205 protein-coding genes and 3 tRNA genes are annotated in these 226,502 nt (G+C 65.5%); 128 read left to right on the top strand and 80 right to left on the bottom strand.

Going from position 1 to position 226,502, the window contains the following annotated elements:
• Positions 1–249: 249 nt before the first annotated feature.
• Entirely contained in the window at positions 250–1,230 is a 981-nt protein-coding gene (locus RPPS3_RS15390) for an NADPH:quinone oxidoreductase family protein (RefSeq protein WP_107344877.1), read from the bottom strand.
• 61 nt (positions 1,231–1,291) lie between these two features.
• Positions 1,292–1,837 (bottom strand): GNAT family N-acetyltransferase, encoded by a 546-nt coding sequence (locus RPPS3_RS15385; protein ID WP_107344876.1) that lies wholly within the window; start codon positions 1,835–1,837, stop codon positions 1,292–1,294.
• A gap of 222 nt (positions 1,838–2,059) precedes the next feature.
• On the opposite strand from RPPS3_RS15385, the gene RPPS3_RS15380 reads away from it, so the two are divergent.
• Positions 2,060–2,407 carry a 5-carboxymethyl-2-hydroxymuconate Delta-isomerase gene (locus tag RPPS3_RS15380; RefSeq protein ID WP_107346622.1) on the top strand — a complete coding sequence of 116 codons (348 nt, stop codon included), beginning with the start codon at positions 2,060–2,062 and terminating at the stop codon, positions 2,405–2,407.
• A gap of 18 nt (positions 2,408–2,425) precedes the next feature.
• Here the strand turns inward: RPPS3_RS15380 and RPPS3_RS15375 are convergent, their stop codons facing one another.
• Entirely contained in the window at positions 2,426–3,112 is a 687-nt protein-coding gene (locus RPPS3_RS15375; RefSeq protein ID WP_107344875.1) for an oxidoreductase, read from the bottom strand.
• A gap of 249 nt (positions 3,113–3,361) precedes the next feature.
• Between RPPS3_RS15375 and RPPS3_RS15370 the strand changes: the two genes are divergently transcribed.
• The 4 genes from RPPS3_RS15370 to RPPS3_RS15355 all read left to right on the top strand — a co-directional run bounded on the left by RPPS3_RS15370 (position 3,362) and on the right by RPPS3_RS15355 (position 7,149).
• On the top strand, positions 3,362–4,543 hold the full coding sequence (locus RPPS3_RS15370; RefSeq protein WP_107346621.1) for a GGDEF domain-containing protein: 1,182 nt from the start codon (positions 3,362–3,364) through the stop codon (positions 4,541–4,543).
• Between the two features lie 964 nt (positions 4,544–5,507).
• Positions 5,508–6,149, top strand: coding sequence for a type B chloramphenicol O-acetyltransferase (catB, locus tag RPPS3_RS15365; protein ID WP_107346620.1), 642 nt, complete (start codon positions 5,508–5,510; stop codon positions 6,147–6,149).
• Positions 6,150–6,449: 300 nt separating this feature from the next.
• The gene (locus RPPS3_RS15360; protein WP_107344874.1) at positions 6,450–6,746 is read left to right on the top strand and encodes a type II toxin-antitoxin system HicB family antitoxin; all 297 of its coding nucleotides are present in this window, start codon (positions 6,450–6,452) and stop codon (positions 6,744–6,746) included.
• 130 nt (positions 6,747–6,876) lie between these two features.
• Positions 6,877–7,149, top strand: coding sequence for a hypothetical protein (locus RPPS3_RS15355; protein WP_107344873.1), 273 nt, complete (start codon positions 6,877–6,879; stop codon positions 7,147–7,149).
• 100 nt (positions 7,150–7,249) lie between these two features.
• Here the strand turns inward: RPPS3_RS15355 and RPPS3_RS15350 are convergent, their stop codons facing one another.
• The 4 genes from RPPS3_RS15350 to RPPS3_RS15335 all read right to left on the bottom strand — a co-directional run bounded on the left by RPPS3_RS15350 (position 7,250) and on the right by RPPS3_RS15335 (position 13,406).
• The gene (locus RPPS3_RS15350; RefSeq protein ID WP_107344872.1) at positions 7,250–7,498 is read right to left on the bottom strand and encodes a DUF2442 domain-containing protein; all 249 of its coding nucleotides are present in this window, start codon (positions 7,496–7,498) and stop codon (positions 7,250–7,252) included.
• A complete protein-coding gene (locus RPPS3_RS15345; RefSeq protein WP_107344871.1) occupies positions 7,467–7,724 on the bottom strand; it encodes a DUF4160 domain-containing protein in 258 nt (85 codons plus the stop codon). The genes RPPS3_RS15350 and RPPS3_RS15345 overlap by 32 nt, the downstream gene beginning before the upstream one ends.
• 87 nt (positions 7,725–7,811) lie before the next feature.
• On the bottom strand, positions 7,812–9,500 hold the full coding sequence (locus tag RPPS3_RS15340) for an AAA family ATPase (protein ID WP_159060688.1): 1,689 nt from the start codon (positions 9,498–9,500) through the stop codon (positions 7,812–7,814).
• 132 nt (positions 9,501–9,632) lie between these two features.
• A complete protein-coding gene (locus tag RPPS3_RS15335) occupies positions 9,633–13,406 on the bottom strand; it encodes a vitamin B12-dependent ribonucleotide reductase (RefSeq protein ID WP_107344869.1) in 3,774 nt (1,257 codons plus the stop codon).
• Positions 13,407–14,072: 666 nt separating this feature from the next.
• Between RPPS3_RS15335 and RPPS3_RS15330 the strand changes: the two genes are divergently transcribed.
• The 7 genes from RPPS3_RS15330 (at position 14,073) to RPPS3_RS15300 (ending at position 21,531) form a co-directional block, all read left to right on the top strand.
• Positions 14,073–14,972, top strand: coding sequence for a DMT family transporter (locus RPPS3_RS15330; protein ID WP_107344868.1), 900 nt, complete (start codon positions 14,073–14,075; stop codon positions 14,970–14,972).
• Positions 14,973–15,079: 107 nt separating this feature from the next.
• Entirely contained in the window at positions 15,080–16,069 is a 990-nt protein-coding gene (locus tag RPPS3_RS15325) for a hydroxyacid dehydrogenase (protein WP_107344867.1), read from the top strand.
• A 197-nt stretch (positions 16,070–16,266) separates the two neighbouring features.
• The gene (locus tag RPPS3_RS15320) at positions 16,267–17,697 is read left to right on the top strand and encodes an amidase (protein WP_107344866.1); all 1,431 of its coding nucleotides are present in this window, start codon (positions 16,267–16,269) and stop codon (positions 17,695–17,697) included.
• A gap of 87 nt (positions 17,698–17,784) precedes the next feature.
• A complete protein-coding gene (locus tag RPPS3_RS15315; RefSeq protein ID WP_107344865.1) occupies positions 17,785–18,348 on the top strand; it encodes a hypothetical protein in 564 nt (187 codons plus the stop codon).
• Between the two features lie 137 nt (positions 18,349–18,485).
• A complete protein-coding gene (locus RPPS3_RS15310) occupies positions 18,486–19,616 on the top strand; it encodes an 8-amino-7-oxononanoate synthase (RefSeq protein ID WP_107344864.1) in 1,131 nt (376 codons plus the stop codon).
• Positions 19,613–20,251 (top strand): dethiobiotin synthase, encoded by a 639-nt coding sequence (gene bioD / locus RPPS3_RS15305; protein WP_107344863.1) that lies wholly within the window; start codon positions 19,613–19,615, stop codon positions 20,249–20,251. Before RPPS3_RS15310 ends, bioD begins: the two co-directional genes overlap by 4 nt.
• On the top strand, positions 20,248–21,531 hold the full coding sequence (locus RPPS3_RS15300; RefSeq protein WP_107344862.1) for an adenosylmethionine--8-amino-7-oxononanoate transaminase: 1,284 nt from the start codon (positions 20,248–20,250) through the stop codon (positions 21,529–21,531). Before bioD ends, RPPS3_RS15300 begins: the two co-directional genes overlap by 4 nt.
• 190 nt (positions 21,532–21,721) lie before the next feature.
• Here the strand turns inward: RPPS3_RS15300 and RPPS3_RS15295 are convergent, their stop codons facing one another.
• The 4 genes from RPPS3_RS15295 to RPPS3_RS15280 form a co-directional block, all read right to left on the bottom strand.
• Positions 21,722–22,333 carry a hypothetical protein gene (locus RPPS3_RS15295; protein WP_107344861.1) on the bottom strand — a complete coding sequence of 204 codons (612 nt, stop codon included), beginning with the start codon at positions 22,331–22,333 and terminating at the stop codon, positions 21,722–21,724.
• 18 nt (positions 22,334–22,351) lie between these two features.
• Positions 22,352–23,089 carry a CerR family C-terminal domain-containing protein gene (locus RPPS3_RS15290; protein ID WP_107344860.1) on the bottom strand — a complete coding sequence of 246 codons (738 nt, stop codon included), beginning with the start codon at positions 23,087–23,089 and terminating at the stop codon, positions 22,352–22,354.
• Positions 23,090–23,399: 310 nt separating this feature from the next.
• The gene (glnA, locus tag RPPS3_RS15285) at positions 23,400–24,809 is read right to left on the bottom strand and encodes a type I glutamate--ammonia ligase (RefSeq protein WP_107344859.1); all 1,410 of its coding nucleotides are present in this window, start codon (positions 24,807–24,809) and stop codon (positions 23,400–23,402) included.
• 89 nt (positions 24,810–24,898) lie between these two features.
• On the bottom strand, positions 24,899–25,237 hold the full coding sequence (locus RPPS3_RS15280) for a P-II family nitrogen regulator (RefSeq protein WP_011158515.1): 339 nt from the start codon (positions 25,235–25,237) through the stop codon (positions 24,899–24,901).
• 412 nt (positions 25,238–25,649) lie between these two features.
• Between RPPS3_RS15280 and RPPS3_RS15275 the strand changes: the two genes are divergently transcribed.
• Entirely contained in the window at positions 25,650–27,149 is a 1,500-nt protein-coding gene (locus tag RPPS3_RS15275) for an NAD(P)H-hydrate dehydratase (protein WP_107344858.1), read from the top strand.
• A gap of 48 nt (positions 27,150–27,197) precedes the next feature.
• Here RPPS3_RS15275 and RPPS3_RS15270 read toward each other — a convergent pair whose 3' ends face one another.
• Positions 27,198–28,520 carry a multicopper oxidase family protein gene (locus tag RPPS3_RS15270; protein ID WP_107344857.1) on the bottom strand — a complete coding sequence of 441 codons (1,323 nt, stop codon included), beginning with the start codon at positions 28,518–28,520 and terminating at the stop codon, positions 27,198–27,200.
• A 98-nt stretch (positions 28,521–28,618) separates the two neighbouring features.
• Between RPPS3_RS15270 and RPPS3_RS15265 the strand changes: the two genes are divergently transcribed.
• From RPPS3_RS15265 to lon, 6 genes are all read left to right on the top strand, one after another.
• The gene (locus RPPS3_RS15265) at positions 28,619–28,999 is read left to right on the top strand and encodes a MarR family transcriptional regulator (protein ID WP_234819963.1); all 381 of its coding nucleotides are present in this window, start codon (positions 28,619–28,621) and stop codon (positions 28,997–28,999) included.
• A 168-nt stretch (positions 29,000–29,167) separates the two neighbouring features.
• Positions 29,168–29,252: transfer RNA gene (locus tag RPPS3_RS15260), tRNA-Leu, on the top strand.
• 148 nt (positions 29,253–29,400) lie between these two features.
• Entirely contained in the window at positions 29,401–30,759 is a 1,359-nt protein-coding gene (gene tig / locus RPPS3_RS15255; RefSeq protein WP_107344855.1) for a trigger factor, read from the top strand.
• Positions 30,760–31,072: 313 nt separating this feature from the next.
• Positions 31,073–31,711, top strand: coding sequence for an ATP-dependent Clp protease proteolytic subunit (locus RPPS3_RS15250; RefSeq protein ID WP_107344854.1), 639 nt, complete (start codon positions 31,073–31,075; stop codon positions 31,709–31,711).
• 392 nt (positions 31,712–32,103) lie between these two features.
• The gene (gene clpX, locus RPPS3_RS15245; RefSeq protein ID WP_011158509.1) at positions 32,104–33,378 is read left to right on the top strand and encodes an ATP-dependent Clp protease ATP-binding subunit ClpX; all 1,275 of its coding nucleotides are present in this window, start codon (positions 32,104–32,106) and stop codon (positions 33,376–33,378) included.
• A gap of 320 nt (positions 33,379–33,698) precedes the next feature.
• Positions 33,699–36,134 carry an endopeptidase La gene (lon, locus tag RPPS3_RS15240; RefSeq protein WP_107344853.1) on the top strand — a complete coding sequence of 812 codons (2,436 nt, stop codon included), beginning with the start codon at positions 33,699–33,701 and terminating at the stop codon, positions 36,132–36,134.
• A gap of 13 nt (positions 36,135–36,147) precedes the next feature.
• Here the strand turns inward: lon and RPPS3_RS15235 are convergent, their stop codons facing one another.
• The 6 genes from RPPS3_RS15235 to RPPS3_RS15210 form a co-directional block, all read right to left on the bottom strand.
• Complete coding sequence (locus tag RPPS3_RS15235) at positions 36,148–38,742, bottom strand: bifunctional diguanylate cyclase/phosphodiesterase (protein ID WP_234819962.1); 2,595 nt, start codon at positions 38,740–38,742, stop codon at positions 36,148–36,150.
• Between the two features lie 396 nt (positions 38,743–39,138).
• Positions 39,139–39,215: transfer RNA gene (locus tag RPPS3_RS15230), tRNA-Val, on the bottom strand.
• 92 nt (positions 39,216–39,307) lie between these two features.
• Entirely contained in the window at positions 39,308–42,448 is a 3,141-nt protein-coding gene (locus RPPS3_RS15225) for an efflux RND transporter permease subunit (RefSeq protein ID WP_107344851.1), read from the bottom strand.
• A gap of 28 nt (positions 42,449–42,476) precedes the next feature.
• Entirely contained in the window at positions 42,477–43,721 is a 1,245-nt protein-coding gene (locus tag RPPS3_RS15220; RefSeq protein ID WP_107344850.1) for an efflux RND transporter periplasmic adaptor subunit, read from the bottom strand.
• Between the two features lie 155 nt (positions 43,722–43,876).
• Positions 43,877–45,175 carry a peptidase T gene (gene pepT, locus RPPS3_RS15215; RefSeq protein WP_107344849.1) on the bottom strand — a complete coding sequence of 433 codons (1,299 nt, stop codon included), beginning with the start codon at positions 45,173–45,175 and terminating at the stop codon, positions 43,877–43,879.
• A 251-nt stretch (positions 45,176–45,426) separates the two neighbouring features.
• Positions 45,427–45,738: an HU family DNA-binding protein gene (locus RPPS3_RS15210; protein ID WP_011158502.1), complete on the bottom strand. Its 312-nt coding sequence runs from the start codon at positions 45,736–45,738 to the stop codon at positions 45,427–45,429.
• A gap of 252 nt (positions 45,739–45,990) precedes the next feature.
• Between RPPS3_RS15210 and RPPS3_RS15205 the strand changes: the two genes are divergently transcribed.
• Positions 45,991–46,067 (top strand) — tRNA-Asp (locus RPPS3_RS15205).
• A 493-nt stretch (positions 46,068–46,560) separates the two neighbouring features.
• Here RPPS3_RS15205 and RPPS3_RS15200 read toward each other — a convergent pair.
• Positions 46,561–46,755 carry a hypothetical protein gene (locus RPPS3_RS15200; protein WP_107344848.1) on the bottom strand — a complete coding sequence of 65 codons (195 nt, stop codon included), beginning with the start codon at positions 46,753–46,755 and terminating at the stop codon, positions 46,561–46,563.
• Positions 46,756–47,066: 311 nt separating this feature from the next.
• Between RPPS3_RS15200 and RPPS3_RS15195 the strand changes: the two genes are divergently transcribed.
• The 27 genes from RPPS3_RS15195 to RPPS3_RS15065 all read left to right on the top strand — a co-directional run bounded on the left by RPPS3_RS15195 (position 47,067) and on the right by RPPS3_RS15065 (position 73,496).
• The gene (locus tag RPPS3_RS15195) at positions 47,067–47,432 is read left to right on the top strand and encodes an NADH-quinone oxidoreductase subunit A (protein ID WP_011158501.1); all 366 of its coding nucleotides are present in this window, start codon (positions 47,067–47,069) and stop codon (positions 47,430–47,432) included.
• Positions 47,423–48,040 carry a NuoB/complex I 20 kDa subunit family protein gene (locus RPPS3_RS15190; RefSeq protein ID WP_408018706.1) on the top strand — a complete coding sequence of 206 codons (618 nt, stop codon included), beginning with the start codon at positions 47,423–47,425 and terminating at the stop codon, positions 48,038–48,040. Before RPPS3_RS15195 ends, RPPS3_RS15190 begins: the two co-directional genes overlap by 10 nt.
• A 13-nt stretch (positions 48,041–48,053) precedes the next feature.
• Positions 48,054–48,668: an NADH-quinone oxidoreductase subunit C gene (locus RPPS3_RS15185; protein WP_107344846.1), complete on the top strand. Its 615-nt coding sequence runs from the start codon at positions 48,054–48,056 to the stop codon at positions 48,666–48,668.
• A 51-nt stretch (positions 48,669–48,719) separates the two neighbouring features.
• Positions 48,720–49,928 carry an NADH-quinone oxidoreductase subunit D gene (locus tag RPPS3_RS15180; RefSeq protein ID WP_107344845.1) on the top strand — a complete coding sequence of 403 codons (1,209 nt, stop codon included), beginning with the start codon at positions 48,720–48,722 and terminating at the stop codon, positions 49,926–49,928.
• Positions 49,925–50,896, top strand: coding sequence for an FkbM family methyltransferase (locus tag RPPS3_RS15175; protein WP_107344844.1), 972 nt, complete (start codon positions 49,925–49,927; stop codon positions 50,894–50,896). The genes RPPS3_RS15180 and RPPS3_RS15175 overlap by 4 nt, the downstream gene beginning before the upstream one ends.
• Positions 50,897–50,898: 2 nt before the next feature.
• Positions 50,899–51,648, top strand: a complete 750-nt coding sequence (nuoE, locus tag RPPS3_RS15170) for an NADH-quinone oxidoreductase subunit NuoE (RefSeq protein ID WP_107344843.1) — start codon at positions 50,899–50,901, stop codon at positions 51,646–51,648.
• Positions 51,645–51,860, top strand: a complete 216-nt coding sequence (locus RPPS3_RS15165) for a hypothetical protein (protein ID WP_107344842.1) — start codon at positions 51,645–51,647, stop codon at positions 51,858–51,860. Before nuoE ends, RPPS3_RS15165 begins: the two co-directional genes overlap by 4 nt.
• Before the next feature lie 18 nt (positions 51,861–51,878).
• Positions 51,879–53,204 carry an NADH-quinone oxidoreductase subunit NuoF gene (gene nuoF / locus RPPS3_RS15160; RefSeq protein ID WP_107344841.1) on the top strand — a complete coding sequence of 442 codons (1,326 nt, stop codon included), beginning with the start codon at positions 51,879–51,881 and terminating at the stop codon, positions 53,202–53,204.
• Between the two features lie 5 nt (positions 53,205–53,209).
• Positions 53,210–55,285, top strand: coding sequence for an NADH-quinone oxidoreductase subunit NuoG (gene nuoG / locus RPPS3_RS15155; RefSeq protein ID WP_107344840.1), 2,076 nt, complete (start codon positions 53,210–53,212; stop codon positions 55,283–55,285).
• A gap of 9 nt (positions 55,286–55,294) precedes the next feature.
• A complete protein-coding gene (gene nuoH, locus RPPS3_RS15150; protein ID WP_012496375.1) occupies positions 55,295–56,320 on the top strand; it encodes an NADH-quinone oxidoreductase subunit NuoH in 1,026 nt (341 codons plus the stop codon).
• A 7-nt stretch (positions 56,321–56,327) separates the two neighbouring features.
• Positions 56,328–56,816, top strand: a complete 489-nt coding sequence (nuoI, locus tag RPPS3_RS15145; RefSeq protein WP_011158491.1) for an NADH-quinone oxidoreductase subunit NuoI — start codon at positions 56,328–56,330, stop codon at positions 56,814–56,816.
• A 9-nt stretch (positions 56,817–56,825) separates the two neighbouring features.
• Positions 56,826–57,464, top strand: a complete 639-nt coding sequence (locus tag RPPS3_RS15140; RefSeq protein WP_107344839.1) for an NADH-quinone oxidoreductase subunit J — start codon at positions 56,826–56,828, stop codon at positions 57,462–57,464.
• Positions 57,461–57,772, top strand: a complete 312-nt coding sequence (gene nuoK, locus RPPS3_RS15135; RefSeq protein WP_107344838.1) for an NADH-quinone oxidoreductase subunit NuoK — start codon at positions 57,461–57,463, stop codon at positions 57,770–57,772. Before RPPS3_RS15140 ends, nuoK begins: the two co-directional genes overlap by 4 nt.
• A gap of 59 nt (positions 57,773–57,831) precedes the next feature.
• Positions 57,832–59,949: an NADH-quinone oxidoreductase subunit L gene (gene nuoL, locus RPPS3_RS15130; RefSeq protein WP_107344837.1), complete on the top strand. Its 2,118-nt coding sequence runs from the start codon at positions 57,832–57,834 to the stop codon at positions 59,947–59,949.
• On the top strand, positions 59,950–61,467 hold the full coding sequence (locus RPPS3_RS15125; RefSeq protein WP_199851741.1) for an NADH-quinone oxidoreductase subunit M: 1,518 nt from the start codon (positions 59,950–59,952) through the stop codon (positions 61,465–61,467). It abuts the gene before it with no gap.
• 19 nt (positions 61,468–61,486) lie between these two features.
• Complete coding sequence (nuoN, locus tag RPPS3_RS15120) at positions 61,487–62,926, top strand: NADH-quinone oxidoreductase subunit NuoN (RefSeq protein ID WP_107344836.1); 1,440 nt, start codon at positions 61,487–61,489, stop codon at positions 62,924–62,926.
• Positions 62,927–63,733, top strand: a complete 807-nt coding sequence (locus tag RPPS3_RS15115) for a biotin--[acetyl-CoA-carboxylase] ligase (protein WP_107344835.1) — start codon at positions 62,927–62,929, stop codon at positions 63,731–63,733.
• Positions 63,733–65,403 (top strand): ribonuclease J, encoded by a 1,671-nt coding sequence (locus RPPS3_RS15110; protein WP_107344834.1) that lies wholly within the window; start codon positions 63,733–63,735, stop codon positions 65,401–65,403. Before RPPS3_RS15115 ends, RPPS3_RS15110 begins: the two co-directional genes overlap by 1 nt.
• 41 nt (positions 65,404–65,444) lie before the next feature.
• Positions 65,445–65,849, top strand: coding sequence for a methylmalonyl-CoA epimerase (gene mce, locus RPPS3_RS15105; RefSeq protein WP_011158483.1), 405 nt, complete (start codon positions 65,445–65,447; stop codon positions 65,847–65,849).
• Positions 65,850–65,852: 3 nt separating this feature from the next.
• On the top strand, positions 65,853–66,134 hold the full coding sequence (locus RPPS3_RS15100) for a DUF1467 family protein (RefSeq protein ID WP_107344833.1): 282 nt from the start codon (positions 65,853–65,855) through the stop codon (positions 66,132–66,134).
• A gap of 653 nt (positions 66,135–66,787) precedes the next feature.
• Complete coding sequence (locus RPPS3_RS15095) at positions 66,788–67,138, top strand: hypothetical protein (protein WP_234819961.1); 351 nt, start codon at positions 66,788–66,790, stop codon at positions 67,136–67,138.
• Between the two features lie 125 nt (positions 67,139–67,263).
• Entirely contained in the window at positions 67,264–67,803 is a 540-nt protein-coding gene (locus tag RPPS3_RS15090; protein WP_107344831.1) for a copper chaperone PCu(A)C, read from the top strand.
• The gene (locus RPPS3_RS15085) at positions 67,803–68,330 is read left to right on the top strand and encodes a YcnI family protein (protein WP_107344830.1); all 528 of its coding nucleotides are present in this window, start codon (positions 67,803–67,805) and stop codon (positions 68,328–68,330) included. Before RPPS3_RS15090 ends, RPPS3_RS15085 begins: the two co-directional genes overlap by 1 nt.
• Positions 68,327–69,934, top strand: a complete 1,608-nt coding sequence (locus RPPS3_RS15080) for a copper resistance CopC/CopD family protein (protein ID WP_107344829.1) — start codon at positions 68,327–68,329, stop codon at positions 69,932–69,934. Before RPPS3_RS15085 ends, RPPS3_RS15080 begins: the two co-directional genes overlap by 4 nt.
• A 175-nt stretch (positions 69,935–70,109) precedes the next feature.
• Positions 70,110–71,426 carry a proline--tRNA ligase gene (proS, locus tag RPPS3_RS15075; RefSeq protein ID WP_107344828.1) on the top strand — a complete coding sequence of 439 codons (1,317 nt, stop codon included), beginning with the start codon at positions 70,110–70,112 and terminating at the stop codon, positions 71,424–71,426.
• 79 nt (positions 71,427–71,505) lie between these two features.
• Positions 71,506–72,786 carry a lipoprotein-releasing ABC transporter permease subunit gene (locus RPPS3_RS15070; RefSeq protein WP_107344827.1) on the top strand — a complete coding sequence of 427 codons (1,281 nt, stop codon included), beginning with the start codon at positions 71,506–71,508 and terminating at the stop codon, positions 72,784–72,786.
• A gap of 11 nt (positions 72,787–72,797) precedes the next feature.
• Positions 72,798–73,496, top strand: a complete 699-nt coding sequence (locus RPPS3_RS15065; protein ID WP_107344826.1) for an ABC transporter ATP-binding protein — start codon at positions 72,798–72,800, stop codon at positions 73,494–73,496.
• A gap of 176 nt (positions 73,497–73,672) precedes the next feature.
• Here the strand turns inward: RPPS3_RS15065 and RPPS3_RS15060 are convergent, their stop codons facing one another.
• Both RPPS3_RS15060 and RPPS3_RS15055 read right to left on the bottom strand, forming a co-directional pair.
• Positions 73,673–73,927: a DUF3551 domain-containing protein gene (locus RPPS3_RS15060; RefSeq protein ID WP_107344825.1), complete on the bottom strand. Its 255-nt coding sequence runs from the start codon at positions 73,925–73,927 to the stop codon at positions 73,673–73,675.
• Positions 73,928–74,035: 108 nt separating this feature from the next.
• Complete coding sequence (locus tag RPPS3_RS15055) at positions 74,036–74,305, bottom strand: DUF3551 domain-containing protein (protein WP_234819960.1); 270 nt, start codon at positions 74,303–74,305, stop codon at positions 74,036–74,038.
• A 459-nt stretch (positions 74,306–74,764) separates the two neighbouring features.
• Here RPPS3_RS15055 and dnaE point away from each other — a divergent pair, with 459 nt between their 5' ends.
• The 17 genes from dnaE (at position 74,765) to RPPS3_RS14970 (ending at position 96,767) form a co-directional block, all read left to right on the top strand.
• On the top strand, positions 74,765–78,220 hold the full coding sequence (dnaE, locus tag RPPS3_RS15050) for a DNA polymerase III subunit alpha (protein WP_107344824.1): 3,456 nt from the start codon (positions 74,765–74,767) through the stop codon (positions 78,218–78,220).
• 160 nt (positions 78,221–78,380) lie between these two features.
• Complete coding sequence (locus RPPS3_RS15045) at positions 78,381–80,858, top strand: caspase family protein (protein ID WP_107344823.1); 2,478 nt, start codon at positions 78,381–78,383, stop codon at positions 80,856–80,858.
• 232 nt (positions 80,859–81,090) lie between these two features.
• Positions 81,091–82,086, top strand: a complete 996-nt coding sequence (locus tag RPPS3_RS15040; protein WP_107344822.1) for a 30S ribosomal protein S2 — start codon at positions 81,091–81,093, stop codon at positions 82,084–82,086.
• Between the two features lie 124 nt (positions 82,087–82,210).
• Positions 82,211–83,137 (top strand): translation elongation factor Ts, encoded by a 927-nt coding sequence (tsf, locus tag RPPS3_RS15035; protein ID WP_107344821.1) that lies wholly within the window; start codon positions 82,211–82,213, stop codon positions 83,135–83,137.
• A 67-nt stretch (positions 83,138–83,204) separates the two neighbouring features.
• Entirely contained in the window at positions 83,205–83,921 is a 717-nt protein-coding gene (pyrH, locus tag RPPS3_RS15030; protein WP_107344820.1) for a UMP kinase, read from the top strand.
• A 65-nt stretch (positions 83,922–83,986) separates the two neighbouring features.
• Positions 83,987–84,547: a ribosome recycling factor gene (frr, locus tag RPPS3_RS15025; protein ID WP_107344819.1), complete on the top strand. Its 561-nt coding sequence runs from the start codon at positions 83,987–83,989 to the stop codon at positions 84,545–84,547.
• 217 nt (positions 84,548–84,764) lie between these two features.
• Positions 84,765–85,523, top strand: a complete 759-nt coding sequence (locus RPPS3_RS15020; protein WP_107344818.1) for an isoprenyl transferase — start codon at positions 84,765–84,767, stop codon at positions 85,521–85,523.
• A 5-nt stretch (positions 85,524–85,528) separates the two neighbouring features.
• Positions 85,529–86,377 (top strand): phosphatidate cytidylyltransferase, encoded by an 849-nt coding sequence (locus RPPS3_RS15015; protein ID WP_107344817.1) that lies wholly within the window; start codon positions 85,529–85,531, stop codon positions 86,375–86,377.
• A gap of 4 nt (positions 86,378–86,381) precedes the next feature.
• On the top strand, positions 86,382–87,605 hold the full coding sequence (gene dxr, locus RPPS3_RS15010; RefSeq protein ID WP_107344816.1) for a 1-deoxy-D-xylulose-5-phosphate reductoisomerase: 1,224 nt from the start codon (positions 86,382–86,384) through the stop codon (positions 87,603–87,605).
• A 45-nt stretch (positions 87,606–87,650) separates the two neighbouring features.
• Positions 87,651–88,802: an RIP metalloprotease RseP gene (gene rseP, locus RPPS3_RS15005; protein ID WP_107344815.1), complete on the top strand. Its 1,152-nt coding sequence runs from the start codon at positions 87,651–87,653 to the stop codon at positions 88,800–88,802.
• A 172-nt stretch (positions 88,803–88,974) separates the two neighbouring features.
• The gene (gene bamA / locus RPPS3_RS15000) at positions 88,975–91,500 is read left to right on the top strand and encodes an outer membrane protein assembly factor BamA (protein WP_107344814.1); all 2,526 of its coding nucleotides are present in this window, start codon (positions 88,975–88,977) and stop codon (positions 91,498–91,500) included.
• Between the two features lie 29 nt (positions 91,501–91,529).
• Complete coding sequence (gene lpxD, locus RPPS3_RS14995) at positions 91,530–92,612, top strand: UDP-3-O-(3-hydroxymyristoyl)glucosamine N-acyltransferase (RefSeq protein WP_107344813.1); 1,083 nt, start codon at positions 91,530–91,532, stop codon at positions 92,610–92,612.
• Positions 92,612–93,067 carry a 3-hydroxyacyl-ACP dehydratase FabZ gene (gene fabZ / locus RPPS3_RS14990; protein WP_107344812.1) on the top strand — a complete coding sequence of 152 codons (456 nt, stop codon included), beginning with the start codon at positions 92,612–92,614 and terminating at the stop codon, positions 93,065–93,067. The genes lpxD and fabZ overlap by 1 nt, the downstream gene beginning before the upstream one ends.
• A gap of 8 nt (positions 93,068–93,075) precedes the next feature.
• Complete coding sequence (gene lpxA, locus RPPS3_RS14985; protein WP_107344811.1) at positions 93,076–93,918, top strand: acyl-ACP--UDP-N-acetylglucosamine O-acyltransferase; 843 nt, start codon at positions 93,076–93,078, stop codon at positions 93,916–93,918.
• Positions 93,919–93,936: 18 nt separating this feature from the next.
• The gene (locus RPPS3_RS14980; protein WP_107344810.1) at positions 93,937–94,794 is read left to right on the top strand and encodes an LpxI family protein; all 858 of its coding nucleotides are present in this window, start codon (positions 93,937–93,939) and stop codon (positions 94,792–94,794) included.
• Positions 94,791–95,975, top strand: coding sequence for a lipid-A-disaccharide synthase (gene lpxB, locus RPPS3_RS14975; protein WP_107344809.1), 1,185 nt, complete (start codon positions 94,791–94,793; stop codon positions 95,973–95,975). Before RPPS3_RS14980 ends, lpxB begins: the two co-directional genes overlap by 4 nt.
• A gap of 147 nt (positions 95,976–96,122) precedes the next feature.
• Positions 96,123–96,767: a nucleoside deaminase gene (locus RPPS3_RS14970; RefSeq protein ID WP_107344808.1), complete on the top strand. Its 645-nt coding sequence runs from the start codon at positions 96,123–96,125 to the stop codon at positions 96,765–96,767.
• A gap of 82 nt (positions 96,768–96,849) precedes the next feature.
• Here RPPS3_RS14970 and gltA read toward each other — a convergent pair whose 3' ends face one another.
• Positions 96,850–98,154 carry a citrate synthase gene (gene gltA, locus RPPS3_RS14965; protein ID WP_107344807.1) on the bottom strand — a complete coding sequence of 435 codons (1,305 nt, stop codon included), beginning with the start codon at positions 98,152–98,154 and terminating at the stop codon, positions 96,850–96,852.
• Between the two features lie 150 nt (positions 98,155–98,304).
• Positions 98,305–99,726, bottom strand: a complete 1,422-nt coding sequence (gltX, locus tag RPPS3_RS14960) for a glutamate--tRNA ligase (protein WP_107344806.1) — start codon at positions 99,724–99,726, stop codon at positions 98,305–98,307.
• Positions 99,727–99,887: 161 nt separating this feature from the next.
• Here gltX and RPPS3_RS14955 point away from each other — a divergent pair, with 161 nt between their 5' ends.
• Both RPPS3_RS14955 and RPPS3_RS14950 read left to right on the top strand, forming a co-directional pair.
• Positions 99,888–101,570, top strand: a complete 1,683-nt coding sequence (locus RPPS3_RS14955) for a glutamine--tRNA ligase/YqeY domain fusion protein (protein ID WP_107344805.1) — start codon at positions 99,888–99,890, stop codon at positions 101,568–101,570.
• Between the two features lie 92 nt (positions 101,571–101,662).
• On the top strand, positions 101,663–103,924 hold the full coding sequence (locus tag RPPS3_RS14950; RefSeq protein WP_107344804.1) for a ComEC/Rec2 family competence protein: 2,262 nt from the start codon (positions 101,663–101,665) through the stop codon (positions 103,922–103,924).
• 59 nt (positions 103,925–103,983) lie between these two features.
• Here RPPS3_RS14950 and lexA read toward each other — a convergent pair whose 3' ends face one another.
• Positions 103,984–104,694, bottom strand: coding sequence for a transcriptional repressor LexA (gene lexA / locus RPPS3_RS14945; RefSeq protein WP_107344803.1), 711 nt, complete (start codon positions 104,692–104,694; stop codon positions 103,984–103,986).
• A gap of 176 nt (positions 104,695–104,870) precedes the next feature.
• Positions 104,871–106,082, bottom strand: a complete 1,212-nt coding sequence (locus RPPS3_RS14940; protein WP_107344802.1) for a molybdopterin molybdotransferase MoeA — start codon at positions 106,080–106,082, stop codon at positions 104,871–104,873.
• A 198-nt stretch (positions 106,083–106,280) separates the two neighbouring features.
• On the opposite strand from RPPS3_RS14940, the gene RPPS3_RS14935 reads away from it, so the two are divergent.
• Positions 106,281–106,610 carry a hypothetical protein gene (locus tag RPPS3_RS14935; RefSeq protein ID WP_107344801.1) on the top strand — a complete coding sequence of 110 codons (330 nt, stop codon included), beginning with the start codon at positions 106,281–106,283 and terminating at the stop codon, positions 106,608–106,610.
• A gap of 51 nt (positions 106,611–106,661) precedes the next feature.
• Here RPPS3_RS14935 and arr read toward each other — a convergent pair whose 3' ends face one another.
• From arr to RPPS3_RS14920, 3 genes are all read right to left on the bottom strand, one after another.
• Complete coding sequence (gene arr / locus RPPS3_RS14930) at positions 106,662–107,075, bottom strand: NAD(+)--rifampin ADP-ribosyltransferase (RefSeq protein WP_107344800.1); 414 nt, start codon at positions 107,073–107,075, stop codon at positions 106,662–106,664.
• A 144-nt stretch (positions 107,076–107,219) separates the two neighbouring features.
• Complete coding sequence (locus RPPS3_RS14925; protein WP_107344799.1) at positions 107,220–107,708, bottom strand: acyl-CoA thioesterase; 489 nt, start codon at positions 107,706–107,708, stop codon at positions 107,220–107,222.
• Between the two features lie 30 nt (positions 107,709–107,738).
• Positions 107,739–108,365: an HAD family hydrolase gene (locus tag RPPS3_RS14920; RefSeq protein WP_107346617.1), complete on the bottom strand. Its 627-nt coding sequence runs from the start codon at positions 108,363–108,365 to the stop codon at positions 107,739–107,741.
• Between the two features lie 260 nt (positions 108,366–108,625).
• Between RPPS3_RS14920 and RPPS3_RS14915 the strand changes: the two genes are divergently transcribed.
• Positions 108,626–109,483 carry an OmpA/MotB family protein gene (locus RPPS3_RS14915; RefSeq protein ID WP_107344798.1) on the top strand — a complete coding sequence of 286 codons (858 nt, stop codon included), beginning with the start codon at positions 108,626–108,628 and terminating at the stop codon, positions 109,481–109,483.
• A gap of 39 nt (positions 109,484–109,522) precedes the next feature.
• Here RPPS3_RS14915 and RPPS3_RS14910 read toward each other — a convergent pair whose 3' ends face one another.
• On the bottom strand, positions 109,523–109,771 hold the full coding sequence (locus RPPS3_RS14910) for a PilZ domain-containing protein (protein ID WP_013502316.1): 249 nt from the start codon (positions 109,769–109,771) through the stop codon (positions 109,523–109,525).
• A gap of 161 nt (positions 109,772–109,932) precedes the next feature.
• Positions 109,933–110,436 (bottom strand): Hsp20/alpha crystallin family protein, encoded by a 504-nt coding sequence (locus RPPS3_RS14905; protein ID WP_107344797.1) that lies wholly within the window; start codon positions 110,434–110,436, stop codon positions 109,933–109,935.
• Positions 110,437–110,676: 240 nt separating this feature from the next.
• Between RPPS3_RS14905 and RPPS3_RS14900 the strand changes: the two genes are divergently transcribed.
• Positions 110,677–111,153: a hypothetical protein gene (locus RPPS3_RS14900; RefSeq protein ID WP_107344796.1), complete on the top strand. Its 477-nt coding sequence runs from the start codon at positions 110,677–110,679 to the stop codon at positions 111,151–111,153.
• Between the two features lie 127 nt (positions 111,154–111,280).
• On the opposite strand, the gene RPPS3_RS14895 is transcribed toward RPPS3_RS14900, so the two are convergent.
• The 5 genes from RPPS3_RS14895 to RPPS3_RS14875 all read right to left on the bottom strand — a co-directional run bounded on the left by RPPS3_RS14895 (position 111,281) and on the right by RPPS3_RS14875 (position 118,564).
• On the bottom strand, positions 111,281–113,836 hold the full coding sequence (locus tag RPPS3_RS14895; protein ID WP_107344795.1) for a cation-translocating P-type ATPase: 2,556 nt from the start codon (positions 113,834–113,836) through the stop codon (positions 111,281–111,283).
• A 37-nt stretch (positions 113,837–113,873) separates the two neighbouring features.
• On the bottom strand, positions 113,874–114,395 hold the full coding sequence (gene moaC, locus RPPS3_RS14890; RefSeq protein WP_107344794.1) for a cyclic pyranopterin monophosphate synthase MoaC: 522 nt from the start codon (positions 114,393–114,395) through the stop codon (positions 113,874–113,876).
• 246 nt (positions 114,396–114,641) lie between these two features.
• Complete coding sequence (gene trpC, locus RPPS3_RS14885; protein WP_107344793.1) at positions 114,642–115,463, bottom strand: indole-3-glycerol phosphate synthase TrpC; 822 nt, start codon at positions 115,461–115,463, stop codon at positions 114,642–114,644.
• Between the two features lie 146 nt (positions 115,464–115,609).
• Positions 115,610–116,626: an anthranilate phosphoribosyltransferase gene (gene trpD, locus RPPS3_RS14880; protein ID WP_107344792.1), complete on the bottom strand. Its 1,017-nt coding sequence runs from the start codon at positions 116,624–116,626 to the stop codon at positions 115,610–115,612.
• 36 nt (positions 116,627–116,662) lie between these two features.
• A complete protein-coding gene (locus tag RPPS3_RS14875) occupies positions 116,663–118,564 on the bottom strand; it encodes a SurA N-terminal domain-containing protein (RefSeq protein ID WP_107344791.1) in 1,902 nt (633 codons plus the stop codon).
• 257 nt (positions 118,565–118,821) lie between these two features.
• On the opposite strand from RPPS3_RS14875, the gene tpiA reads away from it, so the two are divergent.
• The 3 genes from tpiA (at position 118,822) to RPPS3_RS14860 (ending at position 121,977) form a co-directional block, all read left to right on the top strand.
• A complete protein-coding gene (gene tpiA / locus RPPS3_RS14870) occupies positions 118,822–119,598 on the top strand; it encodes a triose-phosphate isomerase (RefSeq protein WP_107344790.1) in 777 nt (258 codons plus the stop codon).
• Positions 119,599–119,773: 175 nt separating this feature from the next.
• Positions 119,774–120,178 carry a preprotein translocase subunit SecG gene (secG, locus tag RPPS3_RS14865; RefSeq protein ID WP_107344789.1) on the top strand — a complete coding sequence of 135 codons (405 nt, stop codon included), beginning with the start codon at positions 119,774–119,776 and terminating at the stop codon, positions 120,176–120,178.
• A gap of 167 nt (positions 120,179–120,345) precedes the next feature.
• Positions 120,346–121,977 carry a CTP synthase gene (locus tag RPPS3_RS14860; RefSeq protein ID WP_107344788.1) on the top strand — a complete coding sequence of 544 codons (1,632 nt, stop codon included), beginning with the start codon at positions 120,346–120,348 and terminating at the stop codon, positions 121,975–121,977.
• 13 nt (positions 121,978–121,990) lie between these two features.
• Here the strand turns inward: RPPS3_RS14860 and RPPS3_RS14855 are convergent, their stop codons facing one another.
• Both RPPS3_RS14855 and RPPS3_RS14850 read right to left on the bottom strand, forming a co-directional pair.
• Positions 121,991–124,546 (bottom strand): CHAT domain-containing protein, encoded by a 2,556-nt coding sequence (locus RPPS3_RS14855; RefSeq protein ID WP_210204447.1) that lies wholly within the window; start codon positions 124,544–124,546, stop codon positions 121,991–121,993.
• 172 nt (positions 124,547–124,718) lie between these two features.
• Complete coding sequence (locus tag RPPS3_RS14850; protein ID WP_107344786.1) at positions 124,719–125,096, bottom strand: PAAR domain-containing protein; 378 nt, start codon at positions 125,094–125,096, stop codon at positions 124,719–124,721.
• Positions 125,097–125,225: 129 nt separating this feature from the next.
• Here RPPS3_RS14850 and RPPS3_RS14845 point away from each other — a divergent pair, with 129 nt between their 5' ends.
• Positions 125,226–126,083: a hypothetical protein gene (locus RPPS3_RS14845; protein WP_107346616.1), complete on the top strand. Its 858-nt coding sequence runs from the start codon at positions 125,226–125,228 to the stop codon at positions 126,081–126,083.
• A 34-nt stretch (positions 126,084–126,117) separates the two neighbouring features.
• Here the strand turns inward: RPPS3_RS14845 and RPPS3_RS14840 are convergent, their stop codons facing one another.
• Together RPPS3_RS14840 and RPPS3_RS14835 are read right to left on the bottom strand one after the other, a co-directional pair.
• On the bottom strand, positions 126,118–126,402 hold the full coding sequence (locus RPPS3_RS14840; RefSeq protein ID WP_107344785.1) for a BrnA antitoxin family protein: 285 nt from the start codon (positions 126,400–126,402) through the stop codon (positions 126,118–126,120).
• Positions 126,392–126,643 carry a BrnT family toxin gene (locus RPPS3_RS14835; protein WP_107344784.1) on the bottom strand — a complete coding sequence of 84 codons (252 nt, stop codon included), beginning with the start codon at positions 126,641–126,643 and terminating at the stop codon, positions 126,392–126,394. Before RPPS3_RS14835 ends, RPPS3_RS14840 begins: the two co-directional genes overlap by 11 nt.
• Positions 126,644–126,753: 110 nt before the next feature.
• Between RPPS3_RS14835 and RPPS3_RS14830 the strand changes: the two genes are divergently transcribed.
• The 4 genes from RPPS3_RS14830 to RPPS3_RS14815 all read left to right on the top strand — a co-directional run bounded on the left by RPPS3_RS14830 (position 126,754) and on the right by RPPS3_RS14815 (position 130,148).
• Positions 126,754–127,080 (top strand): NIPSNAP family protein, encoded by a 327-nt coding sequence (locus RPPS3_RS14830; RefSeq protein ID WP_107344783.1) that lies wholly within the window; start codon positions 126,754–126,756, stop codon positions 127,078–127,080.
• Positions 127,081–127,192: 112 nt separating this feature from the next.
• Positions 127,193–128,062: a VOC family protein gene (locus tag RPPS3_RS14825; protein WP_107346615.1), complete on the top strand. Its 870-nt coding sequence runs from the start codon at positions 127,193–127,195 to the stop codon at positions 128,060–128,062.
• On the top strand, positions 128,059–128,922 hold the full coding sequence (gene kdsA, locus RPPS3_RS14820) for a 3-deoxy-8-phosphooctulonate synthase (protein WP_107344782.1): 864 nt from the start codon (positions 128,059–128,061) through the stop codon (positions 128,920–128,922). Before RPPS3_RS14825 ends, kdsA begins: the two co-directional genes overlap by 4 nt.
• Positions 128,922–130,148 carry an MFS transporter gene (locus RPPS3_RS14815; RefSeq protein ID WP_107344781.1) on the top strand — a complete coding sequence of 409 codons (1,227 nt, stop codon included), beginning with the start codon at positions 128,922–128,924 and terminating at the stop codon, positions 130,146–130,148. Before kdsA ends, RPPS3_RS14815 begins: the two co-directional genes overlap by 1 nt.
• Here RPPS3_RS14815 and mdoH read toward each other — a convergent pair.
• Positions 130,145–132,310: a glucans biosynthesis glucosyltransferase MdoH gene (gene mdoH / locus RPPS3_RS14810; protein ID WP_107344780.1), complete on the bottom strand. Its 2,166-nt coding sequence runs from the start codon at positions 132,308–132,310 to the stop codon at positions 130,145–130,147. The two genes, RPPS3_RS14815 and mdoH, sit on opposite strands and share 4 nt — an antisense overlap.
• Entirely contained in the window at positions 132,298–133,803 is a 1,506-nt protein-coding gene (locus tag RPPS3_RS14805; protein ID WP_107344779.1) for a glucan biosynthesis protein G, read from the bottom strand. The genes mdoH and RPPS3_RS14805 overlap by 13 nt, the downstream gene beginning before the upstream one ends.
• A 92-nt stretch (positions 133,804–133,895) precedes the next feature.
• Between RPPS3_RS14805 and RPPS3_RS24820 the strand changes: the two genes are divergently transcribed.
• Entirely contained in the window at positions 133,896–134,021 is a 126-nt protein-coding gene (locus tag RPPS3_RS24820) for a hypothetical protein (RefSeq protein ID WP_283812323.1), read from the top strand.
• 17 nt (positions 134,022–134,038) lie between these two features.
• Here the strand turns inward: RPPS3_RS24820 and RPPS3_RS14800 are convergent, their stop codons facing one another.
• On the bottom strand, positions 134,039–134,383 hold the full coding sequence (locus RPPS3_RS14800; RefSeq protein WP_107344778.1) for a hypothetical protein: 345 nt from the start codon (positions 134,381–134,383) through the stop codon (positions 134,039–134,041).
• 120 nt (positions 134,384–134,503) lie between these two features.
• The gene (gene queF, locus RPPS3_RS14795; RefSeq protein ID WP_107344777.1) at positions 134,504–134,980 is read right to left on the bottom strand and encodes a preQ(1) synthase; all 477 of its coding nucleotides are present in this window, start codon (positions 134,978–134,980) and stop codon (positions 134,504–134,506) included.
• A 186-nt stretch (positions 134,981–135,166) separates the two neighbouring features.
• Here queF and eno point away from each other — a divergent pair, with 186 nt between their 5' ends.
• From eno to RPPS3_RS14775, 3 genes are all read left to right on the top strand, one after another.
• The gene (eno, locus tag RPPS3_RS14790; RefSeq protein ID WP_107344776.1) at positions 135,167–136,450 is read left to right on the top strand and encodes a phosphopyruvate hydratase; all 1,284 of its coding nucleotides are present in this window, start codon (positions 135,167–135,169) and stop codon (positions 136,448–136,450) included.
• 175 nt (positions 136,451–136,625) lie between these two features.
• Positions 136,626–137,759 (top strand): zinc-binding dehydrogenase, encoded by a 1,134-nt coding sequence (locus tag RPPS3_RS14780; protein WP_107344774.1) that lies wholly within the window; start codon positions 136,626–136,628, stop codon positions 137,757–137,759.
• Between the two features lie 84 nt (positions 137,760–137,843).
• Entirely contained in the window at positions 137,844–138,647 is an 804-nt protein-coding gene (locus tag RPPS3_RS14775; RefSeq protein ID WP_107344773.1) for a hypothetical protein, read from the top strand.
• 104 nt (positions 138,648–138,751) lie between these two features.
• Here RPPS3_RS14775 and RPPS3_RS14770 read toward each other — a convergent pair whose 3' ends face one another.
• Positions 138,752–139,366: a LysE family translocator gene (locus RPPS3_RS14770; protein WP_011158420.1), complete on the bottom strand. Its 615-nt coding sequence runs from the start codon at positions 139,364–139,366 to the stop codon at positions 138,752–138,754.
• A gap of 92 nt (positions 139,367–139,458) precedes the next feature.
• Between RPPS3_RS14770 and RPPS3_RS14765 the strand changes: the two genes are divergently transcribed.
• The 10 genes from RPPS3_RS14765 (at position 139,459) to RPPS3_RS14720 (ending at position 149,038) form a co-directional block, all read left to right on the top strand.
• Positions 139,459–140,601: a CaiB/BaiF CoA transferase family protein gene (locus tag RPPS3_RS14765; protein ID WP_107344772.1), complete on the top strand. Its 1,143-nt coding sequence runs from the start codon at positions 139,459–139,461 to the stop codon at positions 140,599–140,601.
• A gap of 138 nt (positions 140,602–140,739) precedes the next feature.
• Positions 140,740–141,300, top strand: coding sequence for an NADPH-dependent FMN reductase (locus RPPS3_RS14760; protein WP_107344771.1), 561 nt, complete (start codon positions 140,740–140,742; stop codon positions 141,298–141,300).
• Positions 141,301–141,389: 89 nt separating this feature from the next.
• The gene (locus RPPS3_RS14755; protein ID WP_107344770.1) at positions 141,390–141,707 is read left to right on the top strand and encodes an FtsB family cell division protein; all 318 of its coding nucleotides are present in this window, start codon (positions 141,390–141,392) and stop codon (positions 141,705–141,707) included.
• 152 nt (positions 141,708–141,859) lie between these two features.
• Entirely contained in the window at positions 141,860–142,894 is a 1,035-nt protein-coding gene (gene pdhA / locus RPPS3_RS14750) for a pyruvate dehydrogenase (acetyl-transferring) E1 component subunit alpha (RefSeq protein ID WP_107344769.1), read from the top strand.
• 58 nt (positions 142,895–142,952) lie between these two features.
• Entirely contained in the window at positions 142,953–144,362 is a 1,410-nt protein-coding gene (locus RPPS3_RS14745) for a pyruvate dehydrogenase complex E1 component subunit beta (protein ID WP_107344768.1), read from the top strand.
• Positions 144,363–144,366: 4 nt separating this feature from the next.
• Positions 144,367–144,663: a DUF5076 domain-containing protein gene (locus tag RPPS3_RS14740; protein ID WP_107344767.1), complete on the top strand. Its 297-nt coding sequence runs from the start codon at positions 144,367–144,369 to the stop codon at positions 144,661–144,663.
• Positions 144,664–144,675: 12 nt separating this feature from the next.
• The gene (locus RPPS3_RS14735) at positions 144,676–146,061 is read left to right on the top strand and encodes a pyruvate dehydrogenase complex dihydrolipoamide acetyltransferase (protein ID WP_107344766.1); all 1,386 of its coding nucleotides are present in this window, start codon (positions 144,676–144,678) and stop codon (positions 146,059–146,061) included.
• Positions 146,062–146,133: 72 nt separating this feature from the next.
• The gene (gene lpdA, locus RPPS3_RS14730; RefSeq protein WP_107344765.1) at positions 146,134–147,555 is read left to right on the top strand and encodes a dihydrolipoyl dehydrogenase; all 1,422 of its coding nucleotides are present in this window, start codon (positions 146,134–146,136) and stop codon (positions 147,553–147,555) included.
• 231 nt (positions 147,556–147,786) lie between these two features.
• On the top strand, positions 147,787–148,230 hold the full coding sequence (locus tag RPPS3_RS14725) for a hypothetical protein (RefSeq protein ID WP_107344764.1): 444 nt from the start codon (positions 147,787–147,789) through the stop codon (positions 148,228–148,230).
• Complete coding sequence (locus RPPS3_RS14720) at positions 148,217–149,038, top strand: tetratricopeptide repeat protein (protein WP_011158411.1); 822 nt, start codon at positions 148,217–148,219, stop codon at positions 149,036–149,038. The genes RPPS3_RS14725 and RPPS3_RS14720 overlap by 14 nt, the downstream gene beginning before the upstream one ends.
• 145 nt (positions 149,039–149,183) lie before the next feature.
• On the opposite strand, the gene xth is transcribed toward RPPS3_RS14720, so the two are convergent.
• Positions 149,184–149,975 carry an exodeoxyribonuclease III gene (gene xth / locus RPPS3_RS14715; protein WP_107346614.1) on the bottom strand — a complete coding sequence of 264 codons (792 nt, stop codon included), beginning with the start codon at positions 149,973–149,975 and terminating at the stop codon, positions 149,184–149,186.
• Between the two features lie 182 nt (positions 149,976–150,157).
• On the opposite strand from xth, the gene RPPS3_RS14710 reads away from it, so the two are divergent.
• The 3 genes from RPPS3_RS14710 (at position 150,158) to RPPS3_RS14700 (ending at position 152,474) form a co-directional block, all read left to right on the top strand.
• The gene (locus RPPS3_RS14710; protein ID WP_107344763.1) at positions 150,158–150,493 is read left to right on the top strand and encodes a helix-turn-helix domain-containing protein; all 336 of its coding nucleotides are present in this window, start codon (positions 150,158–150,160) and stop codon (positions 150,491–150,493) included.
• A gap of 162 nt (positions 150,494–150,655) precedes the next feature.
• Complete coding sequence (locus RPPS3_RS14705) at positions 150,656–151,615, top strand: hypothetical protein (RefSeq protein WP_107344762.1); 960 nt, start codon at positions 150,656–150,658, stop codon at positions 151,613–151,615.
• Between the two features lie 121 nt (positions 151,616–151,736).
• On the top strand, positions 151,737–152,474 hold the full coding sequence (locus RPPS3_RS14700; protein WP_107344761.1) for a hypothetical protein: 738 nt from the start codon (positions 151,737–151,739) through the stop codon (positions 152,472–152,474).
• Between the two features lie 26 nt (positions 152,475–152,500).
• Here RPPS3_RS14700 and RPPS3_RS14695 read toward each other — a convergent pair whose 3' ends face one another.
• The 3 genes from RPPS3_RS14695 to erpA all read right to left on the bottom strand — a co-directional run bounded on the left by RPPS3_RS14695 (position 152,501) and on the right by erpA (position 155,137).
• Complete coding sequence (locus tag RPPS3_RS14695; protein WP_107344760.1) at positions 152,501–153,565, bottom strand: neurotransmitter-gated ion-channel ligand-binding protein; 1,065 nt, start codon at positions 153,563–153,565, stop codon at positions 152,501–152,503.
• Entirely contained in the window at positions 153,562–154,575 is a 1,014-nt protein-coding gene (locus RPPS3_RS14690) for a cache domain-containing protein (RefSeq protein WP_107344759.1), read from the bottom strand. Before RPPS3_RS14690 ends, RPPS3_RS14695 begins: the two co-directional genes overlap by 4 nt.
• A gap of 229 nt (positions 154,576–154,804) precedes the next feature.
• A complete protein-coding gene (gene erpA, locus RPPS3_RS14685; RefSeq protein ID WP_107344758.1) occupies positions 154,805–155,137 on the bottom strand; it encodes an iron-sulfur cluster insertion protein ErpA in 333 nt (110 codons plus the stop codon).
• 106 nt (positions 155,138–155,243) lie between these two features.
• On the opposite strand from erpA, the gene RPPS3_RS14680 reads away from it, so the two are divergent.
• The 15 genes from RPPS3_RS14680 (at position 155,244) to RPPS3_RS14610 (ending at position 174,675) form a co-directional block, all read left to right on the top strand.
• On the top strand, positions 155,244–156,458 hold the full coding sequence (locus tag RPPS3_RS14680; protein ID WP_107344757.1) for a deoxyguanosinetriphosphate triphosphohydrolase: 1,215 nt from the start codon (positions 155,244–155,246) through the stop codon (positions 156,456–156,458).
• Positions 156,459–156,509: 51 nt separating this feature from the next.
• Complete coding sequence (gene argS, locus RPPS3_RS14675) at positions 156,510–158,303, top strand: arginine--tRNA ligase (RefSeq protein WP_107344756.1); 1,794 nt, start codon at positions 156,510–156,512, stop codon at positions 158,301–158,303.
• Between the two features lie 102 nt (positions 158,304–158,405).
• Positions 158,406–160,046, top strand: a complete 1,641-nt coding sequence (locus RPPS3_RS14670) for an SPOR domain-containing protein (protein WP_107346613.1) — start codon at positions 158,406–158,408, stop codon at positions 160,044–160,046.
• A gap of 48 nt (positions 160,047–160,094) precedes the next feature.
• The gene (gene nagZ, locus RPPS3_RS14665; protein WP_107344755.1) at positions 160,095–161,120 is read left to right on the top strand and encodes a beta-N-acetylhexosaminidase; all 1,026 of its coding nucleotides are present in this window, start codon (positions 160,095–160,097) and stop codon (positions 161,118–161,120) included.
• Positions 161,117–161,950, top strand: coding sequence for a segregation and condensation protein A (locus tag RPPS3_RS14660; RefSeq protein WP_107344754.1), 834 nt, complete (start codon positions 161,117–161,119; stop codon positions 161,948–161,950). Before nagZ ends, RPPS3_RS14660 begins: the two co-directional genes overlap by 4 nt.
• Before the next feature lie 20 nt (positions 161,951–161,970).
• On the top strand, positions 161,971–163,281 hold the full coding sequence (gene scpB, locus RPPS3_RS14655; protein WP_107344753.1) for an SMC-Scp complex subunit ScpB: 1,311 nt from the start codon (positions 161,971–161,973) through the stop codon (positions 163,279–163,281).
• 146 nt (positions 163,282–163,427) lie between these two features.
• Positions 163,428–163,664, top strand: a complete 237-nt coding sequence (locus tag RPPS3_RS14650) for a twin-arginine translocase TatA/TatE family subunit (protein ID WP_011158398.1) — start codon at positions 163,428–163,430, stop codon at positions 163,662–163,664.
• Between the two features lie 188 nt (positions 163,665–163,852).
• Positions 163,853–164,389, top strand: a complete 537-nt coding sequence (gene tatB / locus RPPS3_RS14645; RefSeq protein WP_107344752.1) for a Sec-independent protein translocase protein TatB — start codon at positions 163,853–163,855, stop codon at positions 164,387–164,389.
• The gene (gene tatC, locus RPPS3_RS14640) at positions 164,386–165,189 is read left to right on the top strand and encodes a twin-arginine translocase subunit TatC (RefSeq protein WP_107344751.1); all 804 of its coding nucleotides are present in this window, start codon (positions 164,386–164,388) and stop codon (positions 165,187–165,189) included. The genes tatB and tatC overlap by 4 nt, the downstream gene beginning before the upstream one ends.
• 164 nt (positions 165,190–165,353) lie before the next feature.
• Complete coding sequence (locus tag RPPS3_RS14635; RefSeq protein WP_107344750.1) at positions 165,354–168,401, top strand: autotransporter domain-containing protein; 3,048 nt, start codon at positions 165,354–165,356, stop codon at positions 168,399–168,401.
• A gap of 111 nt (positions 168,402–168,512) precedes the next feature.
• Entirely contained in the window at positions 168,513–169,817 is a 1,305-nt protein-coding gene (gene serS / locus RPPS3_RS14630; protein ID WP_107344749.1) for a serine--tRNA ligase, read from the top strand.
• A 122-nt stretch (positions 169,818–169,939) separates the two neighbouring features.
• The gene (locus RPPS3_RS14625; RefSeq protein ID WP_234819959.1) at positions 169,940–170,536 is read left to right on the top strand and encodes a CAP domain-containing protein; all 597 of its coding nucleotides are present in this window, start codon (positions 169,940–169,942) and stop codon (positions 170,534–170,536) included.
• Positions 170,537–170,890: 354 nt separating this feature from the next.
• Positions 170,891–173,026, top strand: a complete 2,136-nt coding sequence (locus RPPS3_RS14620) for a TonB-dependent siderophore receptor (protein ID WP_159060687.1) — start codon at positions 170,891–170,893, stop codon at positions 173,024–173,026.
• 140 nt (positions 173,027–173,166) lie between these two features.
• A complete protein-coding gene (surE, locus tag RPPS3_RS14615) occupies positions 173,167–173,934 on the top strand; it encodes a 5'/3'-nucleotidase SurE (protein ID WP_107344746.1) in 768 nt (255 codons plus the stop codon).
• A gap of 213 nt (positions 173,935–174,147) precedes the next feature.
• Positions 174,148–174,675, top strand: a complete 528-nt coding sequence (locus tag RPPS3_RS14610; RefSeq protein ID WP_107346612.1) for a GrpB family protein — start codon at positions 174,148–174,150, stop codon at positions 174,673–174,675.
• Positions 174,676–174,683: 8 nt separating this feature from the next.
• Here the strand turns inward: RPPS3_RS14610 and RPPS3_RS14605 are convergent, their stop codons facing one another.
• Positions 174,684–175,058 (bottom strand): response regulator, encoded by a 375-nt coding sequence (locus RPPS3_RS14605; protein WP_011158390.1) that lies wholly within the window; start codon positions 175,056–175,058, stop codon positions 174,684–174,686.
• A gap of 225 nt (positions 175,059–175,283) precedes the next feature.
• Between RPPS3_RS14605 and RPPS3_RS14600 the strand changes: the two genes are divergently transcribed.
• Complete coding sequence (locus tag RPPS3_RS14600; RefSeq protein ID WP_107344745.1) at positions 175,284–175,937, top strand: protein-L-isoaspartate(D-aspartate) O-methyltransferase; 654 nt, start codon at positions 175,284–175,286, stop codon at positions 175,935–175,937.
• Positions 175,938–176,057: 120 nt separating this feature from the next.
• On the top strand, positions 176,058–177,473 hold the full coding sequence (locus RPPS3_RS14595; RefSeq protein WP_107344744.1) for a peptidoglycan DD-metalloendopeptidase family protein: 1,416 nt from the start codon (positions 176,058–176,060) through the stop codon (positions 177,471–177,473).
• Between the two features lie 100 nt (positions 177,474–177,573).
• Here RPPS3_RS14595 and RPPS3_RS14590 read toward each other — a convergent pair whose 3' ends face one another.
• Positions 177,574–179,157, bottom strand: coding sequence for an alpha/beta fold hydrolase (locus RPPS3_RS14590; protein ID WP_107344743.1), 1,584 nt, complete (start codon positions 179,155–179,157; stop codon positions 177,574–177,576).
• Positions 179,158–179,304: 147 nt separating this feature from the next.
• Between RPPS3_RS14590 and mddA the strand changes: the two genes are divergently transcribed.
• Positions 179,305–180,117 (top strand): methanethiol S-methyltransferase, encoded by an 813-nt coding sequence (gene mddA, locus RPPS3_RS14585; RefSeq protein ID WP_107346611.1) that lies wholly within the window; start codon positions 179,305–179,307, stop codon positions 180,115–180,117.
• Positions 180,118–180,163: 46 nt separating this feature from the next.
• On the opposite strand, the gene RPPS3_RS14580 is transcribed toward mddA, so the two are convergent.
• Both RPPS3_RS14580 and RPPS3_RS14575 read right to left on the bottom strand, forming a co-directional pair.
• A complete protein-coding gene (locus tag RPPS3_RS14580; RefSeq protein ID WP_107344742.1) occupies positions 180,164–181,864 on the bottom strand; it encodes an outer membrane protein in 1,701 nt (566 codons plus the stop codon).
• 167 nt (positions 181,865–182,031) lie between these two features.
• Entirely contained in the window at positions 182,032–183,021 is a 990-nt protein-coding gene (locus tag RPPS3_RS14575) for an ATP-binding protein (RefSeq protein ID WP_107344741.1), read from the bottom strand.
• A gap of 189 nt (positions 183,022–183,210) precedes the next feature.
• Here RPPS3_RS14575 and yajC point away from each other — a divergent pair, with 189 nt between their 5' ends.
• The 5 genes from yajC to RPPS3_RS14550 all read left to right on the top strand — a co-directional run bounded on the left by yajC (position 183,211) and on the right by RPPS3_RS14550 (position 187,845).
• A complete protein-coding gene (yajC, locus tag RPPS3_RS14570; RefSeq protein ID WP_107344740.1) occupies positions 183,211–183,648 on the top strand; it encodes a preprotein translocase subunit YajC in 438 nt (145 codons plus the stop codon).
• 44 nt (positions 183,649–183,692) lie between these two features.
• Complete coding sequence (secD, locus tag RPPS3_RS14565; RefSeq protein ID WP_107344739.1) at positions 183,693–185,294, top strand: protein translocase subunit SecD; 1,602 nt, start codon at positions 183,693–183,695, stop codon at positions 185,292–185,294.
• A gap of 25 nt (positions 185,295–185,319) precedes the next feature.
• The gene (gene secF / locus RPPS3_RS14560; RefSeq protein WP_107344738.1) at positions 185,320–186,435 is read left to right on the top strand and encodes a protein translocase subunit SecF; all 1,116 of its coding nucleotides are present in this window, start codon (positions 185,320–185,322) and stop codon (positions 186,433–186,435) included.
• Between the two features lie 160 nt (positions 186,436–186,595).
• The gene (locus RPPS3_RS14555) at positions 186,596–186,979 is read left to right on the top strand and encodes an Mth938-like domain-containing protein (RefSeq protein ID WP_107344737.1); all 384 of its coding nucleotides are present in this window, start codon (positions 186,596–186,598) and stop codon (positions 186,977–186,979) included.
• Positions 186,976–187,845 carry a phytoene/squalene synthase family protein gene (locus RPPS3_RS14550; protein ID WP_107344736.1) on the top strand — a complete coding sequence of 290 codons (870 nt, stop codon included), beginning with the start codon at positions 186,976–186,978 and terminating at the stop codon, positions 187,843–187,845. Before RPPS3_RS14555 ends, RPPS3_RS14550 begins: the two co-directional genes overlap by 4 nt.
• Before the next feature lie 138 nt (positions 187,846–187,983).
• On the opposite strand, the gene trmFO is transcribed toward RPPS3_RS14550, so the two are convergent.
• The 3 genes from trmFO to RPPS3_RS14535 form a co-directional block, all read right to left on the bottom strand.
• The gene (gene trmFO, locus RPPS3_RS14545) at positions 187,984–189,420 is read right to left on the bottom strand and encodes a methylenetetrahydrofolate--tRNA-(uracil(54)-C(5))-methyltransferase (FADH(2)-oxidizing) TrmFO (RefSeq protein ID WP_107344735.1); all 1,437 of its coding nucleotides are present in this window, start codon (positions 189,418–189,420) and stop codon (positions 187,984–187,986) included.
• Between the two features lie 137 nt (positions 189,421–189,557).
• Positions 189,558–189,710 carry a DUF1127 domain-containing protein gene (locus RPPS3_RS14540; RefSeq protein WP_012496279.1) on the bottom strand — a complete coding sequence of 51 codons (153 nt, stop codon included), beginning with the start codon at positions 189,708–189,710 and terminating at the stop codon, positions 189,558–189,560.
• Between the two features lie 499 nt (positions 189,711–190,209).
• A complete protein-coding gene (locus RPPS3_RS14535; RefSeq protein ID WP_107344734.1) occupies positions 190,210–191,106 on the bottom strand; it encodes a DUF2189 domain-containing protein in 897 nt (298 codons plus the stop codon).
• Between the two features lie 356 nt (positions 191,107–191,462).
• Here RPPS3_RS14535 and RPPS3_RS14530 point away from each other — a divergent pair, with 356 nt between their 5' ends.
• Positions 191,463–191,873 carry a DUF3597 domain-containing protein gene (locus tag RPPS3_RS14530; protein WP_107344733.1) on the top strand — a complete coding sequence of 137 codons (411 nt, stop codon included), beginning with the start codon at positions 191,463–191,465 and terminating at the stop codon, positions 191,871–191,873.
• A 69-nt stretch (positions 191,874–191,942) separates the two neighbouring features.
• Here RPPS3_RS14530 and RPPS3_RS14525 read toward each other — a convergent pair whose 3' ends face one another.
• The 9 genes from RPPS3_RS14525 to RPPS3_RS14485 form a co-directional block, all read right to left on the bottom strand.
• Positions 191,943–192,350, bottom strand: a complete 408-nt coding sequence (locus RPPS3_RS14525) for a PaaI family thioesterase (RefSeq protein WP_107344732.1) — start codon at positions 192,348–192,350, stop codon at positions 191,943–191,945.
• A gap of 132 nt (positions 192,351–192,482) precedes the next feature.
• Positions 192,483–192,773 (bottom strand): GNAT family N-acetyltransferase, encoded by a 291-nt coding sequence (locus tag RPPS3_RS14520; RefSeq protein WP_107344731.1) that lies wholly within the window; start codon positions 192,771–192,773, stop codon positions 192,483–192,485.
• A 269-nt stretch (positions 192,774–193,042) separates the two neighbouring features.
• Entirely contained in the window at positions 193,043–193,597 is a 555-nt protein-coding gene (locus RPPS3_RS14515; protein ID WP_107344730.1) for a DUF3828 domain-containing protein, read from the bottom strand.
• A 37-nt stretch (positions 193,598–193,634) separates the two neighbouring features.
• Positions 193,635–194,411: an ion transporter gene (locus tag RPPS3_RS14510; protein WP_107344729.1), complete on the bottom strand. Its 777-nt coding sequence runs from the start codon at positions 194,409–194,411 to the stop codon at positions 193,635–193,637.
• Between the two features lie 103 nt (positions 194,412–194,514).
• Entirely contained in the window at positions 194,515–194,889 is a 375-nt protein-coding gene (locus RPPS3_RS14505) for a hypothetical protein (protein ID WP_107344728.1), read from the bottom strand.
• Between the two features lie 142 nt (positions 194,890–195,031).
• Complete coding sequence (locus RPPS3_RS24645) at positions 195,032–195,772, bottom strand: HNH endonuclease (protein ID WP_199852142.1); 741 nt, start codon at positions 195,770–195,772, stop codon at positions 195,032–195,034.
• 28 nt (positions 195,773–195,800) lie between these two features.
• On the bottom strand, positions 195,801–196,046 hold the full coding sequence (locus RPPS3_RS14495) for a hypothetical protein (protein ID WP_234819958.1): 246 nt from the start codon (positions 196,044–196,046) through the stop codon (positions 195,801–195,803).
• A gap of 5 nt (positions 196,047–196,051) precedes the next feature.
• Complete coding sequence (gene uvrA, locus RPPS3_RS14490) at positions 196,052–199,063, bottom strand: excinuclease ABC subunit UvrA (protein ID WP_107344727.1); 3,012 nt, start codon at positions 199,061–199,063, stop codon at positions 196,052–196,054.
• A 310-nt stretch (positions 199,064–199,373) separates the two neighbouring features.
• Positions 199,374–200,117 carry an outer membrane protein gene (locus RPPS3_RS14485; protein ID WP_107346608.1) on the bottom strand — a complete coding sequence of 248 codons (744 nt, stop codon included), beginning with the start codon at positions 200,115–200,117 and terminating at the stop codon, positions 199,374–199,376.
• A 528-nt stretch (positions 200,118–200,645) separates the two neighbouring features.
• Between RPPS3_RS14485 and RPPS3_RS14480 the strand changes: the two genes are divergently transcribed.
• Complete coding sequence (locus RPPS3_RS14480; protein WP_107344726.1) at positions 200,646–201,152, top strand: single-stranded DNA-binding protein; 507 nt, start codon at positions 200,646–200,648, stop codon at positions 201,150–201,152.
• 117 nt (positions 201,153–201,269) lie between these two features.
• Here the strand turns inward: RPPS3_RS14480 and RPPS3_RS14475 are convergent, their stop codons facing one another.
• The 3 genes from RPPS3_RS14475 to mazG all read right to left on the bottom strand — a co-directional run bounded on the left by RPPS3_RS14475 (position 201,270) and on the right by mazG (position 203,827).
• A complete protein-coding gene (locus RPPS3_RS14475; protein WP_107344725.1) occupies positions 201,270–201,632 on the bottom strand; it encodes a hypothetical protein in 363 nt (120 codons plus the stop codon).
• Positions 201,629–202,924: a hemolysin family protein gene (locus tag RPPS3_RS14470; protein WP_107344724.1), complete on the bottom strand. Its 1,296-nt coding sequence runs from the start codon at positions 202,922–202,924 to the stop codon at positions 201,629–201,631. The genes RPPS3_RS14475 and RPPS3_RS14470 overlap by 4 nt, the downstream gene beginning before the upstream one ends.
• 78 nt (positions 202,925–203,002) lie before the next feature.
• Positions 203,003–203,827: a nucleoside triphosphate pyrophosphohydrolase gene (gene mazG, locus RPPS3_RS14465; RefSeq protein WP_107344723.1), complete on the bottom strand. Its 825-nt coding sequence runs from the start codon at positions 203,825–203,827 to the stop codon at positions 203,003–203,005.
• 114 nt (positions 203,828–203,941) lie between these two features.
• Here mazG and queC point away from each other — a divergent pair, with 114 nt between their 5' ends.
• Positions 203,942–204,655, top strand: a complete 714-nt coding sequence (gene queC / locus RPPS3_RS14460) for a 7-cyano-7-deazaguanine synthase QueC (protein WP_107346607.1) — start codon at positions 203,942–203,944, stop codon at positions 204,653–204,655.
• Between the two features lie 78 nt (positions 204,656–204,733).
• Positions 204,734–206,029, top strand: a complete 1,296-nt coding sequence (locus RPPS3_RS14455; protein WP_107346606.1) for a serine hydrolase domain-containing protein — start codon at positions 204,734–204,736, stop codon at positions 206,027–206,029.
• Here the strand turns inward: RPPS3_RS14455 and RPPS3_RS14450 are convergent.
• The 4 genes from RPPS3_RS14450 to nthA form a co-directional block, all read right to left on the bottom strand.
• Positions 206,002–207,135, bottom strand: a complete 1,134-nt coding sequence (locus RPPS3_RS14450) for a GNAT family N-acetyltransferase (protein ID WP_107346605.1) — start codon at positions 207,133–207,135, stop codon at positions 206,002–206,004. The genes RPPS3_RS14455 and RPPS3_RS14450 overlap by 28 nt on opposite strands.
• A 123-nt stretch (positions 207,136–207,258) precedes the next feature.
• A complete protein-coding gene (locus RPPS3_RS14445; RefSeq protein WP_107344722.1) occupies positions 207,259–207,681 on the bottom strand; it encodes a nitrile hydratase accessory protein in 423 nt (140 codons plus the stop codon).
• On the bottom strand, positions 207,681–208,337 hold the full coding sequence (gene nthB / locus RPPS3_RS14440; protein ID WP_107344721.1) for a nitrile hydratase subunit beta: 657 nt from the start codon (positions 208,335–208,337) through the stop codon (positions 207,681–207,683). Before nthB ends, RPPS3_RS14445 begins: the two co-directional genes overlap by 1 nt.
• Entirely contained in the window at positions 208,334–208,969 is a 636-nt protein-coding gene (gene nthA, locus RPPS3_RS14435; protein WP_107344720.1) for a nitrile hydratase subunit alpha, read from the bottom strand. Before nthA ends, nthB begins: the two co-directional genes overlap by 4 nt.
• Before the next feature lie 63 nt (positions 208,970–209,032).
• On the opposite strand from nthA, the gene RPPS3_RS14430 reads away from it, so the two are divergent.
• Complete coding sequence (locus RPPS3_RS14430) at positions 209,033–209,770, top strand: hypothetical protein (RefSeq protein WP_107344719.1); 738 nt, start codon at positions 209,033–209,035, stop codon at positions 209,768–209,770.
• A gap of 72 nt (positions 209,771–209,842) precedes the next feature.
• Positions 209,843–210,166: a YdhR family protein gene (locus RPPS3_RS14425; RefSeq protein ID WP_107346604.1), complete on the top strand. Its 324-nt coding sequence runs from the start codon at positions 209,843–209,845 to the stop codon at positions 210,164–210,166.
• Positions 210,167–210,172: 6 nt separating this feature from the next.
• Here the strand turns inward: RPPS3_RS14425 and RPPS3_RS14420 are convergent, their stop codons facing one another.
• Entirely contained in the window at positions 210,173–212,239 is a 2,067-nt protein-coding gene (locus tag RPPS3_RS14420; RefSeq protein WP_107344718.1) for an ATP-dependent helicase, read from the bottom strand.
• 245 nt (positions 212,240–212,484) lie between these two features.
• Between RPPS3_RS14420 and RPPS3_RS14415 the strand changes: the two genes are divergently transcribed.
• Positions 212,485–212,982, top strand: coding sequence for a hypothetical protein (locus tag RPPS3_RS14415; RefSeq protein ID WP_107344717.1), 498 nt, complete (start codon positions 212,485–212,487; stop codon positions 212,980–212,982).
• 165 nt (positions 212,983–213,147) lie between these two features.
• Entirely contained in the window at positions 213,148–214,032 is an 885-nt protein-coding gene (locus RPPS3_RS14410; protein WP_237674168.1) for a DUF3471 domain-containing protein, read from the top strand.
• 49 nt (positions 214,033–214,081) lie between these two features.
• On the opposite strand, the gene pdxY is transcribed toward RPPS3_RS14410, so the two are convergent.
• Positions 214,082–214,951, bottom strand: coding sequence for a pyridoxal kinase (gene pdxY / locus RPPS3_RS14405; RefSeq protein WP_107344715.1), 870 nt, complete (start codon positions 214,949–214,951; stop codon positions 214,082–214,084).
• The gene (locus tag RPPS3_RS14400; protein WP_107344714.1) at positions 214,948–216,180 is read right to left on the bottom strand and encodes a benzoate/H(+) symporter BenE family transporter; all 1,233 of its coding nucleotides are present in this window, start codon (positions 216,178–216,180) and stop codon (positions 214,948–214,950) included. Before RPPS3_RS14400 ends, pdxY begins: the two co-directional genes overlap by 4 nt.
• 106 nt (positions 216,181–216,286) lie before the next feature.
• Between RPPS3_RS14400 and RPPS3_RS14395 the strand changes: the two genes are divergently transcribed.
• Both RPPS3_RS14395 and RPPS3_RS14390 read left to right on the top strand, forming a co-directional pair.
• Positions 216,287–217,777, top strand: a complete 1,491-nt coding sequence (locus tag RPPS3_RS14395) for a PLP-dependent aminotransferase family protein (protein ID WP_107344713.1) — start codon at positions 216,287–216,289, stop codon at positions 217,775–217,777.
• A gap of 161 nt (positions 217,778–217,938) precedes the next feature.
• Positions 217,939–218,721: a YggS family pyridoxal phosphate-dependent enzyme gene (locus RPPS3_RS14390; protein ID WP_107346603.1), complete on the top strand. Its 783-nt coding sequence runs from the start codon at positions 217,939–217,941 to the stop codon at positions 218,719–218,721.
• Positions 218,722–218,737: 16 nt separating this feature from the next.
• Here RPPS3_RS14390 and mnhG read toward each other — a convergent pair whose 3' ends face one another.
• From mnhG to RPPS3_RS14360, 6 genes are read right to left on the bottom strand one after another with little or no spacing between them, the layout of a single operon-like run.
• Positions 218,738–219,115, bottom strand: a complete 378-nt coding sequence (gene mnhG, locus RPPS3_RS14385) for a monovalent cation/H(+) antiporter subunit G (protein ID WP_107344712.1) — start codon at positions 219,113–219,115, stop codon at positions 218,738–218,740.
• Complete coding sequence (locus RPPS3_RS14380) at positions 219,112–219,393, bottom strand: K+/H+ antiporter subunit F (protein WP_107344711.1); 282 nt, start codon at positions 219,391–219,393, stop codon at positions 219,112–219,114. Before RPPS3_RS14380 ends, mnhG begins: the two co-directional genes overlap by 4 nt.
• Positions 219,390–219,878, bottom strand: a complete 489-nt coding sequence (locus RPPS3_RS14375) for a Na+/H+ antiporter subunit E (RefSeq protein WP_107344710.1) — start codon at positions 219,876–219,878, stop codon at positions 219,390–219,392. The genes RPPS3_RS14380 and RPPS3_RS14375 overlap by 4 nt, the downstream gene beginning before the upstream one ends.
• Positions 219,875–221,509 (bottom strand): monovalent cation/H+ antiporter subunit D, encoded by a 1,635-nt coding sequence (locus RPPS3_RS14370; protein WP_107344709.1) that lies wholly within the window; start codon positions 221,507–221,509, stop codon positions 219,875–219,877. The genes RPPS3_RS14375 and RPPS3_RS14370 overlap by 4 nt, the downstream gene beginning before the upstream one ends.
• Positions 221,506–221,847: a Na+/H+ antiporter subunit C gene (locus RPPS3_RS14365; RefSeq protein ID WP_107344708.1), complete on the bottom strand. Its 342-nt coding sequence runs from the start codon at positions 221,845–221,847 to the stop codon at positions 221,506–221,508. Before RPPS3_RS14365 ends, RPPS3_RS14370 begins: the two co-directional genes overlap by 4 nt.
• Complete coding sequence (locus RPPS3_RS14360; protein ID WP_107344707.1) at positions 221,838–224,765, bottom strand: monovalent cation/H+ antiporter subunit A; 2,928 nt, start codon at positions 224,763–224,765, stop codon at positions 221,838–221,840. The genes RPPS3_RS14365 and RPPS3_RS14360 overlap by 10 nt, the downstream gene beginning before the upstream one ends.
• A 445-nt stretch (positions 224,766–225,210) precedes the next feature.
• Here RPPS3_RS14360 and RPPS3_RS14355 point away from each other — a divergent pair, with 445 nt between their 5' ends.
• Positions 225,211–225,957 carry an SAM-dependent methyltransferase gene (locus RPPS3_RS14355; protein WP_107344706.1) on the top strand — a complete coding sequence of 249 codons (747 nt, stop codon included), beginning with the start codon at positions 225,211–225,213 and terminating at the stop codon, positions 225,955–225,957.
• Positions 225,958–226,502: the final 545 nt, after the last annotated feature.

Below are 226,502 nucleotides of genomic sequence, written 5' to 3'. Positions count from 1 at the left end.
TGTGGGTATCACGTCATTGCCGGGCTCGACCCGGCAATCCATCTTCTTCTTCGATGCGTGCTGACGCACGGGATGGATGCGCGGGTCATGCCCGCGCATGACGCGGGTAAATGGGGACAGGCTTTGTGAACGCGCTCGGCAGAACGTCGTCATTGCGAGGAGCGCAGCGACGAAGCAAACCAGGCTTAGTGCACGGAGCTCTGGATTGCTTCGCTTCGCTCGCAATGACGGTGCGGCAATTCCTCTGCGTTACGGCGCGATCCGGATGACCACTTTGCCGAGCGCGTCGCGGCTGGCGAGGGTGGTGAAGGCGGCGCGGAAATCTTCCAGCGCGAAGGCCGAGACGATCGCCGGCTTCAGCGCGCCGCTGGCGAGCAGCCGCGATAGCTCGGCGGTGCAGCGCGCCAGCACGTCCGGCTCGCGCCGCGGCAGTTGGGCGAGGTCGACGCCGAGCAGGCTGCCGCCTTTCAGCAGCGGCAGGTTGAACGGCAGCGCCGGGATGCTGCCGGCCGCGAATCCGACGACGATGTGCCGGCCGTTCCAGGCGATCGAGCGAAACGCTTCGACCGCGACCGGCCCGCCGATCGGATCGAAGATCAGGTCGGCGCCGTGACCGCCGGTCAGCGTCTTGAAGGTGTCGCGCCAATCCGGCTGGGTGTAGTCGATCACGGCGTCGGCGCCGAGCTTCAGCGCGAAGTCGCGCTTCTGTTCGGTGGATGCTCCGGCGATGACACGGGCGCCGAGCAGTTTGCCGATCTGGATCGCCGCGGTGCCGACGCCGCCGGCGGCGCCGAGCACAAGCAGGATCTCGTCCCGCTGCAGCCTGGCGCGCTCGGCGAGCGCGTAGTAGGCGGTGAGGTAGTTGGCCCGGAACGAGGCGCCTTCTTCCGGTGAGACGCCGTCCGGCAGCGGCGCGACCGCGTCGGCCGGCACCACGATGTATTCGGCGAGCGCACCGGAGCGCGCCATCCCCATCACCATCTGGCCGGGCGCAAGGTTGGCGACGCCGTCGCCGGCCGCGTCGATCACGCCGGCGAATTCCGTGCCGGGAATGAACGGCAGCGGATCCTTGGTCTGATAGCGGCCCTGTACTTTGAGGCCGTCGACGAAGCCGATGCCGACCGCCTGCACCCGGACCCGCACCGATCCCGGTGTCACCGCCGGCCGCGCGATCTGTTTCAACGCGACCTGGTCGATCGCGGCATAGTCTTCGACGACGACGGCTTTCATCAGGGGCTCGGGCGCTGGCAAGGGCGATGGTCCTTTTCGTGAGAGGAAATTAGGCGGGCTTTCAGCAGATCTTTTCGAACCGGAAGAATCCGCCGTCGGGCGGCAGGCCGTCCGGCTCGGCTTGATGTTCGAGCTCGTGCTCGTGCGGATCGGGGTGACGGTCGTTGTAGTATTCGACGATCTTGAAGCCGCATTTGTTGACGTAGAAGTGGATATTGCGGCGTTCGAAATACGGCGTGTGGGTCTGCCACACTTTGGTCTGCGGATAGCGCTGTTCGATCGCCCGCCACGCGGCGGTGCCGAGGCCGCGGCCGTGCGCCGACGTGGCGATGAAGAACAGGTCGAGCGAATTGTGCTGGGTCGAAGCGTCGATCCGCACCACCACGCCGCCGACGCGTTCGCCGTTCGCGATGATGTGCAGCACCTCGGCGCCCGGCGCATCGAACGATCGCTGGATGTCGCTGTCGGCTGGAATGCGCTCGCCCGGAATCGAGCCGAACTCTTCGACCACGGCGACCGCGAACGCGTCCTGCAGCTCGCGCATGAAGACGGGGAGATCCTGTTTCGCCGCGGGGCGAAGCGTGACGTGCTGGTCGGGGCGGTTCAAGCTCGAGAGCTCCTGTTGGGCTCGGTCGGCAGAGAGGCCGAGCTGGCTGCGTTGAATCGCAGCCTTCGTCCGCGATGGTGGCGTCGAGATGGCGCGGGCTCGATCGCATTTGCGCATACAGCGATCGGCGGCGCGGCGCTTGCGTTGATCCGCCGCGGGCTTGACCGCGCCAGCGGCAGCGCCAATGAAGGCGCGGTGGTCACGGCGAACGAGGGACGGGCGATGCCGCATCTGGTGATGGACTATTCCGGCGACGATCTCGGCCGCGACCGGATCGCGCCGCTGCGCGCGCAGCTTGCCGTCGCCGCGGCGGCGACCGGCGTGATGCAAGCGGCCGACATCAAGGTGCGGGCGCGCGGCTTCGACGACTATCTGGTGGCGGGCAAGCGCGACAGCTTCGTGCATCTTGCCGTGTTCATGCTGGCCGGCCGCACGCCGGAGCAGAAGGTCGCGCTCAGCGTCGCGCTGCGCCAGACCCTGGTCGAGCATTGCCCGGACATCACCAGCCTCAGCGTCGACATCCGCGACATGGACCCGGAGGCCTACAAGAAGCGGCTGAAGCAGGCGTAGGGCGTTGGGTCGCGGCCTCTAGCGGCGAAGCAGCGCCATCATCTCGCGCCAATGATAGATCTGCAGCTTCGGCGCAGCGGTCCGTGCCGCCGCGATCATCGCCAGCGCGACGTCGCCGGCGTCGATGCCGCGATAGCGATCGGCGGCGCCGCGCAGCAGCGGGTTGATGATGTGTGCGAGCGCAATGAACAGCCGCTCCACCGGGCGGTGCTCGGCGCGCTCGCCCATCAGCATCGACGGGCGGAAGATCGCGGTGCGGGGAAAGCCCAGCGCGATGATGTCGCGCTCGGCCTTGCCCTTGGTGCGGAGATAGAACGAGCGTGAGGCCGCGTCGGCGCCGACCGCGGTGACCAGAAACACCGCCTGCGCACCGGCCTCGCGCGCGATCCGCGCGGCCTCAACCGGATAGTCATGGTCGATCTTGTAGTATGCAGCTTCGTCCGGCGTCTGCTTGCGCGTGGTGCCGAGCGCGATGAACACCTCGTCGGCTTTGAGCTGCGCGGCCAGCGCCGGCAGCCGGTCGAGATCGCCGATCAGCACCGTCAGCTTCGGATCGCTGAAGGCCAGCGGCCGCCGCACCACCGCGATCACCCGCGCATAGTCGGCGCTGTCCAGCAGTCCGCGCAGGAGCTGCGAACCGATCAAGCCTGTCGCGCCGAACACCAGCGCGGTTTTCGAAGCGGAGCTATCGCCGGATGTGACCATGTGCGACAGGATGGCACAGGCGCGTGGCGGACCGCAACGCCAAGCCGCACAGCATCTGCGGCGACGGTCAAGGCGAAGGTTCCTCAGAAACAGTTTCCAGCACTATCCGGGACGCGCGGTGAAGCACGCTGCGCCGATCGGCCGAACGCGATGTCACTTGGCTAAAATTGTATCGAGTGCGTGGTGGATTTAGATAGCGGATAGAGGCACAACACGCGGACTTCAGTGTGCGAGGTCGCGACGTTCGAGATGCAGGGTTCGGTTGTCAGAGTCACGTTATCCCTGATCGGGCCGGGCATCATCAGCGTGTTCGGCATCGCGTTTCTTGCGGCCTGGAGCTACGACCGGCGGCGGCCGTATCTCGTCCTTCTGGCCGCCGCGTGTGCGCTGTTCGCGCTCGGTGCGTCGAGCCAGATTCTCTATTGGCCGCGCGACACCGGCCTCAATGCGATGGTGTCGGGCGCACTCTACACCTGCGCGGTCATCGCGGCCGTCGAAGGCGTGCTGAGCCGGTCGGGCAGGGCGTTCGGCTTGTGGATCGATATTGCGATCTTCGCCGCGTTTTCCCTGGCGCTCTGGTACTTCTTCTACGTCGATCGCAGTCTGCTGGCGCGGATCTACGTGCAGAATTTCGGCTACGGACTTCTGCTCTGCGTCGCCGCGCTGCGGCTTTCGCAGCTCAGACGCGGCCGCGTGGTCGACCGCATCCTGTTCTGGACGCTGTTTCTGTTCGGGCTGCACTTCTTTCCGCGCACCGTGTTCACGGTCGGCGTGTCGCCGCCGGCCGGTGAACCCGCTTTCGCCGACTCCGTGTTCTGGCAGACGCTGCAATTGTCGCTCGCCGTCCTCGGCGCAGCGTCGGCGATGGCCACCTTGGCCGCGGCGGTGTCCGACCTGATCGATGATCTGCGCCGCGAGCGCGATCTCGACCATCTGACCGGACTGCTCAACCGCCGCGGCTTCGAGACGGAGATCGCGGCTCCGATGCGCCGCGCGCCCGCAGGCGGGGCGCTGATCCTGTGCGACGTCGACCATTTCAAATCGATCAACGATACGTTCGGTCATGACGTCGGCGACGTGGTGCTGCAGGAGATTGGGACGATCCTGCGCAGAACCGCCCGCAAGGGCGATCTGGTCGGCCGCTGGGGCGGCGAGGAGTTCGCCGTGTTCCTGCCGGACGCATCGCGCTCCGATGCCGCCGAATGCGCCGAGCGGCTCCGCCAGACCATCGCGAACAGCCGCATTCCCGGTCTGGACGACAGATCAGTGACCGCGAGCTTCGGGGTGGCGACGATCCGTGAAGCCGGCGACTGGGCGGCGCTGTACAAGCTGGCGGACAGTCGGCTTTATGTGGCGAAGGCATCGGGCCGGGACCGCACGGTCGATCGCGGGATGTCGGCCGATAGATCGCTGCGCGAACCGGTCGCGTAGCCCGGATCAGCGAAGCGATAGCCGGGAGCGGCATCTCGGCGGCACTGCCGGGCGGCGCTGCGCATTCGGAACAGCGCTGTACGCACCAGGCGTAGTTCGCCGCGTCCGTCTGGATCACACTGTCACGGGATCACACTGTCAAACAGCCACGGCGTCGCGATCTCGCGGCTCTGCCGAGCCCGAGTTTTGCGCCCGTCGTCATCGCGACGAGGGGCGGGGGCGCGCCGCTTGGCGCAAAGTTGGTGGTTGATCGCGATGGCTTGCGAACCATCGCGCGACGCCGTCACGGCGCGCCCACCAGCGGCGATCTTTTGGCATCGGGACCGTTCTTCCGGGCGCGGGGAGCACGGGGATTTCTCCCGCCTCGTTCCGTCCCGTCCAGCCTCGCGATGGGCAGCCGCTCATAGTAGCGGCGGACGGCGACCTTCTGCCTCCCGGACGACGTGGGTGCGAACCACCTCGCGCAGGACGCCGCGTCAGGCTCGACGCCGCTGCGCCATGCAGCTTCGCCAAACCCTCACCGGCTGGTCTCCCAGCCGGCGATCTGTCCCGCTCAACGACGCCTCGCGAAGCGCCCCTCACGGACAGGACGATGCGGACTATAATCCTTGTAGGAATATTGTCAAGTGGCATAGCCCGTAGCCCGGATGAGCGCAGCGATATCCGGGAGCGGCATGTCAGTGGTGCGAAGAGTCCCGGGTCTCGCTGCGCTCACCCGGGCTACGCTTTCTTTTCCGATCCACAGGACGCCGACGGCCAAGTGGAGCCGACCTTGGCATTGGGCTGCAGAATGCGTCATCTTACGAGAATGAAGGCCACACACAGTACCACCGGCATCGCGCTTCCGCGGATCTGACGCTGGAAGCTGCAGCAGGCGATCGCCCGGATCGCTCGCTGTCGGTCACCCGAGAAACTCGGGTGAGCCATCGCCGCATGCGCGGCTTGCGAACCATTGGTCCTCATGATGCATAACGTCTTCGAAAGCCCGTTCAAGGGCATCACGCTCGATCGCCTTGTCGCCAATCCGAATATCCGGGTCGGCCGCTACAGCTACTATTCGGGCTATTATCACGGTCATGGCTTCGACGACTGCGCCCGCTTCCTTCTGCCGGACGACGGTGTCGACAAGCTCGTGATCGGTTCGTTCTGCTCGATCGGCTCGGGCGCGGCTTTCATCATGGCCGGAAACCAGGGGCATCGCAGCGACTGGATCAGCACCTTCCCGTTCTTCTGGATGCCCGAAATGCCGGCCTTCGCCGGCGCGGCAAACGGATTCCAACCCGCGGGCGACACGGTGATCGGCAACGATGTCTGGATCGGCACCGAAGCCATCGTCATGCCCGGCGTCAGAATTGGCGATGGCGCGGTGATCGGCGCGCGGGCTGTGGTGACGAATGACGTCGAGCCTTACGCCATCGTCGGCGGCAACCCCGCGAAGGTGATCCGAAAGCGGTTTGGCGATCCCGACATCGCGCGGCTGCTCGAGCTTCGCTGGTGGGACTGGAGCGACGATCAACTGAGAGTTGCTATGCCCATCCTGACCAGCGGCGACATTGCGGCCCTTCACCGTCACTGGCAGACGGTCGTCCAATCGCAGCGCAGCTAGTCCCGTAGCCCGGATGAGCGCAGCGACATCCGGGAACAGCATCTCGGCGGCGCGAACAGTCCCGGGTGTCGCTGCGCTCACCCGGGCTACGCTGATCCACTCGATGGACTCTGGGCATCGTTTGCGCGTCCGACCTCACCGCCGTCATTCCGGGGCGCGCCGCCTTGCGGCGCGAAACCGGAAACTCACGGCACTTTGGTGAGGGCCAAAGGTCACCGCATTGCCATCTCGCGAGCACAGGGAGTATGGAATTTCGGGTTCGCGCTCCGCGCGCCCCGGAATGACGAGCAAGGAGGTCCGATGAGTGCATCATCCGGCTATCTGGCGCTGGTCTACAAGGACAGCGACACCTGCTACGGCGTCGCCTTTCCCGACGTGCCCGGCTGCATCTCGGCCGGCGACACCTTCGAGCAAGCGATCGACAACGCCGCCGAAGCGCTCGGCGGTCACCTCGCATTGCTGCGTGCCGACGGCGATCCGATCCCGCAGCCACGAAGCATCGAGCAGTTGCGCGACGACCCGGAGTTCGTCGCGGACGCCGCTGATGTCGTGGTGGCGTTCGTCCGCCCGCATGCGGAGCGAGCGGCGGCGGAGTGACGAGCCGCATCGTCTGCGGCCCGGATGAGCAAAGCGATATCCGGGATCAGCATCTCGGCGCACGAAGACTCCCGGGTATCGCTGCGCTCACCCAGGCTACGCTTGCTGTCGACCCGAGGAAGTGGTTTCGATGACCTGCGATGTCAAAGAAGTGCTCATCGCGCTCAATGCGGTAATTGGCGGCGGCGAGATTGATGTCGATGCCGTGAAATCGCTCCGCTGGTCAGTCGACCCGGAGATGGAAGGACTGATGGATGATATTTATCGGGAGCTGATAATATTCGCGAGTGATGACGATGACAGACGCCGGGATCGATCGTATGACGAAACTTGGCGCAGGAATATGATCAAATGGCGCGATCGGTTAACGAGCGCTCTTGAACGAAGGGACTCGTTGTCCTGAGCTAGTCCCGTAGCCCGGATGAGCGAAGCGACATCCGGGGGCAGCATCTCGGCGGGGCAAAGAGACTCGGGTATCGCTGCGCTCACCCGGGCTACGCTTGCTAAGCAGCAGTTTCCGATGTTTGCGTCACGTCGCCACGGCCTGCCAGGAGGCCGGCGACCGAGATATCCTCGTCGAGCGCGTCCCAATGCAGGCCGACGCGGCTCAATTCCACCTGTGCGCGCTCCGCAGGCGTCGCTCGCAACAGGCGTGGAAACCAAGCCAGCGGCACGCCGAGGGTGCGGCCATCCGACAGCTCGACCCACATCGTGTGATCGTCAAAGCGGACGCTGGTGGCTGAAATGGTCATGCCATGCTCTCAGGATCAGGTCGCGGTTTTCAGCGACGGCCAACACTATAGCGGAAAGCTCGCGCCGATTGAACCCGTAGGCGTCGGCGATCGCGATCTCCGGAACCAGCCAGATCTTGGCATCCTTTCCGCCGCCCTTGACATGAATATGCGCCGGCTCGGGCGGCAGCCCTTCGTTGGAGAAGAAGTAGTATCTCAACCCGTCGCGGCGAAATACGACCGGCATAGATGCCTCCAACGTCGCAGCCCATCGGCTCGGTGAGATTGGCGGATTACGCTATGCTAATCCGCCCTACGGCTAGGCTTGCTGCGGTTACCTCGCATCCTTTCCAAAGATCTTCTTGGCAAGCGCGCCAAGGTCCGCATCTTTCGGGCCGGGTGATGCCTTTAAGAGGTCGAATTTAACCCCTGCATCCCGCAAGATGCGCCGGACCTTTGCCAATCGGCGTTTCCCCTTCATTAGTTCGAAGGGCGAGTGTGTTGCTGCCTTCGCGGCCTCTGCACTAAGCTTGCCGTAGTTTATTTGGCCGATGGTCCCGAGTTTCCGAGCAACGTCGACACGTCCGTTCACGTATGACGAAATAATCTCGTCGTGCTCGCCATCGGTGATTTCTTTCATGAGGTCGTCAACGTTGATGTCTAAATCTTTGAGGTAGTTTGATAAAAAGTCCTTTGTGCAGAAATAGCCCTCCACATCGATCCCCGCAGTAACAAAAGGTTCAGCCCCTGTCTTCCTAATCTCCTTTTTCCATTCGTCTACTTCCTCTTGTGTCAGATAATCTCGATCGCGATGAACGATGATTGCAGCCTTCGAGATGTCTTTGATTTGTCGAACAAGCGGCTTCAATAGGTGTGGGGTAGTGACCCCATTGTAGGGAAGTATGGCGGTCTTCTCTGTGTCGAACCCCGAATTGCGAAGTAGAAAAGTTATTAGGTTCGTTATTCTGTCTTCGGTCAGTAGAATTGCTTTGTATTTTCCCTCTGAGATTTTTTCCTTTATGTCCAGTGCTCCTAGTTCCAGTAAAATATCAACTTGGTCATCGGGTTGCGCCGTTTCAACTGCCCCAGACCGAACCCAAAGAATTTTGGCGTCATTGTACATCGTATCTATCACGTGACGTGAGTGAGTGGTGACCATCACTTGAACGTCGCGATCTATTGATAAAGATGATAGTAATGAGCAGAGGAGTCTTTGATTGTTTGGGTGGAGGTGTGAGTCCGGTTCGTCAAGTATGATGAGCTTGGGTGCAAAAAGGTGGAAGTAGGATAGAATTTGAATGGATTGAAGTAGTCCTGTTCCGGCTAGATCTAGCGGAACTCGACGGGCGCCTTCGGCTACGCTGACCGTTATGTATTGGTCGACCGACGAATTGAATACGACTTCTAGGCGCACCGATGGAAATATTAGGGCCAGATCATCTTCGAAGGCGCTCCATTCTGGCTTGCTGTGTAGTCTGTAGAGGATGTTTCGCAGGACGATGTTTGCGTCGCCCCGAGCCAATGCTCTTAGAAGTACGCCATCAGAAACGTAATTTTCAGTTCGAGAGACGCCTGCAAGCCCTGGCGAGAATACCGAGTAGGGGGCGTCGAGTTTCGAGACAGATTTCGCTGAATCTGTATTGTCGACGGCAACCAGAAGGTTGGTAATTCGGCCCTTCCGAATGGTCAGGTCGAGTTCTTCTCCATTGTCAAACGTGAATGTTATACTGATAGAGCGGTCTGCATCCTCAAGTAAGCGTCCTCCATGTCCTAATGAGTAGGGGTCTTCGGACGGTATGTATATCAGCTCAGTTGGGCTGATTGTCAGGGAGGTCTTATCCTTCGCGGGCCACTTATTCAGGATGCTGAGCGATTGAAAAAGCGTGAATGCAAAGTGAACGGCTTGAATGATGGTGCTCTTGCCTGAGTTGTTTCCTCCGACCAATATATTGACGCCGTCCACGTCAAAATTGACAGAGTCTAGTCGTTTGAATCTCTTGATCTGAATATTTCTAATCTTCATAGGTGTTCTCATAGAGATGATCGCTCGGCAGATCTGCCGAGCGATCGTTGGATTGAATTGGCTTTGATCCCGTTTTGTTGCGTTTACCGCGTCATCCTCATAGCGGTCTCCACTGTCGGTATTCGGTGTGCCTCACGAACACCCCGTCGTCGATCCGCAAGTATCACACTTCATACACGTCCCGTTCCGCACCAGCGTGAAGTTGCCGCACTCTGAGCACATCTCGCCTTCGTAGCCCTTGGCTTTGGCTTCGGCGCGGCGTTCGGCTTTGGTCGGGGCGGCCTGGGTCGCGGCGGTGGTGGCTTTGCTCCACTGCAGCGCTTCCAGCTTCTCGGTCGGCGACAGATCCGTCTGCACTTCCTGCTTCAGCGCGGTTGCGCCTTCGAGGGCGTCGCCGACGCGGGAGGAGGCCAGCGCGGTGACGGTCGGCGAGGCGCCGGCCGGGGCGTTGCGCGGCGTCGTCTCCGCCGGGTGGGCGGGGGTGCTGCGCATCACCACCAGATTGTCGGTGCGCGACCGGGTCAGACCCTTGGACAGATACTTGGTCGCCGCCGCGGGGCCGGCGATCACGCCGCCATCCGGCACCTTGCCTTCATCGACGCCCTTGCCGATGGCGTCGAAGCCGGTCTCGGTCGGATCGACATGGGCGAGGTCGAACCGGCCCATGTAGCTCACCGCCAGCTCGCGGAACACGTAGTCGAGGATCGAGGTGGCGTACTTGATCGAGTCGTTGCCCTGCACGGGGCCGGCCGGCTCGAACCGGGTGAAGGTGAAGGCGTCGACATATTCTTCGAGCGGCACGCCGTATTGCAGGCCGAGCGAGACCGCGATGGCGAAGTTGTTGATGAAGGAGCGCAGCGCCGCGCCTTCCTTGTGCATGTCGATGAAGATCTCGCCGAGGCGGCCGTCATCGTACTCGCCGGTGCGCAGGTAGACCTTGTGGCCGCCGACCACCGCCTTCTGGGTGTAGCCCTTGCGGCGATCCGGCATCTTCTCGCGCTCGCGCATCACCACGATGCGCTCGACCAGGCGCTCGACCACCTTCTCGGAGACGTGCGCGGCGCGGGCGGCCATCGGCTTGTCGAGGAAGGTGTCGATGTCCTCGTCCTCGTCGTCGTCCGCGATCAGCTGCGCGTTCAGCGGCTGCGACAGCTTGGAGCCGTCGCGGTACAGCGCGTTGGCCTTCAGCGCCAGCTTCCACGACAGCATGTAGGCGGACTTGCAGTCCTCCACCGTGGCGTCGTTCGGCATGTTGATGGTCTTGGAGATCGCACCGGAGATGAACGGCTGCGCCGCGGCCATCATCCGGATGTGGCTCTCGACCGACAGATAGCGCTTGCCGATCTTGCCGCACGGATTGGCGCAATCGAACACCGCGTAGTGCTCGGGCTTGAGATGCGGCGCACCTTCGACCGTCATCGCGCCGCAGATGTGGATGTTGGCGGCCTCGATCTCGCGCTTGGTGAAGCCGAGCGCGGTGAGCAGGTCGAAGTTTGCTTGCGCGATCTGCTCGGCTTCGATCTTGAGGACGTCCTTGAGGAAGTCCTCGCCGAAGGTCCATTTGTTGAAGGCGAACTTGATGTCGAACGCGGTCGGCAGCGCCTTTTCGACCTTGGCGAGCGCTTCATCGGTGAAGCCCTTGGCCTTCAGGGTCGAGGCATTGATCGCCGGCGCGTTCGACAGCGAGCCGTGGCCGACGGCATAGGCCGAGATCTCTTCGATCTGGTGCTCCGGATAGCCGAGCACGCGCAAGGCGGCCGGCACGGCGCGGTTGATGATCTTGAAGTAGCCGCCGCCGGCCAGCTTCTTGAACTTCACCAGCGCGAAGTCGGGCTCGATGCCGGTGGTGTCGCAGTCCATCACGAGGCCGATGGTGCCGGTCGGCGCGATCACGGTCACCTGGGCGTTGCGGTAGCCGTGCTGCTCGCCGAGTTCGAGCGCCTTGTCCCAGGCCGCCTTGGCGTGGGCGACGGCGTCCGGGATCGGGCAGCCGGCGTGGTCGAGCGGCACCGGGTTGACCGACAGCGCCTCATAGACGCGGGTCTCGCCATGCGCGGCGCGGCGGTGATTGCGGATCACGCGCAGCATATGGTCGGCGTTCTTCTTGTAGCCGGGGAAGGCGCCGAGCTTGGCGGCCATCTCGGCCGAGGTCGCATACGCGGTGCCGGTCATGATGGCGGAGAGGGCGCCGCACAGCGCGCGGCCTTCCTTGGAGTCGTAGGATAGACCCATGGTCATCAGCAGGCCGCCGATATTGGCGAAGCCGAGGCCGAGGGTGCGGAATTCGTAAGACAGCTCGGCGATCTGCTTGGACGGGAACTGCGCCATCAGCACCGAGATTTCGAGCACCACGGTCCACAGCCGGCACAGATGCTCGTAGGCGTCGAGGTCAAAGCGGTTGGCACCGACGTCGTAGAACGCCAGCAGGTTCGCCGAGGCGAGGTTGCAGGCGGTGTCGTCCAGGAACATGTATTCCGAGCACGGATTGGACGCGCGGATGTCGCCGGACGCCTTGCAGGTGTGCCAGTCGTTCATCGTGGTGTTGAAGTGCAGGCCGGGATCGGCGCTGGCCCAGGCCGCGGTGCCGATCTTCTCCCACAGGTCGCGGGCCTTCAGCGTCTTCACCACCTTCTTGTTGGTGCGGGCGGTGAGGTGCCAGTCGCCGTCGGTCTCGACCGCGCGCAGGAAGTCGTCCTTCAGCGACACCGAGTTGTTGGAGTTCTGGCCGGCGACGGTGAGATACGCCTCCGAATCCCAGTCGGTGTCGTAGATCGGGAAGTCGATCTCCTTGTAGCCCTGCTTGGCGAACTGGATGACGCGCTTGATCATCGCGTCCTGCACCAGCGCGCGGCGCGCCAGCTTGACCTCGCGGCGCAGCGCCGGGTTCTTCTCCGGATCGAAGCAGTCGTCGCCCGAGCCCTGGCAGTTGACGCAGGCCTTCAGGATCGCCTTGAGGTGCTTCTGGTTGACCTTGGAGCCGGTGACGAGAGCGGCGACCTTCTGCTCCTCCTTCACCTTCCAGTCGATGTACGCCTCGATGTCCGGGTGATCGACGTCGACCACCACCATCTTGGCGGCGCGGCGGGTGGTGCCGCCGCTCTTGATGGCGCCGGCGGCGCGGTCGCCGATCTTCAGGAAGCTCATCAGGCCGGAGGACTTGCCGCCGCCCGACAGGCGTTCGCCTTCACCGCGCAGCCGCGAGAAGTTGGAGCCGGTGCCGGAGCCATACTTGAACAGCCGGGCCTCGCGGACCCACAGGTCCATGATGCCGCCGTCGTTGACGAGATCGTCCTCGATGCCCTGGATGAAGCAGGCGTGCGGCTGCGGGTGCTCGTAGGCCGACTTCGACTTGGTCAGCTTGCCGGTCTTGTAGTCGACGTAGTAGTGGCCCTGGCCGGGACCGTCGACGCCGTAGGCCCAATGCAGGCCGGTGTTGAACCACTGCGGCGAATTCGGCGCCACCATCTGCATCGCCAGCATGTAGCGCAGCTCGTCGAAGAAGGCGCGCGCGTCGTCTTCGCTGGAGAAGTAGCTGCCCTTCCAGCCCCAATAGGTCCAGCAGCCGGCGAGGCGGTCGAACACCTGCTTGGCGGAATGCTCGGAGGTGTAGCGCTCGCTCTCGGGCAGAGCGGTGAGGGCGTCGGTGTCGGCGACCGAGCGCCACAGCCACGACGGCACGCTCTCTTCTTCGACCTTCTTCAGGCGTGCGGCGACGCCGGCTTTACGGAAATACTTCTGCGCCAGCACGTCGGAGGCGACCTGCGACCAGAACTCCGGCACCTCGACATTCTCGAGGCGGAACACCACCGATCCGTCCGGATTGCGAATCTCGCTGGTCGTCAGCCTGAACGCGATGTCCGCGTAAGGAGACTGGCCGTCCTTGGTGTAGCGCCGTTCGATCTTCATCTCGTGCCCCGTTCAAGTCGCCCGAACCCCCGCCTTGGGTGGCCCAGGAAGTTGCTAGATGGACGAACCTTGTTCGCCCGGCGAGCCGTGACCCGGCTCCATCTGTTTTCGCGGGCAGAGGCGACGGCCGCATTTTTTGCAGCCGGACACTCCACCCAACATAACGCCCCATGTCGCTTTGCGAGCCGTTTTGCCGGCCCGTCGGAATGCGCCCCAACGGTCGATTTAGGAGCAGACGACGCCTCGCCCCGCTGCCGCTGTGGCCGTCGGAGGTGGTCGGTCTGGACCCTTCTGGGAAACGTCCGGCGGGACAAAAACACTCCCTCGCTGGACGGCCCTGAAGCTAGGCCGACTCCGTCCGACCCGTCAAGCAATAGTGCGGGTTCCTGAATCAAATACTAAATGTGGTGGATTAGGGTGGAAAACAGGGGCCGCGGCTCGCCCTGACCCGGTCAAGTATCGGTGAGTCCTCAGAGATTCCAAAGATCAAAAACGCGGCGCGGCGCCGCCGATCGCGGCTGCACCCGCTGTTCACAGGACAGGTATTTTTTCGCTTCAGGGGCTTGCCAAACCCGACTCAGGAGAGACGGCCAAAAGGTGTCTGATTACGGGTGGCGCCGGCCACCCAACACCGGCATTCTGTGCGCTCCTCCTGCCGGGTTTTCCATGTCCGATCCTTCTCCGATTCCCGCGCGCGGCCGCATCGCGTCCGGCGGCCTGGTGTTCCTGACCGTGACCACGGTGGCCTGGGGCCTGAGCTGGCCGGTCACCAAATATCTGATCGCGCAGTGGCCGCCGCTGCCGCTGCGTGGGCTGACCGGCATCGCCGGCTCGCTGGCGCTGTTCGGCTATGCGGCGCTGCGCGGCGACAGCCTGGCGGTGCCGCGCGACCAGCGGCTGCGGCTGGTGGTCTCGGCGTTCTTCAACGTCACGCTGTGGATGGCGGTGATGGGTCTGGCGCTGCTGTGGCTGCCGGCGGGCGAGACCGCGGTGATCGCCTACACCATGCCGGTGTGGACCGCGCTGCTCGCCTGGCCGCTGCTCGGCGAGCTGCTGACGCTGCGGCGGGTTGCGGCGCTGGCGCTGGCGTTCGGCGGCATCGCGGCGCTGATGGGCGCGGCGGGCTTCGCCGCCAGCATGACGAAGCTGCCCGGCATCCTGCTGGCGCTCACCGGGGCACTCGGCTTCGCGCTCGGCACCATCTTCCTGAAGCGGTTTCCGATCGCGCTGCCCGGTGCCACGTCCGCGGCGTGGCAGATCGGGCTCGGCTGCATTCCGGTGGCGGTGATCGGGCTCGCCTTCGAGATCCCGCACGCCTCGGTGCTGACGCCGCTCGGCTGGGCCGGGCTGGTGTATCTCGTCGTGATCCAGTTCTGCGTCGCGTACGTCTGCTGGTTCGCCGCGTTGCAGCGGCTGCCGGCATCGGTCGCGGCGATCGGCACCATGGCGACGCCGGTGATCGGTGTCGTCGCTTCGGCGGTCGCGCTGCATGAGCCACTTGGCGTCGGCCAGATCGCCGCGCTGGTGATGACGCTGACCGGCGTGGCGCTGGCGACGCGGTCCTGATCCACGGCAATTGCCGGTGGACCGCGCCGCGCGCGGCCTGATACAAAATGCCGTCGCCGCCATCTCACGAGCGGCGCGGACAACGAACAAGACCCCAGGGGCATGAAATGACGTCCAACACGAAGAAGCTGCTGGTGACGGAATCGTTGTCGCAGCGGGGCAGGGCGCTGATCGCCGCGCGCGGCGATATCGAGATGATCGAATTTCCCAACATGATCTCGGCGGAGGATTTCGACGCGCTGCTGCGCGCCGAGGCGCCGGTGCACGGCGTTGCGCTCGGCGCCACAAGGTTCGGCGAGCGCGAACTCGACGCGGCGCAGGAGATGCGCGTCGTGGCGCGGATCGGCGTCGGCTTCGATGCCATCGACGTGCCGGCGCTGAATAAGCGCAAGGTGCCGCTGATGACCGCCGGCACCGCGAATTCGCCGTCGGTCGCCGAGCAGGCGCTGTTCATGATGTTGACGCTGGCCAAGCGCGGCGCCGAGCTGCACGCGCTGGTGAAGACCGGCGCCTGGGCGACGCGGCTCGGGCTGCTGCCGTTCGATCTGTTCGGCAAGACGGTGCTGATCGTCGGCTTCGGCCGGATCGGCACCCGCACCGCCAAGCGCTGCCTGGCGATGGAAATGACCGTCTTGGTGTACGACCCTTACGTGCCCGCGGCGGCGATCGAAGCGGCCGGCTGCAAGGCAGTGGACGATCTCGCTGCGGCGCTCCCCGACGCCGATTTCGTCAGCCTGCACTGCCCGAAGACGGCGGAGACCACCGGGCTGTTCGATGCGGCGCTTCTGTCGAAGATGAAGCCGACCGCGTATCTGATCAACACCGCGCGCGGCGGCATCGTGGTCGAGCAGGCGCTGTACGAGGCACTGCTCGCGGGCAAGCTCGCCGGCGCCGGGCTCGATGTGTTCGAGCAGGAGCCGCCGCCGCACGGCCACAAATTGTTCGATCTCCCCAACGTGATCATCGCGCCGCACGTCGCCGGCGTCACCCGCGAAGCGCTCGACCGGATGGGCGAGCAGACAGCCCGCAACATGCTGAGCGTGCTCGACGGCGATCCGATCCGCGTCAACGTCGTCAATCAGGACGTGCTCGGTTAGTTGGGCGCTCGGCGCTCATCACCTTGGCGCACGTCATTGCGAGCACCCGGATCGGCGCTCCGCGCCGTCCGACCACAGGCTCCGCGAAGCAATCCAGGGCCGCAAGTCCGAGTTGGATTGCTTCGTCGCTTCGCTCGCAATGACGCCTCAAAGATCATTGCATCATCACCAAAACAAGATTCGGGGAGAGGTCGATCATGGCGTTCAAGGAGTACGGCGATTACGACGGCGTCGGCCTCGCCGAACTGGTCCGCAGCAAACAGGTCACGGCGGCTGAACTGCTCGACGAAGCCATCGCGCGGACCGATGCGCTCGATCCCAAGTTGAATGCGGTGGTGGTCCGGCACGACGACTACGCGCGCAACCAGATCGAAGCCGGCCTGCCGCAGGGGCCATTCAGCGGTGTGCCGTTTGTCTTGAAAGATCTCGACCTGCTCGCCGGCACGCGAACGACCTTCGGCGCCAGCCTCTACAAGGATTTCGTCGCGCCCCACACCGGCACGCTGGCGGGACGGTTTCTTGCAGCCGGCGTGACGATCTTCGGTAAGAGCGCCAGCCCGGAATTCGGCCTGATGCCGACCACGGAGTCGCGGCTACACGGCCCGACCCGCAATCCGTGGAATCTCGATCATTCTTCCGGCGGCTCGTCGGGCGGTGCTGCGGCGGCGGTAGCCGCGCGCATCCTGCCGGTGGCGCACGCCAGCGACGGCGGCGGCTCGATCCGGATTCCGGCGTCCGCCTGCGGCGTGTTCGGGCTGAAGCCGACGCGGGCGCGCAATCCGATCGGCCCGGATCGCGGCGAGGGCTGGGGCGGCTTCGCCTGCGGTCACGTCGTAAGTATCAGTGTCCGTGATAGTGCGGCGATGCTCGACGCGCTGCACGGCCCGGAGCCATCGAGCCCTTACGTTGCGCCGCCGCCCGAGCGTCCGTTCGCGGAGGAAGTCGGGCGTGAACCGGGGCGGCTGCGGATCGCGTTCACCGACCGCTCGGCCTACGGCGATGCGATCGATCCGGAAGTCGCGGCGGCGGTGCGTGATACCGCGAGGCTGCTCGAAGGCCTCGGTCACCACGTCGAAGAACGCGCGCCGGTACTACCTGCCGATCCGGCGCAAGTGATCGCCACCATCGTTGCCTGCAACACCGGCCTTGCGGTGCAGCTCGCCGAACAGACAGTCGGCCGTGCGATGACCGAGCGCGACTTCGAAGTGCTGACGCTGGCGTCGGCCGCCAATGCACGCAAAGCGAGCGGTGTCGATTATTGCGCGGCGCAGCTCGCCGCGTTCCAGATCTCACGCGCGATGGCTGATTTCTTCGCCAATGTCGACGTGTTCTTGTCGCCGACGCTCTGCACGCTGCCGCTGCGGATCGGCGAGATCGATACCATGGCGCACGACCTCTCCGGGATCAGCCCGACGCTTCGTCGGTATATTCCGGGCACGAGCCTGTCTAATATGTCCGGACAACCGTCGATGTCGGTGCCGCTGGCGTGGAGTGCGAGCGGCCTGCCGATCGGCATGATGTTCGCGGCGAAGTTCGGCGACGAAGCCACGCTGTTGCGTCTTGCTGCGCAGCTCGAGCGCGAACGGCCGTGGAAAACTCGGCGCCCACCGGTCTGTGCCTCGACATAGCCACACAAAATAGAAACCAGCGACCATTGTCTGCGTTGACGTGTTCGGCCTTGGTGTTGTCTTCAGGCCGACTGGAGGAGCTTTGTATTGACTGCCAACGACCCGACCGATGAAGCGCTCGCGGCGATCGCGAGCATCTTCGAAAAGCCCGACGCCAAGGCGGAGGCGCGAGACGAAGTGGTGCCGGAGGAGGGCTCGCCCTCTGTCCCGCCGTCGTCCGATGCCGACGCGCAGGGCGACGAGCCTGTTGCGGCCGAGGCAATGTCCGACAGCGATGTCTCCGACTCCGAGTCAGCCGCTGAACCGGTGAAGATGACCGACGAGCCCGCGTCGGGAGCGGTGCCGGAGCCCGACGACAGCGACGACGATCTCGAGCGCTATACCCGCGAGGGCCCGGGACCGCTGGATGCGCTGCGCTTCAAATGGCGCATGCGCCGCGACGACCGCGGTTATTTCGTCGACGAGACCATCGGGGCCAGCGTGCATCCGATTTCCAGCGGGCCGATGTCGCGTGCTGATGCCATCGCCTTCATCGAGGCCCGCGACCAGGAGACCCGGCGCCGGTTCGAGGCGCTGCGCCACGAGATCGTGATGGGCCCGTCGGAGCGGGGCTATGACGAGGACAGTGACGAGCTCGACGACGCGCGCTAAGCAAGGGCCGCGCTGAGCCGGCCTGTGGTTCCTACCGCCTGCGGCCGGCCGTGCGCCGCATAATGCACCACCTGCGGCGGTCAAACGACGGCAGCGCCCGCTCTGCGGCAAGCTGCCGCACCACCAGGACTAGATCAATGTACCAGAGCCTTGAAGCCGACCTGCGTTCACTTGCGGATGCGGGGCGGCGACGTAAGCTCCAGCCGCGCGCCGGTGTCGACTTCACGTCCAACGACTACCTGGGCCTCGCCGAGTCCGATGAACTCCGCCAGGCCGCCGCCGATGCGATCGCGCGCGGCGTGCCGGTCGGAGCCGGCGGTTCGCGCTTGCTGCGTGGTAATCACGAAGAGCACGAAGCGCTCGAAGCGGAAGCGGCCGATTACTTCGGTGCGGAGAGTGCGCTGTATCTCGGTGGCGGCTTCAGCGCCAATCATGCGATCTTTGCGACGCTGCCGCAGCGTGGCGATCTCGTGCTGTACGACGAACTGATCCACGCCAGCGTGCACGAAGGCATGCGCCGTGGCCGCGCGACCTGTGAGAGCATCCCACACAGCGATATCGACGCCTTCGATACGCGTTTGCGGCAATGGCGAGCCGGCGGTGGCTGTGGTCGCGCCTGGATCGCGGTCGAAAGCGTGTACAGCATGGACGGCGACAGCCCGCGGCTCGACGAGCTGGTCGCGGTGGCGGATCGGCACGACGCCATTCTGGTGATCGACGAGGCGCATGCTACCGGCGTCTGCGGGCCGGAGGGGCGGGGGCTGGCCGCCTCATTCGAGGGCCGCGCCAACGTGATCACGCTGCACACCTGCGGCAAGGCACTGGGCACCATGGGCGGCTTCGTGCTCGGCCCGAAGATCGTGCGCGACTTCCTGGTCAACCGGGCGCGGCCGTTCATCTTCGCCACTGCGCCGTCGCCGCTGATCGCTGCTGTGACGCGGGCGGCGCTCGACATCAGCCGCAACCGGCCGGAGCGGCGGGTGCGGCTCGCATCGCTGGTCGCGTTCGCGGACCGCGAGCTGAAGCAGCGCTGCGGCATCACCTCGTCCGGCTCGCACATCCTGCCGATCATTGTCGGCGCCAATGCCACCGCGGTGGCGCTGGCGGCATCGCTGCAGCGGCGCGGCTTCGACGTCCGCGCGATCCGGCCGCCGACGGTGCCGGAAGGCACTGCGCGGCTGCGTATCGCGCTCAGCGCCAATCTGTCGGAGGAGGTGATCGCCTCGCTATTCGCAGCGCTCGCCGAAGACATGAGGGCAGCAGCATGAGTGCGCGGATCATCGTCACCGGTACCGACACCGGCATCGGCAAGACCGTGTTTGCCGCCGCGCTCGCCGGCGCGCTGGATGCCAGCTATTGGAAGCCGGTGCAGTCCGGCCTCGAAGACGAGACCGACGCCTGCGCGGTGCAGCGGCTGTCGGGACTTGCCGCCGATCGCATCCTGCCGGAGCGCTACCGGCTGAACACGCCGGCTTCGCCGCATCTCGCCGCGGCGATCGACGGCGTCAGCATCGATTACAATGCGCTCGAATTGCCTGCGGTGCCGCGTCCGCTGGTCGTGGAAGGCGCTGGCGGACTGATGGTGCCGCTGACGCGCGAGGTGACTTACATCGACGTGTTCGCGCGCTGGAAAGCGCCGCTGGTGCTGTGTGCCCGCACCTCGCTCGGCACGATCAACCACACGCTGCTGTCGATCGAAGCGATCCGGGCGCGCGACATTCCGCTGTTCGGCGTCGCCTTCCTCGGCGACGAAAACACCGACTCCGAACAGATCATCACCGAGCTCGGCCGCACCCGCCGGCTCGGCCGATTGCCGCTGCTGGCCACGCTCGAGGCAGCCGCGCTGCGCGCTGCGTTCGCGGCGGCGTTCGATCCGCGGGACTTTGTTGGAGACGCGCCATGAGCCACACCTCGCCGGTCTGGCATCCGTTCACCCAGCATGCGGTGCAGGGTGAACCCCTGACGATCGTGCACAGCGAGGGCGCCTGGCTTCAAGCCGACGACGGACGGCGTATCTTCGATGCGATCAGTTCGTGGTGGGTGGTGACGCATGGCCATCGCCATCCGACGATCATCTCGGCGATCAAGCAGCAGGCCGATCAGCTCGATCAGATCATCTTCGCCGGCTTCACCCATCCGCCGGCCGAACAGCTTGCGCAGCGCCTGGTCGAGATCACGCCGCCCGAGCTGACGCACGTGTTCTACTCCGACAGCGGCTCGACCTCGGTCGAGGTCGGCTTGAAGATGGCGCTCGGCTATTGGCTGCATTCCGGTGAAAGCCGGCGGCGCATCCTGGCGCTGGAGGGCGCGTATCACGGCGACACCATCGGCGGCATGTCGGTCGGCGAACGCGGCGTGTTCAATGCACCCTACGATCCGCTGCTGTTCGACGTCAGCCGGCTGCCGTTTCCACGCGCGGGAGCCGAGCAGGCGACGCTCGACGCGCTGGAGCAGGCGTGCCGTGCCGAGGCGGTGGCGGCGATCATCGTCGAGCCTCTGGTGCTCGGGGCCGGCGGCATGCTGATCTATCCGCCGTGGGTGCTGGCCGAGATGGCGCGGATCTGCAGGGCGCACGGCGTGCTGCTGATCGCCGACGAAGTCATGACCGGCTGGGGCCGCACCGGCACGCTGTTCGCGTGCGAACAGGCGAACGTCGTGCCCGACATCGCCTGCTACTCCAAGGGACTGACCGGCGGCTCGGTGCCGCTCGCAGTGACGATGTGCCGGCGCGAGATCTTCGACGCGCATTTCTCGACCGACCGGCGCAAGACGTTCTTTCACTCCAGCTCCTACACCGCTAATCCGATCGCCTGCGCCGCGGCGCTGGCTAATCTTCAGGTGTGGGGAAGTGAGCCGGTACGGCAGCGGATCGATGATCTCGCCGCAGTTCACGCCCGTGCGCTCGATCGTTTTCGCGACGACACGCGCTTCGCCAACGTCCGCCAGATCGGCACCATCGCGGCAGTCGATCTTCAGGTCGGCGACAGCGGTTATCTCGCCGACGTCGGGCCGCGGCTGTATGCGTACTTCATTGCTCGCGGTCTGTTGGTCCGTCCGCTCGGCAACACGATCTACCTGATGCCGCCCTATTGCAGCACAGCGGCGGAGATCGAGGCGGTGTATGATGCGATCGCCGCGGCGCCCGAGGTGCTGGCGCGTAGCTGCGACGTAAGCTCGCTCTAAGACCTCATGGGGAGGAGGCGCGAAGCGCCGTCTCGAACCATGTGCCGCGAGCTCGTGCGGTGCCTTCATCCTTCGAGACGCCCGGCTCCGCCGGGCTCCTCAGGATGAGGAGCCCGTGCTTCGTTGGCGCTATCGCTTCAGCTGATCGATGAAGCATTCGAGGCGAGGGGGGAGAGCAGACTGTCTGCTGTTACTTCTTCGGGGTGAACGCCTGCGAGATCCGGGCCCAGGTCTTCTCGTACACCGCGGCGGTTTCATCGAGGCCGGCCTTGAGCGCGTTCCAGGTTTCGTCGCCAGCCGCCGACAATTGAGTCAGCTTCGGGCCGAGCGTCTTTTCGGTTTCTTCGGTCCAGCGGCGGAGCTGGGATTCCATTTCCTTGCGGCCCTGTTCGAGCGCTGCGGCGGTGCCGGTCTGGATCGTCTCCAGCGACGACAGGAACGACTGCCGCTGTGCTTCGGCGCGGGCGGCGAGCGCATCCTTGACCAGCCCGGCCTGATCGCCGGCGGTGCCGAGGAATTTCTGGAACGCCAGCTCGACCTCGTTCCACTGCGCTGAGACGGCCGACAGCGCGGCGTCGGTCACCTGCTTCGAGGCGCCAAGATCGGCCTGCAGCGCGTTGACTTGCGTCTGGAAGGCGTCACGCGCGGTGCGGAGCTGCGCAAGGGCTTCCTGCGCCTTGGCGCTCGAAGCATCGCCGAGCTTGGCGGCCGCTTCCTCGATCTTGGCGATCGTCGCGGCGGACTCGTCGAGCTTCTGCTTGGTCCATTCCAGATAGGCTTGAGTGAGATCGGGCTTGGTCATGGCAGCCTCCTTTTGAAGTCAGGCCGTGGGGGATGGTTGGGCTCCGAACGCGGAGCCGAGCGGGGGATGGACGTCGGACGGGGCGCCTGCGCCGATGCCGAGCAGTTCGGCCAACGCCAGCCGCCGGACGGCCGTCTCGACGGTCCGCTTTCGCTCGGCGTCGAATGTGTCCCAGCCGAGTGAACTCAGCATGACGTTGCGCATGGTGCGGAAGTTGGAGATCGCGCCGAGCACGATCGCGACACGGACCTTCAGATCCTCGTCGTCCGGCGAACGTCCGGTGGCGGCGGCCACTTCGGCGATCAACGCGGCCTGAAACCGCGCGACCGATTGGTAATAGATGATGCGGAAGGCATCGTCGGCGTCGCGCTCGCAGCGGACGAAGAACACCGTCCAGGCCTCGGGCTCTTCGTCGCCGGCGATGAACTGGAAGAAGCGCATCACCACCGCGTCGATGTGACGGGCGGGGTCGGCGCTGGCCGTGCGGAGCTGGTCGATCAGCGGCTCGATCCGGGATCGCATGTAGTCGGCGATCGCTTGCGCGGCGGCGAGGTACAGCTCGCGCTTGCCGCCGAAATGATACGGGATCGCCGCCTGATTGACTTTGGCCCGCTCGGCGAGCTGGCGGGTGGTGGCGCCGTGGTAGCCGACCGAGCCGAACACCTCGATCGCTGCCTCGATCATCCGGGCGCGCGTGTCGTGGCTTTGCGAGCCGAGCGCGGGCCGGAGCAGGTCGGTGTGGCCGTTGGACTTCATCGTCGACGCCTCATTGGCATCTGTTTAATTCATTCGAATGAATGAGGCTTTGCGCTGGATCAATCGTGCGCGCCCGCGCGCGATAGCCGCTGTCGCAGGCATAGGGGGCCTTCATGTTTTCACGCGGACGCACCACTTGTGCGCCTGGTTCGAGATGGTCGAGCCCGAGTCCCTACGACGAGGTCGTCCAGGGTTCCTGCCGCGGCACGGCGTTGTGAGAGCGGTTTTGTGTTTGATGAAGCGCCATCATCCAAAAGAAAAAGGCGCCCCGCGAGGAGCGCCTTTTCCCTGACTGGTATCGCGGAAGCGATTAGTACGAGTAGTACATCTCGAACTCGACCGGGTGCGGAGTCATTTCGAACCGCGCGACTTCGGTCATCTTCAGCTCGATGAAGGCGTCGATGAAGTCGTCATCGAACACGCCGCCGGCCTTGAGGAAGGCGCGATCCTTGTCGAGGTTCTCGAGCGCTTCACGCAGGCTGCCGCAAACGGTCGGGATCTGCTTCAGCTCTTCCTTCGGCAGGTCGTACAGATCCTTGTCCATCGCCGGACCCGGATCGATCTTGTTCTTGATGCCGTCGAGGCCGGCCATCAGCATCGCCGCGAAGGCGAGATACGGGTTGGCCATCGGGTCCGGGAAGCGGACTTCGACGCGCTTGGCCTTCGGCGAGGTGGTGTAGGGGATGCGGCACGAGGCCGAGCGGTTGCGGGCCGAGTAGGCCAGCAGCACCGGCGCTTCATAGCCCGGGACCAGACGCTTGTAGGAGTTGGTCGACGGGTTGGTGAAGGCGTTGATCGCCTTGGCGTGCTTGATGATGCCGCCGATGTAGTGGAGGCAGGTTTCCGACAGGTCGGCGTACTTGTTGCCGGCGAAGGTCGGCTTGCCGTCCTTCCAGATCGACTGGTGCACGTGCATGCCCGAGCCGTTGTCGCCGTACACCGGCTTCGGCATGAAGGTCGCGGTCTTGCCGTAGATGTGGGCGACCTGATGGATGCAGTACTTGTAGATCTGCATCTGGTCGGCCATGTGGGTCAGGGTGTCGAACTTCATGCCGAGCTCGTGCTGGGCCGAAGCGACTTCGTGGTGATGCTTCTCGACCTTGACGCCCATCTTGGCCATCGCGCCGAGCATTTCCGAGCGCATGTCCTGCACGGAATCCTGCGGCGGAACCGGGAAGTAACCCGCCTTGGTGCGGATGCGGTGGCCGAGGTTGCCGCCTTCGTACTCGGTGTCCGAGTTGGTCGGCAGTTCCGACGAGTCCAGCTTGAAGCCGGTGTTGTACGGGGTCGCCGAATAGCGCACGTCGTCGAACACGAAGAACTCGGCTTCGGGGCCGACGAACACGGAGTCGCCGATGCCGAGCGCCTTGACCTGGGCTTCCGCCTTCTTGGCGATGCCGCGCGGATCGCGGTTGTAGGGCTCGCCGGTCGACGGCTCGAGAATGTCGCAGGTGATCACCATGGTGGTCTCTGCGAAGAACGGGTCGATCGTCGCGGTCGACGGATCCGGCATCAGGGTCATGTCGGACTCATTGATCGCCTTCCAGCCTGCGATCGAAGAACCGTCAAACATGGTGCCTTCGGAGAAGATGTCCTCGTCGATCATCGACACGTCGAAAGTGACATGCTGCCACTTGCCGCGCGGATCGGTGAAACGCAGATCGACGTATTTCACGTCGTTGTCCTTGATGGATTTCAGGACTTCTTTAGCGGTCGTCATGAGTACCCCTTTGCTACGGGTCGTCGTGAAATGGCGGCCGGATCGGCCGCCAGGTGATGCGATCAGGCGAGGGTTGATAGGCCGGGTGCTTAGATGGCGTCCAGTCCGGATTCGCCCGTCCTGATGCGGATGGCTTCTTCAATGTTGGAAACGAAAATCTTGCCGTCGCCGATGCGGCCGGTCTGGGCGGCGCGCCGGATGGCGTCGATCGCTTTCTCGACCAGGTCGTCGGCGATCACGATCTCGATCTTCACCTTGGGCAGGAAGTCGACGATGTATTCCGCGCCGCGATACAATTCGGCGTGGCCCTTCTGCCGGCCGAAGCCCTTGGCTTCCGTGACCGTGATCCCCTGCAATCCGACTTCCTGCAGCGCTTCTTTGACCTCGTCGAGCTTGAACGGCTTGATGATGGCTTCGATCTTCTTCACTTACACTCTCCCCGGACTTCCCACGTCGTGAGTCGGCATGTGTATGCCAGATTGCGCGACGCTGCGCAGTTGATCGATAACACCGCGGCCGACTGGGTGAGCAACACCATCCCCAAATCCCGCCAGGCCGGAACTCGGAAAACGGTCGCGCAGACCCCGCCTCAAAGAGGCGAGCGCGAGGGATCGAAACTGGCTTCCGTAAAAGCAGGGTCCGTGCCAATTTGCGCATCGGCCGATTATGAAGCTTTATCAGGATATTAATCGCCCGCAGCGTTCACTGAGCGGATGCAAAATGGGCTTTGCCTGATCAATTGTTCAGCAATCAGCCTACCGATTGTGCATTTGAGGGTTTTGTCCGGTCTCGCACCGTTGATGCTGCCTTCGCTGCAGGCGACTGTACCGGGAATTGGGCATGGAACTGTTGACGCCCGCTGAAATGGACCGCGCCGACCTGTTGACGATCGCAGGCGGATCGTCAGGCTTCGCGCTGATGTTGCATGCCGGCCGCCACGTCGCCCAGGCGGCGATCGATCTCGCCGAGGAGGGCCCGATCCTAGTGATCGCCGGTCCCGGCAACAACGGCGGCGATGGGCTGATTGCCGCGACCGAATTAGTTGCGCTCGGCCGCACCGTGCATGTGATGCTGCTCGGCGAGCGCGAAGCGCTAAAGGGCGATGCGGCGCTGGCGGCGCGGGAGTGGAAGGGGCCGCTGTTGCCGTTCCTCACCCAGTCGATCGGCTCGCCGGCGCTGATCATCGATGCGCTGTTCGGCTCCGGCCTAAACCGGCCGGTGAAGGATCAGGCGCTCGAGGTGATCGAGGCGGTGAACCACAGCGGCGTGCCGGTGCTGGCGGTCGACCTGCCGAGCGGCATCAACGGCGCCACCGGCGCCGTGATGGGCGCGGCGATCCGGGCGCGCGAGACCGTCACCTTCTTCCGCCGCAAGATCGGCCACCTGCTGCTGCCGGGCCGGCTGCACTGCGGTCAGGTCCGGCTGGTCGATATCGGTATCGAGCCCGGAGTGCTGGGCGAAATCCGGCCGCAGGCGTTCGAAAACGATCCCGATCTGTGGCTGCCGGACTTTCCGGTGCCGCGTGCCGACGGCCACAAATACGGTCGCGGCCATGCGGTGGTGGTGTCAGGCGAGTTGTCGCAGACCGGGGCGGCGCGGCTTGCTGCGCGGGGCGCGCTCCGTGCCGGGGCCGGTCTGGTGACCGTGGCATCGCCGCGCGATGCGCTGGCCGTGAATGCGGCGGCGCTGACTGCGGTGATGGTGCGGCCGGTCGATACGCCGGATGAGCTCGGCACGATGCTGGCCGACCGCCGTTTCAACGCCATCGGGATCGGGCCGGGCGCGGGGATTGGCGACGAGACCCGCGGCAAGGTGCTGGCGGCGCTGGCTGCCGGTGCCGCGGTGGTGCTCGACGCCGACGCGCTGACCAGCTTCGCCGGGCATCCGGACGAGCTGTTCGAGGCGATCAAATCGGCCAGCAATCCCCAGGTCGTGCTGACCCCGCATGAAGGCGAATTCCCGCGCTTATTCAGCGATATGAGCAACAAAAATCCACTTCGCTCGAAGCTTGAACGAGTCCGCGTAGCGGCGCAGCGCTCCGGTGCCGTGGTGCTGCTCAAGGGCGCCGATACGGTGGTGGCGTCGCCGGACGGCCGGGCGGCGATCGCTGCCAATGCGCCGCCGTGGCTGGCAACCGCCGGCTCCGGCGACGTGCTGACCGGGATCATCACCGGCCTGCTGGCGCAGCGCGTCCCGGCGTTCGAAGCCGCCTGTATCGGCGTGTGGATGCACGGCGAGGCGGCGTGCGAGGCCGGTCCGGGTCTGATCGCCGAGGATCTGACCGAGACCCTGCCGGCGGTGCACCGCCGGGTCTATGACGCGCTCGGCATCGAGTACTGAGCGGTTCCGAAAAGAGTCTCTATTCCTCCTGGGCTTGGAACCGGACTCTCAGGTGACGAGATAGCTGCGCACTAGCCGCGGCTCCGACCATTTCGCCGCGTAGGACTCGATCAGCCACAGCCCGGGGTACTCGGCCGCGAAGGCGATGCGCTGGGTCTGGCCGGCGTCGATCGCCAGCGTGTCGAGCCAGAACGGCTTCCAGCCGTCATCGAGCCGGTCGAGCAGCCGGAAGTGGTGGCCGTGCAGGTGAAACACCATCGGCATGGTGGCGTGGTTGGTCAGCGCCAGCACCACGGTGCGGCCGCGCTTGACCTGAAACGCCGGGCCGGCCGCCGGGTTAAACTTGTCCGGCGCGAACCAATCGAGCTGCGCGTTGACCAGGGCGCCGAGCAGCAGCTCGGCGCGGAGCGCGCCGCCGAGCGGCAGTTGGCTGGGCAGGCCGTTGGCTGGCAGCGGCGCCGGCTGCGGCAGCGGCGCCGGGCGGAGCGGCGGATCGCCGGTATAGACCAGCTTGCCGAGCTCGGTCGGCTTGCCGCCATCGTGCAGGGTGATCGCCGCCCGCGATCCGGCGGCCTTCGGGGTGTCGATCAGCGCATCGACGCGGCCGCCCGGCGCGATCACCAGCGCACCGCCGCGCGCCAGGAACGGCTCCGCCGGCTGGCTGTCGAGGGCCATCACCCAGACGCTGTGATCTTCGATTTTGAGCGCGATCACATTGCGTTGGCAGGCGTTGATGAAGCGGAATCTAAATCGGCCGTTGGTCCGGACGGCAAACTCCGCCGACGGCTTGCCGTTGACCGTGTAGAGCCACGGCGTCGCGCCGGCATCGACGCCTGCGGGGCGGGGCTTGCCGTCGTCGCCGAGGCGATAGTCCTCGATCAGCACCACCTGATCGCCGTCGGCCTGCGGCGGCTCGGGCTCGGTGACGATCAGCGGCAGCGCCGGCATCGGTGCCGGTCCGGCGTCGGCGGCAAGTCGCAGATCGGCGAGCAGGGTGCCGGCCGATCGTAAGGTGAGCAGGAAGCTGTCGCTGCCGCCGGGCGGGACCGGCTGCATCTTCACCAGTGGCTCGGCTGCACCGGCGCCGCCGAGGCCGCGCAGGGTCAGCAGCGCCGGCTCGGCGAGCTTGTTGTCGAATTGCACCGCGACCTCGTCGCCGCGCAGCAGCGGCGGGCCTTCGAGGCTCAAGACCGGCCGCGCCACCGCAGCCGCGCCCGGTTTCAGGACGGCCGAGCCCATCGCGGCGCGGAGCACCAGCGTCTTGCGTGCCGGCGCAGCCGCAGCCTGGATCGGCAGCGCTGGCGCGGCCGCTACGGCGCCAAGGCCGGCGAGCACGGTGCGGCGGGACAGGGCAGGCGGCTGATCGGTCATGCGTGATGCGGACCACGTTCGCCGCGCGCTGTCCAGCGGTCTGCGACAACGTGAGGCTTGAGGCGGCCGAGATTCGGCCCCTAAGACTGAGTTCCCATTTGCTGCTTGACGAGGCTGCCTTCTCCATCATGACGACGATCGAAGCTGCCGGTTGGCTCGACCGACTCTCTCTTATTCTCGACGCGTTTCGGGAGATTCACCCCGAAATCACCGCCAACCAGATCCTCGTCTTGCTGCAGATCGGCGGCAAACCCGGCATCACCCAGCGCGAGCTCTCCGATCGCACGGGCCTCAAGGACGGCACGATTTCGCGAATCTGCGCGCTGATGTCCGAACGCGGCCACCAGGATCGCGCTGGGCTGTCGATCGTCGATATCCGCGGCGTACCGGGCGATTACCGCCTGAAAGGTCAGTATCTGGTCGGTCGCGGCACCGACCTCTATGCCCGCGTACAGTCGTTGATGACCGCCGGCAGCTGAGCGAGGAGGCGGTTTGGGGCGGTAACCCGTGTCGGCTCGCAGCAAGCGTCGCCGATCTGCGACGGCCCGCCGCGGTTGGTAAAAGCTGCGGGTTTCTCTTGATGCGGGCCCTATATGTCATGCTATAAGCCGCCGCCCGCGGCATCGCGGCCGGACATGATGCTCTTCGCGGGCGTGGCGGAATTGGTAGACGCGCTGGATTTAGGTTCCAGTGACGAAAGTTGTGGGGGTTCGAGTCCCTCCGCCCGCACCACGCAAGTGCTTTTGCTCATGACGATTTTCGGAGGGCCGTCCGCCAGGACGGATGTCCGCCAACCCGATGGTGCAGGCCGCGAGGCCGCATCGTACAGTTCGACCATTTCCGGTCCTTCGGCCGGAGCCAAGAGAAGAAGATTGACGCCATGCAGGTCAAGGAAACCGTTGCCGACGGATTGAAGCGCGAATTCCAGGTCAATGTCCCGGCTGCGGACATCGACGCCAAGATCGACGAGAAGCTCGCCGATCTGAAGGACAAGGTGCGCCTCAACGGCTTTCGTCCGGGCAAGGTGCCGACCGCTCACCTGAAGCGCGTCTACGGCCGTTCGGTCGCCGCCGAGACCATCGACAAGCTGGTCCGCGACACCAATGACGGCATCTTCTCCGAGCGTGGCTTCCGGCTCGCCACCGAGCCGAAGATCACCATGCCGCAGGATCAGAAGGAGATCGAGGACATCCTCGAGGGCAAGTCCGATCTCAACTACACCGTGGCGATCGAAGTCGTTCCGGCGATCGAACTGGCCGACTTCAAGAGCTTCTCGGTCGAGAAGCCGGTGGTCGAGGTTGCCGATTCCGACGTCGATGAAGCGATCAAGCGCATCGCCGACGCCAACCGCGCCTATGCCGACAAGGCGGAAGGCGCCAAGGCCGAGACCGGCGACCGTGTCACCGTGTCGTTCAAGGGCACCATCGACGGCGTCGCGTTCGATGGCGGCACCGGCGAGGACATCCCGGTGGTGATCGGCTCGGCGTCCTTCATCCCGGGCTTCGAGGATCAGCTCGTCGGCATCGCGGTCGGCGAGACCCGCACCATCAAGGTGACGTTCCCGACCAACTACGCCAGCGAGACGCTGGCCGGTAAGCCGGCCGAGTTCGAGACCACGGCGACCAAGCTCGAGGCTCCGCAGGAGACCACGATCGACGACGAATTCGCCAAGACCCTCGGCCTGGAGTCGCTCGACAAGCTGAAGGAAGCCGCCAAGGCCCGTCTCGCCGCCGAATACGCCGGCGCTTCGCGGCTCAAGGTCAAGCGCCAGCTGCTCGACCGCCTCGACGAAGCCCACAAGTTCGATGCTCCGCCGTCGCTGATCGAGCAGGAGTTCGAGGTGATGTGGCGGTCGATCAACGCCGAGATGCAGTCGACCGGCAAGACCTTCGCCGACGAGAACACCACTGAAGACGCCGCGAAGGAAGAGTATCGCAAGATCGCCGACCGCCGCGTCCGCCTCGGCCTGGTGCTGTCGGAGATCGGCGAGAAGAACAAGATTCAGGTCACCGACGACGAAGTCAGCCGCGCGGTGATCGAGCGCGCCCGTCAGATGCCGGGCCGCGAGAAGGAAGTCTGGGACTTCTATCGCTCCAATCCGGAAGCGTTGGCCCAGCTCCGCGCCCCGATTTACGAAGACAAGGTGGTCGACTTCATCCTGGAGCTCGCCAACGTGACCGAGAAGCCGGTTACCCGCGAGGAGCTCTACAAGGACGAAGACGACAAGACCGCGGCCTGATCCGCATCGTCTCAAGAATCATCGCTGCGGCCGCCGTGACACCGTCACGGCGGCCGTTTTGCGTCGTCAGGCACCGTTAACGATGCGGCGTGAAAGCCGGCTCGCCGGCGGCGAAAAGCCGTTCGTCGGTTTTGCCGGGATTGGCCGAATCGGTATCAACTCACGGGTGGAAACGGGGCCCACCCTTGTCGCCGCGCAATCGGCTCATATCTGTGACCTCGCTTCACGTCCTGCATCACGGGGCGAACGCCTGCGGCGGAGCCGTTTTTGTCGCTCCCGCGAGCTGTCGCCTACGACAACCCTCAGGTGATTTATGCGCGATCCGGTGGAAACCTACATGAACCTCGTGCCGATGGTGGTCGAGCAGACCAACCGCGGCGAACGAGCCTACGACATCTTCTCGCGCCTCCTGAAAGAGCGGATCATCTTCGTGACCGGCCCGGTCGAAGACGGCATGTCGACGCTGATCGTCGCGCAGCTTCTTTTCCTCGAAGCGGAAAATCCGAAGAAGGAAATTTCGATGTACATCAACTCGCCGGGCGGGGTGGTGACATCGGGTCTGGCGATCTACGACACCATGCAGTTCATCCGCCCGCCGGTCTCGACGCTGTGCACCGGTCAGGCTGCGTCGATGGGCTCGCTGCTGCTCGCCGCCGGCCACAAGGACATGCGGTTCTCGCTGCCGAACGCGCGCATCATGGTGCATCAGCCGTCCGGCGGCTTCCAGGGCCAGGCGACCGACATCATGCTGCACGCCCAGGAGATTCTGAACCTGAAGAAGCGGCTCAACGAGATCTACGTGCATCACACCGGTCAGACCTACAAGGCGATCGAGGATGCGCTGGAGCGCGACAAGTTCCTGACCGCCGAAATGGCCCGGGAATTCGGTATCGTCGACAAGGTGATCGACAAGCGCCCCGAAGATCCCGCGCCGGCCCCGAAGGCTGGCTAGGCCGCGAGCGTCCCGAGGTCGGGCATTTCGCCCTCGGGATTCTCACAGGAAAGCCCCAATGTTCCGCTTTCGTGCCGAGCTCCCGCGTGACAATGGCGCAACGCTGCGTTGATTTCAGCGACCAAGGGTCGCGCAGATGCAACAAATCACGCTATTGTCACGTCGGCCGGCGTCCGGCCGATTAGCGAATTCTTGATAGACGGGTGACAGTCTGATTGGCTGAACCTGATCGACGAAAGTGCTTGGGGGATTCGAACTCGGTCGCGGTTCGCGGCCAGACTGATGCGGGGGTCTTTTCTGGTACGGAAATTGCTAACTTTAACTCGACTGCCGGGCATCGGCTCGGATCAGGCGATGACCGGAAAAAGACCGAACGGCGGACGGAGATAGAAATGAGTAAGGTCGGTACGAGCGACTCCAAGAACACCCTGTACTGCTCGTTCTGCGGAAAGAGCCAGCACGAGGTCCGCAAGCTGATCGCCGGCCCCACGGTATTCATCTGCGATGAATGTGTGGAACTGTGCATGGACATCATTCGCGAGGAGAACAAATCCTCGCTGGTGAAGTCGCGTGACGGAATCCCGACGCCGAAGGAGATCTGCAAGGTTCTCGATGACTACGTCATCGGCCAGAACCATGCGAAGAAGGTTCTCTCGGTCGCGGTCCACAATCACTACAAGCGGCTGAACCACCAGACCAAGCACAACGACGTCGAACTGGCGAAGTCGAACATCCTGCTGATCGGTCCGACCGGCTCGGGCAAGACGCTGCTGGCGCAGACGCTGGCGCGGATCCTCGACGTGCCGTTCACGATGGCGGATGCGACGACGCTGACCGAAGCCGGCTACGTCGGCGAGGACGTCGAGAACATCATCCTGAAGCTGCTGCAGGCGGCCGACTACAATGTCGAGCGGGCGCAGCGCGGCATCGTGTACATCGACGAAATCGACAAGATCAGCCGCAAGTCGGACAATCCCTCGATCACCCGCGATGTTTCGGGCGAGGGCGTCCAGCAGGCGCTGCTGAAGATCATGGAAGGTACGGTGGCCTCGGTCCCGCCGCAGGGCGGCCGCAAGCATCCGCAGCAGGAATTCCTGCAGGTGGACACCACCAACATCCTGTTCATCTGCGGCGGCGCGTTCGCCGGCCTCGAGAAGATCATCTCGTCGCGCGGTCGGACCACCTCGATCGGCTTCGCCGCGCAAGTGCTCGCGCCGGAAGATCGCCGCACCGGTGAGATCTTCCGCCACGTCGAGCCCGAGGATCTGCTCAAGTACGGCCTGATCCCGGAATTCGTCGGTCGTCTGCCGGTGGTCGCCACCCTGGAAGACCTCGACGAGAACTCGCTGAAGAAGATCCTGACCGATCCGAAGAACGCGCTGGTCAAGCAGTACCAGCGGCTGTTCGAGATGGAGAACGTCGAGCTCACCTTCGCCGACGAAGCGCTCGGTGCAGTCGCCCGCAAGGCGATCGAGCGCAAGACCGGCGCCCGCGGCCTGCGGTCGATCCTGGAGAGCATCCTGCTCGAGACCATGTTCGACCTCCCGGGCCTGGAAGGCGTTGAGGAAGTGGTGATCTCGCGCGAAGTGGTCGATGGCACCGCTCGGCCGCTTTACATCTATGCCGACCGCACCGACCGTGCGGCCGAGACCAGCGCCAGCGCCTGACGCGCAGCGCCGACGCGGCGGCCCTCCGGGCCGCTGCCGCAACGATCAGAACGGGCTGCCGCCGCGTGTGGCGGCTCGTTTCTGTGCATCAGCATTCCGCGCCAAAGCCGGACAAAACGTTGCGTTTTCCACGACTTGACACCCCACCGCCGGATAGCCACCTAATTGGTCGGCGATGACAAGCGTTTTCAGGATTCGTCTCAATCATTCCGGAGACCGAGGCCCTGACCGGCCGGAGAAGACCGGACACCTCCGCACCTCGTGACGGCAGCGCCGATGGCGGGCCGAGGGCGAGGGGGCAAAACGAAAGGAACGGGGCCATGACCGCCACCAAACCCAGGCCATCGATCACCTACGGCGAAAGCCACTCCTATCCGGTTCTCCCGCTGCGCGACATCGTCGTGTTTCCGCACATGATCGTGCCGCTGTTCGTCGGCCGCGAGAAGTCGATCCGCGCCCTCGAAGAGGTGATGAAGAACGACGCGCTGATCATGCTGGCGACGCAGAAGAACGCGTCCGATGACGATCCGGCTCCCGATGCGATCTACGAGATCGGCACGCTGGCCAGCGTTCTGCAGCTGCTGAAATTGCCCGACGGCACCGTCAAGGTGCTGGTCGAAGGCCTCGCGCGCGCCAAGGTCGACAAGTACACCGATCGCGCCGATTACTACGAGGCTGACGCCGTCGCGCTCGAAGACAGCGATGCCAGCTCGGTGGAAGCCGAAGCGCTGGGCCGCTCGGTCGTGTCCGACTTCGAGAGCTACGTGAAGCTCAACAAGAAGATCTCGGCCGAAGTGGTCGGCGTGGTGCAGTCGATCACCGACTTCGCCAAGCTCGCCGACACCGTCGCCTCGCATCTCGCCGTCAAGATCGCCGATCGCCAGGGCATCCTGGAGACGCTGTCGGTGACGCAGCGGCTTGAGAAGGTGCTCGGCCTGATGGAGAGCGAAATCTCGGTCTTGCAGGTCGAGAAGCGCATCCGCTCGCGCGTTAAGCGCCAGATGGAGAAGACCCAGCGCGAGTACTATCTCAACGAGCAGATGAAGGCGATCCAGAAGGAGCTCGGCGACGAAGACGGCCGGGACGAACTCGCCGAACTCGAAGAGAAGATCGCCAAGACCAAGCTCTCCAAGGAAGCGCGGGAGAAGGCGCAGCACGAGCTGAAGAAGCTGCGCCAGATGTCGCCGATGTCCGCGGAAGCGACCGTCGTGCGCAACTATCTCGACTGGCTGCTGTCGATCCCGTGGAACAAGAAGTCCAAGGTGAAGAAGGATCTGGAAGCGGCGCAGGCCGTGCTGGATTCCGATCACTACGGGCTCGAGAAGGTCAAGGAGCGGATCGTCGAGTATCTCGCGGTGCAGTCGCGCGCCAACAAGCTGTCGGGCCCGATCCTGTGCCTCGTCGGCCCGCCCGGCGTCGGCAAGACCTCGCTCGGCAAGTCGATCGCCAAGGCCACCGGACGCGAGTTCGTCCGCGTGTCGCTCGGCGGCGTGCGTGACGAAGCCGAGATCCGCGGTCACCGCCGCACCTACATCGGCTCGATGCCCGGCAAGATCATCCAGTCGATGCGGAAGGCGAAGACGTCGAACCCGCTGTTCCTGCTCGATGAGATCGACAAGATGGGCGCCGATTTCCGCGGCGATCCGTCCTCGGCTCTGCTCGAGGTGCTCGACCCCGAGCAGAACGGCACCTTCAACGACCACTATCTCGAGGTGGACTACGATCTGTCCAACGTGATGTTCATCACCACGGCGAACACCCTGAACATTCCGGGGCCGCTGATGGATCGTATGGAGATCATCCGGATCGCCGGCTACACCGAGACCGAAAAGGTCGAGATCGCACGCAAGCACCTGATCCCGCTGGCGCTGACCAAGCACGGCCTGGAGCCGAAGGAGTGGTCGATCGACGACGACGCGTTGTTGCTCGTCATCCGCCGCTACACCCGCGAGGCCGGCGTCCGCAACCTCGAGCGCGAGATCTCTACGCTCGCGCGGAAGGTGGTGAAGGACCTGATGCTGTCGAAGAAGAAGTCGGTCCACATCGACGAGAAGCAGATCGAGGAATATCTCGGCGTGCCGAAGTTCCGCTTCGGCGAGATCGAGAAGGACGATCAGGTCGGCGTGGTGACGGGTCTGGCGTGGACGGATGTCGGCGGCGAGCTGCTGACGATCGAAAGCGTGATGATGCCGGGCAAGGGCCGGATGACTGTCACCGGCAACCTGCGCGACGTCATGAAGGAATCGATCCAGGCGGCGGCGTCCTACGTCCGCAGCCGCGCGATCACCTTCGGGATCGAGCCGCCGTTCTTCGAGAAGCGCGACATCCACGTCCACGTGCCGGAGGGGGCGACCCCGAAGGACGGCCCGTCGGCCGGCGTGGCGATGGCGACCACCATCGTGTCGGTGCTGACCGGCATTCCGATCCGCCGCGATATCGCCATGACCGGCGAGATCACGCTGCGTGGCCGGGTGCTGCCGATCGGCGGCCTCAAGGAGAAGCTGCTCGCCGCGGCCCGCGGCGGCATCAAGACGGTGCTGATCCCCGAAGACAACGCCAAGGATCTCACCGAGATTCCGGACGCCATCAAGGGTGGTCTCAACATCATCCCGGTGGCGCGGATGGACGAGGTGATCGCCAACGCGCTGACCCGCGCGCCGGTGCCGATCGTCTGGGAAGAGGAAACCAAGCTGCCCGGCACTCCGGACAGCGCGGAAGCCTCCGACGAAGCCGGCGGCGGCCTGACCGCCCACTAAGGCGGCGACAGCCTCACACCGACATCAACGGCGCCCTGCGGGGCGCCGTTTGCGTTTCGGCGCTGGGGAGGCCGATCAGGCGGGCTAGGGCGTCTTCCGGCAGCGCGGGGCTGAACAGGTAGCCTTGCATCTGATGGCAGCCGAGGCGGCGCAGCAGGTCGCGCTGGGCGGCGGTCTCGACGCCTTCGGCGAGCGTGATCTTGTTGCCGGCGGCGGCGATCTGCACGATCGCCCGGACGATGGTGGCCGATCCGGCTTCCTCGGTGAGGGTGTCGACGAAGCTTTTGTCGATCTTGATCTTGTCGATCGGGAAGCGGTGCAGATAGCTGAGCGACGAATAGCCGGTGCCGAAATCGTCGAGTGCGATTTTGACGCCGAGATCGCGGAGCTGATTGAGGATCGCCAACGTCGACTCGTTGTCCTGCAGCAGCAGCGCCTCGGTGATCTCGAGCTCGAGCCGGTGCGCGGCCAGTCCGGTGCGGGCGAGCGCCGCAGCGACCTTGAGCGGGAAGGTGGCGCGCCGGAACTGGATCGGCGACACGTTGACCGCAACCGTCATCGACGCCGGCCAGCCGACCGCGACACGGCAGGCCTGATCCAGCACCCATTCGCCGAGGTCTTCGATCAGCCCGATGTCTTCCGCCAGCGGAATGAACTCGGCCGGCGAGACGAAGCCGCGCAGCGGATGCTGCCAGCGCAGCAGCGCTTCGCAGCCGGCGATCGCGCCGGAATTCAGATCGACCAGCGGCTGGAAGTGGAGCTGGAAGTCGTGCTCGGCCACCGCGCGCTTGAGCTCGGTCGCGAGGTCGTGCCGGGCTTTGGCCTTGGTATCCATCTCGGGCATGAAGAACCGATAGGTGCGTCGGCCTTCGGCTTTTGCTGCGTACAGCGCGAGGTCCGCCTTGGCGATCAGATCGTCGACCTCGCAGCCGTGCTCCGGTGCCAGCGCGATGCCGATGCTGGCGTCCGGCGAGATCACTTGGCCGGCGCAGTCGATGCCATCGCGCAGCGTGGACTGCAGCTTCGCCACCAGCTCCCGGACGTCGGTGGCGTCGGCCATCACCACGGCGAATTCGTCACCGCCGAGCCGCGCGACGTAGTCGGCCGGCGTCAGGCAGCGCTGCAGTCGCTCGGCGATGACCTGCAACAGCTGATCGCCAACCGGATGACCGAGGGTGTCGTTGACGATCTTGAACTCGTCGATGTCGATGTAGAGCAGCGCTAGCTGATCGCCGGGCTCGATCGCGCCGAGCGCGTCGCCGAGATGCTTGCGAAACGAGGAGCGGTTCGGCAGGCCGGTGAGGTCGTCGTAGTGCGCGAGATGGTGGATGCGGGAGTCCGCGCGCTTGCGCTCGGTGATCTCCTCGTGGGTCATGACCCAGCCGCCGCCCTGGATCGGCTCGCGGGTGATCAGGATGGTTCGCCCGTCGGGAAGTTCGACCTCGAACGCACTGTGAGTGCCTGCGTTCTTGAGGGCGAACGCCTGATAGGATTCGAGCAGATGCGGATCGTGGCCGGCCTGCTGCAACTGGCGCACGATTTCGAAGGTGCGCATGCCGAGCTTCAGTGCGTCGGCAGGCAGGCCATAAAGATCGAGGTAGCGCTGGTTGAACAGCAGAAGCCGTCCTGCGGAATCGAACAGCGACAGGCCTTGCGCCATGTTGTCGACCGCGATGCTGTAGCGCTTTCGCAAATCGGTTTCCTGCCGGATGATCTGGCGACCGAGCTGAAACAACACCACGGCAACCGCGAGCGCAGAGGCGCATGCGACCGCCACCATCACCCACAGCTCATGCCACCAGCTCGACAGCACGCCGGTGACCGAGCGCGACACCACCACGAACACCGGCTGCTTGGTCAGCATCCGCGATGCGGCGAGCCGCTCAGCGCCGTCGAACGGGCTGTTCACCCGCTGGGTGACGCTCGGATGCAGGAACAGCGGTTTGAGATCGGAATCGAGGAAGTTCTGGCCGTTCGCCTGAGTGAAGCGCGGCCAGCGCGTGATCAGCGTACCGCCGCTGGTGAACACCGCAATCGAAGCGTCCTCGCCAAGCACGATCGAGGAGGCGAGGTTCTCGTACCAGGTGTTCGGAATCGTCCGGGTCAGAATGCCGGTGGTCGCGAGGGTCGGGCCGCGCAGTCGCTTGACCAGGGTCAGCGCCAGGCTGCCGCGCACCGGATCGCGGATGAATTCGGCTTCGCCTTCGTCGCGTTCGTAATCGGCGGTCCAGCGCTTGAAGCTCGGATGCTGGCCGATCGCGACGTTCGGCAGCGGCCAGCCGCGCGAGGAGTTGATCAGGACGCCGCTGGCGTCGAACAGGTCGAAGTCACCGAGCTCGCCGGCCTTCAGCGACAGCAGCGTGTGGGTCGACAGCGCTTTGGCGAGCGGGAAGGCCTGTTCGAGCGAGGAGGCGGTGTCGCTCTGATCGGCGTTGAGGGTCTCGAAGGTGCGGTCGAATTGACGGGCGAGCAGCAGGGCGGTGTTGCCGAGCTCGCGTTCGGCGTTGCGCAGGACGCGTTCACGGCCGTCGGCGATCATCCAGGCGGTGACCATCGAGATCGCGGCGATCAGCAGCACGCCGATCCCGACGATCCATCGCACGGACACGTTTCCCGGTCCTCGCAACAGGCTGCGCGCCCGTGCGTTCCACCCAACCCTTGCCATTGACCACCCCAGCCGGCGTCTTGATGTCCTCCTCACTACCGGGGGTAGATGGAAATCTCGTTAGTACATTTACCGGCACTTTCTCCGCTCAAAAGCACGCGGCGCAGTCGGTGAGACCGCTATCGGTACTATGTTGGGTAGAAAATAGTGCGGTGCGGTACCTAAATCCGCGTCGGCTCTTGGCCGATCCCTAACGGCGTCTCCGGACGTTCGGAGATCGTTCACCAGTGGAGAACAATTTTCTCTGGGTCGGCGAGCAGAAGTCTGCTGGCGTCACCGCGTCGAGCGCTGGAGGTGGGCGGCAGACGCCGGGAGCCTCGGGCAGCGGCGCGAGAACCATGGTGGGCGGCGAGAGATTCGAACTCCCGACCCTCTCGGTGTAAACGAGATGCTCTAACCAGCTGAGCTAGCCGCCCGCCGCGCCTATCTACCGCGTGGGCCATGGTCTGTGCAAGGCAGGCTGGACCGGCGCAGGGCCGATCCAGCTTTGCGGTGGCCTCGGCGGCCCTTAGCTCTCGGCCCGCGAGGCCGCAGGCTCGCGCCGTGTCCCCATCCGCTGCAGCACCGCGAAGAACGCCGGGACGAACAGCACGGCGAGGCCGGTCGAGGCCAGCATGCCGGCCACCACTGCGACGCCGAGCGAGACGCGGGCGCCGGCACCGGCGCCGGTCGCGAGCGCCAGCGGTAGCATGCCGAAGATGAAGGCGAACGAGGTCATCAGGATCGGGCGGAACCGCAGCCGCGCTGCTTCCACCGCAGCCTCGGCCACCGGCATGCCCTCGATACATTTCTCGCGCGCGTATTCGACGATCAGAATCGCGTTCTTTGCCGCGAGCGCGATCAGCAGCACGATGCCGATCTGGGTGTAGAGATCGTTCGGCAGGCCCGACCATTCCAGCGCCGCGACGGTGCCGAGCAGGGTCAGCGGCACGGCGAGGATCACCGCCAGCGGCTGTAGCCAGCTTTCGTATTGTCCGGCGAGCACGAAATACACCAGCAGCAGCGCGACCGCGAACACGTAGTAGATCTGATTGCCGACCACCTGCTCCTGATACGACATCCCGGTCCACGCCGTGCCCATCGACGAGGGCAGCGACTTGGCGGCGACTTCGCTCATCAGCGACATCGCTTCGCCGGAGCTGAAGCCGGCCGCCGGGCTGCCGACCAGCGTCGCGGCGGGGTACAGGTTGTACAGCGTGATCAGCGGCGGGCCGACTTCGTCGGTCAGGTACGCGACCGCGCCGACCGGCACCATCTGGCCATTGCTGCCCTTGACCTTCAGTTTCAACACGTCGTCTGGCCGCAGCCGGAACGGCGCGTCGCCCTGGACGTAGACCTGGAACACGTTGTTGAACTTGGTGAACTGGTTGACGTAGGTCGAGCCGAGATAGCTTTCGACGGCGGAGAACACTTGGCCGACGGTGACGCCGAGCGTCTCCGCCTTCATCCGGTCCACCACCAGGCGGAGCTGCTTGACGTTGCCCTTGAAGGTCGAGGCCGCGTGGGTGATGCCGCTCTGGGTCGAGGCGTTGGCGGCGAGCTGTTCGGTGGCGTTCTGCAGCGCCAGGAAGTCCGAACTGCCGTTCTTCATCTCCACCATCATGGTGAAGCCGCCGGTGTTGCCGATGCCCTGGATCGGCGGCGGCAACAGCACCAGCGCAGTTGCGGTGTCGAGCTGGCCGAGCGCGGCGCGCACCTTGGCGGCGATCGCATCGATGCTGAGATCCTTGGTCTTGCGCTGATCCCAGTCGTGCAGCACCACGTACAGCATGCCGGCGTTGTACATCGTGGCGTTATTGTCGAGCGGCGAGACGCCGGAGACGCCGATCACGCTTTCCACGCCCGGAGTCTTGCGCACCAATTCGACCGCCTTGGCGACCGCGGCGTCGCTGCGCCCGGCGGAGGCCGCATCCGGCAGCTTCAGGCTGATGATGAAATAGCCCTGATCTTCCGAGGGCAGGAAGGCTGTCGGCACCCGCGACACGCCATAGAACGCGACCCCGACCAGCACCAGGCCGACGATCGTGGTCAGGATGCTGAACGCCACCAGGCGGCGGATCAGCGCCGCATACACCGCCTCGCAGCGCGCATACACCGCGTTGAAGATGCGATAGACGATGCCGCGCTGTTCCGGCGGCACCGGCGCGCGCAGCCATAGCGCGCATTGCGTCGGCTTCAGCGTCACCGCATTCACCGCCGAGATGAGCGCGGTGGCGGCGATCACCAGCGCGAATTGCTGATACATCTTGCCGGTGAGGCCGGGCAGGGCGGCGGCGGGCAGGAACACCGCCATCAGCACCAGCGTGATGCCGATGATCGGACCGAACAGCTCCGACATCGCCTTCACTGCGGCTTCGCGGCTCGACATGCCGCCGGCGATGTGCCGGGACACGCCTTCGACGATGACGATGGCGTCGTCGACCACGATGCCGATCGCCAGCACCAGCGCGAACAGGCTGGTGGTGTTGACGGTAAAACCCATCGCCGACATTGCCGCGAACGCGCCGATGATCGTCACTGGCACGGTGGTGGCGGGGACCAGCATCGCCCGCCAGTCCTGCAGGAACATCAGGATCACCACCAGCACCAGCACGGCGGCGATGAGGAGCGTTTCGTAGACCTCGTTGACCGAAGCGGTGATGAACTTGGTGCTGTCGAACGACACCTTGTAGTCGAGGCCGGCCGGGAACGAGCCCGCCATTTCCTTCATCTTGGCGTTGACCGCCTGCGCCACCGATAGCGCATTGGCGCCCGAGAGCAGCGAGATCGCGATTGCGGCCGAGGGCTTGCCGTCGAGGGTGGCGTTTTGGCCGTAAGAGGAGGCGCCGAGTTCGACGCGGCCGATGTCGCCGATCCGCACCAGCTGGCCGCCGCCCTGGTCGACCGCTTTGACCACGATCTTCTCGAAATCGGTCGCTTCGTTGAAGCGCCCGACGACATCGAGCGCATATTGGAAATTGACGATCGAGGGGGCCGGCGGGCCGCCGACCAGGCCGGCGGTGACCTGGTTGCTCTGCTGCTTCACGGCGCTGATCACGTCGCTCGGCGTCAGGCCGTAGCTTTGCAGCTTGTCGGGATCGAGCCAGATCCGCATTGCGTAGGATCCGGAGCCGAGCACCGAGACGTCGCCGACGCCGGGCAGCCGCGCCAGTTCGTTCTGGATATTGATCTTGGCGTAGTTGGCGAGAAACAGATTGTCGTAGCGGCCGTCCGACGAATACAGGCTGACGAACTGCAGAATCGCCGTCGACTTCTTCTTGATGTTGAGGCCTTGGGTCGAGACCGAGGTCGGCAATTGCGCGCTGGCGAGCGACACCCGGTTCTGCACCAGCACCTGCGCCATGTTCGGGTCGGTGCCGATGTCGAAGGTGACGATCAGGCTGTAGCTGCCGTCGCTGGCGCTGGTCGACTGCATGTAGATCATGCCCTCGACGCCGTTGACTTGCTGCTCGATCGGCAGCGCCACCGAATCCATCACGGTGCGCGCGCTGGCGCCCGGATAGGTCGCGGTGACCGACACCGTCGGCGGCACCACGTCGGGATACTGCGACACCGGCAGTCGCATCAGCGCCAGGGCGCCGAGCAGGACGATGAGGAAGGCGAGGGTGTTGGACAACACCGGCCGTTCGATGAAGAAGCGCGAGAACATGGGCAACGCCTCGTGAGGGCCGGTGGACTCAGGGTTTCGCGGTGCCGGATTCGGCTCCAGGGTTCAGAGCAGCGGGGGCCGGTGTTGGCGCCGTCGGGGCGGCCGCCATCGCTCCGGCGACCGGCGCGACGGTGTTGCCGGCGATCGCGCGCTGGATCGCGCCGATCACCACCCGGTCGTCGGCCTTCAGGCCCTTGGTGATGACCCGAAGCTGTCCTTCCTGCGGGCCGAGCGTGACTTGGCGCTGCTCGACCACGTCGCCGGCCCCGACCACCATCACGTAGCTGCCGGTCTGGTTGGACATCACCGCGGTGTCGTTGATCAACAGCGCGTCGTCGAGCTTGCCGACCGCGACGCGAACTCGCACGAACAGGCCGGGCACCAGCGCCACATCCTTGTTCGGCAGCGTACCGCGGAGCTGCAGCGTTCCGGTCGACGGATCGACCTGCGGCGCGATGTAGTCGACCTTGCCGGCATATTGGAACGAGGTGTCCGACGACAGCGCGACCTGGATCGGCATTTCCAGCCGTTCTTCACGCATGTCCTTCAGCGTCTTGCCGCGTTTGGCGAGCGCGTCGCGCAGATTGATCTGCTGCTGCTCGGTGATGTTGAAATACACGTACAGCGGATCGACCTGGAGAATGGTGGCGAGCTTGGTCGGGCCTGCCGATCCGACCAGGGTGCCGACGTTGACCAGGCGCCGGGTCACCACACCGTCGAACGGCGCCGTCACCGTGGTGTAGCCGAGCGAGGTTTTGGCCAGTGCCAGCGACGCCTGCGCGGCTGCGACCTGGGCGTTGGCCGCTGCCAGATTGGTCTGGGCGTCGTCGACGTTGCGCTGCGAGGCGACGTCTTTCTGGCCGAGGATCGATTGCCGGTCGGCTTCGCGTTGGGCGTTGGCCTGCTTGGCTTTGGCGCCGTCGAGCTGGGCCTGTTGCAGGTCGACCTGCGCCTGGTATTGGGCCTTCTCGATCTTGAACAGCTCGCGATCCTTCTTGACCGCTTCACCGTCGAGATAATCGATGCTCTCGATAAAGCCCTGCACCCGCGCTTCGAGATCGACCGAGGCGACCGGCGAGGTGTTGCCGGTGAATTCCGCATAGAGCGTCACGGGCGCCTGTGTCGGCTTGGCGACGGTGACCTTAGCGGGTGGCGGCGCGGCGTATTTGTTCTCTTCCTTGCAGCCCGCGAGGAGGAGGGGCGCGCCTGCGATCAGCGCAGCGATCCCGACCCGTCGAGTAGACGCCAAAGATGCGAAGCGGGCGCAAATCATCCGAATGTCTCCGTGTCGCGCGCAGGCAGATCGTTGCGGCACGGGAACTCAGAACTGATTCCTCGGTGGTGGTCCAACGATTGGGACAAAATCGTGGCTGCTCTGCGCATCGTCGGATGCCCGGCGGAGCTCCGACGGCCTCTCGCTAGCTCGTGCTAGGCCTGCTCTTCGAAGATCGTCGCCAGATGCACGATGGTCTCGACCGCCTTCTCCATGTCCTGACGGCTGACCCATTCCAGACGGGAGTGGAAGGCGTGCTCGCCGGCGAACACGTTCGGGCAGGGCAGGCCCATGAACGACAGCCGCGCACCATCGGTACCACCTCGGATCGCGGCGGTGACCGGCGTAAGGCCGGCACGGCGGATCGCTTCGCGGGCGTTCTCGACCAGCTCGGGATGGCGGTCGAGCACCTGCTTCATGTTGCGATATTGCGGCTGGATCTCGATCCTGGCGCGCGAGCGCGGATAATCCAGCATCACCTCTTCGACGATGCTCTGCAGCAGCGTCTCCTTGTCCTTCAGCCCGGCCTCGGTGAAATCGCGGACGATGAAGCTGACGCTGGCTTTCTCCAGCGTGCCGGTGATTCCGATCGGATGCAGGAAGCCTTCGCGTCCTTCGGTCGTCTCCGGCGAGCAGCCGGTCTTGGGCAGCCGCTCTATGATCGCGGCGGCGATCTTGATGGCGTGCTCGATCTTGCCCTTGGCGAATCCCGGATGGGCGCTGACGCCTTCGATGGTGATCAGCGCGCTGTCGGCCGAAAACGTCTCGTCCTCGATGTGACCGGCGCTTTCGCCGTCCATGGTGTAGGCGAAATCGGCGCCGAGCTTGGCGAGATCGACCTTATCGACGCCGCGGCCGATTTCTTCGTCCGGGGTGAACAGGATCTTGAGCGTGCCGTGCTTGATCTCCGGGTGCGCCAGCAGAAACCGCGCCGCATCCATGATCTCGGCGACGCCTGCCTTGTTGTCGGCGCCGAGCAGGGTGGTGCCGTCGCTGGTGACGATGTCGTGGCCGATCTGATCCGACAGCGCCGGATGCTCCGCCCGTCGAATCACCTGTGAGGAATCACCCGGCAGGACTATGTCGCCACCCTGATAGTCCTTCCACACCTGTGGTTTGACACCGGCGCCTGAACAATCGGGTGAGGTGTCCATGTGGGCGCAGAAGCAGATCACCGGGACGTTCTGCTTCGCGGTGGTCGAAGGAATCGTCGCGTAGACGTAGCCGTGCTGGTCGAGATGCGCGTCGGCGAGTCCCAATTCGCGCAGCTCCTGCGCCAGCAGCGCGCCGAGGTCTTTTTGCTTTTCTGTGGACGGGCAGGATTCGGAATGCGGGTCCGATTGGGTGTCGATGGTGACGTAGCGGAGAAAACGCTCCAACACGGTGAAGTCGAAGTTAATCGCGGTCACGTCCGAACTCCCTTGCAGGCTTGCAGCACCCGAACGCGGGACCATGCGCTTCGGGCACGCGGCATTCCTGTTGATATCCGGTCCTGACCTGCGGCGCGACCCAGGGAGCGGCGTGCTGCGCCGCCAAAAAGAAACGGCAGGCGGGGCGGATGCCCGAGCCTGCCGTTCTTCAATCTGAACTGGAGCTCCGATCCCGATCCGATCAGGACCTGCACTCCAGCGCATTGCTGCGACGAGCGTTTTTCACGGACCCGGGACAACCGAGTCGCCCGTTGAAAAACGCTCTGGAAGCAGAATCAGATCGCTTCCTTGAGTTCCTTGGCGGCGCGGAACGCCACCTTCTTGGAGGCCTTGATCTGGATCTGCTCGCCGGTGGCCGGGTTGCGGCCCATGCGGGCGGCGCGCTTGCGAACCTGGAGGATGCCGAGGCCGACGATCCGGATGCGCTCACCCTTCTTCAGGTGCTTGGTGATGCGGGTCACCATGTCGCCCAGAATGGCTTCGGTCTGCTTCTTCGACAGCTCGTGCTCTTCCGCGAGCGCCGCTGCGAGATGCTTCAAGGTCACCGTCGCCGGCGTCGCGGATTTGGCAACTGCTTTCTTCGCCATATAGCCCTCCTGCTGTGTGTGGCGGCTTAGAAACTAAGACGTAGCAGGGCTTAGACGATTCGGGTGGGCGCTGCCTACGTCGTTTGCCCCGTAAACAGCGCATTATTTGCATTCGGGTGTCGAAAAATGCCGACATTAAAGGCGAAATGCAAAGGCTGTGCACGAGAATGGGAATCTCTGCCTCAAGCCGCTTGACTTGGGGGAGCGAGCCCTTTAATTCGACCGCCACTGCGGCGGTTGACGCAAAACCACGCGGGAGTAGCTCAGTTGGTTAGAGCGCCGGCCTGTCACGCCGGAGGTCGCGGGTTCGAGCCCCGTCTCTCGCGCCACTTCGCCAAGATGGCGATTGGCGCACTGCAGTCCCCCTCTGAAACCTCCTGAAGTTCACAGCGATCTCATCGCGGTCCGATGCTGTTTGCCGTCTGGGCCTCAGAGCCCGACCGGAAATGCGGGCAAGACATTCAAAGGCTTTCACAAGCCGTCCCATTGACGATTAGTTTCGTCATGGCCGGGCTTGTCCAAGCCATCCGCGCCTTTTCTCGCCGTTTCGCTGCAAGACGTGATGCCCGCCACGAGGCCGGGCATGACGGATGGAAACGAAAGTGCTCGATTTCATTGCCAGCATGTCCAGTCGGGCTCTCAGGCTGAGTCTGCGCGGGTCTCTGGCTCGATCCGCGGATAGCAGGCGAGGGCACTGACGCGCGCTGGCGCGGATGTATCGAGAATGCTTGCTGTTTGCATCTGGCAGGTATGCAAAAGGCCGCCGAGGTGGCGGCCTTCTCAACCCTCTGTTACCGCTGATGCGCGGTCGGGGATGTGTGGCTATCTCACTGTCGAGCGGCCAGCGTCCGTGACGGTCATCTGCTTGGTGGCCTTGATGACCTGGGCCGTCTGGCTGTCGGCTGCGGTGGTGCGGGCTGTAATTCCCAGCGCTGCTACGCTGATACCTGCGATGAGAGCCACCACCACGATCTTCAGGTGGGTCGCACGATCCGCTGAATGCAAAGAGTGGTTCATCGCTGCCTCCCCGCGGCGCTTGTTGTTGCCGCGTCGACAAACGGACGATAGCCTTGCGTGTGTTTCAGGAAAGTTTCGCCGGTTCCGAAAATGGTTTCGTCCGCGCTGCGTATGGTTTCTAACGCGTTGACGAGTTCGGTTGTGAATGATGAGTCACGAATTCGTGCAGGTGAGGATCGGATTCACGCCGAGGACCTCGGTCTTGCCACAGCTTGGCTTGCGCCCCCTGTTGCACTGCGCTAAGCGGTAGAACAATTCAAATGCGAACGAGTCTGCGGCAGCGCAACAGCCGCGGGGTTAGGGAACGGGTGATGAGTGGCATTCTGTCTAACTACCTGCCAATCGTCGTTTTTATCATCGTTGCGGCTGGTTTGAGCTTCGTTTTGCTGGTGGCGCCGTTCGCGGTGGCGTATCAGCAACCGGACCCCGAGAAGCTCTCCGCCTATGAATGCGGATTCAATGCTTTCAGCGATGCCCGCATGAAATTCGACGTCAGATTCTACCTCGTCGCCATTCTGTTCATCATCTTCGACCTCGAAGTCGCATTTCTGTTTCCGTGGGCGGTCGCCTTCGGCAAGCTGGGCGCGACCGGCTTCTGGTCGATGATGGTATTCCTTGGCGTCCTGACCGTCGGCTTTGCCTACGAATGGAAGAAGGGCGCGTTGGAATGGGATTGAGGCCTGAAACGATGCAGCCGACGCCGTCGCAATATCCGACCGGCGCGCAGCCGCTGATCGCGCGGCCCGCCACCGGCATCATCGACCCCAACACCGGCAAGCCGGTCGGGGCGGACGATCCGTTCTTCCTCAACGTCAACCGCGAGCTGTCCGACAAGGGCTTCTTCGTCGCCGCGACCGATGACCTGATCACCTGGGCGCGCACCGGCTCGCTGATGTGGATGACGTTCGGTCTCGCCTGCTGCGCCGTCGAGATGATGCAGCTGTCGATGCCGCGTTACGATGCCGAGCGGTTCGGCTTCGCGCCGCGTGCGTCGCCGCGTCAGTCCGACGTGATGATCGTTGCCGGTACGCTGACCAACAAGATGGCCCCGGCGCTGCGCAAGGTTTACGACCAGATGCCGGAGCCGCGCTACGTGATCTCGATGGGATCGTGCGCCAACGGCGGTGGCTACTATCACTATTCGTATTCCGTGGTGCGCGGCTGCGACCGCATCGTCCCGATCGACATCTATGTGCCCGGCTGTCCGCCCACCGCCGAAGCGCTGCTGTACGGCGTGATGCTGTTGCAGAAGAAAATCCGGCGGACCGGCACTATCGAACGCTGAAGAAGGCTGTTTCATGGACGACAACGGGCTCGACACCCTGGGTCAGACGATCGTCGGCGCCTTGCCGGGAATCGCGACCGGTCACTCCGTCGCGTTCGGTCAGCTCACGCTGACCGTCGATGCCGGCAAAATCGTGGAGGTGATGCGGCTGCTGCGCGACGATCCGCGTTTCCGCTTCATCAGCTTCATCGACATGACCGCGGTCGATTATCCGGGGCGCGCGGAGCGGTTCGAGATCGTCTACCACCTGCTGTCGCCGAAGCTGAACGAGCGGGTCCGGGTGAAGGCCGAAGTCGGCGAGACCACGCTGGTGCCGTCGATCATCGACGTTTTCCCCGGCGCCGACTGGTTCGAGCGCGAAGCCTACGACCTCTACGGCATCATCATCACCGGTCATCCCGATATGCGCCGGCTGCTGACTGATTATGGTTTCGAAGGTCATCCGCTGCGCAAGGATTTTCCGCTGACCGGGTTCGTCGAGGTTCGTTACGACGACGACCAGAAGCGGGTGATCTACGAGCCGGTGCGGCTCAATCAGGAGTTCCGTAAGTTCGACTTCCTATCGCCCTGGGAAGGGGCTGACTATCCGGTCCTTCCCGGAGACGAGAAGGCGGGAGTGAAGTCGTGACCTCGTTCGCTGTTCGTAATTCGCTATTCGCTTTGACGCGGAGCCCGCTCCATGGCTGACGCTGCTGCTCCCGACGCTGCCAGCGTCCGCAACTTCACTATCAACTTCGGCCCGCAGCATCCGGCGGCGCACGGCGTGCTGCGTCTGGTGCTGGAGCTCGACGGCGAGGTGGTCGAACGGGTCGATCCGCATATCGGCCTTCTGCATCGCGGCACCGAGAAGCTGATCGAGCAGAAGACCTACCTGCAGGCCATTCCGTATTTCGATCGGCTCGACTACGTCGCGCCGATGAACCAGGAGCACGCATTCTGCCTCGCGGTGGAAAAGCTGCTGGGGATCGCGGTGCCGCGCCGCGCGCAACTGATCCGCGTGCTGTATGCCGAGATCGGCCGTATCCTGTCGCATCTGCTCAACGTCACCACGCAGGCGATGGACGTCGGCGCGCTGACCCCGCCGCTGTGGGGCTTCGAAGAGCGCGAAAAGCTGATGATGTTTTACGAGCGAGCATCCGGCAGCCGGATGCACGCGGCGTATTTCCGCGTCGGCGGCGTGCATCAGGATCTGCCACCGAAGCTGGTCGACGATATCGACGCCTGGTGCGACGCATTCCCGGCGGTGGTCGACGATCTCGACCGGCTGCTCAGCGACAACCGCATCTTCAAGCAGCGCAACGTCGATATCGGTGTGGTGACGCTGGATCAGGCCTGGGCGTGGGGCTTCTCCGGCGTGATGGTGCGCGGCTCGGGCGCAGCCTGGGACCTGCGCAAGGCGCAGCCTTACGAGTGCTACGCCGAACTCGATTTCGAAGTGCCGATCGGCAAGAACGGCGACTGCTACGACCGCTACCACATCCGCATGGAAGAGATGCGGCAGGCGGTGCGGATCATGAAGCAGTGCATTGCCAAGTTGCGCGAGCCGGCCGGGCAGGGGCCAGTCGTCGTCGACGACCACAAGATCTTCCCGCCGCGCCGCGGTGAGATGAAGCGGTCGATGGAAGCGCTGATCCATCACTTCAAGCTGTACACCGAGGGCTTCCACGTCCCGGCCGGCGAAGTCTATGCCGCGGTCGAAGCGCCGAAAGGCGAGTTCGGCGTGTATCTGGTCTCGGACGGCACCAACAAGCCGTACAAGTGCAAGATCCGCGCGCCGGGCTTTGCTCACTTGCAGGCGATGGACTTCCTCAGCCGCGGCCATCTGCTCGCCGACGTCTCGGCGATCCTCGGCTCGCTCGACATCGTGTTCGGAGAGGTCGATCGGTGAACGCACCCGGGCCCATCCAGTTTGACCGCGCTACCGGCGCTCTTGAGGGCGCCGGCGCCCTCGAGCGCATGGCGGCGTGTGCGCTGGTGATGGGCGCGCGGGTGTCGTCGACCTTCTCGTATCGCGGCTACAACGCCGCGGCGAATTTGATGCGCAAGGCGCTGCCGGAGCGCGATATCGCGATCAAGCTCAATCCCGACGCGACCTTCGTGTTTCCCTACGGCGACGGCTATTGGAGCAAGCTGCTGCAGCGCGATTACTCTTACGAGATCGAGCTGGACCTGTTGTTCCGCGACGCCGCCGACGTCGACTACACGCTGGTCGATTGCGGTGCGAATTACGGCTACTGGTCGGTGCTGGTGTCGAGCGCGCCATTCGGTGCGCATCGCACCCTGGCGATCGAACCGTCGAGCCAGAACTTCGCGCGGTTGACGCACAATGCGCAGGTCAACGGCAACCGGTTCTCGGTAATGAAGTGTGCGGTCGGCGCCGCGCGCGGCACCGCGAAACTGTCGGGCACCAAGCACGAGGCCTTCAGCATCGCCGGCAAGCCCGACGCCGACGGCGAGACTGTGCCGGTGATCCGTCTCGATGATCTGATCGACGACGGCCATCTGCCGCTCGGCGGCAAGTACATCGTCAAGCTCGACGTCGAGGGTGTCGAGATCGACGCGATCCGCGGCGGCGAGCGGCTGCTCGCTGAAGACACCGCGATCCTGTGCGAAGAGCACGGCAGCGACCGCGATCACAAGGTGTCGCGCTTCATCCTCGAACACACTCCGCTGAAGCTGGTCGTGTACGACCCGCAAAGCAATCGCTACGAGGCCGTAGTCGACCTCGGCATTCTCGACCGGATCAAGGTCGCGTCGAATGTCGGCTACAACGTCGTCGGAACCGCAAGCGCGTTCTGGCAGGCCCGGATCCAACACCTGAATGCGAGCGTGGCGCAGCGCTCGGCGAGAAACTGAGCATGTCCGTTCGTCGTCTGGCACCGAAAGAGCTGCAACCCGAGAGCTTCGCGTTCACCGCGGAAAATCTCGCCTGGGCGCAGAAGGAAATCACCAAGTATCCGCCGGGCCGGCAGTTCTCGGCGGTGATCGCTATCATGTGGCGGGCGCAGGAACAGTGCGGCGGCTGGCTGCCGGAAGCGGCGATCCGCACCGTCGCCGACATGCTGCAGATGCCGCATATCCGCGCGCTGGAAGTGGCGACCTTCTACACGATGTTCCAGCTCAACCCGGTCGGCAAGAAGGCCCATGTGCAGGTTTGCGGCACGACGCCGTGCCGGCTGCGCGGTGCCGGCGAGCTGATCGAGGTCTGCAAGAACCGGATCCACCACGACCCGTTCCATCTGTCGGCCGACGGCGACTTCTCCTGGGAGGAGGTCGAGTGCGCCGGCGCCTGCGTGAACGCGCCGATGGTACAGATCTGGAAGGATACCTACGAGGACCTGACGCCCGAGACGCTGAACAAGGTGCTGGACGGCTTCGCCAGCGGCAATCCGCCGGCGCCGGGCCCGCAGAATGGCCGGCAGCACGCGGCACCGATTACCGGCCCGACCACGCTGAAGACGGGTGGTATCAACGTATCGCCGGTCGACGCCAACGGGCCGCCCTTGACCGATGACGAGGCGAAGCGGGCGGGGGCGGCTGCCAACGTCCAGGAACGCCCCGCGCCCAAGCCGCCCGCAGCAGACGCCACCGAGAAGAACCCGCCATGACGACGCCCGCCCCGGTGGGGCGCGCCGTCGCGGAAAGCGCGAGAGCCATGCCGATCCCCGTTTACATGCTGCTGCACGGTGTCGCCGCCGCAGCGTTCATATTTCTGCTGCAGCGCTACGCGCTCGGTGCAACACTCCAATCGAGCGTGATCTGGGCGCTAACCTTCGGGGGTTGCGCTACCGGGCTCGCTTACATGCAATCCAAACGCTGACAGGGAACGCCGCAAGCCATGCTGGACGACAAGGACCGCATCTTCCGGAACCTGTACGGTCTCGACGACTGGACGCTGAAGGGCGCGCGCCGTCGCGGCGCGTGGGAAGGTACCAAGGCGATCATCGACAAGGGCCGCGACTGGATCATCAACGAGATGAAGGCGTCGGGCTTGCGCGGCCGCGGTGGCGCCGGCTTCCCGACCGGCCTGAAATGGTCCTTCATGCCGAAGGACAATGCCGACGGCCGGCCGAGCTATCTGGTCGTCAACGCCGACGAGTCCGAACCCGGCACCTGCAAAGACCGCGAGATCATGCGCCACGACCCGCACACGCTGGTCGAAGGCTGTCTGGTCGCGGGCTGCGCGATGGGCGCCCACACCGGCTACATCTACGTGCGCGGCGAGTTCATCCGCGAACGCGAGCGGCTGCAGGCGGCGATCGACCAGGCCTATGAGGCCAAGCTGATCGGCAAGGACAACGTCCACGGCTATCCGTTCGATCTCTACGTCGCCCACGGCGCCGGCGCTTACATCTGCGGTGAAGAAACCGCGCTGCTCGAGAGCCTCGAGGGCAAGAAGGGCCAGCCGCGGCTGAAGCCGCCGTTCCCGGCGAACGTGGGTCTGTTCGGCTGCCCGACCACCGTGAACAACGTCGAGTCGATCGCGGTTGCGCCGGACATCCTGCGCCGCGGTGCGGCGTGGTTCTCGTCGATTGGCCGTGCCAACAACGTTGGGACCAAGCTTTACGGCATCTCCGGCCACGTCAACACGCCCTGCGTCGTCGAAGAGGCGATGGGCATTCCGTTCCGCGAGCTGATCGAAAAGCACGGCGGCGGCATTCGTGGCGGCTGGGACAATCTGCTGGCGATCATTCCCGGCGGCGCGTCGTGCCCGCTGATCCCGGCGGCCGATTGCCAGGACCTGATCATGGACTTCGACGGCACCCGCGCGGTGAAGTCCAGCTTCGGCACCGCCGGCGTGATCGTGATGGACAAGTCGACCGACGTTGTCGCGGCGATCGCGCGTATCAGCTACTTCTTCAAGCACGAAAGCTGCGGCCAGTGCACGCCGTGCCGCGAAGGCACCGGCTGGATGTGGCGCGTGCTCGACCGCATGGTTGAAGGCCGCGCCCATAAGCGTGAAATCGACATGCTGCTCGAAGTGACCAAGCAGGTCGAAGGCCACACCATCTGCGCGCTCGGCGATGCCGCGGCCTGGCCGATCCAGGGCCTGATCCGCGCCTTCCGCCCCGAGATCGAGCGCCGCATCGACGACTTCTCGCGCAAGGCCACGCTCGACGATCAGGGCGTGCTCGATCCGGCGCACATGCAAGCGGCGGAGTGACTGCCATGATCAAGATCATCGTCGACGGCAAGGAAGTCGAAGTTCCGCCGGAGTACACGCTGCTGCAGGCCTGTGAGTCCGCCGGCGCCGAAATTCCGCGGTTCTGTTACCACGAACGACTGTCGATCGCCGGCAACTGCCGGATGTGTCTGGTCGAACTGAAGGGCACGCCGAAGCCGGTGGCGAGCTGCGCCTGGGGCGTGCGCGACTGCCGTCCGGGCCCGAACGGCGAGCCGCCGGAGATCTCGACCAAATCGCCGATGGTCAAGAAGGCACGCGAAGGCGTGATGGAGTTCCTGCTGATCAACCATCCGCTCGACTGCCCGATCTGCGATCAGGGCGGCGAGTGCGATCTGCAGGACCAGGCGATGGGCTACGGCGTCGACCAGAGTCGGTTCGCCGAGAACAAGCGCGCGGTCGAGGACAAGTATCTCGGCGTGCTGGTCAAGACCTCGATGACCCGCTGCATCCAGTGCACCCGCTGCGTGCGCTTCGCCGCGGAGATCTGCGGCGTGCCGGAAATGGGCGCGATCGGCCGCGGCGAGGATATGGAGATTACCACCTATCTCGAGCGGGCGCTGACCTCGGAGCTGCAGGGCAACCTGGTCGACATCTGCCCGGTCGGTGCGCTGACGTCCAAGCCGTATGCCTTCGCGGCGCGGCCTTGGGAGCTCGGCAAGACCCAGTCGGTCGACGTGATGGACGGCGTCGGTTCGGCCATCCGCGTCGATACCCGCGGACGCGAAGTGATGCGCATCCTGCCGCGCGTCAATGAGGCGATCAACGAGGAGTGGATCTCCGACAAGACCCGCCACGTCGTCGACGGCCTGCGCACGCAGCGGCTCGACCGGCCTTACGTTCGTGAGGGCGGCAAGCTGAAGCCGGCGAGCTGGCAGCAGGCGTTCGCCGCGATCAAGGCCAAGCTCGACGGCACGTCGGCCAAGAAGATCGGCGCGATCGCCGGCGATCTCGCCGCGGTCGAAGAGATGTTCGCGCTGAAGCAGCTGCTCGCCAAGCTCGGCTCGACCAACGTCGCGGCCCAGAACGTCGCGGCGTTCGATCCGAAGGCCGGCCGCGCCAGCTACATCTTCAATCCGGGCATCGTCGGCATCGAGCAGGCCGATGCGGTGCTGATCATCGGCTCCGATCCGCGCAAGGAAGCGGCAATCCTCAACGCCCGCATCCGCAAGCGCTGGCGGGCCAGCGGCATGCCGATCGGTGTGATCGGCGACCAGGCCGAGCTGACCTATCACTACAACTATCTCGGCGCCGGCACCGACACGCTGAACGACCTGATCGCCGGCAAGCTCGGCTTCGCCGAGACGCTGAAGAACGCCAAGCGTCCGATCATCCTGGTCGGTGCGGCGGCGACTGCGCGTCGCGACGGCGCGGCGATCCTGTCGCTGGCCGCCAAGCTCGCCGCCGACGTCGGCGCGCTCGACGACGGCTGGAACGGCTTTGCGGTGCTGCATCCGGCAGCCTCCAGCGTCGGCGCGCTCGACATCGGCTTCGTGCCGGGAGCAGGCGGGCTGGGCGCAGCTGAGATGGCGACGGCCGGCGGCGTCGACGTGCTGTTCTCGCTCGGCGCCGACGAGGTCAAGGTGCCGGACGGCGCGTTCGTGGTTTATATCGGCACCCATGGCGATCGCGGCGCACACCGCGCCGACGTGATCCTGCCGGGCGCCGCTTACACCGAGAAGTCCGGCATCTACGTCAACACCGAAGGCCGCGTGCAGATCGCCAATCGGGCTTCGTTTCCGCCGGGCGATGCGCGCGAGGACTGGGCGATCCTGCGGGCGCTGTCCGAAGCGGTCGGCGCCAAGCTGCCCTACGACTCGCTGGCGGCGCTGCGCAAGGCGCTGTTCGCCGAGGTGCCGCATCTGATGCGGGTCGATCAAATCGAGGCCGGCGATCCGGCCGATCTGCGCAAGCTGGCGGCCGCCGGCGGCAGCGTCGAAAAGACGCCGTTCAAGCCGGTGATCGCCGATTTCTACATGACCAACCCGATCGCGCGGGCGTCCGCGGTGATGGCGGAATGTTCCCGCCTTGCGTCGGGGCAATTGCTGACGGCGGCGGAGTAGGCGGGACCCATGGCTGAATTCTTCGCGACCAACCTGTGGCCGCTGCTCGTGGTGATCGGGCAGAGCGTGCTGCTGTTGGTCATCCTCCTGATCGCGATCGCCTACATCCTGCTCGCCGACCGTAAGATCTGGGCGGCGGTGCAAATCCGTCGCGGCCCGAACGTGGTCGGACCGTGGGGCCTGCTGCAGTCGTTTGCCGACTTGCTGAAGTTCGTCCTCAAGGAGCCGACCATTCCGGACGGCGCCAACAAGGGCCTGTTCCTGCTGGCGCCGCTGGTGACCTGCGTGCTGGCGCTCGCGGCCTGGGCGGTGATTCCGGTGAATGCCGGCTGGGTGATCGCCGACATCAACGTCGGCGTGCTCTACATCCTCGCGGTGTCGTCACTGTCGGTGTACGGCATCATCATGGCGGGCTGGTCGTCGAACTCGAAGTACCCGTTCCTCGCCGCGCTGCGCTCGGCCGCGCAGATGGTGTCGTACGAAGTCTCGATCGGCTTCGTGGTGATCTGCGTGCTGCTGTGCGTCGGCTCGCTGAACCTGACCGCGATCGTCGAGGCCCAGGACGGCAAGTGGGGCATGCTCGGCTGGTACTGGCTGCCGCTGTTCCCGATGTTCGTGGTGTTCTACGTCTCGGCGCTGGCCGAAACCAACCGCCCGCCGTTCGACCTCGTCGAAGCGGAGTCGGAACTGGTCGCCGGCTTCATGGTCGAATACTCGTCGACCCCGTATCTGCTGTTCATGCTCGGCGAGTACGTGGCGATCGTCACGATGTGCGCGATGGGCACGATCCTGTTCCTCGGCGGATGGTTGCCGCCGGTGCCTTACGCGCCCTTCACCTGGGTGCCGGGCATCGTCTGGTTCTCGCTGAAGCTGCTGTTCATGTTCTTCCTGTTCGCGATGGCGAAGGCGATCGTGCCGCGCTACCGCTACGACCAGTTGATGCGGCTGGGCTGGAAGGTGTTCCTGCCGCTGTCGCTGGCGATGGTGGTGATCGTGGCGTCGGTCCTGCAGTTCGCCGGCCTGGCACCGAAATGAGGCTTCGATGAACGTCACCGCTACCGCCCGTTCGCTGCTTCTGACCGAGTTCGTATCGGCGTTTTTCCTCGCCATGCGTTACTTCTTCAAACCGAAGCCGACGATCAATTATCCTTTCGAGAAGAACCCGATCTCTCCGCGGTTCCGCGGCGAGCATGCGCTGCGCCGTTATCCCAACGGCGAGGAGCGCTGCATCGCCTGCAAGCTGTGCGAGGCGGTGTGCCCCGCGCAGGCGATCACCATCGAGGCCGGTCCGCGCCGCAACGACGGCACCCGCCGCACGGTGCGCTACGACATCGACATGGTGAAGTGCATCTATTGCGGGTTCTGCCAGGAGGCGTGCCCGGTCGACGCGATCGTCGAGGGGCCGAACTTCGAGTTCGCCACCGAGACCCGCGAAGAATTGTACTACGACAAGGCCCGCCTGCTGGCCAACGGCGACCGCTGGGAACGCGAAATCGCCAAGGCCATCTCCCTCGACGCGCCGTACCGGTGAGCTGACGCCATGTCGATGCCCGTCCTGTTCTTCTATCTCTATGCCGGGGTGGCGATCGCCGCCGCGGTGATGGTCGTGGTCGCCCGCAACCCGGTGCACTCCGCGCTGTTCCTGATCCTGGTGTTCGTCAACGCCGCCGGCATGTTCGTGCTGATGGGCGCCGAATTCCTGGCGATGATCCTGATCGTCGTCTATGTCGGCGCCGTCGCGGTGCTGTTCCTGTTCGTGATCATGATGCTGGATGTCGACTACAGCCAGCTGCGCGAAGGCTTCCTCGAATATCTGCCGTTCGGCCTGTTGATCGGCTTCATCTTCCTGGCCGAGCTGCTGCTGCTGGCCGGCGGCTGGGTGATCAGCCCGACCGTGACCAAGGCGGTGACGTCGCCGATTCCGACCGGCGTCTCCAACACCGAGGCGCTCGGCCTCGTGCTCTATACCCGGTACATCCACTACTTCCAGGTGTCGGGCATGGTGCTGCTGGTGGCGATGGTCGGCGCGATCGTGCTGACGCTGCGCCACAAGAAGAAGGTCAAGCGGCAGGATATCGCCGCGCAGAACGCCCGCTCCAAGGAGACGGCGATGGCGATCCGCCACGTCAAGCCGGGGCAGGGCCTGTCCGACAACGATGCTGCGGAGTGGGTGCGATGAACGAGATCGGTCTCGGCCATTTCCTGTCGGTCGCCGCGGTGCTGTTTACGCTCGGCACGCTCGGCATCTTCCTGAACCGCAAGAACGTCATCATCATCCTGATGTCGATCGAGCTGATGCTGCTCGCCGTCAACATCAACCTGGTGGCATTCTCGATCTACCTGAATGACATCGTCGGCCAGGTTTACGCGCTGCTGGTGCTCACCGTCGCAGCCGCGGAGGCCGCGATCGGCCTTGCGGTGCTGGTGGTGTTCTTCCGCAACCGCGGCACCATCGCGGTGCAAGATATCAACTTGATGAAGGGCTAGGGCATGATCGGCAATCGTTTGCGGATTGACGGCATGTCCGGGGGGCTGAAGGCGCGCGCATGATCCAGGCTATCGTATTCCTGCCGCTTGTCGGCGCGCTGATCGCGGCCGTCATTGCGCTGGTGGGCGCCCACGCCCGCAACCCGAGCGGCGACACCGTCGAGCATCACGATGATCACGGCCATGGCCACGACGCCCATGGCCACGACGCACATGGCCACGCGGCGCACGGCCATGATGCTCATGCGCATGAGGCTCATGGTCACGACGACCACGCGCACGACGATCACGCTCACGGTCCGGTCGAACCGGCCGCTGCCGGCTCGCGTCTTGCCGAGATCGTCACCACGACGCTGCTGCTGATTTCCTGCGCGCTGTCCTGGGTGACGCTGGTCGAAGTCGGCTTCATGCACCACGATTCACGCGTAGCGTTGTTGCCGTGGATCAATTCCGGCGAGCTGCAGGTCGCCTGGGCGCTGCGCGTCGACACGCTCACTGCGGTGATGCTGGTGGTGGTGACGACGGTGTCGTCGCTCGTCCACCTGTATTCGATCGGCTACATGCACGAGGATCCGCATCGGCCGCGGTTCTTTGGCTATCTGTCGCTGTTCACCTTCGCGATGCTGATGCTGGTGACCGCCGACAACCTGCTGCAGCTGTTCTTCGGCTGGGAAGGCGTCGGTCTGGCGAGCTACCTGCTGATCGGGTTCTGGTACCAGAAGCCGTCGGCCAACGCCGCCGCCATCAAGGCTTTCGTGGTCAACCGCGTCGGCGACTTCGGCTTCCTGCTCGGCATCTTCACGGTGTTCGTGTTGGTCGGCTCGACCGATTTCGACACCATCTTCTCGGCGGCGCCGGGCCTGACCGGCAAGACCATCAACTTCTTCGGCTGGCACGCCGACGCACTGACGCTGGCCTGCCTGATGCTGTTCATGGGTGCGATGGGCAAGTCGGCGCAGTTCCTGCTGCACACCTGGCTGCCGGACGCGATGGAAGGCCCGACCCCGGTGTCGGCGCTGATCCACGCCGCGACCATGGTCACCGCCGGGGTGTTCATGGTGGCGCGGATGTCGCCGCTGTTCGAACTCGCCCCGAATGCGCAGGCCGTGGTGATGTTCTTCGGCGCCACCACCGCGTTCTTCGCGGCGACGATTGGTCTGGTCCAGAACGACATCAAGCGGATCGTGGCGTATTCGACCTGCTCGCAGCTCGGCTACATGTTCGTGGCGATGGGGGCGGGCGCTTACTCGGTCGGCATGTTCCACCTGTTCACGCACGCCTTCTTCAAGGCGCTGCTGTTCTTGGGCGCCGGCTCGGTGATCCACGCGATGCATCACGAGCAGGACATCCGCAACATGGGTGGCCTGAAGGACCGCATCCCGTTCACCTACGGCGTGATGCTGATCGGCACCCTGGCGCTGACCGGCTTCCCGCTGACCGCAGGCTACTTCTCGAAGGACGCGATCATCGAGGCGGCGTTCGTCTCGAAGAACCCGCTGGCGTTCTACGGCTTCCTGATGACCGTGGTCGCCGCGCTGCTGACCTCGTTCTATTCGTGGCGCCTGGTGTTCAAGACCTTCCACGGCGAGCCGCACGATCGGAAGCATTACGAGGCGGCGCATGAGAGCCCGCTGGTGATGACGATCCCGCTGTTCGTGCTCGCCTTCGGCGCGCTGGCGGCCGGCTATCCGTTCAAGGAGCTGTTCGCCGGTCACGGCATCGAGGAATTCTTCCGCTCGTCGCTGAAGATGCACCCGCACATCATCGAAGAGATGCACCACATCCCGGCCTGGATCGCGTTGCTGCCGACGGTGATGATGGTGGTGGGCTTCCTGGTGTCCTGGTTCTTTTACATCCGGCGCCCGGATATCCCGATGGAGCTGGCCAGCCAGCATCGGCTGCTCTACCAGTTCCTGCTCAACAAGTGGTACTTCGACGAGTTGTACGAGATCATCTTCGTGCGTCCGGCGAAGTGGATCGGTCGCCAGCTCTGGAAGAAGGGCGATGGCATGCTGATCGACGGCTTCGGCCCCGACGGCATCTCCGCCCGGGTGCTCGACGTCACCCGCGGGGTGGTCCGGATGCAGACCGGCTACCTCTACCACTACGCATTCGCGATGCTGATCGGCGTGGCCGGTCTGATCACCTGGTTCATCCTCGGCTTGGGGGGCCGGTAAATGTCGGCTTCGATCATGACCTGGCCGGTGCTGTCGGTCGTTACGTTCCTGCCGGTGCTCGGTGCGGCACTGGTCTATCTCGCCCGCGGCGAGGACGAGGCGGCGCGGCGTAACGCCCGCTGGATCTCGCTGTGGACCACGCTGATCACCTTCGCGGTGTCGCTGCTGCTGGTGTGGCACTTCGATCCCGCCAACCCTGGCTTCCAGTTCGTCGAAAAGGCGCCCTGGCTCGGCAACACCATCACCTATCACATGGGTCTCGACGGCATTTCGCTGCCGCTGGTGATCCTGACCACCGCGATCATGCCGTTCTGCATCATCGCGAGCTGGCGCTCGGTGACGGTGCGGGTGCGCGAATACATGATCGCGTTCCTGATCCTCGAAACGCTGATGATCGGCACCTTCTCGGCGCTGGATCTGGTGCTGTTCTATCTGTTCTTCGAAGGCGGCCTGATCCCGATGTTCCTGATCATCGGCATCTGGGGCGGTCCGCGCCGGGTGTACGCGTCGTTCAAGTTCTTCCTGTACACGCTGCTCGGCTCGGTCCTGATGCTGCTGGCGATCATGGCGCTGTACTGGAACGCCGGCACCACCGACATTCCGACCCTGATGCGTACCTCGGTCCCGAGCGGTCTGCAGACTTGGGCGTGGCTGGCATTCTTTGCTTCGTTCGCGGTGAAGATGCCGATGTGGCCGGTGCACACCTGGCTGCCGGACGCCCACGTCGAAGCTCCGACAGCAGGTTCGGTCGTGCTGGCCGCGATCCTTCTGAAGATGGGCGGCTACGGCTTCCTGCGGTTCTCGCTGCCGATGTTCCCCGACGCCTCGGTGTATTTCGCGCCGTTGATCTACACCCTGTCGGTGATCGCGATCATCTACACCTCGCTGGTCGCGCTGATGCAGGAGGACATCAAGAAGCTGATTGCGTACTCCTCCGTGGCGCATATGGGCTTCGTCACCATGGGCATCTTCTCCGGCACCACCCAGGGCGTTGCCGGCGCGGTGTTCCAGATGATCAGCCACGGCATCGTGTCGGGCGCGCTGTTCCTCTGCGTCGGCGTCGTCTACGACCGGATGCACACCCGCGAGATCGCCGCCTATGGCGGCCTGGTCAACCGGATGCCGCTGTACGCGCTGGTGTTCATGGTGTTCACCATGGCCAATGTCGGTCTGCCCGGCACCTCCGGCTTCATCGGTGAATTCCTGACGCTGCTCGGCACCTTCCGCGTCAACATCCCGACCGCGACGCTGGCGACCACCGGCGTGATCCTGTCGGCCGGCTACGCGCTGTGGCTGTATCGCAAGGTGGTGTTCGGGGCGATGACTAAGCCGGCGCTCGCCAGCATCAAGGATCTGACCTGGCGCGAAGGTCTGATGATGGCACCGCTGGTGGTTCTGACGATCCTGTTCGGCTTCTATCCGAAGCCGGTGCTCGACATGTCGGCCGCCTCCGTTCAGCAACTCGTCAACAACTACGCCGCCGCCGTGACTGCCGTGAAGGCAGCGGCGCTGCCGTGACCGGCAAGGACTGATCCAGATGAACTTTGAAACAGCCGGTTACCCGCTGCTTCCGATCCTGCCGGAACTGGTTCTGGTGGTGGGGGCGATGCTGCTCCTGATGCTCGGCGCGTATCGCGGGCCGAAGGCCACCGGCACCGTCACGGTGCTGGCGATCCTGCTGCTGGTCGCCACCGGCGCTCTGGAGCTGTTCGCGCTGCCGGCCGGCAAGCTGGTCACCTTCGGCGGCAGCTTCATCGTCGACGATTTCGCCCGCTTCCTGAAGGTGCTGGCGCTGATCGGCTCGGCCGTGACGTTGATCCTGTCGCTCGAAGTGCTGACTCATCCGACGCGGCGGATGTTCGAGTACGCTATCCTGGTGCTGCTGTCGTCTGCCGGCATGCTGCTGCTGATCTCGGCCGGCGACCTGATCATGCTGTATCTCGGCCTCGAACTGATGAGCCTCGCGCTCTACGTGGTCGCGGCCAGCAACCGTCAGGATGCCAAGTCGAACGAAGCCGGCATGAAGTACTTCGTGCTCGGCGCGCTGTCGTCCGGCATGCTGCTGTACGGCGCCTCGCTGATCTACGGCTTCACCGGCACGGTGCAGTTCTCGGGCATTGCGGCTGCGGCCAAGGACGGCAATGTCGGCCTGGTGTTCGGCCTCGTGTTCCTGCTCGCCGGCTTGTGCTTCAAGGTCTCGGCGGTGCCGTTCCACATGTGGACGCCGGACGTTTATGAAGGCGCGCCGACCCCGGTCACCGCGTTCTTCGCCTCGGCGCCGAAAGTGGCGGGCATCGCGATCTTCACCCGGGTCACGCTGACGGCGTTCCCGAGCATCGCGCCGCAGTGGCAGCAGATCGTGATCTTCGTGGCGATCGCCTCGATGGCGCTCGGCTCGTTCGCGGCGATCGGCCAGAAGAACATCAAGCGCCTGATGGCGTATTCGGCGATCGCCAATATCGGCTTCGCGCTGGTCGGTCTGTCGGCCGGCACGGTCGAAGGCGCGCAGGGTGTGATCGTCTACATCTCGATCTATGTGGCGATGACGCTGGGCGCGTTCGCGGTGATCCTGGCGATGCGTCGCAACGGCATGCACGTCGAGAACATCAGCGACTTCGCAGGCCTGTCGCGGACCAATCCGCCGCTGGCGTTCTTCTTTGCGATGCTGCTGTTCTCGTTCGCCGGCATCCCGCCGCTCGCCGGCTTCTTCGCCAAGTTCTATGTGTTCATGGCCGCGATCAAGGCCGGCATGTTCGTGCTGGCTGTGGTCGGCGTCGTCACCAGCGTGGTGGGCGCCTACTACTATCTCGCCATCGTCAAGGTGATGTACTTCGACGAGCCGGCGCCGGGCGTCGATCCGGTGCGGCCGGAGCTGCGCGGCGTCCTGATGGTCGCCGGCCTGTTCAATATGCTGTTCTTCGTCTACCCGGCACCGCTGGTGAACGCAGCAACAGCGGCAGCCAAGTCGCTGTTCTAAATGACAGCGCTGCATCTCGGATCAAAGGCGGCAGCGGCGGGCTATAGGCTCGCCGCTTTCGATTCCACGGGCTCGACCAACGCCGAGGCGCTGACCAGCGCGCGAGCAGGCGAGGCGGGCCCGATGTGGTTCGTCACCACCGAGCAGACCGCCGGCCGCGGCCGGCGCCAGCGCGCCTGGATCGCGCCGCGCGGCAATCTCGCCAGCAGTGTTCTCGAAGTCATGCGAGTGCCGCCCGGCACCGCGGCGACGCTCGGCTTCGCGGCGGGGCTCGCGCTCGAAGCCGCGCTGCAGCAGGTCAGCCTGGAAGCGCGGGCGCGCTCAGGGATCGATTTTGGTTTCCGGCTGAAATGGCCGAACGACGTGCTGGCGTCGGGCAAGAAGCTCGCCGGCATTCTGCTCGAAGCCGAGAATGTCGGTGATCGCCTTGCCGTGGTGGTCGGCATCGGCACCAACGTCATCGCGGCGCCGACCGATACGCCGTATCCGGCGGTCTCGCTGCACGACCTTGGCATTTCGGTGAGCGCGGAGGATTTGTTCGCGGCGCTATCCGACGCCTGGACCGAGCTGCGCAGCATCTGGGACGACGGCCGCGGCTTTCCGGAGATTCGCCGGCGCTGGCTGGAGCGCGCCGCCGGTCTCGGCGAACCGGTGTCGATCCGGTCGGGCGACAGCGCGCTCGAGGGCGTGTTCGACAGCATCGACGACACCGGCTGTCTGATCGTGCGCACCACCGACGGAAGAAGGGTGCCGGTTTCAGCCGGTGACGTGTATTTCAAAGGCGTCGCATCAATGGGAGCGGCGTGATGGCGCGTCCGGACGAGTTTACATTTGCGCCGCTCGGCGGCGTCGGCGAGATCGGCATGAACCTGTCGATCTACGGCCTCGGCAATCGCGCTCAGCGGAGCTGGCTGGCGGTCGACCTCGGCGTGTCGTTCGGCGACGAGGAGCATCTGCCCGGCATTGATTTGATCATGCCGGACATCCGCTTCCTGGAAAAAGAGAAGAAGAACCTGGTCGGCCTGGTGCTGACCCATGCGCACGAGGATCATTTCGGCGCGATCATCGATCTGTGGCCGAAGCTCGGCTGCCCGATCTACGCCACCAAATTCAGCGCCTCGCTGTTCGCCGCCAAGCTGGCGGCCGAACGCACCACGCTGAAGATTCCGATCACCGAAGTGCCGTCGGGCGGCACCATCGATCTCGGCCCGTTCAGCGTCGAGTTCATACCGGTGGCGCATTCGATTCCGGAAAGCCACGCGCTGGCGATCCGCACCTCGGTCGGCACCGTGCTGCACACCGGCGACTGGAAGATCGATCCGACCCCCGTCGTCGGCCCGCCGACCGACGAAGCGCGGCTGCGCCAGCTCGGCGACGAAGGCGTGCTCGCGCTGATCGGCGATTCCACCAATGCGGTGCGCGACGGCCGCTCGCCGTCCGAAGCTGAAGTTGCAGTTTCGCTCGCCGGCCTGATCAAGTCGGCGAAGGGCCGCGTCGCGGTGACGACCTTCGCATCCAATGTCGGCCGTATTCGTGCCGTCGCCGATGCGGCGAAAGCGGCCGGGCGCGAAGTCGTTTTGGTCGGCCGCGCGATGGACCGCGTTGCGCAGGTCGCCCGCGAGACCGGTCATCTCGATGGCGTGCAGAGCTTCCGCGGACCCGAGTATTATGGGCACTTTCCGCCCGACAAGGTGCTGGCGCTGTGCACCGGCAGCCAGGGTGAGCCGCGCGCCGCGCTGGCGCGAATTGCCAGAGACGACCATCCCGAAATCACCCTCAACAAGGGCGACTGCGTGATCTTCTCGTCGCGCACCATTCCGGGCAACGAGAAGGCGGTCGGCAGCATCATCAACGGGCTGGTGACGCAAGGCATCGAAGTGATCACCGATCGCGATCACCTCGTCCATGTCTCGGGCCATCCGCGCCGCGACGAACTGCGCGAGATGATCTCCTGGGTGCGGCCGCAGCTCTTGATCCCGGTGCACGGCGAGGCGCTGCATCTGAACGCACACGCCAAGCTGGCGCGGCAGATGGGCGTGCCGAAGGTGATGACCTGTCGCAACGGCGACCTGATCCGCCTCGGGCCGGGCGATCCGGCGGTGATCGATCAACTGCCGTCGGGCCGGCTCTACAAAGACGGTACAATCCTCGAGCAGGACACCTCGCGCGCCGTGGTCGAGCGCCGCAAGATGGCGTTCGCCGGCTGTGCCTTCGTGGCGTTGGCGTTGACCGAGGCCGGCGAACTTGCCGACGATCCCGAGGTCGATCTGGTCGGCATGCCGGAGAACAACACCGCGGGTGAACCACTCGAAGACATCGTGTTCGATGCCGTGGTTGCCACCGTCGAGGGGCTGCCGCGCGCAAGGCGGCGCGATCCGGACTCCGTGGCGGAATCGGTGCGACGCACGGTCCGCTCGATCGTTCAGGCGGAATGGGGCAAGAAACCTTTGTGCACGGTGCACGTGCTGACGGTTTGAGATAAACACCAACAAGAACACGACAACGAAAGAGGGTGACCATGCTCGGGCGGCTCAACCACGTGGCGATCGCGGTGAAGGATGCGGTGCAGGCCGCCAAGGTCTATGGCGCCGGATTCGACGCGGCGATCTCGGAAGCGGTGCCGCTGCCGGAGCACGGCGTCATCACCGTGTTCGTGACCTTGCCGAACACCAAGATCGAGTTCATCCAGCCGCTCGGGGAAGCCTCGCCGATCGCCAAGTTTCTCGAGCGCAACGCGGACGGCGGCATTCACCACGTCTGCTACGAAGTGCCGGACATCATCGAGGCGCGTGACCGCCTGACCAAGGAAGGCGCGCGGGTGCTCGGCGACGGCAATCCGAAGATCGGCGCGCACGGCAAGCCGGTGCTGTTCTTCCATCCGAAGGATTTCTCCGGCGCGCTGGTCGAGATCGAACAAGCCTGATCGATGGCCTCCACCGTCGCCGGGCTGATCGCGATCTACTTCGTCTTATGGTGGATCGTGTTGTTCGTGACGCTGCCGTTCGGCGTGCGCAGTCACGCCGAGAGCGAAGGTGAGGGGCCGTCTCCCGGCACCGATCCCGGCGCCCCAGTGGCAACGCTGCTGGCGCGCAAGGCGCTGTGGACCACGCTGATCTCGGCGGTGATCTTCGCCGTCGCTCTGTACGCGTATCGTTCCGGCTGGCTCGGCATCGATCGTCTCGCCAAGCTGATGAATCTGCCGCTGTAGCCGCTGCGCGCCGAGTCACGCGCTGTCGTGGCGACATGCTGTGGTTCGGCGCTGCGCGTAGAGCGCAGCGGCCTCACGGGCGCATGCGCGATTCGCGGCGATGAATTCGCTGCGTTCAATCGATTCTACAAGTCGCGGACGCGCAGCGGCTCTTTTTGCCAAATGTATCTGGGTTGGATTCGCCTGCGAGCAGCGTCGGCTGCTTGGCGATTCGTCGAATGAAAAATAGTGCCGAAATGGCGCTGAAAAAGAAAAAGCAGGGCGCGGCGCCCTGCTAAAAAACTTGTCGACCCTATAATTTCCCCGAATAGTTGTTCGTATTGTTTGGCCGGGCGACGTTCGTTGGTGAACGTCAGGGTTCCTCCCGAGACTTGGACCACTCAGACCTCGCCGCAAGGCTCAGCCTGTAGCCACATTGGTAGCCTATTCTAAGCGTCTTGTCATCATTCACGGCAACGAATGTTCAAATTTAAGGCAAGACGTGAAATGAACGAGAACTCGCCAGCTGCACGCGGTTTGCAGTTTCGTTTGGCGCGGTTGCCGAGCTGTGCGATGCTGCGTTGGTCAACCGAACGCAACCGACCTGCATGATAATTCACCCGCCCAAAGGACTGTCTGCGCTGCGCCGACGCCTCGGACGGCTGATTCCGTTGGTGGCTGTGGTGTTGCTGGTGCAGCTTTTGGCGCCGATCGGGGCCGTGCGCTTCATTGCCAGCGCGATTGCCGATCCGGTCGGCGTCGCGCCGCTTTGCGCCGAGATGGCGAGGCCGGGGCAGGCCTCACACGCCGGCATACCGTCGGCGCACGACTCGGGCTGTTGTGCGATCTGCGCCGTCGGCCTCAGCGGTGCGCCGATGCCGGCGCTGCCGCCGCAGGATTTCGTGGTGGCGCGGTTTGCCGAAGTGGTGGTCTGGCACCTTGCCGATTCGGCGCCGGTCGACCGTTGCTCGTTCGCTCACGCCCAGGCGCGTGGGCCGCCGGCTCTGGTCCCAGCCTCTGCCTGACCGCGGCGTCCGCCGCTCCTTTCAATGTTCGACAATCGCCGGACGGCGCGTCGCCCCGCAAGCGCGGGGAACGCGCCTGACGTGGCTTTCGTTCTGACTTCCTCAACTGACAGAAAGACCCACCCATGAAGATGTTCATCCGCAGCGTTGCGTCCGTCGCCGTCGCCACCTTGCTGTCGACCGCCGCCGTCCAGGCCGCCGAGGTCAAGGCCGGCGATCTGGTGATCAGCCAGTCGTGGAGCCGCGCCACCCCGGGCGGTGCCAAGGTTGCCGGCGGCTTCCTCACCATCGAGAACAAGGGCAGCAGCGCCGACCGCCTGGTGTCCGGCACCGCCGACATCGCCGGCAAGGTCGAGATCCACGAGATGTCGATGGACAACGGCGTGATGAAGATGCGCCCGCTCGACAAGGGTCTGCCAATCGAGCCCGGCAAGACCGTGACGCTGATGCCCGGCAGCTACCACATCATGCTGATGGATCTGAAAGGCCCGCTGAAGCAGGGCGACAAGGTGCCGATGACGCTGCAGTTCGAAAAGGCCGGCAAGGTTCAGGTGACGCTCGATGTCGAAGGCGTCGGCGCCAAGGCGCCGGGCGATGCCGGCGGCAGCATGATGAAGATGGACCATGGCACGATGGATCACAGCGGCCACGGGATGAAGAAGTGATGCGGCTGCGATCCGTATCGGCAGCGGCGGCCCTCGCGGCCGCCGCGCTCGGCGCCGCGCCGGCGCTGGCTCACGTCACGCTGCAGCCGAACGAGGCCACTGCGAGCAATTACTTCCAGGCGACGTTCAGCGTGCCGCACGGCTGCGACGGCAGCGCGACGCTTGCGGTGCGGGTCAAAATTCCGGACGGCGTGCTATCGGTGAAGCCGCAGATGAAGCCGGGCTGGTCGGTCGACATCAAGACCCGCAAGATCGAGGGCGAACAGCCGAAGCTGCACGGCAAGACCATCACCGAGACCGTCGACGAGGTGACCTGGCGCGGCGGGCCGCTCCCGGACAATCTCTACGACACTTTCGGTCTGGTGATGAAACTGCCCGACGCTGCCGGCAAGACGCTGTACTTCCCGGTGGTCCAGGAATGCGAAAAGGGCGTTTCGCGCTGGATCGAAATTCCAGCCGCGGGACAGAAGTCCGACGCCCTGCATGAGCCGGCCCCGGCGCTGCGGCTGAAGCCGAAGGCGCCGTGACGGCGGGCTATACTCACACGCGCCGCCGCGCGCGCCGGCTGGCCTGGATCACGGCGATCGCCGTGCTGCTGTGGCCGGCGCTCGCGGCCGCGCATGCCAGCCTCGTCGCCAGCGATCCCGCTTCTGAAGCGGTGCTGGCGACGCCGCCGACTACTTTCACGCTGACCTTCAACGAACCGGTCACCGCGCTGCTTCTGCAATTGATCGACGCGCGCGGCCGCAGCCAGGCGATCACGGCGATCGATCAGGACGGCGCGACGCTGCGATTTGCGCCGCCGGGCGCGCTCGGCGAGGGCGCCCATGTGCTGAGCTGGCGGGTGGTCTCCGCCGACGGTCACCCGATCGGCGGCGCCCTGACGTTCTGGATCGGCACGCCCGGCCAAAGGCTGCCGCCGATCGTCGTGCCGGACGATCCGGCGCGCCGCACAGCGATTTGGGCAACGCGCATCCTGGCCAGCTTCACGCTGCTGACCGCCGTCGGCGGCGCGGCGTTCCTGGCCTGGATCGCAGCGGCAACGGTCGCGGGCGCAGCGATGCTGACCGCTGGACTCGCGCTGCTCGGTCTGGCCTCCGTCGTGTTGTCGGCCGGCCTGCAGGGGCTGGACGCGCTCGATCTGCCGCTGGCCAGGCTCGGCGATGCCGCGGTGTGGCGCGCCGGCGCATCGGGTTCGTTCGGCGATGCGGCTGCACTGTCCGGGATGGCCTTCGTCCTGACGCTGCTGGCGCTGCGCTGGCGCGGTTGGAATGCGAGGCTGCTGTCGCTCGGCGCCGTGGTGAGCCTCGGCACAGCGTTCGCCGTCAGCGGGCATGCGGCCACAGCCGAGCCGCGCGCGCTCTCCGGCGCGGCCGTCTGGCTGCATGGCGTCAGCCTGGCGCTGTGGATCGGTGCGCTGCTGCCGCTGGCGATCGCGGTCGGCAGGCGTGATGCGGCGCCGGCGACGCTGCGGCGGTTTTCCAAGGCGATCCCGCTGGCGATCGTAGCGTTGCTGATCAGCGGCATCGCGCTAGCGGCGATCGAACTTGGCCGGATCGATGCGCTGTGGCAGAGCGATTATGGCCGTGTGCTGATCGCCAAGCTGGCGCTGGTTTGCGTGCTGCTCGCTCTGGCGCTGTGGAACCGGCTGAGGCTGACGCCGCTGCTGCTGGCCGGCGAGGTGTCGGCGGTGCGGAGAATGCGGGCCAGCATCGTGGCCGAGCTGGTGTTGGTGATCGCCATATTGGGCGTGGTCGGGCTGTGGCGGTTCACCCCGCCGCCGCGCAGCGCCGCATCTCAATCGGCGGCAGCCTCGGAGATGGTGCATCTCCATACCGAGCGGGCGATGGCTACCGTGACGCTGGCGCCCGCCCAAGCCGGGCCTGTCGAGATCGAAGTGCTGCTGCAGACGGCCGAGGAGGCGCCGCTTGCCGCGCAGGCGCTGACCGTGACGCTCGCCAATCCTGACGCCGGGATCGAGTCACTCAGCGCCGAAGCGCGGAAGACGGCGGACGGACCCTGGCGGGCACGGCTGACGGCGCCCGTGCCTGGAAAATGGACGCTGACGCTCGGCATCCTGATCTCGGATTTCGAGAAGGTGAACCTCGAAACCCCGATCGTGATTCGATAGTCGGGTGCCGAGCACCCGGTCGCCGTGCTAGACCGCAAGTGTCCCGCACCGACCTGAGCACCGGCCAATCCGGCCCGAATTGCAGAGTTGCGCGGCTCCCGCCCTTGTGTTTTCGCGTCCGATCCGGTTTCACTGGCGCAAAATCAGCTTCCACCCGATTCTCCGAGCAAATCCCATGCGTTTGTCGCGATTCTTCCTGCCGATCCTGAAGGAAAACCCGAAGGAGGCCGAGATCGTCTCGCACCGGCTGATGCTGCGTGCCGGCATGCTGCGGCAGGAGGCGGCCGGCATCTACGCCTGGCTGCCGCTTGGCCATCGGGTGCTGAAGAAGATCGAGCAGATCGTCCGCGAGGAGCAGAACCGCGCCGGCGCGATCGAACTGCTGATGCCGACGCTGCAGCTCGCCGACCTGTGGCGCGAAAGCGGCCGCTACGATGCCTACGGTCCGGAGATGCTGCGGATCGCCGACCGGCATAAGCGGGAATTGCTGTACGGCCCGACCAACGAGGAAATGATCACCGAGATCTTTCGGGCCTACATCAAGTCCTACAAGAGCCTGCCGCTGAATCTCTATCATATTCAATGGAAATTCCGCGACGAGCAGCGTCCGCGTTTCGGCGTGATGCGCGGCCGCGAATTCCTGATGAAGGACGCGTACTCGTTCGACGTCGACGAAGCCGGCGCGCGCAAATCCTACAACAAGATGTTCGTCGCTTACCTGCGCACCTTTGCGCGGATGGGCCTGAAGGCGATCCCGATGCGCGCCGAGACCGGCCCGATCGGCGGTGATCTCAGCCACGAATTCATCGTGCTGGCCGAGACCGGCGAGTCCGGCGTCTACATCGACCGCGACGTGCTGAACCTGCCGGTGCCGGATGAGAACGTCGATTACGACGGCGACCTCACCCCGATCATCAAGCAGTGGACCTCGGTCTATGCGGCGACCGAGGACGTTCACGAGGCGGCGCGCTATGAGAGCGAAGTACCGGAGGCCAACCGCCTCAACACCCGCGGCATCGAGGTCGGCCAGATCTTCTACTTCGGCACCAAGTATTCCGACTCGATGAAGGCGAACGTCACCGGTCCGGACGGGACCGATGCGCCGATCCACGGCGGCTCCTACGGCGTCGGCGTGTCGCGGCTGGTCGGTGCGATCATCGAGGCCTGCCACGACGACAACGGCATCATCTGGCCGGAGGCAGTGGCACCGTTCCGGGTGACGATCCTCAATCTGAAGCAGGGCGACGCCGCGACCGACGCGGCCTGCGACCAGCTGTATCGCGAGCTGTCGGCCAAGGGCGTCGACGTTATGTACGACGACACCGATCAGCGCGCTGGCGCCAAGTTCGCGACTGCGGACCTGATCGGCATTCCGTGGCAGATCCATGTCGGTCCGCGCGGGCTGGCCGAAGGCAAGGTCGAACTCAAGCGCCGCAGCGACGGGTCGCGTGAAAATCTCGCACTCGCCGATGTGGTCGCACGTCTGACGTAATAGGCACTTATCCACCGCGGGCCTGAACGGCGAGGGCGGCGTCGGCCAGATAAAGCCCGAATCGTGTGAAATTCGGACTATGGATCACGCCATGAACGAGCCAGTTCGAACTCCTCCTTTTGCGCCATTCGAATGGCTGATTTCCGGGCGCTATCTGCGCGCGCGCCGGCGTGAGGGGTTCATCTCGGTGATCGCCGGGTTCTCGTTCCTCGGCATCATGCTCGGGGTGGCGACGCTGATCATCGTCATGGCGGTGATGAACGGCTTCCGCAAAGAGCTGCTCGACAAGATCCTCGGCCTCAACGGTCACCTCCTGGTGCAGCCGCTGGAAAGCCCGCTGACTGACTGGAAGGACGTCGCCGACCGGCTCAGCGGCGTGCAGGGCATCAAGCTGGCAGCTCCGGTGGTCGACGGCCAGGCGCTGGCATCGTCGCCGTTCAACGCCTCGGGCGTGTTCGTGCGCGGCATCCGCGCCGACGACCTCAATCATCTGTCGTCGATCGCCAATCACCTGAAGCAGGGCACGCTGGAGGGCTTCGACGACAGCCAGGGCGTCGCAATCGGACGCCGGCTCGCCGATCAGCTGTCGCTGCACGCCGGCGACAGCATCACGCTGGTGGCGCCGCGCGGCGCCGTGACGCCGATGGGCACCACGCCGCGGATCAAGCCCTATAAGGTCGCGGCGGTGTTCGAGATCGGGATGTCCGAATACGACTCGACCTTCGTGTTCATGCCGCTGAAGGAAGCGCAGGCGTATTTCAACCGCGCCAACGACGTCACCGCGATCGAGGTCTATACCGACAATCCAGACCGCATCGACGTCTTCCGCAAGGCCGTGACCGAAGCGGCCGGACGGCCGGTGTTCCTGGTCGACTGGCGCCAGCGAAATTCAACGTTCTTCAACGCGCTTCAGGTCGAGCGCAACGTCATGTTCCTGATCCTGACGCTGATCGTACTGGTGGCGGCGCTCAACATCATCTCCGGCCTGATCATGCTGGTGAAGGACAAGGGCGCCGATATCGCGATCCTGCGCACCATGGGCGCGAGCCAGGGCTCGATCATGCGAGTGTTCCTGATCACCGGCGCGGCGATCGGCGTGGTCGGCACGCTGACCGGGTTCTTCGTCGGCGTGCTGGTGTGCATGAACATCGAGTCGATCCGGCAGTTCCTGTCCTGGGTCACCAACACCGAACTGTTCTCGCCGGAGCTGTATTTCCTGTCGAAGCTGCCGGCTGAGATCGATTTCGCCGAGACCAGCGCGGTGGTGATCATGGCGCTGACGCTGTCGTTCCTCGCCACGCTGTACCCGTCGTGGCGCGCCGCGCGCCTCGATCCGGTCGACGCGCTGCGCTACGAGTAAGGCGAAACACGATGGAGCAGGGCGCCGAAGACATCCCGGTCGTGTACCTTCACGACATCAAGCGCCAGTATTCGCAAGGCGAGGCGACTCTGACGATCCTCGACGGCGCCAGGCTGGCGCTCTGGGCGGGCCAGTCGGTGGCGCTGGTGGCGCCGTCCGGTTCGGGCAAGTCGACGCTGCTGCACATCGCCGGGCTGCTCGAGCATCCCGATGAGGGCGAGGTCTATGTCAGCGGCGCGGCAACGTCGGCGCTGACCGATGCCGAGCGCACCCAGATCCGCCGCACCGACATCGGCTTCGTTTACCAGTCGCACCGGCTCTTGCCGGAATTCACCGCGCTGGAAAACGTCATGCTGCCGCAGATGATCCGCGGCCTGAAGCGCAAAGAGACGATCAGCCGCTCCAAGGAAATCCTGTCCTATCTGGGGCTCGCCGACCGCATCACCCATCGGCCGTCGGAGTTGTCCGGCGGTGAGCAGCAGCGCGTCGCGATCGCCCGCGCGGTGGCCAATGCGCCCCGCGTGCTGTTCGCCGACGAGCCGACCGGCAATCTCGATCCACACACCGCTGATTACGTGTTCAACGCGCTGATGCAGCTGGTCAAGGCGACCCAGGTGGCGATGCTGATCGCCACCCACAACATGGAGCTCGCCGCCCGCATGGACCGCCGCGTCTCGCTGCAGGACGGCGTCGTGGTCGAGCTGGAATAGGGCGCTCGGCTTCAGCCCATTATTGGCACGTCATTCCGGGGCGCTCGCGTCAGCGAGCGAACCCGGAATCCCGCGGTGCAGGGTGAAGTGCCTCAACGCAGAACATCTCGAGATTCCGGGTTCGCGCTTGCGCGCGCCCCGGAATGACGGGGCATCGGGGAGAGCCGCGCTCGCCCTCAGTGCTGACGGCGGTGCTTGCGCTTCTTCTTGGTCGGCTGCTGCTGCGGCGCGGTGTACCACGGGTTGGTCATGCAATCGGCGCTGCGGCCCGAGGCCGACATCCGGCACTGTGCCATGGTGTCGTAGCTGCACTCGTCGTACCAGTCGTGGTAGCTCTGATACACCCGCAGGCAGACCGGATAATCCCGCGCCTCGGCGGTGGTGGTCAGGCCGAGGCCGGCGAGCATCGCGATCAGGAGCAGCTTGCGCATCTTCGTTCGGATCCTTGTTGAGCAGCCGGTCGCGGTGGCGGCGACTCGGCGCACCCGAGAGTGTGACAGAAATCTATGACGGAGCAGGGGCGGCGCACATGCGCCGGCTCAATGCCGCCGGGCGCGGCGCGAACCGGGCCCCGCCGGCGGCTGATACCACGGATTGGTCAGACACTGGGCGGCGATCCCCGATGCGGCCGGTTTGCACTGGTCGATCGATATGTAGCGGCACTCGTCGTAGCGCACCGGGCCATACACCCGCAGGCAGACCGGGTAGTTGTCGTAAGGCTGTGCCGAAGCTGCTCCCGGCAGCGCCAGCCCGATCAGCAGCACCATCGCTCCAATCCGCATCGTCGCCTCCGCTGCTGCGCGGTTCATAAGCCGCGCGCCTTTCGTTCCGTGCGCCAATCCCGAATGACCGTCAATGCGGGGTGGGGCCGGTGAATTCCGGGGATAGTAACGTCTCATTAACGGTCCAGGTTGCTGCGCCGGCCGCTTGCTTGACTCTAGAACGAAATGAGAACATTGTTCTTGTTATGTTCACAAGGTCAGGGAGGCGGACGATGTTGAAGATCTTCATCCAAGAAGCTGCGGCGCTGACGTCGATTGCACTGTTCATCGGCATGGTGGCGGTGTGGGCTCAGGTGTTGGCGCAGGCCTAAGCGCGGGCAAGCGTTGCGACCGCTTCGGCATAGCGGGGATAAGGTCGCCGCCGATGCTTGCGGTGAAGGGTGAGGGAGCCCACCATTGGGCTTCCGAGTCGGTTGCCGTGACGGCGGCCGGTTCCGCAAACCACTCGTCCCAACCCGCACGTTTGTCTGAAGAGCCGCCGCGCCGATGAGCAACGCCGGATTCGTCCATCTGCACGTCCACTCGGCCTATTCGTTGCTGAAAGGCTCGATGAAAGTCGCCAAGCTGGCCGAGCTGGCGAAGGCCGACCGACAACCAGCGCTGGCCCTGACCGACACCGACAACATGTTCGGCGGTCTGGAATTCTCTGACAAGCTGTCGGGCTACGGCATTCAGCCGATCGTCGGCCTCGAACTCGGCATCGACTTCGGCGACCAAGATCCGAACTCGCGCCATGGCGCCTTGGCGACGCCGGCGCGGATCGTGCTGCTGGCAGCGCGCGAGCAGGGCTATCGCAGCCTGATGCGGCTGAACTCCCGGGCGTTCCTGGAGACGCCGGTCAATCAGGTGCCGCACGTCAAGCTCGAGTGGCTCGCGGGCGAAACCGACGGCGTGATTGCGCTGACCGGCGGCCCGGACGGGCCGATCTCGCTGGCGATGCTGACCGATCCGGCGCTCGCCGCGCAGCGCTGCGAGCGGCTGCAGCAGGCGTTCGGCGATCGGCTGTATGTCGAACTGCAGCGTCACGGCACCGAGGCCGAGCGCCGCGCCGAAGGCGGGCTGATCGATCTCGCTTACGACAAGGGCCTGCCGCTGGTTGCGACCAACGAGCCGCATTTCGCCAGCACCGAGGATTACGAGGCGCACGACGCGCTATTGTGTATCGCCTCCGGCAAGCTGATCGCAGAGACCGATCGGCTTCAGCTCACCCCCGATCACCGTTTCAAGACCCGCGCCGAGATGGCGGTGCTGTTCGCCGATCTGCCCGAGGCGCTCGCCTCGACGGTGGAGATCGCGCAGCGCTGCGCCTATCGGCCGCTGACCCGCAAGCCGATCCTGCCGCTGTTCACCGTCGGCGCCAGCGTCAGCGACGCGGCGGAAGCCGCCGCCGCTGAAGCGGCCGAACTGCGCCGCCAGGCTGAGCAGGGCCTCGCCAAGCGGCTCAGTGTTCACGGCCTGTCGCCGGGCACGACCGAAGAGGACTACAACAAGCGGCTCGCCTTCGAGCTCGACGTCATCACCCGCATGAAATACGCGGGTTACTTCCTGATCGTGTCGGACTTCATCAAATGGGCCAAGGCTCACGGCATTCCGGTCGGTCCGGGCCGTGGTTCGGGCGCAGGCTCGCTGGTGGCGTATTCGCTGACGATTACCGACCTCGATCCGATCCGGTTCGGCCTGCTGTTCGAGCGCTTCCTTAATCCCGAACGCGTCTCGATGCCGGACTTCGATATCGACTTCTGCCAGGATCGCCGCGGCGAAGTGATCGAATACGTGCAGCATCGCTATGGCCGTGATCAGGTGGCGCAGATCATCACCTTCGGTACGCTGCAGGCGCGTGGCGTGCTGCGCGACGTCGGCCGCGTGCTGCAGATGCCGTACGGCCAGGTCGACAAGCTGACCAAGCTGGTGCCGCAGAATCCGGCGGCCCCGATCACCCTGAAGCAGGCGATCGAAGGCGAGCCGAAGCTGCAGGCGGCGCGCGACGAAGACCCGATCGTGGCGCGCGCATTCGACATCGCGCAGAAGCTCGAAGGTCTGACCCGTCACGCCTCGACCCACGCGGCCGGCATCGTGATCGGCGATCGCCCGCTCAGCGACCTGGTGCCGCTGTATCGCGATCCGAAATCCGACATGCCGGTGACCCAGTTCAACATGAAATGGGTCGAACCGGCGGGCCTGGTGAAGTTCGACTTCCTCGGCCTGAAGACGCTGACCACGCTCGACGTCGCGGTGAAGCTGCTCAAGCAGCGCGACATCCATGTCGACCTGCACACGCTGCCGATCGACGACGCGCCGAGTTATCAGATGCTCGCCCGCGGCGACGTCGTCGGCGTGTTCCAGGTTGAAAGTGCGGGCATGCGGCGGGCGCTGATCGACATGCGCCCCGACCGGTTCGAAGACATCATCGCGCTGGTGGCGCTGTATCGCCCGGGCCCGATGGCGAACATCCCGACCTACTGCGCCCGCAAACACGGCGACGAGGAGCCCGAATATCTGCATCCGATGCTGGAGCCGATCCTGAAGGAGACGTTCGGCGTCATCATCTACCAGGAACAGGTGATGCAGATCGCGCAGGTGATGGCCGGCTACTCGCTCGGCGACGCCGACCTGCTGCGCCGCGCGATGGGTAAGAAGATCCGCGCCGAGATGGACAAGCAGCGCGCGATCTTCGTCGAAGGCGCGGTGAAAAATGGCGTCGCCAAGGACGCCGCCGACACCATCTTCGACCTGCTCGCGAAGTTCGCCGACTACGGCTTCAACAAGAGCCACGCGGCCGCCTATGCGCTGGTGTCGTACCACACCGCCTATATGAAGGCGCATTATCCGGTGGAATTCCTCGCCGCGTCGATGACGCTGGAAATCCACAATACCGACAAGCTGTCGGAATTCCGCGCCGAGGCGCAGCGGCTCGGCATCAAGGTCGAGGCGCCGTCGGTCAACCGCTCCGGCGCCACCTTCGAGGTCGGTCCGAACACCATCTACTACGCGCTCGCCGGCCTGAAGGGCGTCGGCATGCAGGCGGTGCAACAGATTGTCGAGGCGAGGGGGGATCGGCCGTTTGCCTCGCTCGCCGACTTCGCCGCACGGGTCAATCCGCGCGCCATCAACAAGCGCGTCATCGAATGCCTTGCGGCCGCCGGTGCGTTCGACTGCCTCAACTCGAACCGTGCGGCGGTGTTTGCGGGTGCCGACGCGATTGTCGCCGCCTGCCAGCGCAATCACGAAGCCGCCACCAGCGGCCAGAACGATATGTTCGGCGGTCTGTCGGATGCGCCGTCGATCATCCTGCCGCAGCTCGAGCCGTGGCTCCCGGCGGAGCGGCTGCGCCGTGAATACGATGCGATCGGCTTCTTCCTGTCCGGCCATCCGCTCGACGACTACGCCACCGCCTTGAAGCGGCTGCGGGTACAGTCGTGGGCCGAATTCTGCAAGGCGGTGAAATCCGGCGCCACCGCCGGCAAGGTCGCCGCCACCGTGGTGTCGCGGATGGAGCGGCGGACCAAGACCGGCAACAAGATGGGCATCATGGGCCTGTCCGACCCGACCGGGCATTTCGAGGCGGTGCTGTTTTCTGAAGGGTTGGCACAGTATCGCGAGGTGCTGGAGCCGGGGGCTGCGGTGCTGATGCAGCTCGGCGCCGAACTACAGGGTGAGGACGTGCGCGCCCGGGTGCTGCACGCCGAGCCGCTCGACGCCGCGGCGGCGAAGACTCAGAAGGGGCTGCGCATCTTCCTGCGCGATACCAAATTCCTCGACTCGGTCGCCAAGCGGCTGCAGCCGCCGGAGACCAAGGTGGCGGGCGGCAACATCGCGCTGGTGCTGCGGCTCGATCCGCAGACCGAAGTCGAGTTCGATATTCCCGGGCGCTACCACGTCTCGCCGCAGATCGCCGGCGCGATTAAGGCCGTGACCGGCGTCGAGCACGTCGAAACGCTATGACCATCGCCTTGTTCTCGCGTCACGGAAAACGGACGGCGAGGCGGTATTTGTCCGCGAATTGGTCGCGGATTGTTCAATCGCCGTTCAGATTGGGACGCGCTGAAATGCGATCGGCGGCGCTGCGCCGGTTCCGGCTGCGCCCTTGCAATGGGTCCCGGCCATGCGTCTCAATCATCTTGTTTCGGTCGTCTCCACCATCCTCGTTGTGCTGATCGCCGGGCCGGTTGGTCCCGCGGCTGCGCAGCAGCAGGAAAAACGCATCGCGCTGGTGATCGGCAATGGCGCCTATGCCAAGGCGCCGCTCTCCACCGCTGCCAATGATGGCGGCTTGATCGCGCAGACCTTGCAGGCAGCCGGCTTCGACGTCAGCGGCGCGCGCGACCTCGACGGCGACACGCTGCGCGGCGCGTTTCGCGACTTCGTGAAGAAGGCCGAGGACTCAGGGCCCGACACGGTCGCGGCGGTGTATCTCGCCGGTTATGGCGTGCAATACGCTGGCGAGAACTACTTCATCCCGGTCGACTCGCGGCTGTCGCGCGATACGGAAATTCCCACTGAAGGCCTGCGCGTCAGCGACTATCTGCGCCAGCTCGCGGCGCTGCCGCTGAAGACCAGCGTCGTGGTGCTCGATCTGGCGCGCGAGCAGCCGTTCGTGCCCGGCGGATCGATCGCCTCGGGTCTGGCGATGGTCGAGCCGAACCCGAAGATGCTGATCGCCTTCAACGCCGCGCCCGGTACGGTGGCGCCGGAGGAGCGGGGCGCCTACGGCGTCTATGCGCAAGCACTGGCCGAGATGATCCGCACCGGCGGCCTGACGTTGCCGCAGCTGTTCGATCGTGTGCGGCTGCGGGTCAATGAGACCACCAAGGGCGCGCAGGTGCCGTGGGATACGCAGAGCGTGGAGTCGAACTTCATGTTCTTCGATCGCGCGCCCGACGCACCGCCGCTGCCGGCGCCGGATCAGGCGTTGCGCAGCAAGCCGATCCGCGACATGGGGGCCGCCGAAGCATATGCGGCCGCACTCGATCGCGACACGCTGCAGGCTTACGAAGACTTTCTCGCGGCCTATCCGAACGATCCGCTGGCCAAGCGGGTGAGGGCGATCGTCGCCGCGCGGCGTGAGGCGATTACTTGGCGGCGGACGTATCGCGTCGATACGCCCGATGCTTATTGGTCGTATCTCCGCCGCTATCCGCGCGGCCCGCACGCGGCGGACGCCCGGCGCCGGCTGGAGATCCTCGCGGCTGCCCTGGAGCCGCCGCCGAGCTTCACGGTGATCGACTATGACGTGCCGCCGCCGCCGCCGGACGAGATCGTCTATGTCGACCGGCCGGTGCTGATGTTCAGCGATCCGGTGTTCGACTTCGCGCCGCCGCCACCGCCGCCGGTGTTCTTCCTGCCGCCACCGCCGCCGGACTTCGTGGTGCTGCCGCCACCGCCGCCGCCGATCGGCCTGTTCTATCTGCCGCGGCCGTTGTTCGTGCCGATCCCGGCCTATGTGCGGCCGCCGGTCTATGTGCAGCCGCCGCCGAACAACATCATCTTCGCCAACATCCACAACACCACGGTCATCAATCAGGTGATCAACCAGCCGCCGGCCGCTCCCGCCAACCCGGCTGCGCCGGTGGTGAGTCCGCCGGTGGCCGGGCCTGCGGTTGCAACTCCCGGAGCGCCGGGAGCGACTGCGGCTGCCGTGGCCTCCGGCGCTGTGTTGGGCGCGGCGCTTCCGGCTGCCGCGCTGCATCGCGCCACGCTGATCCAGCAGGGCAAGGCGCCGGTGCCGCAGAGTGCGTCGATTGCCACGACGCCGCCGGGCGGGTTTGCGCAACGTCCGAGCGTTCAGCCGCAGGGCCCGCGTCTGGCGCAGCCCGCCGCCGCGCCGACCCCGGCTCCGACTGCGACCGCGCCGGCCACCGTGCCCACGCCCGCTCCTGGCACGCCGCCGAGCCAACCGACCGGACCAGCCGTCGCGCCGCCGACGGCGCAGGGCCGGCCGGGGCCAGGCGCGCCTGGCGGCGCTGCACCGGCCGGCCAGGCGCTGCCGGTCCCTGGAACCAAGGGATTGCCACCAGCGCCAGGAGTCGCCGCTCGCCCGGGGGCGTCGGGCGCTCAGCCGCAACCTCCTGGTCGGCCAGCGCTCGGCCCGGGCGGCCCGGCCGCGGCCAAAAACGGGGTCCTCGCGCCGCCGGCCGGATCGGCGCCGAAGCCGCCCGCAGCTCAGCCGCCAGCCGCCGCAGGTCCGGCCGTGCGTCCGGAAGCCGTTCGCCCGCAGCAGCCTCCCGCCGCCAGGCTGCGGCCGACCCCACCGGTGACGGCGCCTGCCAGGCCGGCGGGACCGCCGCCCAGCGCAGCCGCCGACCGCCGTCCGCCGCCTGCGGCTCCGCGGATCCAGCGTCCCGCACCGCCGACGGTGTCCCGTCCGGTTCCGCCGCCGATGCATGTGGCTCCCCGGGTTGCTCCGCCGCCTCCGCCCCAGCATGCGGCTCCGCGGATGGCGCCGCCGCCGGCTCCGGTTCGCGCGGCACCGCCGCCGCCCCATGTCGCCCCGCCGCGGCCGCCGGCACCGCCAAGGGCCGCCCCGCCGCCGCGGCCGCAGGGCCCCGCCAAACGGTGCCCGCCGGGCGTGAAGGAGTGCTGATAAGGGCGAGGGCAGGCCAAACTGGCGGATCGCGGCCATCGCGGTCCGCCACTCAGGCGCGATCTCGGCCGCTCCGCCTTGCGTTATCGGGGAATCCCGCTATAACGCGCGCCATCTCACACGGAAACATGGCTCACAAGGCCGTCCGGTGGCACCGGGCCGCGCAGGGATTCGTCCCCAGTTCGGCACGGTTGCCCACACGTTTCCGGAGGAACCAACCGGAGAAGATACAATGGCGCTTCCTGAATTCTCTATGCGTCAGCTGCTCGAAGCTGGCGTGCATTTCGGTCACCAGTCGCATCGCTGGAATCCGAAGATGGCGGACTACATTTTCGGCGTCCGCAACAACATCCACATCGTCGACCTGACCCAGACCGTGCCGCTGCTGCATCGCGCGCTGCAGGCGATCAGCGACACCGTCGCCAAGGGCGGCCGCGTGCTGTTCGTCGGCACCAAGCGCCAGGCGCAGGACGCGGTGGCTGATGCCGCCAAGCGTTCGGCCCAGTACTTCGTCAACTCGCGCTGGCTCGGCGGTACGCTGACCAACTGGAAGACGATCTCGGGCTCGATCCGCCGCCTGCGTCACCTCGAAGACGTGCTGAGCTCGGCCGACGCCAATGCCTACACCAAGAAGGAGCGTCTGGAGCTGCAGCGCGAGCGCGACAAGCTCAATCGCTCGCTCGGCGGCATCAAGGACATGGGCGGTCTGCCCGACCTGATTTTCGTGATCGACACCAACAAGGAAGACATCGCGATCCAGGAAGCCCAGCGTCTCGGCATCCCGGTCGCTGCGATCGTCGATACCAACTGCGATCCGAAGGGCATCACCTATCTGGTTCCCGGCAACGACGACGCCGGCCGCGCGATCGCGCTGTACTGCGACCTGGTCGCCCGTGCGGTGATCGATGGCATTTCGCGCGCGCAGGGCGACATGGGCGTCGACATCGGAGCGGCGTCGCAGCCGCTGCGTGAAGACCTGCCGGCGGCGCAGGCGACCACCTTCCAGGGCCTGCCGGGTCCGCGCGGCACTCCGGACGACCTCAAGAAGCTGCCGGGCGTGTCCGGCGCGATCGAAAAGAAGTTCAACGACCTCGGCATCTTCCACTACTGGCAGCTCGCCGAGCTCGATCAGGCCACCGCACATCAGATCGGCGAAGAGCTCGGTCTGCCGAGCCGGGCCGATGCCTGGGTGGCGCAGGCCAAGTCGCTGACCGCCGAGGCGGAGTAATACGAGGCGATGCGGCCGGCTTCCGGCCGCATCGTTCCGTCGTCAAAATCTGAGATGTGTTCCTGATTGCGAACCGCGGGCTTCGGCTGCGCGGTCGCACTCACAGGCAGAGGGCTTATTAGCGATGGCAACGATTACTGCAGCAATGGTCAAGGAGCTGCGCGAGACCACCGGCGTCGGCATGATGGATTGCAAGCAGGCGCTCGCCGAGACCGACGGCAACATCGACGCCGCGATCGATTGGCTGCGCAAGAAGGGCCTGTCGAAGGCCGCCAAGAAGGCCGGCCGCGTCGCCGCGGAAGGTCTGATCGGCGCGCTGACCGACGGCACCAAGGGCGTTGTCATCGAGGTCAATTCCGAGACCGACTTCGTCGCGCGCAACGAGCAGTTCCAGGGGCTGGTCAAGATGATCGCCCAGGTCGCGCTCAAGGTCGGCGCCGATATCGACGCGATCAACGCTGCTCCGGTCGGCTCGACCAACGTGGCCGGCGCGATTGCCGACGCGATCGCCACCATCGGCGAGAACATGACGCTGCGCCGCGCCGCCGCGCTGAGCGTGTCGCAGGGCGTGGTCGCCAGCTACATCCACAACGCGGTGATCGACGGCGCCGGCAAGATGGGCGTGATCGTCGCGCTCGAATCCGCCGGTAAGGCCGACGAACTCGCGACCCTCGGCCGCCAGCTCGCGATGCATGTCGCCGCTGCGAACCCGCAAGCGCTCGATCCGACCAGCCTCGATCCTGCTGTCGTGCAGCGCGAGCGCGAGGTGATGGCCGACAAGTATCGTCAGCAGGGCAAGCCGGAAAACATGATCGAGAAGATCGTCGAGAACGGCCTGAAGACCTACTACAAGGAAGTCTGCCTGCTCGAGCAGGCCTACATCCACGACGAGAAGGGCAAGTCGGTCGCGCAGGCCGTCAAGGAAGCCGAAGGCAAGGTCGGTGCGCCGATCAAGATCACCGGCTTCGTGCGCTACGCGCTCGGCGAAGGCATCGAGAAGCAGACCTCCGACTTCGCCGCCGAAGTCGCTGCCGCTTCCGGCCAGAAGTAATCGCGGCTCACGCGAAATCCTCCCGGCCTTCGGGCCGGGAGCCAATCTTCAAGGGAGCGACCGCAACATGGCTGAGCCAATCTACCGTCGTGTGCTGGTCAAGCTGTCGGGCGAATACTTCGCCGGTCCCCAGGACTACGGTATCGATCAGGCCACCATCGATCGCGTCGCCGGCGAACTGATCGCCGCCCGCGGCCTCGGCATCGAAATCGCCGTCGTGATCGGCGGCGGCAACATCTTCCGCGGCGTCGAAGTTTCCGCCCGCGGCGTGTCCCGGACCACCGGCGACACCATGGGCATGCTGGCCACCGTGATGAACTGCCTGGCGCTCGCCGAAGCGCTGCAGCGTCACGGCCAGAAGGCGCGCACGTTGGCCGCATTGATGATGCCGGAAGTCTGCGAGCTTTATACCCGCGCTGCCGCCGAACAGACGCTTGCCGAGGGCGGCATCGCGCTGCTCGCCGCCGGCACCGGCAATCCGTATTTCACCACTGATACCGCCGCCGTGCTTCGGGCCGCTGAAATCGGCGCCGGTGCGGTGCTCAAGGCGACCAATGTCGACGGCGTTTACAGCGCCGATCCGAAGCTCGATCCGAATGCGAAGCGGTTCGAGAAACTCACTCATTCCGAAGCGCTTGCCGGCGGCTACAAGGTGATGGATGCGACGGCTTTCGCGCTTGCCCGTGAAACCTCGCTGCCTATCATTGTGTTTTCGATCGCCGAACCCGGTTCGATCGGCGCGGTGCTCAGCGGCGCGGGACGGGCCACTGTAGTCGCGGGCTGATAAGCGATCACGCGCGTATCGCGCGCCGATGTTGATTTGAGATTCGAGAAACCAGAGAGGCGGGTATGTCCGACAAGTTCGACGTCAACGAATTGAAGCGGCGTATGCAGGGCGCTGCGCAGTCCCTGAAGCACGAGCTCGGCGGTCTGCGCACGGGGCGCGCCTCGGCCTCGATGCTCGAGCCGGTGCAGGTCGACGCCTATGGCAGCCACATGCCGCTCAACCAGGTCGCCACCGTATCGGTGCCGGAGCCGCGGCTGATCTCGGTGCAGGTCTGGGACAAGTCGATGGTGAAGGCGGTGGAGAAGGGGATCGTCGATTCGAACCTCGGCCTGTCGCCGGCGACTGAAGGGCAGGTGATCCGGCTGCGGATCCCCGAACTCAACGAGGAGCGCCGCAAGGAGCTGGTCAAGGTCGCACACAAATACGCCGAAGCCGCTCGCGTCGCCGTCCGCCATGTCCGCCGTGACGGCCTCGACACCATCAAGAAGCTGGAGAAGGCCCACGAGATCTCCGAGGACGATCAGAAGCGCCTCGACCAGGAGGTGCAGAAGGCCACCGACGCCACGATCGCCGAGATCGATCAGTTGCTCGCGAACAAGGAAAAGGAAATCCTTACGGTCTAATCTTTCGGCCGTGCGTGCGGGACGTGGTCGCCCGGCCGCGTCCCGGCGGTGATCCGGCCAAACGGATCGCTGCCCAGTTCGGGACCCGGGCGGTTTTGCAGCGACCGCGGGCACATCTCGGGCCTTGTCGTCGTGGCGACTATAACTTACTGATCTCGAATAATTTCTGGCAGCGAGCCGGTGACCTTCTCGCGGGATGACGCTTCGGGAATGAGCTATGTCGAAAGCTGCCGCGCCTCTGCCTGATCCGTCCGATCCACCGAGCGCGCCCGCGCACGTGGCGATCATCATGGACGGCAACGGCCGCTGGGCCGCCGCGCGGGGGCTGCCGCGTGCCGAAGGCCATCGCCGCGGCGTCGAAGCGCTCCGCCGTGTCGTCCGCGCTTCCAGCGAACTCGGCATCCGCTATCTGACCATCTTCTCGTTCAGCTCGGAAAACTGGGCGCGGCCGGCGACCGAAATCGTCGACCTGTTCGGGCTGCTGCGTCGCTTCATCCGCAACGATCTCGCATCGCTTCACCGCGACGGCGTCCGCATCCGGGTGATCGGCGAGCGCGATCGGCTCGACCGCGACCTGTGCGCGATGCTCGACGAGGCGCAGGAGCTGACCCGCAACAACACCAAGCTCAATCTGGTGGTGGCCTTCAACTACGGCTCCCGGCAGGAGATCGCCAATGCGGCGCAGCGCCTGGCGCGCGAAGTCGCCGAAGGCAAGCGCGACCCGGCGACGATCGATATCGAGACTCTCGGCCGTTATCTCGACGCCCCCGATATTCCGGATCCCGACCTGATCATCCGCACCAGCGGAGAACAACGATTGTCGAATTTCCTGATGTGGCAGGCGGCGTACAGTGAATTGGTATTCGTGCCCATTCACTGGCCGGATTTCGACAAGGCCGCGCTGGAAGGCGCGATCGCCGAATATTCGCGGCGCGAGCGCCGGTTCGGCGGGTTGGCCGCCAAAACAGGATCGTGACACGCGTGAGCCAGGACAAGGCGGCGCCGGCGCCGGCGGCCGAGCAGGGGTCCCGGAATCTGATTTTGCGAATCGCAGCCGCGCTGGTGCTGGCGCCGGGCGCGATCGCGATCGCTTATCTCGGGGGCTGGCCGTGGGCTGTGCTCGCGACCGCCGTCGCGGTCGGCTTGTGGTTGGAATGGCTGAGTATCGTCGGCCTCGGCCGTAACTGGCCGGTCGTCGGGGTGGGCGGCCTCGGCCTTGTGGTCTGCGGTGCCGCGCTGGGAGCTGGGGTGCCGTGGGTGGCTGCCGCCGCGATCGTGCTTGCGCTCGCCGTTTTGGCGCTGCTCGGCGGCGGGCAGCGCCGTTGGGCGACGTCTGGCTTCGGCTACGCCGCGGCTGCCCTGGTCGCCTCGATCCTGATCCGCGCCGATCCGGACTACGGCTTTGCCGCCTTGATGCTGATTCTTTTGATCGTCTGGGTCACCGACATCGGCGGCTATTTCGCCGGTCGCGGGATTGGCGGGCCGAAGCTGTGGCCGCGGGTCAGCCCGAAGAAGACCTGGGCGGGGGCGATCGGCGGCTTCGTTCTGAGTCTGGTGATCGCGGCTGGCTTTGCCCAGTTCGGTCTTGGAAAAATGCTGCCGCTGCTTGTGCTTGCGGTAATCCTTTCAACTGTTTCTCAGCTCGGTGATCTGTTCGAATCCGCGGTCAAGCGCCGCTTCGGCGTGAAGGACTCAAGCCACATCATTCCCGGCCACGGCGGGTTGATGGATCGGCTCGACGGCTATGTGGCGGCTGTCGTGGTGGCGGCATTGATCGGGCTGACGCGCGGACCGCTGGATGGTATTGGCCGCGGATTGATGGTGTGGTGACGCAATGAGCCCTGTTCCTTTAAAAAACGCCGAGCGTGCCCATAGCGGCGTCCGCACCGTCAGTGTGCTCGGCGCCACCGGTTCGATCGGCGACAGCACGATGGACCTGATCCGCGCCGAGCCCGAGCGCTACCGGGTCGAGGCGCTCACCGGCAACGCCAACGTCGCCGGCCTCGCAAAGCTGGCCAAGGAGTTCAACGCCCGCTTTGTCGCCGTCGCCGATCCGGCCCGACTCGGCGAATTGCGCGCGGCGCTGGCCGGGACCGACGTCGCCTGCGGTGCGGGCGAGAGCGCCGTGATCGAAGCGGCGGCCCGGCCGGCCGATTGGGTGATGGCGGCAATTTCGGGGGCGGCCGGTCTGAAGCCGGCGCTGGCGGCGGTCGACCGCGGCACCACCGTGGCGCTCGCCAACAAAGAGTGCCTGGTGTGCGCCGGCGACTTCTTCATGAGCCGGGCGACCGCTGCCGGCGCGCAGATCCTGCCGGCGGATTCGGAGCACAACGCGCTGTTCCAGGCGTTGGCCTCCGGCAACCGCCATGAACTGACCCGGGTCATCATTACTGCGTCGGGCGGACCGTTCCGGACCTGGGCTGCCGCCGACATCGAACAGGCGACCCTGGCGCAGGCTCTGAAGCATCCGAATTGGAGCATGGGCCAGAAGATCACCATCGATTCGGCATCGATGATGAACAAGGGCCTCGAGGTGATCGAGGCTTCCTACCTTTTCGCGCTGTCGCCCGATGAGATCGACGTGCTGGTGCATCCGCAGTCGATTGTTCACGGCCTTGTCGAGTTTGCCGACCGCTCGGTCGTGGCTCAGCTCGGTGCGCCGGACATGCGGATTCCGATCGCGCACTGTCTCGGCTTCCCGGATCGCATTACCGGGCGTGCGGCGAAGCTCGACCTCGCCAAGATTGGTCAGTTGACCTTCGAAGCTCCTGATTTCGCGCGCTTTCCCGGTCTGCGACTGGCTTATGACGCGCTCCGCACCGGCAATGGCGCCACCACCGTGTATAACGCCGCCAATGAGGTGGCGGTCGCGGCTTTCATCGCGCAGAAGATCCGGTTCGGGGCGATCGCGCGGCTGGTTGAAGACACGCTCAACAGCTGGGTCCGCGCCGGCAACCAGGCGCCGCTCGGCTCCGCCGACGACGCCATCGCGCTTGACCAACAGGCGCGAAACCTCGCTGCCACCCTATTGCCTCAAATTGCCGCAAAGGCATCCTAGAGGAGATAGGGAACAGGGCCGTCGGTTCTGCTCGAAGGGAATGGGATGGCCGATCTTTTTCTGAATAGTTTCCATACGTTGAGCCACGGACTGGTGGGGTATGTGGTGCCCTTCTTATTCGTGTTGACCATCGTGGTGTTCTTCCACGAGCTCGGCCATTTCCTGGTGGCGCGCTGGAACGGCGTGAAGGTTCTGACCTTCTCGATCGGTTTCGGTCCGGAGATCGTCGGCTTCAACGACCGCTACGGCACCCGCTGGAAGCTGTCGGCCGTGCCGCTCGGCGGCTACGTGAAGTTCTTTGGTGACGACAGCGAGGCCAGCACGCCGTCCGGCGATGCGTTGTCGCAGATGTCGGCGTCCGAGCGAGCGGTCAGCTTCCACCACAAGCCGGTGGGGCCGCGCGCCGCGATCGTGGTCGCCGGCCCGTTGGCCAATTTTATCCTGGCCGTGGTGCTGTTCACCTTCCTGTTCAGCGTGTTTGGGGTGCCGAATACCTCCGCGCGTGTCGATGGCGTGCAGCCGGGCAGTGCCGCCGAGGCGGCTGGCTTCAAGCCGGGCGACGTGGTGACGTCGATCAACGGTAGCGCGATCAGCAATTTCCTCGAGATGCAGCGCTTCGTCGGCGCCGAAGCCGGCAACCAGCTCAAATTTACCGTCAAGCGTGGCGATTCGACCGTCGATCTGGTGGCCACCCCCCAGCTCAAGGAGATCAAGGACCGCTTCGGTAACGTCCAGCGCCTGGGCATCCTCGGCATCAGCCGCTCGACCGCGGCGGGAGAGGTGACCACCGAGCAGGTCAATCCGGCGGTGGCATTCTGGATGGGGATCAAGGAGACCTGGTTCGTCGTGGACCGAACGTTCTCCTACATCGGCGGTATTTTCACCGGCCGGGAAGCGGCCGACCAACTCGGCGGCCCGCTGCGGATCGCGCAGGTGTCGGGGCAGGTGGCCACGATCGGCTTTACCCCGCTGCTGCATCTGGCGGCGGTGCTGTCGATCTCGATCGGCCTGTTGAACCTGTTCCCGGTTCCGTTGCTGGATGGCGGGCACCTGTTGTTCTATGGAATCGAAGCCGCGCGCGGCCGGCCGCTGTCGGAGCGGGCGCAGGAGGTTGGGTTCCGGATCGGGCTCGCCTTGGTGCTGATGTTGATGATGTTTGCGACCTACAACGACATCCTTCACCTGGCGTCGTCGTGAGTCTCCCATTTGTCAAACGTGGCGGATGGGCAACGTGTTGGAATGAAATTGAAATCGCAGCGCTAAAGGACGTTTGCCGGGGCGGCAAAATTGTCTACAAGCGAGGCAACCTGGGGATTCTGTCGGTGCGGGGGCTCCGTGCCGGCATCGGAATGACAAGGGCGCGTTGCGCATGAAAGTTGGAATGCGAGTGTTGCGGGGGGTAGTCGGTGCCGCCCTGGTGTTTTTCGCCGTACCGGTCGCCACGACGGCGGTCGGGGTGGTGATGGCGTCTCCTGCCGCCGCCCAATCCGCTTCGTCGATCGCGGTCGAGGGCAATCGGCGGGTCGAGGCCGAGACCATTCGCTCCTATTTCAAGCCGGGTCCGGGCGGGCGGCTCGACCAGGGCTCGATCGATGACGGCCTCAAGGCGCTGATCGAGACCGGCCTGTTCCAGGACGTGCGCATCAACCAGGCGGGTGGCCGTCTGGTCGTCAGCGTCGTCGAAAACCCGGTGATCGGTCGCCTCGCGTTCGAGGGCAACAAGAAGATCAAGGACGAGCAGCTCTCGGCTGAAATCCAGTCGAAGCCGCGCGGCACGCTGTCCCGCCCGATGGTGCAGGGCGACGCGCTGCGGATCGCCGAAATCTATCGCCGTTCGGGTCGCTACGACGTTCGCGTCGACCCGCAGATCATCGAGCAGCCGAACAACCGCGTCGACCTGGTGTTCGTGATCACCGAAGGTCCGAAGACCGGCGTCAAGTCGATCGAGTTCGTCGGCAACAAGGCCTATTCGTCCTATCGCCTGAAGGACGTGATCAAGACCCGCGAGAGCAACCTGCTCAGCTTCCTCGGCAACGGTGACGTCTACGATCCGGACCGGGTCGAGGCCGACCGCGATCTGATCCGCCGTTTCTACCTGAAGCACGGCTTTGCCGACGTGCAGGTGGTTGCCGCGCTGACCGAATACGATCCGGAGCGCAAGGGCTTCCTGGTCACCTTCAAGATCGAGGAAGGTCAGCAGTACCGCGTCGGTTCGGTGACCTTCGAATCCGCCATTCCGACCCTCGACGGCAACTCGATGCGCAGCTTCTCGCGCGTCAATGTCGGCTCGCTCTACAACGCCGAAGCGCTGGAGAAGTCGGTCGAAGAGATGCAGATCGAGCTGTCGCGCCGCGGCTACGCGTTCGCGACCGTGCGTCCGCGCGGCGATCGTAACTTCGACGAGCACACCGTTTCGATCGTGTTCTCGATCGAAGAGGGGCCGCGCGTCTACATCGAACGCATCAACGTCGTCGGCAACACCCGGACCCGCGATTACGTGATCCGGCGTGAGTTCGACATCTCCGAAGGCGACGCCTACAACCGTGCGCTGGTCGACCGCGCCGAGCGCCGCCTGAAGAACCTCGACTTCTTCAAGACCGTGAAGATCACCACGGAGCCGGGCTCTTCGAGCGACCGCGTCATCCTGGTGGTCAACCTCGAAGAAAAGTCGACCGGCGACTTCTCGGTGTCGGGTGGTTACTCGACCAGCGACGGTGCGCTGGGTGAAGTCTCGGTCTCGGAGCGTAACTTCCTCGGTCGCGGCATCTTCGCCAAGGCGTCGGTGCAGTACGGTCAGTACGCCCGCGGCTACTCGCTGTCGTTCGTCGAGCCGTATCTGCTCGACTACCGCGTCGCGCTCGGCCTCGACCTGTATCAGCGCGAACAGCTCGCCAACCGTTACATCTCGTACTCGACCAAGACGCTCGGCTTCAGCCCGCGCCTCGGCTTCGCGCTGCGGGAGGATCTGTCGCTGCAGATCCGCTACTCGCTGTACCGGCAGGAAATCACGCTGCCGTCGTACCTGAACAATTGTAACAATCTTTCGACGGATCCGAATTCCTGGACTCCGCAGTACGCCAATTTCCGGGCAAACAATCCGAACGGCATGCAGCTGGGGTGCTATGCTGATGGTGAAGCTTCGCTGCCAGTTCGTATCGGTCTGGCTGGCGGTGCCTACTGGACCTCGTCGCTCGGCTATACGCTGACCTACAACACCCTCGACAACATCAAGAACCCGACCGACGGTCTGCTCGTCGACCTGCGTCAGGACTTCGCGGGCGTTGGCGGTGACGTGAAGTTCATCAAGACCGCGTTCGACGCTAAGTACTATACTTCGCTGGTGTCCGATCTGGTCGGCTTGATCCACCTGCAGGCCGGTAACCTTAGCTCTTACGGCGATAATCAGCTGCGGATGCTCGACCACTTCCAGATGGGGTCTAACCTGGTTCGTGGTTTCGCTCCGAATGGTATCGGTCCGCGCGACATCGGCACTTACGCCATGTATGGTTACGGCGGCGACGCGCTCGGCGGCACGAATTACTGGGGTGCGTCGGTCGAGTTGCAGATGCCGTTCTGGTTCCTGCCGAAGGAAGTCGGGCTCAAGGGCGCCGTGTACGCCGACGCCGGTTCGCTGTTCGATTACAAAGGCCCGACGTCTTGGACTGTAACTGGCGAAGTGAATGCCCCTGGTTGCGTACCCGCTAGCCAGACGATGATTGGTAGCTGTGCCGGCTTGAATTACGACGACACCAACCTCGTCCGTACCTCGGTCGGTGTCGGCCTGATCTGGGCGTCGCCGTTCGGTCCGCTGCGCTTCGACTATGCCGTACCGATCACCAAGGGTAAGTACGACCGCGTTCAGGAGTTCAAGTTCGGCGGCGGGACCTCGTTCTAAGTCCCGCACTCCGGACCACGACCGAAGGAATGGCATCCACGTCGTTTTTCCCGCCGCGTCCTTCGTCGACCCTGGCCGAGATCGCCAGCCTGACGAAAGCAACGCTGGTTGATGCTTCGCACGCGGAGCATCGCATCACCGGACTGGCCTCGCTCGACGAGGCCGGCCCTATGCACTTGAGCTTCTTCGAGAACCTCCGCTATTCGGATGAGCTCGCGAACACGCGCGCGGGCGCGTGCCTTGTCAGCGAGCGGTTTGAGGGCAGGGTGCCGTCGCACGTCGCTGTGCTGCGCGCCCGGCGTCCGTTCCATGCCTTCGTGGCCTACGCCCGGCATCTGTATTCCGATGCGTTGCGTCCGCACACCGGCATCGGAGCGCCCGGCATCGCGCCCACGTCGGTCATCCATGAGAGCGCCAAGCTCGAAGACGAGGTCACGGTCGAGCCGCTGGCGGTGATCGGGCCCGACGTCGAGATCGGCGCGGGAACGGTGATCGGGGCGGGGGCGGTGATCGCCGCCGGCGTCAAGATCGGCCGCGATTGCGACATCGGTGCCGGCAGCCACCTCCAGCACGCGCTGATCGGCAACAATGTGCTGATGCATCCGGGCTGCCATATCGGCCAGGACGGCTTCGGCTTTATCTTCGCAGGCCAGCACACCAAGGTGCCGCAGACCGGCCGCGTGATCATCCAGCACGATGTCGAGCTCGGCGCCGGGACGACGATCGACCGCGGCTCGCTGCGCGACACGGTGATCGGCGAGGGCACCAAGATCGACAATCAGGTTCAGGTCGGCCACAACGTAACAATTGGTCGACATTGCGTGATCGCCGCCAAATGCGGTCTTGCCGGCAGCCTGACGCTGGGCGACAACGTCGCGCTCGGCGCCATGGTCGGCATCAACAATCATGTGGTGATTGGCGACGGCGCCCAGGTGGCGGCGATGTCCGGGGTGAAGGACAGTATTCCCGCAGGTGAGCGCTGGGGCGGTATCTTCGCACGGCCGACCAGAACATGGTTCCGGGAGATGCTCGCGGTGCGGCGGCTCGCTGAAGGCAGCGGAGCCGACACGGCGGCAAGACCCGATGACGACAGGGATGAAGGACGGGGGTGATGGAATCGCCGATTCGCTTTGAGAAAGTTGACATCAACACCATCCTCAAGACCCTGCCGCACCGCTTCCCGTTTCTGCTGATCGATCGCGTGATCAACATCCGCGAGGACTACAGCGGCATCGGCATCAAGAACGTCACCGTCAACGAGCCGGCGTTCCAGGGCCACTTTCCGGAGCGGCCGGTATATCCTGGCGTGCTGATGATCGAGGGCATGGCCCAGACCGCGGGCGTGATCGGCATCCTGTCTGTCACCGGCACCGAGAAGCCGCGCGCGGTGTATTTCCTGACCATCGACAAGTGCAAGTTCCGCAAGCCGGTGATGCCTGGCGATACCGTCGAGTATCACCTGACCCGCACCGGACGGCGCAAGACGATGTGGTGGTTTCACGGCGAGGCCAAGGTCGACGGACAGATCGTGGCGGAAGCCGATGTCGGCGCGATGCTGGCAGATTGACGGGCTGAATGAGCACAATTGATCCGACTGCGCGTATCGAAGACGGCGCCGTCATCGGCGACGACGTGACCATCGGGCCCTTCTGCACCATTGGTCCGCACGTCAGCATCGGCGCCGGTACAACGCTGATCGGCCACGTCAACGTCACCGGCCACACCACGATCGGCGAAGGCTGCACCATCCATCCGTTCGCCTCGCTGGGCGGCGCGCCGCAGTCGACCGGCTACAAGGGTGAGCCGACGACGCTGATCATCGGCAACGCCTGTACCATCCGCGAAAACGTGACGATGAACACCGGCACGGTCGGCGGCGGCGGCGTCACCCGCGTCGGCGACCGCGGGTTCTTCATGGCGGCGAGTCATGTCGGCCACGACTGCATCGTCGGCAACGATGTGATCTTTGCCAATGCCGCGACCCTCGGCGGCCATTGCGAGATCGGCGACTTCACCTTCATCGGCGGCATGACGGTGCTGCAGCAGTTCACCCGGGTCGGCCCCCAGGTGATGATCGGCGGCATGAGCGGGCTGCGCACCCACGTCATTCCCTATGCGCTCGCCAACGGCATCTATGCGAAGCTCGCCGGGTTGAATATCGTCGGCATGCGCCGGCGGAAGTTCACCAAGGAGCGGCTCGCGATTGTGCGCTCGTTCTTCAACGACCTGTTCTACAGCAGCGGTCCGCTCGCCGAACGGCTCGAACGGGTGCGTCCGCGCACGGCGGAGGATCCGGCGATCGCCGAGATCGTCACGTTCATCGACGACATCAAGGGCCGCGGCGGTCGCGGCCAGCGCGTCGCGCTGTGCATGGCGCGTGAGGGCGGTGCGGCCGTTAATGACGGCGACGACGCCTGACCTGCGGTCGGCGCGGCCATGACTGATCCATCACTGCAGATTGGCGCGCCCGTCGGCATCATCGCCGGCGGCGGCACGCTGCCATTCGCCGTTGCCGACTCGCTCGCCGCGCGCGGCCTGACGCCGGTGCTGTTCGCGCTGAAAGGAAGCTGCGACGCCGAACGCGTCACCGCCTACCGGCATCATTGGCTGCGGATGGGAGCTTTCGGCAGGCTGCTGCGGCTGCTCCGCGCCGAAGGCTGCCGCGACCTGGTGTTCATCGGCTCGCTGGTGCGGCCGGCGCTGTCGGACATGCGGCTCGACTGGGGCGCGATCAAAGTGCTGCCGGCGGTGCTCGCGGCCTATCGGGGCGGTGACGACCACCTGCTGACGGGCGTCGGCCGGCTGTTCGAGCGTCACGGCTTCAGGCTGCTCGGTCTGAAAGACGTCGCGACCGACGTACTGATGCCGGAAGGCTGTCTCACCCGTGCCGTCCCCGATGCCGGCGTTCAGGTCGATATCGCCAAAGGGCGGGCGGTGCTGGCGGCGCTCAGCCCGTTCGACATCGGCCAGGGCTGTGTGGTGATCGACGGTCATGTCGTTGCTGTCGAGGACACCGGCGGGACCGATGAGCTGCTGCGGCGCGTGGCGCAGCTTCGCGACGCCAGGCGGATCCGCGCCAAGCCCGGCCACGGCGTTCTGGTGAAGGCGCCGAAGACCGGTCAGGACCTGCGCTTCGACCTGCCGGCGCTCGGGCCGAAAACCATCGAAGGACTGATCGCCGCGCAGCTCGGCGGCGTCGCCGTGGTGGCCGGGCATACCGTCGTGGCCGAGCCTCAGGAGATGATCGCGGCCGCCGACAAGGCCTGCGTGTTCGCGATCGGGATGCCCGCATGAGCAGCGGCGCTGCCAAGGCCGGGGATCGGGTTCGCACGGTCTATCTGATCGCGACCGAGGAATCGGGGGATCGGCTCGGCGCCGCGCTGATGCGCGAGCTCAGGGCGCGGCTCGGATCGAATGTCCGGTTCGCTGGCGTCGGCGGCCACAGCATGGCCGGCGAGGGGCTCGCCTCGCTGTTTCCGATCGAGGAGCTGTCGATCATCGGCTTCGCCGCCGTAGTGCAGCGGCTGCCGCTAATCCTGAAGCTGATCCGCCGCGCGGTCGACGCGGTGCTGGCGGCCAAGCCCGACATCCTGGTGATCATCGACAGTCCCGATTTCACCCACCGCGTGGCGCGCCGGGTGCGGAAGCGTGATCCGTCGATTCCGATCGTCGACTACGTCTCGCCGACGGTGTGGGCGTGGCGGCCTGGACGGGCGCGCGCGATGCTCGGCTATGTCGATCACGTGCTGGCGTTGCTGCCGTTCGAGCCGGCCGAGTATCGAAGGCTGCAGGGCCCGCCGTGCAGCTATGTGGGTCATCCGCTCACCGAGCAGTTCGGTTCGCTACGACCCGACACCGACGAGCAGGCGCGCCGCGAGGCATCGCCGCCGGTTCTCTTGGTGCTGCCGGGCAGCCGTCGCAGCGAAGTCCGCCATCACGCTGCTGCGTTCGGTGACACGCTGGCGCAGCTGAAGCGCGACGGTGTCGCATTCGAGGCAGTGTTGCCGACCACGCCGCATCTGGAGAGCCTGGTTCGCTCTGCAGTCGCAACCTGGGAGGTGCAGCCGCGGATCGTCGTCGGCGAGCAGGACAAACGTGCGGCGTTCCGGATCGCCCATGCGGCGCTGGCCAAGTCGGGCACCGTGACGCTCGAGCTCGCGATCGCCGGCGTGCCGATGGTGACGGCCTATCGAGCCGGCAGCGTCGAGATCTGGATCGCGCGTCGCGTTGTCCGTCCGGGCACCGTGATCCTCGCCAATCTGGTGATTGGGGACGACGTGATCCCGGAGTTCATCCAGGAAGATTGCGTACCCGACAAGCTCGCCCCGGCTGTGCGCGACCTGCTCGGCGACACGCCGGCGCGGCGGCGCCAGCTCGCGGGCTTTGCAAAGATCGACGACATCTTGTCGACCGGCGAGCAGACGCCGAGCGGACGTGCGGCCGACATCGTGCTGGACGTGATGCGCCGCGCCTGATTGCCGCCGGCCGCTGCGATTGAAGAAGGTAATTGTTGCAATCAATTCTCAATAGATTGGAGCTAGCCTGCCGACGCGTCGAACCTCCAGTTTGCGCGTCCATGGACCGGAGAGGACGCGGACCGTCTCAACCGGAGCTCTCCATCTATGAAGAAAACCAAAATCGAGTCAGCCTCGGCGCTTGATGCGCTGTTCGCGTCGGTGAACGTCGTTCACCGCAGGAATTTCCTCGCAACCGGCGCTGCCGCCTTCGGTGCGGCTGTGTTGCCTGCGGGGGCGACGGTTGCGGATGCTAAGCCTGCACTGGCCACGGCGCCGACGGAGCAAGATCGTCGCTACATGACGCAGGCCATCGAATTGATGCGCAAGGCAGGTGTCGTCGAAAAGACGGGTGGCGCTTTCGGCGCCGTCATCGTGCGCGACGGTGAAGTTCTCGCGGCGACTGGTAATAGCGTGCTGCGTGATAACGATCCCTCGGCACACGCCGAAGTCAATGCGATCCGCGCGGCGTGCAAGAAGGTCGGGGCGCCGAACCTGCGCGGCGCCACGATGTACACGAGCTGCGAATGCTGTCCGATGTGCTACGCCACCGCTTACTGGGCGCGGCTCGATCGGATCTTCTACGCGGCGTCGTGGACCGACTACGCGGATCTGTTCGACGATTCCAATATCGGCGCCGATATGAAGAAGCCCTACGCAAAACGCCAGGTTAAGATCGCGCAGATGATGCGAAGCGACGCGCAGAAGGTGTGGCAGGAATTCCGCACCCTTCCGGATCGCGCCCGCTACTGAGGCTTCGCTCCGGCATAGCCACAAAGCAAAACGGCGAACCGCCTGGCGGTTCGCCGTTTCTGTTTTCAGAGAGCTGGAGCGATCAGCCGCGCTTGCTCATCTCGACGTAGTTGCGGGTGGTCGCGCCGGTGAAGAGCTGGCGCGGACGGCCGATCTTCTGATGCGGATCTTCGATCATCTCGCTCCACTGGCTGATCCAGCCGACGGTGCGGGCGACCGCGAACAGCACGGTGAACATGTCGGTCGGGAAGCCCATCGCCTTCAGCGTGATGCCCGAATAGAAGTCGACGTTCGGGTACAGCTTGCGGTCGATGAAGTACTGATCGCTGAGCGCGATCTTCTCGAGCTCCATCGCCACCTTGAGCAGCGGGTCGCCGTGGTGGCCGGTTTCGGCCAGCACTTCGTGGCAGACCTGCTGCATGATCTTGGCGCGCGGATCGTAGTTCTTGTAGACGCGGTGGCCGAAGCCCATCAGCCGCACCTGCGAGTTCTTGTCCTTCACCTTGGAGATGAAGTCCGGGATGTTCTCGACGGAGCCGATCTCCTTCAGCATCGCCAGCGCCGCTTCGTTGGCGCCGCCATGCGCCGGGCCCCACAGGCAGGCGATGCCGGCCGCGATGCAGGCGAACGGATTGGCGCCCGACGAGCCGGCGATACGGACGGTCGAAGTCGACGCATTCTGCTCGTGGTCGGCGTGCAGCGTGAAGATCTTGTCGAGCGCGTTCGCCAGCACCGGGTTGACGACGTATTCCTCGCACGGCGTGGCGAAGCACATCCGCATGAAGTTGGCGGCGTAGGACAGCGAGTTCTTCGGATACACGAACGGCTGACCGACCGAGTATTTGTAGGCCATCGCCGCCAGCGTCGGGACCTTGGCGATCATCCGGATCGAGGCGATCATCCGCTGGGTCGGATCGTTGATGTCGGTGGAGTCGTGATAGAACGCGGCCAGCGCGCCGACCGAAGCCACCATCACCGCCATCGGATGCGCGTCACGACGGAAGCCCTGGAAGAACCGGGCCATCTGCTCGTGAACCATGTTGTGGCGGGTGACGCGGTAGTCGAAGTCTTCCTTCTGCGCCTTGGTCGGCAGTTCGCCGTACAGCAAGAGATAGCAGGTTTCGAGGAAGTCGCCTTTTTCAGCGAGCTGTTCGATCGGGTAACCGCGATACTCGAGAACGCCTGCGTCGCCGTCGATGTAAGTGATTTTGGACTGGCAGCTCGCCGTCGACGTGAAACCCGGATCGTAGGTGAACATCCCGGTCTGCGCGTAGAGCTTGCCGATGTCGATGACGTCGGGACCGACTGTCCCGGTGAGCACCGGAAGATCGAAGTTCTTGTTTCCAACCGTCAGCGTTGCCGTTTTGTTGTTGGTCGTTGCGTCCATCGTGTGGTCCCCGATGTTCGTTGGCGAAACCAGCCGTATGCGCAGCGCTCTTGCGAGCGAGACTGGTTGTCTTGAAGCGCTGGCGGAAAGGCGTAGCTCATTGCAGTGTGCACTGCAAGGCGGCCGGACGCGAGCCGTTTCCCGGGTTTTTTACGCGGCCTGATCGGCGAGGCGGGACAGGCACTCGTCGCGCCCCAGCACCGCCAAAACGTCGAAGATTCCCGGCGATGTGGTTCGTCCCGTGAGTGCCACGCGGAGCGGTTGCGCCACTGCACCCAGCTTCAGCCCAGCCTGCTCGGCGAACGTCCGCATCGCGGCCTCGGTCGTCGCCGCCGTCCACGGCGTGACGTCCTCCAGCGCGGCGCGCAGCCGGCCGATCAGCTGTCGGGTTTCGGGCGTCAACACCGCCTGCGCCTTGGGATCCAGGGCCAGCGGCCGGTCGGCGAAGATGAAGCCGGCGTTGTCGAGCAGCTCGATCAGCGTCTTGGCGCGTTCCTTCAGCCCCGGCATTGCCTGGGTGAGCTTGGCACGGATGCTGTCGTCGAACTTCGCTGCAATCGCCGAGCCCTGCGGGATGTATTTCAGCAGGTCCTCGAGCAGGGTCACGAGAGAGTGATCATCGCTCTGACGGATGTAGTGACCGTTGAGGCTCTCGAGCTTGGCGAAATCGAACCGCGCCGCCGACCGGCCGATCGCCGGCAGGTCGAACGCATCGATCATTTCCTGCGTGGTAAAGATTTCCTGATCGCCGTGGCTCCAGCCGAGTCGGACCAGATAGTTGCGCAGCGCGGCCGGCAGGTATCCCATCGCGCGGTAGGCGTCGACGCCGAGCGCACCGTGGCGCTTTGACAGTTTCGAGCCGTCGGGACCGTGGATCAGCGGGATGTGCGCCATCACCGGCAGCTCCCACTCCATCGCGTCGTAGATCTGCTTCTGGCGCGCCGCGTTGATCAGATGGTCGTCGCCACGGATGACGTGGGTGACGCCCATGTCGTGGTCGTCGACCACCACCGCCAGCATGTAGGTCGGGGTGCCGTCGCCGCGCAGCAGCACCAGATCGTCGAGGTTCTCGTTCTGCCAGGCGACACGGCCCTGCACCTGATCCTCGATCACGGTCTCGCCGGTCAGCGGTGCCTTCAGGCGGATGGTCGGCTTGACGCCTTCCGGAGCCTCGGACGGATCGCGGTCGCGCCAGCTACCGTCGTAAAGCTTGGCACGGCCCTCGGCGCGGGCCTTGTCGCGCATCGCCGCCAGCTCCTCGGTGGTGGCGTAACAGCGGTAGGCCTTGCCGGCCGCCAGCAGCTGCTCGGCGACCTCACGGTGCCGCGCGGCGCGCGCAAACTGGTAAACGGTGTCGCCGTCCCAATCGATCCCGAGCCATTTCAGCCCGTCGAGAATGGCGTCGATCGCCTCCTGGGTCGAACGCTGGCGGTCGGTGTCCTCGATTCGCAGCAGCATCGTGCCGCCGTGCTTGCGCGCATACAGCCAATTGAACAGCGCGGTGCGGCCTCCGCCGATGTGCAGAAAACCAGTGGGCGAGGGCGCGAAGCGGGTGACGACGGGACGGGTCATTCGAACCAAATGCAGGGAAGGGAACGCGCCGGAGCGGCGCGCAGGGTGTATAGCAGGATCGGCGCATAACTAAAGTGGTCCGCGCAGCCCCTGGGGGTTGGCGCGGGGCGGCGGATTTGGCAGATACCCCTTTCGGTTCCGACCAGTAGGACGATTGACGCATGACGACGGCAGATACAGCGGCGGGCGAGGCAGGGCGCGACTTCATTCGCGACATCGTCCAGGCCGATCTCGACAGCGGGAAGCACCGGACCATCGTGACCAGGTTCCCGCCGGAGCCCAACGGCTATCTGCATATCGGCCATGCCAAGTCGATCGCGCTGAATTTCGGCATCGCGAAGGAATTCGGCGGCCGCTGCCATCTGCGGTTCGACGACACCAATCCGACCAAAGAAGAACAGGAATACATCGACTCGATCCAGGCCGACGTCCACTGGCTCGGCTTCGACTGGGGCGAGCACATGTTCTACGCCTCGGACTATTTCGAGCAGCTCTACGCCTGGGCGGAGCTGATGATCAAAAACGGCGACGCCTATGTCGACGATCAGTCGCAGGACGAGATCCGCGCCAGCCGTGGCACGCTGACCGAGCCGGGTAAGAACAGCCCGTTCCGCGACCGTTCGGTTGAGGAGAATCTCGATCTGTTCCGGCGGATGAAGGCCGGCGAATTCCCGAACGGCGCGCGGGTGCTGCGCGCCAAGATCGATATGGCGTCGGGCAACATCAACCTGCGCGATCCGGTGCTGTACCGCATCCTGCATGCGCACCATCCGCGCACCGGCGACAAATGGTCGATCTATCCGAGCTACGACTACGCGCACGGCCAGTCGGATGCGATCGAGGGCATCACCCACTCGATCTGTACGTTGGAGTTCGAGGATCACCGGCCGCTGTACGAATGGCTGCTGTCGAAGCTGCCGGTGCCGTCGCAGCCGCGGCAGTACGAGTTCGCGCGGCTCAACATCACCTACACGCTGCTGTCGAAGCGTGTGCTGACCGAGCTGGTGCGCGGCGGCCATGTCGCCGGCTGGGACGATCCGCGGATGCCGACGATGGCCGGGATGCGGCGCCGCGGCGTGCCGCCGGCGGCGCTGCGTGACTTCGTCAAGCGGATCGGCGTTGCCAAGGCCAACAGCGTGGTCGATCTCGGCATGTTGGAATTCTGCATCCGCGAGGAATTGAACCGCACCGCGCAGCGGCGGATGGCGGTGCTGAAGCCGCTGAAGGTGGTGATCGAGAACTACCCGGAAGGCCAGACCGAAGAGCTCGAGGCGATCAACCATCCGGACGATCCGAGCCTCGGCACCCGCAAGATCGCATTCGGCCGCGAGATCTACATCGAGCAGGACGACTTCATGGAGAACCCGCCGAAGAAGTTTTTCCGGCTGTCTCCGGGCAATGAGGTGCGGCTGCGCTATGCTTACTTCATCAAGTGCCGTGAGGTGATCAAGAACGACGCCGGCGAGATCGTCGAGCTGCGCTGCACCTATGATCCGGAAACCCGCGGCGGCAACGCGCCCGACGGCCGCAAGGTCAAGGCGACGATGCACTGGTTGCCGGCGGCGCAGTCGGTGAAGGCCGAGATCCGGATCTACAATCAGTTGTTCGCCAATCCGGCGCCGAGCGCTGCGACCTTTGCCGATGACCTCAATCCGCAGTCGCTCGAGGTGCTGACCGAGGCGCGGATCGAGCCGGAGACGGCGGCCAGCAACTCGACCGAGCCGCTGCAGTTCGAGCGCCAGGGTTACTTCGTCCGCGATCGTGACTCGACACCGGATAAGCCGGTGTTCAATCGTACCATCGGGTTGCGCGATACCTTCGCCAAGGAAGTCGCGAAGGGCTGAGCTACCACTGATCCTGATTGCGCTCCGCCGGTGATTGCCGGCGGAGGCATTCTGCTCCACTGTTCCGCTCGCGGCGGACGGGGGCGGGTGCCGTGGAGCGGCGCGATCGGACCAGAGCACGGACATGGCCGACCGGGGTGCCGGCGGGCGCCGGTGCGTTGCTGCCGTCCGGCCTGTCGTGGGGACCGGCTTTTCTTGATCTGTTACGCGACTGGGCGCGGGCCGAGGCGGGGCCGGGCCGCTTGCTGCCGTGGACGCCGGTGGCATTCGGCGCCGGTATTGCCTTGTACTTCGCCGCCGATCACGAGCCGGTTGCCTGGGTGGCGGCAGCGACCGCGGCGGCGTTCGGAAGCGCGGCCATCCTGCTGCGGCGCAGCCAAGCCTTCGCACCGGTCCTGTTGCTGGCGGCTCTCGTGGCAGGCTTTGCGACCGCGTCGCTGAAAGCGGCACGGATCGCGCATCCGGTGCTGGCCGCGCCGGTGTTCGCCGCGGAGCTGCGGGGCTTTGTCGAAATCCGCGAGGAGCGCGAGCGCACCGATCGCTTCGTCCTCCGCGTGACGCAGATGCAGGCGGCGCGGGTACCATCGCTGGAGCGGGTGCGGCTGTCGGTGAAGAAAGGGACGGCGCCTGCGGTCGGCAGCTTCGTGACATTGAAGGCGCGGCTGCAGCCGCCGCTTCAACCGCTGCGACCGGGCAGCTACGACTTCGCGCGCGATTTGTACTTCCAGGGCATCGCGGCGTCCGGCTTCGTACTCGGCGCGATCACCACCGCCGAGCCGCCGCAGGATGGCGGCTGGCGCTTGCGCTACGCCGCGGTGATGCAGGGCCTGCGCGATGCGATCGACGCCCGGATCCGCGCGTCGCTGGGGGGCGATCCGCGCGCGATCGCCACCGCGCTGCTCACCGGTAAGCGAGACGCGATCTCGACCCCGGTGAACGACGCGATGTTCATCTCCGGTCTCGGTCACGTGCTGTCGATCTCCGGTTATCACATGGCGGTGGTGGCCGGCGTGGTGTTCTTCGCGCTGCGTGCCCTGCTGGCGCTGATCCCGCGGCTGACCGTGACGTTTCCGATCAAGAAGGTTGCGGCCGCGGTCGCGCTTCTGGCGGCCGCGTTCTATCTGGCGCTGTCGGGTGCGGAAGTTGCGACCCAGCGCAGCTTTCTGATGACCGCGGTGGTGTTGATCGCCGTGATGGTCGACCGCCGCGCGATCACGTTTCGGACCCTGGCGCTGGCCGCACTGGTCGTGCTGTTGATCGCGCCGGAAGCGTTGGTGCATCCGAGCTTCCAGATGTCGTTCGCGGCCACACTTGGGTTGGTGGCGCTGGTGCAGATCGGCATGCCGGCGCTGTTCGCGCAGGCCGATAGTTCGACTGCTGCGCGGGTGGCGCTGTGGGGCGGGCGGGAGATTGCACTGCTGGCGCTGGCTTCGCTGGTCGCCGGCTTCGCGACGATGCCGTACGCGGCCTATCACTTCCACCGCATCACGCCCTATGGCGTGCTCAGCAATCTGGCGGCCATGCCGGTGGTGTCGGCGATCGTGATGCCGGCGGGGCTGCTCGGGCTCGCGGCGATGCCGTTCGGGCTCGATGCGCCGTTCTGGCGGATCATGGAACTCGGGATCGACTGGATGATCCTGGTCGCTCAATGGGTGGCGTCGCTGCCCGGCGCGGTCGGCCGCGTCACCGCGTTCGGCACCGGCCCCTTGCTCGTCGCCTCGCTCGGTATCGTGATGCTCGGTCTGCTCCGCTCGCCGCTGCGCTGGGCCGGGGCGCTCAGCGTTGGCGTCGCCATCGCCTGGGCGGCGCTAACGCCGCAGCCGGAGGTGCTGATTGCCGGCGACGGCAGGCAGGTCGCGGTACGCGGCGCCGACGGCCGGCTGCGCCTGATGCAGGGCGGCGCGGATAGCTTTCGGCTGAAGGAGTGGCTCGCCGCCGATGCCGATTCCCGCGCCCCGGATGCAGCATCGCTGCGAGCCGGCGTCTCCTGCGATCCGGACGGCTGTGTGACGCCGCTCGCCGACGGACGGTTGGTCGCACTGTCGCTCCGTCCCGATGGGCTCGCCGACGATTGCGCCCGTGCCGTGCTGATCATCACCGCCGGCCAGCCGCCGCCGGATTGCGCCGCACGGGTGATCGGCCGGGACGAATTACAGGCGAATGGCGCGCTGGCGCTGCGGCGGCGCGGAAACGATCGAGGGCTGTTCGTGGCGGAGGCCGCCCGACCTCGCGGCCAGAGTCGGCCCTGGGCTCCAGCGGCGACGGACGCGGCTATCTCGACCGAACCTTCAAGCCGCCGCCGTGCGCCGATCGACGCAACGCCGGCGCCACAGGACCAAGTGGGCGACGAGTAGGGCGCAAAGGCCCGCACGCCGACGACAGAGCGGGAGACCAGCTCTGTCCGCTGCGCGCCTCAATACTTGCGGTACAGCCCGATCAGCTTACCCTGGATGCGGACGCGGTTCGGCGGCAGGATCCGCACCTCATAGGCGGCGTTGGCCGGCTCCAGCGCGATCGAGGCGCCGCGGCGGCGGAAGCGCTTCAGCGTAGCTTCCTCTTCGTCGATCAGCGCCACCACGATGTCGCCGGTATCGGCGATGTCGTTCTTCTGGATCAGCGCCATGTCGCCATCGAGGATGCCGGCTTCGACCATCGAGTCGCCGCGCACTTCCAGCGCGTAGTGCTCGCCGCTGCCGAGCATGTCGGCCGGCACGCTGATGGTGTGGCTGCGGCTTTGCAGGGCTTCGATCGGCGTACCGGCCGCGATCCGGCCCATCACCGGCACCGCGACGCTGCCGCGATCATGGTCATCCTCGGCCGGCGCCGGGCTCGGCGGCCGCACCTTGCCGAGATTGCCTTCGATTACGCTCGGGGTGAAACCGCGGCGGCTGTTGCCGGGCATCCCGCCGGTGTCGGGCAGCTTGATGACTTCGATCGCGCGGGCGCGATTGGGCAGCCGCCGGATGAAGCCGCGCTCTTCCAGCGCGGTGATCAGGCGGTGGATGCCGGACTTGGAACGGAGGTCGAGCGCATCCTTCATCTCGTCGAAGGACGGCGGCACGCCGGCTTCCTTCAGTCGCTCGTTGATGAATTTCAACAGCTCAAACTGCTTGCGCGTCAGCATCGGCAAATCCCCAGTCGGCGATGATGTGCCGGTTCGAGGTGCGTTTCGGTTCGGGCCACGAGCCCTTGTGAGAGCGTCACCGTCGCCGAATCTCGAAAACAAATCATGAACGGACACTATCTGTTCGGGGTGTGTTCCGCAACCTCTTAATCGAAATCTAGGATTTTCACGGGTCGCTATAGCGGGAGCTTAAGGATGACGCAGGGTGAACCGGCGGGTGCGGCCGGCGCGAAAGCCGGGCGCACGATCAGCGCTTCCGCCGATGCCAGCCGCGCCAGCAGCGACGAATCCTGGCTGTCGACCGGAGTGGCGAGCTGCCGTCCGGTCTCGTCGCGCGACAGCGTGGCGCGCAGATAGTCCTCGCGCTGATCGTTGGCAGAAAGATCCGCGCCGAGCAGCGCCGGCTCGCGGACATGCCGTGGCTCGCTCATGCCGCACAGCGCGCGGATCAGCGGCACCATGAACAGCACCGCGCAGACGTAGGACGACACCGGATTGCCGGGCAGGCCGATCACCCGCATCGGGCCGAGATGACCGTGCATCATCGGCTTGCCCGGGCGCATCGCGATCTTCCAGAACGCGATCGTGGTGCCTTCGGCCTCCAGCGCGCCTTTGACCAGATCGTGGTCGCCGGCCGATGCGCCGCCGGTGGTGACGAGCAAATCGACGCCGAGATCGCGCGCCTGCCGGATCGCGGCTTGGGTCGCTTCCAGCGTGTCGGCGGCAATGCCGAGGTCGATCACGTCGGCGCCCTCGGCGCGCGCCAGCGCACGCAGCGCGTAGCCGTTGGAATAGACGATCTGGCCGGGAGCGGGCGCCGTGCCCGGCATCACCAGCTCATCGCCGGTGGCGAGCATCGCCAGCCGCGGGCGGCGATGCACCGGCAGCGCCGCGTGGTTCATGCCGGCGGCGAGCGCGAGGTCGCGGTCGTTCAGCCGGTGACCCTGGCGCAGCAGCACCTGGGATTCCTTGAAATCGATTCCGGCCGGGCGGATGTGACGGCCGGGTTTGACGGCTTCATTGACGGTGACGCGGTCGCCGTCGCGCACGGTGTCTTCCTGGATCACCACGGCGTCCGAACCGTCCGGCACCACGCCGCCGGTGAAGATGCGCAGCGCTTCGCCTGGGCCAATGCCGATCGTCGCCGGGCGGCCGGCCGCGATCTCGCCGATCACCCGGAGCGTTGCCGGTGTCGCCGCCACGTCCGCAGCGCGCACGGCGTAGCCGTCCATTGCCGACATCGCCTGCGGCGGCTGGGTCCGCAGCGCGGCGAGATCGCGCGCCAGCACGCGGCGGTGCGCGTCCTCGATCGCGACCAGCTCGGTGTCGAGTCCATGCGCACCAGCCAGCACCGCGGCCAGCGCGTCGTCGACCGGCATCAGAGCCATCGGGCCTCTCCCTCGCAGGCAAGTTGAAATCGAACCGTCACGATCCGGCTTTAGGTGGCGCGCAGCGCCCGCGCAAGATGCGCTCGGCGTCGGCGGCGAGCGCGGCGTGCCGCCGCGTCGGCCTAAATCATTATTGTCGAACCGTCGTCTTCGCCTGTACGACCGGTTCCAGGCATCGAGCGGACGTGGAGCGCGCAGATGGAAGATTTCCCGAAATGGTTCCTGCGGATCATGGTCGTGGTCGGCATCATCGCGTTCGGCTCGGTGTATTGGATGCGCCACGACTGGAGCAAAGGCTGGGCGCCGTCGTTCAACGCCGGCGATTACGGCCCGCCATCCGCATCCGCGCCTGAGCCTGCAGCGGCCCCTGTAGCCGCGCCGGCCGCGGCTCCGAGCGAAGCCGCGCGGCCTGCGGCAGCGCCGAGCGCACAGGCGAGCCGTACGTCGACGCCGTGCCAGCCGATCGGCCGCACCGCCAAGGGCGAGCTGGTGTACTCGATGGATTGCCGGGCGCTGCCGGCGCAGTAACGAACGGTCGCGGCATTGCGCGCGAGTCCACGCCGCAGTGCTTCTGAAGCGTTAATCGATGATCTCGGCGCCTTCGGCGCTGAGGCGGGCGAGACCGTCCTTCATCTGCTGTACGCGCTCCGGCGAGTGGCCCTGCCACTTGGTCACTTCGGCGACGATGCGCAGCGGATGCTTCGAGCGATAGGACAGCGTCGGATTGCCGGGAAATTTCTTGTCGGTGAGATTGGGATCGTCTTCGAACGGGCCGGTCGGTTCGACCACATAGATCCGCTGCGGCGCATCGCCGGCGGCGAGCTCGGCGCCCCAGATCGAAGCGTCCAGCGTGCCGGAGAAATACACCCAGGACAGCGGCGCGACGGTGGTGAAGTTGGACTGGTAGCCGATCACGATCAGCTCCCCGGGACCGAGATCGGCCCGTGTCCCGTGGAAGAACTGACGCACGAACATGCTGACCGCTGCGGACATGAGGGGCGCGCTCCGGTGTGACTGAACCGACGACAACGACGTCGGTGTGTGTCGGGTTCATCAGCCTCGAGGCTGATACCGAGCGCGTCGCGGTTTCCTTCGCCCCGGCTCAAGACGCATTCGGGCCGAGCAGGAGAGGCTGCCTTAAGTCGTTGCCGGCGCTTGGCCGCCGTCGTCGGCCTTGATCATCACCGGCAGATAGACGCTGGCGAATTCCGGCGGCAGGCGGCGCGGGCGGCCGCTGCTCAGTTCGATGCACACCAGTTGCCAGCGTCCGCGCATGATGGTGGCGCCGTCGCGCAGGCGGATCAGCTGGAAGCGGCGTTCCATCACCAGCTTGCCGTCGCTGCCATAGATCCAGGTTCCCAGCAGCAATTCGTCGCCCAAATGGCTCGGCAGCAGGTAGTCGTATTCGCCGCGCCGGATTGCCATCGCCCGATCGATCCGCTGCCAGTCGGCGAGCGACAGCCCGAGCGCTTCTGAATGCGCCCAGCCGACGCTGTCGCACCATCGCACATAGACCGAGTTGTTGGTGTGGTTGAGGCCGTCGATATCGGCCGGCGCGGGCGTCATCGGTAGCGTGAACGGGGCGGGATGATCCCAGGCAAGATCGGCAGAAGCGTCGGTCATCATCACGTCTCGTCGGTCGTCGGTTTCGCGCGCTTACAGCCCGAGCTGATCGAGGGTGCGGGCGACGTCGTCGCTGGAATGCACCTGGACGGCGTGCAGCCCGCGCTCGCGCGCGGCTTCGATGTTTTCCGCCAGATCGTCGAAGAACACAATGCGCTGTGGTGCAACGCCGATCGCCTTGACGACGTAATCGTAGGTCTCGGCGTGCGGCTTACGCATGCCGATCTGCGACGACAGAAACAGTTCGCGGAAGTGCACCAGCAGCTCGGCATAGTGCTCGGAGAAATGCGCGATATGCGCATCGTTGGTGTTGGACAGCGCGTACAACGGCAGCTGCTTGGCGGCGCGGTCGAGCAGCGGCGCGATGCCCGGCATTTCGCCGATGAAGATCGCGTTCCAGCCTTCGCGCAACTGTTCGTCGGTCAGCGTCAGCCCGAGCGCGCTGCGCACGGCGGCGAAGAACTGCGCATCGGTGACGTGGCCTGTCTCATAGCGATGGAAGGTGTCGTCCTGCGCCAGCTTGGCCATCAGCGCATGCGGATCGCTGCCGAGCTCGACGGCCCACGCCTTCAAGGTGCGGCGCAGATCGTAGTCGATCACCACGCGGCCGAGATCGAACAGCAGCGCATCGGCGGCGCCGGGGGCGAGGGCGGTGGTCATGCTGAGAACCTTGTCGATGAGATGCTGCGAGTCATGAGGTGGCGACACAGACGCATTTTGGTTAAAGAATGTTATAGACTGACGAAACCGTTTGGTAATCCGCAGCCGCTACAAGAAATGCCGCTGCGAAGCGCATCTTGCTGCAATCACCTTGCACCGTATGCGGGGTCGCGGCGCCGGGTATTGACCAGCGGCGATCCGCTCATGCGCTTCGGACTTCCCATCTTGCTGCCGTCGTCGACCGCATCGGATCCAAGCCGATGAAGGGTGGTGGTGGACGCCTGTCCTCGGGCAACAACAAGAAGAAGCCCGAGGAAGCTCACGCCACCCACGGCTGGTTCGTCACCTTTGCCGACCTGATGGGCCTTCTGGTCAGCTTCTTCGTCATGCTGGTGTCGTTCTCGACCCAGGACTTGCGCAAGATGCAGATCGTGGCCGGCTCGATGCGCGACGCGTTCGGCGTGCAGCAGAACTCGCGGTTCGCCGGCGTGATCGAGACCGACGGCGTGCCGGTGCAGGGCCACGTCAAGAGCAAGCGCAACGTCGCACCCGATCAGGCCAGCAACACGCCGCATCTGGAAGAGGCCGGTGGTTCGGGGAGCGCCGCTTCTCATGCCAAGGCCGAGCGCGAATTCGCGCTGGCTTCCGCGTCGCTGCGCCAAGCGCTGCAGGACGTGCCGGAACTGGCCGAGATGTCCAAGAACGTCGTGTTCGAAGAGACGCCGGTCGGGCTCAATCTCGAACTCACCGATCAGGACGGCCGGCCGATGTTTCCGGACGGCTCGGCGGTGCCTTACGAACGCACCCGCAAGCTGGTCGCCCGGCTCGCTGCGCCGCTGCGCGCGACCTCTCTGCGCGTGATCATCGTCGGCCACACCGCGGCGACCGTGGTACAAGCTGGCGATGACGATCCGCTCAGCCTGTCGGTGAACCGAGCCAATGCGGTGCGCGAGGTCCTGAAGCAGGAGGGCCTGCCCACCAGCCAGGTGCTCTCGCTGGTCGGCAAGGGCGACGGCGAACCGCTGTTTCCCGATGCGCCGACACTCGCCGCCAACCGCCGCGTCACCATCACCTTGATGCGCGAGAACCCGCCGTTGCCGCCGGATCTGCAGCGCTGACAACCGGTTGAGCTGACGACTTCGATTGGCGGCTCAAGCTCAGAAGCACAGTCCGACGCGGCGGCCGCGCTTCCACACCATCCGGCATTTCTTCTTGGTAGCACCGTGCAGCATCTCGAAGCGCTGCGGCAGATTGGCGTCGGCATTGAGCTCGACGCAGGCGCCGCCCGCCGAGTAGTCGACGACGCGGCACGGGATCACCGGCAGCTTCGGGCCGACGATCAGATTGGCATTCCCAGAGACGAGCCCGCTGGGGCGGACGCGTGCAAACCGTCGCGGCTGAGTCATACAAGTGGCTCCCGGCTGGCTGGATAAGGGGGCAGCCCGATTGCAACCGAGACTTGTTAAATTCGAGTTGTTGTCGACTCTAAACCGGCGCTACTTCCTCGCAACTAAGCCGCGTCCCGGACAGCTTCGAGGGAGCCGGGGCGCGGATGCTTAATGCCAGGTTATGAGTTTGCAGGCCGGATCTCGATCCGCTTCGCCGTCGAGGGTGACGGTTCCACCTTCGGCAGCGTCACGGTCAGCACGCCGTTCTTGAAGCTGGCGCTGACCTGGTCGGCGGCAACTGCGACGTCCAGCGGAATCCGGCGTTCGAACTTGCCGTAGAAGTGCTCGCTGAACTGCTTGTCCTTGGCCTCGTTCGACGCCGTCTTTTCACCGCGGATCGTCAGCGTACCGTCGTCCAGCAGTACCTCGATGTCTTTCTCCTCGAGGCCCGGCACTTCGGCAGCAATCTTCAGCTCCTTGTCGCCATCGGTGATTTCGAGTTTCGGCCAACCGGTACTGAACGGCGTCAGGGCGCCGGCACGGGCCGGCACGTCGAAGCCGCGGAATACGTCGTCGAACAGCCGATTCATCTCGCGGTGCAGCGACAGGAACGGGTCGCCTTCGAACGAGCGGGGCGCGGGTTGATTGGTCCGGCCCCAGGGGATGATGTCGCGCATGTTCATGGATGCCTCCTCGTACTCAGTCTTGAAGTCCTCGATACTGTTAGTTGTGATCTGGAAGTCGCCCGCGTATCGCGGGTGCGCTTTCGATTTGGGCGCGGTTGCGCCGCCGTCAAGGGGCAGGGTGGTAGTCCCGTGGGATGGGCTCGAAGATTTCTTTCGCGCACCGTCTTGAAAACGGTAACGCCGTGTCCAAGTCATCGGCCGTCCCGGTTTGGAAGGAGGAATTCGGGAGGACCACAGATGCGATCTACCAATTTCGAACACAGCTACGCGCCTGGCGCCGCCAGCGTCACGACCTTGCGCCCCTCGGCAACGGTCTATGATCATCCCGATCAGGTGCTGCGCGACGACGCGCTTTGCACAGCCGAAAAGCGCGCCATCCTCTCCTCATGGGCGTCCGACGCCAACGCCGTCGAGCAGCAGCCGTGGCTGCGTCTCGCGCCGGGGCACCGCAATCCGGTGCCGCTACGCGCAATCCTCGACGCGCTGCAGCGGCTCGATGACGACGATCCGCCACCGAAAGGCGGGGCCTCGATCCGGCTGAGCGGCGACCGCGCCGCTCAGCATGATCCGTCCGACGACTACCGGCCATCATGGAGGAGGCATTATGGTCTGGCGCCACGTATCAACCAGTTTCGACCCGTCCCGCTGTCCGGAGTGCGGCGCGACCATGCGGCTCGTGCGCGTCGAGCCACGACCGGTCGGACGCAAGGTTGAGTTCGAGCGCCACATCTATCGCTGTGAAGACTGCGCCAACACCAGCCGTTTCGTGATCGACCGGCAGGCGGTGGACTACGCGTTCGCGTAACGACGCCGATCCGCGTCCCGCGATGCGGCGGCCAGGCTACCCCGGTTGCCGCATCATCTTCCGCCATAGCGGCTTGACCAGTTCCAGCACGATCAGCACCACCAGCGCCGCGGCCGCGGTGAGGCCGAGATCGTCCGGATGCAGCGGGCCGAACCGGAACAGATCGCGCAGCCAGGGCCATGCCAGGCTGGCGATCAGCACCACCGCGACGATGCCGAGCATCCCCGCCAGCATCGCGTTGGGACGCCGAAGAGCCGTCAGCAGCGAGGCGCTGAACGAGCGATTGACGAAGATCAGTCCAACGAAACTCAGCACCAGCGCGAAGAACGTCAGCGCGCGCAGCTCGGTGTCCGGCATGGCGCGCATCTGGCCGATCACGAACACGCCGGCGACCAGCACGAACACCAACAGGCCCTGCAACATGCCCCACACGATCAGCGCCCGGCTGAACAGCGGCTGCTCCGGATCGCGGGGCGGGCGGCGCATCGCGTCGTCCTCGGCGGTCTCCGCCTCGAACACGATCGAGCACACCGGATCGATGATCATCTCCAGGAACGCGATGTGGATCGGTCCGAGCAGGATCGGCAATCCGAACAGCAGAGGCAGCAGCGCCAGCCCGGCGATCGGCACATGCACGGCGAAGATGAAGCCCATCGCCTTGACGAGGTTGTCGTAGATCCGCCGTCCGAGCCGGATCGCCTTGACGATCGAGGCGAAGTCGTCGTCGAGCAGCACGATCGCCGACGCTTCGCGCGCGACGTCGGTGCCGCGGCCGCCCATCGCGATGCCGATATGTGCGGCCTTCAGCGATGGCGCGTCGTTGACGCCGTCGCCGGTCATCGCCACGACTTCGCCGTCGGCTTTTAGCGCTTCGACGATCCGCAGCTTCTGCTCCGGCATGATCCGCGCGAACACGGTGGCGCGACGCAGCCGCTCGGCGAGCGCGGCGTCGTCGAGCGTGGCGATCTCTTCGCCGGTGACGCAACTGTCCGCATCGATCCCTGCCTGGCGCGCGATCTCCTGCGCGGTCGCCGGATAGTCGCCGGTGATCATCACCACGCGGATGCCGGCGGCACGGCAGTCGGCGACGGCGGCCGGCACCGATGCGCGCAGCGGGTCGGCGAGGCCGACGAGGCCGAGGAAGTCGAAGCGGAAGCCGAGCTGGGTCTCCGGCCAATCCTCGTCCGGATGCGACGCGCGCGCGACGCCGAGCACCCGCAGCCCCTCGGCCGCCATCGCATCGACGGTGCGTGAGACGTTGCCGAGCGCGGCGGCATCGAGGCCGCACATCCGCGCAATCGCTTCCGGCGCACCTTTCGCCGCCACCACGTAGTTGCTGACATCGTCCGGGTCGCGCCAGACCTGGGTGATCGCCAGCAGGTCGCGGCGCAGCCCGTAAGCGTGGACGAGGCTGCGGGCGCCATTGCCGTTGGGCAGATGGTCGCCGGCGAGCCGGTGCAGCGCGAGGTCCATCGGGTCGAACGGATCGGGTGCGGCGGCGAGCAGGCCGGTTTCCAGCAGCGGCGCGAAGCCTTGCGGCAGCGCGCCATCCTCGCGCGGCCGGAACACCTCGCCAGAAGGAAGCCGCAGTTCGGCGACCGACATCCGGTTCTCGGTCAGCGTTCCGGTCTTGTCGGTACACAGCACGGTGGCGGAGCCGAGCGCCTCGATCGCGGCAGCGCGCCGGGTCAGCACCCGGGCCTGCGAGATCCGCCAGGCGCCCATCGCCATGAACACCGTCAGTACCACCGGGAATTCTTCCGGCAGCATCGACATGCCGACGGTGATGCCGGCCAGCACCGCGTCGAGCCATCCGTCGCGCAATGCGCCGTAGAGGATCACGACCAGTGCAGTGAATGCGGCGGCGATGATGCCGAAGGTGCGGACCAACGCGCGGGTCTGCTGCTGCAGCCGTGGCGCTTCGGTCTGCATCGAGCCGAGGGCCTGACCGATCTTGCCGATTTCGCTGCGTGCACCCGTCGCGGTCACTTCGGCGAGGCCGCCGCCGCGCACCACCAGCGAGCCGGAATACACATTGGGCTGATCGTCGCCGCCGGGACGATGCGACGCGGTAGTGTCGGCTTCGTCCCGGCTGAGCTTGCGTACCGGCACTGACTCGCCGGTCAGCAGCGACTCGTCGACGAGCAGATCGTCGGCCTGCAGCAGCACCGCCTCGGCGGCGATGCGATCGCCCTCGGATAGTACGATGACGTCGCCGCGCGCCACCTCGCGCCCCGCAATGCGTTTGCGGACACCGTCGCGGATCACCAGGGCGCGCGGGCTGGTGAGATCGCGCAGCGTCTCCAGCACGCGCTCGGTGCGCGCTTCCTGCACCACCGTGATCACCACCGACAGGGTGGCGAAGATCAGCAGGATGATCGCTTCCTTGAGATCGCCGAGCGCCATGTAAACCACGCCGCCGCCGAGCAGCAGCGCCAGCATCGGCTCGCGTACCACCTCGAACACGATGCCGAGCAGGGTGCGGCGATCAGGGCTTGGCAGCTCGTTGTAGCCCTCGCTGGCGAGCCGTTCCGCAGCCTCGCGCTCGCTGAGGCCGGAGATGCTGTCGGAGGGAGAGGCGAGGTCGGGCATCGGGAAACCTGACGTTCGAGAGCCCGCCGATGTTAGCCTATTTTCGTCTCGCGCTCGCGACGTAGTCGCCCGACTTGCCCCCGGTCTTGGCGATCAGATGAATGGCTTCGATCCGGACGCCGCGTTCGGCCGCCTTGATCATGTCGTAGATCGTCAGGCACGCCACCGACACCGCGGTCAGTGCTTCCATCTCGACGCCGGTCGGGCCGGTGACCTTGACGGTGGCGCGAACGATGCAACCGGGCAGCTTGGCATCCGGCGTAATGTCGAGCGTGACCTTCGACAGCGCCAGCGGATGGCACAGCGGGATCAATTCGGCGGTGCGCTTGGCCGCCATGATCCCGGCGACGCGCGCGGTGCCGAGCACGTCGCCCTTCTTGGCGTCGCCGCTGAGGATCAGCTCCAGCGTCGCTTTCTTCATCACCACGCGGCCTTCCGCGACTGCGACGCGTTCGGTGGCCGGCTTTTCCGACACGTCCACCATCCGCGCCTCGCCGCTGGCGCCGATATGGGTGAGGGCGGGGGTGGTTGCGGCGCGAGTGGTGGACTTTTTAGCCACGGGAAGGCCTCGCAATGAGGAGGAGAGAGCGATCGCAGCACGCGTTCACCCTCCCCTGGAGGGGGAGGGTCGGACGGCGCAGCCGTCCGGGGTGGGGTGAGGCCGCGCGTGACGCCTTTGCGGCGCGGCTCGTCGTGATCGAGAGGCTGTCACCCCACCCCGTCACGGGCCGCGCGATGCGCGCCCCGTGCCGACCCTCCCCCTCAAGGGGAGGGTGAAGGCCGAGGCGTGGCGCAGGGATTGTCACTAATTAGTCCCGGTCTGCTGCGGCGTCGTTTGACGCGTCAGCAGGGCGCGGGTGGCGGCGGTGACGTCCGGCTGCCGCATCAGGCTTTCGCCGACCAAGAAGGTCGACATCCCGACGTGGGCGAGGCGGGCGAGATCGGCGGGCGTGAAGATGCCGCTTTCGCCGACCATCAGGCGATCGTTCGGGATCAGCGGCGCCAGCGCCTCGCTGGTCGCCAACGTGACTTCGAAGGTCCGCAGGTTGCGGTTGTTGACGCCGACCATCGGCGACCGCAGCTTCAGTGCGCGCTCCAGTTCGGGGGCATTGTGGACTTCGAGCAGCACGTCCATGCCGAGGTCGAACGCGGCGTCCTCGATGTCCTTGGCGGCGGCGTCGTCGAGCGCCGCCATGATGATCAGGATGCAGTCGGCACCGTGGGCGCGGGCCTCAACCACCTGATAGGTGTCGTACATGAAGTCCTTGCGCAGCGCCGGCAGCGACACCGCGGCACGCGCGGCGACGAGGTAATCGAGGCTGCCCTGGAACGACGGCGTATCGGTCAGCACCGACAGGCAGGCTGCACCGCCGGCCTTGTAGGCGCGGGCCAGCGCCGGCGGATCGAAGTCGGCCCGGATCAGGCCCTTCGAAGGCGAGGCCTTCTTGATCTCGGCGATCAGCCCGTAGTCGCCGGCCGCATGCTTGGCCCGCAGCGCCTTGACGAAGCCGCGCGGCGGCGACGCTTCGCGGGCGATCGCCTCGATCGCAGCCAGCGGACGCTCGCGCTTGGCGGCGGCGATCTCCTCGCGCTTGTAGGCTTCGATCTTGGTCAGGATGTCGGACACGGCGATGCCACCTACGTTGCTATGATCAAGTCGCTTAGTCTTCTCGTCATGGCCGGGCTTGTCCCGGCCATCCACGCCTTCACCGTTGCGCCGGCCCCAAGGCGTGGATGCCCGGGACACGCCCGGGCATGACGGCAACTGGTACTTCAGGCCGCCGCGGAGACCGCGATCAGCTTCTTCAGCCGCGCTTCGGCGGCGCCGCTGTCGATCGATTGGGTGCCGAGCGCGACGCCTTCCTTCAGATCCTTGGCCTTGCCGGCGACGACCAGCGTCGCGGCGGCGTTGAGCAGGGCGACGTCGCGGTATGGGCCCGGCATGCCTTCCAGCACGGCGCGCAGCGCCACCGCGTTGGCCTGGGCGTCACCGCCCTTCAGCGCGTCGGCCGGCGCGCGGGGCAGGCCGGCGTCCTCGGGGCTGATCTCGAAGCTGGTGATCTCGCCGTTCTTCAGCTGGGCCACCGCGGTGGTGCCGGACAGCGTGATCTCGTCGAGGCCGTCGGAGCCGTGCACGACCCAGACCGCCTCGGCGCCGAGATTCTTCAGCACCTGCGCGAGCGGCTGCACCCATTGCCGCGAGAACACGCCGATCATCTGACGCTTGACGCCGGCCGGGTTGGACAGCGGTCCGAGCAGATTGAAGATGGTGCGGGTCGCCAGTTCGACCCGGGTCGGGCCGACGTTCTTCATCGCCGGATGATGAGTCGGCGCGAACATGAAGCCGATGCCGGCTTCGTTGACGCAGCGGCCGACCTGCTCGGGGGGGATGTCGATCTTGACACCGAGCGCGGCGAGCACGTCGGCGGCGCCGGATTTCGACGATAGCGCGCGGTTGCCGTGCTTGGCGACGGTGACGCCGCAGCCGGCGACCACGAACGACGCACAGGTCGACACGTTGACCGAGCCGGAGCCGTCACCGCCGGTGCCGACGATGTCCTCCGCGTCCGCCGGCGCCGACACCGGCAGCATCTTGGACCGCATCGTGGTCACCGCGCCGGTGATCTCGTCGACGGTTTCGCCGCGGACCCTGAGGCCCATCAGCAGCGCGCCCATCTGCGACGGCGTCGCGTCGCCGGACATCATCGCGTCGAAAGCGTCGGTGGCTTCGTCGCGCGTCAGCGTCGCGCCGGTCGCGACCTTTGCGATAATCGATTTGAAATCAACCATTGTCCCTTTCGGTGACGAAACGGCGGCACTCAGCCGTCAGTTCGTCGCCGCCCCCGTTGCCTGCGCCACCGCTTCCTGATTGACCTTGGTGCCGATGTCCTTCTCCAGCCAGGCGATGTACTCGCCGACCTGTTCGTCGCGCAGCCGCTGCACCAGATTGTCCTTCAACTGCTGCATCTGCGGCGCGTTGAGGTCGGCGGTCGGCACGGTGTCGCCGGTGACGCGGAACACGTACCACTCGGTGGCGCTGCCGCCCTGAACCTGGCCGGCGCCGTCCTTGGCGGTACGGAACACCGCGTCGACCACCGTGTTCGGCAGGCCGGCATCGGCGCCTTCGCGCTTGATGCCGGAGGCCGTCTGCACGGTGACGCCGGCCGGCGCGACCTCCGCGAGCTTGGCGCCGCCCTGCAGCTTCTGCACCAGCTCGGCCGCAAGCTTGCGCAGCTTCTCGGTGACCTGCTCGGCGCGCCAGCCGGCCTCGACCTTGTCCTTGACCTCGTCGAGCGGCCGTTCGTGCGACGGCGTGATGCCGAGGATGTCGTACCAGACGTAGCCGTTCTGGAAGCTGATCGCGTCGTTGTCGACGCCCGGCTCGCTGTTGAAGGCGGCGTTGGCGAGTTCGAGCCCTTGCGGGATCGCCGCCACCGGTGCGCCGTCCGGCCCGCGGCCGGCGCGGTCGATCGCGTCGATCGTCACGGCGGTGAGGCCGAGCTGCTTGGCGGCGTCGACCACGCTGGCGCCGCCGCCACGCGCGTCTTCCATTTTGTCGTGCAGCTCCTGCACCTGCTTGCGTGCGCGTTCCTGCGCAAGGTCACGCTTCAGGCTGGCCGCCACGCTGGCGTAGTCCGGCTGCTTGCCGGGCTCGATCTTGGTGATTTCGAGCAGCACGGTGCCAAACTGTCCCTGCACCGGCTGGCTGACTTCGTTCAGCGGCAGCGCGAACGCGGCTGCGGCGACCTTCTGATCGAGCATCTCCGACTGGCTGACCAGGCCGAGATCGAGATCGGCCGGCTTGACGCCGCGCTCCTTGGCGAGGTCGGCGAAGCTGGTGCCGCTGGCGATCTTGGCGCGGGCCGCCTGGGCCTCTTCGACGTTCGGAAACACGATCTGCAGAATCTGGCGCTTCTCCGGAGTCGACAGCTTGTCCTTGCGCTGCTCGAACAGCTTCTGCGCGTCGGCGTCCGACACCTCGGCCCACTTCGCGATCGATTCCGGCGTCACCACCAGGAACGAGATCTTGCGATACTCGGGGGCGCGGAACTGCGCCTTGTGCGAGTCGTAGAACGCGGTGAGGTCGGCGGGCGAGGGCGCCGGGATGGTGCCGGCCTGCGCATCGGTCAGCTTCAAATAGTCGATGGCGCGCTCTTCATTCTGAAACTGGCTCAGCGCCTGCATCAGCGTCTTCGGCGGCTCGAGGCCGGCGGTGAGGCTGCCGGCGATCTGGCGGCGGAGCGCGACGCGGCGCTGCTCGGCCAGATAGCGCTGCTCGGTGAAGCCGAACTGGCGGATCAGCTGCTGGAAGCGGTTGGCATCGAACTGGCCGTTGGCGCCCTTGAAGTTCGGATCCTCCAGGATCGACTTCATGGTGTCGGCGTCGGACTGGCCGAGGCCGAGCCGTCGCGCGTCTTCGTCGAGCGCGGCTTCGGCGATGGTCTGCTGCAGCACCTGGCGATCGATTCCGATCGCGCGCGCCTGATCTGGGGTCAGCGGCCGGCCGAACTGGCGGCCGATCTGCTGCAGACGGTCATTGTAGGTCTGGCGGAATTGCTCGGTGGAGATTTCGGTGCTGCCGATCTTGGCGAGCGTCGACCGGCCGAATCCGCGGAATACGTCGGCAATACCCCAAACTCCGAAGCTGACGATCAGGACGCCCATCACGATCGTCATGATGGTCTTGCCAATCCAGTTGGATGAGGCTTTGCGCATTCCTCGGAGCATGGAGTCACTTTTTGTCAGGAGGGAACCGGCCGCGCTGGGTCAGCGCGGGGGGCAAACTAGCGTCGCCGGCTTGAAAATCCATCATAAAGTGCCGTCTGGGGCGTCGCAACCGCAGCCAATGTCGCGGTCGGTGCAGATGCCATCCCGTTGCAGCGGCCAATGCTGCGGATCGCCGCAGCGCTCGCGTTCACGTCTCCTTGAGTCTCGCAATCGGCTCTGCTAGCGGAACGGTTCAACCCTTTATTGCGAGAGTGCTCATGCCGGTCCCCGCCGTTCGTCCTCTGATTGCTGGAAACTGGAAGATGAACGGCCTGAAGGATTCGGTGGCCGAGCTCGATGCGATGCTGAAAGGCGCCGCCGAGCTGCCGCAGGGCATCGATCTGTTGGTCTGCCCGCCGGCGACGCTGGTCGCGAGCTTCGCCGCGCGAGTCGCGGAAGCGCACGCCGGCAAGGCGCTGCCGTTCTCGATCGGCGGCCAGGATTGCCACGCCAATGCGTCGGGGGCCCACACCGGCGACATCGCCGCCGAGATGCTGGCCGATGCCGGCGCGGCTGCGATCATCGTCGGCCATTCCGAGCGCCGCGCCGATCATGCCGAAAACGACGCGATCGTCCGCGCCAAGGCGCAGGCGGTGTGGCGCGCCGGGCTGGTGGCGATCGTCTGCGTCGGCGAGACTCAGGGCGAGCGCGACGCCGGCCACACCCTCGATGTGGTCGCCGGCATGCTGGCCGGCTCGCTGCCGGATGGCGCGACCGCGGCGAATCTGGTGGTGGCCTATGAGCCGGTCTGGGCGATCGGCACCGGCCGCACCCCGACAGCGGCCGATGTCGAGGAAGTTCATGGCTTTATCCGCAAGACTTTGAGCGATCGGTTCGGTGCGGCGGGCGAGACCATGCGGATCCTGTATGGCGGCTCGGTGAAGCCCTCGAACGCCCGCGAATTGCTGGCGGTGCCGCATGTCAACGGCGCGCTGATCGGCGGCGCCAGCCTGAAGGCGTCCGATTTCCTTGCGATTGCGGCGGGCTGCCCCTAACTAAACCGCGCCAAGCGGTATTCCTGCGGCGTTTCCCGCGCGGCGCGGGGGTGACAAATCCCCGCGCGATCGTGTAGACACCGCGCGACTTCATTTATCCCGCAAGCCTGTCGAGCAGCCGCCCGCCGGCGCCTATCGGCCATTCGGCGGCGTTGGCTTGCGATGGAAGGGTACGATGCAGACTGTCATTATCGTCATTCACCTGATGTTCGTGCTGGGCCTGATCGGCGTGGTGCTTCTGCAGAAGTCCGAAGGCGGTGGCCTGGGCGTCGGCGGTGGTGGCGGTTTCATGTCGAGTCGCGGCACCGCCAACCTGCTGACCCGCACCACCGCGATTCTCGCGGCCGGGTTCTTCGCCACCAGCCTGCTGCTCACCTGGCTGGCGAGCTACAACCGTAAGCCGACGACGATCCTGCCGACCGCCGCGCCGATTCAGCAGCAGGCCCCGGGACAGCCGGCGCCGCCGCTGTCGCAGGGCGGTGGTCTGCTCGACACGCTGAAGCAGACCGATCAGCAGCAGAACCAGCAGCCGGCGGCACCGGCCGCGCCTGCGGCACCGACCCCGCCGCAGTCGCAGTAAGCATTGCCGATATGCGCTGACGGGGCCTCGCATCTGGTCTGAGGCCCCTTTAGCAATCGTCTGAAATAGCTGAGTTTTCAGCGTCACCCACAGGCATTCGTCAAACTGCCCGAGGGGTTGCGAATCGCTTTGGCGAATCGGACCGGCGGCATTAAAGGTAAAGTCCCATGGCGCGGTATATCTTCATCACCGGCGGCGTGGTCTCCTCGCTCGGCAAGGGTCTGGCATCAGCGGCACTCGGTGCGCTGCTGCAGGCGCGTGGCTACAAAGTCCGCCTTCGCAAGCTCGATCCCTATCTCAACCTCGATCCCGGAACGATGTCGCCGTATCAGCACGGCGAAGTGTTCGTGACTGACGACGGCGCCGAGACCGACCTCGATCTCGGCCACTATGAACGCTTCACCGGGCGGCCTGCGACCAAGCAGGACAACATCACCACCGGCCGGATCTACCAGGACATCCTGACCAAGGAACGCCGCGGCGACTATCTCGGCGCCACCATCCAGGTGGTCCCGCACGTCACCAACGCGATCAAGGAATTCATCGTTAGCGACAATGACGGTTACGACTTCGTGCTGGTCGAGATCGGCGGCACCGTCGGCGACATCGAGGGCCTGCCGTTCTTCGAGGCGATCCGCCAGATCAAGAACGATCTGCCGCGCGGCGACGTGATCTACATCCACCTGACGCTGCTGCCCTATATCCCGAGCGCCGGCGAACTGAAGACCAAGCCGACCCAGCATTCGGTCAAGGAACTGCGCTCGATCGGCATCCAGCCGGACATCCTGCTGTGCCGCACCGACCGCGAGATTCCCAAGGAAGAGCGGCGCAAGCTCGGTCTGTTCTGCAACGTCCGGGAAAGCGCGGTGATCGAGGCGCGCGACGTCGACAACATCTACGCGGTGCCGGAGGCGTATCACGCCGCCGGACTCGACGATGAAGTGCTGGCGGCGTTTGCGATCGCCGCCAAGGAGCCGCCGCAGCTGGCGCGCTGGCACGAAATCAACGAGCGCATCCGCAATCCCGAAGGCGCGGTGACGATCGCCATCGTCGGCAAGTACACCGGGATGAAGGACGCCTATAAGTCGCTGATCGAGGCGCTCAGCCACGGCGGCATCGCCAACAAGGTCCAGGTCAAGCTCGACTGGATCGAGAGCGAGGTGTTCGAGAACGAGGACCCGGCGCCGTTCCTCGAGCACGTCAACGGCATCCTGGTGCCCGGCGGCTTCGGTCAGCGCGGCGCCGAGGGCAAGATCGAGGCGGCACGGTTCGCGCGCGAGCGCAACGTGCCGTATTTCGGCATCTGCTTCGGCATGCAGATGGCGGTGATCGAAGCGGCGCGGAATCTCGCCGGCATCGAACAGGCCAACTCGACCGAATTCGGCCCGACGCCGGAGCCGCTAGTCGGCCTGATGACCGAATGGGTGCGCGGCAACGAGCTGGAGAAGCGTAACCAGGCTGGCGATCTCGGCGGCACGATGCGGCTCGGCGCCTATCCGGCGTCGCTCAAGCGCGGCAGCCGGGTCAGCCAAGTCTATGGCGGCGCCACCGAGATCTCGGAGCGCCATCGTCACCGCTACGAGGTCAACACCGCCTATAAGGACCGGCTCGAACAGCACGGCCTGAAGTTCTCCGGCATGTCGCCGGACGGCGTGCTGCCGGAGATCGTCGAATACGAGGATCACCCCTGGTTCATCGGCGTCCAGTTCCACCCCGAACTGAAGTCGCGTCCGTTCGACCCGCACCCGCTGTTCGCCTCGTTCGTCCAAGCGGCGCTGGTGCAGAGCCGGCTGGTGTAAGGCGGTTCGCCAGTTAGTTCTCGAACAGCACGAACGCCGCCCAGACCGACGGGTCTTCGGCGGCTTTGATCTTGCCGTGGATCGCCTCGATGCGGACTTTGCGTAGCGCCGAGGCGTAGTCGAGATTGTCGTCGGCGAGCACCTGGTAAAGCCGCGCCATGAAATTCGCGGTGCCTTCGTCGCTGACTTCCCACAGCGTCAGGAGCGAACGCCGGGCGCCGGCGATGGCGAGCGCGGTCGGCAGGCCGCGGACGCTGCCGATCCGGCTCGGATCGCCGAGCGCGGTCTGGCAGGCGGACAGCACGACGAGGTCGGCGGCCGACAGATTCCAATCCATCAGTTCGCGGGCGTAGATCACGCCGTCATCGCCGTCGTGCCGCGGCGGGCGGTCGAGCAGGGGACGCGCGGCGACGAGGCCGCTACGCCACAGCGCGTCGGTGCGATCGGTCGCCGCCTTGTAGAAGCCGTGGGTGGCGAGATGCAGCAGCGTCGCGCCTTCGGCCTTGCTGCGGATTGAGGCTTCACCGGCATTGCCGGTCATCGTCGTGCTGGCGATATCCCTGCGCTGCAGATCGGGCGCGATGCGCTCGATCTCGGTCTTGGTCGAGGGCAGTTGACTGGCCGCGCCGGCATAGTCGAGCCCGCCGACCAGCACCGCCTTGCTTTCCGCAATCAGTTTGTCGTCCTGCTCGGCGAACACGATCGCGTCAGCGCGGGTCAGGAACCGGGTGTCGTAGATCTCATCGAGATGGCGGCCGTTGCCATCCTGCAGCATCGCAAACGGCAGGCTGTAGAGGTCTGCGTCCGGCACCAGAAACAGCCGCGTGACGCCCGCGAGCAGCGGCTTCAGCGGCCCGATCAGCGTCGCGTACAGGCGCCGGAACGGCTGGGTGCGATCCGCGTCGGCCACGCTGGGGGCGGTGAAGCCGTCGAGCGGGCCGAGGTCGATCACCTGCGGCGGCTTGCCGTGACGATGGATCACCGCCTGCAGCCGTGCGGCCGGTTTCGGTTCGGCCGGATTGACCCGGCTGCCGCGGCCGCTGACGAAGAAATCGACCAGCGCGTCGGTCGCCCCGAGTTTGTCGGCGACCGAGGGCAGTTGCACGTCGGCCGGCGGCCTGGTGCCAGCGCGTGCGGCGAGCTGGTGCCGCGCCTCCTGCAGACGCTTCAGCACGTCGCGGGCATCGTCGTCGAGCTTGCCGGAGGACAGCATCTCCTGCTGCTGGCCGGACAGCCGCAGCACAGCGCGCGCGAGTTCGCGCGTCGGCTCGTCGGGCAGCCGGTCGAGCGTCAGTCGCAGCAACGTGCGCTCGCCGTCCTCCATGGTCTTCCAGCGCGACACCGCGTCCGCATAGGCGACTGCCGCCGTTGGATCGATCAGCGCGTAGCGGCCGTATTCGTAGAGGATATCGTCGGCAAGCTTGCGCATCGTCTCGGCGACGTAACGGTTGCCGGCGGTGCCGACCTCGCGCAGCATCCAGTTGAAGGATTGCTGCTCGACGTCCTTGAAGGTCGCCAGCGCATCAGGATCACCGCGCTTCAACCGTGTCACGGCGACGCCGAGCAGGGCGTCGAACGTGATCGGATGCTGGCGCGCGATGGTTTCCTGCGAGCGGTGATACGCGTCGAGCCGCAGCGCCAGCGCACGCGCGCTATCGCCGCGACGTTCGTAGTGATCGGCTGCAAGCTGCGCGGATTTGATCCGCAGCAGGTCCGGCGCGCCGTTCCAGTCCTTGACCCGCGCCATCGCTTCCAGTTCGGCCGTGCTCAGCGCGCGGTCGGGATGGAAGTAGGCCTTGGCGTAGGCGATCCAGGTATCGGCCTGGGCGACGTGCTCGGAGGTGGGATCGGCGAGTTCGGCGGCGCAACGCTTCTGCAGCGCGAGGGCCTGCATGGTCTCGGCCTCGTTGCCCATCGCCAGATGATCGAGCGCGAGATTGCTGGCGCTGACCAGCGCCTGGATGCTGCCGACGCCGTAATGCGCGATGCTTTTCTTCAACAGCGGCGCGTCGATCTTGGCGGCGAGGTCGGGATGGCCGACCATGCGTAGCGCTTCGGCGTAGTTGTTTTCGGTGCGCCAGGTCAGCGGCTCGTTGTCGCCGAGCGCCTTGCGCGCGCCGAGATAGGTCTCTTCCGACAGGTTGAGTCCGGCCGCCACCGCGCCATTGTCGGTGAGCAGTGTCGCGAGGATGTCGCGGCCGGCGATGTCCTGCGCGCTGTTCGGCCCATAGATCGCACGCATCCGTTTGCTGGCCTCGACCGCGACCGGAATGCCGCGCTCGTACTGGACGGTGCGTTCCAGGAAGCGGGCGTATTCGAACCACAGTGTGGTGGCCTCAGGGCTCGTCTCGCGCGCGGCGCGGGTGTTGGCGGCCTCGGCGAACAGTTCAGAGGCTATCGCGGTGTCGCGGCGGCGCTCGAACAAGGTGGCGGCGCTGAGATAGGCCTGGATGGTCAGCGGGTGATAGCTGCTATCACGCACGGCGCGCAGCGCGGCGGTGAGACGCTGGCGACCGCCGTCGCGATCTCCGGCCTGCAGTGAACGGAATGCATCGTTGATCTTCGCCACCAGTTCGCGCTCGGTCGGCGCCCCGCGCTGCTGCGCTTGGGCTTGCGCGGCGAAGGTCGGAACCAGCACAGGGGGAAGGGCGAGCGCTGCGAGGAGCAGGCGAGCGACAAAACGAGTACCGATGAATAGGCGTGGCGGTAACGAAATTGGCATGCCGGACCGGGCGGCCTCGTTACTTGCAGTTCGCGGTGCTGTCGCCCGCGCGTGCCACCGGCTTGCCGTTGATGAACACGCCCGAGCCGCTGCCGATCACCACCCCGCCGCAGCCGGTGCGGCTGCCGCCGATCGCCGCCGGCTTGCCGTTGATGAAGACGTTGTTTGAGCCTTCGACGATAGCGCCGTCGCTGGTGGTGTCGCCGGCGCGGGCTGCCGGCTTGCCGCCGACTATCACGTCCTGACTGCCGCCGGTGACAACGCCCGGCGCTCCGCTTGCCGGCGATTCGGCCAGCGCCGACGCTGCGCCCAGCATCAGCAGCAGAGCGATCGCCGAGGCTGCGCCACAAGCAGGGCACAGCGCGCCGCCGGCGCTACGCTCGGGTGGTGTGGCCATACCTGACTCCTTGGTGGTTCGGCGATTTCCGTGAATGACCATGACTTGCGATGGACATTCCCCCTGCGGTGGATGATGTTTTCATCGCAACCGTAACGTGTCCGGCGACTTCTCTTCAGGGGAATGGAAATGACACCTTCGGTCAACCTCTACGCCTGGGCGATCCCGGCCTGGTCTTCCGAATCCCCGGTCGACCACACCTGGGTCACCAGCTACGACAACCAGGTTCATCCCTACAGCACCATCGCCGACGTCGTCGTAGCGGGCCAGTCGTTCTGGTACTGCTGGGGGCCGTTTCATCCGCAAGGCGGAACGCCGATCAATCCGACCGGCGCGCTCGGCCAGCAGTCCGGCAATCTCAAGCTCGCGCAGTGCCTGGTGCAGCCGAATGCGGACTCCAACACCACGGCGGCGGCGCGCGGCACGATCTACACCTATGGCGTCGACGGCGTGTGCCACCAATTAGCCAATCAGGTGTTGTACGCGACGGCGAACGGCAGCGTTCCGCCGCTGACGGTCAGCAAGGCGCGGGGCTACCCGCTGTCGAGCTTCATCTACGGCACCTACGGGCTGCAGCACACCGCCTGGGCCGCCAAGGTCGCTTCGTGCAGCGGCGCGCAATTGGTGGCGCGGCTGGCGCGGCCGGGCGGGCTGACGGTGGTGGCAGGCGGCGAGGGCATCGCAGTGGACGAATTCGAACGACGCGCGACCGAAGTGCTGGCGACCGAGCCGGCGAAGCTGGCCAGCCTGCTGCGGCTGCGCGGCGAGGTGCAGCGCTTTGCGGCGCAGCCCTGGCCCGGCACTGGTCAGCCCAGCGCCGAGGCGCTGAACGCCCGCAATCAGCACCTGATCGACGAAGCGGCCAAACTGCTCGGGCCGGAGCATTTCAGAAAGCTGTTCGGCGCCGAACCCGGCGCCAAGGTGACGCTGGTCGACCCGCGGACCGCGGCCACCGCCGGCGAAATTCCGCCGCCGAAGCCGCGCTGACGCCGCGCCGTTTGCGTCAGCGGACCGGCAGCAATTAGCCGGCCTTCAGCTTCGCTGCCTTGCGCAGCGTCTCGTCGATCCGGGACTGCCAGCCCGGGCCGGTCGCCTTGTAGTGCTCCACCACGTCGGCGCTGAGCCGGATCGACACCGGGACTTTGGTCGGCGCCTTCTGCGGACCGCGACGGCCTGGAATCTTCGCGAGGAATTCCGATGTCAGGTCTTTCGCCATGATGTTCACGGGCGTCGCGTTGGCAAAATCCTCTGCGGTCCACTCGGGGTTGTCTTCATCGAAAACAGGCTCGCTGCGTTTACGGGGCATGGCGCCTCATTTCCTTGTCGTGCGCGCGGCGCAGGCTGATCGGACGAAGCCGATCGCGATAGGTGAACACCAAGCAATAGGCGAGGCCGTCTATATATCCGTAAGCGCGAAATCGGTCCTCACCGTAGTCGAAGCGACCGTCACGGATGATGGACCGCACGCGCAAATCGACCCAACGCGCCAGGGAGATGCCGTGCTTGGCACGGTTGATCGCATCCTTGGCCGGGTCGAAATCCGACATTGCTGTATATACAATTTGTTATGGCAATGTGCAACTCTGCTCCTTGCGCGGCGGGCAAGACAACCCCCGTCGCTTACCGCTATAAGCGCCACAACGATGTGGAGGGCGTCATGATCTACGAGTCGCGAGTCTATCGCTGTGTGCCGGGCAAGCTGCCGGCGATCCTCAAGCGGTTCGAGACCATCACCTTAAAGCTGTTCGAGAAGCACGGCATCCGTCAGGCCGGATTCTTCACCACGTTGGTCGGCGCTTCCAACCAGGAATTGACCTATCTGCTGGCCTGGGAGAGCCTTGCCGAGCGCGAGCAGAAATGGACCGCATTCGCCACCGATCCGGAATGGCTCGCCGCCAAGGCCGAAACCGAGAAGGATGGCCAGATCGTCGACAGCATCACCAATCAGCTGTTGGTGCCGACCGCGTTCTCTGCGCTGAAGTAATTCGGATGAGTATCAGTTTCGATCGTCATTGCGAGCGAAGCGAAGCAATCCAGCGCCGAGCACGGGGCTGGATTGCTTCGTCGCTGCGCTCCTCGCAATGACGGACTCGTTCATGTCCAACGGTTTCGACCATATCGTTCATACGGTGCGCGATCTCGATGCAGCCGCTGATCTGTATCGGCGTCTCGGCTTCATCGTCGGCGCGCGCAACGTTCACCCCTGGGGAACACATAACCGCATTGTCCAGTTCGATCGCTTCTTCATCGAGCTGCTGACGATCGGCGAGCCCGACAAGATTCCGCCGCACCGCGACGGCGCGTTTTCATTCGGGGCGTTTCAACGCGATTACCTGGCGGTTCGCGAAGGTCTGTCGATGCTGCTTCTGGCGAGCGACGATGCGGCAGCCGACCTGCGCCGGTTCACCGACAGCGGCATCGCGGCCGGCGAGGTGTTCACGTTCGGACGGGAAGGGCGGCGCCCCGACGGCAGCGTGGTGAAGCTGCAGTTTTCGCTGGCGTTCGCGCGCGATGCGCTGTCGCCGCAGGCCGGCTTCGCCACCTGTCAGCATCACTATCCGGAGAATTTCTGGAATCCGGCGTTCCAGGCGCATGCCAATGGCGCGCGCGCTGCGGCGGCGGTGGTGATGGTCGCCGACAATCCGACCGATCATCACATCTTCCTCGAAGCCTTCACCGGCAGCCGCGATCTGCGTTCGACGTCGATCGGCGTCACCGCGCCCACCAAGCGCGGCGAGATCGATATTGTCGAACCGGTGTCGCTGCGCGACCAATACGGCATCACGGTTCCATCCGAAGGCGAGGGCGCAAGCTTCGTCGGATTACGGATTGCCGCCGATGATCTCGGCGTGGTTGAACGGCTGCTGCAAGACCACAAGATCCCGGCGGCGCGCCATGTCGGCCGCCTGGTGGTGCCGAATGTCTGCGGCGCGACCCTGATCTTCGAACAAGGAACAGTGCGGTGAACAAGAGCATTGCGCCCGCGACCAGCGTCGTGGCGGGCAACGTCAAATTCGGCAACGCTTTGCCGCTGTCGATCATTGCCGGCCCGTGCCAGCTCGAAAGCCGCGCACACGCGCTGGAGGTCGCCTCGGCGCTGAAGGAGATCGCGACGCGGCTCGGCATCGGGCTCGTCTACAAGACCTCGTTCGACAAGGCCAACCGCACCAGCGCCGCCAGCGCCCGTGGTCTCGGCCTCGACGCCGCGCTGCCGATCTTCGCCGAAATCCGCGAAAGTCTCGGCATGCCGGTGCTGACCGACGTGCACGAGAACGAGCAATGCGCGCGCGCCGCCGAAGCGGTCGACATCCTGCAGATCCCGGCGTTTCTGTGCCGGCAGACTGACTTGCTGCTTGCGGCCGCGGCGACCGGCAAGATCGTCAACGTCAAGAAGGGGCAGTTCCTGGCGCCGTGGGACATGGGCAACGTGGTGTCCAAGATCACCTACGCCGGCAACACGAAGGTGCTGGTGACCGAGCGCGGCGTGTCGTTCGGTTACAACACGCTGGTGTCGGACATGCGCGCGCTGCCGATCATGGCCAAGACCACCGGGGCGCCGGTGATCTTCGACGCCACCCATTCGGTGCAGCAGCCGGGCGGCAAGGGCACCTCGTCGGGCGGCGAGCGTGAATACGTCCCGGTGCTGGCGCGCGCGGCGGTCGCGGTCGGCGTTGCCGGCGTATTCATCGAGACCCATCCTGATCCGGATCACGCGCCGTCAGACGGACCCAACATGGTGCCGCTGCGCGAGTTCGAAGCGCTGATCAAGACGCTGATGGAATTCGACGCGCTCGCCAAGAAGCGGCCCGCGGTCGGGGCCGTTTGATGCCGTCAGCCGGTGGTGCAGCCTCCTCATCGCGGCTGCCGCCGGCGCTCAACATCATCGCTCTATCAAGCTTCGCCGCGTCGCTGTCGACGCGCGCGCTCGATCCGGTGCTGCCGCGGATCGCCGAGGAGTTCTCGGTAACGATCACCACCGCGGCGGGTCTCGCCGCGGTCACCGCCTTCACGTTCGCGGTGGTGCAGCCGGCGATCGGTGCGCTCGGCGATCTGTTCGGCAAAGCGCGGCTGATGATCGTGTGCCTGGCGCTGCTCGGCTTCGCCAGCCTGCTCGGCGCGTTGTCATCGTCGTTCACCGTGCTGTTCGTCTGCCGTATCCTCGCCGGCATCGGCTCGGGCGGGGTGTTTCCGGTGGCGCTGGGCCTTGCCAGCGATCTCGTCACCGTCGATCGCCGGCAGGTGGCGATCGGCCGTGTGCTCGGCGGTTCGATGGCCGGCAATCTGCTCGGCGCCTCAGCCTCTGGCGTGATCGGTGATTTCCTCGGCTGGCGCGGCGTACTGGCGATCCTCGGCGTGCTGGTGATCGTCGCCGCGATCGCGGTGGCGTTCGGCGCCCGCGGCGCCAAGATGCCGCCGCGCAGCGCCGAGATGGACCTGCCGGCGCTACGCCGCGGCTATCGCACCATCTTCAGTAATCCCAACGCGGCGATCTGCTTCACCGCGGTGCTGATCGAAGGCACCTGCGTGATGGGCGTGTTTCCTTACGTCGCGGCATTCCTGCACGAGCAGGGCGAGCAGAGCCTTGCAATCGCCGGCCTGGTGATCGCCGGCTTTGCGATCGGCGGGCTGATCTACACGCTGACGGTGTCGCAATTGCTGCCGCGGCTGCGCACCACCGGCATGATGATCGGCGGCGGTCTTCTGGTGGCGCTGCAGCTCGCCGCGATCATGCTCGGCCCGCATTGGCAGGCGCAGATGTTCGCCTTCGTCCTGATGGGGATGGGGTTCTACATGCTGCACGGCTGCATCCAGGTGTTCGCGTCCGAACTCACCGAGACCGCGCGCGGCACCGCGATGTCGCTGCACTCGTTCTTCTTCTTCATCGGCCAGACCACTGGCCCGATCGCCTACGGCTTCGGCCTGTCGCATCTCGGCAAGACCGCGACGCTGACCCCGACCGCGCTGACCATGGCCTCGCTCGGAATCGTGCTGGCCCGCATCCTCAAACCGCGCCCGCCGGCGGATGCAGTCGCTCGCGAGTTGCCACTCTAACCGCGGGACTCCGTGGCGATTGGTCCTGGTCCATCTCCGCCGGGCAATGCCAGCAGCCCTTGCAGGGTCTCGCGATCGCCGAGCACAGCGCGGATCTCGCGCGGGTCGAGCCAGCCGGCCGCCTCGCTATAACTTTCAGCGTCGTCGATCAGCACGCGCGCGGTCGCCAGATGCGGATCGATACGGCCGCGCGGGCGTGGAGGATGGAAGGCCAGTGCGGCGAGATGGAGCTCTCGGAGTCGTCGGTCGCTACAAAGCGCGCTCAGCGGATCGGTTGTCTGGTTTGCCTGGCAAAGACGATCGGCGAGTGCGTGGACCTGAGCCAGGATCGCCGGCGGATCGATCTGCTCCGGAGTCGTCATCAGCAACGGACGCGAGCGGGAGACACGCGTCGTCAGCAGCGCCACCGGGATCGCGAGCAGCAGGCCGACGATTACCGGCGTCATCCACAGTAGCAGCGGCCACGACACCAGCCACGCTCCGATCGCCATGGTCGCGCCCAGCGCTGTCGGGAGCGCGTAGCGGCGGACGACTTCCAGCAACGGGATCGCGCCATCGCCGCGATGCTGAACCTGCCAGCCGGCGTCGCGGCCGAGCAGGATCTCGATCACCGCGGTGGATTGAAACACCATCATCACCGGCGCGTTCAGAGCCGAGATCAGCGTCTCTAGCAGCAATCCGCCGAACGCGCGCAGGCCGCCGCCGAACTTCCTGCGGGTTTCGTTGCGCATCAGCACCAGCCACAGGGCTAGCAACTTCGGCAGGATCAACAGTCCCATCGTGCCGGCGAACACCCAGGCGGCGCGCACCGGGTCCTGCGCCGGCCAGATCGGAAACAGCGAGAAGTCCTTGGGGAAATATTCGGGGCGGACAAACTGCGCCTGCAGCGAAATCAGGATGCCGGCAATCAGAAACGCCAGCCACATCGGCGCGGTGAGATAAGCGCCGATTCCGGTGAGGAAATGCAGCCTCGACACCCAATGCAGTCCGCGGGCGGTGAGCAGCTTGCCGTGTTGCAGATTGCCCTGGCACCAGCGCCGATCGCGCGCGGCGAAATCGAGCAGTGAAGGTGGGCACTCTTCGTAGCTGCCGCGCAGCGTTGGGGCGAGGTGAATGCGCCAGCCTGCGCGGCGCATAAGCGCCGCTTCGACGAAATCGTGGCTGAGGATTTCACCGCCGAATGGTTTGCGGCCCGCCAACGTCGGCAGCCCGGCGCTGCCCGCGAACGCCGATACCCGGATGATCGCATTGTGGCCCCAATAGTTGCTCTCGGAGCCGTGCCACCATGCTGTGCCGGCGGCGATCATCGGCCCGTAGATGCTGCCGGCGAATTGCTGGACCCGCGCGAACAGCGTGCGCGCCTGGACCACGACCGGCAGAGTTTGGATCAATCCGACGTCGCTGTTCGCCTCCATCGCGGCGGCGATACGCACCAGCACGTCACCGGTCATCACGCTGTCGGCGTCGAGGATGACCATGAAGTCGTAAGCACCGCCGAAACGTTCGACCCAGTCGGCGATGTTGCCGGACTTGCGTGCCGTATTGTGGGGCCGGTGTCGATAGTAGAGACGGTCGTGTGTGGCGGCGAGTTCGGCATAGCAGCGCTCTTCATCGATCCATACTGACGGATCGGTGGAGTCGCTGAGCACGAACCAGTCGAATTGTGCGCCGCGTCCGGTTTCGTCGACCGATTGCCGCGTCGCCTGTAGCCTCGCGAACACCACCGGGGCGTCTTCGTTGTAGGTCGGCAGCAGCATCGCGATCCTGGAAGAGACCGCCGGAACAGAGCCATCCGCCATGATGCCGATATCGTCGCGCCAGCCGCAGCACAGCACAGTGAAGCCGGCCAGCGCCGACACGAACGACAGTGCGACCCAGGCGAACAGCGCGGCGAACAGCACCAGCACCACGCCTTCGAGAACCGTGATGCCGCCGACCTGTAGCACCTGATACATCTCGTAGATGCCCGCCGCGGACAGCACTGCGGTCGCGACCATGATCAGCACGCGGCGCCAAGCGGCCGGCGATCGGACGGCGGCAGCCCGGGGACTCTGCAGCAACGACTGCACCGGCATCGGCAACGGTGCGTTCGCAGGCAGCGGTTCGGCTCGGCGCGAGGTGTCGCTGTAGCCCTCGCGCCGCGGCCCGATCACGGCGTCCATCGGTACAGCCAAACTTCCGAGACCGCCGCGTCGCCCTCGCACACGACCGCCCGTAATTCGACCGGGGCTCGCGCCTGCGCGAGGTCAAAGCTGAGCCGCCAGCCGCCCATCGCCGGGTTCGGTTGGGTCACGATATTGCGGATCTCGCCCTTGTCGGCGGTGACTACGCCGCGGATCGCGGCGGCATCGACGGTCTTCAGCCGCTCGCCGGCGAAGTCGAGCACGAATAATCGTTCGGTGTCGCCCCGCGCGCTGACGCCGGTCCGCACGAACCGTGCAAGCGCCTTGGGTTTCGGCGCGTCCGGTCCCCAGTGTAGGCGATAGGTGTAGATGTGTTCGCCCTTGGCGCGTAGCGGCTGCTTGGGCTCCCAGAACGCCGCGATATTGTCGTGCACCTCTTCGCGGGTGGGAATCTCGATCAGTTTGACGGCGCCATCGGTCCAGTCGCCGATCGGCTCGGCCCACAGGCTCGGCCGCAGCTCGTATCGGGATTCGAGATCTTGATAGTTGGCGAAGCTGCGTTCGCGCTGCATCAGGCCGAAGCCGCGCGGGTTGCGGTCACTGAACGAGCTGATCTGCAGATCCTTCGGATTGCACAGAGGCCGCCACAGCTCTTCGCCGCTGCCGTTGAAGATCGCGAGCCCGTCGGAATCGTGCACCGCGGCGCGGAAGTCCGGGGTATCGGCCGGATCGTTCGGGCCGAACAGAAACATGCTGGTCATCGGTGCCAGTCCGGCATGCTGCAGATCGACGCGCGGATACAGCGCCATCTCGACATCGAATACCGTGGTGTCACCGGGCCGGATGGTGAAGCGGTAGGCGCCGGCGACGCTCTTGCTGTCGAGCAGCGCATGCACCACCAGCGACGATGCGCCCGGAGCAGGCCGCTCAAGCCAGAATGTCTTGAACAGCGGGAATTCCTCCCCGCTCGACTGGCCGGTGTCGATCGACAGGCCGCGCGCAGAGAGGCCGTAACGCTCGCCCTTGGTGACGGCGCGAAAGTAGGCCGCTCCGAGGAAGGCGCTGACCTCGTCGTAATAATCCGCACGCTGCAGCGGCGCATGAATCCGAAACCCCGCAAAGCCGAGATCGGCATCCGGCGGCGGCGCGACGTCGCCGAACGAGAAGTCGTCCGCGCGATACGGCACGTGGCGCGCCTTGCCATCGGCGACTTCAAAGATCGTCACCCGGTTCTTGTAGAGGAAGCCGCGGTGGAAGAACTGGACCTGAAACGGAAGGTTCTCGGCACGCCAGAGCGCGCGCTCGGGTCGAAAGCGCAGCGACCGGTAGGCGTCGTAGCTGAGGTCGTTCAGCGAGGCCGGCAACGAGCCGTCGGGTGCCTCATAGGGTTTGCTCGCCAGTTCGCGCGCCAGCTTGCGCACCATCCAAGGATCGAAGTCGATCGAGGAAGAGCGGTCCGCCGCGGCGGGATCGGGCTTTGCCTGCAACAGCGGCAACGCCGCCAGCCCGGTCAGAACTTGCCGCCGGTTCAATCTCGCTTCTCCGCCTAAACCTTGCAGTTCCGTTGAAACGTTCGCGAGCGCGAAAAGTTCCACTCTGTTGCGAGATGCGCGACGTTGAGGCAATGTCAATCGACGGCGCCGCCGACTTCAAGCCGATCGCACACCTCTACAGGTCGCAGGTCTATCATCTCGGCGTGCCGCAGGAGATCCGGCCGCCACTGCTTGTGGACGACGCGGTGCGGCTGTAGCGGCCACGGCAGCGTCGTCAGTGATGCGGACGATGTTCGCCACCAGAGGGGCTTTGCGGCATTGGCCAGAGCGCAAAACCCGCGACGCGGTTGATGTCGGCGAGCCTGCGCTCGGAATCGCCGTGCAGTTCAAGTGACGCCAACAATTGCAGCAAGCGATGGTGCACGTCGCGTGCGAGGTCGGCCGGCAGAGGCGCTTCATCGAAGGCCTCGATGTAATCCTGCACCAGATGAGACAGCACACGGCACAGACCGCGTTGCGCCGGATGATCTTCGGCGAACTGCTCAAGCTTGTCTTGGAATGATTTGAAGGTGTGCAAGCCGTGGTGCTGATGCGCAGTCCACGAATACAAATCGTTCATGTCAGCCTCCTCGGATAACAGAAGAAGCTGCGATTAATTACCTGGTCTCGCGCCGTTCCGCAATCCCTCCAGCCGGAACGCCATGCACCGCGGGGCGCATGGCGTCTGCGCGTGCTCCGGCTAACCCCGTCCGCGATACGGCTGCACGCCCTGATCGGGCACCCAGACGTCCTTCGGCAGTTTGCCGGTCTGCCAGAACACGTCGATCGGGATGCCGCCGCGCGGGTACCAATAGCCGCCGATGCGCAGCCATTTCGGTTTGATCTCGGTTGCGATCCGTTTGCCGATCGCCACGGTGCAGTCTTCGTGGAAGGCGCCGTGGTTGCGGAAGGAAGCGAAGTACAGCTTCAGCGATTTCGACTCGAGGAGCCACGGCCCCGGAACGTAATCGATCACCAGATGCGCGAAATCCGGCTGGCCGGTCACCGGGCACAGCGAGGTGAATTCCGGCGCGGTGAAGCGCGCCAGGAAGTTGGTGTCCTTCTGCGGGTTCGGCACCCGGTCGAGCTTGGCGGCTTCCGGCCGGTCCGGCCATTCGACGGCCTGGCCGAGCTGCAGGGATGGGGAGGCGGCGGATTTGCGAGGTGTTTTCGACATGGCTTGAACTTGTGGTCTCCGTTACCGCCGTCCTAGAGCATTTTCCGGGGCAGGGGAATCCGTTGCAAAACCGGTGCGTTCGCCGTTGGTCGGGCCCCATGGGGCGGGCGAGCGGCCTTTTCGTGCCCGGAGCCATGCTGTAGAAGCGGCGCAACTCCATTCCCTCCATCCGATCAAGAGGCATTCATGACCGCCATCGTCGACATCATCGGCCGCGAAATTCTCGACAGCCGCGGCAATCCGACCGTCGAAGTCGACGTGGTGCTCGAGGACGGCTCGGTCGGCCGCGCCGCCGTTCCGTCGGGAGCCTCCACCGGCGCCCATGAGGCGGTCGAGCTGCGCGACGGCGACAAGGCCCGCTATCTCGGCAAGGGCGTGCAGAAGGCGGTCGAGGCGGTCAACGGCGAGCTGTTCGACGCGCTCGGCGGCATGGATGCCGAACAGCAGGTGCAGCTTGATCAGACCATGATCGAGCTCGACGGCACCCCGAACAAGGGCCGGATCGGCGCCAATGCCATCCTCGGCGTGTCGCTGGCCGCGGCGAAAGCGGCGGCGGCGTCTTACGACATGCCGCTGTATCGCTATGTCGGCGGCACCTCTGCCCGCACCCTGCCGGTGCCGATGATGAACATCGTCAACGGCGGCGTGCACGCCGACAACCCGATCGACTTCCAGGAATTCATGATCATGCCGGTCGGCGCGCCGACCTTTGCCGACGCGCTGCGCTGCGGCTCGGAGATCTTCCATACCCTCAAGGGTGAATTGAAGAAGGCCGGCCACAACACCAATGTCGGCGATGAAGGCGGCTTTGCGCCGAACCTGCCGTCGGCCGATGCGGCGCTCGACTTCGTCATGGCCGCGATCGGCAAGGCCGGCTACAAGGCCGGTGACGACGTGATGCTGGCGCTGGACTGCGCCGCCACCGAGTTCTTCAAGGACGGTTCCTACGTCTATGGCGGCGAGAACAAGACCCGCTCTCGCTCGGAGCAGGCCAAGTACCTCGCCGATCTGGTCGCACGCTATCCGATCGTGTCGATCGAAGACGGCATGAGCGAAGACGACATGGACGGCTGGAAGGAACTGACCGATCTGATCGGCGGCAAGTGCCAGCTCGTCGGCGACGATCTGTTCGTTACCAACGTCACCCGGCTCGCGGACGGCATCAAAAACGGCCGCGCCAACTCGATCCTGATCAAGGTCAACCAGATCGGCACGCTGACCGAGACGCTGGCCGCCGTCGAGATGGCGCACAAGGCCGGCTACACCGCGGTGATGTCGCATCGCTCGGGCGAGACCGAGGACTCCACCATCGCCGATCTCGCGGTCGCCACCAATTGCGGGCAGATCAAGACCGGCTCGCTGGCGCGCGCCGACCGCACCTCGAAGTACAACCAGCTGCTGCGCATCGAGCAGGAGCTCGGCTCCAGCGCGCACTACGCCGGCAAGGCGGCGCTGAAGGCGTTCCGCTGAACTAGAACCGCGTCATTGCGAGCGAAGCGAAGCAATCCAGAGGCTGGATGTCGGAACTGGATTGCTTCGTCGCTTCGCTTCTCGCAATGACGGATAGGTTATCAGCGCGGCCTTGAACCCTGCGCGCGGCTGCCCCAAGGTGCGGCCGCGCTGACAACAAGCAGGGAGACGACGCGTGAGTGAGACCACCGGACTGCAACTGCGCTCGCTGATCAAGGCGAGCGGTGACCTCGAAGTTTCGCTGCTGCCGGTGAGCATTCCCGAGCCCGGCCCCGACGAGGTCGTGGTCCGGGTCGAAGCCACCCCGATCAATCCCTCCGATCTCGGCCTGCTGTTCGGCGCCGCCGACATGTCGACCGCGAAAGCGTCCGGCACGGCGGACGCGCCGGTGATCACCGCCAAGGTGCCTGAAGCGGCCATGAAGGCAATGGCCGCGCGGCTCGACGAGTCGATGCCGGTGGGCAATGAGGGCGCCGGCACGGTGATCAAGGCCGGCCGTTCGGATGCAGCGCAGGCGCTGCTCGGCAAGACCGTGGCGATGATCGGCGGCGCGATGTACGCGCAGTATCGCCTGATCAAAGCTGCCGACTGCCTGAAGCTGACCGACGGCACCACCGCGGCCGAAGGCGCCTCGTGCTTCGTTAATCCGCTGACCGCGCTCGGCATGACCGAGACAATGAAGCGCGAAGGCCACAAGGCGTTGGTGCACACCGCCGCGGCGTCGAACCTCGGCCAGATGCTGAACCGGATCTGCCTGAAGGACGGCATCGATCTGGTCAACATCGTCCGCAGCGAGGCGCAGGCCAAGCTGCTCCGCGATATCGGCGCCAAGTACGTGGTCGACTCCACGGCGCCGACCTTCCTCGATGATCTCACAGACGCGCTGGTCAAGACCGGAGCCACCATCGCGTTCGACGCGATCGGCGGCGGCCGGCTTGCAGGCCAGATCCTGAGCTGCATGGAAGCCGCGATCGGCAAGACCGCAACTGGACCCTACAGCCGCTACGGCTCGAACGTGATGAAGCAGGTGTATATCTACGGCAGCCTCGATACCAAGCCGACCGAGATCGTCCGCAATTTCGGCTTCGCCTGGGCGGCCGGCGGCTGGCTGCTGTTCCCGTTCCTGCAGAAGATCGGTGCCGCCGATGCGGCCAAGCTCCGCGCCCGCGTCGCCGCCGAGCTCAAGACCACCTTCGCCAGCCACTACACCAAGATCGTGTCGCTGAAGGAAGCTCTGACCCTCGACGCCATCGCCGCCTATAACAAGCGCGCCACCGGCGAGAAGTACCTGATCGATCCGACCAAATAATCGCCGCGATCGCCTGCGAAACATGCTGGCTCTGGTTGAGAACAAGAGTTAGTCTCAATCAGAGCGGCAAGCAGGGAAAGCAGCATGGATCAGATGGCTGAGCAGCGTCCGTCGGAACTGGCGGAGGCGACCGCTGCGTTGATCAACCACATCGTCGGTGCGATCGAGGCGGCCGCTGTGGTGATGGAGCCGTTCTATCACCTCGAATTTGTCGGGATCTTTCCCGCGCTGGTGTACGCGGCGATGCTCCAGGCGCTGCCGCGCAACACCGACTACCGGCCGATGCACGGCCGCAGTAAAGGCAACGATCTCGCCGACGGTACGCATACCCGCGTGAAGATCGATTTGTTTCCCGAATACATCCGGCACTTGCCGCCGCAGCAGCGCTCGGTCTGGCGCATGGTCGGAGATGCGCTGTGTTCGGAGCCGGTGAAGAACGCATTCCGCCGCAAGCTGGCGCCGGCGCTGGAGAAGCGATTTGGCCCGGACGCGCAGGACGTCGGAATGTTTCCGATCCCGATCCTGACCCGCGATGTGCCCGGCTACAAGATTACGCCGCACACCGACACGCATTGGAAGGGCATCACCGTGCAGCTGTATCTGCCGCGGGACGAAGCCCACACCGACATCGGCACGATCTTCCATGACGTTTTGCCGGACGGGTCGATGCCGAAGGCGCGGCAAATGAAGTTCGCGCCGAATTCGGGCTATGCCTTCGCGGTCGACAAGCACAGTTGGCATTCGGCCGACACCGTGCCTGCGGGCGTGGAGACGCGGGACAGCATTCTGCTGACGTATTTCGTCGACCAGGGCGTTCTCAAGGTGCTGCGCAATCGCGGCAAGCGGCTCGGCAACTTCCTGCTCAACGAAATCCGCGCGCGGACGTGATACACTTCGTCATTGCGAGGCGGCGTAGCCGACGAAGCAATCCAGCGGGCAGTGCGCCGGATTCCTGGATTGCTTCGCTTCGCTCGCAATGACGCTGGATGAGCTCACCGCTCCGCGGTCGCCAGCTTGGCGCCGAGTGCGACGAAGGCGGCGGCGAAGCTGCGGCGGAGCCAGGTCATGACTTGCGGCCTGGTGATGACGTGGTCGCGCAGCCAGGCGGCGAACAGGCCGTAGATCACGAACACCACGAACGTCATCAGCATGAAGATGCCGCTGAGCTCGATCATTCGGCCGAGCGGATGGGCGTCATCGGCGGAGACGAACTGCGGCAGGAAGGCGAGAAAGAAGATCGACAGCTTCGGATTGAGGATGTTGATCAGCACGCCGGTCACCGTCATCTGCAGCGCCGATGGGGCGCCGACGTCGCTGTCGACGCTGAGCGGTCCGCGCTCGCCGAGCGTCTTCCACGCCATGTACAGCAGATAAGCGACGCCGAGATACTTGAAGAGCTGAAACGCCACCGCGCTCGTGTGGAGCAGGGCGGCGAGGCCGAGGATCGCGGCCGCCATGTGCGGCACGATGCCGATGGTCGAGCCGAATGCTGCGATGGCGCTCGCCCGCGGCCCGCGCGACAGCCCGGTGGCGACCGTGTAGAGCACGCCGGTTCCGGGCGAGGCGACCACGATCAGCGAGGTGATGAGAAATTCGGCGGTCACCATTGCACGCTCCGCTCCTGCCAGACACTTGCAATTTGCCTCGCACCCCTGAAACAGTGCGCGCCAACAGACATAACACGAAATCGGAGACCGCAATGGGTGGACCGCTCGCCGGCATCAAAGTGATCGAGATCGCGCAGGCGATCGCCGGGCCGATGGCCGGTATGATCCTCGGCGACATGGGCGCCGAAGTGATCAAGGTCGAGAAGCACGACGGCGGCGACGATGCCCGGCACTGGGGCCCGCCCTTCATCGACGGCGACTCTCTGCTGTTTCACACCTACAACCGCAACAAGCGCTCGGTGACTCTGGACATCAAGAACCCGGACGATGTCGCGCGGCTCAAACAGCTTGTCCAGGATGCGGACATCCTGATCCAGAACCTGCGCTCCGGCGTGGTCGCGTCGTGCGGCATCGGGCCGGACGTGATGTGCGCGGTCAATCCGCGGCTGATCTATTGCTCGGTCTGGGCGTTCGGCAAAGCCGGTCCGCTGAGCAAGGAGCCGGGCTTCGATCCGCTGCTGCAGGCCTATGGCGGGGTGATGTCGCTCACCGGCGGTCCTGAGCATCCGCCGACCTTCTGTGCGCCGCCGATCAACGATCGCGCCACTGCGCAGTGGTGCGTGATCGGCGCGCTGGCAGCACTTCAGCAGCGCCACGTCACCGGCAAAGGCTGCGTGATCGATACCTCGCTGTTCGACACCGCGGTCGGCTGGGTCGACATGTCGCTGAGCGGCTATTTGCTCGACGGCGAGCCGCCGGCTCGCCATGGCACCGCCAGCGGCACGCTGGCGCCGTATCAGGTGTTCGAGACCGCCGACCGTCCGATCGTGATCGCCGCCGGCAACGACCGGCTGTTCGCGCGCTGTGCCGCCGTGCTCGGCCATCCGGAATGGAGCGCCGACCAGCGCTTTGCGCGGGTGCGCGACCGGCAGGCGCATCGGCCCGTATTGATCCCGCTGATGCAGGAGGTGCTGAGAACCCGCGGTGCCGCCGATTGGCTCGCGGCCTTCAAGAGCGCGGGCGTGCCGGTCAGTCCGGTCAATGATATCCCCGAGCTCGCCGCCACCGAACAGCTCGCCGCGGCCGATCTGCTGCGCACGATGCCGGACACCGGCCTCAAGGTCGCCGGCCTGCCGATTCTGTTCGACGGCCAGCGGCCTGATCCCGAACTCGCCACGCCCAAGCTTGGCGCGCACAACCATGAGGTGCTGGGTAACCGCGCTGCGGCCGAATAGGGCGACGCGCGCACCAAGTTAGGTGAGGGGACCATCAAAACCGCGTCATCGCCACACGACTGTCGCATGTTGCGCTTTCTCCGTCATCGCGGCGGGCTAGGCTCGCCGCGACTGTTCGTGGCTTACGGAGGATTTTGAATGGCCCCACCATATCGCGTCGCCGCCGTCGTCGGCAGTTTGCGCAAGCAGGCGTATTCGCTGCGCACTGCGCAGGCCCTGAGCAAGCTCGCGCCGGACACGCTGAAGCTGGACATCGTTACGCTGCACGGCCTGTCGATGTACAATCAGGATCTCGAGACCGACGCGCCGCCCGCCGACTGGACCGCGTTCCGCGACAGCATCAAGGCCTCTGATGCGGTGCTGTTCGTGACGCCGGAATACAACCGCTCGATTCCGGGCGTGCTGAAGAACGCCATCGACGTGGGTTCGCGTCCGTACGGCAAGAGCTGCTTCGACAAGAAGCCGGCGGGTGTGCTGTCGAATTCGCCCGGCGCGATCGGCGGCTTCGGCGCCAACCACCATTTGCGGCAGTGCCTGGTGTTTCTCAACATGCCGACGCTGCAGCAGCCGGAGGCCTATGTCGGCGGCATCGGCGATGCGTTCGGCGAGGACGGTGCACTGGTCAAGGACTCGCTCCGCGAGTTCCTGCAGAAGTACATCGACGCCTTCGCCGGCTTCGTCGCCCAGCAGTACAAATAGCGCCAGACACCTGTCCCGCCGGTTGTAAAGCTGGCGGGACAGTTGCGCGCGTTAGCCGTGCGTTAACCGCGCTGTCCCATGGTCCGGCCATGGTCACCCGCAGTCGCCTCAAATCGATCCTCGCCGGCATCGCGCTGTACGCGATCGCTGCGGCCGTGATCGGCTATTTCGGCGTCAATGCCTACACCGGCCGCTACGGCCTGACGGCGCAGCAGGAGCTCGACCAGGAAATCACCGCGCTCACCGCGGAACTGGTGCAACTGCGTCAGCAGCGCGCCGAGGCCGAGCAGCGAGTCTCGCTGCTGCGCTCCGACCGGATCGACCCTGATATGCTCGACGAGCGCGTGCGCTATCAGCTCGACTTCGCCAATCCGGCGGACTTGGTGCGGATGCTGCCCGAGCGCTGAGTGCGCAAATTCCAAAAATCTGGACGAACGATTTCGAAAGTTTCGCGTCGCTGCACTGCGGCATATTGATTTGCGCGCAGCGACATAGCGATCCTTTCAAGCCGCTATAAGTTACGATAGAGAGGCTCATCTCATCTCTCATCGGAATCGCCATGGCCGCACCCAAGAAGAGCGCCGCGAAGGAAACAGCACAGGACAAGGCTGGAGGAGCGTCACCATCGAACGTGCCGCCTTTCACCAAGGAACAGGAGCTCGGCGCTTTTCGTGAAATGCTGCTGATCCGCCGCTTCGAAGAGAAGGCCGGTCAGCTCTACGGCATGGGTGCGATCGGCGGTTTCTGTCATCTCTACATCGGTCAGGAAGCCGTCGTCGTCGGCATGCAGATGGCGCTGCGCGAAGGTGATCAGGTGATCACCGGTTATCGCGATCACGGGCACATGCTCGCCTGCGGCATGGAAGCCAATGGCGTGATGGCCGAACTCACCGGACGCCGCGGCGGCTACTCCAAGGGCAAGGGTGGCTCGATGCACATGTTCAGCCGGGAGAAGAGTTTCTTCGGCGGACACGGCATCGTCGGCGCGCAAGTCTCGCTTGGCACCGGCATCGCCTTCGCCAACCGCTATCGCGGCGATGGCCGCGTCTGCCTCGCTTATTTTGGCGACGGCGCCGCCAATCAGGGCCAGGTGTACGAGAGCTTCAACATGGCGGAGCTGTGGAAGCTTCCCGTGGTGTACGTGATCGAGAACAACCGCTACGCGATGGGCACCTCGGTGACGCGCTCCTCGGCGCAGACCGATTTCTCCAAGCGCGGCGTGTCGTTCAACATTCCGGGCGAGCAGGTCGACGGCATGGACGTGCGTGCGGTCAAGGCCGCTGGCGACAAGGCGGTTGCACATTGCCGCGCCGGCAACGGCCCGTTCATCCTCGAGATGCAGACCTATCGCTATCGTGGTCACTCGATGTCGGACCCGGCGAAGTATCGGTCGCGCGAAGAAGTCGACAAGATCCGCAACGATCAGGATCCGATCGAACAGGTCCGCAAGCGTCTGCTCGCGCTCGACATGACCGAAGACGATCTGAAGGCGATCGATGCCGAGGTGCGCAAGGTCGTCAACGAGTCGGCGGACTTCGCCCAGCACGATCCCGAGCCCGATCCGTCCGAACTGTACACCGATGTGTATCGCTGATCCCCGCCTTGCCGTGTCGCGGCTGCTTCCCGCCTGACTGAATGACTGCGGAGCCCCAATGCCAATCCAAGTTCTGATGCCCGCGCTGTCGCCGACCATGGAGAAGGGCAACCTGTCGAAATGGCTCAAGAAGGAAGGCGACAAAGTCAAAAGCGGTGACGTCATCGCCGAGATCGAGACCGATAAGGCGACGATGGAAGTCGAAGCCGCCGACGAAGGCACGCTCGGCAAGATCCTGATCCCGGAAGGTACCAACGACGTCGCGGTGAACACGCCGATCGCCACCATTCTCGGCGACGGCGAAAGCGCAACCGATGCCGACAAGGCGTCGGACCCGGCCGCGCAGAATAAGGCCTCGCAATCGGCCCCACCGGCGGCGGAGCCCGAAGCCGCACAGGCCAAGTCCGCAGCGGCGCCGGCGCAACACGCGCCAGAAGCACCGACGGTGTCGGCGGCTGCCGATCCGGATATTCCGGCCGGCACCGAGATGGTGACTGTGACGATCCGCGAAGCGCTGCGCGATGCGATGGCGGAGGAAATGCGCCGCGATCCCGACGTGTTCGTCATGGGCGAAGAGGTCGCCGAGTATCAGGGCGCCTACAAGGTCACGCAGGGACTGCTGCAGGAATTCGGCGACCGCCGCGTGATCGACACCCCGATTACCGAGCACGGCTTCGCCGGCGTCGGCGTCGGTGCCGGCTTTGCCGGGCTGAAGCCGATCGTCGAGTTCATGACCTTCAACTTCGCCATGCAGGCGATCGATCAGATCATCAACTCGGCGGCGAAGACGCTGTATATGTCGGGCGGTCAGCTCGGCTGTTCGATCGTGTTCCGCGGCCCGAACGGCGCCGCCTCGCGCGTCGCCGCGCAGCACAGCCAGGACTACTCGGCCTGGTACGCGCAGATCCCCGGCCTCAAGGTGGTGGCGCCGTATTCGGCCGCCGACGCCAAGGGGCTGCTCAAGGCGGCGATCCGCGATCCCAACCCGGTGATCTTCCTCGAGCACGAGATGCTGTACGGCCAGCACGGCGAAGTGCCGAAGCTCGACGACTACGTGATCCCGATCGGCAAGGCGCGCATCGTCCGCGAGGGCAAGGATGTCACGCTGATCTCGTGGTCGCACGGCATGACCTACACGCTGAAGGCCGTCGACGAACTGGCGAAGGACGGGATCTCGGCCGAGGTGATCGACCTGCGCACGCTGCGTCCACTCGACACCGAAACGATCATCGCCTCGGTGAAGAAGACCGGTCGCGCCGTGACGGTCGAAGAGGGCTGGCAGCAGAACGGCGTCGGCGCCGAACTCTCCGCCCGGATCATGGAGCACGCGTTCGATTACTTGGACGCGCCGGTGACGCGCGTATCCGGCAAGGACGTGCCGATGCCGTATGCCGCCAATCTCGAAAAGCTGGCACTGCCCAGCGTCGCCGAGGTGGTCGAGGCCGCCAAAGCCGTCTGCTATCGGTGAGCCTATGACCGGACCCAAGCAACAGCCGCTGCCGCCCGACGTCGCAAACCGCGAAGACGCGATCGAGGTGCTACGCGCCTTCGTGCTCGACGGCGGTCTGTCGATCGCCTTCATGCGCGCGTTCGAAGATCCGGAGATGTGGGGGCTGCTGCTGGTCGACATCGCCCGCCACGCCGCGCGCGCCTATGCGCGCGAGAGCGAATACACCGAGGACGAGGCGCTGGAGCGCATCGTCGAGATGTTCGAGGCCGAGCTGTCGCGCCCGACGGACACCGGCGCCACCACCGAACGGCCGCAGTAAGGTTCTGTCCTCATGCCGATCAACATTCTGATGCCCGCGCTGTCGCCGACCATGGAGAAGGGCAACCTTGCGAAGTGGCTGAAGAAGGAGGGCGACAAGGTCAAAAGCGGCGATGTCATCGCCGAGATCGAGACCGACAAGGCGACGATGGAAGTCGAGGCCGCCGACGAAGGCACGCTGGCCAAGATCATCGTGCCCGAAGGCACCCAGGACGTTCCGGTCAACGACGTGATCGCGGTGCTGGCCGCGGACGGCGAGGACGTGAAAGCGGCTGGGGCAGGAGCCGGCAAGGCCGAGGCGCCGAAGCCAACAGCATCATCCTTCGAGACGCCCGCTGCGCGGGCTCCTCAGGATGAGGGCAGTGCGGGCGGCAAGACAGAGACTCCGACAAAGCCGACAACAAACCCAGCTCCTCGCCCTGAGGAGGGCGCGCCAGCGCCGGTCTCGAAGGGCGAAGCCACGCATAACGGCGCCCGCGTGTTCGCCTCGCCGTTGGCGCGGCGGCTGGCGAAGGATGCCGGCATCGACATCGCCCGCGTCACCGGCACCGGCCCGCACGGCCGCGTCATCGCCCGCGACGTCGAGCAGGCCAAGAGCGGCGGCGGCCTGAAGGCGCCGGCAGCAGCCCCAGCGGCCGGTCCGGCGATCGCGCCGGCGATGTCCGATCAGCAGATCCGCGCGCTGTATCCGGAAGGCTCCTACGAAGTCGTGCCGCACGACGGCATGCGCCGGACCATTGCGCAAAGGTTGACGCAGTCGACCCAGACCATTCCGCATTTCTATCTGACGATCGACTGCAACCTCGATCGGCTGCTCGCCGCGCGCGAGGACATCAACGCCGCCGCGCCGAAGGACAAGGACGGCAAGCCGGCCTACAAGCTGTCGGTCAACGACTTCATCATCAAGGCGATGGCGATCGCCTTGCAGCGCGTCCCCGACGCCAACGTGTCGTGGACCGAAGGCGGGATGCTGAAGCACAAGCATTCCGATATCGGCGTGGCGGTGGCGATGCCGGGCGGGCTGATCACCCCGATCATCCGCACTGCCGAAACTCAGTCGCTGTCGTCGATCTCGGCGCAGATGAAGGACTTTGCCGCGCGCGCCCGCGCCCGCAAGCTGAAGCCCGAAGAGTATCAGGGCGGCACCACCGCGGTGTCCAATCTCGGCATGTTCGGCATCAAGGACTTCACCGCGGTGATCAACCCCCCGCACGCCACCATCCTGGCCGTCGGCACCGGCGAGCAGCGCCCGATCGTCCGGGACGGCAAGATCGAGATCGCCACCATGATGAGCGTGACGCTGTCTTGCGATCACCGTGCCGTCGACGGCGCGCTCGGCGCCGCACTGATCGGCGCCTTCAAGACGCTGATCGAAAATCCCGTGATGATGATGGTGTGAACGTCTTCCCCTCTCTCCTTGTGGGAGAGGGTGCCACCTGTGGCCGGGTGAAGGGAAGAAGAGCGAGTAGTTATGTCCGACACCTCCTTCGACGTCATCATCATCGGCTCCGGACCCGGCGGCTATGTCGCGGCGATCCGGGCGGCGCAGCTCGGGTTCAAGACCGCGATCGTCGAGAAGTCGTACCTCGGCGGCATCTGCCTGAACTGGGGCTGCATCCCGACCAAGGCGCTGCTGCGCTCGGCGGAGATCTATCACTACATGCAGCACGCCAAGGATTACGGGCTGTCGGCGGACAACATCTCGTTCGATCCGAAGGCGATCGTGCAGCGCTCGCGCGGGGTGTCGAAGCGGCTGAACGACGGCGTCGGCTTCCTGATGAAGAAGAACAAGATCTCAATCATCTGGGGCCAGGCGACCATCGACGCGCCGGGCAAGCTCACGGTCGCTGCCTCTAAGACCGAGGCGCCGAAGGGTGCGCTGCCGCCGGGCAGCTATCAGGCCAAGCACATCATCGTCGCCACCGGGGCGCGGCCGCGGGTGTTGCCGGGGCTCGAGCCGGACAAGAAGCTGGTCTGGACCTATTTCGAGGCGATGGTGCCGGAAGTGATGCCGAAGTCGCTGCTGGTGGTCGGCTCAGGGGCGATCGGCATCGAGTTCGCCTCGTTCTTCCACACCATGGGTGCCAAGGTCACCGTGGTCGAGGTGCTGCCGCAGATCCTCCCGGTCGAGGACGCCGAGATCGCCGCGCTGGCCCGCAAGCGGTTTGAGAAGCAGGGCATCAAGATCCTGACCGGCGCCAAGGTCACCAAGCTCGACAAGAAGGCAGATAGCGTCGTTGCCACCATCGATCCCGGCAACGGCAAGCCGGAGACTGCCGAATTCGACCGTGTGATCTCGGCGGTCGGCGTGGTCGGCAATGTCGAGAATCTCGGCCTCGACAAGCTCGGGGTGAAGCTCGATCGCGGCACCATCGTCACCGACGGGCTCGGCAAAACCAATGTCCCCGGCATCTATGCGATCGGCGACGTCGCTGGGCCTCCGATGCTGGCGCACAAGGCTGAGCATGAGGGGGTGATCTGTGTCGAGGCCATCAAGGGCCTGCATCCGCATCCGCTCGACAAGAGCCTGATCCCGGGCTGCACCTACTGCCAGCCTCAAATCGCCTCCGTGGGCCTCACAGAGGCCAAGGCGAAGGAGCAGGGCCGGGAGATCCGGGTCGGCCGTTTCCCGTTCACCGCCAACGGCAAGGCGATTGCTCTCGGCGAGGACCAGGGCCTGGTCAAGGTGATCTTCGACAAGAGGACTGGGCAGCTCTTGGGCGCGCATATGATCGGCGCCGAAGTCACCGAGCTGATCCAGGGCTACGTGGTGGCGATGAACCTCGAAACCACCGAGGAAGAGCTGATGCACACCGTCTTCCCGCATCCGACGCTGTCGGAAATGATGAAGGAAGCCGTGCTCGACGCCTACGGCAAAGTGCTCAACGCCTGACCCCAACGGCTACTAAGTGCACCTGAAAAGGGTGTCCGCCAGGACACTCTTGTTGCTATGCCGCAACAGTTCCGCATCATTTAACCGTCTTTGACGGTCGCTCTTGCACACGCCGCTTTTTGGCCACACCGGTCAATGAGATCATCAGACCTAAGCCGAGCGCAGGTCGATGGTCTTACCGGGAGGGTCCGGAAGCCCGATAGCGAGGCGGCCGGAAAGACGAGTTCGCGAATGTTCGCCACGACGCCGATGAGGTCGATGCCGACGAGCCACCAGGTCACTGGCGGCGCCGCGAACCTGTCGGGAGCGGTTAGTGCGGGCTTGCTCGGCCTCGGCTCCCAAATTCACGTCTTCAAAAAGTCACTGTCTGCCGCGGATTTGCAGCGGCTCGGCCGTCATCTCGCCAAACAGCAGGGCGATGGTGAGGTTGCCCAGCTCCCGGCGACGATCTTGCGCAATCATGGCCACATAAGGTGCGATCACCTGACCGTCGAACAGCCGACGGCCGGTCGCGGCCGTGACAGAAATTTGACCGCCGCAGCGTTGGCAACCGACCCGTCCGAAACGGGTGTTGCCGCGACAGAGGAGAGGGCGGGAGCGTGTTGGATGGAAAGCCGGCGGGTCGTTGCGACCACACCGGGGGTGACCCGCGAGATGTGCGATGCGGAATTTTAAGCGTAGCGTTTTTGCCGCGTTGCTGATCGGCGCAGGAGCGAGCGCCGTCCCGGCGGCTGCGTTCGAAGGCACCCCGGTTCGTCCGGAGGACACCGCGATCCCGGTCGCCACCAGCCAGCCGGCCACCGCGCCGGCGCTGAAGAAGGCGCTTCCGGCGGCGCCCTCGACCACTTCGCTCACCGCCTTGCAGTATGCCGCCGAAGGCGGTCACCCGATCGCCCAGTGGCGGCTCGGGAAGATGTATGCCGACGGCAACGGCGTCGACCAGGACGACCTGCGCGCGTTCGACTATTTCAGCAAGATCGCCAACGCCCACGCCGAGGACAGTCCGTCGGCGCCGCAGGCCGCGATCGTCGCCAACGCCTTTGTGGCGCTCGGCCGCTACTATCTCGACGGCATCCCGAATTCGAAGGTCAAGCGCGATCCGGAGCGGGCGCGCGAGATGTTCTCCTACGCCGCCTCGTATTTCGGCAATGCCGACGCGCAGTACGATCTGGCCCGGCTGTACATCGACGGCGTCGGGGTGCCGCGCGACTTCCGCTATGGCGCGCGCTGGCTCGGCCTCGCCGCCCAGAAGGGCCAGCATCAGGCCCAGGCCATGCTCGGCCAGCTGCTGTTCAACGGCGAGAAGCTGCCCCGCCAGGCCGCCCGCGGCCTGATGTGGCTAACCCTGGCCCGCGATGCCGCGACGCCGGAAGAGGCCTGGATCAAGGACAGCTACAACAAGGCCTTCTCCAAGGCGTCCGACGACGACCGGGTGATGGCGCTGCAGATGCTCGAGCACTGGGTCCAGGGCCGCCGGGACTGATTGATCCCGCCACGTTCGCTTTCCCCAGAGGTGGCGAACGACGCGAGCCGTCGAAGGTGACGGTGAGCGCAGGGCCTTTGGTCATCCTTCGTGGCCGCCGCTGCGCGGCTCTCCTCCGACTGCCAATGAGATTGCGCGTACGTCGCTACGCTGCTTCGAGGTCGAGATCCGCCCAGACCGGGACGTGGTCCGAGGGCTTTTCCCAATTGCGCACATAACTGTCGATGCCGACGTGGCGCAGCCGGTCGGCGGCCTGCGGCGACAGCAGCAGGTGGTCGATCCGCAGCCCCCAGTTCTTCTGCCAGGCGCCGGCCTGGTAGTCCCAGAAGGTGTACTGGCCGGGCGCATCGGTGGTGGCACGCAGGGCGTCGGTGAGGCCGAGGCCGAGTAGGGTCTGGAAGCTCTCCCGGGTCTCCGGGCGGAATAGTGCGTCCTCGGTCCAGGCGGCCGGATTGTGGACGTCCTCCGGCTGCGGGATGACGTTGAAATCGCCGGCCAGGATCAGCGGCTCCTCGGTCTTCAGCCGCTGCTGGGCGTAGTCGCGCAGCCGTGCCATCCAGCTCAGCTTGTAGGGATACTTCTCGGTGCCGACCGGGTTGCCGTTCGGCAGATACAGGCAGGCGACACGGACGACGCCGCGCTTCAAAGACACCACGCCCTCGAGAAACCGGGCATGGACGTCGGCATCGTCACCGGCGAGGCCCGGATTGGCTTCTTCCAGCGGATATTTCGACAGCAGTGCCACGCCGTTGAAGGTCTTCTGGCCGTGGGTGACGACGTTGTAGCCGAGCGCCTCGATCGGCTCGCGCGGAAACGCCTCGTCGACGCATTTGATTTCCTGCAGGCAGACCACATCGGGCTGGCAGTCCTGCAGCCAGCTGACCAGATGGTCCAGCCGCTGCCGGACCGAGTTGACGTTCCAAGTCGCAATCCGCATCGCGCCGTCCGTTGCCCGGGATGATTTGCGCCGCGGCAGATCGTGCCGTGCAGCGCTGTGATAGAGCAATCCACGTCGGACGCAAATCGGCGCGGCGATCGCTGTGAGCCGCTGCGCGATCGTCCACGGCAGCGCGAACAGCCGAGAGCGGAGCGCCGGGCATGTCGAGTCGCGGAGCACGGATGGTCGAAGCCATGCAGCTCAGGGGCATGACCAAGCAACATGCCTTGGCCTTCGCCATGGGCGTCAACGAAAGCACCGTGACCCGCTGGAAGAACAACGGCCCGATCTCGGTCGATCACGCCGTGCTGCTGTGCGGCGTTCTCGACATCTCGCTGGACTGGTTCCTGACCGGCCGCGGCCGGATCGACGGCCACGCCCTCCCGCCACGTGCCGAGCCAGCTGATTCGAGACTCGTCAGCTGCGTCCGGCGAGCCGAGATGCGGATGTCGGAGCGCTCCAAGACGCTCCTGATCGCTTTCATCGCCTCGTTATTCCCCGAGGTCTCGGACCTCTGAGCGACGGAAGTTGCCGCCCGCGCAAGTTGAGCGGCTGTAGTTTGCACGCAATGCAATCATAAGTTGCATTTTGCGATGGGTGCCTGCGTTACGGTGATGCAACTCTCGGTTGTATAAAGTCCGAGGGTTCAACCCCACCCCGTAGCCCGCCAGGAGACCACCATGGCCACCAAAATCACCATCAACGTCACCAACAACAGCCCTAACTCTCAGAATTTCTTCTTCTTTCAGCAGCCGGCCGTCTATTCCGGCGGCCCCAAGGTCTACACCAACAGCCTCTACAGTCGGGAGGTGCTGCCGTATTCGACTTCGGGGTCGGTGCTGAGCTTCACCATGATCCTGCAGTACTATGCTGGTGTGCAGCAGCAGGTGGAGCCGCCGCAGATCGGACAGCCGTCCGGGCAGCTCGGTGCGATTCAGGCGATCGACCTGACCCCGGCGTCCGGCGGGACGCCCACGAAGAATACGACCAACATGACGGTTGATCCGTCGCTGGGTCTGTCACCGGCGTTCACGACGCAGGACCCGCAGTCCGGCTCGTTCCGGATCAACACCCCGGTGTATGATCCTGCGCTGATGAACTACAGCGCCGGATCGGCGGTGCAATCGCTGACCGGCGCGATCACGCTGTCGAACTTCGTCACCGCTCAGCCGAACACGCATCTCGACTGCCAACCGATCATCAAGTTCTACGTGCAGACCGGCGACTACACTGCCGGAACGGTGATGAATTTCACCTCGTCGTCGGCGACGGCGGCGCTTTGCGACGCGACCCCCGGCTTCACCACGTTCAACGTCAGCTACAACTCCAACGGCACCTGGACGGTGAAAAATATGGCGGTGTCTCAGCTCGCCAACGGCAGCCGCGGTCTGATCGAGAAATCATCCTTCACGACCGAACTGAGCGCGGCGGCCCTGATTGCCGAGGTTCTCAACGAGGCAGGTACGGGACTGGTTTCATCGGGCTTGGCGGCGAATTTCCTGCGCCCGATCACCGTGACCAACCTCACGGCGCCGGGCGCGATCATTCGGAACCGCGACTACCAGGTCGGCCCGGCCGGTGGCCGGTATCAGGGGGTGACATGCACGGATATCACCGGAAATACCGCGGTGTTCGACTAAGAGCGAGCTAAGCTCTTGGTCGGTTAGAGCCTGAACCGGCGGTACTGCTTAGTCACGGCCGGAGGCGATGGCGCCTCCGGCCATTCGCGTTGACGAAGACGACGGAAGCGACGCGACAGTCATGGCGACGACGATCACCATCAATCTCAAGAATAACAGCAATGCTTCGCTGGATTTCTGCTTCTTCCAGCAGCCCGCGCAGTATTCGACCGGCGCTCAGGTCTATGTCAGCAGCCTGTGCGGTCAGCCTTTGCTGCCTTACACCACGTCCGGCGCTGTGCTCAGTTTCATGTTCACGCCGAAATCCTACGCCGGCGTTCAGCAGCAGATTGCCCCGCCAACGCCGGGCCAACCGGTCGGGCAGGCGGGCGCTCTTCGCGCGATCGAGCTGACGCCGGCGCAAGGGACGCCGATCAACAACACCACGACAATGTCGGTGTCGCCGTCGCTCGGCCTGTCGATGCCGACGTCAACCGACGACGTGCCGGTCGGCGCGTTCCGGATCGTCACCGCGGTGTTCGACCCGACGCTGACCAACTACAACGCCGGCGTGGCCATGCAGTCGCTCGCCGGTGGGATCCTGCTGTCCAATTTCGTGACGGCGTCGCCGAACGCGCGGCTGGACTGTACCCCGTCGCTGAAGTTCTATGTCCAGACCGGCAAGTACGTCGCCGGCACGGTGTTGAGCTTTGCGTCCCTGTCGCCGACCGCGGCGCTGTGCGATGCCGCGGCGGGCTACACGGCGTTCGATGTCAGCTACAACACCGATGGCACCTGGACGGTCAAGAACATGGTGGCTGGACGACTGAAGGACGGCAAGCTCGGTCTGATCGTGAAGTCCGAATTTACAACGTCCTGACGCGCGCGCCGCGCCAAAACGCTCTGCTATCCCGGCAGTCCCCGCAACACCAGCGCGAGGCAGACGATCACCATGATCGACGGTAGCGCCCAGCGGCAGTGTGAACGCAGTCCCATGGCGAGGACGTGATAGCGCGAGGCCGGATCACTGCGCGGCTTCCACAGCAGCGCGTCGATCAGCACCACCACCACGAGATAGAAATAGCCGAGCGAGATGATCTTCGCGATCGGCGTGTTCAGCGAGATCGAGCCTGGAAAGCTCGCCTCGTAGGTGAAGCTGATCGCCGCCAGCGCCAGCAGGGCGGAGAACACCAGGCTGCCGTGATCCTTGGGCGCGGTACCGGGGATCCACAGCACGAACAGCGACACCGCCAAGGTCGAGACGATCGGGATGAACAGCCGCAGCAGATAGCGCTCCGACAGCCGCTCGATTCCGACGGTCGCGTTCAGCCGAGAATACGCCCGCGCGTTCCAGCCGGCGGCTTCGTCGTAGAAGAACGTCAGGTCGAGCGGGCGCCAATCGATCACCGATAGTTTCGGTTCGATCCGCGAGAACAGCCGGTCGGTCTCGGTGGTCACCAGCATCGCGTCCTGCTTGGCGTAGCGCGGCAGCGAGAACGACAGCGACAGCCGCTGGCGGTCGAATGGAAACGCCGCCATGTCGACGCCGACCCGGAAATCTGCCTCGTAGCGTTCGACCAGCACCACGCTGCCGTCCGAATAGACCGAGACGGCATCGGCCTTGGCGCGCGGCTCGCCGAGCTGATTGTCGATCGCCAGACCCGGCGTCCAGATCCCGGCGATATACTGCCGAGCTTCGGCGCCGACACGGTCGATCCGCGAGGTGCCGGCGTCGAGCGGATCGAACCGCCGGCGCGGATCGGTCCAGCGCTGGGTGACTTCGATGTACAACCGCGCGCGGCCGATCACCTCGCGGATTTCGGTGATGTCGAGTACGCGCAGGCCGATGCGGACCTTGACCGGCAGCTCGACGCCTTCGGGCAGCCCTTCGGGCGGCGAGCTCGCCGCGGATGCGGGCGCGCCGCACAGCGCGAATAAAACGATCAGCAGAGCCGCCAGCAGTGACTTCATGCCTGGGCCTCGTCGCGCGGCCTCAGCATCCGGGCCAACAGCGAGAAGGCGACAAAGGCGAGCACGGTGCCGATCAGCGCCGCCGCGATCAGTTCGATCCGGGTCCGCTGCAACGCGGCGCCGTGCGACGGGAAGCTCTTCACCGCGGCGATGTTGCCGATCATCCGGCCGGAGAAGTCGATCAACGGTTGCACCAGGATCGCGCCGGTCTCGCCACCGATCCGATACGGGCTGATCTCGCGGGTGCGGGCGAGGCGGATCGCGCCGTCGCGCAACAGGCCGGTGAACAGCGGTGTATCGGTCGAAGCGAGCGCGATCAGGTCGCCGAATTGTTCTCCCTTGTCGCCGGGCCCACGCGGTGGCAGCTCGGCCAGTGATTGGCTGAGCACCACCGCGATATCGGCATTGGTCAGCGTCTTCACCTGTTCGAGGATCGGCTCGAGATTTAGGCCGGCCTCGACGGTGCCGACGAAGCGGTCGCCGTCGTTGATCACCGCGATGCCGCGCACGAAGGTGCCGGCGACGCCAATCTCCAGGCCGACCTGCGAGCGCCGCGTCTTGTTGGCGGCGAGCACCATCTGCCGAAACTTCGTCAGGTCGTCGCCGAACTTATCCGGCAGATGCAGCCGCAACAGATAAGTCATGTCGGCGGCGTGAAAGCCGAACACCGGCACGCCCTGGCTTTTCAGATACGCATAAGGGGCGGCCGTGAGCTCCGTCAGCGCGGCGCGGTCGCCGGCGGCAAGCGCACGCGCGACGGCGCGCTGCCGTGCCGTGGTCTCCGCCTGGGTCAGCGCGAACCGTCCGGCTTCGTCGAGCGCGGCGGTGATCGCCTGGCTGACCGCCGCCATCTGGTGATCGCGGTCCCGCGCGATCACGTCGTTTTGCATCGAGAAGGTGAGGGCGAGCATGGCGCCGAAGCTCAGCGCCAGCACCAGCGCTGTGATCATGCCGGCTTGGACGCTGGAGACGCGCAGAGGCACACGGGGAACGCTGGGAGGCGACGACATCGAGGTTTCCGGGGGCTGTTGACCCATCCTCGACATGGCGCGCAGCGCGCGGGGCATCGCGCGCTGCCAAAAGGTCGTTCGGAGGGTTCTTTGGCCGCGCCTTAGCGGAATTGGGAACCGGAACCAAGAGCAGAAGGTACGGCAGGGGACGTTTGTCTTGACCGAGCGTCTCAAAGCCAACGGCTGCGGGTGCTACCCAGCCGCCGCAACCGTCCTGTCGGCGAGGTCGTCAGATCGAGAAGCTGGTGCCGCAGCCGCAGGAGGCGGTGGCGTTCGGGTTGTTGACCCGGAACGAGGCGCCGATCAGGTCGTCGACGAAGTCGACTTCCGAGCCGGCCAGGAAGGGAACCGAGGCGGAATCGACCAGCACCACCGCGCCATCCCTGGCGATCACCAGATCGTCGTCGGTCTTGGTGCGGTCGACGTCGAATTTGTACTGGAAGCCAGAGCAGCCGCCGCCTTCGACGCTGATCCGCAGCATCGCGCCCTGGCCTTCGCCCTTGAGGATTTCGCCGATCCGGCGCGCCGCGCGTTCGCTGATGGTGACGCTTGATTCCGTCATCTCGCCGCTCCGTGTCGTCGGGCAGGGCCCGTCATTGGATTTCTTTGCCAACAATAGTTAAGTGCGCCGCACCGCAGAATCAAACGTTGAAGGACGAGTCGCGCGCGTGTCGGTCGGTATGGCAGCTCCCCGTGCAGCCTTTGGCTGCGATCCGGACCACAGCCGCGGCCGGCAATTCCATGAGCCGCCGAGCCGGATCCGCAGCGCGTTTCGCCGCGATTGCGACCGCGTCATCCATTCCAACGCGTTTCGCCGGCTGAAGCACAAGACCCAAGTCTTCGTTTTTCACGAAGGCGATCACTACCGAACCCGGCTGACCCACAGCCTCGAAGTGGCGCAGATCGCCCGCGCGCTGGCCCGCCAGCTCGGGCTCGACGAAGACCTCACCGAAACGCTGGCGCTGGCCCACGACCTCGGCCATCCGCCGTTCGGCCACGCCGGCGAGCGCGCGCTCGACGCTTGCCTGAAGGATGCCGGCGGCTTCGACCATAATGCGCAGACGCTGCGGGTGCTGACGGCACTCGAACACCGCTATCCCGAGTTCGACGGGCTCAACCTGACCTGGGAGACGCTGGAAGGCGTGGTCAAGCACAATGGCCCGCTCACCGACCGCGCCGGCGCGCCGCTGCCGCGTTATGCCGAGCATGGCGTGCCGCGCGGCATCACCGAGTTCAACCAGCGCTTCGATCTGCAGCTGTGGAGCTTCGCCTCGCTCGAGGCCCAGGTGGCGGCGATCGCCGACGACATCGCCTACGACGCCCACGACATCGACGACGGCCTGCGCGCCGGCCTGTTCGGCATCGACGATCTGGTGGAGGTGCCGCTGGCGGCGCGGATTATCGCCGCGATCGATAAGCGCTATCCGGGGCTCGACGACGGCCGGCGCGGCGCCGAGCTGGTGCGCGAGCTGATCTCGCACTTCATCGGCACGGTCGCGGCCGAGGCGGAGCGTCGGATCAGCGAGGCGGGGCCGGGCTCGGCGGATGACGTTCGCCGTGCGGAGCGGGCGCTGGTGGCGTTTCCGGCCGAGACAGCCAAAGCCGAGGCCGAGATCAAGGCGTTCCTATGGACCCGGATGTACCGCGCCGAGCGGGTGATGAAGGTGATGCGTGACGCCGAGGCGATCGTCGCCGACCTGTTTCAGCGCTATTGCGACCATCCGTCGGACCTGCCGCCGGACTGGCTGCCGGCCAACGGCCCGGTGGCCGAGTGCGAAGCCGACCGGCTGCTGCGGATTCGCAATTTCATCGCCGGGATGACTGACCGCTACGCGCTCGCCGAGCATCAGCGGCTTTTTGACTCGACCCCGGATTTGCGTTAGGCGGCGCCTCGACCGGCCCGAAACGGCCGCTCCATTTTCCCCTTGTCAGATATGGCCGAGCTCCCGATGTCCACGCATCTTTTCGCCCGTCTCCTGTCGCGCGTGCACGCTGTGTGCGGGGCGCTGATCGAAGAGGGCGCTCTGCCCGCCGGGATCGACCTGTCGCGTATCGTGGTCGAGCCGCCAAAGGACGCCTCCCACGGCGACATGGCGACCAACGCCGCGATGGTGCTGGCCAAGGACGCCAAGGCCAAGCCGCGCGATCTCGCCGACAAGATCGCCGACAAGCTGCGCGCCGAGGAGCTGATCGACCAGGTCGCGATCGCCGGGCCCGGCTTCATCAACCTGACGCTGAAGCCGGCGGTGTGGGCGGAGGCGCTGCGCGCCGTGCTCGACGCTGGCACAGGTTACGGCCGCAGCACCATCGGCGGCGGCGAGAAGGTCAACGTCGAATACGTCTCGGCCAATCCGACCGGGCCGATGCATGTTGGCCACTGCCGCGGCGCGGTGTTCGGCGATGCGCTGGCCAATCTGCTCGACACCGCCGGCTTTGCCGTCACCCGCGAGTACTACATCAACGACGCCGGCGCCCAGGTTGACGTGCTGGCGCGCTCCGCCTTCCTGCGTTACCGCGAAGCGCTCGGCGAGGCGATCGGCGAGATTCCGGAAGGGCTGTATCCGGGCGATTACCTCAAGCCGGTCGGCGAGGCGCTGAAAGCCGAGCACGGCGCGTCGCTCAAGGAACTGCCGGAAGCGCAGTGGCTGCCGACCGTCCGCGCCAAGGCGATCGCGATGATGATGGAAGCGATCAAGGGCGACCTTGCCGCGCTGAACATCACCCACGAGGTGTTCTTCTCGGAGCGTTCGCTGATCGAAGGCGGCCGCAACCGCGTTGCCGAGACCATCGAGTTCCTGCGTGCCAAGGGCGACGTGTATCAGGGCCGGCTGCCGCCGCCGAAGGGCGCGCCGGTGGAAGACTATGAGGACCGCGAACAGACGCTGTTCCGCGCCACCGCCTATGGCGACGACGTCGATCGGCCGCTGCTGAAGTCGGATGGCTCCTACACCTACTTCGCGTCCGACATCGCCTATCACAAGGTCAAGTTCGACGCCGGCTTCGCCAACATGGTCGACGTCTGGGGCGCCGACCACGGCGGCTATATCAAGCGGATGCAGGCCGCGATCCAGGCGGTGACGGCCGGCAAGGGCGCGCTCGACGTTAAGATCGTTCAGCTCGTGCGGCTGCTGCGCAACGGCGAGCCGGTGAAGATGTCCAAGCGGGCCGGCGACTTCGTCACGTTACGTGAAGTGGTGGATGAGGTTGGTTCCGACGCCGTCCGCTTCATGATGCTGTTCCGCAAGAACGATGCGGTGCTCGACTTCGACCTCGCCAAGGTGATCGAGCAGTCGAAAGACAATCCGGTGTTCTACGTCCAGTACGGCCACGCGCGCGGCCATTCGATCTTCCGCAACGCGCGGGAGGTGGTACCGGATCTGCCCGAGGATTCGAAGGTGCGGGCTGCGATGCTGCGGCAGGCGCCGCTGGAGCGCCTGAACGATCCGGCCGAGCTCGAACTATTGAAGCGACTTGCGCTCTATCCGCGGATCGTCGAAGCCGCCGCCCAGGCTCACGAGCCGCACAGAATCGCGTTTTATCTCAATGAGCTCGCGAGCGAATTTCATGCGCTTTGGACGCATGGCCGCGATTTGCCTCATTTACGCTTCATTATCAATAATGATGCAGAGATTACCAGGGCGCGCTTGGCGATGGTCCAAGGCGTCGTCTCGGTTTTGGCCTCGGGGCTCGCCATTCTCGGCGTCACTGCGCCGGACGAGATGCGATAGGGGATCGGCCGTCAGATGGGGATCTGGAGCGGCTTGTGAGAGCGGCCGTGTCGTCTGCGAGGGCGCCTTGGGCAGCTTTCCCGAATGGGACGCGACATCACGATGACGGATCGATATCAGAGCCGACCTTTTCCGCTGGACGATGACGACAGCCGGGCGTCGTCCCGCTATCCGCAGAAGCCGGAAAACGATCCGCTCGCCGAACTCGCGCGCCTGATCGGTCAGACCGATCCGTTCGGCCAGACCGCTCCGCGCACCGAGCCGGCGCCGCCGGTCGCACCGCAGACGCGCTCCACCGATTTCCGCGCCAGCCGTCCGGTGCCGCCGCAGGCCGAGGACGAGTTGTCGCCGCCGCCGATGCCATCGTGGATGCAGCATCGCCAGACAACCCGTGCGCCTGAGCCGGCGCGCACCCAGGAGCCGACCTTTGCACCGGAGCCGGATTTCAGCCGGCCGCCGTCATTCATCAATGCGGCACCGCCGCGCCGCGCTGAGGCTCCGAGCTTCGAGCGCGCGCCGGCGATCCAGCCGCCGATTGATCCGAACCCATTGCAGATGCGGCCGATCGAACAGCCCGCGATGGATCTGCGCTCGCTCGATCCGCGGTTCGACCCGACGCCGCCGGCGCCGCCGGCGCCGCCGGAGCAGCGTCAGCTCGATCTGCCGCCGCCGGATCGCGTGCACTACGACCCGCAATTCGAACCGCTTCCTGCGACGTCGCTGGAGCCTGATCGCTACGACGAGGCGCTGTACGGTCAGCTTCCGGCCGATCCCGCGCCGATCGGCGGCTACCAGGAGTCGCCATACGGATACGAAGACGGCTACGACGATCAAGCCGAGCAGGGTGCACTGAAGCCGCGCCGCAATACGATGGTGACGGTGGTCGCGATCCTCGCGCTTGCGGTGGTCGGTACCGGAGGCGCGCTGGCGTATCGCACCTTCGCCGGCACCACCCGCACCGGTGAACCGCCGGTGATCAAGGCTGATACCAGCCCGACCAAGATTCCGGGCCCGTCCAACGACAACGCCGGTAAGCCGATCCAGGATCGCCTCGCGTCCAGCAATGGCGTCGAAGCGTTGGTTTCTCGGGAAGAGCAGCCGGCCGCCGATCCGTCGCGGATGCCCGGTTCGGGCCCGCGGGTCGTGCTGCCGCAGCTCAACCAGAACCCCAATCCGCCGCCGGTCGCGAGCGTCGCGCCCGGTGCCAAGCCGAACCTGACGCCGCCGCCGAACAACGGCACGCTGGCGGGTGACGAGCCGCGGAAGATCAAGACCTACAGCATCCGCCCGGATCAGGCCGATGCGGCGGCTCAGCCCGCCGGTGCGGCCCGCACCGCGGCGCCTGCCGCCCGGACGCCCGCACGCGGCGTTGCCGACGCCAACGCCTCGGCGGGCAATACGCCGCTGTCGCTGTCGCCGAATTCGGCCGAGACCGCAGCGCCGCGGCCGCAGCGCGTCGCCTCGGCGCCTGCGTCAGAGCCGACCGCCACCTCCGGCGGCTACGTCGTGCAGGTGTCGTCGCAGCGCAACGAGGCGGACGCCAAGGCGTCGTACCGCAGCCTGCAGAGCAAGTTCCCGTCCGTGCTCGGATCGCAGCCGCCGCTGATCAAGCGGGTGGATCTCGGCAGCAAGGGCACCTACTACCGCGCGATGGTCGGACCGTTCTCGTCCGCCGAGCAGGCCCAACAGGTCTGCGGCAACCTAAAAAGTGCCGGCGGACAGTGCGTCGTCCAGAGGAATTAACGGCGGTTTCCTTGACCCTGGAGGCGCGCGCGGGCTAAGCGGCCATGTATGGCACCGCGCGCTTTCATCACCGGTATTGCCGGCTTAAGCCTCAGCGACGATGAGCGCGGATTTCTCCGCGAATCTCGTCCCTGGGGCTTCATCCTGTTCAAGCGTAATGTCGACAACCCGGCGCAAGTCAAAGCGCTGGTTGAAGAATTGCGTGGAACCGTGGATTCCCCGGACGCGCCGGTCCTGATCGACCAGGAAGGTGGCCGGGTGCAGCGGCTCGGACCGCCGCATTGGCCGGTGTATCCGCCGGGTGCGGTGTTCTCCGCGCTCTACGACGTCGATCCCGAGGCCGGGCTGACCGCCGCGCGGCTGAGCGCCCGGCTGATTGCGGACGATCTCGCCGCGCTCGGTATCACCGTTGACTGCCTGCCGCTGGCCGACGTGCCGATCGCCGGCGCCGATGCGGTGATCGGCGACCGCGCCTACGGCACCAGCCCGGACAAGGTCGCGGCGATCGCCCGCGCCGTCACCGACGGCCTGGCGCAGGGCGGCGTGCTGCCGGTGCTCAAGCATATCCCCGGTCATGGCCGCGCCACTGCCGACAGCCATCATCGCCTGCCGACGGTCGACACGGCGCGCGAGGAACTCGACCGCACCGACTTCGCCGCGTTCCGGCCGCTCGCCGATCTGCCGATGGCGATGACTGCACATGTTGTGTTTAGCGCGCTCGATGCCGCCCAACCCGCGACCACTTCTGCGACAATCATCGACCAGGTGATTCGCGAATCGATCGGGTTCCAAGGATTGCTGATGAGCGACGACGTCTCGATGAACGCGCTGGCCGGCAGCATCGCCGAGCGCACCCGCGCGATCGTCGCGGCGGGCTGCGACGTCGTCCTGCATTGCAACGGCAAGCTCGACGAGATGCGCCAGGTGGTGGCCGAGACTCCGGAGCTTCAGGGCAGGGCGCTGGTCCGCGCCGAGGGGGCGCTGGCCGCCCGCCATGCTCCCCAGCCGTTCGACCGCGCGGCGGCGCGTGCCGAACTCGACGCATTGATCGGCCGCGCAAAGGTGGGCGCATGACCGCTGAGATTCTGCAATTCGAGACTGGCCGGCCTGTCGAGCAGCAGGCCGACCAGGACGACGCGCTCGTCATCGACGTCGAGGGCTATGAAGGCCCGCTCGACCTGCTGCTCACGCTGGCGCGGCAGCAGAAGGTCGACCTGCATAAGATCTCGATCCTGGCGCTCGCCGATCAGTATCTGCTGTTCATCGAAGAAGCGCGGAAGATCCGGCTCGAACTCGCCGCCGACTATCTGGTGATGGCGGCGTGGCTCGCCTTCCTGAAGTCGCGCCTGCTGTTGCCGGAACCGCCGGCCCAGGAAGGTCCGAGCGCCGAGGACATGGCGAACGCGCTGGCCAACCGGCTGCGCCGCCTCGAAGCGATCCGCGAAGCCGCCAACCGGCTGATGACCCGCGCCCAGCTCAATCGCGACATCTTCCCGCGTGGTCAGGTCGAAGAGATCGCCGAGATCAAGCATCCGAAATTCACGGCGACGCTGTACGACCTGCTCAGTGCCTACGCGTCGCAGCGCCAGTCGCGCGTGCTCACCACCGTGCATCTTGCCAAGCGCACGGTGTGGTCGCTGAGCGAAGCGCGCGCGTCGCTGGAGCGCCTGGTCGGGCTCGCCGAGGATTGGAGCCGGCTCGACGAATATTTGCTGCGCTACATGCCCGATCCGACCCAGCGCGCCACCGTGCTGGCGTCGAGCTTCGCGGCCGCGCTCGAACTGGTGCGCGAGGGCGAGGTCGAGCTGCATCAGTCGGGCCCCTTGGCGCCTTTGTATTTTCGTAAGCGTCCGCCGTCTCCAGCGATGGAAGCGGCAGCCTTACCGGATGCTCCGGTCGGGTAGTGGAAGAAGGAGACCGAGCCATGGCAAGTCTGGCGGAGAAGCGCATCGTGGAGTTCGAACAGCCGGTCGAACATCTCGCTGATGACAGCGCCGAACAGCAGCCGCAGTCCCGGCCCGAGGAGCTGCGTCTGCTCGAAGCCCTGCTGTTCGCGTCCCCTGAGCCGCTCGATCAGGCTGCGCTCGCCAAGCGCATGCCGGAAGGCGTGGACGTCAAGGTCGCGCTGAAGCAGTTGCAGGAGGACTACGCCGGTCGCGGCGTGAATCTCGTCCGCATTGCCAACAAGTGGACGTTCCGCACCGCCGGCGATCTCGCCTGGCTGATGACGCGCGAGTCCACCGAAACGCGGAAGCTGTCGCGTGCCGCGATCGAGATGCTGGCGATCATCGCTTATCACCAGCCGATCACCCGGGTTGAGATCGAAGAGATCCGCGGCGTGGCGACCTCGAAGGGCACGCTCGACGTGCTGCTGGAGACCGGCTGGATCAAGCCGCGTGGCCGTCGCAAGACGCCGGGCCGGCCGCTGACCTTCGGCACCACCGAAGCGTTCCTGTCGCAGTTCAGCCTGGAGTCGCTCACCGACCTGCCGGGCCTCGAAGAACTCAAGGGCACCGGCCTGCTCGACACCCGCCTGCCGACCGGCTTCAGCGTGCCGACGCCGTCGGACGATCCAGCGCTGCGCGAAGACGAAGACCCGCTCGAGCCCGGCGATCTCGACCTGGCGCTGGCGCCGCAAGCCGACCCCGAGCTGGATCTGGAGGGCGAAGCCGGGGCCGCCGAAGCTGCGGCGTCGGAAACCGCCGTGGCCGTGAGCGCCGCGGAGATCGGCGAGGCCCAGCTGGGCGTTGCCGAAGCTTCTGAGCAGGATGCGGCCGCGCCGGAAGTCGGTTTCGCCGAGACCTCGCATGACGACGCCGAACCGGTCGAAACCGGCTTTGTCGAGACCTCTGACGATGAGGCCGAGGCCGAAACCGGCTTCGCCGAGACCGAGGAGGCCGACGAGACCGGCGAGACCGGCGAGATCGAAGACGCCGCCGAAGTCGGCGAAGTCGACGATGGCGAGCTGGAAGCCGAACAGGCCGACTCTGGCGATTTCGATGCCGAGGAGGACGTCAGCATAGAGATCGAGACCGTCGAAGTGGAACTGGTCGCATCGGATGATCAGGATGAGGACGTCGTCGCCGAGGCGGACGACGTCGCGTCTGATGACGTCGAAACCGGGGAAGACGAGACCGACCAGACCGACGCTCCGGAACTCGATACCGCTGAGCCGGAAGGCTCCGACGAGGACGCTGAGCACGACGCCCACGGCGAGGATGATCAGCACCAATAAGTCGGCGCTACGCCTCGAAAGGAACTGGATCAGCGGCGATCAACTCGCCGTTGCGACAGCTTAAATCCTTGTTTCGGGCGGCTCTTTCACCTAGCTTCGCAAGTGAATAGGGCTGGCGCGCCGGTCGAGTTTCGGGAGAAGGCAGGATGGGTTCACTCAGTATCTGGCACTGGATCGTCGTTATCGCGGTCGTCCTGCTGCTGTTCGGTCGTGGCAAGATTTCGGACCTGATGGGTGACGTCGCCCAGGGCATCAAGTCCTTCAAGAAGGGCTTGCAGGACGATGAAAAGACGGCCGAAAAGTCCGAGCCGGTGAAGTCGATCGACCACACCTCGACGCCCGGCGCGACCAACCGCACCGACGTCGGCAGCAAGGCGGTCTGAAGCGCGGTCGCAACGCGCCTGATCCGTCTTCGAGCCCCGTGCGGCATCGCCGCGCCGGGGCCGCTTGATCCGGCGACGGCACGCGCCGCCGGATGACACAAGGGTGAGCGCATCGCGGGGACGGCGGGGCGCGCCCGTAAGCGTCCCGGCAGTTGCGCGGGCGCATTGAGGCATAGTCGGCACGTTTCATGTTCGACATCGGGTGGAGTGAACTGATGGTGATCGGGGTGGTCGCGCTGATCGCGATCGGCCCCAAGGAACTGCCGGGCGTGCTGCGCACGGTCGGGCAGTGGATGGGCAAGGCGCGCCGGCTCGCCACCGAATTCCAGGGTCAGTTCCAGGAAGCGATGCGCGAGGCCGAGATGGCCGACCTCAAGAAGTCGTTCGACGAGGTCAAGGAAGCCACCAGCGGGCTGTCGACCAACAACATGCTCACCAAGCTGTCGAGCCAGGTCACCGACGCCATGGCGCTCGACAAGGCCACCAACATCGATACCCCGCCGACCGAGCCGACGACGCCGGCGCAGCCGACTGCGGAGACCTTCGTCGAGGCGACCCAGCACGATGCGGCGGCGTCCGAGCCGCTGGCGATCGTGCGCGAGGCGCAGGCCGCCGAGCCGGCGAACCTGCCGGTCGCCGCCGAAACGCATGCGCTTGCCACGCCTGATGCCGCGCCGCCGGATCTCGCGCATCCCGAGCCGGCGAAGGACGCCAAAGCGTCATGAGTGCCGAGGATATCGAGGCCTCCAAGGCGCCGCTGATGGACCACCTGATCGAGCTGCGGTCGCGGCTGATCAAGGCGCTGCTCGGCTTCGGCATCGCGTTCATCTTCTGCTTCTTCTTCGCCAAGCAGATCTACAACGTGTTGGTTTGGCCGTTCGTCTGGGTCGCGGGGCCGGAGAACTCCAAGTTCATCTACACCGCGCTGCTCGAATACTTCCTCACCCAGCTCAAGCTGGCGATGTTCGGCGCCGGCTTCATCTCGTTCCCGATTATCGCCACCCAGATCTACAAATTCGTCGCGCCGGGCCTCTACAAGCACGAGCGCAACGCCTTCGTGCCTTACCTGATCGCCACGCCGGGCTTCTTCCTGCTCGGCTCTCTGGTGGTGTACTTCCTGGTGCTGCCGATGCTGGTGCGGTTCTCGCTCGGCATGCAGCAGATGGGCGGTACCGAAACCGCGCAGATCCAGTTGCTGCCCAAGGTGGGCGAGTATCTGTCGCTGATGATGTCGCTGATCTTCGCGTTCGGCCTGGCGTTCCAGTTGCCGGTGATCCTGACGCTGCTCGGGCGGATCGGCGTGCTCACCGCCAAGCAGCTCAAGGAGAAGCGCCGCTACTTCATCGTCGGCGCCTTCATCATAGCAGCTGTGCTGACGCCGCCCGATGTGATCAGCCAGGCTTCGCTCGCGATCCCGCTGCTGCTGCTGTACGAAGGCTCCATCATCGCGGTTTCGATGGTCGAGAAGAAGCGCGCTGCGGCGGAGGCGTCGAACACCTCGGACTCGTCGACCCCGGCGGCTTGAGCCTTCCCCGCTCGTGATTGTTAGTTGCCGCTTCGGCGGTCGTGCCGGGCAGGGCTAGGCTGGTAACCCGGTCAGCATTGCGCGAGTTTCCGAATCGACCGCATGTTGGCGCATGCAGCGAGGCTTCGTCGGTTGGCCCGTTTGCTCCACCGCCGAGCGCCGTTATGCGCCTTGTCCAACATGCGATCCTGGTAGTCCTGGCGCTGGTGCCGTCGATCGACGCAGCGCGGGCGCAGACGAGCTGCACGGGTCGCTGTGCGCAGCAGGCCGCCGACCAGGAGGTGCTGCTGGCCCCATTCAACAGTCTGCTGTCGAGCGCGCAGGGGCGGGCGGTGCTCGACGCCAATCTCGCCAAGCAGGTCGAGATCTATCTGAACTCGACCCAGGCCGAGAAGATCGCCGCAGGCACGGTGCTGATCCTGCCGGCGGTGCCGGCCAACGTGCTGCTGCGCGCATTCCCGGGCAATCCGGCTTATGGCTACGATGCGCAAGGCATTCCGACCGCGCCGACGCTGCCGGCCTCGATCCTGCGGATGGAAGCCGCGATCATCGGCAGCAATCAGATCGTGGCGATGAAGCCGTATTTCGGCACCAGCGACGTCTATGGCAACGCTTACGGGTATCTGCCCGGCCAGACCGACAGCTACGGCAATCCGCCGCCGTATCAGGTTTCCGCTGCGATCTTGAGCAACCCGTTCACGCCGCAGAATTCGTCCTATTTGGCGTGGCAGAACCAGCAGACGCCCGGCGCGTACAACATCAACTGGGTGCTCGGCGACTCCAATGTCGGCGATTTCCCGAGCGCCCATACGATGCTCGCGACCTCCAACGCAGTGCCGTTCGCGATCCTGGCGCCGGGCTATTATCAGCAGTTCGTCATGGCGGCGGCGCAGTTCTCGTACGACCTCAACGTCTATGCGGCGCACTATCCGCTCGACGTGATCGGCGGCCGGATCATGGCGACCTACGTCACCGCCAACATGCTGGCCGGCAATCCGCTGTACGCCTCGGCTGATTTCAACACCACGAACCTGTCGTCGCTCGCGACCGAGATGCAGGCCTATCTCGGCGGCGGTGCCAGCTCGCCCTATGCCTCGGCGTGCGCCAATCTGATTGCCTGCCTCAGCAGCGGGGTGATCCCGACCGCCGCCAGCTATCAGCAGCAGGCGCAGGCCTATCGGCATTTCCTGACCTACGATCTGCCGTCGGTCGGCCCGACCGATCTTGCGCCCGTGGTGCCGGCGGAAGCGCACTATCTGATCGCGACGCGCTATCCGTATCTGACGACCGCCCAGCTCGACGAGATCCTCGCCACCACCGAGCTTCCGTCGGGTGGTCCGCTCGACAACGGCACCGGCTGGGCGCGGCTCAATCTGTATGCTGCGGGCGGCGGCTACGGCGCGTTCCGCAGCAACGTCACCGTGACGATGGACGCGTCGCAAGGCGGCCTCAACGCGTTCGACGTCTGGAGCAATGACATCTTCGGCCCAGGTGGACTGACGCTGGCAGGTACTGGCACGCTGGTGCTGGCGGGGGCCAACACTTACACCGGCGGCACCCGGGTCCAGAGCGGCAGCACGCTCGGCCTCAGCGGCAGTCTGCTCGGGCCGCTGTGGGTGGCGTCTGGGGCGAGCTTCGTCGTCGGCCGGAGCGGCACGTTCACCGGCGCGCTAAGTAACGACGGCACCGTTTACAATGCCGGCGTGGTCGATGGCAGCTTCAGCGGCAGCGGCGCCTTCACCAACGCCGGTTGGCTCGGCGGAACCGGCACGTTCGGCTCGCTCGATCTGCGTGGCGGCTCGATCGTGTCGCCAGGTCATTCGGTCGGCACCATTCAGGTCTCCGGCAATCTCAGCGTGTCGGCGGGCACCGCTTACTTCGCGCAGGTCGAGGGGAGCACCGCGGATCTGATCCAGGTCGGCGGCACCGCGAACCTATCGGGCGGCACCGTCATCGCCGGCTTGATCGGACACAGCCCGATCCTCGGCCAAGCCTATCCGATCCTCACCGCGGCCGGCGGCATCACCGGCAGCTTTGCGAGTGCGGTGACCGACGATCTGCCGTTCCTCGCCGCGTCGCTGAACACCTCGGCCAACGCGGTGACGCTGACGCTGACCCGCAACGCTGTTCCGTTCGCCAGCCTGGCGACCAGTGCTAATCAGGCCGCCGTGGCCAATGCGCTCGACGCCGGCCCGGCAGCGAGCGGGCTCGGCCTGTTGATCGCCACGCAGTCGACTGCCGGGGCGCCGCGCGCGTTCGATCTGCTGTCCGGCGAGGTTCATGCCAGCGCCCAGTCGGCGCTGCTCGACGACAGCCTGCTCCTGCGCGAGGCGGTGCTCGGGCGGATGCGGCAGAGCGGGGGCGCCGACACGGTGCTCGCCACCGGCCCCAGCGTGTGGGCGCAGGGCATCGGGACCTGGGGCCGCAATGGCAGCGACGGCAATGCGGCGGAGGCGACCAGTTCGGTCGCCGGCTTCGTCAGCGGCGTCGATTATCGGTTCGGCTCCGGCTGGCAGGTCGGCCTCGCTGGGGGCACAACGAGCTCCACCGTCACGGTCCGCGACCGCGCCAGTTCAGCCGATATCGATACCGCGCATCTTGCTGGTTACGCGTCCGGTGAAGCCGGCCCGTGGCGGCTGCGTGCGGCCGCCGCCGCCAGCTTCAGCACGCTGTCGACCAGCCGCTCGGTGAGTTTCCCCGGCGTCACCGACATCGCCGGTGCGCGCTACGATGCCACCACCGCGCAGGCGTTCGGCGAGATCGGCTACCGCGTGCCCGTCGGGCAGGCCGTCGCCGAGCCGTTCGGCGCGCTGGCGCTGGTGCATCTGCATCGCGACGCTTTCGCCGAAGGCGGTGGCATCACCGCGCTGGCGGGGACCAGCCGCAACGACGACATCGGCTTTTCGACGCTGGGCGGCCGGCTGACCACCAGCTTCACGCTGTCGCCCGGTCTGGTGGCGATGCCGCGGTTGGCAGCGTCGTGGCAGCACGCGTTCGGCGCCACGGCTCCGATCGCGGATCTGGCGTTCCGCAGCACCGCCGAGCCATTCGCGGTCGCCGGCGTGCCGCTCGATCGCGACACTGCGCTGGTCGAATGCGGCTTCGATCTGCAGCTCGGTCCGCAGGCCCGGGCCGGACTATCGTACGCCGCCCAGCGCGGCGAGCGGGGCCGGCGCGACCAGGTCCGCGGCCTGTTGAGCTGGCAGTTCTGACCGGTCTCCGTTGCCGTGCCCGGCCTTGTGCCGGGCATTGCCGTCTTCTACAGACGTTGCTCCGCAAAACGGAAATGGCCGGGACGGGCTCGGCCATGACGAGGCGATTCCATGCACGACATCAAAGCGATCCGCGACAATCCGCAGGCCTTCGACGCAGCGTTCACGAGGCGCGGTCTGGCGCCGATCGCCGACAGCCTGATCAAGCTCGACGAAGCCCGCCGCGCCGCGGTGCAGGCCGCCGAGCAGGCGCAGGCCCGGCGCAATGCGGCGTCGAAGGAGATCGGCGACGCCAAGAAGGCCAAGGACAACGCCCGCGCCGAAGCGCTGATGGCCGAGGTCACCGAGCTGAAGACCACGATGCCGGCGCTCGACGCCGCGGTGAAGGAGGCCGACGAGGCGCTGAAAAAGGCGCTGTCGGAGATCCCGAATCTGCCGCTCGCCGAGGTGCCGGAAGGCGCCGACGAGCACGGCAACGTCGAACACCATCGCTTCGGCGAAAAGCCGAGCTACACGTTCACGCCGAAGCCGCATTACGACCTCGGCGAAGCCCTCGGCATGATGGACTTCCAAGCAGCCGCGAAGATGAGCGGCGCGCGCTTCACCGTGCTGAAGAAGGGCATCGCCCGTCTTGAGCGCGCGATCGGCCAGTTCTTCCTCGACGTCCACACCGGCGACCATGGCTACACCGAGGTTAATCCGCCGCTGCTGGTGAAGGACGACGCGATGTTCGGTACCGCGCAGTTGCCGAAATTTCGCGAGGATCAGTTTGCCGCCGGCGCAATCGGCAGCGGCGGCGAGGGCTACTGGCTGATCCCCACCGCCGAAGTCTCGCTGACGAATCTGGTGCGCGAGTCCATCCTCGACGAGAAAGAGCTGCCGATGCGGCTCACCGCGCTGACGCCGTGCTTCCGCGCCGAGGCCGGTGCCGCAGGGCGTGATACTCGCGGCATGATCCGGCAGCATCAGTTCACCAAGGTCGAGCTGGTGTCGATCACCACCCCGGAGCAATCGAAGGACGAGCACGAGCGGATGCTGAGCTGCGCCGAGGAAGTGCTGCGCCGGCTCGGACTGCACTACCGAGTCATGACGCTGTGCACCGGCGACATGGGCTTTGCCTCGCAGAAGACCTACGACATCGAAGTCTGGATGCCGGGCCAGGGCGAGGGCGGTGCGTACCGCGAGATCTCCTCGTGCTCGGTGTGCGGCGACTTCCAGGCTCGGCGCATGGACGCGCGCTCGCGTGGCCCGGACGGCAAGCCGCGTTTCGTTCACACGCTGAACGGTTCAGGCACGGCCGTCGGCCGTGCGCTGATCGCGGTGATCGAAAATTATCAGCAGGAAGACGGCTCGATCGCAGTCCCCGACGTGCTGCAGCCTTATATGGGCGGGCTGAAGGTGATCGCGAAGGCGTAAGGCTGATGACTCTCTCCGTCATTGCGAGCCAACGGGTTGGCGCAAAGCGTCGCCCGATGAAAGGATCGGCGAAGCAATCCAGCTCCGTGCACCGGGCTCTGGATTGCTTCGCTGCGCTCGCAATGACGCTGATACTTGCGGTGACCTTCTTCGTTTCAGTTTCTGTGCTGCCTGCGTTCGCTGCCGGGCCTGCCGAAATGATCTCCGATTTCCGCGCCAAGAACGGCGAGGGCAAGGTGGTGATGGACGCGACGCTGAATGCGATCGCGCAGCGGCAGGCGGTCGCGATGGCGTCGAAGGACGTCCTCAGCCACGAAGCCGGCGGCTCGTTCACCTCGCGCGTCGCGCCGGCCAAGGTGTCGCGCGCCGCCGAGAACATCGCTTACGGCTATCCGGATTTTCCGAACACGCTGAAGCAGTGGATTAACTCGCCCGGTCATCGCGCCAACCTGCTACTCAAAGGCGCCTCCAAGGTCGGCGTCGCCAGCGTCCGGTCGAGCGCGAGCGGCCGGACTTATTGGGCGATGGTGATCGCCGGCGGCGACGAGAAACCGAAGTCGAAGGCAAAGCCGCCGGCCAAGTCCTCGGGCAAACAACCGGCGAAATCGGCCGCAGGCGCCAAGGCCGCGGCCGAACCGCCGGCCACTTGGAGCAAGCAGCTCCCGAAACCTTCCGCCGCACGGGATTGCACAGTGCGGATGCTCGGCCTCTGCCTCTAAAACTGATTGCAAAGCGCGTCGTGCGCGACTTTCCGAACCGTTCGGCAACACGCCGCATCCGGAAATAATTGGAATAGTTCGAACAGTGCGCGGCGCTAAGCGTCCACCTGCTTGCTATGGCCAATTATCGCGGATTTTCCAAGTCATGCGCGTCGACGTTGCTGTCATGTTTGGACCCATTCAAATTGTTCCAGAGCGGCTCGCCCCCCATAAGCCGTTTCCAGTTGTTACAGCTGGGGACTTGGAATGCCGGGTTGGGAAATATCGCGAAAGGTTGCGCTCGCGAGCTGTAGTTTGTTGATCATCGATGGCTGCTTGAGCCGAGAGGGGCATGCTCAGACGAGCCTGCCGTCGGTGACGGTCGATGCGCCGAAGGCGGCGCAGGCGCGGACCGTACGCGCTGATCGCCGTTCGACCGCCACGCAGCAGCGCCGCACCACGCAACGCGTGACGCCTGCTCCGCCTCCGGCCGCGATCGTGCCAGCCTCCGCCACCACGCTGTCGAGCGCGACCGGACCGGTCAATGGCTTCGTCGCATCGGGCAGCGCCACCGGCACCAAGACCAATACGCCGCTGATCGAAAGTTCGCAGTCGGTCTCGGTCGTGACCCAGGACCAGATCCGCGACACCGGCGCTCGCACGGTCGGCGAGGCGCTGGCTTATACGGCCGGCGTGCAGACCCAGCCGTTCGGCTACGACGCACGCTATGATCAGTTCATGATCCGCGGCTTCTCGTCGACGCAATACGGCAATTATCGCGATGGTCTGCGCCAGGGTAACGGCCTCTACGCGTACTTTCGCAACGAGCTGTACGGTGCCGAACGCATCGAGGTTCTGCGTGGGCCATCGTCGGTGCTGTACGGCGCCAACGACGCCGGCGGGCTGGTGAACTACGTCAGCAAGATGCCGCTGCCGTATCGGCTCAACGAAGCCGGCTTCGACGTCGGCAATTTCAACCGCTATCAGGGGCGGTTCGATTTCAGCGGGCCGGTGCCCGGCCATGACGATCTGCTGTATCGCTTCACCGGCCTGGTGCGCGACAGCGGCACGCAGATTCCTGGCACCTGGGACGACCGCGTCTACCTCGCACCGAGCGTCACCGCGAAGCTGGGCGAGGATACGACCCTCACAATCCTGTCTGAGTACACGCACAGCAAGGCCTCGATGTGGCCGTACTACATGCCGAACCCGATCACCGGGCAGGCCACCAACATCCGGCTCGGCGATCCCGCGTTCGATGCGCTGAAGATTTCGCAGGCATCGGTCGGCTACCGGCTGGAGCATCGCTTCAATCCGGCGCTGACGTTCAGGCAGAACGTGCGCATCGGCCATGCGCGGCTCGACGGCGACATGATCGACGGGCTCGGCCTTTCGGACGACGGACGCACGCTCAACCGCTATGCGTCCAATTTCAAGGAAACCCTGAACACGTTTGCCATCGACAGTCAGATCGAAGCCAAGCTGGTGACCGGACCGATCAGGCACACCGTGCTGACGGGTGTCGATTATTTCCGGCAAGCCACGAATTTCGGCTACTCGGTCGGGACGGCTCCGCCGCTGGACCTGACCAATCCGGTGATCGGCGTCGGATTTCCGACCTCAGCACTGTCGCTGGCCGCCGCCAATCGGCAGACGCTCGGGCAACTCGGCCTCTATGTGCAGGATCAGCTCGCGCTCGGCGGCTGGCGCCTGACGATCGGCGGCCGGCAAGATTTCTCCGAGCTGTCGCAGTACAACGAACTGTCGAGCACGACCACCGACAGCAAGCCGGATCGCTTCACCGGGCGCGCCGGGCTGCTGTATCTGTTCGACAGCGGCGTCGCGCCTTACGTCAACTACGCGACGTCGTTCCTGCCGCAGGCCGGAACCACGGCGCCGGGGCGGGGTGCATCGCCGTTCGCGCCGACCACCGGCGAGTCGATCGAGGCCGGCATCAAGTATCAGCCGCGCGGCTGGAATAGCTATTTCACCGCGACCTGGTTCAACCTGACCAAGGACAATGTGCTGACGGTCGATCCGGTGTTCGGCGCGATGTATTCGGTGCAGACCGGTCAGATCCGGTCGCGCGGGACGGAATTGGAGGCCGTGCTGTCGCTCGCGGAGGGGCTCAAGGGGATCGCGTCGTACAGCTACACCAGTGCCGAAGTGACGCGCAGCAACGATGCCGATCTCGGCAAGGTGCCGATCGGCGTCCCGACCCAGCAGGCGGCAGTGTTTATGGACTACACGTGGCAGACCGGCGCGCTGGCCGGGTTTGGTCTTGGCGCGGGCGTGCGCTGGATCGATCGGACCTGGGCGGATTCGATCAATACCGTGCGCAATCCGGCGATCACCGCGTTCGATGCCGGCGTGCATTACGATTTCCGCGGCATGCGGCTTGCGGTGAATGCGCGCAATCTCGCCGACGAACGCGTCGGCATCTGCAACGGCGGCAATTGCACCTTCACGCAGGGCCGCACCGTGCTCGGCAGCGTCACTGCGCGCTGGTGACGTTCGGCGCCACCTTGGCGACCCCGCGTCTCGGGCGGGCCGGCCGATTCCGGCCGGCTTGGGCCTGAATTTGCCTCTCGCGGCTGGGCCGGATATGACGACGGCCTTAAGAAAGACCTTCAGAGAGGCGGCCCAGCGACATGCGGATTCTGTGCACCAACGACGACGGCATTCATGCGCCCGGCCTGCAGACGGTCGAACAGATCGCCCGTGCGATTTCCGACGACGTCTGGGTGGTGGCGCCCGAGCTCGACCAGTCCGGGGTGTCGCATTCGCTGTCGCTGAACGATCCGCTGCGTCTGCGCGAAGTCGGCCCGCGGCACTTCGCGGTGCGCGGAACGCCGACCGACTGCGTGATCATGGGTTCGCGCTTCATCCTCAAGGACAAGGCGCCGGATCTGGTGCTGTCGGGCGTCAACCGCGGCCGCAACGTCGCCGAGGACGTGGTCTATTCCGGCACCATTGCCGGCGCGCTGGAAGGCACCATTTTGGGCCTGCCGTCGTTCGCGCTGTCGCAGGAATTCACCATCGAGACCCGTAACGCGCCGCTGTGGGAGACCGCGCGGACTCACGCGCCCGACATCATCCGCAAGGTGATGGCCGCGGGCGTGCCGAAGAACACCGTGGTCAACATCAACTTCCCGGCCTGCACACCCGACAAGGTCAAAGGCGTGGTGGTGACGCGGCAGGGCAAGCGCAATCCCGGCTTCCTGCGCATCGACGAGCGTCACGACGGCCGCGGCAATCCGTACTACTGGATCGGCTTCGAGAGGATCAAAGTCGAAGACATGCCGGCCGAAGGCACCGATCTCGCTGCGCTCGCCGCCAACTTCGTCTCGGTGACGCCGCTCAAGCTCGACCGCACCGACGAAACGTTCTCCGCAGCGCTGACCAAGACGCTGGCGTGAGATCGAGCGCGTAGGATGGGTTGAGCGCAGCGAAACCCATCTAGCAGGTCGCCCGAGGTCGACGGGGCGCGGCGTTCAATGGCGTACGGTTGAGAGGTCGCGCGGCGAAGCGGCCAGGAGGAAGCGTGGCCGCGCAGGTCCCCCGTCGCATGTCATAGTCGGACGCGTGGGCATGCCGCTACGCGCTGTCTTTCAATTCTGCGGTCAATGCAAATGCCCCTCCCTGATCGGTTCCACATCGCCGCGGATCCTGAGTACGCCCGTGCTGCCGCAGAACGTCTGTTTGCTGCTGTTCAGCAGCAGCTCGTCGCCGTTCTGCCCAAGACCTGTGAGCTCCTGCACATTGGTGCGACGTCAGTTCCGGGATGTCTCACCAAGGGCGACCTCGACATCGTCGTCCGGGTGGAGCGCAAAGACTTCCAGGCCACGGAGGCCGCGCTCGCCGCCCGCTACGCGCGCAATTCAGGTTCGGTGCGGACCAACGAGTTCGCCGCCTTCGAAGACGACGCCAGCACGCCCCATCTCGGCATCCAGCTCACCGTAAAAGGCGGAGCGTTCGACGTTTTTCACCGCTTTGCCGACGCGCTACGCGCCGACCCGGCTCTGGTGAGACGCTACAATGAGCTTAAGCTGGCGTATGACGGGCAACCGATGGACCGTTACAGGGGCGCAAAGGACGCCTTCGTGACGGACGCGCTGCGTGGTGGCTCGGCTGAACCCGGGGGTGAGCGCGGGGAGTGACGCGGCAGCTACGCCGCGCCGCGCAGTGTGGCGTCGAGAGCCTGCTTCAGGGATTCGATCTGGAACGGCTTCTGCAGTGCGGGGCGGTCGCGATAATCTTCCGGCACGCCCTGGGTGCCGTAGCCGGTGGCGAAGATGAAGGGGCGGTTCCGCGCCTTCAACAGATCGGCGACCGGCGAGATCACCTTGCCGTTGACGTTGACGTCGAGGATCGCGATGTCGAATTCGGTGGCTTCGGCGAGCTGCAGCGCCTCGTTGATTTCGCCGGTCTCCGCGGCCACCGAGAACCCGAGCTCCTCCAGCATGTCGACGACCATCATGCGGATCATCGCTTCGTCCTCGACCAGGAAAACGGAGCCGCCGGTCGGACTCGGTGTCGTCATCGGGTGATGTCCTCGAGAAGGTGCTGTCGCGCGCCGGTCGATCGCACCGGCGCTTTCAACGAACACCGTCGCAAATAAGCGACGCGATGGCAATTGCAAGCTCGGCGCGCGTGTGCGTGACGGTCCGCACTTGCAAGGTTTCGTTCCGCACGCCAACACTCTGCTGAGAATCGCGCCAACTGGAACCCGACCGGGCGAGGCGCACGACCGATCGCGAGACCCGAAATGCCGAGCCCCGCGGCGCCGCCGCCCGAAAAGATGATGTTCCAGCTCAGCCTGCGGCGGCGCGGCATCAGCGATCAGGCGGTGCTGCGGACGATGGAGGCGGTGCCGCGCGACCAGTTCGTCGACCCCAACTATCGCGACGGCGCCTGGCGCGACACCGCGCTTCCGATCGCCTGCGGCCAGACCATCAGTCAGCCGTTCGTCGTCGCCTTTATGACCGAGCAGCTCGAGCTGCGGCCGCGCGACCGCGTGCTCGAGATCGGCACCGGCTCCGGCTACCACGCCGCGGTACTGTCGCGGCTTGCGGCGGACGTGCTCAGCTTCGAGCGCTTCAAGACGCTCGCCGATCGCGCCCGCAAACGACTCGCCGAGATCGGCTGCCGCAATGTCGAGGTGGTGTTCGGGGACGGATTCGATCTGCCGGAGACCGCCGGCACCTTCGACCGAATCCTGGTGACCGCCGCCGTCCCCGAGCTGCCCGAGCGGCTGCTCGAGCGACTCGATCCCGGTGGTGTTCTGATCGCGCCGGTCGGACCACCCAACGGTCGCCAGAAGCTGCTGCGTGTGCGCCGCACACCGACCGGCGATGAGCACAAGGTGCTGGGCGAGGTCCGTTTCGTGCCCGCGCTCCGCGGCACCGCACGCGAACTCTGAGCGCGCTCGATTTTTCGATTTCTCAGCGTCAACAAGCGGTTTCCTCGCAAGGTTAAACGGTTGTTTACTGGCGCGGTGTTTACTCAATTTACCAATCGTATTGCGTATGAGTGAGTAACCATGTCCCGCGTTGCCGCGTTGCTTTGCTCGCGCCGCGCCCCGCAGATTGCGGTGCTGGCGTTGATGTCTGTCGGTTTCAGTGCGTGCAGCGCCGACATGCAGACACGCTTTCAACAGGCCCCGTTCGGGCCGGTTGAGACCACCGGATCGGTGGCGCCTCCACAACACCGCCAGGAACTGCCGCAATACGCGCGGCCCCAGTATCAGTCCCAGCCGCAATACCAGTCGCAGGCGCTGCCGCCGATCACGGCGCCGTCGTCCTATCCGGTGGCAAACGGGGGCGGGGGCTTCTCCGGCGGCGGTCGCGGTGTTGCGTCCTACGAACCTCCGGCGCGTGCGCCGCTCGATCAGACCGGCACCGTGCAGGCGCCGCGCTCGGTCGCTGCAGCCCGGCCGATGCCTGCCGCTGCTCCCGCCGCCGCGCCGGTGCATGCGCCCGGCACCACGATCATCGTCGGCACCAGCGATACGCTGGAAATCCTGGCTCAGCGCTACAACGTCTCGACCGCCGAGATCCTGCGCGCCAACGGCTACAAGGGCCCGCGCCGGCTGCAGCCCGGTCAGCAGCTGGTGATCCCGAGTCGCACCACGGCGACCGCCCAGGTCGCGGCTCCGATCGCCGCGCCGGTGGCTGCTCCGCCGGCTCCGCGTCCGGTCGCGACCGCTGCGCCGGCTCCGGCCCGGGTGCACTACGTCAACAATGGCGACACGCTGATGAATATCGCGCGCCGCAACAACATCTCGCTCGGCGAGCTGGCGCGCTACAACAACCTCACCACCACGACCAAGCTGAAGCCGGGCATGAAGATCAACGTGCCGGGCGCTCAGGTCGCTGGTCTCGCGCCGGCACAGCCGCCGATCCAGGCGCCGGCCGCCGCGCCGATGGCGGCAGCGCCGGTGCGGATGGCCAACGTCGCTCCGACTGCGCCGGCCGAGCCGCCGCAGAAGGCCCGGATGGTTGCGCCGACCGAAACTCCTGAAGCCGCTGCCCCTGCCGAAGCTGCGCCGGTGAAGGCGGCCGAAGCGACCGGCGCGTTGCCGAGCTTCCGCTGGCCGGCCCGTGGCCGGGTGATCGCAGCCTACGGCGCCAAGACCAATGGCAAGTCCAACGACGGCATCAACCTGTCGGTGCCGGAAGGCACGCCGGTGAAGGCCGCTGAAGATGGCGTCGTCGCCTACGCCGGCAGCGAGCTGAAGGGCTACGGCAATCTGGTGCTGATCCGTCATTCCAACGGCTACGTCTCGGCCTACGCCCACGCCAGCGAACTGATGGTGAAGCGCGGCGAGACCATTAAGCGCGGTCAGGTGATCGCCAAGTCTGGCCAGAGCGGCGAGGTGTCCTCACCGCAGCTGCACTTCGAAATCCGGAAGGGATCGACTCCGGTCGACCCGCTTAAGTTCCTCAACGGCGCCTGAGCAACGCGGTTGAGCGATACTGGGGAAGAAGAAATGCCCGGCCCGAATGGCCGGGCATTTTTATTTGATGCCGCGATCCATGAAGCCGAACTAACAATCTTTAGGGACGAGTCCTCGTCCACTTCGGATTCGCGGGGCGAACGAGGCCGCTGACGAACGCCCTGATGGCGTCGAGCAACGGACGTTGGTCACCTGCAAAGAACCAGTGGTCGTCGCCGTCGAGCTCGACGAATTCGGCACCGGCGATCCGAGCGGCCATGTCGCGTCCCGCCGCGATCCGGACGGCGCGGTCGCCGCGGCGGTGTAGCACCAGGGTCGGCACAGTAAGTTGGGGCAGCAACTCCAGGACATCGGCGTCGCGCAAAGCCGCCAGCACCGCCCAGATGCCACCGGGACTGGAAGCAGCGCGGAGCAGCCCGGCCCACCAAGCTTTGGATTTGGCGTCGTGCGCCAGGCTGGGGCCGAAGGTCTCGATGCCGGCTGCGCTGCCCCATGCGCCGATCAGCTGCCGGCGCCAAACCTCGTACTGCTCCACCGTCAAGGCGTATGGATAGTCCGGGGCGCGGCACCCTTTGGCAAGCGAGCCGAACAGGATCAGGCCGGCGACGAGGCGGGGATGATCGACCGCGAATTTGATGCAGGCCGGCCCGCATTCGGATGCACCAAACAGCACGACGCGGCGCGCCCCTGCGGCCCGCAGCACGGTGCCGATATCCTCGGCGGTGACGTCGACATTCGGCGCGGAGCCGACCCGGTCGGACAGTCCGACGCCGCGGCGGTCGAAGATAATCAGCCGTCCGAGCGCCATCATCGAAACGAGAAAGGCCCGGCACGACGGATGCTCCCAAACCCGTTCGACATGCGACACGAACCCCGGCATGACCAGGATGTCGAGCTCGCCGTTGCCGAAGGTCTGATACGCCAAGTGGATGCTGTCGCCCTCGGCATAGCGCGTCGCCGGGACGGCGAGAGCGGCGGGCGGCGCCGCCCCATGCATCAACTCCTCGGTTTCGGTCTCGGGCGTCACCCCAAGTTCATCGCGCAGCCGCCGGGTCAGCGCGGCGTGATGGCGTTCCGCAGCCAGGCGGTCACCTGCCAGCAGCAGACTGCGGATCAGATGGCGGCCGTAGATCTCGCTGAGCGGATCTAATTCGACCAGACGCGTCGCGCGAACTGCGGCTGCTGCGTGATTGCCGGCGGCGTTGTTGTCCTGCACCAAGCGCTCCAGTGCGTGCAGGTAGCGTCCGCGCAGCGCCTCGCGGCGGAAGAACGCCCATTCTTCGAACTCGGCGCAATCCGGCAATGCGAAGCCGGCGAGAAAATCGCCGTGATAATAGCTGCAGGCTTGCGCGAAGTCTCCACGCTCACAGGCGGCTTCAAACAGCTGCGTGTCGACGCTGAGTTCGACCGAGGGCGACCAACGCAGGCTGGTGCGGTCGGTCTCGAACACCGGCTGACCCAGCGCCTGCTCGATGCGGTGCAGCAAGCGCCGCAGCCGCGCGCGTGCAACGTCGATGGCGCTGTCCGGCCACAGGAGGGTGGCGACGACGTCGCGGGACACAACTGCACGCGCTTCTGCGAGATGCACCAGCAGCGCCAGCCCCTTGCGCAGATTGAGCCTGACAGGACCGTCGAAGCTGCGGATCTCGGGAAACCCGAAGGTTTGGAGCTGAAATCCGGTCACGACATCTGTCCCGGTGCGATCCGGCGTGGGCCGAGGGGACGGGCAGGGGACGGTGCGGCGGTAGCAATCGTGCCTGATCGCCGTCGAATGGCGGTCGTTACCGCATCGCCTGCCGCCGCCGGCGGCGGCCCAACCGGAAACGCACTCATGATCAAACGCCTCCTGATCCCGACCTACGGTCTGTTGAGCTATGCCGTGTTCCTTGTCTCGATGATCTACGCGCCCGGCTTTTTCGGCAACACGCTGGTATCGAAATCGATCGATGTCGGCGGCGTGTCCAGTCCGGGCCAGGCCGTCCTCATCAATCTTCAACTGATCGGCCTCTTCGCGATCCAGCACAGCATCATGGCGCGCCAGCGCTTCAAGCAGTGGTGGGCGAGGCATCTGCCCGCGCCGTGCCAGCGCAGCACTTACGTGCTGCTGACGAGCCTGCTGCTTCTGTTGCTGTTCTGGCAGTGGCGGCCGATTCCGGTCGTGGTCTGGAGCACCAGCGGCATCGCCGCCTGGTTGCTGGTCGTGCTGTATTGGCTGGGCTGGGGGCTGGTCTTGGCGTCGACCCACATGATCGATCACCTCGATCTGTTCGGGCTTCGCCAGAGCTTCTCAGCGCTGCGCGGCACCGAGCCTTTGCGCCCAACGTTCCGGACGCCCATCCTGTACAGGATGGTGCGGCACCCGCTGATGCTCGGTTTCTTGATCGTGTTCTGGGCGACGCCTGAGATGACGGCGGGTCATCTGCTGTTCGCGGTCGTCATCACGATCTACATCCTGATCGCGCTGCAATTCGAAGAGCGTGACCTGATCGCCGAATTCGGTGCGACCTACCAGCAGTATCGCGAGCGCGTTCCGATGCTGCTGCCTCGTGTCCTCCGCCGGACCGCACGACGGCACGCCGCTGGACAAGCCGGCGCCGTGCGCGATGAGAGCGGAGCGGCGGTTTCGCCTCCATCCGGCGGCTGAGCCGGCCGGCGAGAGGTTGCACGAACCTTTCGGTGATCCGATCGGTTCAGCGATCGAACTTGTAGGATGCCTGTACGAAGGTGCCGTAGCGCTCGACCCGGATCGGCAGCAACTGGGTCGGCACAGGGCTGCCGAAGCCTGCGGTGTCGACGTCGGTCGCCCACATCGCCCAGTAGCGGCCACCGACACCGACGTTGAACCTCGAGGTGATGTCGTAAGTCAGAATAGCTTCGAGTTGGACACCGCGGCCGGTGCCCCATGCGGGCGAATCTTTGCTCGCTTCGTCTGTGCGAGCATAATGGATGTCGAGCGCGGAAATATGCGTGTAAGGCAGATAAGCCGCGTCGACGACCAGCTTGGTGTTCGGCGCGACAGCCAAAGTGCCGTTGGCGCCGATCCGCAGCGAGTGCCAGTCTTCGTACTGGCTGATCGAAATTCCATCCGACGATCCGCAGAATGCTGTCGGAAAAGCAAGCGCGATCTGGTGGCAATTGAACGCATCCTTGCGGTCGCGGTAGAAATTGTAGCCGGCGAACACGCCGAGCTTGCCGAACGTGTCGCTGAACAGATCGATGCCCACGTCCAGCGTCGCGTACCCGATCGTGCCGGTGACCTTGTTGTGATCTGTGTTCGAATACGCAGTCGCGCCTTTTGGATAGGTGGGGAACCAGTCTTCGTCGTTCATCTTGCCGGCCACCAACCCACCGCCGCCGGCAAATCCCTTGAGAAACAGCTTTTGCGGACCGTCGATCCGCCAGAACACTTCGCCGGAATGACCGTCGCTCTCGTAGGTGAGGCGCGATACCAGATGTTCCTGGAGCGCGCTGTTGGTGCTCATCGTCAGATCGTTCTGATAGCGGCCGTGGCTGTACCAGTAACGGGCGCCGACTTCGAACTGCCAGGCCGACCAGCGATCGGCCGCGTGCGCTTTCACCGGCAGCAGCGGCGCCTGATCGAAACCGCCGTCGCCGCGGCCGAAGTAATAGTTCAGCCCGAGCTTTATCAGGTGCATGTCCTGATGCACCTGCGTGGGGGCGCCGGCGGTGTCGACCAGGGTCTTTGGGTCGAACGGAATCTGCAGAAAGCCGCCGCCGGGCGTGTCGATGCCGCGGCGACCGAAATTGGCGTAGTCGTATTCGGCGCGCACCGCCCAGCGCGACGACAGCGCGTACTCGATCCCGGCGCCGACGGTCCAGCCCCACCGCGTGGTGTCGAGCTCAGCAGCCGGCTGATTGAGATAGTCGGAGGCGTTGGTCGTCATCCGGAAGTTGCCGACCAGAACCGCGCCGCCGCCTTTTAAGTACATCAGCGAGCGCCCGTCGGGACCGAAACTGTGGCCGAGCCGGCCGGTGAGGGTGCCCAGCATATGTTCGCGCACGCGGCAGTTCGCTGAGACGAACTGACCGGAGTAAGCGAGGCAGGTGTCGGTGCCGTCGGCGTCGATCGCCGACGCATCGAGTTCAACACCAAGCACCCAGGGCGATCCGGGAGCCTGCCAGTTGTAGCCGGCCTGCAGACCGGCCAGGGCTTTGGGGGCGCGCACGGTGTCGCCGTAGATCGACGGTCCAAACGGGTTGTCGACCTTCGCGGTTCCAAATCCGGCGCCGAGATGGCCGCCGAGATAGAAGCCGGTCCAGCTCCAGGCCGGAATGGCTTTGACGGCCGGAGGCCGCGACAGATCCCCAGCTTGCGCAGCGCCGCAGGATGCGGCGAGCACGGCAGAAACCCAGATGATGGACGTGCGCACGGCCTTTGCCCTCAAGGTCGCATGATCGACGCGGCAACACGACCGCCAGCGCGGCGGCGCGTGTCCGCGAATCGAGACTGCAGTTTAGGGACGAGATGTTCGGTTTGCGAACTCGGTAAGCTCCGAGTCCGGTTCGACTGTTGATCGAACCGAACTCGTGAAGGCTGTTACTTGGTTCCGAGTCGCACCTTGAGGCGGCCGGCGAGATCCTGCACGAACTGCCAGGCGACGCGGCCGGAGCGGGAGCCGCGCGTGGTCGACCATTCCAGCGCTTCGCGCTCGAGCTGCTCGTCGTCGATCGCGATGTCGTAGTGCGCGCAGTAGCCGCGCACCATCGCTAGGAATTCATCCTGGCTGCATTTGTGGAAGCCGAGCCAGAGGCCGAACCGGTCGGACAGCGACACCTTTTCCTCGACCGCTTCGCCTGGATTGATCGCGGTCGAGCGCTCGTTCTCCATCATGTCGCGCGGCAGCAGATGCCGCCGGTTCGAGGTCGCGTACAGAATGACGTTGTCGGGGCGGCCCTCGATGCCGCCTTCGAGCACGGCCTTGAGCGATTTGTACGAGGCGTCGTTGCCGTCGAACGACAGATCGTCGCAGAACACGATGAATCGGAAGTCGGAGGCGCGCAGCAGCGTCATCAGCGCCGGCAGGCTCTCGATGTCCTCGCGGTGAATTTCGATCAGCTTCAGCCGTCCGGCGACGTCGGGCCGCTCGTTGACATGCGCGTGAGCGGCTTTGACCAGCGACGATTTGCCCATCCCGCGCGCGCCCCACAGCAGCGCGTTATTGGCGGGCAGGCCGGTAGCGAACCGCTCGGTATTTTCGATCAGCGTGTCGCGCATCCGGTCGACGCCCTGCAGCAGCGACAGGTCGACCCGGCTGACCCGGGGAACCGGTGCGAGACGCCCCTCGGGCTGCCAGATGAACGCATCCGCCGAATTCAGCGCGGCATCGGCCGGGGCGGCGGAAGTGCCCGCCAGGTGGGCGGAAATGCCCTCCAAGGCCTTGGCGATCCGCTCCAGCAATGCGCCGTCGAGGGGCGCGCCGGGGGACGTCCCCGATGGGCGGCGCTTTGCCGCCGCTGCACGGGCGGGCTTGCGGGTGGCGGACTTCGGGGCGGCTTTGGCGGGGCGGGATTTTGTCTTTTTGGCCATGCTTGCACTTCCTGATGCCGCAGCCATATCGGGCCATGTCACCCCCGGCAACCCATGGAAATGGGAGCGCTATGAGGCGGGTGGCAGCGTTGCAATTGGGACCGCGGCGGTTATAGTCCGCGCGAATTTGCGCCCCCCGGCCGACGCTTCCGCGCCGGGCCGGCTCGCTTGCTTTCACGGGGAATCCGAATGTTCGTTACGCCCGCTTACGCCCAGGCTGCTGCCGCCGGCGGCGACGCCAACAGCATGATCATGTCGCTGCTGCCGTTCGCGCTGATCTTTGTCATCATGTATTTCCTGATCCTGCGCCCGCAGCAGAAGAAGGTCAAAGAGCACGCCGAGATGGTGAAGAACATTCGCCGCGGCGACACCATCATCACCTCGGGTGGTCTGGTCGGCAAGGTCACCAAGGTGATCGATGATGATACCGTCGAGTTCGAGCTTGCAGACGGGATTCGCGCACGCCAGATGCGCCAGATGATCACCGGCGTCCGCAGCAAGGGCGAGCCGGTCAAGGATGCTCCCGAAGCCAATGGCAAGGCCAAGGGCAAGAAGGACAAGGACGCTCCGGCCAAGACCGAGGGCGACAAGACCGAGCCGGCGAAGGACGACACTGCGTCGAGCTGATGCTTGGACGCGCCGCCTCTTTCGGTTTCTGACGGGACAACTCGATGCTTTATATCTCACGGTGGAAGGCGCTGGCGATCATCCTGACGGCGCTGGCAGTGTGCCTTTGCGCCGTTCCCAATTTCTTCCCCGAGAGCACCGTCAAGAGCTGGCCGAAATGGGCGCAGCGACATCTGGTGCTCGGCCTCGACCTGCAGGGTGGCTCGCACATCCTGCTCGAGGTCGACGCCAATTCGGTGAAGAAGGACAAGCTCGATTCGGTTCGCGACGACGCCCGCCGGGTGCTGCGCGAAGCCCGGATCGCCTATACGGGTCTCGCGACCAAGGGTGACTCGGTCGAGGTCCGGATCAGCAAGGACACGGATGTTCCGGCCGCGCTCGCCAAGCTGCGTGAGCTGTCGCAGCCACTCGGCGGTCTGCTCGGCTCGAATGGCCAGCGTAGCCTCGAAGTCTCCGACGCTGGCGGCGGCCTGATCCGCCTGACGGTGCCGCAGGCCGCGATCGCCGACCGTGTCCGTCAGTCGGTCGATCAGTCGATTCAGATCGTCGAACGCCGCGTCAACGAACTCGGTACCGTCGAGCCGTTGATCCAGCGCCAGGGCGCCGACCGCATTCTGGTCCAGGTGCCCGGTCTGCAGGATCCGACCCGGCTGAAGGAGCTGCTCGGCAAGACCGCCAAGCTCGACTTCCGCATGGTGGACAGCTCGGTGTCGGGCGACCAGGCGATGGGTGGCAACGTCCCGCCGGATTCCGAATTGCTGATGAGCGCGTCGTCGCCGAAGCAGCCTTACGTGATCAAGAAGCAGGTGCTGGTGTCGGGCGCCGATCTTACCGACGCGCAGCCCGGCTTCGACCAGCGCACCGGCGAGCCGATCGTCTCGTTCCGCTTCAACACCAACGGCGCCCGCAAATTCGCCCGCGCCACCACCGAGAACGTCGGCCTGCCGTTCGCCATCGTGCTCGACAACGAGGTGATTTCTGCTCCGGTGATCCGCGAGCCGATCACCGGCGGCTCCGGTCAGATCTCCGGCAGCTTCACGGTGCAGGGCGCCAACGACCTGGCGATCCTGCTGCGCGCCGGCGCGCTGCCGGCGCCGCTGACCATCATCGAAGAACGCACCGTCGGTCCGGGCCTTGGCCAGGACTCGATCGAGAAGGGCGAACGCGCCGCCTATGTCGGCTCGATCCTCGTCATCGTGTTCATGCTGCTGACCTACCGGCTGTTCGGCGTGTTCGCCAACCTCGCGGTGGCGGTCAACGTCGCGATGATCTTCGGCATTCTGTCGTTGCTCAACGCCACCCTGACGCTGCCTGGCATCGCCGGCATCGTGCTCACGGTCGGCATCGCGGTCGACAGTAACGTGCTGATCTACGAGCGCATCCGCGAGGAGATTCGCGCAGGCCGAAACGCGATCTCGGCGATCGACGCCGGCTTCAAACGCGCGCTGGCGACGATTCTCGACTCCAACATCACCACCTTCATCGCCGCCGCCGTGCTGTTCTATATCGGCACCGGTCCGGTGCGCGGTTTCGCGGTGACGCTTGGTATCGGCATCATCACCACGGTGTTTACCGCCTTCACTTTGACCCGACTGATCGTCGCGACCTGGGTGCGCTGGAAGCGGCCGCACCACGTGCCGATCTGACGCATCGAATCCGAGAGAGCCACACGTGACACACTGGATTTTGGTCGGGCTGGGCGTTCTGATTGCGGTGCTGACGGTCGTCAGCATCTTCGGCTGGCTGCCGTCGCTGCGCATCGTTCCCGACAACACCCACTTCGACTTCACCCGCTTCCGCCGCATCAGCTTCCCGATCTCGGCGGTGCTGTCGATCGCCGCGATCACGCTGTTCTTCACCCACGGGCTGAATTTCGGCATCGACTTCCGCGGCGGCACGCTGCTCGAAGTCCGCGCTCATTCCGGTGCGGCCGATATCGCGGGCATGCGCGACACGCTGAGCAAGCTCAACCTCGGCGATGTGCAGCTGCAGCAGTTCGGCGGTCCGGCCGAAGTGCTGATCCGTATCGCCGAGCAGCCCGGTGGCGACCAAGCCCAGCAGGCGGCTGTGCAGAAGGTGCGCGCCGCGCTCGGCGACTCGGTCGACTATCGCCGCGTCGAAGTGGTCGGCCCGCGCGTCTCGAGCGAGCTGCTCGCGTTCGGCATGCTCGGCCTGATGGTCGCGATCCTGGGCATCCTGGTCTATCTCTGGTTCCGGTTCGAATGGCAGTTCGCACTCGGCGCAATGATCGCCAACGTGCACGATATCGTGCTGACGATCGGCTTCATGTCGATCAGTCAGGTCGACTTCGACCTGACCTCGATCGCGGCGCTGCTGACCATTCTCGGCTACTCGCTGAACGACACCGTCGTGATCTACGATCGTATCCGCGAGATGCTGCGGCGCTACAAAAAGATGCCGATGCCGCAGCTGCTCAACGAGTCGATCAACTCGACGCTGTCGCGCTCGATCATCACCCACGTCACCGTGACGCTGGCTCTGCTCGCGCTGCTGCTGTTCGGCGGCCATGCGATCCACTCGTTCACGGCGGTGATGATGTTCGGCGTGGTGCTGGTCGGCACCTACACCTCGATCTTCATCGCGGCACCGATCCTGATCTATCTCGGCGTCGGCACCCATCGGCTCGACGAGCCGGCTGAGAAGCCGGCGAAGCCCGAGCCGGTCGCGCCGCCCGCGGCTGAAGAGGTTCCGGCGCGGTTTGTCGATCCGGAGCCGACCGCACCGGCCGCCAAGCCGGCCAAGGCCGGTAAGCCGAAGAAGCGGTAAGTCAGGCGGGCAGGGCTGCTGGCAAGAGGCAGCCCCGGCCGGCTTGTTTGAACCGTTGCCGTGCCACCGCATTGACGCGCTGTCGCCGCTCGCTGCCGAGCGGCGCAAACCTGTAGGGTGCCGCCGCATGACGCCAACGCTCGACGCAGGACGCTAGCTCGTGGCGCAGCGCTCCGAGTTTCCGCACTTTCCCCGCATGGCCGCGGTCGACGCCTACGGCAAAGGCGGGTTCTATTTCGCCGACATGTCGCATCAGGGATCGCTGCTGTTTCTGCCCGATGCGGTGTGGGGCTGGGACGTGACCAAGCCGGAGCAGATCGACCGCTACAGTCTGCAGCGCGTGTTCGATAACGCCAACGCGATCGACACGCTGATCGTCGGTACCGGCGCCGATGTCTGGATCGCGCCGCGGCAGCTGCGTGAGGCGCTGCGCAGCGTCAACGTCGTGCTCGACACAATGCAGACCGGTCCGGCGATCCGCACCTACAACATCATGATCGGCGAGCGGCGGCGGGTCGCCGCTGCGCTGATCGCGGTACCATGAGCAAGACGGCCGACACCGGCGCTGCTGCGTTCTGCGCCAATTTGGTGCGCGAGGCCGACTTCGACCGCTATGCGGCGACGCTGTTCGTCCCACCCGAGAAACGCCGGTCGCTGCTGGCGCTCGCTGCCTTCAATGCCGAGATCGTGCGGGTTCGCAGTCAGGTCAGCCAGCCGCTGCCCGGCGAGGTCCGCCTGCAGTGGTGGACGGATCTGCTTGCCGGGTCGGCACATGGCGGCGCCGAGGGTAATCCGGTCGCGGCCGAGCTGACCCGGGCGATCGCCGAGCACGGGCTACGGATCGAACCGCTGACGCGGCTGATCGAGGCGCACATCTTCGATCTCTATAACGACCCGATGCCGGACTGGACGGTACTCGAGCCGCATCTGGTGGAGACCGATGGGACGCTTCTCGCGCTCGGCGCCCGCGTTCTTGGCCACACCGGCGCGCAAGCAGAAGCGATCGATCACGTGGCGCGGCACGCCGGAGTTGTGGTCGGAGTCGCGCGCATCGTGGCGCGGCTGCCTTATGATTCCGCGCGTCGTCAGCTGTATCTGCCGAACGATGTGCTGCAGCGGCACGGCTGCGACTTGGAGCAGGTGTTCGGCGGCCAATCGGCCCCCGCGCTGAAATCCGCGCTCGCCGATGTCATTGCGGACGCCCGCAAGCATCTCGATCAGGCGCTGCAGGAGCTGACCGAGCTGCCGGCTTCAGTACGCCCCGCCTTCCTGCCGCTGGCGCTTGCGCGCCGCGATCTCGACCGGCTGGCGTCCCCGGAACGCGATCCGTTCACGCCGTTCGATCGCTCGCGCCTAGCGACGTTGTGGACGCTGTGGCGAGCGAGCCGGAGCAAGCTGTTTCGTATGTAACGGGACCTCTCCGCGTCATTGCGAGGAGCGAAGCGACGAAGCAATCCAGCGCTGTGCATGAAGCTCTGGATTGCTTCGCTCCGCTCGCAATGATGGAGAAGGCTTGTGCGCCTTCAGACAGCGACGCGCGACGAACGACTACGCCGCCTTCGGCAGCTTCAGATGCGCGGCGATCCAGCCGTCGATGTCGGCGAGGGCGCGGGCGCTGAGGGCCTGCTTCTTGGCGACCGACTTCTCCGGACCGCGCAGGCGCTTGCCGTCCGGGCCTTTGGTCGGCGGGTTGGCGAGCGGCGGGAAAAGGCCGAAGTTGATGTTCATCGGCTGAAACGAGCGCGGGCCGGCATCGATGGTTTCGATGTGGCCGCCGGTGATGTGGCCGAGCAGGGCGCCAAGCGCTGTGGTCGGCGGCGGCGGAGCCAGCGGCGCTCCGAGCACATCGGCTGCTGCGGCCAGGCCAGCGAAAAGCCCGACGCTAGCGGATTCGACGTAGCCCTCGCAGCCGGTCATCTGCCCGGCGAACCGCAGCCGGGGCGCCGCGTGAAGCCGGAGGCTTTCGTCGAGCAGTTTCGGCGAGTTCAGAAACGTGTTGCGGTGCAGGCCGCCAAGCCTTGCAAACTCAGCGTTTTCGAGCCCCGGGATGGTACGGAAAACACGCAGTTGCGCGCCGTGCTTCAACTTGGTTTGGAAGCCAACCATGTTGTACAGCGTGCCCAGCTTGTTGTCCTGCCGGAGCTGCACGATGGCGTAGGGCTTGACCGTCGGGTTGTGCGGGTTGGTCAGGCCGACCGGCTTCATCGGCCCGTGCCGCAGCGTCTCGCGGCCGCGCTCGGCCATCACTTCGATCGGCAGGCAGCCGTCGAAATATGGCGTGTCCTTTTCCCAATCCTTGAAGTCGACCTTCTCGCCCTCGATCAGCGCGTCGACGAAGGCGTCGTACTGCTCGCGCGTCATCGGGCAATTCAGATAGTCGGCGCCGGTGCCGCCGGGGCCGACCTTGTCGTAGCGGGACTGGAACCACGCCACCGACATATCGATCGAGTCGCGGTGCACGATCGGCGCGATCGCATCGAAGAACGCCAGCGCAGTCTCGTCGGTGAGGCTGCGGATGGCGTCGGCGAGCGGCGCCGAGGTCAGCGGGCCGGTCGCGACCACAACGCTGGCCCATTCCTCCGGCGGCAGGCCATCGATCTCTTCGCGGCAGATCTCGATCAGCGGATGCTCCGCCAGCGCCTTGGTGACCGCGGCCGAAAAGCCATCGCGGTCGACCGCCAGCGCGCCTCCAGCTGGCACCTGGTTGGCGTCGGCCGCCTGCATGATCAACGAGCCGAGCTTACGCATCTCGGCATGCAGCAGCCCGACCGCGTTGTTGGCGGCATCGTCGGAGCGGAACGAGTTCGAGCACACCAGCTCGGCCAGACCATCGGTCTTGTGGGCCTCAGTGGTACGGACGGGCCGCATCTCATGCAGCACCACACGCACACCTGCGCGGGCGATTTGCCACGCGGCTTCCGAGCCGGCGAGGCCGGCGCCGATGATGTGAACGACGGGTGAGGCGGAGGGGGTGCTGCTGGTCATCGGCTACAGCTAGCTTGTTTCGGTCGCGGGGCAAATCCCGTTTGCGACGCTGCGGAACTGCCCGACTCTTCTCCACAAACGACAACGCCCGCCAGGAGGCGGGCGTTGGCCGTAGAAGGCAGAAACAGGCGGTCGGGTCAGCCGTTGTAGTGACCCGAAGCGACGCGCGGGATGTCCGAACGGTCAAGTCCGATGTCGGCCAGTTCGCGATCGCTAAGCTGGGACAGCTCAGCGACGTTGCGCTGGTAGTCCCGGAACGCGCGGATCGCGCGGATGAGCGAAAGCAGCATGGGATGGTCTCCTTGTCCACGATTCAGTTCTTCGGAAGAACCGAAGCGTCGAAAGGAATATAGGCGACGAGTCGGGAATCCAGCAGCGTAAATGCTGCACCGCAGCTAATCCGTGGATGCATACCATCGGGAAGGAATGATTAACCCTTCTGCGCTGGCTCGGCCTCCGAGATCTGCTCGCAGCTTGGGGCGGGGGACCTGCTGACCTCGCGCCTCGGGGCCTTCCGAGCTGAAATATAGTGCATTTTCAGCGCAATCTAACCCTGCTCTCCGCCGCTTGAGACTTTCCACCGGAAATCTAGTGCCGGTCAGCTCCGCCGTCCGAGTTAAGACGTTCGGACAATTCGGTCCGCTCCCATGCACTATACGCATAAATACGGAGGTCGTGAATGAGTATTCATGGCGAATCGATGGATTTGATCTGCCGCAATGCACAAAACGGCCGCCGACCTCTGAGAACGATCGGCGGCCGAGGTGGGGAGCTTGCCGATGAGTCGGCTCAGGTCCCGTTGCGCTTCCATTGCAGCAGGTTGGCCGGGAAATCAGCTGCCGACCGCTTGAGCGGGCTGGGCGGCGGCAATCGCGGCGGATTGGGGTTCGGTTCGACCGCCTTGCGATACAGATGCCAGGTGGCATGGCCGAGCAGCGGGATCACCACCGCGAGCCCGAGGAAGGCCGGCACCGAGCCCGCCACCAGCAGAAGCGCGACGATGGCGCCCCAGGCGGCGATCGGCAGCGGGTTGACCGCGACCACCCGGAGCGAGGTGGCCATGGCGTCGCCGATCCCGGCATGCCGGTCCAGCATCATCGGGAACGCCACCACGCTGAGGCACAGCGCCGCCAGTGCGAACAGGAAGCCGACGCCGCAGCCGACCAGGATCAGGCTCCACCCCTCCGGCGTGCTCAACACGCGCCGGGCGAAGTCGGGGATCGCAGCCGCCGGGGCATAGCCGAACAGCGCGACGTAGATTGCCTGCGCCGCCGCGAGCCACACCAGAAACAGTGCCAGCAGGATCGCGCCGAAGCCGAGCATTGCGCCGAGCGATGGTGACCGCAGCACCGCCAAGGCATCCGATGCGAACGCCGGTTCGCCAAGCTCGCGGCGCCGGCTCAGCTCATACAGACCGAGCGCGGCGAACGGGCCGAGCAGCGCGAAGCCGGCAGCGAGCGGGAACAGCAGCGGCAGCACCGCGTAGCCTTGCACCAGCCGCGCCAGTACCAGGCCCAGCACCGGATAGATCAGCACCAGCATCACGGCGTGGCTCGGCACCGCCTTGAAGTCCTCCCAGCCTTGCCGGAGCGCGGCGCCGAGATCGGCAAAGCCGATGCGGTGGACTGCGGGGGTGGCCTCGTCCGCAGCGATGGCGGACGGAGCAGAAGAATAGGTCGTAGCCATGCGTAGCGTCCTCCCATGTTCGACAGTGGTGATCACCGGCCGTTACGCCATGACGGCGGGCCGGGCGCTTCTTGCGCGGAGACGAACGATCAGAAGGAGCCAGACGCGAGAGCAACGAACGAACTGGTCCTGTGACCCGAGCTTGCCGCGACCTGTGAAGGTATCCTAACGCCGCTTATCAGCAGTCGTTGCTCAAGCTTTGGTGAGCTTTCGATGCTGCAGTGCGACGAGATTTTGGTCACTACACGTTTGCTCAATTCTGCTGGTACGCTCTGCAGTGATCCGCGCGCGGAACCCAGATGGCGTCAGCGCTGTTGATGCGGACGATGCGTGGCATCGCAACAGGGGGAGACAGCATGAGCATTTTCGGGAAGATCATGAGCGCGATTTTCGGCGACAGCGCCGCTGCGGCGCCAGGTGGCGCAGCCGCGCCCGCGCCGGCACCGGCAACGACCGCTGGCGCCGGCACCGCGCCGGCGCCGACTGCACCGCAGCCGACGGCCGCACCGTCGGTCGACGTCGCACCGATCCTCGACAAGGCCGTCAAAGCCAAAGGCGAGAAGCTGGAATGGCGGACTTCGATCGTCGATCTGATGAAGGCGCTCGATATCGACTCCAGCCTGTCGGCCCGCAAGGAGCTCGCCAAGGAGCTCGGCTATAGCGGCGACATGAATGACTCGGCGTCGATGAACATCTGGCTGCACAAGCAGGTGATGAGCCGGCTGGTCGCCAACGGCGGCAAGCTGCCGCCCGAGATCAAGCACTGATCCCACACGGCATCTTGGATGGTGAGCCGTGCCGCTCGCTTGCGGCACGGCGTGGCCGCGCCGGTTGCTTTACGACTCGAAGATTCGAAACACAGCGCTGGTGGTCACCAGCAGCTTGTCGCCGGCGAGTGCTTCGGCGTCGATGAAGGCGAGGCTGCGCGACAGCTTCTTCATGGTGGTGCGGCCGGTGATCCAGCCGCCCGGCTCGATGGTGGCGATGAAGCGGCTGTCGAGCGACACCGTCGCGCAGCGCCGCTGCCCTGCGAGCACGACCGAGAATCCCAGAATGGTGTCGAGGAAGCCGAGCAGCGCACCGCCGTGCAGCACGCCGTTGGGATTGCCGTGGCGATCGTCGCTGAGGAAGCCGAACTCCGGCTGGCTGTCGCCGCTCTGCCGCCAGTAATACGGGCCGTTGGTGCCGATATAGCCGTCCTGAACGGCGAACGGTTGAAAGCCCGGCGGCGGTGACACAGTCATTGGCGGCTCCTGCGCGGAGCGCGGCCGCAGGAGGTCACAGGATGAACCGGCGGGCCGCGCGCGGTGGAACCGATGCCACAGCGCGCGGCGGCGGGCAATCGCCGGACCGTCGCAAACGGTCCGGCCAAGTCGTCACGCGGTGAGGTCGGCGTATTCCGGGTGAGCGTCGAGATAGTCGGCGACGAAGCCGCAGCCGGCGCTGACCTTGGCACCTTCGGCACGGATCAGATCGAGCGCGCCGCGCACCAGATTGGAGGCGATGCCGCGGCCGCGCAGCGGCGGCGGAGTCTCGGTGTGGGTGATGACGACGCGGCCGCCGGTGCGGCGATAATTCGCGAATGCAATCTCGCCATGGGCGTCGAGTTCGAAGCGGTTCAGCGCCTTGTTGTCGCGCACGCTGGCCGCGGCTGTGGTCCCGCTCATAGCGTCTCCTCGTGTTCAATGTCCGGCGCGCGGCAGGAGCCGTGTGCCGTTGGCTGTCAAGGTGATGCCGGCCCCGTTGAAGTCAAGGGGACGGCGAGGTGGCAAGCGCGGCGTCGTTGCGACGCAGGCCACGATGGATGGTGTGGAGGGTAAGGCCACACCGCGCTGCGCCGCGCAACCCGGACAATCCCGGAGGCGACGGCGTTCAGCTGCGTGCGTCACCGCACCAGGATCGTCATGGCGCGGAGCTGCAACGCCGGCAGCTTCGATTAGTTCTTCAGCGACGCCTCGAGCATCTGCCGCACCGACCACGCCTGATCGTCGACACTGCCGCGGATGTCGTCGATCCGCCATGATGTGCCGTCGCGCACCAGCTCGTAACGGATCACGCCGTCGGCGGCGACCTTGCGCGACTGACTGCCGATCAGCGCCACGGCCAGCGTCGCGCGGGCATCGTCCTGGCTCTCGGTCTTGATGACGAACGATTTGATGTCCGGGTCCTGCGAATTGCTCACCGGATCGAAATCGATCGGCCCGATCTCGCCTTGTGGCACCTTGGCCTCGGCCTTGGTCCACAGCGCGGCCAGAGACTTCGACAGATACTTGCCGCGCTCCTTGGCGTTGTTGACGAAGGCGCCGCCGGCATTGTCCTTGGCGGCCGCCTTGTAGAGCCGCGTCAGCAGGGCCGCGGGATCGGCCGTGGCCGGTTTGGCTGCAGACGCCGCGGCTGGCTGGGCCGGCGCCTGCGCAAGCGCGGCAGCGGGCAGGGCGACGGCGGCGGCGAGGCAGGCGAGTGAAGCGAAGGCGGAGCGGCGGATGAGCATGGCGGATCCTGTCGGCAGCGAGGATCGCGGCACCGGCTCAGTCGCGGCCCTCATCCGGAATATTCAGCACGGTGCCGCACGCCTTGCAATGCACCGCATCGGAATCGTGGCGCTGCAGCCCGCACACCGGGCAGGGGAAGCGCACCTTGTTCGGACTGATCAGTGCCCGCGCCAGATTGAAGAACAGCGTGACGCCGAAGATCATGATCACCACGCTGATCATCCGCCCCAGCGTGCCGGGCAGGGTGATGTCGCCGAACCCGGTCGTGGTCAGCGCGGTGACGGTGAAGTACAGTGCGTCCGCGTAGTTGGCGATCTGCGGATTGCTGAAACGTTGGGTCTCGAACACGATCGCCGTCATCACGAAGATGAACACCGCCAGCCGCGCCACTGCGATCACCACCTCCTCGTGGTGACGGAAGAAGGCGCTGTCGCTGCGCAGCCGGGTCAGCATCTGATAGTCCTGGAACGCGCGCAGCGTGCGCAGGATCCGCAGGAAGCCCGCGCCCTCTCCGGGCAGCGGCGCCAGAAACGAGCCGATCGCCACCAGGTCGGTCCAGGTCGCGAGCCGCCCGAATTCCCGCATCGGCCTGCGGCTGGCATAGAGCCGCGCCAGGAAGTCAACCAGGATCAGCACGCCGAATCCGGTATCGAGCGCCTCGACGATCGGATTGGGCGGCAGAAACGACGTGCCGACGATGAACAGGATGGTGACGACGTCGAACGCCAGCAGGCCGTAGCGGAACGCCACCCCACGCGGCGTCGCGCCGTCATACAGCCGCCGAACGGCGAGTCGGACATCGTGCAGCGTCATGACCGATTATTGGCCTGGGAGGGGCAGCGGAGGCAATGGGGCGGAGTGGCCAACGGATCGGCGACGGCCAATTACACTGCGCGCAGGATGAGGACGGACAGCTCTACTTCCCGCAATTCCAGATCGGCCCGATCGGCGTCTGCGTCCAGCACGGCCCGAAGCTGCCGCCGTTGTAACGCCCGCGATAGAAGCCGGCGCGGCCGAGATAGCGCCACTCACCGCTCCAGGGACCGTTCCAGCGATAATAGTCCGGCGTCGGATCGATGTACCATGGCCGCTTCGGCCGCAGCAGCGCGCGCTGCGCCGGCGACAGCTTCTGCATGTACAGCGGCACAGCATTGTTCGGCGGCTGCACATAGCCGGGCAGGAAGCCATACCCCTGCGCCCGCTTGGCGTGCTTCTTGTGCGAAGCGGCCGAACTGGCGGCGGGGAGCAGGGCGAGGGCGACGATAAGGGTGAGGGAGGTGAGGCGGGGCATGGGCCGGAGCTTAGAGCAGGTGTAGTGGCAAGGGCGACTCAAAGATCGAACACGAAGGCGGACCACACCCGTAGCGCCCGGGAGCCTAGCGTTATGGCCAAGGTCAAAGTTCGGGGCGTCGCTTCGTTCGTGTTGACCAACGCTACGCCGAGCAGAACCCAAGTTTGCGATAATTCATGATCCCTCGCCACAAATCTTTCAGCCGCTCATCGATCAGATCTTCCGGCTTAGAGCGCAGATATGAGAAGAGGCTATGATCTTCGTGTGGCACAAGCCCAGTATGGCAGGTGTGACAGAGAGTGATCAAATTCGCAGGGTCGGTAACACCACCATTTTCCCAAGGTCTGATGTGGTGGACATGGAGCACGAGATCTAAATGATCGTCGGGATTACGACCGCATATACGGCATCTGCGCCTATCCCGCTTAAGGACCTGCATTCGGACTTTTGGAGTTGGCGCGCGTCGGAAGGCTGTCTTTGGAAGAAGGTTCAAAGAGGCGAAGCCGGCCTCGCCGTGAGGAACAACGGCTTCGGCGGCAAGAAGTCTTTGAAATACGGATCGCCCCAGGTTCTCCTCGACGATGGCGTTTCCTCCGCCAAGTAGAAAGAGCTCTATTTCTTCCAGAGTGTGGATGACCGCATACGGTTGGTTGAGATGTTGCCATAGTTCAACGAATTTCGGATACACCAACCGCGCTTGCCGCAGTTCCTCGCGTCGCTCTAAATTGGCCCATCCCGCCCATTGGGATTGTGTGCCGAAGATGATGCGACCATCGTCTTCAGCGGTGATTGTGATTGCGTAATACAAGCAATCAGTCCTAGGTGTGGCGAGTTGTGTTAGGCGCTGATCCAGATCACCCAGCATTTGATCAGCCTTGAACATCGCATATTCGCTCCACTGCTTTGATCAATCAGTCCGTCGTCGGCGTCAATTCAAACACAAGTCCATATTTTGCGGCTTCGACCAAGTCGCCGCGTCGCAGGGCCTCGCGGACGTTTTCTAACTTTCCTACCTCCGCAGGCGGCAAGTACGGAGACCATGCGGTATGATCATCGATCAACTCGACCTGAATCTCGGCGCAGTAACGACCTTCGTGGATGAACTCTTTCGACAAACGGGTCACCGTCGCCTCCGATGAATGAAATTTGCGACCCATCGATATTATTCCGCCGCCTCGTCCGCCTTCCGCTTCCGCACCGGCCCCTTCTTCTCCAGTACCGGCTTCAGGAACTTGCCCGTGTAGCTGCGCGGCGCTTTGACGATGTCTTCCGGCGGGCCCCAGGCGACGATTTCGCCGCCGCCGTCGCCGCCTTCGGGGCCGAGGTCGATGACCCAGTCGGCGGTCTTGATGACTTCGAGATTGTGCTCGATCACCACCACCGTGTTGCCCTGCGCCACCAGTTCGTGCAGCACTTCGAGTAGTTTCGCGACGTCATGGAAGTGCAGCCCGGTGGTCGGCTCGTCGAGAATGTAGAGCGTGCGCCCCGTCGCGCGCTTGCTCAGCTCCTTGGCGAGTTTGACGCGCTGGGCTTCGCCGCCGGACAGCGTGGTGGCCTGCTGGCCGACATGGATGTAGTCGAGACCGACGCGCTGCAGCGTCTTGAAGGTTTCGCGGACGCGCGGCACCGCCTTGAAGAACTCGGCGGCTTCTTCGACCGTCATGTCGAGCACGTCGGCGATCGACTTGCCCTTGAACAGCACGTCGAGCGTTTCGCGGTTGTAGCGCTTGCCCTTACAGACGTCGCAGGTGACGTAGACGTCGGGCAAGAAGTGCATCTCGATCTTGATGACGCCGTCGCCCTGGCAGGCTTCGCAGCGGCCGCCCTTGACGTTGAACGAGAACCGGCCGGGCTCATAGCCGCGCGCCTTGGATTCCGGCAGGCCAGCGAACCACTCCCGGATCGGCGTGAACGCGCCGGTGTAGGTCGCGGGGTTCGAGCGCGGGGTGCGGCCGATCGGTGACTGATCGATGTCGATGATCTTGTCGATGTGCTCGAGGCCCTCGATGCGGTCGTGCGGCGCCGGCGGCTCGGACGCGTTGTTCAGCTTGCGGGCGATCGCACGATACAGCGTGTCGATCAGCAGCGTCGACTTGCCGCCGCCGGAGACGCCGGTGACGCAGGTGAACAGGCCGAGCGGGATTTCGGCGGTGACGTTCTTCAGATTGTTGCCGCGAGCATTGACCAGCTTGATGGTGCGCCGATGGTTCGGCGGCCGTCGCTCCGGCACCGGCACGTCAAGTTCGCCGGTGAGATATTTGCCGGTCAGCGACTTCGGATTGCGCATGATCTCGGCGGGCGTGCCCTGCGCAACGATGTGGCCGCCATGGACGCCGGCGCCGGGGCCAATGTCGAGCACGTAATCGGCGAGGCGGATGGCGTCCTCATCGTGCTCGACGACGATGACGGTGTTGCCGAGATCGCGCAGCCGCTTAAGGGTGTCGAGCAGCCGGGCGTTGTCGCGCTGGTGCAGGCCGATCGACGGCTCATCGAGCACGTAGAGTACGCCGGTGAGGCCGCTGCCGATCTGCGAGGCGAGGCGGATGCGCTGGCTTTCGCCGCCGCTCAATGTGCCGGACGAGCGCGACAGCGTCAGGTAGTTGAGGCCGACGTCGAGCAGGAAGCTGAGGCGGTCGCGGATCTCTTTCAGGATGCGGACGGCGATCTCGCTCTGCTGCTTGTTGAGCACGTCCGGCACCTTGGCGAACCAGTCGCCGGCCGCCTTGACCGACAGCTCGGAGACTTCGCCGATGTGCTTGCCGCCGATCTTGACGCACAGCGCCTCTGGCTTGAGGCGATGGCCGTGGCAGGCGTCGCACGGCACGTCGGAGAAATACTTGCCGAGCTCCTCGCGCGCCCATTCGCTCTCGGTCTCGCGGAAGCGGCGCTCGATATTGGTGACGACGCCCTCGAACGGCTTCTTGGTGTCGTAGGAGCGCACGCCGTCTTCGTAGGAGAACTTGATCTCGTCGTCGCCGGAGCCGTGCAGCAGCACGTTCTGGACCTTCTTGGGCAAGTCCTTCCACTTGGTGTCGAGCGTGAACTTGTAGTGCTTGCCGAGCGCGGTCAGCGTCTGCAGGTAGTACGGCGAGGACGACTTCGCCCACGGCGCGATCGCACCCTTGCGCAAGCTGAGCTCCTTGTCGGGCACCACGAGATCGGCGTCGATGTGCTGCTCGATGCCGAGGCCGCCGCATTCCGGGCAGGCGCCGTAGGGGTTGTTGAAGGAAAACAGCCTGGGCTCGATCTCCGGAATGGTGAATCCGGACACCGGGCAGGCGAACTTCTCCGAGAACAGGATGCGCTCGGCACCGCTCTTATCGTGGATCTTTGCGACCTTCTTGTCGGCCTTTTTCTTTTTGCCTTCGACGTCGTCGTGGCCGGGCTCAGCCGCCGGCGGCGCGGCGGGCGCGTCCGCAAACTCGATCACCGCCAGCCCCTCGGCCAGCTTCAGCGCGGTCTCGAAACTTTCGGCGAGGCGCTGGCCGATGTCGGGACGGACCACGATGCGGTCGACCACGACGTCGATATCGTGCGGGAATTTCTTGTCGAGCGTCGGCGCCTCGGCGAGCTCGTGGAACGCGCCGTCGATCTTGACGCGCTGGAAGCCCTTCTTCAGCCAGTCGGCCAGCTCCTTGCGGTACTCGCCCTTGCGGCCCCGCACCACCGGCGCCAGCAGATACAGCCGCGTTCCTTCCGGCATCGCCAGCACGCGGTCGACCATCTGCGACACGGTCTGGCTTTCGATCGGCAGGCCGGTCGCCGGCGAGTAGGGCACGCCGACGCGCGCCCAGAGCAGGCGCATGTAGTCGTAGATCTCGGTGACGGTGCCGACGGTCGAGCGCGGATTCTTCGAGGTGGTCTTCTGTTCGATCGAGATCGCCGGCGACAGGCCGTCGATCTGGTCGACGTCCGGCTTCTGCATCATCTCGAGGAATTGCCGGGCATAGGCCGACAGCGACTCCACGTAGCGGCGCTGGCCCTCGGCATAGATGGTGTCGAACGCCAACGACGATTTGCCGGAGCCGGACAGGCCGGTGAACACCACCAGCTTGTCGCGGGGGATGGTGACGTCGACGTTCTTGAGATTGTGCTCGCGGGCGCCACGAATGGTAATGGCGGTCCGGCTCGAGGCCGCGGGGGTCTGACGCTTGGCCTTGATCACTTCGTCCATGCGGGTGTCCAGACGCGCGACAACGCGCCGGTTGGGGCGCGCGCCGGAGCGTCCGGGGCTGGCGCCGGTTGGGGCTGAGCCTGGAACATAGGAAGAACGCGACGCGATTGCCAGAGGCTGCGGGCGTCCATCAACCGGATTGTTGGCGATAAGGGCGTGGGTGGCTGGGTTCCGCTGAGGCCGAGCCGGGACGATGCTGTCTACGCAATCTGCCGCGGCCGACGCGAAGCTGCTGCATCGATTCGAAAGCAAAAAGGCCGGCGCAAGGCCGGCCTTCCGCAAGCGCGACTGAAATCAGCCGACGCGAAGCTCAGTAGCGCGCTACGATCGGGCCGCCCCAGCGATAGTTGATGCGGGCGGTGACGACGTCGACGTCCTGCTTGATACGGTCGATCGAAGTCGTCGCAAAGGTAATGTCTCGGCTACCCATGAATAGGTGGTCGTACTCGACACCAAAGGTCCATGCTGGTGAGAAGCCGTATTCTAAACCGCCCCCTACCGCTCCTCCCCAACGCGTTTCACTAGCGGTGTCTGTAATCGCACCCGTTCTGTTGCCATAAACGGTGTACTTGTCGCTTGTGACCGCAGCCCCCCCCTTCACATAGAGCAGTGCATTGTTCCACGCGTAGCCCACACGCGCCGTAAAGAGTCCAAAGGCGTCGATCTTAGTATCGTTGGTTGTCCCTGGAACGACGAGCAGACTAACATTTGATCCCTTGAAATCGGCCCAGTTGCCCTGCGCTTCGACGCCGAACACCCACGTCCCCACCTGCCAGTTGTAACCGATCTGTCCGCCGACAGTACCGCCGGAGGCATCGTGGCACCCCTCTCCCAGGTTCGACACGAGCGGCTGCGCAGTGGTGCCTGCGAAATCCCAGCAATTGCGGCTGGTGCCCCAGCCGCCGTTGGCGCCGACGTAGAAGCCGGACCAGTCGTAAGCCGCGGCAACGATCGGCGGTGCCTTGGTGTAAGGACGAGCCGCGAGATCGGCAGCCATCGCCGGCGCAGCGCCTAGCGCGATCAAACCGATAGTCCCCAACAGAAATTTCTTCATCGCAATCCCCCCGGTTCGTCTGTGCTTCACCGGCTCTCGGTCCGCGGTGTCCCCGCCGCAGAGCGAGAAGCGCGAGCGCCCCTCGAAATTCCACGTGACGACCATACACGCAATGCGAGCAACGCGCCGTCGCGGAAATGCAACAGTCGCGAGTGAAATGTGATTCCTAAAACCATGGATAGATCGCCTAAGAGAGGTTGCGCGTAATTGCGGGTCACCGCTGAGACACGGTCGCCGCAGCACGGCAGGCCGGGTGACATGCGGACGCTCTAGCGCGATTGAAATTTGCACTTCACTTTGGAACAAAAATAGAACAAACTGACCGAGATCGTCCCGGTGGATAAATCCCGTCCGACGGGCGTTTTCGTTGGTGGACGTATGGGCGTAGCGGCGGCGACAGCGTAATCGCTTGAGGCTGGGACGGCTCGCGCCAGCTTGGGCGCGACCGCAGCGGCGGAGCAGGACGGCGGGCGGTCGCCGGCCGGTTGCGGAGCCGCTCAGTCAGTATGGTTTTGAGAGGAGACGTCGATGGCGGGTAGCGTGAACAAGGTGATCCTGGTCGGGAATCTCGGTGCCGATCCGGAGATCAAGCGGACCCAGGATGGGCGTCCGATTGCCAACCTGCGGATTGCCACCTCGGAGTCCTGGCGTGATCGCGCCACCGGCGAGCGTAAGGAAAAGACCGAGTGGCACCGTGTCGTGATTTTCAACGAAGGGTTGTGCAAGGTCGCCGAGCAGTACCTGAGAAAAGGCGCGAAGGTTTACATCGAAGGCCAGCTGCAGACACGCAAATGGACCGACCAGAGCGGCGCTGAGCGCTACAGTACCGAGGTTGTGCTACAGAACTTCAACTCGAACCTGACCATGCTCGACGGCCGCAGCGGCGGCGGTGGAGGTGGTGGCGGCTATGGCGACGACAATTCCGGCGGTGATTTCGGCTCCAGTGGCCCGTCGGGTGGTGGCGGCGGACGCCGGCCGATGCCGGTCAGCAGCGGCGGCGGCCGCAGCGACATGGACGACGACATTCCGTTCTAAGTCCACCGTTCTTAGCCATTCCGTTCCGGCCGCGCCGGCGGGAATGGGATACGAGCCGACGGCCGCCGCGCCCCGATCGCGGCGGCCGTCGTCGTTTGTGGACCGAGAGAGACCCGCTCAGCCTGTCAGCAACGCCCAGCCGAGCTGGAATTGGCTGAGGGCGAATAGCGTACCGAACAACCGCTGGTTATAGCGGGCGAGCCAGCGCGGCAGGCAGATATCGAAATTGTCGGCGCGGTCGTCGGTGTAGCGCGCCGCCAGCGTCGTCAGCGGACAGCGCATCCGGTTCAGCACCAGCACCAAAACTTCGCCCCACACGAAGACGCTGAACCACAGCGCGGCCACCAGCTGCCCGAGCCAGACCGTCACAGGGATCGCCAGGATCGAGGACGCAAAGAACGCCCAGATCGCGGTGTGCAGCAGCCGCACGGCGGCGAGGGCGCGCGCGTCGCCTCGCCCGCGGGTGGCTGGTGGCGTCATGGCGAGGCTTCGTCGTCGGGCAGGCGGCTCGCCAGGATCTTGTCGATCCGGCGGTGATCGAGGTCGAGGATTTCGAACCGCCACCCTTGGAAGTCGAACTTGTCGCCGACGGCAGGCAGCGCGCCGAGATGGGCCAGCACCAGGCCGGCGACGGTGTGATAATCGCGCGGCGTCGGCACCAGAATGCCGAGCAGATCGCCGAATTCGTCGACCGGCATCCAACCGGCGATCAGATACGAACCGTCGTCGCGGCGCACTGCCGCCGGCTCCGGCGGACCATCTTCGGAGCTGAACGCGCCGACGATCGATTCCAGAATATCGGCTGTGCTCACCACGCCCTCGAAGCCGCCGAATTCGTCGTACACCAGCCCCATATGCACCGAGGCGTTGCGCAGCATTAGCAGGGCGTCGCGGGCGTCGGCCGAGGCCGGGATTACCGGTGCGTCGCGGACCAGCGCGCGGAAGTCCGGCGTGTCGCCGCGCAGATAGATCTCCAGCACGTCCTTGGCCTGGATGATGCCGATCGGGTCGTCGCGATCGCCGTCGGTCGCAGGCAGCCGCGAATGCGGGCTCTCGACGAAGGCAGCCCGGATGACCTCCGGTGGATCGGACACGTCGATCATGTCGACCTCCGGCCGTGGCGTCATCACCGCGCCGACCGGGCGGTCGCCGAGCCGCATCACGCCGGCGATCATCTGCCGTTCGCCTGGCTCGAGCACGCCGGCGGTCTCAGCCTCCAGCACCAGGCTATGGATCTCCTCTTCGGAGATCTTGTCCTCGGGCTCACCGCTCTGGCCGAGCAGCGCCAACATTGCCTTGCCGGAGACGTCGAGCACCACCACCACCGGCAGCGAAATCTTGGCGAGCAGCGCCATGGCCGGCGCGACCTTCACCGCGACGGCTTCGGGGTCGCGGAGCGCGAGTTGCTTCGGCACCAGCTCGCCGACGATCAGCGTCGCGTAGGTGATCAGCGTCACCACCAGGCCGACGCCGATGATATCGGCGAACGGCACGCCGGTCGCTGCCAGCCAGTCGCTCAGGCGCTGGCCCAGCGTCGCGCCGGAGAACGCGCCGGACGCCACGCCGACCAAGGTGATGCCGATCTGGACGGTCGAGAGAAAACGGCCCGGATCTTCGCTCAGCTTGAGCGCCTGCCGGGCTCCGCGAACGCCGCGCTGCGCCAGGATTGAGAGCCGCGCCGGGCGAGAGGAAACGATCGCCAGTTCGGACATCGACAGCAGACCGTTGACGACGATCAGGACGACAACGATTGCCAATTCCACCGAGAGCATGATGCTCGCGCGACCCCCTGCATTGTTTTCGTGCAAGCATAGATAGGAAGTCGCGGCCGGAATCGGAACCGGGAGGCGTTATTTCGTCGCTTCGGTCGCCTTGGCCTCGTTCCACAGCGCGTCCATCTCGGCGAGCGTGGCGTCGTCGGGCGAGCGGCCCTGGGCCGCCAGCGCCTGCTCGATATAGGCGAAGCGGCGCTCGAATTTGGCGTTGGCGCCGCGCAGCGCGATTTCCGGGTCGGCATTGGCGTGGCGGGCAAGGTTGACCAGCGCGAACAACAGATCGCCGGTCTCTTCGGTAATGTGCGCCTGATCGCCGCGGTCCAGCGCGGCCTCGATCTCGTCGGTCTCCTCGCGGATCTTCGCCAGCACCGCGCGCGGATCGTTCCAGTCGAAGCCGACCTTGGCGGCCTTGCGCTGCAGATCCATCGCCCGCGACAACGCCGGCTGGCCGGATTTGACGCCGGCCAGCACCGAGCTGGATGGCTGCTCGGTGAGGCCACGGCGGGCGGCGCGCTCGGCCTTTTCCTCCGCCTTGATCCGGTCCCAGACACCCTCGACATGCGACGGCGTCAAATTGCCCTCGGCATCGGCAAACACATGCGGATGGCGGCGGATCATCTTGCGGGTGATAGCCTCGACCACGTCGCCAAACGCAAAGGCGCCGCGCTCTTCGGCGATCCGCGCGTGGAACACCACCTGCAACAGCAGGTCACCGAGTTCTTCGCGGAGATCGTCGAGATCGTGGCGGGCGATCGCTTCGGCGACCTCGAACGCTTCCTCGATGGTGTAGGGCGCGATCGTCGCGAAATCCTGCTCGAGGTCCCACGGACAGCCGGTCACCGGGGTCCGGAGCGCAGCCATGATCTCGATCAGGCGGGCGATATCGCGGGAAGGGGTCATGGCGTTGGTCCGGGGCAGGAGGAGGCTTTGTCTCCTATGCCGCAACCGGCGCCGCCATCCCAGCGAAAATCGCGGCATTTGGCGCGCCCGCCGCACGGTGCTACAGCCATGCGCATGACCGACCATTCATCCGACAAGACCGCGCTGGTGCTGTTCTCCGGCGGGCAGGACTCCGCGACCTGTCTGGCCTGGGCGCTGGCGCGCTTCGCCCGCGTCGAGACCATCGGCTTCGATTACGGCCAGCGGCATCTGATCGAATTGGAGTGCCGCGCGCGGCTGCTCGACGGCTTCCGCGCCATCAGCGATGATTGGGCCGCCAAGCTCGGCGACAATCACACCCTGACGATCCCGACGCTCGCACAAATCTCCGACACCGCGCTGACCCGCGACGTCGCGATCGCGATGGGCGCCGATGGCCTGCCGAACACGTTCGTGCCCGGCCGCAATCTGATCTTCCTGAATTTCGCGGCAGCGCTGGCGTATCGGCGCGGCATCACCGACATCGTCGGCGGGATGTGCGAGACTGATTACTCCGGCTATCCGGACTGCCGCAACGATACCATCCAGGCGTTGCAGACGGCGCTGTCGCTCGGTATGGCGCGCGATATCACGCTACACACACCGCTGATGTGGCGCGACAAGGCCGCCACCTGGCAGCTCGCGCAAGAGCTCGGCGGCGATGCGTTGGTCGATCTGATCCGCGAAGACTCGCACACCTGCTATCTCGGCGAGCGTGGGGCACGTCACGATTGGGGCTATGGCTGCGGCGAATGTCCGGCATGCCGGCTGCGCGCCAAGGGCTGGATCGAGTACGCCTCCGGCATCTGATCCGTACTCTTTCGTATCATCGAGCCGCAACGGTGCGCGTGCTAAAGCTGGCGTCTCGACGCTACGGACATGCTCGCCATGCCGCGCTCCTTCGTTTCGATCCGCCGCCGCCAGATTCTCCAAGCGATCGGCGCGGCGCTGACCATGCCTGCTGGGACGGTGCGGCTCGCAGCCGCGCCCGGTAGCGCCGCGGCGGCTCCCAAGCCTGAGAAGCTGGCGCGGCTCAGCGCCTTCTTCGATCATGAAGTTTCGTCCGGAAAGCTGCCGGGTGCCGTGGTGCTGATCCAGCAGCACGGCAAACCAGTGTATCTGCAGTGCTTCGGCTGGCGTACCGCCGCGCGGCGTCACCGGATGACGCCGGATACGATCTTTGCGCTGCATTCGATGACCAAGCCGATCACCAGTGTCGCGGCGATGATGCTGATCGATGAAGGGCGCCTCGGACTGCCGGATCCGCTTTCGAAGTACGTTCCCTCGTTCGCGCACGTGAAGGTCGGGATCGAGACCGTCGAAGACGGCAAGCCGGCGCTGAAGCTGGTCGATCCGGATCGGCCGGTGACGATCGAAGATCTGCTGCGCCACACCTCGGGAATGACTTACGAGTATATCGGCGGCGAACTGATTATGGCGGCGTATCAGCAGGCGAACCTGTTCGCCGGCCGGTTCGACAACGCCCAGTTCGCGGAGCGGATGGCCCGATTGCCGCTGGCGCGCCAGCCCGGCACTCTGTGGCGCTACGGCCATTCGACCGACGTGCTCGGCCGCGTCATCGAGATCGTGTCAGGCGAGCCGCTGTCCGATTTCCTTAAGCACCGGCTGTTCGATCCGCTCGGCATGACCAGCACCAGTTTTGTGCTGCGAACCGAGGCGGAGCAGGAGCGGATGGCCGCGGTATTTCCCACCGATACCGTGCTGGCCGATGCCGAGCGGCAGCGCCGTGCGCATCCGGAATGGCAGTCGGGCGGCGGCGGACTGTTGTCGACCGTCATGGACTACGCGCGGTTCGCCCAGATGCTGCTGGAAGGCGGCGAGCTTGACGGCCGCCGCTATCTGAGCCCTGCGGCGTTCAAGATGATGTCCACCGATCAGATCGGTCCCGGCTCCGGCGTCGAACGCGACTACTTCTATTTTCCCGGTGACGGCTTTGGCTACGGCTACGGTCTCGCCGTGCGGGTCGAGCCGGGTGAGGCCAATCCGCCGGCGCCGGGCTCGATCGGCGAGCTGAAATGGGACAGCGGCAGCGGCACCTATTTCGGCGTCGATCCGTCGCTCGACATGATCTACATCCTGATGCAGCAGACCGAGACTGAACGCGGCCGGGTGGTGCCGATGTTCAAGAAGCTGGTTTACGACGCCTTCGCCGTCAGCGACTGAACCAGCGAGCGGCCGCCCGTATAGGTCGACCAAGCCGACAGCGCCATTCGGCCTTTCAGCGTTAGCGCCTTCTCCAGCACCAGCAGCGGCTGCGGCTCGCAGCCGAGCTGCTTCTTGTAGTCGTAGCCTCCGGCGCCGAGATCGAACTGCTCGATGCCGTTGTCGATCAGCCAACGGATGATCTCGCTCGCGAGCACAATGCCGGGCGATCCGCGGCTCCATTCTGCGCCGGCGTTCCCGAGCCGCACCGTCGTGCAGCTCTGCCGATGCAGCAGGCTGTAGGCGACCGCGACGACGGAGTCGCCGGACTCCATCACCGACAGCATCGCCTGGCCGCGCGAAAACACCTCGCGATAGAACCGTGCATAAGCCGGCCGGTCGAGTACGTAGCGCTTGCCGAGCGCGGCGATGCGCGCGCGTTGAAACTGATCGAGCTTACCGAACAGCTTTGCGGTGTCGTCGCCGGGCGAGGTGATCATCCGAACCCGCACGCCGCCGAGCGCGTCGAGAGTGCGATGGTGCTGGCGCAGCGCCTTGCGGAATTTGCGCGGACGCGACTCGAGATAGTCGTCCCATGAGCGCGGCAGCGTGGTGACGTTGCGCACTGTCGAAGAGGGCGTGGATGCGAGCAGCGCCAGAGGATTGACCTTGCCGCCCGCGGTCAGCGGCAGGTTGCACAGCCGCACCACGTCGACGTCGGGCATCGCCGCCAACGCGGCTGCGAAAGCCGCGGCAGCCGCTTCCGGCGTCGAGGGGGCGGCGGGGCCGAGCAGCGGCACGTTGTAGTCCGACACCGAGAGGTCGGCGAATTCGACCAGCGCTACGCCGCACACCCGGCGGATCACCAGCGGCAGCAGCATCGCGATCTCGTCGCGGAAGCTGTCGCGGACGGTGATCAGCAGGGGCTCGGTGGACGCGGAAGGCCCGAGCAGTCTCAACCAGGCGTTCAACCAGTCGGGAGATTGAAACGGGGTGATCGCCGCGGAAGGGCCGAGCGCCGCGGCACGTTGCAGAAACAGTTCGGAGTCGCACGTCGCTTCGGCGAGATAGCGGCCGGCGGCATTTGCCGCCCACCGCATCGGTCGATCAAAATCGATCTGCGCCATCACCCAACTCGCTGCCGCCGCAGCCTCGCCATACGCGATCTGTCGGCAGGCTGCAGATTAGCGCCGATCGGTTCGGTTCTCGTTGACGTCAGTGACGCACAGCCCAAACTTGTCGCATCAGCGTTAACGCGGCGGTGACTCAGCCGCCGAAAACGCTTCTGACTGTGGAAAATCGCCGGGTTGCAACTCGATCGGATGGCCGTGCGGGGTGCGATCGGCGGCGCGGTCCCAGGCGTTGCGGTATTGATGCTGGGTCGCGAGGCTGGCGACGCCCTTGGCTGCGACCATCTGTTCCAGCGTCGCGAGCCAATGGCGGTAGTAGGTGTCGCCGCAGTCGGGATCGCCTTCAGCTTGGGCTCGCCGGATCTCGGCCGACAACGCCGCCGCCCATTCAGGCCAGGTGAAGAGGCCGCGGCTGTGCAGCGTCACCGCCATCGCAAAGGCGTGGGCTTCCCAGGGCTCCCGGAACACTGGGCCGTCATCGTCCTGAGGCAGGCCCGGCACGCTGCGCGCCGCGATCGCCGCAGCCTCGGAATGGCCGCTCATCACGCCGGCTCCAGATAAGAATCCCAGGCATCGACCGAGACCCGTGAGGTCGGGTCGGCATCGTCGCCCCACAGTTCGCGTGCTTCGAATGCCACCGTGTACAACCATTGCGGCTGCTCGCCGCCGCCATGCGCGTGGCTGTCGGGAAACACATGCGCGCCGTGTACCAATTCGATCGTGCCGACCCGGCCGCGGACGTAGCGCGGCAGCCGAATATGGGTTCGTGGATGCAGCTCCTTGGCGCGGACCCGATCGCCGACGCCGAACCGGGCAGGGACCGCGGCTTCACGTTCGGTCGGTGCACCGCGCGTCAGCATTGGTGCCACGTCCGCGGCCGAGAGCACCGATACATGCTTTGCCGGATGCAGCGGGCGGCCCGCATCGATTTCATCCGCGGTGACAAGGCCGCGCTCGGCCATCAGCGTTTCGAGGCCTGCGAGCCAGAGCTGATAGTAGCTCTTCGACAGATAATCGATCGGTGCACGGTTCTCGCGGGCGAACCGCGACATGTCGATGTTCCAGCCGCCGGGACGTCCCATCGCCAGCGTCAGCGCGAAGGCACGGCGCTCCCACGCGGCATGAAACAGCGGCTCATCGCTCTCGGGCATCACTGGCCCGAAGCCGTCCATGCCGCCCATGTCGTGTGCGCCGTTCATTCCGTGATCTCCGCGGGTGGGCAAGCAAGGCCGGTGCCGATCATGCTGTCGCGGGTGACGAGGTCGGCGAGCTGATCTTCTTCGAGATCGTCGCTGCCGACCGGACGCATGGGAATGACCAGGTAACGTATTTCCGCAGTGGAATCCCACACCCGGATCGCCGTGTCTTGCGGCAGCGTCACACCGAATTCGGCCAGTACCGCGCGGGGTTCTTTGACCACACGCGAACGATACGGCGCCGATTTGTACCAGACCGGCGGCAGGCCGAGCACCGGCCACGGGTAGCAGGAGCACAGCGTGCACACGACCATGTTGTGGGTGGCCGGCGTGTTCTCGACCGCGACGATGTGTTCGCCCTGGCGGCCGGTGTAGCCGAGCTCGGCAATCGCTGCGGTGGCGTCGTGCAGCAGCCGCTCGCGATACGCCGGGTCGCTCCAGGCCTTGGCGACCACGCGGGCGCCGTTGCGCGGGCCGACCTTGGTCTCGTAGGTTTCGATCAACTCATCGAGTGCCGCGGGATCGACATAGCCCTTTTCGGTGAGGATGGTTTCGAGCGCGCGCACCCGCAGCTCGGTCTCCGACAATTCGGAATGGTCGTGATCGTGGTGATGATGATGCTCATGGTCGGCCATGAAGTTGAGGATAGGCGGAAGTCGCGGAAGCTGTCGAGCCGGCCGTCTGCTAAGGCTGGTTCCATGCTTCCGCTGACCCGCGCCCTGACCGTTTTGCTGCTCGCCGTGATCGGGCTTGCCCTGCTGCTGTCGGGCGAAGCCTGGGCGGCGAACGGCGCCTATGCGGTCGATGCCACCGACATTTCCGAACTCGGTTCGTGCAAGCTGGAAAGCTGGTGGTCGCGAGCCACCAACGCCGACTTTTCGGCAGTGGCGAACCCGTCCTGCGTGGTGGACCTCGGTCGTCCTTTCGAGCTGACGCTGCAGGCGAGCCAGGCGCGCGCCGACGGCGACTGGAGCACGACACTGTCCCCGAAGCTCAAGACCGTCCTGGTGCCGACTGCGGTCGGCCGGTTCGGTCTCGCGATCGAGGCGGGCGGCTCCTACGATGCAGCCAGCCGCAACAACACGGTCGCGTTCGTGACGCTGCCGGCGACCTACCGGCTGTCCGAGACGATGCGGGTCAACCTCAACGCCGGCTGGCTGTGGGATCGGACGATCGACCAGCACTATCTCAGCTACGGCGTCGGCTTCGACTGGAAGTTCACCGACACGCTGCAACTGACGCTGGAGGGGTTCGGCCTCTCCGGCGCTCCCGACGACAGCGCCGGCAAGATTCGGCCCCGCGCGCAGGCGGGCGTGCGCTGGCGGCCCAATGAGATTTTCTCGATGGACCTGATCGTCGGCCACAACATCACCGGGGAAAATGCCCGCTGGATCACGCTCGGCACCACGGTGCGGTTTCCGGAAGCGTTCAAATAGCCGGGCCGCGGCGGGCAGAGACAGCATGGCGCAGATTGCGCTAAGATGCCGGAAAAATCCGAGGAGGTTCCGATGATCACCACCGTCGTGCAGTTTCACATGGCGACGCCGATCAGCCTGGAGGACGCAAAGAAGCGGTTCGAGAGCAGTGCGCCGAAATACCAGAAGCTGCCGGGCCTGATCCGCAAATATTACATTCGCTCCGAGGACGGCGCGACCGCCGGAGGCATCTACCTGTGGGAAAGCCGCGAGGCTGCCGACGCCGTCTATGGCGGCGAATGGCGCGCCCGCGTCGCCGCCTTGTACGGCGCCGAGCCGGTGATGAGCTGGTTCGACAGCCCGGTGATCGTCGACAACGCCGACGGCGGCACCATCACCACCAGCGCGGCGGCCTGATCGCGCTCAGGTCCACATCCGCCGCATCCGCGAATTGATGTCGATACGCGGGCCGCGCTGCGACGCCGCTGCTGCGGCTTCAGGCGTGACGCGCGGCCAGCTGGTGCGTTCGAACAGTGGCAGCAGCCGCTCGGGGATGAACCGGGTGCGTGACGCATAAACGTGGCGATCGCCTTGGGCGTTCTGGCCGTGGGTGAAGAAACGCTGCGGCACCACGAGGTGCAGATCGTCCTTCGCTCGGGTCATCGCCACATAGAGCAGGCGGCGCTCTTCCTCGATCTCGGCCGAGGTGCCGGTGCCGAGGTCGGACGGCATGCAGCCATCGACGACGTTGAGCACGAACACCTGCTTCCATTCTTGGCCCTTGGCGGAATGGATTGTCGACAGGATCAGATAGTCGTCGTCGAGCGTCGGCACGCCGGCCTGATCGGAGGTTGCGTCCGGCGGATCAAGCGTCAGCTCGGTGAGGAAGCGCTCGCGCGACGGATAGCCCGAGGCGATCTGTGCCAGTTGCACCAGATCGGCCCTGCGGGTTTCAGCATCCTCGTGAATGCGATCGAGATGCGGCGCGTACCAGATCAGCGCCCGCTCGATCTCGGCCGGCCAACCCGCATCGCCGCTGCGCAGCTCCTGGACCGCCTCGACAAAGCCGCGCCAGTCGGCGCCGGCGCGCGGCGGCGCGGGCAGGGCGGCCAGCATGCCGAGCGGATCGGCCGCGGCCGTCATTGCATCCAGCGCCTTCTGCGCCGACGCCGGGCCGACGCCCTGCATCAGCAGCATTACCCGGAATCCGGCGACGCGGTCTCGCGGGTTCTGCACGAAGCGCAGCAGCGCCAGCATGTCCTTGACGTGCGCGGCATCGAGAAACTTCAGCCCGCCGAATTTGACGAACGGAATATTGCGCCGGGTCAGCTCGAGCTCCAGCGGAGCGGAATGCGACGAGGTGCGGAACAGCACCGCCTGCTGCTTTAGTGTCGCGCCGCCTTCGCGGGCGTCGAGTACGCGCTCGACGATATAGCGCGCCTGATCGGCCTCGTCGCGAACGCCGACCAGCAGCGGCCGCGAACCTTCGGCCCGATCGGTCCATAGGTTCTTGGTGAAACGCTCGCGCGCCAGATCGATCACGCCATTGGCGGCCGACAGGATCGCCTGGGTCGAGCGATAGTTGCGGTCCAGCGTGACCACGCGAGCGGGCGGATTGAAGGCCTTCGGGAAGTCGAGGATGTTGCGCACCGTGGCGGCGCGGAACGAGTAGATCGCCTGGGCATCGTCGCCGACCACTGTGAGGCCGGCGCCATTTGGTTTGAGTGCCAGCAACACCCGAGCCTGCAGCGCGTTCGTGTCCTGATACTCGTCGACCAGCACGTGATCGAACCGGCCGCCGATCTCTGCGGCGAAGGCCGGCTCCTCCATCACCTGCGCCCAGTACAGCAACAGGTCGTCGTAATCGAGCACGTTGTGGCGCTGTTTGGCTTCGACATAAGCCGCGAACAGTTGCTTCAGCTCGGCGGCCCAGCCGGCGCACCACGGGTAGTTGGCGCCGAGCACGACATCGAGCGGCTGGCCAGCGTTGACGCAGCGCGAGTAGATCGACAGGCACGTCGCCTTGGCCGGAAATCGGCTGTCGGTCTTGGAGAAGCCGAGGTCGTGGCGGACCAGGTTCATCAGGTCGGCCGAGTCTTCGCGGTCGTGGATGGTGAAGCCGGGATCGAGCCCGATCCGATCGGCATAATCGCGCAGCAGCCGGGCGCCGATGCCGTGGAAGGTGCCGGCCCAATGCAGCCCGCCGCTCAACGCCGAGGCGCGGTCGCCGAGCACCTTGCGGGCGATCCGCTCGACCCGGCGGGTCATCTCGGCGGCGGCGCGGCGCGAGAATGTCATCAGCAGGATGCGATACGGGTCGGCGCCGCCGACGACGAGATGCGCAACCCGGTGAGCCAGCGTGTTGGTCTTGCCGCTGCCAGCGCCGGCGATCACCAGAAGTGGCGGGCAGGCAGCTGCCCCCGCGCCGTGCTCGACGGCGCAGCGCTGCTCGGGATTGAGGCCGTCGAGGATCGGAGCGGGCAAGGACACGAATCAGCGCCTGTCGGGTGAAGGATGGACGCTCCCAGATTCCTGCTTTGTTCGCAATCCCGGCATGGCACAGGTGTCACACACCGGTGTCCACGGCGAACTGTGCGGCTCGTAGCAAAAATGTCGCGCTGCCCCGGCTATGCTCCGCCATCCATTAGGCTATCCTCGGTTGTGGCGACCGCGGGCGGCCGCCTTGGCGATGGACACGACGCGCAAGCGTCACTGCAACAGGTGGGGAGAAGTTGATGGCAAGACGATCCATTCTGGTCGGAGCCGCGATCCTGGCGATGACCTCCGGCGCGGCCTCGGCGCTGGAGATCGACACGCTGGCGATCGAGAGCGGCAAGCTGGTGATCACCGGCAAGACCACCAAGGCTGGCCAGGAGGTCGAGGTCGTCGGTACCGGCGACAAGGCCAAGAGCTCGTCGTCGCGTCGTTTCAAATTCTCGCTGTCGGACGTCCCCGAGACCTGCAAGCTCGACTTGAAGTCGGGCACCGAAACCCTGACCGGCCTGCTGGTCGCCAATTGCGGACCGCGCGGTCCGAAGGGCGAAGCGGGCGCCGCCGGCGCTCCAGGTCCGGCAGGCCCCGCTGGTCCTGCAGGCCCGGCGGGTCCCGCCGGTCCGAAGGGGGATGTTGGTCCTGCCGGTCCCGCGGGACCTGCCGGTCCGGCTGGTCCCTCAGGCGCCGTTGGCCCTGCCGGCCCGAAGGGTGAAGCCGGCGAAGCGGCGCCGAAGAACTGACCGAGCTTGCATGCGATCCGGCTGCGCGGCATCGCGCCGCGCGGCCGCACTGTGCGGCAGGCCAGCGTTTGACATCGAGTCCGGCGCGCGCCAGTGTCTCTGCGGGTGGATACGGCCCGCCGCTTGCGCCCCTTCAGGGGTATGGTGAACGTATCAGAGCGACCCGTGCCCCCTTTGCCGAGGCGAACGGAGTCAGTAACGCAAGCATCTGACCTGATCAGTTCGCCCTGCAGAGGGTTCATGATGCGCGATTTCCGCGACGCAAAGGCCATGGCGCAAACACTGCGCGAGGCCATTAAGCCGAAAGCCGAACTCACCCGAAGTGAGAGCCTGGAGCTGATTGCCAAGGTTCTGGGCTGCCAGAACTGGAATGTACTGTCGGCCGCTGTCCAGTCCGCCGGGCAGCCGACGCGAAGTTCTGAGCGCGAGGAAGTTCGGCTCGATGCGGCGATCGTGGATCGCTACGTCGGTTTCTACGAGCTCGCCAATCAGGGCGTGATGACGATCAGCCGAGAGGGCGGACGGCTGGTGTCGCGGCTGACCGGGCAGCCGGACGTGCCGCTGTTCGCCGAGAGCCGCACACAGTTCTTTGCCAAGGTCGTCGACGCGCAGATCAGCTTCGTGACTGACTCGTCAGGCGTGGCACAATCGCTGGTGCTGCATCAGAACGGTCTCGATATCCCGATGCCGCGCATCGACGCCGAAGAGGCTCGGCGGATCGAACAGCAGCTCGCCCAGAAACTGACGAGTAACCGCCCGAGCCCCGGCACGGAAGCTGCGCTGCGCCGACTGATCGACGGGATCTACACCGGTCAGCCCAACTACGACGAGATGACCGAGGCGCTGGCCAGGGCCACCAGACAGCAATTGGCAAAGTTGCACGAGGAGATCGCGGAGGCCGGCGCGGTTCGGACCGTCGAGTTCGTCGGCGTCGGCAATGGCGGCGTTGATGTCTATCTGGTGCAGCACGAGCGGCGGCCGCTGTACTGGCGGATCGGCCTCGATGGCCGCGGCGCCGTTTCGACCGCTTGGGTCGCGCCGGGGCTGTAACGCTCTGAGCGGCAGCACTCCGAAGTGCTCGATAATGGATCTTCCGGAGTCATCGAGGAGGAGGCTCGCCAAAGGCGGGGTTCAGTGCATCGATGACGCTGGCAAGCTGCATCTCGCATTCGCCAGCGGCGATGGTGCGTTTCAGCACGTCGAGCACGATGGCGGCGGCGCGGCGGGCGGCATCGACCAGGCTGAGATTGCGGGCGAGGCCCGCAATCAGAAGGCCGGTGTAGAGATCACCTGTGCCGGCCGCCGCCAGCTCCAGGCGCGGCGACGGCAGTCGGGTGGAGTTCGTGCCTTCGAACACGATGTTCTCGAGCGAGTCGTCAGGCGTATCCACCAGCCTGCAACTGGTCACGACGACACGGGCTTCCCGCCAAACCTGCATTCTGTCGACCGTGACCTTGAGCTCTGACCATGTCGCCAGCGGGTGGCCGGCGATCAATCCGGCCTCGAACTGGTTGGGCGTCAGAAGATCGGCGAGCGGGACGAGCTCGTTGCAGATGCAAGCGGCAACGTCATCGGGCACGAACACCCCGACATGGGAATCTCCCATCACCGGATCACAGATGTAGGTGATGGCGGGATTGAGTTGTCGGGCGCGTTTGACGAAGGCCGCCACCACCTCGCCGTTGGCGCGCGAGCCGAGGTAGCCGGACACGATGTAGCGGCTGGTTTCGATCAGCCCGCGTTCTTCGATCCCGCGCAGCAGTTCGCCGACCAGCTCGGCGTCCAACACCCGGCCGCGCGTGCTTCCGAGGCCCGGATGATTGGAGAGCAACGTCGTCGGCACCGCCGCCACGTTCAGCCCGTGCGCCTGCATCGGCAGCACGGCGGCGCTGTTGCCGACGTGGCCGTGTGCCACCTGGCTCTGGATCGAGATGATGGACGTCGTCATCGGCGTCGTTCCGTGGTTCATTTTGCAGCCGCCTCGGTGGCGGAGCGATCGGCTGTCGCGCGATAAGGCATGCGGCCGTTGAGCACAACATAGGCGAGTCCGCCGATCAGCAGGCCCCAGAATGCGCCGCCGATGCCGAGCAGCTTGATGTTCGCGGCCGAGGCCAGGAACGTGATCAATGCCGCCTCGCGCGAGGTCGGGTCTGCCATCGCCCCGGCAAGGCTGCCGCCGATGGTGCCGAGCAGGGCCAGACCGGCGAGGGTGGTGATGAAGGTGGCAGGAAACGCCATGAACACTGCAGCGAGAGTGACGCCGAACACGCCGACCAGCACATAGAAACAGCCTGCCGCGATGCCGGCAATCCATCTCTTGGTCGGGTCTTCGTGGGCCTCCCGGCCGGTGGCGATCGCAGCCGTGATCGCCGCGATGTTGAAGGCGTGCGAACCGAACGGCGCCATGATGAGCGAGCCGAGACCGGTGACTGTGACGATCGGATTGGCGCTGGTCTTGAACCCGTCGTTCCGCAGCACCAGCATCCCCGGCATGTATTGACCGGTGAGCGTGATTAGGAACAGCGGCAACGCGACCGACAGCAGCGCATTCAGCGAAAACTCCGGCATGCTGAACACCGGGGCCGCGAAGACGAGTTTGAGGCCGGACAGATCGACGCGACCTTGCGTCAGCAGGAACGTGAGGCCGAGCAGCAGAATGCCGACCACGGCGTAGCGCGCGGAGAAGCGCTTGAATGCAACGTAAGCGGCAATCAGCAAGCCGACCAGCCACGGATCGACGCTGGCGCCGCCGAAGGCTCCGATCCCGAACTGCAGCAGAATGCCGGCGAGCAGGCCCGATGCGATCCCGGGCGGAATCAGACGGATCACCTTTTCGAAATAGCCGGACAGGCCGAGTAGGACGAACGCCGCCGCCGAGATCATGTAGGCGCCGATCGCCTCCGCATAGGGCGTCGTCGCCAGCGCGGTCACCAGAAATGCCGCCGCCGGCGTCGACCACGCCGTGATGATTGGCTCACGATAGTGCAGGCTCAGCAACAGCCCGGTCAGTCCGACGCCAATCGAAATCGACCAGACCCAGGATGCCGTCAGCTCGGGACTGAGGCCCGCGATCTTGGCAGCCTGAAACACTAGGATGAACGTGCCGCCGTAGTTGACGATCACCGAGATCAGGCCGGCGATAACCGGGTGGGTGAGGTCGCCGAGGCGGATCGGAGAAGGAGTGGGGCGGGACGGCATGCGGTCGACAATCCTCTGCTGGAAGCGAGGCGAGCTCAATGGATTGACATCTAGCCATCAGGTGGCCTGATGTGCCCGGCCATTCTCCGCCACAAGGGCAGACCAATTGTTCAAGCACTCCCAACTCGAATCCGTCAAAGCGTGGGTCGCCCATCCGGCTCATGCGGCGATGCCGCTGCACGCGCGGGTGCAGCGTGCCATCCGCCAGCTGATCGTCGATGGTGCGCTGGGCGCAGGCAAGCCGCTGCCGGCGTCGCGCGCCCTTGCGCAATCGCTCGGAGTGTCGCGCGATACGATCGAAGTCGCCTATGGCCAGCTTCACGCCGAGGGCTTCATCGAGCGCCGCGTGGGCAGCGGCAGCTTCGTCGCGGAGATGACGGAGTTCACGCCGGGCCGCCGTCTGGCGCAGCGGGACGCTCTGCTGGGCAACCGGGCGCCGAAGCTCAGCAAGCGCGGAGCCGCGATGTTCGGCAGCGGCGGCATTCGCGAGCAGCTGTTGCCGCGGCCGTTCGTCCATGGCGTGCCGGAAACGCGGACGTTTCCACTTCAGCTCTGGGAGCGGCTGGAGCGCCAGGTCCGCAAGGAGATGGGTCCACACACTCTGCTTCACTGCGATCCGCAGGGCAGCGAGCCACTGCGCCGCGCCATCGCCGACTACGTCAACCTCGAACGCGGGGCCCGCGCCTCGGCGGATCGCGTCCTGGTGCTCACCAGTTCGCAGCAGGCGCTGTCGCTGTGCGCGAATATGCTGCTCGATCCCGGCGACCGGATCTTCATCGAAGATCCGGCCTATTACGGCGCGCGCAAAGCATTCGATGCCGCAGGCGTGGAGTGCGTTCCGATTCCGGTCGACCGTCAGGGTCTCAGCGTCGACCAGATCACGGCCCAGCCGCGCCGGGCCAAGGCGGTGTTCCTGACGCCGTCCCACCAGTTTCCGACCGGTGCGACATTGGCGCTGGACCGCCGCCTCGCACTGATCGAATGGGCGGCCCGGCACCAGGCGTGGATCATCGAAGACGACTACGACAGCGAATTCCATTACGCCGGCAAGCCGACGGCGTGCGTGCAAGGTCTCGATCCGCACGACCGGACGATTTACATCGGCACCTTCACCAAATCGCTGTTTCCTGGTTTGCGGATCGGATACGTCGTGTTGCCGCCGCAACTCGTCAAGCCGATGACGGTTGCGCGCACGCTGCTGGATGGTCACAGCGCCTCGATGGCGCAGCTGACGCTGGCCCGGTTCATGGAGGGCGGCCATTTCGGCGCGCATGTCCGCACGATGCGCGGTGTCTATGCGACGCGCCTGGACGTCCTCGTCCGCCTCGTCCGCAAACATCTGTCCGGCTTTGTCGAGCCGCGCGTTCCGGTCGGCGGCCTGCAACTCCCCTGTGTGCTGACGTGTGACTTGCCGGAGCGAACTGCGGTCGAAGCCGCACACCGCGTCGGGATCGAAGTGCTCGGGCTGTCGGGGCTGCACCATGCCCGCGACGGCGAAGCCGGCTTCCTGATGGGCTTTGCTGCGTACACGCCGCTCGAAATCGAAGGCGCCGTGAAGAAGCTCGCCAAAGCGCTTCGGGCGGCGATCAAACCCTAACCACGGCGCGTTGCTCTGCCCGGAATTGGCCGGCTGTCGCAACCAGAAATGGCCGGGAGAACCAGACCGCGCTCGTGCTAAATACTGATCACCGGTTGTAACCGCGGACCCACATTGGAAGACTGCCGGCCAGCCTCATTGATCGGAGGCGGATGGATACGATGCCTACCAACCTCGAGATTTCCCCAGACGATATCGCACGCTTCGGCGCGGATCCCGCCGCTGTCTTTGCGGCCAATCTGATGCTGGTCCGCGAGCGTATCGCGGCCGCTTGCGATCGCTGCGGGCGCAGCCCTGCGGATGTTCGTCTTTTGCCCGTCACCAAGACGGTGCCGGCGAATGTGCTTCGCCTGGCCTATGCGGCAGGCATCTCCGAGTTTGGTGAAAACAAGCTGCAGGAGGCCCGTGACAAGCGCGCTATGCTTGCGGATCTGCCGATCCGCTGGTCGATCATTGGCCACCTCCAGACTAACAAGGTGAAGTATCTCGTCCGGTTCGCGTCGGAATTCCACGCGCTCGACAGTCTGCGGCTTGCCGACGAGCTCAATCGTCGCCTGGATGCGGAGGGGCGGGATCTCGACGTGTTCGTGCAGGTGAACACCTCCGGCGAGGCAAGCAAATACGGCCTTGCACCCGGTGATCTCGTCCCGTTTGTCGAGCGTCTGTCCGACTATCCGCGCCTCAAGCCACGCGGCCTGATGACGCTCGCGGTCTTCAGCACCGACACCGAACGTGTTCGCGGCTGCTTCCGGCTGCTGCGCGATCTGCGGGATCGCATGGTGAAGATCCATCCCGACCTGACGCAACTGTCGATGGGGATGTCCGGCGATTTCGAAGTTGCGATCGAGGAGGGCGCGACCGTGGTGCGGGTCGGACAGGCGATCTTTGGCGCACGGTCGACCACCGACAGGTTGTATTGGCCGCAGGCAAGCTTCGATCGGTAGGTCGGCAGACCGAACCTCAGCGCGGCTCTTCTTTGCGCGGCTTGCGCTTGGCGCGTTGCCGGACGTCGTCGATGCGTCCTTCGGCGGTGTCGCGGAACAGGGCGGCGCGGACCAGCAGCATCAGCGTCACCGGCGTGGTGATGGTGACGAAGCCCAGGATCAGCACCTCGTGCAGCAGCGGCCGCATCTGCAGCAGCGAAAAGCAGAGCATCGACGCGGCGACGATGAAGGCGGTGCCGAGTGTGGTCCCCAGCGTCGGCGCATGGGCGCGCTGGTAGAAGCCGCGCAGCCGCAGCAGTCCGATCGATCCGATCAGCGTGATGCCGGCGCCGAACAGCAGCAGCAGCGCTACGATCCAAGCCGCCCAAGCTGGAAGATCCGCCGCGTGGGTCATTCGATCACCTCGCCGCGCATCAGGAATTTCGACAGGGCCACGGTGCCGACGAAGCCGAGCAGGGCGATGATCAGCGCCGCTTCGAAATACACGTCGGTGCCGGTGCGGATGCCGACGGTCAGCATCAGCAGCATGGCGTTGACGTACAGTGTGTCCAGCCCAAGCACGCGGTCCTGCGCGCGGGGTCCAACCAGCATCCGATAGGCAGCGCAGGCCATGGCGAGGGCGAGCATCACCTGCGCAATCACGACCGACCAGGTCAGCACCAGACTGCTCATTCGAAGATCTCCAACAGCAGACGCTCGTAGCGTCCCTTGATGCGTTCGACCCACTCGCTCTCGTCGACCAGATCGAGCACGTGAAGCTGCAGCACGCCGGTCTCCCGGGTGAAGTTCACCCACAGCGTGCCGGGCGTCGAGGTGATGATGCAGGCCAGCACCGCGAGCCCCTGACGGCTGCGCAGATCGAGCGGAATATCGACGAAGCCGGAGGTGATGTTGTCGCGCTGGCCGCCGAGGATGATGCTGGCGACCGCGATATTGGACCGCACCACGTCGATCAGGACCAAACCGGTCAGCCGGATGATCGCGCCTGGATTGCGGACACGATCGGAGTCCGATTGCAGCAGGCTGAGTAGCCAGCCGCCGATCAACGCGAACAGGCTGCCGAGCAGGATCGGTCCGAGCGCGATGCTCTGGCTCAGCCACAGCCACATCGCCAGCATGCACAGCGAAATCAGCGGGAAGGGCAGCACCCTGTTCATGAGCCGCCTCCGGTCTTCACCCGCGTCGCAACCGGCGCCAGCACGCTGTCGGTATAGGCGGCCGGCGCATGGAGCGAATTGGCCGCGCCCTGCATGTAGGTCATCGCCGCCTGCGGCTGCACGGTCATCGCCGCACAGCCGAGGAGCAGGAGTGCGATCGGGACGATCTCCGCAAGCCGCACCCGCGGATCGGCCCGCTCGCTGGGCGTCCACAGCGTGCGGATGCCGGCGCGGGTCATCGCGATCAGCATGGTGAGACCGGACGCCATCAGCAGAGCCAGCAGCGTCCAGTGCAGCGGCGAGATGCTGCTGCCGGTGTCTTCGCCGAGCAGTGCTGTCAGCATCGCGAATTTGGCGATGAAGCCGGACACCGGCGGCAGGCCGGCGATTACCGCGGCGCAACCCACAAAGCACCAGCCGAGGATCGCCATCGAGGCGGGGATCACCATCCCGACTTCCTCGGCGTCCGGATCGTCAGGCATGTCCTCGCCGTAGGCTTCGCGCGTCACCGCCAGCATGTCGGCACCTGGATCGCGGCCGCGTTCCAAAAGCTCGATCAGCATGAAGAACGCGGCGATCGCGAGTGTCGAACTCACCAGATAGAACAGCGCCGAGGCTGTGACCGCAGGCTTGCCGGATGCGGCCGCGACCGCCAGCACGGTGCCGGACGACACCAGCACCGCGTAGCCGGCGAGCCGCGAGATTTCCTGCGATGCCAGCGCGCCGATCAACCCGAACAGAATGGTGGCGATGCCGGCGGCGATCAGCCACTCGCTGCCGAACAGCGCCGAAGCGCCACTGCCGGCGCCGAAGAACAGCAGCGACAGCCGCAGCAGGATGTAGATCCCGACCTTGCTCATGATCGCGAAGATCGCCGCGACCGGGGCCGCTGCGGCCGCATAGGTGGTCGGCAGCCAGAAGCACAGCGGCCACATCCCCGCCTTGACCATGAAGGCGACGCCGAGCACGGCAGCGCCGGCTTCGAGCAGCGCCCGGTCCTGCGCCGGCACCTCGGTAATCCGGATCGCCAGATCGGCCATGTTGAGCGTGCCGGTGACGGCGTAGATCAGGCTGACACCGATCAGGAACAGCACAGAAGCCGTCAGATTGATGGCGATGTATTGCAGCCCGGCCCGCACCCGCGCCTGCCCCGAGCCGTGCAGGACCAGGCCGTAGGACGCGGCCAGCAGCAGCTCGAAGAACACGAACAGGTTGAACAGATCGCCGGTCAGAAAGGCGCCGTTCAGCCCCATCAGCAGGAACTGCATCAGCGAATGGAAATGTGCGCCGACCCGGTGCCACCGCGCCGTCGCGAAGATCGTCGACGCGAAGGCGAGCAGGCTGGTGAGCGCCAGCATCAGCGCCGACAGCCGGTCCGCTACCAGCACGATCGCGAACGGCGCCGGCCAATCTCCGAGCCGGTACACCGCGATCGGCGCCGCGCCGGTCGCGGTCGGAAGATCCGCGGCGCGCATCAAGAGCAGCGCGATGATGCCCATGATCGCGATCGAGGCGAGATTGGCGAACGCCTTGATCTGCTGATAGCGCTCGTCGATCAGCAGCATCGCCGCGCCGACGAACAGCGGCAGCAGGATCGGCAGGATGATCAGATGGTCGGTCCAGCTTGTCATTCGTGGTCCCGGCCGTCGACGTGGTCATTTCCGGTCAGGCCGCGCGACGCCAGCAGCACCACCAGGAATAGCGCCGTGGTGGCGAAGCTGATGACGATGGCGGTGAGCACCAGCGCCTGCGGCAGCGGATCGGCGAACGCTTGAGGATCGACGATCTGTCCCTTCTCCAGCACGGCGGCGGCGCCGACCTTGAGGCGTCCCATGCTGAAGATGAACAGGTTCACCGCGTAGGACAGCAGCGCCAAGCCGATGATCACCTGGAAGGTGCGCGGTCGCAGCAGCAGCCAGACCCCGCAGCCGGTCAGCACGGCGATGGCCAATGAGACGATCAGTTCCATCGGCTGGCCTCGGGCGTTGCGGCGCGGCCGCCGGAGGGGCGGCGATGGCCGCGGATCGATTGGTGGGCCAAGGCCAGCAGCATCAGCGCGGTCGCGCCGACCACCAGCGAGAATACCCCGAGGTCGAACAGTGCCGCGCTGGCGAGCGGCACCTTGCCGATCAAGGGGATCTCAGCATAGGCGAAGGCCGAGGTGAGGAACGGGCGGGCCAGCGGTAGCGCCGCGGCGCCGGTGAACAGCGCCAGCAATAGCCCGATGGCGATCCAACGCAGCGGATGGATGCGGAGCCGCGCTTCAATCCAGCGGGCACCGCCCGCCATGTATTGCAGGATCAGAGCGGCCGCCATCGCGATGCCGGCGACGAAGCCGCCGCCGGGCTGATCATGACCGCGCAGCAGCAGATACATCGCCGCGATGAAGATGAACGGAAACAACAGCTGCATGATCATCGCCGGCACTGCGAGATAATCGGCGATGGTGTCGCCCTTGCGGCGATCGGCATCGGCGTCGTCGTGTTCGTCCTGCAGCCGTTGCTGCTCGGGGATGTCGATGCTGTCGGCGGCGGGGCGGAAGCGGCGGAGCAGGGCGAACACCGTCAGCGCCACCACTGCCAGCACGGTGATCTCGCCGAGCGTATCGAAGCCGCGGAAGTCGACCAGGATGACGTTCACGACGTTGGTGCCGCCGCCGTCCGCGTAGGCATGGCGCATGAAGAACTGGGCGATGCTATCCGGCGCGGCGCGGGTCATCACCGCATAGGCCAGCAGCGCGACGCCGATGCCGGCGGCCGCTGCGATCGCGAGGTCGCGGATCCGCTGCACACGCTTGAGCACGCTGCGGTTGGCGGTGATCTCGCCGGTCTCGAGCTGCTTCGGCAGCCAGCGTAGCCCGAGCAGCAACAGCACTGTGGTGACGATCTCGACGCCGATCTGGGTCAGCGCCAGGTCCGGTGCAGAGAACCACACGAAGGTGAGGCAGGTGGTCAGCCCCGATCCTCCGATCAGGATCAGTGCCGCCAGCCGGTGGAATTTGGCCACGGCGGTGCCGCCGAGCGCGCAGGCGATGCCGACCGCCCACACCACGGCGAGCGCCGGATCGATATCGTTGAACGCGACCGGCGCGAGGCTGAGACCGCGCATCAGCACTGGAACTGCGGCTGCAATCAACGCGACGCAAACCAGCAAAAGCAATTGCGGCTGCAGCCGGCGGGTGCCGAACACGCGCTCGATCGCGCGGGCCCAGCGCCACGACACCGTCACAAGCACCAGGTCGAACACCCGCTGGGTCTTGAAGCGGCCGGCGAACAGCGAACTCGTCAGCCCCTGCTGCAAGGGCTCGCGCAGCATCACGTACAACAGAACGCCGCCGATCAGCGCGATCACGCTCATCAGCAGCGGCCAGTTGAAGCCGTGCCAGACCGCGAGGCTGTAATACGGCGTCGCCGCGCCGAGCACCGCATGCACCGCGAGCTGCAGGAACGGCCCGATCGTCAGCGACGGCACGATACCGACCACCAGACAGGTCAGCACCAGCAGTTCGACCGGAAACCGCATCCAGCGCGGCGGCTCGTGCGGCGTGCGGGGCAGGTCGACCGGCGGCGGGCCGAAGAACACTTCGCGGATGAAGCGCAGCGAATACGCCACCGTGAACATGCTGGCGAGAGTGACGATATAGGGCAGGGCGTCGTCGAGCAGCGAGCCGTCGTGGGTTTCGATCGTCTCGGCGAAGAACATTTCCTTGGACAGGAAGCCATTCAAAAGTGGCACGCCGGCCATCGCCGAGGCGGCGACGATCGCCAGTGCGCCGGTCTTCGGCATGAATTTCCAGAGACCGCTGAGCCGGCGCAGATCGCGTGTGCCGGTCTCGTGGTCGATGATGCCGGCCGCCATGAACAGCGACGCCTTGAAGGTCGCGTGGTTGAACACGTGGAAGATCGCGGCCACCAGCGCCAGCGGGCGGTCGAGGCCGATCAGCAGCGTGATCAGGCCGAGATGGCTGATGGTCGAGTAGGCGAGCAAGCCCTTCAGGTCGCGCTGGAACACTGCGAGGTAGGCGCCGACGATGAAGGTGGCGAGGCCGGTGGTGCCGACGATCCACAGCCATTCATTGGTGCCGCCGAGCACCGGCCACAGCCGCACCAGCAGGAACACGCCGGCCTTCACCATGGTGGCGGAGTGTAGATAGGCGGAGACCGGCGTCGGCGCCGTCATCGCCCGCGGCAGCCAGAAGTGGAACGGAAACTGTGCGCTCTTGGTCAGCGCGCCGAGCAGGATCAGGATCAGCGTCGGCACGTACAGCGCGTGGGCGCGGACCTCGGTGCCGGCTGCCAGGACGGCGTCGAGGTCGTAGCTGCCGACGATATGGCCGAGCACCACGACGCCGGCGAACAGGCACAGCCCGCCGGTGCCGGTGATGGTCAGCGCGACGCGGGCGCCTTCACGCGCCGCGGCGTTGTGGTGCCAGTAGCCGATCAGCAGAAACGAGAACAGGCTGGTGAGCTCCCAGAAGAACACCAGCTGGATCAGATTGCCGGACAGCACGATGCCGAGCATCGCGCCCATGAAGCCCTGCAGGAACGAGAAGAACCGCGGCACCGGGTCGGACGGCGACATGTAGTAGCGCGCGTACAGCACGACGAGGGCACCGATCGCTGTGATCAGGCACGCGAACGCCCAGGCGAAGCCGTCCAGCCGCAGCGTGAAGTTCAGGCCGAACTGCGGCAGCCAGTCGAGCTGATAGCGGATCGGCGCAGCATCGGCACCGGGATACAGCGGCACCAGCAGGAACAGACAGCCAAGCGCGACGGCCGCCGCGAGCCAAGCCTCGGCATTACGCGCGTTGGCAGGCAGCAGCGCCGCAAGCAGGCTGCCGGCGAACGGGAGAAGGATCACCGCGAGAAGAAAGACGTTCTGCGGCATTCCTCGGTCCTTCCAATCCTGTTCGTCGCTCCGCAGCCCTTTCGGCAACGTTCTTGGTCACGATTCATTTTATGGGGTTCGAAGGCGCCCGGAGCAAGACCAATGAGCCAGATTGGCTGGCCGCGATAACCATTCAGGCCCGCCGCCGGCGGTCCGAAACGTCGCACCAAGCCTGCGTGGACTGATACCGCGGTGCGCCCGTCCTGACAGGGCCCGTGCTCGGGAGGCTTCGTAGTTTGGTGACTGCGCGGACATTCGTTGGTCCGACGTCGGTGCGACGTTTTACCCCACGTTTCGCCGGTCCGACGGCAGGCTCGCTGCTGTCGGCGCAAAGACGTCCGCAGGCGATCACTGCACAGTGAGACCGCACCGCGAGTCGGTGTGGATTGTCGGCAGCGGCGAGGGCGCCGCAGTCGATGAATGAGTGAATGAAGGAGCTTCTCGAGTGGACATTCCGCGGATCTTTACCGTCAGCGAAAGCGCGCATCGCATCCACAATCCGTTCACGGCGGAGAAGTTCGCGGCGCTCGGCGCTTCGCTGCGGATGGAGCCGGGGACCCGCGTGCTCGACCTCGGCAGCGGGTCGGGCGAGATGTTGTGCACCTGGGCCCGCGATCACGGGATCAGCGGCACCGGGATCGACATGAGTCCGTTGTTCACCGCGCAAGCGCAGCTCCGCGCCCGCGAACTCGGCGTCGCCGATCGGGTTACGTTCGTTCATGGCGATGCCGCCGGCTATGTCGCGGATGCGAAAGTCGGCGTGGCGGCCTGTGTCGGCGCCACCTGGGTCGGCGGAGGCGTCGGGGGCACGATCGAGCTGCTCGCGAAGAGCCTACAGGACGGCGGCCTCATCCTGATCGGCGAGCCCTACTGGCTGCGATTGCCGCCGACCGAGGAGGTCGCCCAGGGTTGCCGTGCCCAGGCGAGCTCGGACTTCCTGCTGCTTCCGGATCTGATCGCGTCGTTCGACGCGCTGAATTACGACGTCGTCGAAATGATGCTGGCCAGTCAGGACAGCTGGGACCGGTACGAGGCCGCCAAGTGGCTCACCATGCGGCGATGGCTCGATGCCAATCCCGACGACGAGTTCGCGCCTGAAGTCCGTGCCGAGCTGACCACGTCGCCGGAACGCTACACGCGGTACGGCCGCGACTACCTCGGCTGGGGCGTGTTTGCGCTGATGGCTCGGTGAGCCAGCCTCGATCGGCTTCCAGCCCAAAGCGGTTGCACTGCCGTGAGCCAAGCCCGGGGAAATCCGGCGAGGGGCCTCCAAGCGGTCCGCGCGTCTGGGCTACCGGCCGCCGATCGAAGGAGCAGCTTCCGTCGTCGCTCTCGAGTCCGGCATGGACCTGATGGCTGGGCTTCCGCCGCTGGCCGGGCGGTCGTTCGCGACAGCCAGATCCAGCCGGCGACGCCGCATGGCGCAGGTTCGGACGTCGAGACTGGTGGAGCTTGAAGGCGCGATTTGATCGGGCAGCAGCAACACATTGCAGCGTCCGGCTGGTCGTATTCCCCAATCCGTAATTCGCATAAGGTATATTATGGAATATATCGATACGTGAGATTTGCCAGATGCTTGTCTGGCATACACAAAGTTCTGCGTGCGCAACGCTTCATGGCTCTGGGTTTCCGTTTAGTCGACGCCTCGAAGCCGCGAGCATCTAGACCTTGGTCTCCGAATGATCGCTGCAGCATCGACGCCGCGGCCAAGTTACAGCGCGCGGTCATGCGCTCGGC

This window comes from Rhodopseudomonas palustris (assembly GCF_003031265.1).
In the GTDB taxonomy this organism is placed as follows: domain Bacteria; phylum Pseudomonadota; class Alphaproteobacteria; order Rhizobiales; family Xanthobacteraceae; genus Rhodopseudomonas; species Rhodopseudomonas palustris_H.
Note: the sequence above shows the minus strand (reverse complement) of the source record. Positions and strands in the feature narration are given on the sequence as shown.

What these genes read in the sequence shown, in the direction of transcription:
- RPPS3_RS14910 (WP_013502316.1), bottom strand. Translation starts at nt 109,771, where the DNA reads ATGACTCAGCCGCGACGGTTTGCACGCGTCCGCCCCAGCGGGCTCGTC.
- trpD (WP_107344792.1), bottom strand. Translation starts at nt 116,626, where the DNA reads ATGGTTGATTTCAAATCGATTATCGCAAAGGTCGCGACCGGCGCGACG.
- RPPS3_RS15300 (WP_107344862.1), top strand. Translation starts at nt 20,248, where the DNA reads ATGAGCCACACCTCGCCGGTCTGGCATCCGTTCACCCAGCATGCGGTG.
- RPPS3_RS14445 (WP_107344722.1), bottom strand. Translation starts at nt 207,681, where the DNA reads ATGAGCGGCCATTCCGAGGCTGCGGCGATCGCGGCGCGCAGCGTGCCG.
- RPPS3_RS14970 (WP_107344808.1), top strand. Translation starts at nt 96,123, where the DNA reads ATGAAGAAAACCAAAATCGAGTCAGCCTCGGCGCTTGATGCGCTGTTC.
- pyrH (WP_107344820.1), top strand. Translation starts at nt 83,205, where the DNA reads ATGGCTGAGCCAATCTACCGTCGTGTGCTGGTCAAGCTGTCGGGCGAA.
- RPPS3_RS14670 (WP_107346613.1), top strand. Translation starts at nt 158,406, where the DNA reads ATGACGGATCGATATCAGAGCCGACCTTTTCCGCTGGACGATGACGAC.
- RPPS3_RS14470 (WP_107344724.1), bottom strand. Translation starts at nt 202,924, where the DNA reads ATGCTCTCGGTGGAATTGGCAATCGTTGTCGTCCTGATCGTCGTCAAC.
- RPPS3_RS15355 (WP_107344873.1), top strand. Translation starts at nt 6,877, where the DNA reads ATGACCTGCGATGTCAAAGAAGTGCTCATCGCGCTCAATGCGGTAATT.
- RPPS3_RS14955 (WP_107344805.1), top strand. Translation starts at nt 99,888, where the DNA reads ATGACGACGGCAGATACAGCGGCGGGCGAGGCAGGGCGCGACTTCATT.
- RPPS3_RS14770 (WP_011158420.1), bottom strand. Translation starts at nt 139,366, where the DNA reads ATGGTGACCGCCGAATTTCTCATCACCTCGCTGATCGTGGTCGCCTCG.
- RPPS3_RS15370 (WP_107346621.1), top strand. Translation starts at nt 3,362, where the DNA reads ATGCAGGGTTCGGTTGTCAGAGTCACGTTATCCCTGATCGGGCCGGGC.
- RPPS3_RS15200 (WP_107344848.1), bottom strand. Translation starts at nt 46,755, where the DNA reads ATGAACCACTCTTTGCATTCAGCGGATCGTGCGACCCACCTGAAGATC.
- secD (WP_107344739.1), top strand. Translation starts at nt 183,693, where the DNA reads ATGCTTTATATCTCACGGTGGAAGGCGCTGGCGATCATCCTGACGGCG.
- RPPS3_RS15165 (WP_107344842.1), top strand. Translation starts at nt 51,645, where the DNA reads ATGACGACGCCCGCCCCGGTGGGGCGCGCCGTCGCGGAAAGCGCGAGA.
- RPPS3_RS15335 (WP_107344869.1), bottom strand. Translation starts at nt 13,406, where the DNA reads ATGAAGATCGAACGGCGCTACACCAAGGACGGCCAGTCTCCTTACGCG.
- lpxD (WP_107344813.1), top strand. Translation starts at nt 91,530, where the DNA reads ATGGCATCCACGTCGTTTTTCCCGCCGCGTCCTTCGTCGACCCTGGCC.
- RPPS3_RS14400 (WP_107344714.1), bottom strand. Translation starts at nt 216,180, where the DNA reads ATGCCGTCCCGCCCCACTCCTTCTCCGATCCGCCTCGGCGACCTCACC.
- RPPS3_RS14940 (WP_107344802.1), bottom strand. Translation starts at nt 106,082, where the DNA reads ATGGCTCTGATGCCGGTCGACGACGCGCTGGCCGCGGTGCTGGCTGGT.
- RPPS3_RS14530 (WP_107344733.1), top strand. Translation starts at nt 191,463, where the DNA reads ATGAGCATTTTCGGGAAGATCATGAGCGCGATTTTCGGCGACAGCGCC.
- mce (WP_011158483.1), top strand. Translation starts at nt 65,445, where the DNA reads ATGCTCGGGCGGCTCAACCACGTGGCGATCGCGGTGAAGGATGCGGTG.
- secG (WP_107344789.1), top strand. Translation starts at nt 119,774, where the DNA reads ATGCAGACTGTCATTATCGTCATTCACCTGATGTTCGTGCTGGGCCTG.
- RPPS3_RS15330 (WP_107344868.1), top strand. Translation starts at nt 14,073, where the DNA reads ATGTCCGATCCTTCTCCGATTCCCGCGCGCGGCCGCATCGCGTCCGGC.
- lpdA (WP_107344765.1), top strand. Translation starts at nt 146,134, where the DNA reads ATGTCCGACACCTCCTTCGACGTCATCATCATCGGCTCCGGACCCGGC.
- frr (WP_107344819.1), top strand. Translation starts at nt 83,987, where the DNA reads ATGTCCGACAAGTTCGACGTCAACGAATTGAAGCGGCGTATGCAGGGC.
- RPPS3_RS14525 (WP_107344732.1), bottom strand. Translation starts at nt 192,350, where the DNA reads ATGACTGTGTCACCGCCGCCGGGCTTTCAACCGTTCGCCGTTCAGGAC.
- tatC (WP_107344751.1), top strand. Translation starts at nt 164,386, where the DNA reads ATGAGTGCCGAGGATATCGAGGCCTCCAAGGCGCCGCTGATGGACCAC.
- RPPS3_RS14710 (WP_107344763.1), top strand. Translation starts at nt 150,158, where the DNA reads ATGGTCGAAGCCATGCAGCTCAGGGGCATGACCAAGCAACATGCCTTG.
- trmFO (WP_107344735.1), bottom strand. Translation starts at nt 189,420, where the DNA reads ATGACCAGCAGCACCCCCTCCGCCTCACCCGTCGTTCACATCATCGGC.
- RPPS3_RS14650 (WP_011158398.1), top strand. Translation starts at nt 163,428, where the DNA reads ATGGGTTCACTCAGTATCTGGCACTGGATCGTCGTTATCGCGGTCGTC.
- lon (WP_107344853.1), top strand. Translation starts at nt 33,699, where the DNA reads ATGACCGCCACCAAACCCAGGCCATCGATCACCTACGGCGAAAGCCAC.
- nuoK (WP_107344838.1), top strand. Translation starts at nt 57,461, where the DNA reads ATGAACGAGATCGGTCTCGGCCATTTCCTGTCGGTCGCCGCGGTGCTG.
- RPPS3_RS15180 (WP_107344845.1), top strand. Translation starts at nt 48,720, where the DNA reads ATGGCTGACGCTGCTGCTCCCGACGCTGCCAGCGTCCGCAACTTCACT.
- bioD (WP_107344863.1), top strand. Translation starts at nt 19,613, where the DNA reads ATGAGTGCGCGGATCATCGTCACCGGTACCGACACCGGCATCGGCAAG.
- RPPS3_RS14380 (WP_107344711.1), bottom strand. Translation starts at nt 219,393, where the DNA reads ATGAGCAGTCTGGTGCTGACCTGGTCGGTCGTGATTGCGCAGGTGATG.
- RPPS3_RS14765 (WP_107344772.1), top strand. Translation starts at nt 139,459, where the DNA reads ATGGGTGGACCGCTCGCCGGCATCAAAGTGATCGAGATCGCGCAGGCG.
- RPPS3_RS14895 (WP_107344795.1), bottom strand. Translation starts at nt 113,836, where the DNA reads ATGCCCGACCTCGCCTCTCCCTCCGACAGCATCTCCGGCCTCAGCGAG.
- RPPS3_RS14480 (WP_107344726.1), top strand. Translation starts at nt 200,646, where the DNA reads ATGGCGGGTAGCGTGAACAAGGTGATCCTGGTCGGGAATCTCGGTGCC.
- clpX (WP_011158509.1), top strand. Translation starts at nt 32,104, where the DNA reads ATGAGTAAGGTCGGTACGAGCGACTCCAAGAACACCCTGTACTGCTCG.
- RPPS3_RS14605 (WP_011158390.1), bottom strand. Translation starts at nt 175,058, where the DNA reads ATGACGACACCGAGTCCGACCGGCGGCTCCGTTTTCCTGGTCGAGGAC.
- tatB (WP_107344752.1), top strand. Translation starts at nt 163,853, where the DNA reads ATGTTCGACATCGGGTGGAGTGAACTGATGGTGATCGGGGTGGTCGCG.
- RPPS3_RS15325 (WP_107344867.1), top strand. Translation starts at nt 15,080, where the DNA reads ATGACGTCCAACACGAAGAAGCTGCTGGTGACGGAATCGTTGTCGCAG.
- RPPS3_RS14635 (WP_107344750.1), top strand. Translation starts at nt 165,354, where the DNA reads ATGCGCCTTGTCCAACATGCGATCCTGGTAGTCCTGGCGCTGGTGCCG.
- RPPS3_RS15375 (WP_107344875.1), bottom strand. Translation starts at nt 3,112, where the DNA reads ATGGTCACATCCGGCGATAGCTCCGCTTCGAAAACCGCGCTGGTGTTC.
- RPPS3_RS15310 (WP_107344864.1), top strand. Translation starts at nt 18,486, where the DNA reads ATGTACCAGAGCCTTGAAGCCGACCTGCGTTCACTTGCGGATGCGGGG.
- uvrA (WP_107344727.1), bottom strand. Translation starts at nt 199,063, where the DNA reads ATGGACGAAGTGATCAAGGCCAAGCGTCAGACCCCCGCGGCCTCGAGC.
- RPPS3_RS15045 (WP_107344823.1), top strand. Translation starts at nt 78,381, where the DNA reads ATGCGTCTCAATCATCTTGTTTCGGTCGTCTCCACCATCCTCGTTGTG.
- RPPS3_RS15350 (WP_107344872.1), bottom strand. Translation starts at nt 7,498, where the DNA reads ATGACCATTTCAGCCACCAGCGTCCGCTTTGACGATCACACGATGTGG.
- nuoN (WP_107344836.1), top strand. Translation starts at nt 61,487, where the DNA reads ATGAACTTTGAAACAGCCGGTTACCCGCTGCTTCCGATCCTGCCGGAA.
- RPPS3_RS14700 (WP_107344761.1), top strand. Translation starts at nt 151,737, where the DNA reads ATGGCGACGACGATCACCATCAATCTCAAGAATAACAGCAATGCTTCG.
- mnhG (WP_107344712.1), bottom strand. Translation starts at nt 219,115, where the DNA reads ATGACCCACGCGGCGGATCTTCCAGCTTGGGCGGCTTGGATCGTAGCG.
- mazG (WP_107344723.1), bottom strand. Translation starts at nt 203,827, where the DNA reads ATGACCCCTTCCCGCGATATCGCCCGCCTGATCGAGATCATGGCTGCG.
- RPPS3_RS14760 (WP_107344771.1), top strand. Translation starts at nt 140,740, where the DNA reads ATGGCCCCACCATATCGCGTCGCCGCCGTCGTCGGCAGTTTGCGCAAG.
- RPPS3_RS14800 (WP_107344778.1), bottom strand. Translation starts at nt 134,383, where the DNA reads ATGAACGATTTGTATTCGTGGACTGCGCATCAGCACCACGGCTTGCAC.
- RPPS3_RS14495 (WP_234819958.1), bottom strand. Translation starts at nt 196,046, where the DNA reads ATGGGTCGCAAATTTCATTCATCGGAGGCGACGGTGACCCGTTTGTCG.
- erpA (WP_107344758.1), bottom strand. Translation starts at nt 155,137, where the DNA reads ATGACGGAATCAAGCGTCACCATCAGCGAACGCGCGGCGCGCCGGATC.
- RPPS3_RS14390 (WP_107346603.1), top strand. Translation starts at nt 217,939, where the DNA reads ATGCCTACCAACCTCGAGATTTCCCCAGACGATATCGCACGCTTCGGC.
- scpB (WP_107344753.1), top strand. Translation starts at nt 161,971, where the DNA reads ATGGCAAGTCTGGCGGAGAAGCGCATCGTGGAGTTCGAACAGCCGGTC.
- RPPS3_RS14595 (WP_107344744.1), top strand. Translation starts at nt 176,058, where the DNA reads ATGTCCCGCGTTGCCGCGTTGCTTTGCTCGCGCCGCGCCCCGCAGATT.
- RPPS3_RS14830 (WP_107344783.1), top strand. Translation starts at nt 126,754, where the DNA reads ATGATCTACGAGTCGCGAGTCTATCGCTGTGTGCCGGGCAAGCTGCCG.
- RPPS3_RS14540 (WP_012496279.1), bottom strand. Translation starts at nt 189,710, where the DNA reads ATGCTGCTTTCGCTCATCCGCGCGATCCGCGCGTTCCGGGACTACCAG.
- tsf (WP_107344821.1), top strand. Translation starts at nt 82,211, where the DNA reads ATGGCAACGATTACTGCAGCAATGGTCAAGGAGCTGCGCGAGACCACC.
- RPPS3_RS14425 (WP_107346604.1), top strand. Translation starts at nt 209,843, where the DNA reads ATGATCACCACCGTCGTGCAGTTTCACATGGCGACGCCGATCAGCCTG.
- nuoE (WP_107344843.1), top strand. Translation starts at nt 50,899, where the DNA reads ATGTCCGTTCGTCGTCTGGCACCGAAAGAGCTGCAACCCGAGAGCTTC.
- RPPS3_RS14475 (WP_107344725.1), bottom strand. Translation starts at nt 201,632, where the DNA reads ATGACGCCACCAGCCACCCGCGGGCGAGGCGACGCGCGCGCCCTCGCC.
- nuoI (WP_011158491.1), top strand. Translation starts at nt 56,328, where the DNA reads ATGAACGTCACCGCTACCGCCCGTTCGCTGCTTCTGACCGAGTTCGTA.
- RPPS3_RS14775 (WP_107344773.1), top strand. Translation starts at nt 137,844, where the DNA reads ATGGATCAGATGGCTGAGCAGCGTCCGTCGGAACTGGCGGAGGCGACC.
- RPPS3_RS14725 (WP_107344764.1), top strand. Translation starts at nt 147,787, where the DNA reads ATGTTCGCCACGACGCCGATGAGGTCGATGCCGACGAGCCACCAGGTC.
- proS (WP_107344828.1), top strand. Translation starts at nt 70,110, where the DNA reads ATGCGTTTGTCGCGATTCTTCCTGCCGATCCTGAAGGAAAACCCGAAG.
- RPPS3_RS14360 (WP_107344707.1), bottom strand. Translation starts at nt 224,765, where the DNA reads ATGCCGCAGAACGTCTTTCTTCTCGCGGTGATCCTTCTCCCGTTCGCC.
- RPPS3_RS14375 (WP_107344710.1), bottom strand. Translation starts at nt 219,878, where the DNA reads ATGAACAGGGTGCTGCCCTTCCCGCTGATTTCGCTGTGCATGCTGGCG.
- tig (WP_107344855.1), top strand. Translation starts at nt 29,401, where the DNA reads ATGCAGGTCAAGGAAACCGTTGCCGACGGATTGAAGCGCGAATTCCAG.
- catB (WP_107346620.1), top strand. Translation starts at nt 5,508, where the DNA reads ATGCATAACGTCTTCGAAAGCCCGTTCAAGGGCATCACGCTCGATCGC.
- RPPS3_RS15055 (WP_234819960.1), bottom strand. Translation starts at nt 74,305, where the DNA reads ATGAACCGCGCAGCAGCGGAGGCGACGATGCGGATTGGAGCGATGGTG.
- RPPS3_RS24645 (WP_199852142.1), bottom strand. Translation starts at nt 195,772, where the DNA reads ATGTTCAAGGCTGATCAAATGCTGGGTGATCTGGATCAGCGCCTAACA.
- RPPS3_RS14370 (WP_107344709.1), bottom strand. Translation starts at nt 221,509, where the DNA reads ATGACAAGCTGGACCGACCATCTGATCATCCTGCCGATCCTGCTGCCG.
- pepT (WP_107344849.1), bottom strand. Translation starts at nt 45,175, where the DNA reads ATGGTCCCGCGTTCGGGTGCTGCAAGCCTGCAAGGGAGTTCGGACGTG.
- RPPS3_RS14365 (WP_107344708.1), bottom strand. Translation starts at nt 221,847, where the DNA reads ATGGAACTGATCGTCTCATTGGCCATCGCCGTGCTGACCGGCTGCGGG.
- pdhA (WP_107344769.1), top strand. Translation starts at nt 141,860, where the DNA reads ATGGCCGCACCCAAGAAGAGCGCCGCGAAGGAAACAGCACAGGACAAG.
- RPPS3_RS14850 (WP_107344786.1), bottom strand. Translation starts at nt 125,096, where the DNA reads ATGGCCACACCACCCGAGCGTAGCGCCGGCGGCGCGCTGTGCCCTGCT.
- RPPS3_RS14515 (WP_107344730.1), bottom strand. Translation starts at nt 193,597, where the DNA reads ATGCTCATCCGCCGCTCCGCCTTCGCTTCACTCGCCTGCCTCGCCGCC.
- RPPS3_RS15275 (WP_107344858.1), top strand. Translation starts at nt 25,650, where the DNA reads ATGGAACTGTTGACGCCCGCTGAAATGGACCGCGCCGACCTGTTGACG.
- gltX (WP_107344806.1), bottom strand. Translation starts at nt 99,726, where the DNA reads ATGACCCGTCCCGTCGTCACCCGCTTCGCGCCCTCGCCCACTGGTTTT.
- RPPS3_RS15185 (WP_107344846.1), top strand. Translation starts at nt 48,054, where the DNA reads ATGGACGACAACGGGCTCGACACCCTGGGTCAGACGATCGTCGGCGCC.
- RPPS3_RS15250 (WP_107344854.1), top strand. Translation starts at nt 31,073, where the DNA reads ATGCGCGATCCGGTGGAAACCTACATGAACCTCGTGCCGATGGTGGTC.
- queF (WP_107344777.1), bottom strand. Translation starts at nt 134,980, where the DNA reads ATGTCGAAAACACCTCGCAAATCCGCCGCCTCCCCATCCCTGCAGCTC.
- arr (WP_107344800.1), bottom strand. Translation starts at nt 107,075, where the DNA reads ATGTCCGCAGCGGTCAGCATGTTCGTGCGTCAGTTCTTCCACGGGACA.
- RPPS3_RS14875 (WP_107344791.1), bottom strand. Translation starts at nt 118,564, where the DNA reads ATGCTCCGAGGAATGCGCAAAGCCTCATCCAACTGGATTGGCAAGACC.
- serS (WP_107344749.1), top strand. Translation starts at nt 168,513, where the DNA reads ATGCACGACATCAAAGCGATCCGCGACAATCCGCAGGCCTTCGACGCA.
- xth (WP_107346614.1), bottom strand. Translation starts at nt 149,975, where the DNA reads ATGCGGATTGCGACTTGGAACGTCAACTCGGTCCGGCAGCGGCTGGAC.
- RPPS3_RS14980 (WP_107344810.1), top strand. Translation starts at nt 93,937, where the DNA reads ATGACTGATCCATCACTGCAGATTGGCGCGCCCGTCGGCATCATCGCC.
- RPPS3_RS14815 (WP_107344781.1), top strand. Translation starts at nt 128,922, where the DNA reads ATGCCGTCAGCCGGTGGTGCAGCCTCCTCATCGCGGCTGCCGCCGGCG.
- nuoH (WP_012496375.1), top strand. Translation starts at nt 55,295, where the DNA reads ATGGCTGAATTCTTCGCGACCAACCTGTGGCCGCTGCTCGTGGTGATC.
- surE (WP_107344746.1), top strand. Translation starts at nt 173,167, where the DNA reads ATGCGGATTCTGTGCACCAACGACGACGGCATTCATGCGCCCGGCCTG.
- lexA (WP_107344803.1), bottom strand. Translation starts at nt 104,694, where the DNA reads ATGCTGACGCGCAAGCAGTTTGAGCTGTTGAAATTCATCAACGAGCGA.
- RPPS3_RS14845 (WP_107346616.1), top strand. Translation starts at nt 125,226, where the DNA reads ATGACACCTTCGGTCAACCTCTACGCCTGGGCGATCCCGGCCTGGTCT.
- dnaE (WP_107344824.1), top strand. Translation starts at nt 74,765, where the DNA reads ATGAGCAACGCCGGATTCGTCCATCTGCACGTCCACTCGGCCTATTCG.
- nthB (WP_107344721.1), bottom strand. Translation starts at nt 208,337, where the DNA reads ATGAACGGCGCACACGACATGGGCGGCATGGACGGCTTCGGGCCAGTG.
- lpxB (WP_107344809.1), top strand. Translation starts at nt 94,791, where the DNA reads ATGAGCAGCGGCGCTGCCAAGGCCGGGGATCGGGTTCGCACGGTCTAT.
- glnA (WP_107344859.1), bottom strand. Translation starts at nt 24,809, where the DNA reads ATGACGACCGCTAAAGAAGTCCTGAAATCCATCAAGGACAACGACGTG.
- RPPS3_RS14835 (WP_107344784.1), bottom strand. Translation starts at nt 126,643, where the DNA reads ATGTCGGATTTCGACCCGGCCAAGGATGCGATCAACCGTGCCAAGCAC.
- RPPS3_RS15345 (WP_107344871.1), bottom strand. Translation starts at nt 7,724, where the DNA reads ATGCCGGTCGTATTTCGCCGCGACGGGTTGAGATACTACTTCTTCTCC.
- RPPS3_RS14900 (WP_107344796.1), top strand. Translation starts at nt 110,677, where the DNA reads ATGCGATCTACCAATTTCGAACACAGCTACGCGCCTGGCGCCGCCAGC.
- RPPS3_RS15190 (WP_408018706.1), top strand. Translation starts at nt 47,423, where the DNA reads ATGGGATTGAGGCCTGAAACGATGCAGCCGACGCCGTCGCAATATCCG.
- RPPS3_RS14905 (WP_107344797.1), bottom strand. Translation starts at nt 110,436, where the DNA reads ATGAACATGCGCGACATCATCCCCTGGGGCCGGACCAATCAACCCGCG.
- RPPS3_RS14430 (WP_107344719.1), top strand. Translation starts at nt 209,033, where the DNA reads ATGCTTCCGCTGACCCGCGCCCTGACCGTTTTGCTGCTCGCCGTGATC.
- RPPS3_RS15100 (WP_107344833.1), top strand. Translation starts at nt 65,853, where the DNA reads ATGGCCTCCACCGTCGCCGGGCTGATCGCGATCTACTTCGTCTTATGG.
- RPPS3_RS14935 (WP_107344801.1), top strand. Translation starts at nt 106,281, where the DNA reads ATGGAAGATTTCCCGAAATGGTTCCTGCGGATCATGGTCGTGGTCGGC.
- mdoH (WP_107344780.1), bottom strand. Translation starts at nt 132,310, where the DNA reads ATGGACGCCGTGATCGGGCCGCGGCGCGAGGGCTACAGCGACACCTCG.
- RPPS3_RS14705 (WP_107344762.1), top strand. Translation starts at nt 150,656, where the DNA reads ATGGCCACCAAAATCACCATCAACGTCACCAACAACAGCCCTAACTCT.
- RPPS3_RS14695 (WP_107344760.1), bottom strand. Translation starts at nt 153,565, where the DNA reads ATGAAGTCACTGCTGGCGGCTCTGCTGATCGTTTTATTCGCGCTGTGC.
- RPPS3_RS15220 (WP_107344850.1), bottom strand. Translation starts at nt 43,721, where the DNA reads ATGATTTGCGCCCGCTTCGCATCTTTGGCGTCTACTCGACGGGTCGGG.
- nuoL (WP_107344837.1), top strand. Translation starts at nt 57,832, where the DNA reads ATGATCCAGGCTATCGTATTCCTGCCGCTTGTCGGCGCGCTGATCGCG.
- bamA (WP_107344814.1), top strand. Translation starts at nt 88,975, where the DNA reads ATGAAAGTTGGAATGCGAGTGTTGCGGGGGGTAGTCGGTGCCGCCCTG.
- RPPS3_RS14485 (WP_107346608.1), bottom strand. Translation starts at nt 200,117, where the DNA reads ATGAAGAAATTTCTGTTGGGGACTATCGGTTTGATCGCGCTAGGCGCT.
- RPPS3_RS15140 (WP_107344839.1), top strand. Translation starts at nt 56,826, where the DNA reads ATGTCGATGCCCGTCCTGTTCTTCTATCTCTATGCCGGGGTGGCGATC.
- RPPS3_RS15065 (WP_107344826.1), top strand. Translation starts at nt 72,798, where the DNA reads ATGGAGCAGGGCGCCGAAGACATCCCGGTCGTGTACCTTCACGACATC.
- RPPS3_RS15390 (WP_107344877.1), bottom strand. Translation starts at nt 1,230, where the DNA reads ATGAAAGCCGTCGTCGTCGAAGACTATGCCGCGATCGACCAGGTCGCG.
- fabZ (WP_107344812.1), top strand. Translation starts at nt 92,612, where the DNA reads ATGGAATCGCCGATTCGCTTTGAGAAAGTTGACATCAACACCATCCTC.
- RPPS3_RS15290 (WP_107344860.1), bottom strand. Translation starts at nt 23,089, where the DNA reads ATGAAGTCCAACGGCCACACCGACCTGCTCCGGCCCGCGCTCGGCTCG.
- gltA (WP_107344807.1), bottom strand. Translation starts at nt 98,154, where the DNA reads ATGGACGCAACGACCAACAACAAAACGGCAACGCTGACGGTTGGAAAC.
- RPPS3_RS14575 (WP_107344741.1), bottom strand. Translation starts at nt 183,021, where the DNA reads ATGGCCAAAAAGACAAAATCCCGCCCCGCCAAAGCCGCCCCGAAGTCC.
- RPPS3_RS14920 (WP_107346617.1), bottom strand. Translation starts at nt 108,365, where the DNA reads ATGACCACCGCCCTCGCCCCCGGCGCCGCCGATGCGCTGCTGTTCGAT.
- RPPS3_RS14740 (WP_107344767.1), top strand. Translation starts at nt 144,367, where the DNA reads ATGACCGGACCCAAGCAACAGCCGCTGCCGCCCGACGTCGCAAACCGC.
- RPPS3_RS15085 (WP_107344830.1), top strand. Translation starts at nt 67,803, where the DNA reads ATGCGGCTGCGATCCGTATCGGCAGCGGCGGCCCTCGCGGCCGCCGCG.
- nagZ (WP_107344755.1), top strand. Translation starts at nt 160,095, where the DNA reads ATGGCACCGCGCGCTTTCATCACCGGTATTGCCGGCTTAAGCCTCAGC.
- RPPS3_RS15295 (WP_107344861.1), bottom strand. Translation starts at nt 22,333, where the DNA reads ATGACCAAGCCCGATCTCACTCAAGCCTATCTGGAATGGACCAAGCAG.
- RPPS3_RS15195 (WP_011158501.1), top strand. Translation starts at nt 47,067, where the DNA reads ATGAGTGGCATTCTGTCTAACTACCTGCCAATCGTCGTTTTTATCATC.
- rseP (WP_107344815.1), top strand. Translation starts at nt 87,651, where the DNA reads ATGGCCGATCTTTTTCTGAATAGTTTCCATACGTTGAGCCACGGACTG.
- RPPS3_RS14745 (WP_107344768.1), top strand. Translation starts at nt 142,953, where the DNA reads ATGCCAATCCAAGTTCTGATGCCCGCGCTGTCGCCGACCATGGAGAAG.
- RPPS3_RS14860 (WP_107344788.1), top strand. Translation starts at nt 120,346, where the DNA reads ATGGCGCGGTATATCTTCATCACCGGCGGCGTGGTCTCCTCGCTCGGC.
- RPPS3_RS14455 (WP_107346606.1), top strand. Translation starts at nt 204,734, where the DNA reads ATGCCGCGCTCCTTCGTTTCGATCCGCCGCCGCCAGATTCTCCAAGCG.
- RPPS3_RS15125 (WP_199851741.1), top strand. Translation starts at nt 59,950, where the DNA reads ATGTCGGCTTCGATCATGACCTGGCCGGTGCTGTCGGTCGTTACGTTC.
- RPPS3_RS14720 (WP_011158411.1), top strand. Translation starts at nt 148,217, where the DNA reads ATGCGGAATTTTAAGCGTAGCGTTTTTGCCGCGTTGCTGATCGGCGCA.
- RPPS3_RS14755 (WP_107344770.1), top strand. Translation starts at nt 141,390, where the DNA reads ATGGTCACCCGCAGTCGCCTCAAATCGATCCTCGCCGGCATCGCGCTG.
- RPPS3_RS15360 (WP_107344874.1), top strand. Translation starts at nt 6,450, where the DNA reads ATGAGTGCATCATCCGGCTATCTGGCGCTGGTCTACAAGGACAGCGAC.
- RPPS3_RS15270 (WP_107344857.1), bottom strand. Translation starts at nt 28,520, where the DNA reads ATGACCGATCAGCCGCCTGCCCTGTCCCGCCGCACCGTGCTCGCCGGC.
- RPPS3_RS15110 (WP_107344834.1), top strand. Translation starts at nt 63,733, where the DNA reads ATGGCGCGTCCGGACGAGTTTACATTTGCGCCGCTCGGCGGCGTCGGC.
- nuoF (WP_107344841.1), top strand. Translation starts at nt 51,879, where the DNA reads ATGCTGGACGACAAGGACCGCATCTTCCGGAACCTGTACGGTCTCGAC.
- RPPS3_RS15040 (WP_107344822.1), top strand. Translation starts at nt 81,091, where the DNA reads ATGGCGCTTCCTGAATTCTCTATGCGTCAGCTGCTCGAAGCTGGCGTG.
- eno (WP_107344776.1), top strand. Translation starts at nt 135,167, where the DNA reads ATGACCGCCATCGTCGACATCATCGGCCGCGAAATTCTCGACAGCCGC.
- RPPS3_RS14450 (WP_107346605.1), bottom strand. Translation starts at nt 207,135, where the DNA reads ATGGCGCAGATCGATTTTGATCGACCGATGCGGTGGGCGGCAAATGCC.
- RPPS3_RS15060 (WP_107344825.1), bottom strand. Translation starts at nt 73,927, where the DNA reads ATGCGCAAGCTGCTCCTGATCGCGATGCTCGCCGGCCTCGGCCTGACC.
- RPPS3_RS14510 (WP_107344729.1), bottom strand. Translation starts at nt 194,411, where the DNA reads ATGACGCTGCACGATGTCCGACTCGCCGTTCGGCGGCTGTATGACGGC.
- argS (WP_107344756.1), top strand. Translation starts at nt 156,510, where the DNA reads ATGGCCGAGCTCCCGATGTCCACGCATCTTTTCGCCCGTCTCCTGTCG.
- RPPS3_RS15090 (WP_107344831.1), top strand. Translation starts at nt 67,264, where the DNA reads ATGAAGATGTTCATCCGCAGCGTTGCGTCCGTCGCCGTCGCCACCTTG.
- RPPS3_RS14840 (WP_107344785.1), bottom strand. Translation starts at nt 126,402, where the DNA reads ATGCCCCGTAAACGCAGCGAGCCTGTTTTCGATGAAGACAACCCCGAG.
- RPPS3_RS15225 (WP_107344851.1), bottom strand. Translation starts at nt 42,448, where the DNA reads ATGTTCTCGCGCTTCTTCATCGAACGGCCGGTGTTGTCCAACACCCTC.
- RPPS3_RS15020 (WP_107344818.1), top strand. Translation starts at nt 84,765, where the DNA reads ATGTCGAAAGCTGCCGCGCCTCTGCCTGATCCGTCCGATCCACCGAGC.
- dxr (WP_107344816.1), top strand. Translation starts at nt 86,382, where the DNA reads ATGAGCCCTGTTCCTTTAAAAAACGCCGAGCGTGCCCATAGCGGCGTC.
- mddA (WP_107346611.1), top strand. Translation starts at nt 179,305, where the DNA reads ATGATCAAACGCCTCCTGATCCCGACCTACGGTCTGTTGAGCTATGCC.
- queC (WP_107346607.1), top strand. Translation starts at nt 203,942, where the DNA reads ATGACCGACCATTCATCCGACAAGACCGCGCTGGTGCTGTTCTCCGGC.
- RPPS3_RS14925 (WP_107344799.1), bottom strand. Translation starts at nt 107,708, where the DNA reads ATGATGACCGACGCTTCTGCCGATCTTGCCTGGGATCATCCCGCCCCG.
- RPPS3_RS14825 (WP_107346615.1), top strand. Translation starts at nt 127,193, where the DNA reads ATGTCCAACGGTTTCGACCATATCGTTCATACGGTGCGCGATCTCGAT.
- RPPS3_RS14550 (WP_107344736.1), top strand. Translation starts at nt 186,976, where the DNA reads ATGAGCAAGACGGCCGACACCGGCGCTGCTGCGTTCTGCGCCAATTTG.
- RPPS3_RS14660 (WP_107344754.1), top strand. Translation starts at nt 161,117, where the DNA reads ATGACCGCTGAGATTCTGCAATTCGAGACTGGCCGGCCTGTCGAGCAG.
- RPPS3_RS15380 (WP_107346622.1), top strand. Translation starts at nt 2,060, where the DNA reads ATGCCGCATCTGGTGATGGACTATTCCGGCGACGATCTCGGCCGCGAC.
- RPPS3_RS14415 (WP_107344717.1), top strand. Translation starts at nt 212,485, where the DNA reads ATGGCAAGACGATCCATTCTGGTCGGAGCCGCGATCCTGGCGATGACC.
- nuoG (WP_107344840.1), top strand. Translation starts at nt 53,210, where the DNA reads ATGATCAAGATCATCGTCGACGGCAAGGAAGTCGAAGTTCCGCCGGAG.
- yajC (WP_107344740.1), top strand. Translation starts at nt 183,211, where the DNA reads ATGTTCGTTACGCCCGCTTACGCCCAGGCTGCTGCCGCCGGCGGCGAC.
- RPPS3_RS24820 (WP_283812323.1), top strand. Translation starts at nt 133,896, where the DNA reads ATGTCAATCGACGGCGCCGCCGACTTCAAGCCGATCGCACACCTCTAC.
- RPPS3_RS14690 (WP_107344759.1), bottom strand. Translation starts at nt 154,575, where the DNA reads ATGTCGTCGCCTCCCAGCGTTCCCCGTGTGCCTCTGCGCGTCTCCAGC.
- nthA (WP_107344720.1), bottom strand. Translation starts at nt 208,969, where the DNA reads ATGGCCGACCATGAGCATCATCATCACCACGATCACGACCATTCCGAA.
- RPPS3_RS15320 (WP_107344866.1), top strand. Translation starts at nt 16,267, where the DNA reads ATGGCGTTCAAGGAGTACGGCGATTACGACGGCGTCGGCCTCGCCGAA.
- lpxA (WP_107344811.1), top strand. Translation starts at nt 93,076, where the DNA reads ATGAGCACAATTGATCCGACTGCGCGTATCGAAGACGGCGCCGTCATC.
- RPPS3_RS14915 (WP_107344798.1), top strand. Translation starts at nt 108,626, where the DNA reads ATGAAGGGTGGTGGTGGACGCCTGTCCTCGGGCAACAACAAGAAGAAG.
- RPPS3_RS15340 (WP_159060688.1), bottom strand. Translation starts at nt 9,500, where the DNA reads ATGAAGATTAGAAATATTCAGATCAAGAGATTCAAACGACTAGACTCT.
- RPPS3_RS14735 (WP_107344766.1), top strand. Translation starts at nt 144,676, where the DNA reads ATGCCGATCAACATTCTGATGCCCGCGCTGTCGCCGACCATGGAGAAG.
- RPPS3_RS14535 (WP_107344734.1), bottom strand. Translation starts at nt 191,106, where the DNA reads ATGGCTACGACCTATTCTTCTGCTCCGTCCGCCATCGCTGCGGACGAG.
- RPPS3_RS14520 (WP_107344731.1), bottom strand. Translation starts at nt 192,773, where the DNA reads ATGAGCGGGACCACAGCCGCGGCCAGCGTGCGCGACAACAAGGCGCTG.
- RPPS3_RS15070 (WP_107344827.1), top strand. Translation starts at nt 71,506, where the DNA reads ATGGATCACGCCATGAACGAGCCAGTTCGAACTCCTCCTTTTGCGCCA.
- RPPS3_RS14625 (WP_234819959.1), top strand. Translation starts at nt 169,940, where the DNA reads ATGACGCTGATACTTGCGGTGACCTTCTTCGTTTCAGTTTCTGTGCTG.
- RPPS3_RS14600 (WP_107344745.1), top strand. Translation starts at nt 175,284, where the DNA reads ATGCCGAGCCCCGCGGCGCCGCCGCCCGAAAAGATGATGTTCCAGCTC.
- tpiA (WP_107344790.1), top strand. Translation starts at nt 118,822, where the DNA reads ATGCCGGTCCCCGCCGTTCGTCCTCTGATTGCTGGAAACTGGAAGATG.
- pdxY (WP_107344715.1), bottom strand. Translation starts at nt 214,951, where the DNA reads ATGAACCACGGAACGACGCCGATGACGACGTCCATCATCTCGATCCAG.
- RPPS3_RS14610 (WP_107346612.1), top strand. Translation starts at nt 174,148, where the DNA reads ATGCCCCTCCCTGATCGGTTCCACATCGCCGCGGATCCTGAGTACGCC.
- RPPS3_RS15115 (WP_107344835.1), top strand. Translation starts at nt 62,927, where the DNA reads ATGACAGCGCTGCATCTCGGATCAAAGGCGGCAGCGGCGGGCTATAGG.
- RPPS3_RS15210 (WP_011158502.1), bottom strand. Translation starts at nt 45,738, where the DNA reads ATGGCGAAGAAAGCAGTTGCCAAATCCGCGACGCCGGCGACGGTGACC.
- RPPS3_RS14505 (WP_107344728.1), bottom strand. Translation starts at nt 194,889, where the DNA reads ATGCCCCGCCTCACCTCCCTCACCCTTATCGTCGCCCTCGCCCTGCTC.